Source organism: Alteromonas profundi (assembly GCF_010500865.1).
GTDB classification, from domain to species: domain Bacteria; phylum Pseudomonadota; class Gammaproteobacteria; order Enterobacterales; family Alteromonadaceae; genus Alteromonas; species Alteromonas profundi.
Window position 1 is genome coordinate 115,344 of sequence record NZ_JAAAWN010000001.1, and the last position, 230,686, is coordinate 346,029.

Here is a 230,686-nt window from a genome sequence, read left to right on the forward strand (position 1 = left end):
TTTCGCTTGCTATTAGCATAACAAAACTTACACTGCTCACCAGTGCAAATTTAGCCTGACGATTTTAATCAATAAGAATGACTTCTGATAAAGACAGCATAAACAAATCGCGCCAGCGTCACGACAAGTGGATGCGCCATATCGTGACCATGTTTGGCGGGTTGGTTTTACTCACGCTAGTTGTACTTATTTCTCATCTTATTAGTCAGGCGCTACCCCTAGCAATGACGCCCACATTGCAGCAAGAAGCCGTCTACTCACTACCTGAAGATAACGAGTTTATTGTCAGTGGAGATATCGCAGCTGATCAGCCTATTATAATGAAGGGACAGTCATGTCATTTAACGCTATTTAATGCTGCAGATGGTACAAAGCTGGTTCAAGAACAGTCTTATATCAGCCCCTGTGAACACACCCTTTCTGCCGTTTCGCTAATGGGGGAAAATACGGTTATCGATATATCGGCCAGCGGGCAGGTACGTCTAATCCCAGTCAGAGCGCTATTTGATGTAGGTACAAGGTTCGCGACAAAAATCCCTCAAGTTAACAACAGCGCTAACACGCATACCTCGGCCCTGGCCGCGGGGTTGTCTTTTTCCGTTCCTCGGGCACTTTGGCAGGCCAAGGAAGACTGGAAGCTGGCACTATCCCAGCGTTGGGCAGCGCTAAAAATTAACACGTCTAATGGCATTTTTGTGCGCTGGGTTAACCGTAAAAACCCCACCCAAATTATTGATAGACAGTTTAATGATGTCGATGATGTGGTGTTGTTACCAGGAACGGAGATGATGGTTTTCGCCCGTAAGCGTAAGCTTTATATACTGCCGCTTCAAGGTGAAGGGAAAACCCGGCTACTTACTACACTGTCAGCCCCCATAAAAAGTAAGGGCCTAGCGAAGCAGCTATTTAGCCTACAAAAAGATCGTACTTTTTTTATTCAAGATAAGTCCTCTCGGGACACCCATTTAACAAGGTGGGTACTACGGCCTGAAAACGGTGAGCTAGGCTATGAGCAAACCTATAGTATTGCTCTTGCAAAGGGCGAAACAGTGCTTGATGTAAAAGAACATGCGAATGCTAACGCGGTGGCTATTTTAACCGATAAACCCGCCATACGCATTATCAACAGAGTAAGCGGCGAAACTGTCAATGAACAGGAATTGTCTAGCTCTGTAGTAGGTATTTCGTGGTTTGGAAGTAGGCTGTTTGGCTATAATCATGAAAAACTGTTTGTTTGGCGGGCCGAACATTTAAGTGGGGTAACAACCTGGAATTCGTTATTTTATCCCCAGCATTATGAAGGCTACGCGAAAACACAAGAAGTATGGCAAACCACCAGCGCGTCAGATTTTCAGGAAGCAAAATTTAGCCTTATCCCCTTACTTATGGGCAGTATAAAAGCCTCACTACTGGCATTATTTATTGCGCTCCCAGTGTCGTTAGGTGCGGCTATTTATACCGGTTTTTTTACCAGAAATCGGTTACGACATGCAATAAAACCCGCAATTGAAATGCTCGAAGCCGTACCTAGCGTATTAATCGGTTTTATTGCCGCAATATGGTTATCACCTAAAGCTGAGCAATTTTTGTTTTCCTTCGCTTTTTTTCTTATTACCGTCCCTATTACACTTATTTTGATTGCGCTGATTCAACGTAAGTTAGCTGATTTAATACCTCTAAGCGTGCGACACGGTAGCGAGCTGTTGTTTGCCTGTCTGGGTATTTTAGTTCTGGGGTATATTAGTGTTGAGTGGGCACCGCAATGGCTTTTTTCAGTATTAGATATTGATGGTTATGCACTGTTGTCATCGGGCAGTGAAAGCCCTATAGGTAAAACCACCATAGTGGTGGCTATTGCACTAGGGTTAGCCATATCTCCAAGTATCTACTCCCTTGCCGAAGATGCCATAAGTAGCGTGCCTCAAGATTTAAAATATGCATCGTTTGCGCTTGGTGCTACACGCCTGCAAACCTTAGTACACGTAGTACTTCACGTTGCGCTACCGGGTATCGTTGCTGCAATAATGTTAGGCTTTGGGCGGGCTTTTGGCGAAACCATGATAGTGCTAATGGTAACAGGAAACACGCCTGTGGCCAGTTGGGGGCTCATCGAAGGGCTACGGGCATTAACCGCTAACTTGGCTATCGAATTGCCGGAGGCCGATGTATCTTCAGCCCATTATCAAATTTTATTTCTTACCGCATGCATATTGTTTGGCTTTACGTTTGTCGTAAATACGGTGGCAGAGATAATACGCAGACGGTTACGGCCTAAGGGATATTATGGTTAATCTAATCCGGGGTCTCTTCACAGCCGTTCAGCGCCAATCATTAGTTATTAGCCTAAGTGCGTTTTTTACTAGTTTGCTATTAATTGGCTTGGTATACATATTCATCTTAATAGCCTCCCGGGGCGGCGCCTATTTTTGGCCAGACCCTCTCTACCTTGTTAAATACCAGCACAGCAATCAATCGTATAGCGTGTTTGCACAGATTCATGAACAAAATGAAGAAGAAAAAATAGTACAGCTTCGTTATAGCCATGCAAACAACCCCTACGGCTCTTTTCTTATGCTGGAGGAGCAAAGTATTGTTTCCCAACAGCAAGTATTGGATGTAGCAGAAATTAAACTAAACGATGGGCGTATGATTTTTGCTGCCCCCGATTTTCTGATTACGCCTCAGCATGCGCGTGCGGCGCTAGACGAATACTCACAGGTGGTCGGTGAGGTGGAAACAATTTCAAGTGAAATTGAACGTCTACAGCAAGACACATTAGCGGTTATTCATCAATCGCTGGTGGAATTAAACCGTAAAGGTGTAGAAGCCGACGCCCCTGCCCGAGAAAAACTGCAGCAAAGGTTTCGTGCGGTTTTATCTGAAATACGCGAATTAGAAACCTTACGAGACAACTACCAACTGTCAATTCGTTTTGCTGACAGTCGCACACTAACCTTGACCGTAGCCCAGATAGCGCAGATAAACTTAGTAAACCAGTTAAGTTTGACTGAAAAATGGCAAGTAGTAGCGCGCAATGTTTGGGGTTTTTTATCTCAGTCACCTAAACAAGCAAACACCGCAGGAGGCGTATTTCCAGCGCTATTTGGCACGGTATTAATGGTTTTTTTAATGACCATAATCGTTACCCCTTTTGGCGTGCTCGCGGCGATTTATTTAAGTGAATATGCGCCTGATAATAGTTTCACTACAGTTATTCGAATAAGTGTGAGCAATATGGCTGGTGTACCTTCCATTGTTTATGGGGTATTTGGCTTAGGTTTTTTTGTATACACCTTAGGCGGCAACATAGATACGTTATTGTTTTCTGATCACTTACCAGCACCTACTATGGGCGCACCTGGTGTGTTTTGGGCTGCATTGACCATGGCAATACTTACTCTTCCGGTTGTTATTGTGGCTACAGAAGAAGGCCTAGCCCGGGTGCCTAAAGGGTTGCGTTCAGGAAGTTTTGCATTAGGGGCCACCAAGGCTGAAACCATTCGTAAAATTATCTTACCTATAGCATCGCCAGGCATAATGACCGGCGTTATTCTCGCGATAGCACGCGCTGCAGGAGAAGTAGCGCCCTTGATGTTGGTGGGGGCGGTGAAGTTTGCGCCTAACCTTCCTATCGATGGCGAGTTTCCTTATTTGCACCTAGACCGGCAATTTATGCACTTAGGCGTGCTTATTTACGATGGGGCATTTCATAGTCAAACCGATGCGAAGAGCGCTTCTATGATGTTTGCCTCCTGCCTCTTGTTATTAGTCGTGGTATTTGTTTTAAATGTAACCGCCGTTATACTGCGTACGCGTCTACGCAAGCGTTATTTACAAGGTTAATTGATTGCATGCTTAAGCTGTTTCAACACAACACACCCAAAATACATGAGTTAGAGAAAGCATCATCGGCTATTGATGTGCGCGAATTGAACTTGTGGTTTGGGGACAAACACGTCTTGCATGACATATCGATGCGCATTCCAAAAAATAAGGTAACCGCACTTATAGGCCAAAGTGGATGCGGAAAATCTACCTTGCTTGGCTGTTTCAATCGGCTAAACGATTTATACAACGGCTGTAAATACAAGGGTGAAATTGTGATAGGTGGGAAGAACATCAATCATGCCAAGGTAAATGTGGCTCGCTTGCGTACGCGGGTGGGTATGGTGTTTCAACAGCCTAATCCTTTCCCCATGAGTATTTACGATAACGTGTGCTACGGGTTAAAACTGCAGGGCGTGAACATACGACGGCATTTAGACGATGCGGTGGAAAGCGCACTTAAAGAAGCCGCGTTGTGGGAAGAGGTGAAAGACCGTTTATTCGAATCTGCCCATTTACTGTCAGGTGGCCAACAGCAACGCTTGATTATTGCCCGCGCCCTAGCGTTAAAGCCAGATATTTTGCTGCTAGATGAGCCTACCTCTGCGCTAGACCCGCTTACTACTTTGTTTATTGAAGAGTTAATGGCGGAACTTAAGCAGCGCTGTACTATTGTTATTGTAACCCACAATATGCAACAAGCTGCGAGGGTCTCTGATTATACGGCGTTTTTTCATCAAGGTCGGCTAATAGAGTATGCCGATAGCGATACCTTATTCACTATGCCAGAGAAAAAACAAACCGAAGATTACATTACTGGGCGCTACGGGTAACCCGGGTGTTCATTGCAATATAGGTAACACTATGCGCCAAATCGCTTTAAATACGCACATCTCAGACACCTTTAATATAGAGTTAGAAAATCTTCGAAACTCAGTATTAACGATGGGCGGAGAAGTAGAAAAGCAGCTTATCGATACGCTAAAGGCGATAAAGTTAAACCATGCTGGGCTGGCAGAAAAAGTGGTATTAAACGACCTAAAGATTAACTCAATGGAAGTGCAGATAGATGAAGAATGTCTGCGCATTATCGCTAAGCGCCATCCCACCGCCAGCGATTTACGTTTAATAATGACTATTGCTAAGGCTATAGCCGATATAGAGCGGATGGGGGATGAAATAGAACGCATAGCCAAATTAGTAACACGAAATAAGTTACCCCACTCGTATACCATAAAAAGTAGCATGTTGTTAATTGGCGAGCGTGTAGCCGTAATGATGAGAGGCACATTTGACGCTTTTGCGCGGCAAGACGAACAGGCCGCATTAGAGGTATATGAACAAGATAATCGTATTGATAGCGAATATAAACACCTGCTTAGCTACACCACCGAACAAATGGAGAAAAGCTCAGGGGGAATGCAAGATTGGTTAGATGTGCTTTGGGCACTTCGCTCTTTAGAGCGAATTGGTGATCGCTGTAAAAATGTGTGTGAATATGTCGTTTACCTGACCCGAGGGACTGACGTAAGACATACACCACTTGAAAATATACAACAAAAATTAGACGGGTTGATATGAACTTTAGTGGCTGAATTGTCATAAAAGTGAAATATTTGGCGTAATTATCGCCGGTTGTTTGAAGTGACTATACTGAATTGCAGATTTTCGACGATTTTCACTATGGCTTAGCAGACGATTACGTTATTATGCGCCGCAACCAACAACAGATAGTGCAAAAATTACGCAAAGCCTATGAAAAGGCTCAACTCTCTTTTCATTGACACTGGTGTCTCAGATAATTGGCCACGTCATTATCTGCTGCGGCGGTATTTAGCTAACAGCGCGTACATAAACGGGAGCGATTAACCGTGGATTTTTTTGAAAGTTATGGTCTGATTCTTATACTTCTTGCAGCCGGAGTTGGCTTTGTGATGGCATGGGGTATCGGGGCAAACGACGTTGCTAATGCAATGGGAACCTCTGTGGGTTCAAAGGCATTAACAATTAAACAAGCAATTATCATTGCCATGATCTTTGAGTTTGCCGGCGCCTATTTAGCGGGGGGAGAGGTGACCTCTACCATTCGTAAAGGCATTATAGATGCAGACTATTTTTCTGCCATGCCCGAATATCTAGTATTAGGCATGATTTCTTCGCTGTTCGCGGCGGGCATATGGCTTGCTGTAGCTTCATGGCTAGGGTGGCCGGTATCTACCACGCACTCCATCATTGGTGCCATTGTAGGGTTCACCGCCACAGGCGTAAGTATGGATGCGGTAGCGTGGAGTAAAGTAGGGGGTATTGTAGGCAGTTGGGTTATTACGCCGGCTATCTCAGGTCTCATTGCTTATCTTATCTACCAAAGCGCCCATAAACTTATTTTTGAAACGAAGTCGCCGTTAGAAAACGCAAAACGCTATATACCGTTTTATATGGCACTTGCGGGCTTCATCATGTCGCTAGTAACGATTAAAAAGGGCTTAAAGCATGTGGGGCTCGAGTTTAGTTCCTACAATGGCGAATTACTGGCGGTCGCTATCGCAGTAATACTGGGTATTTTTGGTAAGTGGTTCATTAGCCGTATGAAGTTTACCGAATCACAAGATGCTGATGTGCAAACAGCGAATATTGAAAAAGTGTTTGCTTTACTAATGGTCGTTACTGCCTGCTGTATGGCGTTTGCTCATGGCTCAAACGATGTCGCTAATGCTATTGGCCCGTTAGCTGCGGTAGTTAGCGTAGTAAGTAGCGGTGGTGAGATAAGCTCAAGTGCTAAACTTGCTCCATGGATATTACCCCTAGGTGGCGTAGGTATCGTCTTGGGTCTAGCCTTGTTTGGGCAGCGCGTGATCAAAACTATTGGTCATGGTATTACCCACTTAACGCCTAGCCGGGGGTTCGCCGCCGAACTAGCCGCGGCCACAACGGTAGTTATCGCATCGGGTACAGGTTTGCCGATCTCTACCACACAAACCTTAGTTGGCGCAGTACTTGGTGTAGGTTTAGCAAGAGGCGTGGCAGCACTTAACCTTGGCATTGTTCGCAACATTGTGGTGTCTTGGATAGTAACCTTACCTGCTGGGGCCATCTTATCTATTATTTTCTTCTATATACTGAAAGCAGCCTTTGGCGTGGCTTAAGCGCATACACAGCGAAAGGGCGTTTAACCGGTAGGTAGAGAAAACTATAAAGACAAAAAAACCGCAGTACTGCGGTTTTTTTATGTCTGCTATTTATGCCCAGTAAGCTAACTTTCATCCTCTAACGTAATGGGAGACACAAAGCCCTCAGGTTTAAGGCCAACCACGGCACAGTTTAGCTGTTGTATGGTTTCCTCTGCAGTGCCCCCCATAATGTAGCCAGGCACACCTAAGCGAGCGAGGGTACCCATAACAATAACATCGGTTGCCAATGACTGGGTAGTTGCAGCTATTTCGCGCCTTGGATAGCCATGCACAATATGGACATTGGGTTTTAGGTAGTCCATAACATCAGGGGCTAACTTAGCTTCTAATTCGCCTAATAGTACTTCTAAAGCCTGCTCACGTTCGGCGTGAATTTTGGCTAAGTCAGTTTCCATATGGTTGTCATCTACCGAAATAAAGCCATCACGCCTAATATTCTCAGGCACAGAATCGAATATATGCACGATATGTAACTGGGAAAACTCAAGGAGTGCAATTTTACTTGCATGGTAAAGTATCTCTAAGTTGAGCTTCTTTCGTAGTGCAATTTCGTGTTCAGGGTAGTGGTAATTTAAATCTACCGCAGCTACCACATTTTTGTATTTTCCTTCGTGGTTAGGGTCAAGCACCCACACGGGGCAAGGGCATTTTCGCAGTAACCGCATATCTAAACTGCCAAATAACCGGTCTAAAAAGCTGTCTTCTGCTTTTTTAATAACTAGGTCGCAGCCGTCTTTTTGAACATAACGTACAATATCAATAAGCGGGTTACCAATACAAAGGTGTGTCTTAACAGGGTATTTCTGTGACCATTTGTCGGCATGCTTGACTAGCCAGTCATTGGCTTGTGCTTCCATGGATTGCTGTGAATCTAGCGCTGTAAATGAAGCCATGACGATACTGGCGTTCGGCGGTAGTGATTCTAAGGCTAACATCAACGTAAGTGATGCTTGATGACTTTTCGCAATGTGTACAGCTTGCTTCACCACGTTATCCTGGTGATGCGTGTCACTCAGTACACATAAAATATTCCTGTAATGCCCGTTCATGAAGATCCTTAGCGCTGCGGCAACAAACTTATAGTGTCAACATACGAGGCTCGGATGAACCCGATGGTTTTCCCCTAAGTATAGAATAAAACCCTAACATCGAAGAAATTATCTTTAAATATATAGGGGTATTTAGTCAGGATCTTGTCTCTTTTGTAATCCTTATGTTAGATTGAAAATTATAATTTTAATCAGAATATATATTTTATGAAATGGCCTAATTTAAAGCACCTTCATTATTTAGTGACCTTACATCAAGAGCAGCATTTTCATCGTGCGGCCCAGCGTTGTAATGTCAGTCAGTCTACGTTGAGTACGGCTATCCAAAACCTTGAAGAACATTTTGGTAGCCAATTGCTTGAGCGTGAACACAAAACGTTTGTTTTTACCTCTCTAGGGTTAGACATTGTCGAGCGCAGTAAAGTGCTTCTGCAAGAGGCGGGAGAGTTAGTAGAGTATGCTCAAAACGCCGGTAACTGGCAGCGAGGTACCCTAAAGCTTGGGGTTATTCCTACTATTGCCCCTTTTTTGTTTGAAGAAATGATAGGGGCCTTTTCTTCGTTTTTGCCTGAAATCAATTTAGAAATGCAGGAAGACACGACAGAAAACTTACTGCAACAGTTAACCGATGGCCGCTTAGATCTTCTGATTCTCGCATTGCCGATGGAAACACCTGGGTGTAAGCAAATGGTATTGGGTCATGACCCCTTTCATCTTATTGCGCATGAAGAAATGGCAGCACAATTGCCTGAACCGGTAGATATATCTCACTTGCCTAAAAAGAGTATCTTTTTATTGCAACAAGAGCACTGTATGACCGGCCATGCGGTGAGTGCGTGCAACTTGCAGCATAGCGATCAAATAAGCAGTGTAGCGGCCAGTAGTTTGTATACCTTGGTGCAATTAGCAAAAAGTAAGATGGGGTATACATTCTTGCCAGAGTTAGCGCTAAATCAGTCTATTATTCGCCACACTAACTTGAAAAGTTTCGCCGCTGAAGAGCAAGCCTACCGAGAAATCGGCCTAGTATGGCGCTCTGGCACAACAAGAATGCAGTTGTTTAGAAGAGTGGGTGAAATAATTGCGCCGTTACTGCCTATTCCTAAATTAACCTAGCAACGCGCTTAAGCTAACCTTAGATTGTAGGACTCATAGCTAGCTAGGCTTTAGGAGCTTCATGGCCTAGCGATGCTGCCCAGCTTAGGTCGGCCCGGGGAAGGTGGTTAGCTGCACCATGGCCAAAGCTATGCAATGCGCTGTACGCACTGTTTGACGGTAATCGGCAATAATGACACAGCGCATAAAAAAGCAAGCTGCAGCGGTGGCCAGTTCCGTCGCAATGAAGATAAATGCTCGCGCCTTCTTGTAACATTTGAGAAAGTTCGTGAAGATATTGATGTAAATGTACATCGTCGGTAGAGGAAGAAGCGCCTGGCGATGTAAAAGGCACCCACAGCCATGCTAAACCCGCAGCGTGTGCTTTATCACGAATAACGGGGGCCTGTTCTTCGCCTGTTTGCACAGTGGCAAGGTGTGTAACACCTAATGACTTTAACTTCTGATAGCTTTCGTCGGTGGGTTTACCCCCTAAACATATCTTGCCTGCACTTAGAGAAAACCATGCCAATGCAGGGCGTTCTGACGACGCCTCATTTAATAAATTTGTATTCACGTAAGTTTCAGTCATACCACAAAATAATAAATAGAAAAGAAATGGCAAGCACAGCCACCAATCACAAACATATGCCATATAGCATGGGTGTATTTTACTCTTTTTGCTACGTAAAAGCACACGCCAATACTAAAGCTTAAGCCGCCTGCTACAAGCAGCCACAGCCCGGCTTTAGGAAGGGCTAAATATAACGGATAAATAAGCCCTAATGCTATCCATCCCATCAGCAAGTAGGTCATGACAGAGACTTTCGGAAATCTATGCTGAGCGACGAGTTTAAACGCTACACCACCGATGGCTAAGCACCATATTACCGCCGTCATCGTAATGCCCAATGCACCACCAATAGCCACCAAAAGTAGCGGTGTGTAAGTACCCGCTATCAATAAATATATAGCACTGTGGTCAAATAATTTAAGCCAGCCTTTTGCTTGAGGGTGGGTGATGGCGTGGTAAAGGGTTGAGCTTAAAAACATTAAAATAAGCGTTGAGCCGTAGATGGCAGCTACCGTAACCGACAAACTATCTTCAGCGCGATACAGCATAATTACCAGCCCTACAATGGCCGCTACAAGGCCAATGCCGTGGCTTACGCTATTAAGCCACTCTTCAACTAATGAGTAGGCTTGTTTTGGAATACTCTCATTGTTTGATGGGGTGGATTTCATCGATGCTCCTGTTTCGGTTTATCAGCTGTATGATAAAGCATTCTGGGTTGAGAATAGGTTTATCACGGGTGGTTTGACAATTTAAGCGCACACTTGTTCGCTGAAATTTAAAGCATAGCAGAATTGTTACTAATAGCGATGACAATCAGATTACACCTTAGCCCTTTTTGTAAAACCTTCTCTACACCGGCTGTCAGTTTTATTAACTCGCTTTTTAATCAATAGTGCGGATAAAGCTAGCGTTGGTATGGGGCGTTATTCGTTTTACAGGCAACGATTATTGTTGGCAATTGAACGTTTCTGATATCGCCAGTTAAGTTATGACTTGATAGTATGTTTAAGGCAGAAAAAATGACTAGGAAGCGATATGAAAAACTATGGGATGTTCGCCACCTTTGTGTGTGCACCGCTACTGTTTGCGTGCAGTGAGAAAGCCAGTCAAACAGATGAAGCGATGACGACACCGTCTAGCACCACGGTGGAGTCACAGCAACAGGGTAAGGGAAAAACCGATACGGCAGCTGAGGCTGTAGTGTCTGATATCGCCACTGGTGTGGATTATCACTCTTTTTCTAACCCTGATGAAATTCGTGTAACGCACTTATCTCTCGATCTTAGTGCTAATTTTGATACGAAACAGTTGGTGGGTAAGGTAACGCTAGATATAGAGCGCGCAGCGCCAACCAATAATCAGCTTATTTTAGATACCCGCGCTCTTAATATTGCTAAAGTAACTGTAGAAGGTGAAGACATTGCTTATGAACTTGGGGAAACCGACCCTGATTTAGGCACCCCACTGTCAATAACCTTACCAGAACACGCTAAGTCGGTGACGGTAGCGTACTCAACCTCTGCAGAGGCTTCCGGTGTACAATGGTTAACGCCCGCACAAACGGCAGGTAAGCAGCATCCCTTTTTATTTACGCAGGCCCAAGCAGTCCACGCTCGAAGCTTTATTCCGCTACAAGACTCCCCTAAAGTGCGTGTAACCTACGACGCAAACATAAAAACGCCACCTGAATTACTTGCAGTAATGAGTGCCGCTAACGACCCTACCACGAAGCGCGATGGCGATTATAGCTTCACAATGCCTCAGGCAGTACCATCCTACTTAATTGCGCTTGCTATTGGTGACCTTAAGTTTAAATCTATGGGTAAGCGTACCGGGGTTTATGCGGAACCCGCTTTGCTTGATGCAGCGGCCGCTGAGTTTGAAGATACCGAAGCTATGTTAGAGGTTACGGAAAGAACCTATGGTCCTTATCAGTGGGACAGATATGATCTACTGATATTGCCCCCCTCATTTCCTTTCGGTGGCATGGAAAACCCTCGTCTTTCTTTTATCACACCAACCGTTATTGCAGGTGACAAGAGTTTAGTTGCACTAATTGCGCACGAATTAGCGCACAGCTGGTCGGGCAATACGGTAACAAATGCAACATGGCGTGACCTTTGGTTAAACGAGGGTTTCACTACGTATCTTACTTATCGCATAATGGAAGTGGTTTACGGCCATGAAAGGTATAAGCAGGAAGCCGTGCTGGGCTACCAAGATCTTCAACGTGACTTAGCTGCATTAAATGAGCAAGATGAAATACTCGCTATTGATTTACGGGGGAGAAATCCTGACGATGTGTTCTCTAATATACCTTATGAGAAGGGCGCATTATTTTTACGTGAATTAGAGCAAAAAGTTGGCCGAAAAAACTTTGATGCCTTCTTAATGCAATATTTTGAAGACTTTGAGTTTCAGAGCATTACGACCGATCAATTTATTGCCTACCTCGATAAAACGTTGTTGGCAAGCTACCCGCAAAAACTCGACCGTGAGCGTATTCATGCATGGATATTTGAGCCTGGTTTACCCGATAATGCGCCACAACCTGAGTCTGATGCCTTTGATACTATTGATGATATAAGAGCTCAGTGGCTAGCAGGTACACGCCCGGCAAGCGATATTGATACGCGTTTGTGGACCGTGCATCAATGGCTGTACTTTCTTAACAATATGCCAAACAGCCTTAGTGCAGCTCAGCTAGATGAACTAGATGCTGCCTTTTCGTTAACCACCACCAGCAATAACGAAATTGCCCATAGCTGGTTAATGATTGCAGTGGCTAATGAATATAAGCCAGCTTATGAACGCTTGTATGAGTATCTTACGTCAATTGGGCGCAACAAACTTGTGAAGCCGTTATACAGAGAGTTGGTAAAAACGCCAGAAGGTAAAGCGTTTGCTGCGAAGGCGTTTGCTGAAGCTAAGCCGGGCTACCATCCATTAACCATTAAAGCGAACGAAGGCTATGTGAAGCCCTAACAGGAAAACGATCCTCGCAGTAACTGATGCGTAACAATACATAGGTAACAATACATAAAGGGTAACAACAACCGCTTATGGGAACCAAAGCGGTGTCATTAAGACGCCGCTTTTCATTTTCAATCGTATGTGAGAAAGGAGTTATTATGTACACGCAAAAACTACATGCAGGCTCAGAATTCCCCGACGTATCTGCAACCCTTCATTCGGGCGAATCGGTATCTTTAGATAATAGACGGGAAGGTTGTGACTGGAAAATGGTGGTGGTTTACCGAGGAAAGCATTGCCCTATCTGTACCAAGTTTCTTAACGCATTAGAAGATTACAAAGCGCGTCTTTTAGAGCTAGGCGTAGACTTTGTAGCGGTAAGCGCTGATAGTAAAGCGCAGCTAGATGCCCATTTAGACGATTTATCCATTACCTTTCCTATTGCTTACGGCTTATCTGAGCAAGATATGAAAACGTTAGGGGTTTATATATCTCAGCCGCGTTCTGAAAAAGAAACAGATCATAATTTCGCTGAACCGGCGTTATTTGTTCTAAACAAAGACAATAAGGTACAAATTATTGATGTGGCAAATGCACCCTTCGTGCGCCCAGATCTAGAGCAGCTTGTATCGGGCCTTGAGTTCATTCGAAAGCCTGAAAATAACTATCCTATTCGTGGTACCCATTCTAGCTAGGAATATACCTCCGTTAGCGGGGCAATATGCCCGTTAACGGGGTTTTTATTTGCAACCGTGGATTAGGAAGAAACATCTATACGAATTGCCGCGGTTTGTAATTCAAATTCATCTACTCCATCGGTGGGTACGCCAACACACATGCTAACGTGCTGTGCATACTGACACTCGCGAACTTCCCCGCCATTATGTTGCACTAGATGACGCACAAATTGTTCGTGTTTGAAGTCTACATTCAATTTCACTTCGCTAAGGTTAACTTCTTGTTTGGTTGGTAGCTGTGACATAGCGTGTTGCGCTGCTGCAGAATAGGCGCGAACTAACCCGCCAGCGCCCAGTTTTATACCACCAAAATAACGGGTGACGATAACCATAACGTCGCCTACGTTTTTGTGCTGTAGTACATTTAGAATAGGCTTACCTGCTGTTCCACTCGGCTCGCCGTCATCGTCCATGGCGAGCAACAACGGTTGCTTAGGCGAGCCAATAAGATAAGCCCAACAGTGATGCCTCGCATCAGGGTAGCGTGATTTCACTTTTGCCAGCAGCGCCATGGCCGCCTCACGACTGTCGGCATAGGCTGCATAAGCAATAAACTTGCTCTTTTTTATTTCATACAGGGTTTCAACCTGCGTATCAGGTACGGGGTATGTCATTAGGCTATTATACTGCAGTTCATAAAGATGGCTAATGCTAGATAGTGACAAAAGTTAATGGGGCATTTATATCGCCAGCAGCGAGCAAATAAAATTTTCACCCACCCAAGGTCGGTGGTAAGCTCATGTTTTTAAGCCTATGATTTACCAGTGTCTTCGGGCGAGGTAACCTATACTCACCTAACACTTTTATAAACACCGCCCTATAGCTTGTTAACAGATCCAGAGCCCACTTCAATGAAAATTCTTCACACCTCCGATTGGCACTTAGGCCAAAGCTTTTTTACTAAAAGTCGTCTACAAGAGCATTCAGCATTTATACAATGGATGCTTGAGTTAGTAGATGAGCAGCACATTGATGCTATTGTGATAGCCGGTGATATTTTTGATACGGGTACCCCGCCAAGTTATGCACGAGAGCTTTACTTACAGTTTGTAGGAGCGCTGCAATCAAAACACTGCTCGCTGGTGGTATTAGGTGGCAACCATGATTCGGTCTCGGTGCTTAACGAAAGCAAAAGCCTGTTGCGCTACCTCAACTGCCACGTAGTTTCTAGTACGTATGGCAATATTGAAGAGCAAGTGATCAAGTTAAACGATCGTGAAGGTAAGGTGGGCGCCATACTTTGTGCCGTGCCCTTTATTCGCGCCAGAGATGTATTAAAAAGCCAAGCAGGGGCAAGTGCAATTGATAAACGTCAAGGCCTTGCTGATGCCATTAAACACCATTACGCAACGCTATATAGCGAAGCGTTACGCCAACGCCAAGCATTAGCGTTGAACGTACCTATTGTTGCCACAGGCCACTTAACCGCCTTAGGCGTAAGCCAAAGCGAGAGTGTAAGGGATATTTATATTGGTACCCTGGAAGGGTTTGCCGCTGATGGGTTTCCGCCCGCCGATTATATTGCCCTTGGTCATATTCACCGACCACAGAAAGTGGCAGGGCGAGAATCTATTCGTTATTCAGGTTCGCCTATACCGTTAAGTTTTGATGAACTTAACACGCAAAAACAGGTGCTTATTGCACAATTTAAAGAAGGCAAGCTCGATAGCGTAACGCCAATAGCTATTCCTCGCTTTCAGGCCATGCAGGTAATTCGCGGCAACTTAAAAGAAATAGAACATGCGCTTAATACCAGCGAGTTATTACAGCAAGCCAGCGAGGCATCCCCTGTCTGGTTGTGTATAGAAGTTGAAACCCAAGATTACCTCACCGACTTACAGCAACGTATTCACGTGCTAATTGAAGGTAAGCATGCCGAAATTTTGCAATTGAAGCGCCGTCGTCAACGTGTAGAAAATGCGCTGTCGGCAGACGATAAGGTGAGTTTAAGCGAGTTATCCGTTAAAGAGGTATTTAACGCCCGCCTAGCCATAGAGAATTTTGATGACGAGGAAAGCAAAGAGCGAAAAGCGCGCATACAGCAGCACTTTGATGAAGTGTTCGAGCAGGTTGATTTAGCGCGTAGCAGTGCTGATATGAAGGAGGAAGGTTAATGAAAATCCTTACATTGCGCCTTAAGAATTTAAATGCATTAAAAGGTGAGTGGAAAATTGATTTTACTCAGTCTCCTTTCATCGACAACGGCTTATTTGCCATTACTGGCCCCACGGGGGCGGGTAAAACAACCTTGCTTGACGCTATCTGTTTAGCTCTTTATCACCAAACGCCAAGACTTGGCATGCTATCGGCCACCTCCAACGACATTATGACCCGTGGGTGTGCTGAGTGTTTAGCTGAGGTAGAGTTTGACATAAAAGGCACTGCGTACCGTGCATTTTGGAGCATGCGAAGAGCGCGGGGTAAGCCGGATGGAAATTTACAAAGCGCAGATGTTGAGCTGGCTGAAGTAGCAAGTGGCAAGGTATTAGCCAACCAAGTGCGGCCTAAAAGTGAAGAGGTAGAGCGGCTTACAGGGCTTAATTTTGCCCGTTTTACGAAATCTATGATGCTATCACAAGGTGACTTCGCTGCATTTTTAAACGCCAATGAAAACGACCGCGCAGAACTACTAGAAGAATTAACCGGTACTGAAATATACGGTCAAATTTCCCAGGCGGTACACGAGAAATACAAAGCTGCGCAAGACACCAAAAATACCTTTAACCTTCGTTTAGAGGGGGTGCAGTTACTGAGTGACGAAGAAGAAAATGCGCTAAATAGCGAGTTAGCGTTGGTGAAAAGCCAGCTAACCACATTCAATAGCGAAATTGAAAAATTACAGCAACAAGCCCAATGGCTTAGCCAATTCGAGGCAAATGAAAACGCGCTTCATCAAGCAAAAGAAAAAGTAGCTGTAGCGAATAAAGACTATGACACCCATAGCTCTGAACTGGACAAATTAGCCGAGAGTGAGCCAGCCGAACGTTTACGCCAACCCTATGATGCACTCACCAAGCTTAAAGATGATGAAAGTAAAGTTGTGGCATTGCTTGTTAGTAAGCAACAAAAGCTTCCCGAGATACAAGGCCAGTTAGAGGCAGAAAAAGCCCGCTTTAATCAGGCAAGTGAAAACCGCGATGAAGCGGTAAATGCGGGTAATGCCTTTGAGACGCTAGTGCTTGAGAAAATTATACCCATTGATAATAAACTAAGAGAGTACGAGAAAGACAATCGGCGTATAACAGATGCACTTGATGAAACCACAAAAGCGCTAAATATCGATAAAAGTGAACGTGAACAGCAAAGTAAGCTGACAGAAACCCTAGCGCTAGAAAAAGTGCAGCGCGAAAGCTATTTGCAGCAACATAAGGCTGATGGAGACATTGCTCATAAAATTAGTGGTTGGCTGGAGCAGGCTAAAAGTGTCAATAAAGACGCTATGCTTTATCAAGAAAACAAACAAAAGCAAGCGGCAAACCAACAATCACTTAAGCAGTTAAGTGACAGTATTACAGCGCACCAGCAGGGAATAAAAGCGCTACACGATAAACTAACCGCGCAGACAGAATTCACCAACGCGTGTGAGCGTTCATTGATTGAAGCCACAAAGACGGGCGATGCAGACGCGCTAGCCGCCACCATAGCTGAACTTAACGGTCGTTGGCGATATGTGGTGCAAGGTAAGCAGGTTCAGCAGCAGTATCAACAGCTTACTATTAAACAAGAACGAAACAAGGCGGCACTGAGTGAGCTTGTGCAAGCGTATTCAGACACAAGCCAAACTCGTGAGCAGCTCGCCGAGAAGTATCGCAGTACGCAACAGCAGCTTAATGATGTAAGTAAACTTATTGAACAAGACGCTGAGCTTACCAGCCTGCGCCAACAATTGACAGATGGCGAACCCTGTCCGCTGTGTGGCTCCAAGCAGCATCATTTAGCGCAGGCGGCTATTGACGTACCTGAAACCGTTAAGCGCCGCGACGAGCTAAAACGTGTACTTAGCGATATCGAGAAAGAGGGCGCAGAAGCGCGGGATAAACTAGCCAACCTGACACTACAAAAAGCAAAATGTGAAGAGGCTGATAAAGAGTTTTCAGCCTCGTTAGAAGCAATCAGCATTGATTGGCAACAGGTACTAACCCAGCTTGGTTGTAAGTATGAACTAAATGATGCACACGGCTTTGCAAATTTTGAACACCAGCAAGAAAAAGCGCTTGAAGACTTAACCCTCAAAATGAAGGACGTGAAGGAAGCTGAGCAAAACCTACATAAGGCCAAGTTAGCCCAAGATGAAACGCAAAAGACGCTACGAGAGAAAGAATACGAGTGTCAATTAGCGCAGGAAAAATACACCCAATATTCACAACGTATTGAAGAAATCGAAAGTGACAATGCCACATTAAACGCACAGTTGGCGGCCTCAAAAAAAGCGCTTGAAGACGAGATCAAACAACATGGGTTATCGCCGTCACAGGATTTGCCCGCATGGTTAGCGCAAAAGCAGCGTGATGCTAGTGAGTATAGTCAGCAGAGCGAGGCTTTTAAGACGTTGCTGGAACGCGAGCAAGATAATCAGCGCAAGCAACAAGCGCTAACCAACAAGATTCAAGAGTTAGAAAAACTGGCCGCTGAATACCAAGCCCTGCAAGAAAGTAACAATGAACGTATTGCCGCGCTTACTGTCGAGCGTGTTGCCCTGTTTCCTCAAAAAGATATTGGTAAAACGCGAGAGCAGCATAAGAGTTATATAGCTCAGAGTGAAAAAGCCCTTGAATTGGCGCGAGAAAAAATGACCGAATGCGACAAGGCATTAGCGTCAGTTCGCAGTGAAATTGCGCAACTAAGCGCGCAGAAAAACGATATAAGTGAAGCAAAATCGGCCCAGCAGCAACGTTTTGAAAGCGCACTGGCCACGAGCCCCTTTAACACGGAAAGTGCGTTTTTGAATGCGCTTCTGCCTTATGAAGAACGCGAGCGCTTACAACAACTTCGCCAACGTATAGTAACCCAGCAACAACAGGCGGCGGTATTACTCGAGCAGGCCGAAACGCAAAAAGTATCATTATTGGCTAATGAAAACGCCGAGCAGTTCCAAACCCAAAGTATGCAAGTGATAAAAGACAATATTGCTGAAAAGAACCAGCTAAAAGAGGGGTTATTATCGCAACAAGGAGAGCTAAGGCAAAAGCTACAGGCCAATGCCCAGGCGCTGAAACAACAGCAAAGCTTGCTACAGGAACTTAAGGCATTTGAAACCTATTATGATGATATAGCCTATTTGCATTCGCTGATTGGTTCGGCAAGTGGAGATAAATTCCGACGTTTTGCCCAAGGGTTAACCCTCGATAATTTAGTGCAGTTGGCAAACCAGCAACTAGATAGGTTACACGGGCGCTATCAACTTATTCGTAAACAACAAGAAGGGTTGGGGCTAAGTGTTGTAGATACATGGCAAGGAGATGTAATACGCGACACCAAAACCTTATCCGGCGGCGAAAGTTTTTTAGTTAGTCTAGCGTTAGCTTTGGCGCTGTCAGACCTGGTTAGCTTTAAAACCAGCATCGACTCCCTCTTTCTGGATGAAGGGTTTGGAACCTTAGATGCCGAAACCCTTGATGTGGCGCTAGATGCATTAGACAACCTAAATGCCAGTGGCAAGATGATAGGCGTAATAAGCCATATTGATGCGATGAAAGAGCGTATACCTACCCAGCTTAAAGTTAAAAAGCAAAACGGGGTTGGGGTGAGTGTATTAGACAAGCAATTTGCAATTGAATAATGGGTGAAGCCTAATACACAAGTTATCGGGCGCAGGCTAAATATCGTGACTTCTGAAAATGGTTGGCACATGATGGGGCGGTTAATGTTTGTACATCAATATTGACGTCTTGCTTGGTAATCCACGTAACAACGCGCGGTGAGGCGCAAGTGATGTGATACATCCGCTTTGAAGACACGTAAGTAAAAGACTGGCGAGTAATGCCATCAGATTACCCATAAGGGAAAAGTACTCGATGGTTTTGTATATCCATGGCCCGTACTACACTGTGGGTAACCTCAGGTTCAATTTTATGACGATGTTAACAGCGCGAATATAGAAAATGACGAACTGAAAAAATAAATCGCGCCGTAACGCTTTTAGAGTAAGGAGAGCACATGCAAAAAAAATGGTGTATTAATTTATGTGCGTTAGCAGCCGTAGTGGGACTAAGTGCATGCAGTGATAAGGAAGTAGGAGACGTATCTTTAGGTTTATTTACCACCAAAGATATTAAAATTGATGCGCTTCAAGACCCTGATATTCCGGGCGTTACGTGTCATATTTCTAGCATAGAAGCTAACCTGGACTTATCGGACCCTTCAGATAGTGCCATTGCCTGTCGTCAAACTGGGCCAATAACCGCCGCCATGTTATCGAACATTGATACCTCCGACTCAGATGATGTTATTTTTAAAAAGTCGAAGAGCATATTTTTTAAGAACATGAAGGTAAGACGGATATTCGATGCGAAATCGCAAACCTTGATATATCTAACCTATAGCACGAAAGAAACCTCAGGAAGTTATAAGCACAGCTTATCTACCGTTCCGCTGTGGGGGACGCAAGCGTATTCAGCGCAACCCGCTAGTGACTGAGGGAGAAGCGTTCGCCCTTTAAGTTTAGGTGCGAACGCATTTCTTAATGTTAGAAAAATCGTGAGTAAGTGAGCAGCGCACTAAAGGCACTGTCACTATCGGTCAACGGGCTATCACTTATACTGTCATCGTAAAAAGTAGCGCCTACTTGAAAGCGTGTCATCCCACCAAAGAAGATAGGTGTAGAAACCCCAAGCTTAACCTCGGTATTTAAGGCTTCATCGGCGCTGTAAGCGGGGCGAAAAGCGCGGGCTTCTTCGGGTAACACGCCATAATAATAATCAACATAATTGCTGTCTTGAAAGTTTAGCGCCACAGAGGGCTCTAAAGTAAACGCTCCCATGCGAACCGGTCTACCTATGCTAAATGACGCTTGGTAGCCATTGAATCTGTCGAGGATATCGGCGTTTGCCGACAGCGCATAATTAACGCCGCTATGAGAATAACGAATACTGGCTCCGGCTCCGTAGCTAAAGTCGCGGTCGTCCATTCCCTCAAACACACTACTGTCGTCTTCGTCATAGCCTGCAAAAATCGGGACTAATTGGGCATCAATGGTAACGGCCCCTTGCTGATAAACTTGATAGCCAATAAAAGGCCCAGACACCCGCAGGCGCTCACCTATGTAGCCAACAATTGGGATGGGGATCACCCGGCTATCGAAGTCGGTGTAAACGTCTTGCGACGCTGCGACACCCAAACCCCACGTCCAGCCTGTTGACTGTCCCCGTGGCGCTTGTGCCATGGCAGAGGTTATAAATACTGCGGGTAACAAGATGGATGAGAGCCCGATTAATGATAGTATCTTCTTCATGTATAGTTTCCTTAAGTGGTTAAAAACATACAGGTAACAGCGCGCTTTCGATCAAAACCTCAAGCGCTTTTTAGCGGGATACTATGTATGCTGTTTTGCTTCTTACGGGAATAAAAAAGTTAGCCATACATTACAACATGAATGTTAAATTAAAAATGAGCCAACCCGAGTATTTTATTGGTATAGATGGCGGGGGTCATTCAGTATATTTAAAAATAGGGTAGCGTAACTTATGCCAAGTATTACGGTTGAACAGGTGTTAACACCACAGGGTATGCAAAAGCACCAACGCATTGATATTGAAAATGGGTATATCAGCAAAATAGGCCCCGCTGCGGAAAATGAAACGCACTTTCAGGTGCATACCTTACTACCTGGCTATGTTGATACCCAAGTGAATGGCGGCGGCGGGGTGCTGTTTAATCAAGCGCCCTGTGAAGACGCGCTTAATACCATGGCGGAAGCGCATCTTCGGTATGGAAGTACGTCTATGCTGCCCACTATTATTACCGATAATGCCGCTACTATGGCGCAAGCGGCTCAGGCCGTGGCAAACGTGATAGCGCAGCAGCACAGCACAATTAAAGGTATTCATTTTGAGGGGCCTTTTTTAAGTACAGCAAAAAAAGGCGTTCATGATGCCAGCTTCATTCGAACACCATCAGATAAAGAGATAGCGACCCTTTGCCGGCATGATATTGGAAAAGTGTTATTAACGGTAGCACCTGAAACCGTAAGCCTCGACTTTATCAAAGAGATAAGTCAGGAGGGGGTAATAGTAGCAATTGGCCACACCAATGCCAGCTTTGAACAAGTAAATAAAGCATTACAAGCGGGGGCTACAGGGTTTACCCATTTATATAACGCCATGTCGGCGTTCACCTCCCGAGAGCCAGGGGCCGTGGGGGCAGCACTTATGAATAATGCGGCCTATAGTGGGTTAATTGTAGATCATCACCATGTGCATCCTCAAAGTGCGTTATTTGCCATTAATACAAAAGGTGCTCATCGCATTATGCTAGTTACAGATGCAATGGCGCATGTGGGCTGTGATATTACAAGGCTGCCTTTTTTTGATACCGAAATAATTCGCCAAGGTGATAAGCTGACTACCCCTGAGGGGACGTTAGCGGGGTCGTGCTTAGATATGCATAGTGCACTGGTAAATACGTGTCGCGACTTAAACATAACCCTTGCCAAAGCCAGCGAAATGGCAAGTTTAACGCCGGCTCGCTTTGTTGGGCTAGATGATGAGATTGGCGTAATTGCCAGCGGCTATCGGGCTAATTTTGTGGCGCTAGATGAAACGCTTAATTTATGTAACGTATGGGTGAATGGGGAATTAATAGCGCGCGGTTAGTATTACTTAATTTAAGTAAACAATAACAACGCGCTGGTTATTTTTTTACGCGCCTGCGCTGTGGGCTAAAAACTCTTCGTAATTGCCTTCAAAGTGATTAAGCTTTTTATCTTTTATCTCGATAATTTGCGTAGCCAATGAAGACACAAACTCGCGATCGTGACTTACAAAAATAACCGTACCATCGAACTTGTACAACGCATTGTTCAAGGCTTCTATCGATTCCATATCCAAATGGTTGGTAGGCTCATCCATCACCAATACGTTAATATCTTGAAGCATGAGTTTGCCAAACAATAAGCGGTTTTTCTCACCACCAGAGCATACACTCACTTTCTTATTAAAGTCGTCAGAACCAAACAGCAAACGGCCCAACATGCCTTTAATGTGCAAGTCGTCGTGTTTAGGGCTGCGCCATTGACTCATCCAATCAAACAAGGTGAGGTCGTTTTTAAAGTGACTGGCGTTATCCTGCGGAATATACCCAATGGCAGCATTTTCGGCCCACTTAATATTACCCGCAGTAGGGGCTAAGTCGTCTACTAAGCACTTTAAAAGGGTTGTTTTTCCGGCACCGTTCTCGCCAATAATAGCGAGGCGCTGGCCTGCTTCTAGCAATAAGTTTGCGTTATCGAACAAGGGGAGGTCGGGGTAACTGTGACCTAAATCTTCTAATGTAATAGCAAGACGATGCAATTTTTTATGCTGCTTGAACACTACGTAAGGTTTACGGCGGCTTGACGCCTTAATTTCGGCTAACTCTATTTTCTCAAGACGTTTAGCACGAGACGTTGCCTGTTTTGCTTTTGATGCGTTTGCAGAGAAGCGGGCAACGAAGCCTTGTAATTCTTCAATTTCGGCAGATTTTTTCGCATTTTCATTATGAAGCTGTTCTTGCACCAGCATAGCTGCTTGAACATAATCGTCATAATTACCAGGGTAAACACGAAGCTCACCGTAGTCGATGTCGGCCATATGGGTGCAAACAGAGTTTAGAAAGTGTCTGTCATGGGAAATAATTAGCATGGTCGACTTACGCTTGTTTAGCTCTTCTGCTAACCAACTTATGGTATAAATATCCAAGTTGTTCGTTGGCTCGTCGAGTAACAAAATGTCTGGCTCGGCGAATAATGCTTGCGCCAGTAATACACGCACTTTTTTACCCGGTGCCACTTCTTTCATCAAACCAAAATGATAGCTTTCGTCAATACCAGCTGAGTTTAGAATATCGCCCGCACGCGCTTCGGCAGTATACCCATCCATTTCTGCGAATTGGGTTTCTAAATCGGCTACCCGCATGCCATCTTCTTCTGACATTTCAGGGTTACTATAAATTGCGTCGCGCTCTTGTTTAACTTCCCACAATTCACGATCGCCCATGATCACAGCATCCACCACGCTGAATTCTTCAAACGCGAATTGATCCTGACTTAAGATGCCCAGCTTAGTGCCTGGAGCCATAGAGACATTGCCAGACGTGGGCGTGAGCTTGCCGCTTAGGATCTTCATAAACGTAGATTTGCCGCAACCGTTTGCGCCAATAAGGCCATAACGATTGCCATTGCCGAATTTGGCAGAAATATTTTCAAATAAGGGTGCAGAACCAAACTGCATGGTGATATTGGCGGTGGTAATCAAAACAGGTATCCAGGGGGTAAAAATGAAGAATTTAACGCTTAAGATGGAAACGATGTAACACAATAGCCATGTAAGCTTTGGGCGCGCACTATAAGGAATTGCGCCCTCCGTGTCGAGGAAATTTTGAGCGTTTGGCCGATAAAGTGATGATAAGAGTGAACTGTGTCTGCGCTTATCAAGTAAAAACATTAAACAAAGTTAATAGCTTAGCTAAAAGGGAAAGCATATGAAATTAGTATCTAAGTTTGCAGCAGGATTTGTAAGTGCACTTTTATTGGTGGTAGGTAATGTGCAAGCAGAAGCCATCAGTTCTGATAGTGTGATGCAAACCCAATCGGCCATGTATAACAAGCAGCAACTTATCGAGATGGTGAGTAGGGAAGATGTACAAAATAAGCTAGTAAGCTTAGGTGTAGACCATAACCATGCCGTTAAACGTATTAATGCGATGACCAATAGTGAGATAGCGCAGCTAAATGACGAAATTAACCAGGCTCCCGCCGGTGGCGTAGTAGGCGCAGTACTTACCGTATTGGCCATTATCGCAATTTTGGACTTGGTAGGCGTAACAGATGTTTACCCGTTTATTCGCCCAATCAATAGCTAGACACAGATGAGATACTTTACAAAAGCCTGCTTAATTGCAGGCTTTTTACTGCTTGCAGGGTGCCAGGGTACACCGCAAACCGATCAGCTGGCTAACGTTACGCCAACAGGGCTAGCCCGTGAACATCGCATTGAAAATGTGCCTTTTATCGCCCAACAACAGTATTATTGCGGCCCCACCACGCTTGCTGAGGTATTTGGCTTTTATGGTACGCCAGTAAGTGCCGATGAGATTGCACCTAAAATATTTATTCCTGAAAAAGAGGGGAGCTTACAGTTAGAGATGGTGACGGCCACCCGCCAGTACCAGTATTTACCTTACCAAACCCAAGGTTCGCTAACGTTGTTAATGCAGTTAGTCAGCGACGATATTCCCGTCATCGTTTTTCAAAATTTATCCATTTCATGGTTACCTCAATGGCACTATGCCATAGTAACGGGTTTTGATTTGCCTAACCAAACCCTAACGCTGCATACGGGCGTAACGAAAGACCATGAAATGTCATTTTCCCTTTTTGAAAAAACCTGGGGGCGGGGAAATTATTGGTTATTGGCGCCTGTTCCACCACAGGTTACCAGCGAACACATGGTGCCCTTCACCTATGTGAGTGCCGCCTACGATATGCTTAAAGTGGCAAAAAATAACTCTGAGCAGCAAGAGCAGGCGCTACAGTTTTTGCAAAGCGCGACAAACCAATGGCCTAGCGAGTGGCTAGCTTATTTCTTACTGGGAAATTTTTATTTAGACGCCCAGCCTGATGCTGCGGGGGTGTGGTTTGAAAAAGGCTATGAGTACGGGAAGGATCAAAAACCCTATTTGCACAACTATACATTGGCGCTAATTAAAACCGGACAGCAGCAGAGGGCGAGGGTTGTGCTAAACCATGCACTAAACACTTTTCCCAACGATGCTGACTTATTAGCTCTAAAACAGCGTGTAGAGTAACAGCAAGCGTACAAAAAGAACTTGCTAAAGCCATCATGCATTACGTTATAGCCTAAGCATAAGAGATACGCTATAGCAGTGCATTTATTTGTAACCTGAAAGGGAAACCTTTCACATCCTTTAGATAAAAACCCGGGTTTTGAGTTTGGTTTGGGTTTTGCAGGTATAAGTGAAGAGAATGCACGGTTAAATGGCGTTTTCATTGATGAATTTGCCTAAGGAACGCAGGTTACATGGAACTTCCAGCTTGGTTTGAGCAACAAGAATTTTATACGTTTTGCGCATTAATCGCCGCTGTACTTATGATGTTTGGGGTTAAACGCATCATCTTAGTGCGTTTAAAAGAGAAAGCTCGGTCTGAAACCAGCTCTATGTCGAGTATCTACCGCGTATTGGTATTATCGCTAAACGCGCCCCTTACGGTGGTTATATTAGTGATCGTTTTACTGCTCGCACGCAACGTTTTCACTTGGACTGGCCTGCACGAGCAACACGTGCCTGTATTTCTAGATGGGGTAGTAGAGGCAGGCGTCATCATTGCGCTTTTTTTATTCGCCGAACGCTTTTTTACTTACTCACTAAAACGCTATCGAGAACAATCAACACTAGTAAAAAATACCAGTGCTATAGCAGGGGGCGCATTAAGAGCAGTGCTGGCCACCCTTACCATATTGATTATTTTAAGCAATATGGGAGTGTCTATCACGCCTGTCATCGCCTCTTTAGGTATCACGTCTTTGGCAGTGGCATTAGCGCTACAACCCACTCTAGAAAATTTCTTTTCCGGCATTCAACTGGTTATGGATAAACCCATTCGCATTGGCGATTTCATCGAGCTAGATTCAGGGGAGCAAGGCTTTGTAGAGAAAATAGGCTGGCGCTCGACATGGATAAGAATGTTGCCAAACAATATTGTGATTATGCCCAACAGTAAACTGTCTAACTCTAAATTGATAAATTACTATTATCCAGAACGAGAGCTTTCAGTGCCTGTTGAAGTAGGCGTTCACTACAGTTCTGATTTAGAGTTAGTGGAAAAAGTGTGCATCGAAGTTGCCGAAAAAACATTAAAAGAACACGAATATGGTGTAGACACCTATCAGCCATTCGTACTGTTTCATACCTTTGATAACTCAAGCATTAACTTAACTATTATGCTTAGAACCAAAGAATATTTTAACCGTTTCTTTATCAAGAGCGCCTTTATTAAAAGCCTTAAAAAACGCTTTGATGAAGAAGGTATTGTTATCCCATTCCCTATTACCGCCGTCAACACTGAGCAGGAAGGGGCAAGGCTACCCCGAGATTAACGTGCTTTTACGCGGTATGCTAACGGCTACTGAGCAAGCAGTTCATTCGCCGTAATTACCGCTTCCCGCGTGAGAACTTTTAGTATAGTCACTCTGGTAAAAGTTATGTCGCGTTAATACTATTTACCAGCGCCAAGGCAAGTGAAGTGATAAATCATCTTGTTACTCACTATTGCCATCTTTACCTTTTGTTAGCCGCCCTTCAAAATTGGGCACAGCACGGTTTTCTGCCTGCGAGGCACTGAGCGCCTTACCATTTTCTTCAATATCTTGAATAAGCCACTCCATTTGTTTTATTTCTTTACGTTGGGCTTTAATGATCCCGTTAGCGAGCTCGCGCACCCGAACATCTTCAATATTGGCACGCTCACTGGTAAGAATGGCGATGGAGTGGTGCGGTATCATGGCTTTCATATAGGCAGAATCTGACACTGTTGTTTGCGAACGTAGAAGGTAAAGGCTAAGCGAGAATAGCGCTATTGCGGAAAGAAAAATCACGGCGTTCAACTTTTTGTTGGTATACATACCCAACATGAAAGCCAGCATAATAATAGCCATTCCCGCGCCCATGTATAGGGCCATAAATGTGCGAGTTTCACTAAACCATATATGCGAAACCGCGTAGGTATTTAAGTACATCATGACAAACATGGCGAGGGTAGATGTAGCTATCATCGCGAAGAATTTTGCGTATTTCATCTGTAATCCTTACGTTAAAACCCAAAGGGACTTTGAAAAATTTTCTGATTGAACTACGAAAATTAACGAGTAGTAAGGTAACTACAAATTCTATACCGTTAGGGAGATAATAGTGATACTCGCGCTTATAATTTCAATTTCTACGCTATTGATAGGGGTGTTTTTTCATCTTTTAAATATCACTTGGATTGCAGATAAAATTAAATCGCAAAGCGAAAACCTGTATATAAAAACCCCCGCTGTAGTGACTATCGCTATAGTGAGTCAAATTTTGATAGCAGGAATTTTTACTCTGTCTTATGTATTCGCAATGAAGCTAGGAGTGGGCAATTTTGCTCAACCTAGTACCGCCGTCGACATCTTCTATTTTTCATTAACCACAATTACTACCCTTGGGCTTGGGAGCGTTGAGCCTACCGGTGACTTACGCATGTTGGCAGGCATTGAATCAGCCACTGGCTTTTTACTTATCAGCTGCTCAGCACAAAAAGTATTTAGAACGATAAATGAATAAAGGGACAAAGAAGGGGAGTTCTTAGGCGTTTAGTTAGTATGGTTGATTTATGCGCGTCATAGCCTATAAACGTTTTAAAACCCTGCATAAGGGGCGAAAGCCCCTTGTTTGTTAGCGCTCACCTGTTCCAATAAATACAGATGCGTTAATCGTACGTTATTTTTTGCGCCTTAATGTCACTTCTAAATAGGGGGCTTCCTTCATTTTTAAATCGACGAAGTCATCGTCAATACGCTGAATATCAGAGGAATAAGACTCGCCTTTCACCGGGGTAAACGCATCTGCGAGTTCAGGCGACTGAGCCAGCATGTTCCGACTGATATCATCCAATGCGGTAATTTTAGAATCCGTGGTGGTTTGCACCAATACAGCATCGTGAACTTCCCACGTGCCTGCATCCCGTACTGCAAATCGTAACGCAACTTCCTCGCCGTTATTATAAATGCGCATTACTAGCTCACCAGCCTCCGTGTATTTGTAGCCATGATGAAACACAAAGTTACCGCTATACGTAAGCTCTAATTGCATACCTGGCGGAATGGGGTCATCACTTAATTCGGCGAACTTTTGTGCGTTAACAAACATACTGCTTTCCCACTCTCCGAGTAACTGTTCCTGCACAGAGGGTTGGCAGCCGGTAATAAGCATTACTAGGCTAAAGGTAATAAATAATTTACGTAACATAGGGCTTCCCTGCAATTTTATAGGTAAGCATCATCAGGCGATGAAACTCATGGTTAAACATTGAGTATAGGTTGGAATACCGCTATCTACTACTTTTGCAAATGAGGGCTTTTTAACGGCGGCTCTTATCTAGACGCATTGTGGGCGGTTAGCAGGTATGAATATTTTGGAAGCCCTAAACAAGACAGGCATATTTAAATAGAGCCCTAAACAGAGCCCTAAACAAGACAGGCATATTTAAACTAAGATACGAGTTTTTACGGTTTCGCTTTATGACTGTCTTATTAAGTTTGGCAGAGTCTTTCACCGGTATTCTAACTAGTGATACAACGCAAGATGTACACTAGTATCACGACAACATTTACTAAGTTATATTGCCAGAACAGTTATTTCGGTCAGTAGTATAACAATTACCATGCATCATAATGACGTTACTCACAATTAAGGGAGCATCTAAAGAGGCAATTCAAATGGTACATTTACAAGAACTATCGCATGAAGAAATGAATGAAGTTTCAGGTGGCATTAGAAGCTTTTTTCTTGGTTATCTTATATCAAAAGGAATGGATGGTTATATTGATTGGGTACAAGGCGGCGCTGGAGGATGGAAGGAAGATTATAACGGTATTGGCTATGATGATCCCCTTCTGTAACTATTCTTTTTGAGGCTACTACCATGAAACAAGTGTCTTTGTTGGATAAGCTCTTAACAGGAGGACTTCTCCTGCTAGGCACTTTCATAGCAAGTAAAGTACTACAGTTTTATATTCTTAGTTATTTGAGCCTGCCATTTTTCATTAATCCCCTGTTTGGAGATAGGGAAACCCAGTTCAACCTCGTTTATATTTTGGGAGATTTCGTGTCGTTTGGCGTGGTTTACTACTTGTTGACACAGTGTATCTGTATATATAAAAAGTATTCAAACCCCAAATATAATAAAAAAGACCCCTAGGTTAATTAGCGCTCTATTAAAAGTAAATGGTACCTAGGCGGCCCTTTCTAGGCGTTCGTATCGCTGCGGCCTGAATTTAAAACGCACGGCTTGAAGCTCGCCCCCCTCTATATTGTTTTGAAGCCGCTAACGTTATTGTATACCTGTGCATTGTAGTGCATTCTTAATATGGTATTCTTTTTACAAGGTTTGGCCTGTAGCATTGATCAATAGCTATGGGTGGTAGTTCCTGTCGATTTGAAAAAATACACAATTTACAGTTCTATTAACCCCCTAGTTAAGGTTCATCACGATGAATTTAAAACTTATTTTTTTGATCTTTGTTTGTATGCCGTTTCAGGTTAAAGCTGACACATCAGACTTACCGGTTACACTTGCTCGCGACAACACCCGTATTCAGATAACTAATATGGGCGATTGCCCTATCTATAAATTGCGGGTTTATACTGCCCCACCAGCCGACTCAGGGTTTAAACGACTCTTGAATTCAATTGTCGCTGTCTCGTTTGAAAAAGACATTGGAACCCTAAACGAAAGTTCGTCAATTACACTTCCTAAGTCAGACCTTATTAATAGCGATGGTAAAAGGCTGGACTCATCTTATGTTATTGGGCGTTGGTATTTACGAGGCAGTTATTGCGGTGAAAACTTATCTAAAGTAATCAGCAATTAGCTAAAATAAAAATGGCGCGCTAAACAAGACAGGCATATCTAAACTAAGGTACTCGTTTTGTGTCTGTCTTGTTAAGTTCCATCACTCTTGGTTTGGTATTGCACTAAGCATAGATTTAGCTATCTGGACTCGAAGCTTTTGAAAAGGCATTCTTTCGGGCTATCTGTACCCGCCAAACACCTATCAATATCAGGCTCATTGCCAGTATATCAATTACTGAAACAGACTCTCCGACAAATAAGGCACCAATCAGTAATGCTACTACAGGAGGAATATAAGTCACTCCAGAAGCAGCAATAGCGCCCATTCGGTTTACTAGGAAATAATAAATAATGTAGGCAATGCCGGTACCAAATACACCTAAGCCCACAGCCAATCCTATAAATGCTTTTGTATCTTGAAATACTGCGCCTATGTCATAAAGGTCGGTTCCAAGTGGCAGCATGAGCAATGAAAGCCCGGTTTGATAAGTTGCAAGGGCTATCGGATTTAGGTTTAACGGTTTAACGTATTTACGCGCATAGACAAACGAAATGCCAACGCTTAGCGCTCCTGCTGTCATATAGAGTACTCCTGTAAGGTTGACCTGCTCGGCACCTGTATTCCAGGGTTCAGCAATTAATACCACCCCTGAGAAGCCTAACAGAATCCCACAAACAGAATTTTTATTAACGGGTTCGCCGGTAAGGAAAATCAAAGCAGCCAAAAAGGTAAACAATGGTATTGATCCGCTTAGCATACCGGCCACGCTCGAGGGAAGCAGGGCTGTTCCCTTGGCAAAAGCAAAGTAGTAAAGGGTAGTGGCCAGTACGGACATCGCCACAAAATGGTACCAGTATGCGAAATGCGATTTACGCAAAGAGCGAGTAAACAGTGCAACTAACAGTAAGGGAATAAAACCGAAAGCGACTCGCAAAAGCGTGATTTGGGTAGCATTTATCCACTCTGCTGCCCATTTCATAAAAATAAAATTGCTGCCCCAGATAACCCCTAGAGAAATAAAGGCTGCTAAGGTAATGTATTTTTGCATAAGGGTAAGCTCACTCTAGTCCATATTGAGCAATAGACTGCACCCTAGTTAAGCCGTTCACAAGTGATATAATCTTGTACGAGCTTGTAGAAAATCTACAGGATAAATGGAGGGGTATGTTACCTAACCTGAACACGTTAAGAGTTTTTGAGTCAGTTGCTAGATATCAGAACTTCAGGCTTGCCGCAGAGGAACTGCATCTTACGCAAAGTGCTGTGGCTCAACGCATCAGGCAACTTGAGTCCGATCTTGATATAGTCCTTTTTATTCGTCAGGCCAGAGGCCTTGAACTCACCGAGGCGGGACTGAAATATCAGCACTCGATAAAAACGGCGTTAACCATTATAAACGAGGCAACCCGGGCTATCACGCAAACCCCGCAGCATCTGGTGGTAAGCGTACCTCCCTCGCTCGGAGCGAAGTGGTTGCTTCCACGAATGAATGAGATAAACGATACCTTTCCACATATCGAGCTAAGAATTATAGCAAGCGAGAAAAAAACACACTTTGGAACTGACGGAGCCGATTTTGTAATTAGGTTCTCTCAACCTCCCTTTGATAGTACTTTACATTCAGAATGCCTATCAAAAATTAATCTTTGTGCTTTGGCTAGCCCCACTTATATAAACAAAAACAAAAAAATTGAACGCCTTGCTGACTTTGCGGAGCACCGTTTAATTGAAGATGCACATGAAAACTGGGGCAAACTCTCAAAACACATTGCTTTGCCGAATGCCAGTAAAGTTCTTAGGTTTGAACAAACCAGTTTAGCGATTGATGCTGCTCTAGCGGGACAAGGAATTTGCATTTCCCCTCATATGCTTGTTGAACAACATCTAACCAATGGCGAATTGGTGTTGTTACGAAGAATTGAGCTTTCAAAGGAGCAAGGCTATTTTTTGTTATATCCAAAAAATCGAAATTTCGTCAACGATAAACATCTGGTGCTTAGATGGCTAAAAGTAGAAATGAAAAAGATGGAAGAAAAGTGGATAGACTGGACTAGGAACAGCTGACTCGCCCGAACACCCTTTATAAGTAAAATTAGCTCGCTTGTAGCTCTCAAAGTGATAGGCTTTTCAGCCGCAAAGGTTGGTGCTTGTTGGGTAAACCAGCCTGAGCAAATAATGGGGATGTGCTAAATAACACAGGCATATTTAGTTTTGTAAATTACTACGGTGAATACGGCGACATAGAAGAAGCGTATGAACACTACGGTTTAGCCTATTCATACATTTACGAAAATAATGATATCAACAATATTTAACAGGCTTATGAGGCATTAAGCTCACGATAAACTGAGCAATTTTTGAAAACGTCGAACAACTGCTACCAGGGTAGATTATTTATCCTGAGTAGATATTGCCTCACGAACAATTATGACAACAATTTTCGTACTTTTTCTTTCTATATTCCCATAGTAGTCAACACCCGAGGTAATAGCCAAGGGATTATAAGGCAAAGGCCTGTAATCCCCACTTTAATACCTCTACAATAGATGCCTGCTTTTAAACTATAGTAAATAATCATATAGGCAGAAATGACAGACCATACTGTTGAGTAGGTAACGGATAACATGGGAGGTCCTAGAGGGACGCCTCTAAGTTCTTCTCTACCTAAATTTGTCAAATTCCCAATATAAACCGATATGAGCAGTGTTAATATAACGAATATAAAAATATCACCAAAACGTTTGAAAATTTCTCTAAGGTTCATAAAATTATTTCCTTCACTCCTTAATGCATAAAGCTTTAAACTTGCGCATAGCTTTGTGTACATCATCCATCACAAAATTATAATTACTCAAGAACGTTAATAGTTCTTCAGTCTCTTTCGGTGTTTCGTTTCGGTAAGACCAGTGTAGAACATCCTCGCCACTGTCAGGTTGAAGCATAACACCATAGCGTAACGCCTCGGCCAAGCCGTCCGCACCGCCTGACATATACGAAAGGAGGCTAAGACGATCCAGTTTACTTTCCGTTTTTCGCACTAAATTTTCAAGGAGGGTGAAACGGCGATTCGGAAAATGAGGTGACGTAGCTATTTGCATGCCATACAAGTCCGGAATATATTCAGAATCTTTAATATCGTCACCATTGTCCTTCAGCACTTTGTAAATCGCCGTGGAATAGAAATAGCGCTGAGGATTTGAAAAAAAATCTTCCGGCAGTTCAACCGAACTGAAAACTTCCTTTTTTCTCTGATTATATTCTTGCAGGTGGTACGAATGAGCTTTAATAGACCTGTTAATATCGATTGAGTAGCTCATCCCGGCGAATGTATCACCATAAACACCTAAAAAGCTTTGTCGTGCAAGTTCCCTACACTGCTCACTGTTATTGGCTACAATTTTCTTAGCATAGTAAGGATCATGCGCAACTGCTTCTTTTATCTCTACACTTTGGTCATAATTCTTCGCTACGCTTTTCTGAAGCTGATCGCCGGTGAGCAAAAATGGATAATCTACCATGTCATAAAAGCGAAGAATATCATTTCGATCATTCTGTTTTGCTAATTTTAGCAAGTTAACGTTACTCATTCCGGCTAAATTCACCTTAAGAAGGGAATCTGCGGAAAAGTAGCTTAAAATCCGGTTAACGAGTTGAGGTGAATCCTCAAGATATCGGGTATAGACTAATTCGAAAACAGTTAAAGTTGTTGGAGGATGACCATCAATATATTTTTGAATGACGGTGTCAGGCGCTCTCGCGGCGATTAGGATGTCGGATACTGAGTAGTTGTCCTCGTTCTTATAAGTTGTGGCAGACTGATGTTCTGAAATGAAACGATACAGCTCTTCCCACTGCCCTTGCGTTTGTGATTTTTCTAAAACATCGATATAACCTTCCTGCAAGTAGATTTCACGCTTCAACTGTTCGGCGGCATTAATGAGCGCGTCCTGTTCCTCTTCGCTCATTACCTTTTTCTTTTTTTGTGTAAATGAAAACCTGTTAAAAACCAGCCAAAAAGGGGAATACGTCATGGATTCGTGTAAAAGGTTTTCCTTAGGTTTCAAAATATTTGTATCTACCGTTTCTGGTATTTGTTTAGTCTCCAAAATAACAGCATTAGGCTCGCCTTCTTTTAAGGTAAATGAATAGTATATTACTATGATTAAAACTATCATCATCAAAGCCAATAGAAGCTTTTTCATTATAAAATCCTACTCACAATACTTCTTTTTCAGTTCGTGCCACGCATTACACTTAACATCATTCTGGGAGATTTCAAAAGCCCTTTAAACAAGACAGGCATATTTAAATCGAAATACTCGCTTTGTTAGTTAGTATCGTTTTATGCCTGTCTTGTTAGGTTTATTCAAAGGAGCAAGGCTATTTTTTGTTATATCCAAAAAATCGAAATTTCGTCAACGATAAACATCTGGTGCTTAGATGGTTAAAAGTAGAAATGAAAAAGATGGAAGAAAAGTGGATAGACTGGACTAGGAACAGCTGACTCGCCCGAACATCCTTTATAAGTAAAATTAGCTCGTTTGGGCGCGCTAAACAAGACAGGCATATCTAAACTAAGGTACTCGTTTTGTGACTGTCCTGCTTATTTACGAAAGTGGCTCTTAAACTCAAACTCTTTAGAATGCGGTTCGGCTAAACTGAAAGACAATCTATTGTTTGCGCACTAACCTAGAGAATAATTTTGAATTTTTACTCCGATGGTATTGGGGACCGACACTATCAAACGTAACGGCGTACACGCTATCTATATCACCTGGCGTAGATGTCCAATATGCAGAAAACTCTTGTTCAGGAGTGTTGGGAAATATCTCTAAATTTATTGCTGGCCGAAAACACGCTATTTCCATTATGCTGATAAGCTCTTTAAAATTAGGTAAGTGCCAATCGTCATTGCCTGCAAATATGTGCCCGTCGGCGTGTTTATGAGCCTCTAGCCAAGTGGCTGCCGCTGCTTCTCCTTGACATACTTGTTCGGCTTCATTCCAAGTTTGTCCTGTCGAGCATCGCATCCATACTAATCCTGTTTTGTCATCCGTAACCGTCCCATCTAAATTGTCAGTATAACGACTTCGTGGATTACTCTCAGTGAGTTCTGTAACGCAGTCAGCAAGAAGATGTTGAGGAAAAAAAACACCGATAAAGACAAAACTAATCATCGTGTGGTTTTTCATTGTTTTGCTCCCCTTACAAGCCTAATTTTCCCAGTATTATCTTTTTGATTTTGTGAAATAAATATCGTATCACCAAAATTAATTGTTATTGCGCCATGCAAGTAAATAGGATCTGCATAGGTATCAGAGGTCCAATAAGGGTCATAAATGAAGGCTATGGTGTTTGGGAAGTAGCGAATATCAATAGCAGCATTGTCATATTCAAAATTTTCCATAGTTGTAACAGATGCTATACTCAATAACTCAGTGGTCGTTGGTAAGCGCCAATCGTTAAACCCACACAAGTTACTGTCATTTATACGTTGAGTAAATTTGTACGAATCGCAATGTCCTGTATCCGAGCAGCTTCCCCCATCCTCCACACCAGGGTCTCCACCATTAGTACTTTCATTGGGGTCGAACCAACTATATTCGTTATAGCGATCTTGTACTCCACCATCACTTGTTTTCACCTCCCAGACTAAGCCTGTATTATCATCTTGAACACAAGACCACTCTGACGCCATCGCTGGTAGTTCTTGACCTTCTCTGTTTACTTTGGTGAAAGTAAAGCCTGTTAGACCGTCCGAATTATCAGGGTAGAGCACATCGCGCCCAGTAGTTGCATCTTGCCCTGTTGGTATAGGATCACCGTCCGCATCAACCGATAGGGCACAATCCAAATCATTGTTGTGTATGCCGCTATTCTCGAATGCGTAATCGCTACATTTAGTCGCGCCAGTATCGTTTAAAGCTACTCGTTCTGTTAACTCTATAACATTGATACTCATTGTATCTTCCGTAACGTCGCCATCATCATCACTCACCTGTAATAACAGCACTACTTCACTGTCTTTATTGACCCAAGGGGCAACAAAGCTCGTGGATAATTTATCGGGGTCGATGATTTGGATGTTCGGCCCGGAAATCTGACTCCATAAAATACCATTTAATGAACCGTCAGAATCGTAAGCCTCGGCAGCCAAAAATACTGTTTCACCTTCTTCAGTATCAAACGGCTCACCTGCATTGACTATAGGTGCATCATTTGCAATTACCGTTATTGTCGCTGTATCTGATGCAGTCGCTCCATCGTTATCAACAACAGTGACTTCCAATATGAAGTCCATATTTTCGGTTACATCCGGTGCCGTAAAGGTAACTTGTTCGTTATCTTTACCGGTTAACTCTAGGGCATCTCCTGTTAGTTGATTCCAACTGTAGGAAACGATTTCTCCATCTTCATCTGAAGCCTGCGCTACAAGAGTGACCACCGATTTTTCATCCACCTCCTTATCGTCGACTATGACTACACTAGGCGTTAAATTAAATGGGATAACCGTGATCGTAATATCATCTGTTGCTGTGGCGCCATCATCGTCAGTAACCGTTAACCGAAAAGAAATGTTAATTTCATCCTCTATTGCTGGAGCGACAAAAGTAGGAGTTGCCGTAAGGGTATTTGAAAGTTGGACGTTAATACCTTCTGTTTGTACCCACGAATAACTTACGATCGTCCCGTCTAAATCACTAGCAGACGCAGATAATGAGACAGTAGCACCTTCATCAACTGTCTGATCAGCGCCTGCATTCACCTTTGGTGGGGTGTTCGCTGTTGGGGTATCGCTTTCGCCACCCCCGCCTCCACATGCTGATACAAATAGCACTGAAAAGATGATCAAAAATTTCGCAGCACGCATTTCTAATGCCTCATTTTGTGACCGAATCGGTTATAACGAATCGTATTTCCATGTACCTGTACATTCATTGCTCACATGAAAATAACGACAGATTAATTGATTAAATATCCATAAGAAAATTTCATGCCACTACAGATATCATTTGAAGTTAAAATCTATTATCTGTAAAACATATTGATATCAGAGGCTTAATTCTTTCCGCATAATGTAATTTGTGTCTTTGCAAAGACATAAATTACAGGTAGTAAGGAAAGTGAAAAATAAATTGACTAGTTAATTTGAACTAGAGGTAAAGGTTTTCTAATCTTAAATTATTGAATGTTATGAATATGATTTCCATTAGCCATTTTTTGTTTCGATAAGGCATACCTGTAAATAGTAAAAGTTACTGACACACGCCGATACAGTTTAGAGGAGCTTCATATGGAAAACAGGTCACTTTCCCTGCTCATAGGTAAAATATATGACAGGGGAATACGTGGTGATTGGTTGGATGTGTTGGAAGATATTATGTTGTTGTCCAAATCCAATAAAATATTTTACATTGTAAGAGCTTCTAATTGCCTAAAGCCTATTATTTATGAATTTATTACTGGGTTTGATTATGACCGAAATGTTTTGGAATCTTATATCAACAATATTGAAAAAGACCCATGGTATCAAATCGCTAAGCTTAGCCTTCAAGGAGATTTATTGAGATATTCTGAGCTATTGCCAGTATCCTCTTTTTCGGCAAGCCAAATTTATAAAGACGTTTTTATACCAATGCGCACTCATCACTGTATTGGCGGGGTATTACTTAGGAATGAAAATTACGAGGCAACATTTGCTATTAACCGGGGAGCAGAGGACCCTCCATATAGTGATGATGATTTTGAGTTTCTAGAGTTGATAATGCCTCATTTATCAAGAGCTTTAGCTATTTCCCTCGAACTTCAAACGTACAAAAATATTGCAACAATTGCAGAAGGGATTTCCCGTAACTCTAGTAAAGCTATCATATTGTGTGATAAGGCAGCCAATATTCTTCAATTGAATAGTCGAGCTTCCACCTTATTAACTCAAAGTGGCTATTTTTCTTCAAATAAAAAATCGCTAAATTTAAACATAGATTATATCGATAGAAAGCTAAACGACATTATAGCCAATAATGCTATTTTTTCTGGTGATAATGTGAGGTGTAGACAAGTATTATTGTTAAATGTAATCCAGCATGAAACCTTATTAATTGAAGTAACGCCGCTGATGAGAAAATATACCGATTTAGGTGAAAATCTCGATTGTTGTTTAGTTGCGATTACAGCTGAGATGAACCTAGATTGGAATTCTTTTCAATCAGAATTTAGCCTAACGGAAAAGGAACTACAAGTAACTCAGTTGGTTTACTCTAAAAAGCGAGTTTCGGATATTGCACAATTACTTACTATTAAAGAGAATACTGTGCGCACACATTTACAGAATATCTACTCAAAAGTGAGAGTTAGCACTCAATCTGAGCTTATTGTTACATTGAATTTGTTTTCTAGGTAGAGGTTAGTTGAACTATTTTTACCCTCCTAGGTTACCTTCAGCTTGTAGATTCAACTAGCCGATATATCCTCCCAAACAACCGCGGAAAGGTCGAACAGGCCCCTAAACAAGACAGACATGTTTAAATCGAAATACTCGCTTTGTTAGTACTGTTTTATTCCTGTCTTCTGTCTTACTTATCCGCTTCTAGAAGCTGTATGGCGTCATCGGCAATGTAAAACTGACCCACTAACGACAATTTAAAATTGACCCACCTGAGGCACAATGACCACCGGTTATGAAAAACGGTGGTTGAGATGCAATGTTAAACCAGGAGTCTGGCGACGAAAGCCTAAAAAAGAAGGTATTAATACATTCAGACAGGTAGTCAGTTTACAGGCTATGAATGGAGTGACTTCTTAACAGAACATAACCTCAAAGCCAGCATGAACTGTCGAGGAAACTGCCACGATAATGCCGTTGCTGAGAGCTTCTTCCAACTACTTAAGCGAGAACGAATAAAGAGTGCTAAATAAGACAGGCATATTTAATACAAGGTTACCTATTGGTGGCTTCGTGTTGTGCCTGTCTAATTTAGTTTTATTAGGTTATAGAGTTTTGGCTTGTACTATAATAATAGATTGAGCTGAGTTTACTGGAATGGACTTTGAAATTGTCGACGCTGCTCCTTTCGCATGACTTCCATTTGCTGGCTGGCGAGGGTAAAGCGCAGCTCCAAACTGCTTAAATGCAGCAATTTACTCTCTTCAATTTGCGACAAATCAACGTTTCGCAAAGAATTAAGCAGCAGTTCGACGCCGCGGAAATCTGACTCTAAAAACCTAACATCCATATCTGACATTTTTAGGGCTCGCTCACAAGATTCGATTCGGTTCTCGATGGCAGCAAGCCTATCATTGAAATATACTATCGACATTGGTTGTTTGTTTCCAGCGCTTTTTTCTTTTGCCTTATCCATCATGGCTTTGGCAATACGCGCTTGGTTTTCGGGCGTTTGTGCAAACAAATTCGCAGTAAAATCGCTCTGTCCACTCAACAGGCCGAAAGACACAAACAGCGACTTAACTATGATGGCAAAGAATAGCAGAATGGGGCTGGCGGCAACACTTACTATAGTTATTTTATATTTTTGCCAGCGCTGATATTTACGAATTTTCTGTACACTGGTTCCGGATAACAATGCGGCAAGATGGCTCACTACTGACTTAATATCCTGTTGATAGTGATAAACCTTGTGTACCCTTTCTGATAACGTACTGACGACATGACTGTCATATGCGCTGATGTCAATATCTTCCAAAAAAAGTAAAATAATATTGTAGTTTGCATGATGCTGCGAGTAGAACGCAATTTCCTCACTTACCCATTTTGACGCCATTGATTGCTTACTGATCCCCACGACAAGATAGCGCGACTTACTTAATGCCTTGTAAAGGTTATCGCCAAGGTTAGCGGATGTGGGAAGCTCATCAGTATCTCTGAATATAGGAAACAAGCGAATTTTTTTGCCGTTCTGGTTAGGTAATTTTAAGTTCTCCAAACGCTTATGTAATGTCGCTACAGCTCCTTCGTCGAAGTGCGAATAGCTAAGAAATGCGTAATAAGAATCAGTCATTGGCCTACTCATTTCCTTGATCAAAAAGGTTCTGGTAGTGGTCTTCAATTTGGTTAATAGAGCTTAGTCCATCATGGGTGCAACGTACTAAAGCGATACTGGCGAGAACCGCTATGGCAATTTGCAATGAACGCTTTTGAAGGTGCGCTCGCTGGGTAATATCTCTAAGTGGTACCGAGAGAAGTCCTGCGCAGAGTTTCTGCAAAGCTAGTGTATTCATACCCTGACGAATGTCTGCAGCGATAGGCTCGAAAGTAGTTAAGGTTTCTTCATTTGATGGTGAGGAAAGGGCAGGAGGAAAACACTCATTTGCAGTATCATTCTTTTGACTAGCATTGGGTTCGCCATTAAGCAAAACGGCGAGGATGTTATCGCTATATTTACGAAAATCACCCACAGCGAGATTAACAGCAGCGTCAGCTGATGCCGTTTTTGAGCAAAGCACTATCATCAAGTCATTATGATGAAATTTATAGACGCTTTGATCGAAGTTTAAAAGCTTAAAAGGAATGTTGTTTTTAACTCGTACATATGATTTTAGTGCAGCAGGCAAGCGCAGACGCCTTATTTCTTGCTGTAGGTCATGCCAAATCGGCAGGTCCGCCTCTGATGCGCAAATCCAAACAGTTTTAAACTCACACTCAGCCATGACTCTTCCTTGCTTAGATATTGCTAGTCATTATCTTATTGCATTTACTTGCTCTACTATAATTAACTAGCAAGCAGGTTTGAACATTTTATTAACATATAGCAAATAATACTGCTCACGTCCTCTAATTTATGAGAGATATAATCGAATTTTTCTGCAATCATTAGTGCAGCAGAGTACAATGTAAATTACGCTATACTGAATCGTAGTTCATCGCTGTATCAAGAGTTATGACCCATTTTGCTATGCTGGTTCCCAGATGGGATGGTGTTATCAATAGGGTAAGATAAGTGCTGATCCCCGTTTATGGGGTAGAGCCCACATATGTAGCACAGGAAAATGTGGTTAGTAATAACTATCGTTGAGGCGTAGGAAGAATGGTGGCCCCACCCTGACTTGAACAGGGGACCTGCCGATTATGAGTCGGATGCTCTAACCAACTGAGCTATGGGGCCATTTTTGATATTTGCTGTGTTGGCATAATACATAATGCCGAAAAGCGAGCGCAAGTATAAGCAGTTTTAACTGCCTTGTCACGCCTATAACAAGGGTTACTGAACAGTTTGCTTTATTTTTGTGCAGTCTGGCCCAAATCATCCCGTTTTACGCTATTCATAAAAGCATTTCTTGACGCTCCTAGACTGACAGGCGCACTATTGCTGTATACTCATTAACTGATAGTAGTTGGTGGTAATCAGCTATAGTGGTAGGTGGTTTACCCCTTATCCTACAGGCTTTGTGTTTTACTGAGGAAAGATAACATGGCGATAAAATCTCACACTTTTACAGCGGTGTTTCTATCGATGGTGTTAATGCTTGCTGGATGTTCTGAATTCAGTGAGGATAAAACGCAAACAGGCGAAATTCCGTTTTTTCTTACTGGTATGAAGTCTACACGTTGTCCTATGCAAGTAAATGTACAGGGTGAAGCGTGGCAACTTGATTATTTTGGCTTTTATTTAAGTAACCCGGAAGTGCGCATTAATGGGCGCTGGCAGGCGGTAAAGTTTAAACAAAATGAGTGGCAGTCACACAATATTGCCTTGCTTCGTTTTCACCAACTTTGTGATGATACCGCTCCCTCGAATGACAATATAGTTCTTGATGTTACCGATAAATTTATGAAGCGGGCTACTAACCTTCGTTTTACCTTAGGCGTGCCCTTTGAAGAAAATCATCAAAGCCTAACCTCTGCATCGTTGCCCCTTGCAAATAGCGAAATGTTTACCAATGAACAAAGTGGGCATAAATTTCTACGTCTTGATTTGTCACAACCTGATAAAAACCGGGAATGGAAATACCACCTTGGCAGTATAGGCTGCGAATCGGCGTCACTTTCCTCTGCGCCGTTTAAAGCGTGCGCGTTTACCAATAGGGTTGAATTTATATTGCCCATGACCCAACTAGATACCGACTTAGCGCTAGAACTATCGGTATCTAATATAGTGTCGCAGGTAGACTTAGTGAACACCGAGGGGTGTACCACGCAAACTCCTGAGCAGCAGCCGTGCAAAAAGCTTCTTCATAATTTGCTGCACCGCCCTTGGCTAAAATGGGATTAACGGCGTAAACGCAAAGCAGGGGATAACAGGGCAAATGTTATGCGTATTAACAAGGCACTAGATATTTTTACACCTAGCGCCTATTTGTGTTTATACTTTGCAAAATAGTTTCAATAATAAGCCAATGCGTATGCAACCCGTTGCGTGATAGACTTGGCGATAATTAGATAATTTTTATACAGTGCTTACCTAGGCATGCAGGCGCGGAGAGAAGAATGACTGAAAAGCCCTTCATAACAAGTGGACGAAATACAATAATCCACAAAATTAGAAAGTTGGACTTGCTGATCGTTAATGGTGACGACCACCCACCTATTATTGTTACCTATAAAGGTATTAAACAATATGAAGGAAAAGTGCCAGAGAACAAGCGCGATGCCAAGTTGATGGATATGGAGTTGGTGGATTTAACCGCTAGCGATGTGTTTGGCGACGAAAAAATATTACTGTTTATTCAAACCCTTAATGGTAAAGAATATAAAATTGATTACAGTAAAATTGGCACCAGCATGTTTATTAAAATTCATCAGGATAGCTTTTTTTAACTGCCCATTAGGTTGTTGGGGGCGAAGTCTAGCTTCCCCCAACGCTCAGCCGATAACGAGTTAAACCCCTCAATGGGTTGGCTTGTGCCTTTTACTTGCACGTAGCGGCCTTGAAAAATAGAAAATCGACAGATATCTATGGGCGTCACTTCTGATGAGTTCACATCCTCTATCACTCTGGCCGTTTTTAGTCCCTCTGCAACCAATTCAGAGCAAAACCAGCGGCTGAAGTTTTCTTCGTTGTAACTAATACTTTTAAGCAATGGATGCCCATCAAAGGTGTCTACCGCAGACCCAAATAGCTGAAATATGTCGTAGGGCTTACCGTGTTGCTCGTGCATGAAGTTGAAAAATGCATGGTGATTTTGGTTAAACCGATCCCGCGCTTGGCGCCCTAAAGGTAGCCACCACATGTGGCCATTGTAGTTGTTTATCCTCTCACTTAGGCGATTGGTCATTACGCCTTGTTTGCCATTATAAATAGTGGCTTCCATTATCTTATTAACATAGCTGCCGCTAAGTTTGTCGGGCATGTTGGTGTGTAAAACTACTGCTATATGGGTTACCACTGAGCCGGTGGTAAATTTGGTCCACCGCGAAAATAAGCTATTTCCCCCAAACGCAATAATATCGCCCGGGCGCATATGCTCGCGTACTAAATGATAAGGTTGGTGCTCTAGCATTGTTGCTTTCCTGCTTAGCTATGTTTTAGCGCATGTATCAAAGTGTGTCTAGAACGCGATAAAGCGCGCCTTACCACGACTATTTATCGGTGTTTTCCACCCTATTATCGCAACGTCTCAAAATACGACCTTTTAACGTTTATGACAGCCTAGTTTTACAAAATTTATCTAGGTTTGTAAGGCGGCAACGAAACGCAGTGGTTTCCGCAAACACAATTTAAATCAGAGGAAATTGATCATGTCTATATCACGTCGCGTTACCTTATCTACCTTATTGGGCCTTTCACTTACTTTGTTAGCTGGTACTGCAAGTGCCAAAGGTTACCCTGTCGCTATTGAAGATCAGCTTATTGCTGTTTGCAAGGCAATAAAAAGTGACAACCGTCTAGCACTTATACGTGCCGTGAAAAAAACACGGCTAAGCTACCGAGAGCTAAACAAAGGGCTAGTGTGCAATGGCCAAGATATGCTGACTTTTGCGCTTACCCATAATGCTACCTCTACAAGCCAGCTTATAGCTAGGCGCACCAACACCCAGGTGGGTACGCTTACGGCGCAGTATTAATTAAATGTTGGTTTGTAACCCCACCCAATAATTGAGCTGCTTATTTTGGTTTAAGCAGCTTTTTTATTTATAGCACAAGGTCGGCTTATTCTACTTGCCGTTTTAATTATGATTGGATTAGTCTTTTTACCTTCAGCATCCGACGGTGCAATGCTTGCTCGTGTACTATCTGGGCTGCGGGTGTTTGACAGGCTCATTCACGTTACCTGCGAAAACGACTACCGTTCTCGTTTAGTTGATGTGCCCTTATCGGTATGTTTCAGTAGCGCAGGCCATATAGCTACGTATTCACCTCCTCCTTATACGCCGCCTTATTGGATTGCAGTGGGTAAAACACAGTGCGATGCGCTTAATGCGTTCGCATGCTCAGCAAAGGCGTTTATCCGCTTGCCAATAAACATAAGGCAGCTAAAGGCCGTGGTAAAAAAGGCCTATGATCATCATCAAAAAATACAACAGCGCCGCCAGTTCGCCTACTTAATTGATGGCCTTTGTATGCAATATGGCGTAACCAAAGAGGCATTGGCTGCCACACTTCGCCATCAGTATGCTCGATATAAAGCGCCATCCTTTGTTAGCGTGAAAGGGCAGGATGGGTGGTGCTGTCTTTTGCCTAGCGATATTCTTTGGGTTGAAGCTTGTGGCGATTACATGCAAATACAATTGATTAATAAACGTATTTTAGTGCGCTCAACATTGCATGCACTCTTGCAAAAGCTGGGGTCTCAGCATTTTCTTCGTTGTAACCGCTCTGTTGTGGTAAACATTGAGCACGTGGCTAGGGTAAGTAATTTTAATGGTCAGCTAAGTGTCATACTTACCGGGGGGGAGCAAATTAAATTAAGCCCACGTTACCAATGTCGGCGTTGGCAGGCGCTGTGTGGATAAAATGAAAATAAGACGGAAAACAAGAAGTAAGACTATGGTCGCGCTGGTATCTACCTACTAATTTCAGTTAAGCTTTGGGTAAATACATAACTAACCAATAAAAGTGGGGCGGGAATGGCGAAAGCCGGCAAATGGCTCGTTGGCTGGGGCGTAATTCTTTTGTGTTATTACGCGGGCATCGTTATTTCGGCGTCATTTCATCTACCTGTGCCAGGTACGTTGGTGGGGTTGTGTTTGTTATTAATTATGCTGTTCTTGTTTTCCGGTTTAGATAGCTTTATTGCGCTAGCAGCGACGCCATTACTTACCCATATGTCGTTATTGTTTGTGCCCGCTGTATTAGGCGTAGGCATATACTGGCAAGATATTATGCAAAATTGGATGGCGATAGCCATTGCCATTGTGGTGTCCACGGCAATGAGCCTTGGCCTTGCCGGTAAAGTTACTGTACTTGTCTTTGGTAAACGCGGTAATGATACGGACAATAGCCAAATATGATAACCGCACTTACGCATAGCGTAACCCTTCAGGGCATGTTCTGGCTCACTATCACCCTTATTGCGTATATTGTTGGGTTAGCCATTCATCGGCGGTGTTATGGGCACCCAGCGGCGCATCCGCTAATTGTTACTGTGTTGCTCGTGGCGGCAGTGCTTATGCTCACCCATACCTCAGTACAAAAATATCAAGTGTCGGCGCAATTACTTCATTGGTTGTTAGGGCCTGTTACTGTAGCGCTCGCGCTGCCTATCTATCGACAATGGGCGCAGCTAAAACATTATGGGTGGCGTTTAATAGTAAGTATTTGTGCGGGTGGCGTTATTGCCCCACTATTAGCTTGGTATTCATTATGGGTATTTAGCGCGCCTACCGCCTTGCAGCTTACTATACTGGCTAAATCTATTACCACGCCTTTGGCTATGGAAGCTACGCGTCAGATTGGTGGTATACCCGCGTTGGCGGCTGTTTTTGTCATTGTTACCGGTATAGTAGGTTCGGTGCTTTCTGGGTGGGTGTTTAGGTTGTTTAATGTGCAAAGCACCGACGCCCAAGGTATTGCGTTGGGCACTGTGGCTCACGGAATAGGCACAGCAAGGGCGATACATATGGGGGAAGATGTTGCGGCTATGGCGACGCTGGCACTGTGTATTAACGGCATTGCCACTGCGCTGGTGCTGCCTTTGCTATATAGTTTCTTCTCGTTTTTAGGCTAACATTGCGCACAGACGTGTAAATTTCCCCAAAAGTACTATTCCTAATAGATGAAGTTCGGTTCACCATAGGGCTACTATTTTTTGTCACTTCAGTTTATGGTTATTGTGCCGATAAAATAAATATGAGTGCCCAACAGGTGTTTGCACTGTCTATGTTTGCACTGAACATAATTACGCAAGGTGGTAGTTCGCTTAATGTTTTCTGTACTCGTTTGTGACGATTCTCTTGTCGCCCGTAAGCAAGTGGCCAAGTGCCTTCCGCAAGACTGGGATGTGGCTGTTCACTTTGCAAAAAATGGGCAAGAAGCCTTAACCGCTCTACGAGAAGGGAAGGGCCACCTATTGCTGCTCGACCTTAATATGCCCGTATTAGATGGTTATGGCACCTTAGAGGCAATAAAAACACAGGGGTTGGCTACCCGCGTTATTGTTGTTTCAGGCGATATTCAGCCTGAAGCCTACGACCGTGTGATTGCCTTAGGTGCGCTTGATTTTATTCAAAAACCCGTCGCCCCTAAAAATCTGCGAGACGTGTTAGATAAGCACAATATTTTACAGCTAGACCCAGTTTCTGCCGACCCCTACACAGCCCTAGACCCGGATATTCGAGATTGTTATCAAGAAATTACCAATATTGCTATGGGGCAGGCAGGCGATCATCTAGCGCGAATAATGAATGTGTTTGTTCGCTTACCCATTCCTAATGTCAATATCATTGAAGTAACCGAATTGCATATGATGCTTACGGATATTGAAAGTCATGAGCAGGTGTCTGCTGTATGTCAGGGGTTTTTAGGGCCGGGTATCAGTGGCGAGGCCTTGTGTATTTTAAGTGATTCTAGTTTTCAGGATGTCGCTAAAATTCTTAACGTAGAAGGTGAAGTAGACGACCAACTGCAATTAGAGCTATTGATGGATGCCGCCAGTATTCTTATTGGTACTTGCCTTACCGGTCTTGCCGCCCAGATGGATGTGAATTTTAGTCAGGGTCACCCAATTGTGTTAGGCCAGCATCGCGCTATTACCGACATTATTAAAATGAACAAAATGCAGTGGAAGCGTACTTTAGCCATCGAACTTAGCTATGGGTTGGAGGGGTACAATGTGCAGTGCGATCTTATCTTGCTATTTACGGAAGAGTCGATGAAAACCATGAATGCCAAACTTGCGCATCTATTGGAGGATATGGAATGAGCCAGCAGCTCGATGAGTTACTTGAGTTTCATTGGATGATGGACATGCTGCAGTCGGTAGATGTGGGCATTGTGGTGTTAGATAGGAATTTCGCTATTCAAGTATGGAACGGTTTTATGGAAAGTCACAGCGGCCTGTTGCCTAGTGATGTACGCGATAAATCGTTATTTTCGTTATACCCCAGTATTAAAGAAGATTGGTTTAAGCAAAAATGCAAACCAGTGTTCGAGCTGAAAACCCGCGCCTTTATGACATGGGAACAACGGCCTTATTTATTTAAGTTTCCCAATTATCGGCCGATTACAGGTAGTGAGTCGTTCATGTATCAAAATATCACCTTAGCGCCGCTGAAATCGGCCACAGGGATGGTGGATTATATCAGCATGATGATTTATGACATGACAGATGTGGCGGCAGGGAAAAAACAGTTTGAAGCCTTGCAGGTACGCGTTAGCGAGGATGAAGAGCGTATTCAAACACGATAAGCGGTTTAGAAGTAAGCCCTTTTGTGTGTAACGCCGCCCCGATAGTGTCACTGTCAGTGTTACTTTTAACATCAATATTTTCATTTTATCTTAGGTTACGCTTTTTGTTTGGCGGGAGTTTTTATGCACATTACACAGGGTAGTCGCGGTGTTCGTTTGCTACTAATCGCAGCGGTATTAACCGTACTGTCTGCATGCGGCGGCGGGGGTTCAGGCGGCGATGATGGAACAACTGGCAGCGCGTCTAATTTATTGGTAAATGCAGGCCCAGATGCTTCTGTTACCGAAGGTGCGACATACACGCTAAGCGCTGACGTGACGGGCGGTGATGGAAGTTATACTTACCATTGGTCGGCTTCACCCACCCTGAGTATTACGCACGCAGATACCAGTGTCTCAGATGCCAGCTTTACCGCCCCAGAGGTAAGTGTATTAACACAGTACAGTATAACGGTAACGGTAAACGATACCTCAGGGAATTCTGATACGGATGTCACGGTTATCTCTGTCACGCCAGTGAATGTGGCTCCGGTAGCGCAAATTTCTGTGCCCATGTGGGAAGGGCTCGAAGATAATTATTTCCCTGGCGGTGTGCAAGTGATCCTCGATGGCTCAGCTAGTAGCGATGAAGACGCCGCTGATACAAGCAGTGCCATCACCAGTTACAGTTGGGCGCAGACCAGCGGGACGAATGTTATTGCTGGAGAAGAAACATCACTTTCTACGCTCACCATCACTACCCCTATATCGAATGAAGAGCAAACTCTATCATTTACCCTAACAGTAACAGATGCCGAAGGGGCAACCGACACCGAAACAGTTACTATTTATGTGCAATCAGAATACGAAACCTTGCCCACAGTAGATGCAGGATATTCGCAAGGGGTGTTTAGCGGTGAAGCAATTATTTTAGCCGGGCAGGCGAGTACCACTATTTCCAGGGCTGAGCCCCTCTCGTACAGTTGGTCGCGAAGCAATAATGTAACCTCGTTTCATGTTGTTGAAAATAACGATAAGCAACGACTAACAATGTCTGCAATAGACGATAGTGATGCGCTTTCTACCTTTGCCATAGCCCCAGCGATAGACGAATACACAGTGGTGACTTATACCCTCACCGTTACCGATGCCTATGGAAACCAAGTAGAAGATACCATTGACGTAGGTGTACGCGCGATGCCAACCCCCCTTATTAACGATACAGGCTTTTTACAACAGGCTACCAACAATGCCATAACTGAAGCGCAGCAAAATGAATGGCCGGGGCAAGACGGTCAGCGCGGTGCCGATATTGTTGAACAAAATGGTTTCATAGAAAAAGCAGGAAGAGGCAAAGCAGGTTTTGACTTTACACGTTTAAATGCTAACGGCGATGAACAAGATGCAGACGCAGATACTTGGTCGTGTGTGCGCGACAACGTGACAGGCTTGGTGTGGGAAGTGAAATCCGATGACGGTGGTCTACAAGATAAAGATTATACGTATTCATGGTATAGCGATAGTACCAACGGCGGCTACGCCGGAGATGAAGACGGTATAAATACCAGCTGTACCTTAGCCAGTTGCAACACTCAGGCGTATACTGCTGCTGTGAACGCCCAAGGCCTATGTGGTTTTTACGACTGGCGCATGCCTACCCACCACGAGTTATTTTCACTTATGCATTTAGGTATATCTGATAGCTTAGCTATTGATGAAGAATACTTCCCCCATACCGGCCCCTCGACAACTGATCCTGTTTGGTATTGGACATCGGTGCCAAGTGCCGATGGTGTGAATAGCGACGACGCGCAAAACGCTTGGGCATTAGATTTTGTCTCTGGCGTAGATAACTTTCTCAATAAATCATCAGCGGCACGTGTGCGTTTAGTGAGAGCAGGGAGATAACAATGAAAACGACAATATTAGCATTTGCATTAACCGCCGCTTGTTCGTTTAACGTATCGGCACAAACCTGTTTGGCAAACGGGCTTGAAACTACGCCAAGCGAAGACTTTAGCGTGGTGACCACAAGTAGCTACTTACACACCCCCACCGATTTAGTATGGAAGCGCTGCGCCGAAGGACAAGAGTGGGACGGTTCTACCTGTGAGGGTGAAGCGGTAAAGTATACGTGGCAAGAAGCCTTACAGCTGGCCCATGAAGCTAGTAACGAGGATTTGCTTGGGTGGCGTTTACCTAACGTAAAAGAGTTAGCTTCATTGGTTGAGCGTGACTGCGTGCGACCGGCAATTAATAGCGCTGTATTCCCGGCTACTCCCCCCGACGACTTCTGGACATCAACCCCTTCAGCTGATGATCCGGATCGCGCATGGGTTGTTGCATTTTTTAATGCGAGTCACTCAATAAAAGAAAAAGATCGCTATGTCTATGTGCGCTTGGTGCGTACTTATACTAATGACTAATGGTTTTTTACGTCATAATCTCGGGGTTCATTAATCTTAAAGTGGCAGGCAGTGCGCTTGCTGCTTCACCCTGATTTTTAGCGGTTTAGACTCATGGCATCTTCCTATTTCCCCCTAAGATAGCCACAATATATTCTATGAATTATTTAAATCGCCTGACGACAGGTTTTCTCAGTGTTTTTCTGCTTAGTTGGTGCGCGCCGGCATCGGCAGACTTTACTTGCAACATTGACTTTGCCTACGGCCTTTCAGTCAATGATAGTCAACTGCGGGTGATGGGAAAGACGCGTACGTTAGTGCAAATAAATAACCAATCGCAGTTGTTTGTCGAAGGGCGTTGGCAATCGTTAACCCCAGAACAACAAGCATGGCTGAACGAATACGCTAACGGGCTGCACTACGTAGTGCCTAAAATGATTGTGTTGGCTACCGAAGGTGTCGATTTAGCCATTGATACCATAGAGCACGTATACCTTGGGTTAGTAGGCAGCGATCACGAAAGTTACGAACGTTTGCACCTAGCAATGCGCCGTGTGCAAACCCGCGTAAACGATAAGTTTCGCCATGCAAGCAACCATTACTTTATTGGTCCGGGGTCGCTTGAAAGCGTAGATGAATTTGTTGATAGCGAAATAGAAGCGCAATTAGAAGAAGCAATTTCTACCTCTGTGGGCGGCATTTTATCTGCTATTGGCGGTATAAATACAAACGGCCAAGATGTAAGTAGTGAAAAGGTTGAGGAAATTACCCGCCAGTTAGAATCTGTGGGCGAACAGTTAGACAAAGATGTAGGTGATAAAGCCACTACGCTTCGCAAAAAAGCGCGATGGTTTTGTGAAAAGCTAAAACGTCTGGATATTGCAGAAGAGAAATTGCGTGCAAGTGTTCCCGCGTTTGCCCCGTACGATATTATTACCGCACAGCCTAACAAGCATAGCCGCTCTACCGATTAAGGCCTAAAGCTTATACAAAACACGACAATAGCGAATTTAAGTAACGACGCCCTTTCGCTGTTACCTGCCAGTGTGTACTCGTTATATCAAGTAGCCCCTGTCGCTGCGCATCTTCTAATGCTTTTTTTACATCGTCGCTAAGTACTTGGCCGGTTAATGCGTAATAATCTTCAATCGGGCATGGCTCCACTAAACGAAAACGGTTCATAAAAAACTCAAAGGGAACGTCGTGTTTTTCAACTTGCGTTTCGTTGTCAATATATGGCCGGCTTATTTCCATATAACCCCGCGGGTGCTTAACTTTTACGGTGCGATGAATAGTGCCATTTACCACGTCGGTTATTTTACCGTGAGCACCGCAACCAATGCCTAAGTAATCGCCAAACCGCCAATAGTTAAGGTTGTGCTGACATTGATGCCCTACTTTGGCATACCCAGATATTTCATACTGAGCATAACCTGCGGCTTCCAAACGTTGATGTCCTTGCTGTTGAATTTCCCACAGAATGTCATCATCAGGCAATTCAGGGGGGCGTGAATAAAACGGCGTATTAGGCTCAATTGTAAGTTGGTACCAAGACAAATGATAAGGGTTTAGCGCAATCCCTTTGTTTAAATCGGACAAGGCGTTTTCAACACTTTGGTTTGGTAAGCCATGCATAAGGTCTAAATTAAACGTAGGAAGGCCAGCCACGTGGGCCTGTTTCACCGCGTTCTCTGCTTGATGGCTATTATGAATTCGGCCTAGTACTTGTAAGTGCTGTGGCTGAAAACTTTGAATGCCCACAGAAATACGGTTTACCCCCGCTTCATAAAAACCAAGAAATTTCCCCGCTTCAACCGTGCCAGGGTTTGCTTCCATGGTAATTTCAGCGTTTTCGGCTAAATTAACCCGGGCCTTAATGCCGTTAATTATGTCTGCCATGGCTTGGGCAGAAAACAGGCTTGGAGTTCCCCCCCCTATAAAGACGGTATCAACTTGTCTTGTGTCAACACGCTTTGCATCTTGTGCTAAATCGTCGAGTAAATGGGCAACATACTCTTTTTCGGGCAGGGCCGACTTCAACCCATGGGAGTTAAAGTCGCAATACGGACATTTTTGCACACACCAAGGTATGTGCACATATAAGCTTAAGGGGGGATTACGCAAACGACGCTCTCATACTATCTAATAATAAAGATAATGCGCTACCGCGATGACTGATACGATTTTTCTCGTTTTTTTCAAGCTGTGCTGCGGTGCAACCATGCGAAGGCACGTGGAAAATAGGATCGTATCCAAAACCGCCATCGCCTTCACGTGCCGTAAGTATCTCACCTTGCCACTTACCTTGACTGACCAAAGGTACAGGGTCATCGGCGTGGCGCATAAATACTAAGGTACAGAAAAAGTGCGCGGTACGGTTTTCTTGCTGCGCTAACGCCTCAAGCAGCTTATCAATATTATCGGTATCACGGGCATCATCGCCGGCATACCTAGCCGAGTAAATGCCCGGCGCGCCGCCTAATGCATCTACCACTAAGCCGGAATCGTCGGCGATAGCTGGTAAGCCAGTAACGTTGGCTGCATGGCGAGCTTTAATAATGGCGTTTTCTACAAAGGTGGTGCCCGTTTCCGGAACGTCTTCAACGCCCAGCTCTTTTTGTGCAACCACGTTTACGCCATAGTCGGCAAACAACGCAGTGAACTCACGCACCTTACCTTGGTTGCCAGAGGCTAATACTATTTTTGGAGGAAATGACATATGGGTACTCTTGAATACGAAGGGGAATGCGCGCTATACAGCACTTATGTAGCGCGCTAAAACGATTGGCTATCACCAGCCCCTATTTGCGTTTTTTCACCTTAGCCTTGCTTCTCGCTTTGGTTTTATCTTTTGCTTTAACTTTTTTCTTTCTAGGGCCAATTTTAGGCGTTTTATTTTTCGGCCTTAATTCAGCAATAACCCGCGCTTTTAACGGTTCATCCATATAGCGGGCGGCTTTAGCCACCATTTCAAAATCGTGGGCTTCAACCAATGAAATGGCTGTGCCCTTTGCGCCAGCACGGCCTGTTCGCCCAATTCGGTGAACATAGACATCTGCCTTTCTAGGCATATCAAAGTTAATAACATGACTCACGTCAGGTACGTCTATACCTCTTGCAGCAACATCGGTTGCAAGCAAAATAGGGACATCACCGCTTTTAAAACGTGCTAATGCTGCATTGCGTTTATCTTGTGGCATTTCGCCTTGTAGCCAACACACTGGCACCTCTTTTGAGGCCAAGAAATCTTTAAGCATTTGTAGACGCTCGCGGGTTTTTACAAACACTACCGCGGTGGTTACTTGCTCTTTTAAAATGTGTACAAGCAAAGCTTGCTTGTGGGCAAGGTCATCAGCAAGGTGGTACCACTGATGAATTTTGTTTTTTTCTTTACGCGAAGGGTTAGCTTCAACCACTTCAGGGTTGTTTAAGATATCGTTGGCAAAGTTTCTTACCCCAGCGCCTTCAAGCGTGGCAGAAAACAGTAAGTTTTGTTTACGCCAGCGCGCCTCAGTAGCAATTTGATTTACTACCGTGGAAAAGCCCATATCTAGCATACGGTCAGCTTCATCAAGAATAAGGCACTCAATATCGCGACAGTCAGCGGTTTCTTTTTCTATATGCTCTAATAGCCGGCCAGGCGTAGCCACCAAAATATCTAAGTTTTGGCTAAGGGTTTCTTTATCGGTGCCATAATTTATGCCCCCGGTAATTACGCCACATACCAAATTAGTGTGTTTGGTAATTGCTTTAGCTTGTTCAAAAACCTGTAGCGCTAATTCGCGGGTAGGCGTAAGCACTAAAATACGGGTAGCCCCAGGTTGTTTGCGGGGGTAATCTAATAAAAACTGGCATGCAGGTAATAAAAACGCTGCGGTTTTACCTGTTCCCGTAGGCGCAGACGCTAAAATATCGCGCCCGTCCATAGCGTGGGGGATCACCAACTCTTGTATGCTGGTAGGGGTCTCATACCCCATTTCTGCCACTGCATGGCACAGGGCATCGTCTAATTCGAGTTCTTCGAAAGTCATAGTATAAAAACACTCATATTGAATGGTGCCTATTGTAGCATTGATAGCAAGAAACGTTGAAAAATTCTGTTATAAGGCGTTGATATTTGTATTTGATATTACCGCTGCAATGTTTTCATATTTTGCCTTGTTAAGCGCAGTACGAATTTCGGGGCCTTTTACGCCCCGAGCAATAATTTCCTGGGGATTAACGCGATTAGCTGCTTCTAAGCACTCAACAATTAGTGCGTTTCTAGCAGGCCAGGCTACGTGGTTAATTTGCGCTAATGGCGTCATGGCCGCCAACACCAAGTCGAAGCGTTCGGGGCGGCGCCACGCATCGGCTTGGTTAAATAACGTAAGTAGCGTGTCGGCTTTAAATAAGGCCTCTGAAAGCAGGGTATCTTTGTGTTGACTAACTAGCTGTGCCACATCGCTCACACTATTAGGTACGCGTAAGCGTTGGCAAAGCGCGCGGGTTTGGGGGGCAGACAGGCCGCTACACAAGGCGCTAAAACGTATGCACAGTAGTTGTTCTGGTGTTTTTATCTTGTACGGGGTGCTACTTTCTTTATCTGTGTGGGTGTGCGTTAGGGCTTCAATGGCATCGTTTAAGCTAGCTTGGGAGGTGATAAGTTCCCCAAACCAGTCGTTAAGGCCATGAATATCCCGTAATACCTCAACAAACACCGCAGGCGAGTTTTCCAGTAAGCTACGTTTGGTTTCTTGCCACACACGTTCAGGGCTTAGCGCTTTAAGTTCACCGCTTTGCGCCATTTGTTGCATAAGGGCTATGGTTTCAGGGGCAATAGTAAATTGTAAGTAATGGTAGCGGGTGGCAAATCGGGCAACACGAAATACCCTTAGTGGGTCTTCGCTAAATGCTTCTGAAACATGGCGTAGCACCTTATTGGCAATATCTTGTTGGCCGCCATATGGGTCGATAAGCGTGCCATCTGGGTGCTGCGCAATCGCGTTTACCGTTAAATCTCTGCGTTTTAGGTCTTCTTCTAAGGTTACTGTGGGCGAGGCGTTGCAAATAAAGCCAGTGTAGCCTTTGCCGGATTTTCGTTCGGTACGGGCGAGGGCATATTCGTCTGCGGTTTTCGGATGTAAAAACACGGGGAAGTCTTTGCCTACCTGCGTATAGCCTTTTGCTAACATTTCTTCTACAGTGGCACCTACCACCACATAGTCACGTTCTACAACCCGACGGTTTAGCAAGGTATCGCGCACGGCGCCGCCCACCAAGTAAGTTTGCATATAGCCTCTTATTTATTAATTACTGCTTACAACGCCATTATTACAGAAGGCGAAAGCTTACGCACACTTTCACTTCTGGCGCGGCTCTGGTACTTTAACTCGCGTTTTTAGTTTTCAATAGCGAACAGCATGTATCTGAACTATTTTGGGTTAAACGATAACCCTTTTTCTATCGCACCTAACCCAGACTACCTCTATATGAGCCCTCGCCATAAAGAAGCGTTGGCACACCTCACGTTTGGTTTGCGCGAAAGTGGTGGCTTTGTAATGCTTACCGGAGAGGTGGGGACAGGGAAGACAACCGTATCAAGAAAGCTATTACAACAGTTACCCGAGAATACCCAGGTTGCCATGATCCTTAATCCCACGCTATCGGCGTTGGAATTATTGGCCACCGTATGCGATGAGTTAGGCTTAAGTTATCAATCTGAAAAGGGCAGCCTGAAATCGTTTACTGATTTGATATTAAGTAAGCTTGCAGCCAATCACCAAGCGGGCATTAATACCGTGCTTATGGTTGATGAAGCGCAACATCTATTGCCAGAAGTGTTAGAACAACTGCGCTTACTAACTAACTTAGAGACCAACCGAGAAAAACTACTTAAAGTGGTATTAATAGGCCAGCCAGAACTGCAACAGTTATTAAAACGAAACGAGTTACGCCAGCTAGCGCAACGTATTACTGCGCGTTACCACCTTTTGCCTCTCACCTCACCGGAAGTACGCGCATATATCGGCCATCGCCTAAGCGTGGCAGGCGGCGACATTAGTATATTTAGCCAAAGCACGCTTAAAGCCGTGCACCAAATTACCGGTGGTATTCCCCGGGTCATTAATCTTTTGTGCGATCGTGCACTTACACTGGCATTTACCAAACAACAGGCGGTGGTTAAAAAAGCGGTTTTCTTTGCTGCCGCAGAACAAATTCTTGGCGATGATGTTGTTAGCCAGCGTTTACAAGGGCGCAGGCGGTGGTATTTAGGCATTGCTTTTGTGGTGGCGATAGTATGTGGCTTTGGCCTAGGGAGCCTGTATGTCTAAGCTCATCGACATTGAAAAGCTAAAACCTGGCATGGTGATAGTACAGATCACCAAACAAAACGGCCCAGTGAAAATTAGAAAGTCGGGGCTGGTTAGCAGCGACGCTATGGTGCAAGGATTGGCTGAAATGGGCGTTCAGGAAGTAGAAGTTGACCTTGAACAGACGGTAGAAATAGCCCCAGTTGTTCAACGTAATACCCATACACAAGCGCTGCTTCGTGGCGATCACGACACCTCGGCTAATTTTGATAAGTCATTATCTGAGCAGTTTAACCGAAGTTTATTTTTGCCCACAGTACAAGGCTTACCTTCAATGTGGAAGCGCTATGCCAAAGATGTAGCCAAGTTTTTGGTGGTGGTAACGCTTGGCTTGGGTATTGGTTTCTCTGTCGCTACGGCATCGCTATGGTGGCCGTCTTGGAACGCCTTGAAGCTACAGACGCCCAACACCGCAGTTAAGAGCGATAGTACGCAGGACAAAGGCAGTGCTACGCAAACAACCGGTGCGGATAAACCCTCTGATACAGGGGAGGCGCACATAGCAGTACCCTATGATATAAATGCTGATGGCGAAAGTGAGCCATCACTAAGTACAGCGAAAGACGCGAATGATGGCAGCGCACATGCCACCGCCTCAATCACAGATAACAGCGAAGCGAATTCCCAGCCTGCGACGCAGACCGAGCGCAATGCAAACGCCGGGACCAGTGCTAACACTAGCGGTGGAAGCAACGATACTGTGGCGAGTTTAGCCGGAGAGGGGGGAGAAGTACTTAATGAGGCAACTGATGATAGCAATGTTAAAGTTTCCCCCGAATTACTCGCACGATTTAACGCCGCAGTAGAAGCATTAGATACGCGCGCGGGCAATGACGATACCTCTTCAAAACCGAAAGTCACGGTACGCGACGACCTTCAGCGGGTAGATCAGCTCCCCGTACGCTTACTTACCCGCCTACCTAGTATGAACTTTAGTGCGCATATGTACGCATCTCAGGCAGAAGACCGTTGGGTTAGGGTTAACGGTAAACAACGTTTTGAAGGCGATTGGATAGACGATAAGGTTCAAATTGTAAATATAGAAGCGCAGCGTGTAGTACTGTCGTTTGAAGATGAGTTATTTACCATGAGCGCACTTACCGACTGGTAAGTGTGCTGAATTCTAATGACCTGTAAGAAAAGAAACCTTTACACCCCTTACGTTAAAAGCACATCTTGAAAGAAGCTTGATAGATTTAGTTTAAAGTCTTCTGGCCGCACGCCTGATACAATTTCATCGTCGCATTGGCGTAAGTCGATGCGCTGTATATCTTTATAAATAGCGTCGTTTGAAGCGCCTTCTTTCGCGTCATCGCCAGTAACACTATAAAAGCTTGTTACTACAGGGCTTAGTATGTCATCTTTGTTCAATTGGCTAACAATAGCTAGCTTACCGCTTGAAAGCTGAACCAACGAGCCTACCGGGTGTACGCCAACACATTGAATAAACTTGTCCACCAATCCTTGGTCGAGATTTTCTATATTTCTTAACCCTTTCAATGCCTGCGTAGGGGTAATACTCTGTTTATGAGGGCGGTTAGAGGTCATTGCATCGTAAGCATCGACAATGGCCGCCATTCTGGCAAAAGAAGAAACGTGGTCGCCTTTTAATCCTTCCGGGTAGCCACTGCCATCTTGTCTTTCATGATGTTGGGCTATAACCGTTAGGGTAAGCGTAGACACATTCTCGCACTGAGCGAGCATCTCAAGGCTTGTGTGAACGTGGCTTTTCATTATCTCCCACTGCGCAGGGTTTAAAGGCGCAGTGTGGTTGCGAATATCTTCGGGTAAAGAGGACATACCTAAATCCATAAGAAGTGCCCCTAAACTTGCCTGTTCAATGGTTTGTCTATCGTATCCGAGAAACTGGCTAAACATGCCCATTAAAATACAACAGTTTATAGAGTGCTCAAGTAAGTACTTATCGCTGCCTTTAATTAACGTAAGACAGGAAAGGGCAACATTGTTGTCAAATAGGTTGTCGATAATATTTTGCGATAGCTCTTCAACGGGCCTTAAATCTTTTGCTGCCCCGCGCTTTAACATATTGATAAAGCCGTGCTGTATTGTAATGGCGTCACCATACAGATCTTTAGCGTCGTGGAGCGTAGATGGGGTAACCGCATTTGATGAAGGTGGATGCACAAGAGAGTTCGCCCCTTGAGAGGCACTATTTTCATCATTAGAAGATGCCGTTATAGTCGATTTTTCCATGTCCACTTCAACAATGCGCACACCTAAAGAATGTAGCTCATCAATCGCGCTTTGTGTTTTTACAATCCCTTTTGAGCGCATACGAACTGCACCTGATTGCTTTAATACTTGGTTGATGTACATGCCAGGTTTGAGTTCATTTATCGGTACTGCTTGTATCATTTCATCTCCAACTGAACGCGCATTTTCAAGGCAAAGTAAATTACGTAAGGGCACAGAATGTAACGACAATTCACGTTTTAATACCCATCTATGCTAGCTACAAATGGCGAATGTAATTCCCTTTAACCAAATGGACGAACGAAATAGTGCTGTAATAAAATAAGGCGAGGTATACTCGCCTTATTTTAACCACAGAGAAGGGCTATAGCCAAGCAGGTTGCTTGCCTTCAAATGCAGTAATGGCATCCGTTAATTCTAACGTTTGGCCAATTGCATCAAGGCCTTTCAGTAGGTTGTTTTTGTGGTGCTCTGCAATATCAAATGCTAGCTGGGTATCGTTAAATGATACGGTTTGGCTAGGCAAATCAACGGTAATTTTAAGCGTAGGATCGTTACTAACTGCGGCGAATAACGTGTCCATTTGCGCGCTAGATAATGCGACAGGCACAAGTTGATTATTAATGCAGTTACCGTAAAAGATATCGGCAAAGCTGGTGGCAATAACTGTTTTAAAGCCAAAGTCGGCCAATGCCCAAGGCGCGTGTTCACGACTTGAACCACAGCCAAAGTTTTCACGGGCAAGTAAGATACTCGCCCCTTTGTGTTCAGGCTTGTTCAGTGAAAAGTCTGGGTTAGGCTGTTTTTCTTCTAAATCAAGGTAGCGCCAATCGTGAAACAAATGCTTACCGTAACCTGCACGGGTTACGCCGGTAAGAAACTGTTTTGGAATGATCTGATCGGTATCTACATTGGCCTGATCTAACGGTGCGGCAATGCCAGTGTGCTGGCTGAAACCTAATTGTGTCTCTGACATGGCTTACTCCTGATAATCTCTAACGTCGGCAAATTTACCGCTAATGGCTGCGGCGGCTGCCATTGCTGGGCTAACAAGGTGAGTGCGCGCACCACGGCCTTGGCGGCCTTCGAAGTTACGGTTACTGGTAGAAGCACATCTATCGCCAACTTCTAAGTTGTCGTCGTTCATGCCCAAACACATAGAGCATCCAGGTAAACGCCATTCAAAACCTGCATCTAAAAAGATTTTATCTAACCCTTCTGCTTCAGCTTGTTTTTTCACATTACCCGACCCCGGCACCACAATAGCGGTAACAGAATCGGCTACTTTACCCTGTTTGGCAATATGTGCTGCGGCGCGCAAATCTTCTATACGACCATTGGTACATGAGCCAATAAATACATGATTTACCGCTATATCCGCTAGCTTTTCGCCGGGCTGAAGCCCCATGTACGCTAAGGCTTTTACCGCACTTTCTTTTTCAATAGGATCGTTAAAGTCGTCAGGTGCTGGTACGGGCGCATCTACACCAATAACTTGGCCGGGGTTAGTTCCCCAAGTAACCTGAGGGGCAATGTCGGCAGCATCCAGTTCTACTACGCTATCAAACTGTGCGCCTTCTTCAGTATAGAGTGTTTTCCAATAAGCAAGCGCGTCATCCCAGGTGCTACCTTCAGGTGCATATTCGCGGCCTTTAAGGTATTCGAAGGTTGTTTCATCAGGTGCTATCAAGCCGGCTTTGGCGCCCGCTTCGATACTCATGTTACACACCGTCATGCGCTCTTCCATGGTTAAACCGGTAATCGCTTCGCCCGCATATTCAATAACGTGCCCAGTTGCGCCGGCATGGCCAATTTTACCAATAATGGCAAGTATGATGTCTTTCGCGGTAATACCTACAGGCAGGGTACCATTAACCTTAATCAGCATGCTTTTGGCACGACTTTGCTTAAGTGTTTGGGTAGCAAGAACATGTTCTACCTGCGAAGTGCCGATACCAAACGCAAGCGCACCAAACGCTCCGTGAGTGGCGGTATGTGAATCACCACATACCACTGTCATACCCGGCTGAATAAGGCCCAACTCAGGCCCCATAACGTGCACGATACCTTGTTTTTGATGGCCCACGGGGTAGAGTTTTATACCGTGCTCTTCACAGTTTTTAGCAAGCGTATTCAACTGTAGCGCGTTTTGTGGCCCACAGGCGTCGATAGCAAGGGAACGGGTAGAAATACTGTGATCCATTGTGCCCACGGTTCTATCGGGGCGGCGCACTTTACGGCCTTTTTCGTTTAAACCAGCAAACGCCTGGGGTGAAGTAACTTCATGAATAAGGTGACGATCGATATAGATTAGGCTGTCATCGCCGATTTGATCGATTACGTGTGCCTGCCACACTTTGTCGTATAAGGTCTTGGCCATTACGTTAATTACTCCTGCGCCATTAATTGTTTAACAATTTCATCACCCACTTGTGATGTAGATGCGGCTTCTGCGCGCTGCTCAGGGGGCAGAAGTTCGCCTGTTAGCACCCCAGCTTCTAGTGTGGACACTACGGCTTTTTCTATGGCGTCGGCGGCATCAGTTAAGTTCATGCTAAAGCGCAGCATCATAGCGGCAGAGAGAATTTGTGCGATAGGATTGGCAATGCCCATACCCGCTATGTCGGGGGCTGAGCCTCCGGCGGGTTCGTATAAGCCAAAACCATCTTCGTTCATGCTAGCTGAGGGAAGTAACCCCATTGAGCCGGTCATCATGGCGCATTCGTCAGATACAATATCGCCAAATAGGTTAGAACACAGCATTACGTCAAATTGGGCAGGGTTCTTCATAATCTGCATGGTGGCGTTATCGATATAGATATGATCTAAGGTAACGTCAGGGTAGTCTTTTGCTACTTCTTCTGTTACTTCGCGCCACAAACGGCTAGTTACCAGTACGTTAGCTTTATCTACCGACGTCACTTTACCGCCACGCTTACGTGCTGCTTCAAACGCAGCTACGGCAATACGGCGAATTTCGCGTTTACTATAGCGCATGGTATCGAACGCGAACTCCTCTTCGCCTTCACCTTCACGGCCTTTCGGCTGGCCGAAATAAATACCACTGGTTAACTCACGTACTACCAGTACATCTACGCCAGACTTTGCAATATCTTCACGCAGCGGAGAGAGGCTTTCAAGGCCAGGGTAAATCCGCGCAGGGCGCAGGTTACTAAATAAGTCGAAGTGGCTGCGCAGGGTTAATAGCGCGGCGCGCTCAGGACGTTGCTCTAAGGGCAATGTATCCCATTTTGGGCCACCGATACTGCCAAACAAGATGGCATCAGCTTGCTCGCAACCCAGTAGGGTTTTGGAGGGTAGTGCTTCACCTTCGGTATCAATAGCATAGCCGCCCACGGGAAAAGCAGTGCGGTTAAAGCTAACGTCAAACTTCTGTTCCACTGCGTCTAAGACCTTATTGGCCTCTTGCATCACTTCTGGGCCGATACCGTCCCCGGCTAATACGGCAATTGAATACTGGCTCATCTACACTCCTGCAACGCGTTCTTGTTGATTTTTTTGCTGATCGATTTGGTCAGCTAAATAAGTATTGTTTAGTACGAAAATAAGGGCTTTAACCCCCGCTTCTACAATATCAGTGGCAAGCCCGATACCGTGGAAACGTCGCTCTTTATATGTGGCTATCACACTAACTTGGGCGAGGGCGTCTGCCCCTTCACCTTTAGAATCAAGTTTAAAGTCGACGACCTCTAAGTTTTCATGACCTAAAATGGACATAATAGCTTTATACGCCGCATCAACCGGGCCGTTACCTGTGCTCGATTGGATAATTTCCTGGTCCCCAACTTTCATTTTTACCGTAGCGCTTGGGATAATTTCGCGGCCTGAGTTAGCTTGTAAATACAGCAACTGATAGTGCGCCTGATCGTGTTTTTGCTTATCGAAAAACAACAAGGCTTCTAGGTCGTAATCATACACCTGACCTTTCTTGTCGGCTAACTTCAAAAAGGCGCTATACACAGCTTCTAAGTCATAATCTTCAACTTTATAGCCAAGTTCGGTTAAGCGGTGCTTAATAACATGGCGGCCAGAACGTGAGGTTAAGTTCAAGTTGTTTTTATTAATGCCCACACTCTCAGGTGTCATAATCTCGTATGTGTTTTGCGCTTTTAAGACACCATCTTGGTGAATACCAGAGGAATGACTAAAGGCGTTTGCTCCAACAATCGCTTTATTCGACTGTACAGGCATATTACATAATTGACTGACTAATTTAGAGGTACGAGATATCTCGGTGGCATTGATGTTCGTATTTAAGTTCAGCATGTCTTTACGGGTTTGCAAAATCATCGCTATTTCTTCTAACGATGCATTTCCTGCACGCTCACCGATACCATTGATAGTACACTCTACCTGACGTGCCCCTTGTTCTACCGCAGAAAGTGAATTTGCTACAGCTAAGCCTAAATCATTGTGGCAATGCACCGAGATAATGGCTTTGTCAATGTTAGGGACACGGTTAAACAACTGCTGAATAATTCCGCCAAATTCAGTGGGTGTGGTATAGCCCACGGTATCTGGAATGTTAACGGTAGTGGCTCCTGCATTAATTGCCGACTCCACCATTCTGCACAAGTAATCAATATGGGTGCGACCCGCGTCTTCACATGAAAACTCTACATCATCTGTATATTTGCGGGCATGTTTAATTGCCGCAACAGCCATGTCCACAATTTCATCTTGAGACTTACGCAATTTTGCGCCAACGTGAATTTCAGACGTTGCGATAAACGTATGAATACGGAATTGTTCAGCCACGCTTAACGCTTGGCCGCAGGCGTCTATATCACCTGGAAGTGCGCGAGATAAACCGCAGACTGTGGCATTTTTTATTTCACGGGCAATCATTTGAACTGATTGAAAATCGCCAGGTGAAGATACAGGGAAGCCCGCTTCAATAATGTCTACGCCTAAACGCTCAAGCGCCAGCGCAATCTGGAGTTTTTCTTTGGCACTTAGACTTGCAGGTAAGGCCTGCTCACCATCTCGCAATGTGGTATCAAAGATTTTCACTTGATTTGTCATGACGCTCTCTCATTTGCATAGTTAAAAAAAAACCCGTGCAGTGCACGGGTTTTAGTGTGATTAATCGCTGGTCGCAATCTACCCGTGCAGTTTTCCTGCCGTAAGGAGTAGAGTGAGAAGTAGAAAAGAGTTACTCATTTTCGTGATTTTTTTGCCGACCAATGTGATAGCGACAATTTACCATGAAGGGAGGAGAGATCAACCATTGTTTCTCTATAATGTGTATATTTTTTCGTTATAACACTAATGAAATAAAAATTAGTATAAATATCCTATTTTTTGGGCTCAGCTGACGTTTTTATTCACTCGAAGCGGCGTTAAGTACACCTGAATAGTGAGATTAGGATGGGTATACTAACAATGAGGCAAAGCTAACTACCTTGAGCTGGTGGCTGTTTGTATTAATATTCACTTTTAAGGCATGGGTATTCAAAATGATTTTAGCTGAAACCCGCTACTGCTTATAGCCCAAACTAGCTTAAACCAAAGTTATTCCAATTTATTTTCGTTGATAGCCGCATTTCTCGTAACGATAGCGAGCGCGGCGCACCTTTAGACTTATGCCGCCATGTATGCCCACTGCACGCAGATGCCATTATCGCTTTGGTAGGTTTTAGCAGCTTCTTGGCGGTATAAGTATTATTTGGGAGGGCGGTACAATTGCCTGAAAAGGTGAACCACCCATGAAGGTTTGTATGAAGATGTGCAGGGTGTTCTTGTGACTTGGGTTGAAGCTTGTCTATCGAGTCGAGTTCTATATGAAAGCCCTCTACTGTAGTGTGTAGAATAGGTACCACTAAACCCCATTGAGCATATTTTGCATACCATTTTTCTATAGTGTCACCCGCTTGGTTAACGCCGGGGCATTTTGATGGTTGCTTGATATACCAACTACCGTTATGAGCATCTATTTCTAGCGGAGATGGGTTTGCGACTAAGTAACGGGCTACGCTGCGCACATGGTGGGGCAAGCCCGCCAAACGTCTGCGTACGATGGACAAATTATTAGGCCCGTTATGGGCAATGTTTAGTAATTCTCTTTCGTACAGGGCGGTACACACTTCGGTAAACTGCGGATGAGATCCGCCTAATTCGCCAGAATGAGAAAAAAAGCCTGATTGTTCTGATGACGGTAAATCGTCAGATGCCATAATTTATGTACGTCTATGCTGCAATTGCATTTACGTTAGCAGTATTTATCGTTGGTAGCTAGCTTCAGCGGTATCAAAAAAGGCGTTAACAGCTCACGCCGATAACGCCTTTTTACCCAGCAGGCAAAATAATTGCCTACGCGTTAGGTCATTAAATTACTGACCCTTAATTTCTGAAATACCTTTATAGGTAGCAGCATCGCCAAGTGCTTCTTCAATGCGAAGCAGCTGGTTATACTTAGCTACACGGTCAGAACGGCACAGTGAACCCGTTTTAATTTGGCCTGCAGCTGTACCCACAGCAAGATCAGCAATGGTTGCGTCTTCTGTTTCGCCTGAACGGTGAGAGATAACAGCAGTGAAGCCAGCATCTTTCGCCATTTTAATTGCGTTTAGGGTTTCAGTTAGTGAACCAATTTGGTTGAACTTGATAAGGATAGAGTTACCGATACCGTTATCAATACCACGCTTAAGAATTTTGGTGTTGGTTACAAACAAGTCGTCACCAACAAGTTGTACTTTATCGCCAATTTTCTTCGTTAGGCTTGCCCAACCGTCCCAATCGCTTTCGTCTAGACCATCTTCGATTGATACAATAGGGTATTGTGCAGAAAGGTCGGCAAGATAATCGCCAAAGCCTTCTGAGTCGAAGCTCTTGTCTTCGCCTGAAAGCACGTACTGACCGTCTTTGTAGAACTCAGACGCCGCACAATCAAGTGCCAATGTAACGTCGTCATTCATTTTGTAGCCAGCATCTTCAACCGCTTTAACAATAACGGCAAGGGCTTCTGCGTTTGAGCTAAGGTTTGGAGCGAAACCGCCTTCGTCACCTACCGCAGTGTTAAGACCTTTAGCTGAAAGTACTTTCTTAAGTGCATGAAAAATTTCTGCACCCATACGAAGTGCTTCTTTAAAGCTTTTTGCGCCAACAGGTTGAACCATAAATTCTTGGATATCAACGTTGTTGTCTGCGTGCTCACCACCATTGATGATGTTCATCATAGGAACTGGCATAGAGTATTGACCAGAGGTGCCGTTTAGATCAGCGATGTGTTCATACAGCGCTACACCTTTTTCAGCAGCGGCGGCTTTAGCCGTTGCTAGCGATACCGCTAGAATTGCGTTAGCGCCTAGCGTTTCTTTGTTTTCGGTACCATCAAGGTCAATCATCACCTGATCGATATCAGCTTGTGCAAGTGCATCTTTACCAAGCAATGCTGGGGCAATCGTATCGTTTACTGCTGCTACTGCTTTAGTAACACCTTTACCTAAGTAACGTGATTTGTCACCGTCACGCAACTCTAGCGCTTCACGGCTACCGGTAGAAGCACCGGAAGGCGCCGCTGCGCGGCCCATAACACCAGACTCTAAATAAACATCTGCTTCTACGGTTGGGTTTCCGCGTGAATCTAAGATTTCGCGTCCGATGATGCGACTAATTTTCGCCATGTTTCTTCCTCAACAATTGTTTGGGAACGCAACGGGAGAGAGCGTTCCCTTTATTAGAAATTAGTGATTTTCTTTCTGGTACTTGCCAGCTGCGGCTACAAAGCCGGTAAACAACGGGTGGCCATCCCGAGGGGTTGAAGTGAACTCAGGGTGGAACTGACCCGCGATGAACCAAGGATGGTCGGGTATTTCCACTACTTCTACAAGTCGTTTGTCAGTGGACAAACCACTTACTTTGAGCCCAGCAGCTTCAATTTGATCTCTAAGATTGTTGTTCACTTCGTAACGGTGACGATGACGCTCATAGATTTCTGCGTTGCCATACATTTCGTGTACTTTTGTACCTTCAATTAAATGACAAAGCTGACTACCTAAGCGCATAGTACCACCAAGATCAGAATTCTCTGTACGTATTTCAGTGGTGCCGGCAGAATCTAACCACTCAGTGATTAAGCCAACAACCGGGTAAGGCGTTTCAGGGTCAAACTCAGTGCTGTTGGCGTTTTCCATACCTACCACATTGCGCGCATATTCAATAAGCGCAACTTGCATACCTAAACAAATACCTAAATAAGGGACATTGTTTTCGCGGGCGTAGCGTGCGGCGGCAATTTTGCCTTCTATACCGCGTTCACCGAAGCCTCCAGGCACCAATATAGCATCTAAATTTTCTAGAATTTGTGACCCTTTGCTTTCTACATCCTGTGAATCAATATAGCAAATATTCACGGTAAGACGGTTTTTAAGACCCGCATGCTTAAGTGCTTCATTTACCGACTTATAGGCATCGGGAAGCTCTACGTACTTACCAATCATGCCAATATTTACTTCTGCTGTTGGGTTAGACTCAGCATAGAGTACTTGTTCCCACTCAGACAGATCGGCTTCTTCACAGTTAAGACCGAAGCGGTCTACAACTAGTTGGTCCATACCTTGCGCTTTTAATGCTGCAGGAATACGGTAAATACTGTCTACATCTTTTAGTGAGATAACCGCTTTGTCATTTACATTGGTGAACAACGCAATTTTTGACCGCTCACTAGCAGGCAACGCGCCTACAGAGCGGCACACTAAAATATCAGGCTGAATACCAATGGAGCGCAACTCTTTAACAGAATGCTGGGTGGGTTTAGTTTTTACTTCACCCGAGGCAGGCATGTAAGGCACAAGCGTAAGGTGCATGAACATTGCGCGTTCACGGCCAACTTCAGTACCTAATTGGCGAATGGCTTCTAAGAATGGTTGAGATTCAATATCACCCACTGTACCGCCCACTTCAACGATTGCCACATCATGGCCTTCAGCGCCCTCAACAACACGACGCTTAATTTCGTTCGTAATATGAGGGATAACCTGAATAGTGGCGCCTAAATAGTCACCGCGGCGCTCGCGCTTTAACACTTCTTCGTAAACACGTCCTGTGGTGAAGTTGTTACGCTTAGTCATACGGGTACGAATAAAACGCTCGTAATGGCCAAGGTCAAGATCAGTCTCTGCGCCGTCATCGGTAACAAATACTTCACCATGTTGGATAGGGCTCATAGTGCCCGGGTCGACGTTAATATAAGGGTCGAGCTTTAACATGGTTACGGTGAGCCCGCGGGCTTCCAGAATTGCGGCAAGTGATGCTGCGGCAATACCTTTACCAAGCGATGAAACTACACCACCGGTGACGAAAATATAATTTGTCATGCGAAACCTAGAACGTTTGGGTTGTATGGTAAATATGAGCGTAGTTTAAGAAGAAAACCACCCACACATTGGACGGGGCAATAGTATACGCAAAATAGCGCGAGCAGACAATCAATTTGCCTGCGCTAAATTGCCTACATCAAGATGGGCCAAAATCACGGTAAAGTGAAAGAAAAAATACGCCCAAGCCAAAATAGAGGCGCATTTACCTAGGGCCATCTCAATTTATTTACCCTTATGCGGTTAAGTTTGGCTTAGCCGCTTAAGGGTATAGATTAAATCGAGTGCTTGACGTGGCGAAAGCTCATCCGGCGATAGGTTTTCCAGCGCCTCAAGTACGGGGTTTGGTTTATCGGGAAAGCGCATCTCTGCTTGGCCTTTTACCGCTTGGGGCGAGGAAACGTCTTTTATCTGCGTATCAGTACTTGTATCGCCAACTGCATCGTTTTGGGTAACTACATGGGTAGACTCTAAAATTGCCAGCTTTTGCTGGGCAGCATTAATCACCGCTTTAGGTACGCCGGCTAATTGGGCTACTTGGAGGCCAAAACTTTTGCTAGCGGCTCCCTCTGAGACAGTGTGCATAAAGCGTATAGTGTCTTCGAATTCCACAGCGTTTAAATGCACGTTTACAATTCCACGCTGAGTGTCGGGCAGCTCTGTTAATTCAAAATAGTGGGTAGCGAAAAGTGTATAAGCGTTTAGTTTGGTGGAGAGATAGCTGGCGCAAGCCCAAGCCAGAGATAGCCCGTCATAGGTACTGGTGCCGCGGCCTATTTCATCCATTAATACTAACGAGTGTTCAGTAGCATTGTTCAGAATATTGGCCGTTTCTGTCATCTCAACCATAAAGGTAGACCGCCCTGAAGCGAGGTCGTCGGAGGCGCCAATGCGGGTAAATATTCTATCTAGCTTACCAATGTGGGCATTTTCTGCAGGCACAAAGCTACCAATGCACGCTAACAAGGCGATAAGCGCAGTTTGGCGCATGTAGGTTGATTTACCCCCCATGTTTGGCCCCGTAATAATGAGCATGCGGCGGGTATCGTCTAGCTGCAGAGGGTTGGCAATGAAAGGGTCTTTCATTACATGTTCTACCACTGGATGCCTACCGGACTCATAGGTAAGCACATTATCTTGACTGAGTGTTGGGCGAAACCAGTTTAGAGTAATCGCACGTTCGGCAAAACAGCACAGCACATCAAGCTTGGCAAGCGCGGCGGCACTATCAATCAAGGCATTAAGCCGAGGGGCGAATTCATCAAATAACGCCTCGTAAAGCTGCTTTTCTAGCGCTAAGGCGGCACCTTGGCTGCTAAGTACTTTATCTTCGTGCTCTTTAAGTTCAGGGGTTATAAAACGCTCGGTATTTTTCAACGTTTGCCGGCGAATATATTCAGCCGGGGCGTTTGCACTATTGGCTCGGCTAATTTCAATGAAAAAGCCGTGCACCTTGTTATAGCCCACTTTTAACGTTGAAATACCGGTGCGCTCGCGTTCACGTTGTTCCATCGCCTCTAAATAATCGGTGGCTCCTTTTGACAGCTTACGCAACTCATCGAGTTCTTCATGATAGCCCTGTGCTATTACGCCACCCTCACGAATAACCACGGGAGGGTTATCAATAATGGCCCGATTTAGCAACGCCTGTAATTCAGGATAAGTACCAATTACCTTCGCTAAACTGTTTAATTGAGGGACATCGTATTTAGCTAAGGCGTCTTGTAGGCTGGGTAAACTATTAAACGCGTTTTTAAGCCGAGCAAAGTCGCGGGGGCGGGCAGAACGAAGCGCAAGCCTAGCCATTATACGTTCGATATCGCCTATTGATTTTAACTGCTGGCGAATATCATCGGGTGCCTGTCCAATTAATGTGTCAATTGCATCTAAGCGGCTTTGTAGTTCATGTTGGTCGGTAATGGGAGAGTGTATTATCCGTTGCAACAAACGGCTTCCCATGGCGGTGGTGGTACTATCCATCACACTAAACAATGTGTTTTCTTGGCCGCCTGCTAGGTTGTGCGTAAGCTCAAGGTTGCGACGGGTTGCTGCATCAAGATGTACCCGGCTGTCCCCTTGCTCAGTTTGTATGGCTTTAATATGGGGCAGAGCGGTGCGTTGGGTATCTTTTACGTATTGCAGCACGCAGCCAGCAGCGCCTAACCCTTTGGTTATACCTTTTACGCCAAAGCCATCAAGGGTGTTGGTTTCAAATTGCGCGTTTAACTGTTCGCTCGCGGTGTCTATATCAAATTCCCATTCGGGACGGCGGCGTAAGCCTTTACGCTGTTCGATAAGGGCTAGGCTTTCAAAGCCTTCTGGGTAGAGTAATTCTGCGGGGTTAACCCGCTGAATTTCTGCTAGTAAGGCATCGTCATTGTCGCATTCAATTACAATAAAGCGGCCGCTGGTGACATCCAATGTTGCCAACCCATAATGCCTACTATGGCCACAGACCGCCGCCAGTACATTGTCTCTGCGCTCTTCTAATAAGGCTTCATCAGTTACTGTACCAGGCGTTACTATACGCTGAACCTGTCGTTCAACTGGGCCTTTACTTGTGGCCGGGTCGCCTACCTGTTCACATATGGCTACAGATTCGCCCATTTTTACCAACCGCGAAAGATAGCTTTCTACGGCATGATATGGCACGCCGGCCATAGGTATGGGATCGCCGCCAGACTTGCCACGGGCAGTAAGGGATATGTCGAGAAGTTCCGCTGCTTTTTTTGCATCGTCAAAAAAGAGTTCGTAAAAATCACCCATGCGATAGAAAAGCAGAATATTTGGGTGCTGCGCCTTTATGCTAAGGTACTGGCGCATCATTGGCGTGTGTGATTCCAAAAAAGCCTCGTGTCTTTAAAGTAGAATAGCTACTGATATAGTGACTATGTTAACAGAAGTTCAGCATGTTAGACTGACTGCATTTATTCGTAGCTGTGTATTATTGATATGAGCCAAGAATTTTCAACTGCTAGTGAGTTAAATCAAGACAAAGTGTCCCTTAACCGGGCACTAAGTGGGCAACTTGAAGCCTTAGGTAATGCCCTATGCGAAAAAGGCTGGACGGTATCCTGTGCAGAGTCTTGTACCGGTGGAGGCATTGCCTACGCATTTACCAGTGTGCCCGGCAGTTCACGATGGTTTAATCAATCTTGGGTTACCTATTCCAATGAGGCAAAGCAAAGAAACTTAGGGGTAAGTCATGAGACCCTAAAAAATCATGGTGCGGTGTCACCGCAAACCGTTTACGAAATGGCAAAGGGCGTGCACCAACATAGTCTTGCAGAATTAGTGGTGACGGTAAGTGGTATTGCTGGGCCTGAGGGGGGAAGTGCGGATAAGCCGGTGGGCACGGTTTGGTTTGGGTTTCTGTGTAATGGCGAAAGTACCCAAGTGAAAAAAGTATTCGCAGGAGACAGGGAAACCGTAAGAACCCTAGCAATAGAATTCGCCGTTAGCCACCTTATTGGCTTACTCACACCTTCTAATACCTAGTGATATACACGTGGTGTAAAGTTAGCCTAAATAAAAACACCGCCGAAAAGACGCCGTTGCTTTCACAGTTTATATAAATCTTAAAATCAGCTTGAAACTGTATGCTTGTACAGTATAGAATGTGGCCATCAGTTGGTACTATTTGCAGCATTCTTAGTTACTTCATTGTGAGTTACCGCTTAATGAAAGCTGGATAAGCGAATAACAAGCAATTAATTAGGGCTGGCTAGCAAACGCTTTTTAGCCGTTGGGGTATAAAAAGCCGATGGCATGAATCTAATGTTGCTTTAAACAGTATTAGTAAACAGCTTGGCGAAACAAAAGCAAAGTTTACTTAAAGCATTGTGCTGAAAGAATAATGTACCAAAATAGAATTTAACCGCTAATCCTAGAGGATACCAACGTGGACGATAACAGATCAAAAGCCCTCACCGCCGCTGTAGGCCAAATTGAAAAACAATTTGGTAAGGGTGCCATTATGCGCTTGGGTGATAACCAAGCCATGGATATTGAAGCCATTTCAACAGGGTCACTTACTATTGATATCGCGCTAGGTATAGGCGGTTTGCCTTGTGGCCGCGTGGTTGAAATTTACGGTCCTGAATCTTCAGGTAAAACCACGCTTACCTTGCAAGTTATTGCCGAAGCTCAGCGTAAAGGTAAAACGTGCGCATTCGTCGATGCTGAGCATGCCCTTGACCCTGTTTATGCTGAAAAGCTAGGTGTTAATATTGACGAACTACTGGTTTCTCAACCGGATACCGGAGAACAGGCGCTAGAAATTTGCGATATGCTTGTGCGTTCAGGCGCCGTTGATGTGGTTATTGTTGACTCGGTTGCAGCACTAACGCCTAAGGCCGAAATTGAAGGTGATATGGGTGACTCTCACGTAGGTTTGCAAGCACGTCTAATGTCACAAGCACTACGTAAATTAACAGCCAACATTAAACGCTCGAATACACTGTGTATATTCATTAACCAAATTCGTATGAAGATTGGTGTTATGTTTGGCTCACCTGAAACCACCACAGGTGGTAACGCCCTTAAATTTTACTCGTCGGTACGTTTAGATATTCGTCGTATTGGTGCAGTGAAAGAAGGTGACGAGGTAGTAGGTAACGAAACCCGTGTGAAAGTCGTTAAAAATAAGGTGGCGCCGCCGTTTAAACAAGCTGAATTTATGATTCGCTATGGCGAAGGTATCAGTAAGGAAGCGGAATTGATTGACCTTGGGGTTAAGCAAAAATTGGTTGATAAGGCTGGTGCTTGGTATAGCTATAAAGGCGATAGAATTGGCCAAGGTAAAGCAAACGTCATGAAGTATTTGAAAGAGCATCCTGCTATTGCAGATGACATTGAAAAGCAAATACGTGCAGAGTTATTACTGCCTAAAACGGTGAAAGCCGAAGAAGCGGTAGCTGATGATGATGTAGCACCAGAATAAGACAAGAATGTACGATTTAAAAAAACCGCCTTTTGGCGGTTTTTTTGTTTGTGCTTCACACTTACTAACAATTTAGCGCTGGTTCTTGTTAGCTTTATGAAATAAAAATACCTAAAGGTGTAATAATAAATAAAAAGCCAAGACTAATATGGTTTGTAAATATTCAGAGGCTAATAGGGAACAACAATGATAAATATATCGGGCCTTGCGAAGCGTTTTGCGGTAGAAAACCCAAAAAAGCTCAGCGAGCAAGAAAAGAAAGATCCGCGCTTAAAAGGCCGCTTCTTCAATTCGGTAAAAGATGTGTCTTTCACCTGCGGACAAGGCGAAGTATTAGGTTTACTTGGCCCAAATGGCGCAGGAAAAACCACTACCTTACGTATTTTATCTACGGCGCTAACACCTGACAAAGGTTCGGTATTAATTAATGGCGAAGATGTGCTGGCTAACCCACTTATTGCGCGAAAGAAAATCGGTTTTTTATCGAGTTCTACTGGGCTATATGGGCGCTTAACCGGACGGGAAAATATTGCCTACTTCGGACAGTTACATGGCATCGATAAACAAATCATTGCAGATAGAATTGATGAAATGGCTGATTTATTGGATATGCACAGTTTTTTAGATAGACGTGCAGAAAACTTTTCTTCTGGCATGAAACAAAAAACGTCTATCGCCCGCGCGGTTATTCACGAACCTTCACTTGTGGTACTAGATGAACCCACGACAGGCCTAGATATTATGGCTACAGGAACCGTAATGGATTTTATCCATCGTCTTAAAGCAAAAGGTACACCGGTGATATTTTCCACTCACCATTTGGATGAAGTACAGCTATTGTGCGACAGAGTAACCGTAATTAATCAAGGTGAAACTGTGTTTAACGATACGCTGGCAAACTTTAGTGCCTTATCAGACGGCCAAATGCACAAGAGTTTTATGAAAACCCTATCGATGGAAACAGGAGTAGCACAAAAATGTGGTTAATTTTTAAAAAGGAATTTAAAGAGCTACTTCGTGATCGTAAAACTATTATTTTTATGATTGGGCTACCGCTTCTATTGTTCCCGCTTATTTTCGGGGTTGCGTTTTTCTTTATGAGTAACGCCGCTGAAAAAGCTGAAAGTGAAATTTTAAAATACGCCATTGTAGGTGACGCGTATGCCCCTGCTATAGCGCAAGAGTTTGCTGCTAAGACGGATAAGTTTGAGTTAATCGAGATAGAGGAAAATGCTGACTACGCCGGTTTAATCAAGTCTGAAACGCTAGACTTCGTGTTAGAGATACCGTCAACCTTTAGTGATGATGTCTTAACTTCCGGCCAGCATCAAATTAACCTCTACCTTAACGACGCAGGGTTAAACAAAGTTTATAGAAGAGTCTCTGAAATAGTTGATGTATATACCCAAGCTTTCCAAAATGATGGGTTCAAACGCCTAGGGGTAAATGAAAAGCAGCAACAAGCCTTATTAGCCCCCATAGTAATTGAACAACAAAATATCGCTGATGATAGAGAAGTGTGGGGCGAGCGAATTGGAGGCTTGTTACCTTACTTTATATTTATTCTGTGCTTACAGGGCGCTATGGCACCAGCCTCTGACCTTGGTGCGGGAGAAAAAGAGCGGGGTACGTTAGAAACCTTACTCATCTCTCCCATGGATAGATATAAGTTAGTATTAGGTAAGTTTTTAACTATTTGTTGTGCGGGATTAATTACGGCGTTAATAACCGTGTCTTCCATGGCCCTTTGGGGGATTATACTGTCTCAGGGGATGGCCGTAGAATTTGTGGTTGAAGTTATGGCAATGGTAGGTATTCTCGACTTTGTACTTATATTTCTTATGCTTATCCCCGTTGTTGCTATTTTTGCAGCCGTTTTATTGTCACTGTCTATCTATGCCCGATCTTTTAAAGAAGCGCAAAGCTATATGGGATCACTTATTATGGTGGTCATTTTCCCTGTTATTATTGCCATGATGCCGGGCGTGGAGTTAAAAGGCGGGTGGATTTGGGTGCCGCTTACTAACGTGGCGCTTGCCATGAAAGAATTGTTTAAAGGCACTATGGATTACTTTGCTTTATTTGGTATTTTTACCTCTACAGCCATAATCGCAGGTGCGCTTATCGCGTTTTGTGTTTACTGGTTTAACAAAGAAAAAGTACTATTTAGATAACGTAGAGGCCCCAAAAGGGGGGTGAAATTGTCACTATAATTACAGCCAGCATGGGTATATTTGTTTAGCTCATGCTGGCGTTTTTGTATTAGGCTACACCTTACCTATACCGTGAAATCGATATGTTTTACTATGTCTTCCCAGCCAGGCGGTACCTTACCTTGTAAAACATAGGAATAGGCGAGTAATTCGGCAATCACAAAATACAATGATTCAGGGATGTCCTGTCCTATATCTAAGCGGCTCAATACCTCACTAAGGTAGGGGTCCTCGTGAATAAGTACGCCATTTTCTTGCGCTAAATTAATGATAGCGTCGGCTAAATCGCCATAGCCTTTGGACACTACTTTAGGCGCGTTTTTTTTGTCAGTACTGTCGTACTTAAGCCCTATAGCGCGCTTCGCTTTATCATTCATACCCGTGTCTCAAATATCTGGTGGGGGCGGGTATTCAACGTACTAGGAATATTTCCCCGCTGGAAACTACTCGACTCTACTTCTAAGCCTAATTCGCTAAGACGTTGTTTTAAGTAGGGCAAAGTGTCGCCAACTCGGCTTAACAGCACAGGGTTAGAGACATAAAGATCAAGCGTGATTGTCTCGCCTTTAATTTTCGACTTTGCTAACACCTCACCTATTTCGCCCACCTCTAGCTTCATGGTGATGTTCCATTGCCTGTGCTTGCCCGTTGCACTTTGCTCTTTGTGATGCCTGTCGGGTTCTCGCTGAATGAGTAATTCAGGTGCGGCTGTTTGTTGCGCTAGGGAAGGTAACACATAGTAAAAACTATCTTGGCCTTGAACCCTGGCATCTACTTGTGAAACTTTATTTTGTTGATGATTCGCCAACAAGGTTTTTAAATTAGCCAAAAGGTTTGAACGGGCGTCAAGTGAAGCGACATCTTGCGCCACTTTACTGCTATTGCCTGTTGGTACGCCGTTGGTGGCCAGTGTTTTACTGACTATGCTATCGGGGCGCTCAACCAAGGCAGCTAAACTAGGCTGGCGCTGCATAGCGCGACCTGCTAACGAAACTTGTAACAGCGCTACCAAGCCTTGCACGAAACTAGAGCTGGTTACCGGATTTGTTAACATAAGTGGTGTAGTGGCTAGCGCCGGGGTAGTAAGTAAACTTTGTATTCGAGCTGAAAGCAATTGCGGGCTTCCCGTTTGACCATTGGTAGTGTCGGCGTGCGATGCAGGAGAAGAGGCTTTTGGTGCGCCTTTATCTTTCTCAAGTGCTAGGGTAGCGGCATCTAAATCTTGGTTGCGGGTTGGTTTGTTCGCCCCCGTATCTTGTTGCGTGGTATTCACCGACTGCGTAGCAGTGTTTATTGTAAAATTACCTATGGCCTTGTTATTCGCCAGCAATGCACCGGTAAGTTGAGACCACGCGCGCTTCACATAGTTTTCGCTTTGTGGCAGTGAAGCGGTTTCTGCCTTGGCGTTTTGTACGGCCAGAGCATCAGGCTTTTTGTCTCTTTTTGTACTGGTTGCTGCATCAGAAGGGCCATTTAACGACGCGCTTTCTTTGCCCTTGCTTTCGTGCGGATTACTAAGTGGAACGGGGGCATTGTTATTTAAAGGCGTAAGTGCCTGCCCTATATTGTTTAAAAACTGCTTTGTTTGAGGAGAAAGCGTTTCTAATGATAATGCTTGGGACGTTAAAGCCTCTTGGGGCGTTCGATTAACAGGGCTTTGGGTAGCTACTTGCGGGCTACTAGCATCACGGGCGCGCCCCGCATTTACAATGGTAAGTAGTTGCGACAAGGCCTGCTGTGTAGATCCTGTTTGGCTTAATAAGGTACGGGAAAGGGCGATGATTGCCTGGTGTACCTGACTTCCTTTTATATTTTCGTCAGTAGGTGAGGGTTTGGTTTGGGTACTAGCCGTATCAACTGAATGCTGCGCCCCTTGCGTTGATGTTGGCGACGCGCTTTTATGGGGGCTTTGCTCAGGGGTTATCCCGCGCTCGTTTTTAGACGCAGTAATTATTTCTGCCACAGGCAATGCGCCCGCTGTTACCACGTTTTTAAGCAAATGTTGTTGGTTACCAGAAAGGGTTTCAGCAGAGAGTGGAGTAACACGCGATTGAAGCGAGGATGGAATAGCGAATTTAGTTACAGCGTGAGAGGCGACTGTGGTTGAGGTAAGGCTATTGCCTTTTAATGTGAATAGTGACGCTTGTTGCACCATGGTTGCCGATTTTTGTGGTGGTAAGTACTTTTCAAGCGCACTTGTTGTCTGATTTGCTTGCTGACTAATGGCTATGCCACCCTGTTTCAATGCGCTTGTCAGTAAAGCCTGGGTATGTGTGCTTGAGGGGGCGATTTTTGTGACCAATGCTTCATTTTTGGCGTGTGTTTGAGGGCTTTTCTGCGCGAAAGCATGGTTTTGCACTGAACGCGAAGATGTGTTTGCTGACACGGTTAACTGCAGCGCTCCTTCACCATCCCCGCTAACTGATAATGATACGGACTGGCCTTGCTGTAGCGTTGGTACAAGCGTTGCCTGTTGAGAAGGAAGCGCTATTTTCACGGTGTTTCCTGCTGGAAGACTTACTTGAATGCTAGTGGTGTCGCGGTGTTGAATATGCCCGTTTATTTGCGCCCCTACATGACTCTGGCTGGCTATAAGCTTAGATAGGGCTGCTGTAAGTTGCGCAATTTGCTGTGCTGATACCTGTGTACTTTTGATCCCGGAACCTTGACTAATAACAATGCCGGTATCTTTTTGTGAACCTTCAGCGTTACTTTCAGAAGATATAACGGCAAGTTGTAATTTGCTGGCTGGCGGTAAATTAAGTGAGGGGGGCAATTTAATTTGGGCGCTTGGCACACCATTAGTTTGAATTTGTAGAATTTGCTCCGGCAATCGAGCAAGGGTTACGTTTGCCGCCGTGGCTAAACGGGCAGCTTGCGATAATGCATTAAGCGCAGATGACGCGGTTTGAGACGCGCTAGCATCGCCCTGTACTACATTGGCGAGAATAGATGAAAGAGAAGATGTCATAGCAAAGGTATCGGCATAAGTGACTTTAAGTTTAGCGCTACCACTGAAATTTGCACGGATAAGGGTATCTCGCTTTACACTCCAAGCATTCACGTAATTTGTGTTTGAAGTAAATCATATTTAATTACTTTTCACGACTGCGAAAGCTGGTGTATGTGGTAAACTATCGCCGTTTTTTTGTCGATGAATTCCACGTTAAGGAGTGTGCTTGTCCGGTTTACGTGCCTCTGGGCTAACCTGTATAAAACGGGATCGCGTTTTATTTGAAGCATTAAGTTTTAGCTTGAAGCCAGGTGAGCTTTTATACCTTCGCGGGCCAAATGGTGCCGGTAAAACCAGTCTACTTCGTATAGTCACTGGGTTGAGCAGCGCCGACGAGGGGGAAATATATTATCAAGGTACGCCCATACGCACGTCTAATACGTATGCAAAATCGCTTATTTATTTAGGCCACAAAACGGCGCTTAACAGTGCCTTATCGGCGATTGAAAATTTGCATTACTGGGCCGCACAACACCAAGTGGCAGTGGCTACTAGTGATATATATCACGTGTTGGAAATTAACGGTTTAGTGGGGCTTGAAGATATACCTGTGCGTTTTTTATCCGCCGGTCAGCAGCGACGGGTTGCACTAAGTCGTTTGTGGTTAAAAAAAGCGCCAGTGTGGATATTGGATGAGCCCTTTACGGCACTAGATATAGATGGGGTGGCATGGCTAGAGCGTAAATTTTCTGCCCACGTTAAAGAAGGGGGCATGCTAATGACCACCTCCCATCAACCTTTATCAGCCCTAGCGGGCGATCACACCACGCTTGATTTGGAGTACCGTTTTTGAGTGCGTTGTTGATAGGCATAGCCCAGCGAGATTTGCGGATCGCATTTCAGCAAAAATCAGAACTCGTGCAGCCATTAATGTTCTTGTTAATGGTCGTTACCTTGTTCCCTTTAGGGGTGAGTCCTTCTCCTGATACCCTTCAGCGTATTGGGCCCGGAGTTATATGGATTGCAGCTATTCTTTCTTCGCTCTTAGGGCTAGAGCGATTATTTAGAGACGATTTTAATGACGGCTCTCTTGAGCAATATACTCTTTCAGGTGTGCCGCTTAGCGCAATTGCTGCGGTAAAAGTGCTGGTACATTGGTTAGTCAGTTTTGTGCCCTTACTGATTTTATCGCCATTATTAGCCTTGTTTTTGAATTTAACCTTACCTATGTACATAGCCTTACTATTAACCTTGTTAGTGGGTACACCTTTATTGTCGTTAATTGGCGCCATTGCCGTGGCGCTCACCATAGGGTTACAGCGCGGCGGCGTATTACTGGCTTTGTTGTTAATTCCTGTTTTTATCCCGTTACTGATATTTGCCACGTCTGCGGTAGATTCTGCCGCACTGCAATTACCTTATTATCCTCAACTTGCTATTATTGGCGCCATGCTGTTGTTGGCCTTAGCGCTTGCGCCGTTCGCTATTGCTTATTCGTTAAAAGTGAGTCAAAACTGATGTGGAAGTGGTTACATCCCTACGCTAAAACTGAAAATGCCTACCAGTTATGTTTAACCTTGCAACCCTGGTTATGGGTAGGAGCGTTGGCGTGTTTGCTTATTGGCTCTGTTTGGGGGTTAGCGTTTGCGCCGCAGGATTATCAGCAAGGTGACTCGTTTAGAATTATCTACATTCATGTACCTAGTGCTATTTTATCAATGAGTACGTACGTGGCTATGGCGGTAGCGGCTTTGGTTGGTATGGTGTGGCAGTGGCGAACGGCCTATATGGCAATGATTGCTATGGCACCAGTAGGTGCAGTAATGACGTTTATTGCCTTGTTCACTGGAGCGGCATGGGGCAAACCTATGTGGGGCGCGTGGTGGGTATGGGATGCACGACTCACCTCTGAGCTTATTCTATTGTTCCTTTATATCGGCGTTATCGCTCTTTACGGTACGTTTGAAGACAAACAACAAGGCGGTAAAGCGGCGGGTATTATGGCTTTAGTGGGAGTGATAAACGTTCCCATTATTCACTATTCCGTTGAGTGGTGGAATACCTTGCATCAGGGCGCCACCATTAGTAAGTTTGACAACCCATCTATTGCGCCAGAGATGTTATGGCCGTTGTTAGTTAATTTACTCGGCTTTGCGTTATTTATAGCGGCTGTCACCACAGTGCGTCTTCGTAACGAGATTATTGTTCGTGAAATGCATAGACCCTGGGTGGTTAAGTTGGCGCAAAAAGGGGAGAAGTAACGATGCAATTCGAATCATTTTCATCATTTTTAGCAATGGGTGGTTATGCGTTTTACGTGTGGATGTCCTTTGCCGTCACCTTCGGTGCCATGTTGCTACTTGCTGTGGGCAGTTATAGACAACATAAGGTACTACTCAAGTCGGTTGTTGCCGAACAGGCTCGTCAGTCTCGTATAAAACGGGCGCGAGCAAAAACAGCAGACATAAGTCCAGAATAACCGTTTTATCAGCCTTGAAGTGAGATAGTGGCATGAATCCAAGAAGAAAGCAGCGCTTGGCCGTGGTAGGAATAATAGTCGCATTGGTGGCAGGGGCTATCGGCTTAATGCTTTTCGCATTAAACGATAGTATAGATTTATTTTATACCCCAAGTGAAATTATAGAGGGTAAAAATGGCCAAAAGCCCCAAGTTGGACAGCGGCTGCGTATTGGTGGGATGGTGGTTCCAGGCAGCGTGAGTCGCGATAGCCAAAGTTTGGCCGTGCGCTTTGATTTGATAGACACCGGCCCTACCGTTACTGTCACCTACAATGGCATTCTGCCTGATTTATTCCGCGAAGGACAAGGAATTGTTGCAACCGGTGTGCTTAGCGCAGAAGGCCAAATTAAGGCCCAGGAAGTGTTGGCTAAACATGACGAAGAGTACATGCCCCCTGAATTGGCAGAGAAGATGAAAGGAATTAAACACGTTAATCCTAACAACGCCTCTCAAAACGGCTCTGGAGAAGGTTAGTTATGGTTCCTGAAATTGGTAATATAGCGTTAACACTAGCGCTGGTGCTGTCGATTTTACTTGCCGTTTACCCGCTATGGGGCGCGCATCGACAGCATGAAACGCTTATGGCAACCGCCAAACCCTTAGCCATCGGCTTGTTCTTCTTCACCCTCATTGCTTATATTTGTCTGACCTATGCTTTTGTCACCGACGATTTTAGCGTGGCCTATGTGGCGCAGCATTCGAACAGTAAATTGCCGATTTATTATAAAATAACGGCAGTGTGGGGCGGCCACGAAGGATCCTTCCTATTGTGGGTGTTAATGTTGTCGATATGGACGGTAGCGGTGGCTATATTTAGCCGTGGGATCCCGTTAGCTATGGTAGCAAGAGTGTTGTCGGTACTTGGTATGGTAGGGATCGGTTTCTATCTATTTATGCTGCTTACCTCTAACCCCTTCGATAGTATGCTGCCATTTTTTCCTGTCGATGGGCGGGATCTTAATCCATTGCTGCAAGACTTCGGCATGATAATACACCCGCCTATGCTGTATATGGGGTATGTAGGGTTTTCTGTTGCCTTCGCGTTTGCAATATCTGCATTAATTTCAGGGCAGTTAGATTCTACATGGGCGCGTTGGTCACGCCCTTGGGTTATTGCTGCGTGGTCATTTTTAACAGTAGGTATCGCGCTAGGGAGCTGGTGGGCTTATTATGAACTTGGCTGGGGCGGCTGGTGGTTCTGGGACCCTGTAGAAAATGCGTCTTTTATGCCCTGGCTAGTAGGTACAGCGCTTATGCACTCTTTAGCCGTTACCGAAAAACGTAAAGCATTTAAATCGTGGACGGTATTATTGGCTATCGCAGCGTTTAGCTTAAGCTTGCTAGGCACCTTTTTAGTCCGTTCAGGCGTTATTGTTTCAGTGCATTCGTTTGCCAGTGATCCTACCCGTGGTTTGTTTATTCTAGGTATCCTCATCGCCTTAAGTGGTTTTGGACTGTTACTGTACGCTATGCGGGCTTCATCACTTAAAAGCCCAGGACGGTATCAAGCCTTTTCACGAGAAGTACTTTTAATGGGGAACAATGTTTTCCTATGCGCAGCCACGCTGGTTGTTCTGCTTGGTACTTTGCTGCCCTTAGTGCATAAAGAGTTAGGCTTGGGCAGTATTTCGGTAGGCGCACCTTTCTTCAACCAGATGTTTACCCTATTGATAGTGCCCTTTGTGCTTATTTTAGGGCTAGGGCCATTAACGCGTTGGAAGCAACAAAGCGCGGCGGCGCTAAAAAAACAACTGTTAGTGGCAAGTGGTATAGCGCTAAGCGCGGGAATATTAGTTAATTTTGCCTACGACACCCCAACGTATATGGGGGTGTTAGGTATGATTTTAGTATTTTGGATATTGGTAACTACGGTATTAGAAGTTATTCAACGTCTGTCGTCTACGCCATCAAATAGCAGTACTTTAGCGAAACTGCGCCTGCTTACACCGAGCCACTGGGGTATGGTGCTGGGACATGTTGGCTTTGCTATCAGTATCATTGGAATAACACTCGTATCAAACTATGAGATGGAACGTGACGTGCGTATGGAAGTAGGAGAAACCGTCACCCTGGGCAGTTATGACTTCACCTTTAGTGCATTAACTCAGGCTGATGGCCCTAATTATACCGCCGACGCTGGTGTATTTAATGTGGCAGAAGCAGGGCAACCTTTGGTTACGCTAACGCCGGAAAAACGTATGTACACAGTGCAACGTATGCCGATGACCGAGGCTGCCATTCATTCAACCATTAGTCGCGACCTGTTTATTGCCATGGGCGAGCCATTAGACGATGGTGCATGGGCTATTCGTATTTACATTAAACCTTTCGTGGTATGGCTGTGGGCCGGGGCAGTGGTAATGGCTATAGGTGGGATATGTTCGATAAGTGATAAGCGCTACCGCATGGCTAAGGTGAAAAAAGTCACCGCGGCGTTTCGTAAGGTTGTGCCTGAACAAGCTACAGGAGATGCGTAATGAAAAAAGCCCCCTTGGTTATTATCCCATTATTACTGTTTAGCTTATTGGTGGTATTTTTATTCAAAGGCTTGTTCTCTGATCCCAGAGAATTAGATTCACAGGCCAACGGTAAGCCTGTGCCAGCGTTTTCATTACCAGATTTGATGCAGCCTGACATTACCTATACCGCAGAATCGTTAAAAGGACGGGTAACTCTGCTGAATGTGTGGGGCGTTTGGTGCGTAACCTGTGCGGTGGAAATGCCTTATTTAACCGCTTTAAAGGAACAGCAAAACGTTAATATTGTTGGGCTGTACTTCGACCAAGATCTCGACCCCGATTTTGGCACAAAAACCTTATCACGGGTGCAGCAAGAAGTGACCGATATGCTTGCACGATATGGTAACCCTTATGCCTTCAATATTTTTGATGTGTATCGTGATACCTCGTTGGATTTAGGGGTAACAGGCGCGCCTGAGCACTTTTTAATTGATGCCAATGGAATTATTCGTATGCATCACATTGGCGATATAAATGAACGTGTGTGGACAAACAAAGTAGGCCCTATGTATAAAAAGCTGGTGGAAGAATCGCAAGCTGAAAAGGTTGCGGCAATATGAAGTGGTTTATTTTCTGTATTGCGACTATTTTCACATTCAACGCACACGCCGCTGAAGATAACTTTGCCTTTGAGACACCTGCACAGCGCGCTCAATTTTTATCATTGACGGCGGAGTTACGCTGCCCGATGTGCCAAAATCAGAACATTGCCGACAGTGACGCGATGATTGCTCACGATATGCGAAGAAAAGTATATACCCTATTAAAGCAAGGTAAATCTGAGCAAGAAGTCATTGACTATATGAAAGCCCGCTATGGCGATTTTGTCCATTACCAGCCGCCGGTAACGCCAGCTACTATGTGGTTGTGGGCAGCCCCTGTTCTGTTCGTGATAATTGCATTTATTTTTATTATTCGCCGCAGACCTAACAGTCAACCCGAAGATATGGCCGCGAAGCTTGCCAAGGCGGACAAAATGTTGGAGCAAGAAAGAGAATGAGTTGGTCGGAATTCTATTTGATTGTATCTGGCTTAATAACCTTAGTTATTATGGCGGTGGTATTTCCCTGGTTGCGGGGTAAAAATCATGCAAAAGTGGACAGTTTAAACAATGCACAAATTGTTAAACAACGCCTAGGGGAGTTAGACCGAGAAGTAAAAGAAGGGCTCATTAGCGAGCGTGATAAACGCCAAGCGGTAGATGAGCTTAAATTAGCCTTGGTTGATGAAGCAGCATTTGAGAAAGCGCAGACGGGAAGCGCGTTACTTCCTCTTAGTGTGGGCGCTTTGCTCGCTCTGGTGGTAGGTGTGCTGGTATACGTGAATGTAAATCAGATACCGCAAGTGCAAAAGGCCTCTGATGCTGTCGCCGCGCTACCTGAGCTTAGTCAACAGCTTGCAAGTGGCAACGGCACTAATTTGTCGCCCCAGGATATCGCAAATCTAGCGCTGGCTATTCGCCAACGTTTGCGCCAGGCACCCGGTGATGACACAGGTTGGATGTATTATGGCCGACTTATGTTGAGCCTTGGCGAAGAGGTTCAAGCCATTGAGGCGATAGACAGAGCCGTTACCTTGGCGCCCGAAAAAGAGGCCAACCGAATTACCCTAGCACAGGCCTTACTAAGCACAGGCGAAGTAAATAACCTTACTCGTTCACAAGGTATTTTGGCTGATTTGCTAAGCGCTAACCCACAAAACGACAATTTAGCGCTGATGATGACGGTGGTGTCAGCACAACTTGGTGACTTAGATAATACTCAGCGCTATTATGCGCAAGTGAAAGACAAACTGCCTTCTGACAGTGATATGGCAGAGCGGTTAGCAAGCAGAATTGCCCAGCTAGAAGCGCAAGCCAACGCGCTAATTACACCTAATGAACGGTCCGCTGCCAATCCGAGCCAACAGATGGATGAAAAAACGGGGTATTCAATCAGCATTTCACTTGCTGATGTTGCCCGTGATTCTATTCCTGAAGATGGATTTTTAATTGTCTTCGCGCAAGATGCGAATAGCGAAAATAGAATGCCGGCGGCGGTGGTCAAGTTACCGTTAGGTCGTTTCCCATTGACCGTGTCCCTTACCAGTGAAGACGCAATGCTAGCGCAATACAGCCTGACGAATTTGAAAAAGATTAAGCTAACGGCACGCATTTCAGAAGATGAGAATGTGGCAACGAAGGCTGGGGAGTGGGAAGGCAGCACTACCGCGAATGTGGTATCTCAACAGGTACAAAAAGTAAATATCATTATTAATAAGGAACTAGAGTGATTAATAAATCTCAATGGCTTGTGTTAAGCAGTGTTCTTTTTTCTGTGTTGCTAACAGGCTGTGCAACGAACAACGGCGCACACCAAGTAAATGATAGTGCCAATCAAACTCAGATTGATAGCGCAGATCCTCGCGATCCTTTAGAACCTATTAACCGCGTAATGTGGGACTTTAACTGGGAAGTTCTTGATGCCTATATTTTAAGGCCGGTAACCGTAGGCTATGTAACAGTGATGCCACAGTTTGCCCGTACTGGCTTACTGAATGCGGCCGAAAACCTTCAAGAGCCCGCTAATATGTTAAACAATATGTTTCAAGGCAAAGTTGACGATGGTTTGGACAGCTTAGCCCGTTTTTTAATAAACAGCTCTATTGGGCTTTTTGGCACTATTGATGTTGCCACAAAAATAGGTATTGAGCAGAAAGAAGAAGAGTTTGGCGAGACCCTTGGTACTATGGGTGTGGGTACGGGGCCATTTTTGATGCTGCCTGCACTTGGCCCTAACGACCCAAGAAGTTTTACGGGCGAAGTAGTGGATGGCACTGTTTATCCGATGGCAGTTATCAATAGCCAATTTGCAATCGCGCGCTACCTGGTCTCTTTGCTTGAAACTCGCGCCTCTTTGATTGACCAAGAGTCGCAAATTGAACAGTCAGTGGATGATTATGCGTTTATTAAAAATGCGTATTTTGAAAACTTGGCTTTTAAAGTCTCAGATGGCAAAAGTAGTGAAAAAGCCATAGATGAAGAGCAATTAGATGACTTTGCAGAGTTTGAATCTATGCTTGATTATGAAGAGTACGATGAGGTGGAAAGCATCACAGACGAGGTAGACAAAGAGCAGGAAAATGAAAACCCGTAGTTAACGGTATTCACTTATCATAGTGCGTCAGTCACACTCACGATAAAATAAAAAAAACCCTCGTATGAGGGTTTTTTTAATGGCGAGTTTCCGCCTAGTTGTCTTTAGGATACCCCTGAGGGTTGTTAGACTGCCAGTGCCAGGTGTCCTCACACATTGCATCTAACCCTTTATCCGCATGCCAGTTTAACTCAGTAGCTGCTTTAGTCGGGTCAGCATAGCATGCTGCTACATCGCCGCTTCTGCGCGGCGCTATTGAATAAGGAATCGACTTACCTGAAGCTTTCTCAAATGCCTTGACCATTTCTAATACAGAGTAACCTTGACCTGTACCTAGGTTATACTTATCCAACCCCATATTAAGGGCTAGGCGGTCTAAGGCTTTTAAGTGACCGTTGGCTAAGTCTTCTACGTGTATATAGTCTCGTACGCCAGTGCCATCAGGGGTATCGTAATCGTCACCAAATACACTCAGTTTTTCCAGTTTACCTGTGGCAACTTGCGAGATATAGGGCATAAGGTTATTGGGGATACCATTTGGATCTTCGCCTATTTGACCAGAAGCATGGGCGCCTACAGGGTTAAAGTAACGTAGAAGCACGATGTTCCATTCGTTATCGGCTACATATAAATCAGATAAAACATGCTCAACCATGAGCTTTGACATGCCATAAGGGTTAGTGGGGTGGCCAGTAGCCATATCTTCTCTTAAAGGTAAGGAAGCCGGATCGCCGTAAACAGTAGCAGATGAGCTAAATACAATGTTTTTAACTTGGTGCTTTTGCATTGCATTACATAAAGTAAGCGTGCCATACACATTGTTTTCGTAATACGAAAGAGGCTTTTGCACCGACTCACCAACAGCTTTTAGCCCGGCAAAGTGGATAACCGCAAAAATAGCGTGTTCACTAAAAATATCATCTAGTACCGCGGTATCGCGAATATCGCCTTGCACAAATGTTACCGAGCGGTTTGCTAAAGCTTCAACCCGGCGTAGCGATTCTGCACTGGCGTTACATAAGTTATCGAGTACTACCACACTATAATCTTGTGCTAATAGTTGAAGAACAGTATGGCTGCCAATATAACCTGCGCCACCGGTCACTAAGATAGTCTTCATTCATTTTCCTTTTCTGATGCAGAGGGTAAATATTTCGCACTCATGGAGTATTGAATTGGCTTCACTAATAACGGGTATAGTAAAAATACGAAGCCAGCCCAGAGTAAAGCTGTCCAGTTTGATGCAGTTTGTAAGATTAACGCAAATACCGGCACTATGATAAGCAGTTTTAATAAGTTCAATAGTGTCTTTTCTGGAACCGTCAACTTTTTAGAAGCCGCGTCCAATCGTTCCATACGTTCAGCGAGAGGGAGGTGTTGCAGTGAGGGAATACGTCGGGTGGAGAAATAAAAATTCATAGCATACTCAAATAAAAAACCGCCGAAACAAAGACTGTTACGGCGGTTATTGTAGGTGATTGTAACACCAGTTGGAACTGTTTATCTCTTTACGTTCCTGTTACACCCAGTTAAGGTTTCGCAGTAGTAAGATTATCTTCTTGAGGAAGCTTTTCCCATTTGCGTGTAATTAGCGCAAGTATCAGTACAACAAAACCGATTATGCCAGCAAACGTTGCTACGTTGCTAAATAACGCGGTTACATCGCCAGACTCATCTGTTCCGAATGCACCGGCCATAACGCCAGCTATTACGCTGCCTATTGAATAGGTAAGTACGAATAACCCCATTAACTGTCCCGAGAAACGACGTGGAGAGAGTTTACTGACGGCACTTAACGCCACAGGGCTTAAACAAAGTTCGCCCACGGTATGTAGGAAATAAGTAGCCACTAGCCAATAGGGCGCCACTTTTTGATCGCCAGCAGCATACATAGCAGCAAAGAACATTACTACAAAGCCACTGCCCATTATTAGCGTACCGATAGCACACTTTACGCCATAAGAAGGGTCAAGCATGCGTTTGCCTAATTGAATCCACAATACGGCGAAAAACGGTGATAGCGCGATGATGAAAATTGAGTTTAAGCTTTGGAACCATGCAAAAGGTATTTCAAAATTAAGACTAAAAATATCTAGCATTCTATCGGTGTTTTCGTTGGCAAAAACATTCAACGATGCCCCTGCTTGTTCAAATCCGGCAAAGAAACATGCCGATGCAACGCAAATAAGGAACAGAGAAATCATACGTTTTTTCTCGTTTACACTAAGGTCGCCAAAGAAAAAGATAAATGAGAAATACAGGAGGAAAATAGCAGTAAATAGATAGGCCACGTATTCGGCAACCTGAACTACATCAATAACAAGGTAGCCAAACGACATTGCATACGTAACCGCAGCTAGGGTAACTAAAAATACGATGATACCTGTCCAGCTATTTTTTACCCCCGATGCTGAAAGCCTAACAGTAGGTTTACTCGAAGCCTCTGGAAGTTTGTACTGCGTTAATCGGTATTGAATGAGCCCGAGCCCCATACCTACTGCCGCGGCACCAAATGCCCAGTGATAGCCCTGCTCTACAGCTAACCAGCCGCACACGAAGTTACCAATGATAGAGCCAATGTTGATCCCCATATAGTAGAGTGTGTAGCCACTATCTCTGCGGGAATCTTTTTCGCCATATAGCTGGCCTACCATGGCACTGATATTCGGTTTTAGCAGCCCTGTACCCAGAACAACTAAAATAAGACCGACGAAAAAGGTTGAGGTAGTCGGTATCGCTAATACTATATGACCGCTCATAATAATGAGGCCGCCATACCACACCGCTTTTTGGCCGCCAAACAAGCGGTCAGCTAACCAGCCCCCTGACAAGCCCATGAAGTAAACGGCTCCGGTGTATAAGCCATATATCGCGTATGCGTTCTCTTTATCAAGACCTAGGCCTTGCTGCTCTATTGCCAGCATCATAAAGATTACTAGCAGCGCGCGCATGCCGTAATAGCTCATTCGTTCCCACATTTCTGTGAAAAATAAAGTTTGTAGGCCCCCTGGATGGCCGAAGAAACTTGAATCGTTAGATGGTTTCATAATTATATTTTAATTCCATATTGCTTATGGTTGTTATTGTAGAGCGCTGTTTAGGTCGGCTCTTTAATCATGCTCCTTTAGAGGATAGCTTCTTATACTAGAGCTAGCCTAAAGACACAACTTTAACGCGGTAATCTACTAAAATGCAGTGTCAACCGACTAAGTATTGAACAACTAAGTCGGTTGACCTGTACAGAGGGTACGGGTGGGGCTGCTATTTAAAGCTCGCGAATGGTGGCGACAATAATACGAATAATGCCGTACGCCAGTAGTAAAATTACACCAAACAGTACTAGGTTATAAATAACTTTCGGATAGGCATTATCGTCTGGCAGGGTAGGCGACTCTACCGTTACAAGGTGCTGAAGCTTTTGATAGGCTTCCACACGGGCGTTCTCCAAGGTAATAAGCGATGACGAGTATGCTTGGATAGCCAACTGTAACTGAACCTGTAGATTACTGTACTGAGCCATTAGCTCGCTTACCGATAACTCTTCGCCTTCTCCTTCGGCAGTGTTAATGCGTGATTTTTGCTTTTCCACTTCTTTTTGTAGTGCTGATATTTCGCGACGGATATTAATAATCTCTGGTGCCATGTTCGACATCATCGTAGACATGGTGCTCAATTCGGCTTTCTTTTGCGCCAAGGTTGCTTCTAACGAGAATGCAATTTGTTGAAACGCAGCGCCCTCAGCGGTAGGGTCTAACACATTGTATTTAGCTTGAAAGCCCAAAATTTCTGATTTGGCCTGTTGCAACTTTTGTTCAACAATTTCATGCTCGCCTTTAGCGAAGGTAAGCTTCGACTTTGCTAAATCATTATTTATATTGTTAATAAACTCTTCAGCTTTGCGCACAATCGCTTGGTTGATAGTAAGCGCATACTCTGGGTTAAACGCACGGGTGCGTAGCGAGATAACAGATGACGCTGAGTCGACACTCACTTCTACATGGTCACGATAGAAATTGAAAAAGTCTTCTTGTTTATGGTTTTCCGGTAAACCGCTAAACATATCCGCAGTATCAGAGGAATAATGTTCCCGTAATCCAATTGTCTCATCTAAATACTTAATCATATCGGCCGACTGGATATAGGCTTCCACAAGTTGACTTTCGTTACTGAAGCTGCCCCCACCTACGCCTGCCGACGCTAATAGTGATGAGGGGTCAAAACTACTTCCGCCGTCGGTGGATTTAACAATAAGCTGGCTGTGGCTCTCGTATTGCGGCGCCGCCCATACAATGAGATAAAATGCATAAAGTACCCAGGGAAGAATAAGCAACAAAGTCTTATTTTTCTTTAGAAGGGCATTGAGTTGTGTAAGTGATTTTTCCACTGTAATAAACCTATTTTAACGATTTCTTGTTTGCTGCATCCTGCGTATAAACATCGATGCCTTCTTCGAGATCTTGGTAGTAAGATAACTTGCCATCATCAATAATGACCGCAGAGGTGCAAAATTCTCGTATTTGATCGAGCTCGTGGCTAACCATAATAACGCCCGCCTCTTCACTCTTTTCTTTCAGCGATAAACGTGCTTTTTTCCTAAATAAAGGGTCGCCCACAGACGTCGCTTCATCGATAAGGTAAATATCAAAATCAATATTCATACAACAGGCGAAGACAAGCTTCGCCCGCATACCTGAGGAGTAGGTGCGCACCGGAAGATCGAAACGTTTACCCAGTTCGGCAAACGCTTGCACTTTTTCTTCGTATTCAGGCAGTGAGCGAACATTGTTAATACGTCCCACGAATCGCGTATTTTCACGGCCAGTCATCTGGGGGTGTACACCAGTTTGTAGCGCCACCGGCCATGACATGGCTTTATTCGTTAAAATGCGGCCCCTATCTGGGTATTCACTTTTAGCAAGCATACGAAAAAGGGTCGATTTACCTGCACCGTTTTTACCTAAAATTGCCACGTTATTTTCGGTAGGAAAATTAAAGTTCAGGTTTCTAAAAATGTACTGAGGGCCCATTTTACTGGGGTAGCTCTTGGTTAGGTTTTCAATTTTAATCATCGAGATAGTACCCGCTTCCACGTAATGTGATACATCGCAAGGCTTAAAAATACGAAGACAACGGTAACTTCAATAATAAAAGAAAGCGAAACGCCTTTATGGCCGTAAGATTCAAAACAGGCATAACGGGCTAACTCATTAAAATGAACCAACGGATTCCAGGTTAAGTAAGGCCAGAACTTTTCAGGTAAATCTTGCAAGCTAAAAAATACACAAGAGATGAACATGAGTGGCCGGGTTAACATGGATTTTATCTTATCTACTTCGGGCACGAAGGCGGCCGCTATACCAAATATAAGGCCGATAGAAATTGAAAATGCCCACAGCATTAAAAACAAGAAGATTAATAATAAAGGGTCATGTATGGCAAAATCTTCACCCATTAAATAAAGGGCGACGGCAATAAGCCCTACCACGACAACCTTAATAAAAAATTCTAAAAAGCCCGCTGTTAATACAGCCGACAAGGGCTGAACTTGCCTAAACGCATACAGAGGCTTGTTACGTCGAATGGATGTCGACACCGATTGTAGGCATGTAGTAAGCGACTGTAGCCCCATTAAACCTATCATCATAAAGATAAAAAGGGGGACGGAGTGCACATCGCCAGGACTAAGAAGGCTTCTAAAAAACGAAAGGGCGAGGATAAATACAAAAGGCTCTAAAAATGCCCAACCCAAGCCAAATTTATCATTAAACTTACTTTGTAACTCTCGCAGGAAGAGCGCGAAAATCACGCCCCTCCATGCATAAAGTTGGTCTTTAAACGTTACCATGCTTAGTTTGTCGCCACATTCGCAGCTACTGCAATTTGATAAACAATTTGCGTGATATCTTTCACTGCCTGAAGCAGCTTAGTATCGATAGCTGGTAAGACAATAATCTGATCCCCTGGTGCTAAGTGGGGGTTATTGTCACTAAATAGCAATGAGCCCTCGTTGAGCTGCGTAAAGGCCACGTTACCATTTTTACGAATGACAAGAATTCTTTCATCCTCAGCACGTTCTGTGAACCCGCCAGCCCACGCAATATAGTCTTCCGTGGTAGCATCAGGGTTAAATACCACCGACTGGGGAAGCATAACTTCGCCACCAATATGGATAAGATCGGTAACTTCAGGAATAACAATGGTGTCGTTGGGTTCCAGAAGGATATTTGCAATGTCGCCATTTTCAGACACTACAACCCGCCCTTGAGGCTCGACCTGGCGTGCGCGAGTAATGAAATCAGCAACTAGCTGAGCTTCCTGAGCACGAATAGCCCCTTCTCCGGTAGAGCTTATTGGTGCGGTATACATGCTACGTTCAAGTCGCTGTAACCCTTGCTCAATAATTTCTTTTTGTTTCTCTGCTACAGACTCTCTCAATAGAAAGATATTCTGAGTATCTGATAAGGTGGTGTCGGCCTCAATGTGATCAAGAATATCGAGAAGGCGTGTGCCCTTATCTACCATAAGCTGAGATGCCCCAGCGAAAGCGCCAGCCACGTTAATTCGGTATATTTGCGGTTCGTTGTCTGCAACATACTCAACTGCATCGCCAGGTTGAAGTGGCAGAGCTTCAAATTCCTCAATAGTAAGATAGCGCGCGAACTGCTTGCCCTCTCTCACGCCAGCAACAGAAGCATGAGACGCAAACTCGCCTGGTCGTGCGAAATAGTTAACCACGCCACCATTGAGCTCTTCTTGCGAAAACTCAAAGGTAAAGCTATTTCGAGCACCTGTGCCCACCACGATAGTATTGCCAATAGGGCGCACTAAAATGGTGTCGCCGTCCTTAAACGAAACACCAGGAAGCTTACCGTCGCGGAAGAAAGCGTATAAGTCTGCGGTTGCAATGATATTACCGTTTCTTATTACATCAATTTGACGGAAACTACCCCGTCTGAAATCTACGCCGCCGGCACGTTTTAGATAATAAAGCACACTGTCTGATGCGAGCCCTGCATACTGCCCTGGGCGTAACACGGGCCCAGAAACGTAAATAGATACGGGGGTAGAAGTAAGCAAGTTAACGTATACGTTCACATCATTGGTATAAACTTGGCGAATTTTCTGCGTGACAGTTTGATTAACACTACCTGCAGGCGTATTGGCAATTTGAATAGGGCCGATATTAGGGATGAAAATATTGCCCTGATTGTCAACCGTTACCACGCTTGAGTAATTAACTGCACCCCAGATCCAAATTGAAATTTTATCGCCAGGCGCAATGGAATAGTTGTCATTAAGCCCACTAGAGCGTTCTGATTCAAAACCGCCGATGAACAAATTTGCTGCAAACGGTGGATTTTCCATAGCTTGTTGAGTAGGGAAAACCGTACTAATGGTGGGTTCACCAGGTAGAGTAACACCATTTCGCGGCTGCGTTGCGTATTGCCCTACTGAACTGCTTGTATTTGACCCCCCTGGAAGCGTGCGCTGAGACTGGATAGACAACGGGGTTACATTATTTGTCGCGCCCGCGCTGCTACCATTAGATTGGGATGCTTGTTGGCGAAGTTGCTCTAGTTGCTCAACACTTTGTGCACCAACATGAAAAGAAGTGGTACAAAAAAGCAACACTGTTAAACCCGCCAGCATACGTTGCATATTGAATTTCATAACGCTATTTACCTTATTCTTTTGTAGATGCCACAAGTGGGGTAATAACGGACCACTGTCCATTGCGATTACATGCGGTTAATCGGCTTTGCGCATTAGTGGGGCGAGTATTGTCTTTGGCGAGCGAAAAGCGAATGCATTCATGACCTCGGGCCGATACATAGCGCTTATCAGAGTAATAGCGACTTCCAGCATAATTTATTGAGATCGGGGTATGCGCATTGGACGATGAAGCTAATTGTGGAATATTTATTGCTACATCTTGCTCTGCAGACAGTGAGTATGCGAGCGAAGCATGTACCAAGGGAATATCTGCTTCTGTAGGCTGAGGTGCAGACGCACAACCTCCAAGTAGTGTGGTAATACCCAAAAGTAGGTAGGAACCTCGAAAGATGTTTAACATTTACTGTCATATCCATATAGCAATTTGGCGTTAGGATACCATAAGAATTGGAAAAATCATGGCTTCGTGAACACCTAAGGTAGGATTTAGCCATATTGGGGATTTTTGAAAGTGCAACGAAAGTTTTTTACAGCCAAAGGTGGTCAGTGACTACAATGTTTATTATCATAGTGAGGGGTTTCCGTACTCGCTATCACAATAGTCACAGCCCTGCTGCAAGATGAAACAGAAAGGAATAGCTTTAAAAATGGACGCCAATTCGGTTCAATTTATACCAAACGGGAAAGCACCTACTAATATGTTATTTGCCATAGGTAGTATGAGGTTTCGCTTTACATGTTAGCTTATTTGCAGTTTGTACCCCTTTGTACTGCCTTTTTCGTAGCCCTAATTTTATTAGTGGTTATGACCCCTCTTGCCCATCAATTTGGTTTGGTCGATCAGCCTAGTGCGCGTAAACGTCATGCGGGTATTGTTCCTTTGACAGGCGGTGTAGCAATTTTTATGGGTGTACTAGTGGCAAGCGTTGCAACCGACGTGTGGATGAAAAACAACCCCCTATTCTTTACTGCCTCAGCCTTTATCGTGCTTCTTGGTATGCTTGATGACAGGTTTGATCTTAGCGCTAAAGGGCGCCTCATGTGCCAATTTGGCGTGGCGTCTATTATGGCGTGGAGCGCACAGAACTATATTACTTCACTGGGCAATATTACGGGTTTCGGCACGGTGGAATTAGGCATCAGTGGTTATTTCTTTACTATTGTTTGTGTGGTGGGCGTTATTAATGCGTTTAACATGATAGACGGTATAGATGGTTTAGCAGGCGGCATGAGCTTGGTTATTCTGTTAACCATGGTTGGCTTTTTAGTGGCTACAGGTAACGGGGCTGCAATTATGGAACCCTTGATTATTGTGGCGGCTATAGTGCCTTTTCTTGCGTTTAATTTAAGCTGGAAAGGGTTTAAGGGGAACAAGATATTCATGGGGGATGCGGGCAGTATGTTCGTAGGGCTTACCATAGTGTGGTTATTGGTTGATCACACGCAGGGTGACTCTGCCGCTTTTCGTCCTATTACGGCGGTGTGGTTGACTGGGCTTCCCTTGATGGATATGGCTGCAATTATGTATCGCCGCGCACGTAAGGGGCAATCAATGCTTCGCCCCGACAGAAAGCATTTGCACAATATTTTTATGCGCGCTGGGCTATCAAGCCGTCAGTCGCTTATTGCTATTTTGTGTATGGGTGCCTGTTATTGTCTTATTGGTATCTTAGGTGAAGTATATCAGGTACCAGAATCAGTAATGTTTTGGGGCTTCTTGGTTTTATTGGTCGTGTATAGTATTGTTATCCAAAATATTTGGAGCGTGCTACGGGTAGTAAAACGGACGTTTAGCCATCAATAGAGGTTAATCGACTGGTATTGCGTATCGGCAAGCGCACGTTAATTTGAACCCTCTACCACTACCCAGTGCAATGGCCTGCGATTGTGAAACCTAGTGGTTGTTATATTTAGCCTTATTCATTCTCGGTAGCGACTTTTGCATAAACACTTCTCTGTGCTCCACAATAAACTCACGCGTACTCATGTAGAGACCTTGGTAGCTATGGCGGTTTACCATGGTGATAATGAACTGTGGGCGATACAAGCCATTGACAGCATACTCAACCAAAGTTACCAAAATATTGCGTTCATCGTAATTATTGATGGTGAAATTAGTGATTCCATGAAGCGGTCGTTGACACAGAAGGCAAGCCAGGATCAGCGTATGATTTTAGCCCAAAATACGTGTAATGTGGGCTTGGCTGAAAGTATGAACCGAGCGGTTGAGTGGGGGAAGCGGTTCAACCCTCGTTATTTTGCGCGTATGGATGCAGATGATATCTCGGTAGAAAATAGATTAGCGCGCCAAATAGGGTATTTGAACAAGCACGCATACATTGCTGTACTCGGCTCTGCGCTTACTGAAATAAATGAGCATGGTGAAAAAGTCGGCGCTAGAGTGATGCCATCATCCCATAAGCAAATTGTAAGTATACTCCCCCGGCGCTGTTCTATGAATCATCCAACCGTGGTCATACGGTTTTCGGTGTTCGAGCAAGGCTTCCGCTATAATAGTAGCCTAATGAATACGCAAGACTACTTTTTCTGGATAACCTTGGCCTCAAAAGGGTTTGTATTTAGAAATTTAAAAGATAGGCTACTGATGTTCAGACGAGTAAATAATTTTTATAAACGTCGGGGCCTTTCTAAGTCGTTAAACGAGTTTAAAGCACGCATGCAGGCTATGATAAAACTAAAGCAGTTTACACTTTACAATATAACCTATGCCTTTAGTGTTTTGGCGCTGAGACTTATGCCAGGTAAAGTAGTACGATTAGCTTATAAACTAGACAGGCATTTGCTTGAGAGGTTTGGAAAGCATTGATTTGCAGTTTAATTATTGTTCTGTACAACCCTGATCCCCCCCACGTGCAACAGCTCATAGATGGGTTTTCAGCTATTTCCTGGCCTGTGGTGTTAGTGGATAATTCGCCAGAATCTCACCACTTTACATTACCGAGTAACGCCGAATACCTTCACTTTCCTCAAAATAAAGGAATAGCGGCAGCGCAAAATGCTGGGCTTGAACGTGCGTTTACCTTAGCGAAATATGCTGTTTTGCTGGATCAGGACAGTCACCTTTCTGCTTCTATGGCGCAAACCTTATTAAGCGAATTTATGGCCCTTGAGAAAACCCATAGTATTGCTGCTATTGGCCCTTCTATTCATTGCGAATTTTCTCAAAAGCGCGTGAAGGCTAAAGTACATAAAGGGGTACAACTCAATTCAAAAGTGGTGGAAGCAAAACAAATTATCGCCTCAGGTATGCTGCTTTCAAAAGCCAGTTACCTTGCCGTAGGAAAGAAAGAAGAAGGGCTATTTATTGATGGCGTAGACCACGAGTGGTGCTGGCGCGCTCAGCAACAAGGCTTTGTTGTATTTCAATCGCTGTCAGTTTGCATGCCGCATCGGCAAGGCGATGACAGGGTGAAGATTTTAGGGCTTACGTTTAAGAAAGGCGCCCCTATTAGGCTGTATTATCAAATGAGGAACATACTTGTATTGGCGCGCAGAGACTATGTTCCACTGTATTGGAAATTTCGTCATCTAACTGCAATCCCACTAAGATATCTTGTTAACCGGATATGCTTTGAAAACGGCAAACTGCGCGGCCGTTATATGCGAAAAGGCCTTAGGGACGGACGACATAACAAACAAGGCCGCTGCCCAATTGATCCATAATGGTGCTATTAGCCTTAAAAGTACTATATTTCAGTGCGGCTGCATTGTTTTGGTGCAAAATACCGGTTGCAGCCTTGTCTCCTTTTTGAGGCAGTGGTAATTTACGCGCTGCTGCATACCCTAAGGGTATGGTTTTATCCAAGTGTTGTGTAATTTGTACAGTAGCCAACAGATTAATCTTGTTGTAATACAACGAAGTGAACATCAAGCGTTATTGAAATTGCGTTTAACTACGCCTAAACGCACTAAATTTAATTAAACGCATACAATGGAATATGGATTGCATACTGCATTATTGCATTTAAATGCGATTGACTGAGCTTAATGAGTAAAAGGACACGAAAAATATGAGTCAGGTGAAGAAAGCCGTCATTCCTGTAGCCGGATTAGGGACCCGAATGTTACCCGCCACAAAAGCAATTCCAAAGGAAATGCTACCGGTGGTAGATAAGCCACTTATTCAATACGTTGTGAGCGAGTGTGTGGCAGCAGGTCTTAAGGAAATCATACTCGTAACCCATGCGAGTAAAAATAGTATTGAAAACCATTTTGATACGTCATTTGAGCTTGAAGCAACCCTTGAAAAGCGCGTAAAACGCCAATTGTTAGAAGAAGTACAATCGATTTGTCCTAAGGACGTAACGATTATGCATATTCGCCAAGGTGTAGCGAACGGATTAGGCCACGCTGTGTTATGTGCACGTCCTCTTATTGGTGATGCACCCTTTGCTGTTGTATTGCCTGATGTAATTATTGACGATGCGGCAAGCAACCCTAAAAAGGATAACTTAGCAGACATGGTCGCTAAGTTTAATACCAGCCGAGTCAGCCAAGTCATGGTTGAACAGGTGCCAGAAGAAGATGTAACCAAGTTTGGTATTGCAGATCTTGATGGTGCTGAAATTCAACAAGGTGAGTCAGCGAAAATTCATAAAATGGTAGAGAAACCTGCACTTGATGAAGCACCGTCTGACCTTGCTGTTGTGGGTCGTTACGTGCTGTCTGAAAAGGTGTGGGACTTACTTGAGTTTACGCCTCCTGGTGCCGGCGGCGAAGTTCAGTTAACCGATGCTATCGATGCATTGATGAAAATTGAGCAAGTGGATGCCTACTACATGAAGGGCAAGAGTCACGATTGTGGTAGTAAATTAGGCTATATGAAAGCGAATGTGGAATATGCTTTACGCCACCCAACGCTGGGCAAAGAATTTAAAGAATACTTATCAAGTGTTGCAGTAAAATAAAAGAAAACGCGCCGTAAGGCGCGTTTTTTGTTTGCAGACTCATAGCAATTAACCGACACTTTCAACGCTACTTAACAACAAACACTCGATCTTCGATTTTTCTCAGCATTTTATCCCCAATACCCTTTACTTCGGTAAGTTCTGCAACCTCTACAAATGGCCCTTTCGTATCGCGGTATTCAACGATAGCTTTGGCCTTTGATATACCTACACCTGGCAAACGTTGTAACTCAGTGACAGTGGCAGTATTTAAGTCAATTTGCGACGCCACAGCGCTGGTGCTATTGCCACTGCTATTTAAAGGCGTGGTGTTAGCTTGAATTGACGGCGCCGCTAAAACAAGGGCGGAGAATACCAATAAACTCGTAATTTGCTTTTTCATGATCTTTCCTCAATTGATGTGTACGGGTTTGTACGCAACCGATATTACTCGGCTTCGGCAACTTGAAAAGACCAGTTTTTGGCCAGTATTTAACGCTGGTTATGCTTCGCAATTTAGCGTGTCTCTTGGGCTTTATCGAAAAATTAGGGCATGGGCATAAAAAAAGCGAGCCTTTGCTCGCTTTTTACTTTGTAACCAAAAAGGCCTTATAGTCTGTCTAGTAAGGCTTGGGTAAATTCTGTGGTACCGGCTTCACCGCCAAGATCACGTGTGGTGCGATCGCCTGACTCAATAACATCTTTTAACGCTGCGCGAATTTTTTCTGCTTTATCACTCATGTTCAAGTATTCAAGCATTTGTGCAGCTGCAAGTACTACCGAGGTGGGGTTAGCAAGGTTTTTACCTGCAATATCTGGCGCTGACCCATGTACAGCCTCAAAAATTGCACAATCTTCGCCAATGTTTGCACCCGGAGCCATACCTAAACCACCAACAAGTCCAGCGCACAGGTCAGAAAGAATATCACCAAATAGGTTAGTGGTAACAATAACGTCGAACTGATGAGGGTTCATTACCAATTGCATACAGGTGTTATCAACAATCATTTCAGTAGATTCGATATCTGGGTAGCGTTCACCCACTTCACGAGCAACTTTCAAAAATAGCCCAGATGTTGATTTAAGGATGTTAGCCTTGTGAACAGCGGTCACTTTTTTACGGCCTTCACGACGGGCTAATTCGTAAGCAAAAGTAACAATTTTCTCGGCCCCATCGCGAGTTACCTTACTCATTGCTTCAGCTTCGTTACCGTCTTCAGACACAACCTGTCCTAGGCCAGAGTACATACCTTGCGTGTTTTCACGAACGGTAATGATATCGATATCTTCGTAGCGAGCTTTCGTGCCTTTAAAAGACAATACAGGGCGTAAATTAGCATACAGTTTAAACTGCTTGCGTAGGCTTACGTTAATTGAAGTAAAACCTTCACCTACTGGTGTAGTTAATGGGCCCTTAAGTGCAACTTTATTTTTCGCGATAAGATCCAGGGTTTCTTGGGGTAATAGTTCACCGTGCTCTTCTAGTGCAACTAAGCCTGCGTCGGCATAATCATAGGCGAAATCACAACCAACCTTATCTAAAATTTTAATGGTCGCGTCAATGATATCCGGTCCGATGCCGTCACCGCGAATGACTGTAATACGTTGCTGAGTCATGTTGAGGGATCCTCTGCTAATTCTGTTGTCAAAATCGTTAGGTTTTAAAATTGTCTGGCAGGAAAGTGCGCCAAAGAAGCCTGCTTCTACTTATAATTGTTGTCTAACCCAAGGAAAGTCTCGAAGCAGCGCCAGAGCCCGCATATTTTATACGATAGCGGGGATAAGTTATAGCCATTCGTAAAGATTAATTTAGTTCACTGAGCATAAAAGGACAAAAAAGATACTCATTAAGCCGCTCGGTGAGACGGGAAATATCGTTTGGTTGTAAAGACAGCGTGCGAAGTAATATGCTTTTCGTTTCTTCGTCGTTACCATGTTGTGAGGGTAGGGGAAAAAGTAACTCTCGTGCTAAGCCAAACGATAACTGCAAAATTGCATGTTCTTTCTTTAGTGACGTTGCCACTTCGTTATGACGCTTCCCAGCTTGATGAATAAGTGCGCGCCAGGTAGCACCCTGATGCCAATGGGTGGCCAGCTCTCCAGCCACAGTATGCCAAGGAGTCTTACCTTTTATTTTAAATGTTCGATGAACCTGAAAATAGTGCGCATGACTAACAGGTAAATGGGTTGCTACTTTAAGGCCCGGCAAGGTGAAAAGCGGCGCACATAAAAATGTGGTAACTAACGCAGCAGATTGAGGCGAAAACCGGCTTGATGTTAGGGTGACCAGTTGCGATGAAATCGCGCATGCCAGCATAGTGAATTGCTTACTGATACCTAAAAGCGGGTAATTATGCTGGGTTAAGCGCTCTATTAGGGCAAACTGTACAAGCATATCGCCTACCCGCTCTAGCCCGTAAGTCAAGATTGCTTGTTTAAGATTAGCGACAGGAAGACGAAGGCGATTATCTCTACTTGCGGTGGTTTTTAAAAACGTACTGAAAGTTTCACTGCGTTCAATTTGTTTACAGAGTTTATTAATTTCAATATGCGGGTTTTGCAAGCTATCTATAATACGCAATAGGGCTGTAGGTGGTTTTTGTATAGCGTACGTTGCGCTAAAAAAAGGCATGCCACCTTGTACATTTCTTTCGGTCTTTAATTCATCATACAGTGCTAGATAGCGGGGAAATTCCACGTGTAGTTGTCTGGGTTGCTGTAAAGTATTGGTTGCCACCCATAACGCCTGATCGCCGTCCTCCATGGCGGCAACATGGATAAGTGCATGGCTTTGCTGTACGTCAATAACCACCGCCGGATAGGCTTTGTAGAAAACCCGTGCACTGGGCATGATGGCACCGATAAGTTTTAACGGACTATACAAAAGCTTTCTGTCAACTGTAGGTATTAACGGCGCTAAATATCCAAGTAGCTTAGTAATATCGTAGGTACTACGACAATAGGTAAATACCGCTGCTAATAGGCTAAACCGCTGCAAGGTATTCAATTTAGCATGGCTTACATGGCGTAAACTTTGTTCACTAAAAAGAACTTTTTGAAGAGATAGCGTTTCCCGCCACAAGGTAAACTTATTGTCGAGCAAATAACGTATGAACGACTTCTTATCGATAGGGAGGGGGTGTTCACTATCGGTCAATTTATTGGCAGCGATATGCGCAGCCACTAAATGTTGTAGGAAGTGGTCGTTGAAATGACTAAGTTTAGCGAATATGGTTAAAGTAAAAAGGTGGCGAGTAAATTCTGAGATGTCGCTTTTTTCATGTTGCAGTAACGCTAGGGGAAGCGCTGGGTGGTTATGCACGAAAGACAGTAACTCTTTGGCCCGGTCTAAGCAGGCGTTAATCGTTACTTGGGCTGAGCTATCCCTTTCTAATGGGGCATCTAGCGACGCAGATAACGCATAGATTCTATCTACATCCATAAAGTCGCTAACTTTGTTGATAGCTTAAATATGCACCTTCACCCCAAGCAATGAGTTTATCGTTCTCAAACAACAATGGCGTGCATTCATCTTGCGTGGTTAGCCCATCCGCTCTCACATGCTGGGTTCTAAAAAACATTACTTGAATGGCTGTATTTCCCTGACGTTTAGCTTCGGTTATATCAGGTGAACCAAGTAACGCAAGAACCTCTTCGCGGGTACTACCTAGCTTTAATTTAGTAATTTGTACACGGTTGTACTCTTCACGATCCTTCCAATCCATATTTTCTGGTTTGTCGGGATAAAACGCGATGACAATAAATACAAATGCAGCGTAAAGTGCTACGCCTGCGAGGATGAGTCGAATTACCTTGGTGTTCATAACCGTAACTTCTTATATTGCTGCTTGATATGCCATAGCGCGGAAACTCCCTACTATACCGAAACGGTATCGAGTACTATCTTAAAACGCTTATATTTCTACAGTGTAACGTAAATTAACGCTGCACTGTAAGTAGTAAACGTAAGGAAATGCTTCAATATCGTTCTTTTATTTCACAACATAACAAGGTTCGTAGGCTGTACCGGGTAACTTCATTCTGTGTTGAGCCACAAACGACTCGAGTAAGGTGTCAATGCGTTGCATTAAACTTTGTTCGCCAGACAACACAAACGGGCCGCGTTCTTTAATTTGCTTTATACCTTCGGCTTTCACGTTGCCGGCCACTATCCCCGAAAATGCTTGGCGTAAAACCACCGCAAGCTCTGCTGGGCTTTGGTCGTGGTGAAGTGCTAATTGGGACATAGTTTCATGGGTGGGGATAAATGGGTGCTGAAATGCGTCTTCAATTTTTAACGACCAGTTAAAACTAAACGCATCACCCATAGCCACACGAAATTCTCTCACTTTTTCCAGCCCAGCGGTCATGACGCGGGCCACATCTTGCGGGTCATCTACGATAATTTGATACTTTTCCTGCGCCTCTTTACCTAACGTAGCACCAACGAACGCATCTATGGCTTCAAAATATTGCTCAGAGCCAGCGGGGCCTGTGAGGATGAGAGGGAAGGGTTGCTGGGCATTTTTATCATTCATTAATATGCCAAGAATGTAGAGCAACTCTTCAGCGGTACCTACGCCGCCTGGGAATATGATGATGCCATGGGATAGGCGCACAAATGCCTCTAACCGTTTTTCAATATCAGGCATTACAATAAGCTCATTAACAATAGCATTCGGCGGTTCTGCTGCTATGATACTGGGCTCAGAAATTCCTATATAGCGGCCTTCGTGATAGCGCTGTTTAGCGTGGCCTATAGTTGCGCCCTTCATGGGGCCCTTCATTGCTCCTGGACCACAACCGGTGCAGATATTGATTTTTCTTAGGCCCAGTTGGTAGCCAACTTCCTTGGTGTATTTATATTCTGTTTGATTAATTGAATGGCCCCCCCAGCACACGACTGTGTTGAGGTTATCATTTCCCTCTAACGCGTTAGAGTGCCTTAGCATATCAAACACCATATCGGTGATACTTTCATTATCTGCTGGCGCACTTTGATGTAGAAATGCATATTTGTTGCCCATAAAGAGTAAGTCACGAAGCACAGAAAAAATGTGTTCGTGTACGCCTTTAATTAGCTCCCCATCGACAAAGGCAACCTCCGGTGGGTTAATAAGCTCTATCTTAACGCCCCGTTCTCGGCGCACTAAGCGGATATCGAAATCGTGATAGGGCGCAAACAATACTTCGAAATTATCTTCATCTACGCCGCTATTTAGTACGGCTAAACAGCAATTTTTGAACATCTGAAAAAGCTGGCTATTGGCGGTATCCTGAAGCTGCGAAACTTCAATTTGTGATAATTGACTCATCCAGCCTACGGGGTTTAGTTGCACTTTATTCATACTGCTACTTCCTAATCTGAGACTATTTGATTACGCCCTTCGCGCTTCGCTTTATAAAGAAAGCTATCAGCACGTTCAAATACGGTATCTGGGGTATCGCCTTGTTTAAATTGCGTGGCGCCAAAAGAGGCGGTGATGGTAACTTTCTCTTGTTTGAACTTAAATGGAAGTTGGGCTAAGGAGCTGCGTATAGTTTCTAACCTATCAGTTAGCTGCTTATTGCTAACATCAGGAAGTAATAGCACAAACTCCTCGCCGCCCCAGCGAGCGATAAAGTCGCCAGGAGACAAATGCTGCTTTAAGTGGCGGCCCACCACTTGTAATGTTCTATCTCCAGCGGCATGACCAAATTTGTCATTTATTCGCTTAAAGTTGTCGATATCCACCACCGCCACAGCGAGGTTTTGCCCACTTTTTTGCCATTGCTGATAGGCATGGTTGAGTTTTTCGTTATACGCTTGGCGATTAGGCAGCCGAGTGAGCGGATCGGTTTGGTTCTGTTTAACTTGTTCCGCCAGTCTCTTTTTATAGGTTTGGGTTTGCCGTTGTAATTTAGTAATTTGGGTTTGCATAGAGCTGAGCAATTCCAACAGGTGGGCGTGCCCTTCGCTATCGTTTTTACTTTGCTGGCTTAGGGTGTTAGCGATATGCTTTACGGAAAACTGGGTGTATTCTTTTAACGATTCAAATGACTCACTATGGTGTACCGCCTCTTCGATGTTCTCGATGTGCGACTGTATTTCAGCGCTGCTCGCTTTTCGCTGTTCATACTGGCTGCGGCTATCTTCCACACTAAGTTGAAGATCACTGCTTACTTTGTCTAGCGATGAATGCAGCCCTTGTATAACCTTTCCGGTTAAACTTGCTTCTGACATCGCATCTTGAACAATCATCCGTAATACAACTACGCAGCTTTTTAACAGCCCATCTTCATCCATGCCTTGGCTAAGGCGTGCCTTAATATCTATAAGCTGGGGGTCATCGGAACGCTTTTGCGCATAACTTTCAATAAGTTGGTTTAACTCAGCTAAAATTGATTGATATAAAGGGTTAGCTATTTTAGCCGCCTCACGCCCCTCATCCTGAGGGGGCAAAGAGGGGGTAAGTTTTGCGGCTAAAGCATTTTGATGTAAATCGATGGCGTGTTGAAACAAGCGGTACAGGCTAAATATATCGCCGGTAGGTTGATTCAATGCAATAAGTTGCTCAGTGGCTTTTTTCTTCAGCTGTTCATCGTCAAACACCGCCTTTTGTAAGGCTTTTATTGCGCTTTCTAATTTAGCCACTGTGCTGGAGGCATACTTATTTAACGTAACTTCTTGGTGCTGAATAGCCCGGTTAAGCTTATTAATACTTACTGTCGCTAAGGTGAAATTAGGCGTACCGGAAAGGTGTCTGCGTAATACGATAAGCTCCTTATCAATATCGCTGGAGAAGCCTTCGTAAAAAGCAGACAGTCTCACTATAAACTGAGACAGTAAGCTATTTTGTTGTTTGTAGCTGTTAACTTGTTTTGCGTCCATAAATGCGTTCTTAGTTCCGCTTAATATTAAGCCTTCTAACCTAACCTTGCGCTAATAAGTAAAGGGTTATTGTCGTGCCTGACGATGATTTGCAAACGGCGCCTCAAAATTAGAACGGAACGGGTTGATATCTAATCCACCTCGACGGGTGTAACGCGCGCACACGGTAAGTTTCTCTACTTTACAATGCTGCATGATGTCGCAAAAGATACGCTCTACACATTGTTCATGAAATTCATTGTGTTGGCGAAAACTAATTAGGTATTTCAACAGCCCTTCATGATTAATAGCAGGTCCTTCGTATCGGATAGTGACGCTGGCCCAGTCGGGTTGGCTTGTAATCAAGCAATTCGATTTCAGCAAGTGGGAAACAAGATGCTCTTTAACTGGGGTGTCCGATGATGCCGTATTTGTAAGGAATTCAGTAGACGGCGTATATTTGTCTACTTCTATATCAAGCTCATCAAGCAATACACCGTCAAACTCTTTAAACTGCAAACTGGCAAATTGGTTTGGGAGAATAAGCGTTACCTTAACCTTGCCCCCCGCGCAGTGTGAAAGATCTTGCTCAAGTACTTTCCTTACCTCGTCGGCGCTTGCAAAGGTGCTTTGATTAAAACTATTGAGGTAAAGCTTAAACGACTTTGACTCTATAAGGTTGGGGGACGTAATAGGGACATTACATTCTAAAATGGCAACCTGGGGCTTTCCTTTTACCGTCAACCACGATAATTCATAACCTGTCCAGGTATCAGTGCCGGTAAAGGGCAAATCGTCGGCAGAAAGTGATAGCGTATCTCTGCTTAGGCTTCTCGGTACGCCTTGCAATAATGCAGGGTTATAATGAAACTCGTAATCTACCTGTTTGCCGAGAGAAAGGTTATCAGGTGCCGAGATAACGATTTTATTACTCACATTTTCAGTCATAAAAGCCTTGGAAAAATAAAGTCTGTACTATGCACGTGCTTGACTCACGCTGCTTTATCTATAGTGTAACGCAAAAATATCAGCGTAACGTAATTATGGATTCAACATTCGATAAACAGCTCGATCAATTTGTCGCCGCCTTCGTTTCTTATCATCAAGAGGGAGAGCGAAACTTGCTTATTTCTTACGATCCCAAGTGGCCTTCTCCCTGTTATCAAGGGGAAGCAAATAACGATGGGAGCGTTGCCTGGATGCCTGTACGCCAAGCGTCTCCAGCCACCTTTAGTAATGTAGAAGAGGCACTGGGGATCAGGTTAAATGCCGAATTTTGTGCTTTTTTCTCCCGTTATTACAGTGACAACCTTTCTGCGATGGCGCCACAAGGACAATGTGAACTTCTGCAAGTGTTCAATAGTGACGATCTTGTACGATTGCAACAAAACCTTATTGGTCACCTGTTAATGAAAAAGCGACTTAAACAGGAACCAACCTTATTTTTCGCACTTACTGACGAAGAAGACTATGTACTTAGCGTTTTAAATCGTACCGGGGAAGTCGTATTAGAGCAGGTAGGCCGCCCTCCCAAGGACGTAGTTGCTGAGAGCCTAGGCGCCTTTATTTCCTCGCTATCTCCACGCTAAGAAGTAATGTTTGTACGGTGCTTACTTTTGGCTATCTAATAGTGAGCGGATTTGTTGTTCTAATCGTTGTACAGTTGCTTCTAACGCATCCACTTTGCGGCTAAGTGAAGCCAACGAAGGCTCTTTATCTTTTGGTTTAGCTTTGCCTTGGTTCTTTGAAGTGGCATTAAAGTACTTAATTGCGTCTATAGCTTCTGTTACAGACACTTTAAACGGTGCTTTAGCACGCAGTAAACCGACAGTAGGTGTAACGCCTTCCTCGGCCATATCGCTACATACCTGAGCAAGTTGCTGTGAATTATTGTTCTGCATAATATCCTTTAAGAAGTTAGTTGCGCTGGTGCTAAACCCTACGTAGATGCAGGCAAGCTAAGGCGCTATTTTAAACTGAAGCGAGGCTAAGCGGATAGCGTAATTGACTAAAGAATTGTTTATTTCACTATTATCTGATCGCTCAAATTCCTCTGATTATTTAAATGTCAATTAAAACAATGGGTTGAAAAGTTGGTCTTATTATTGATTGTAAAAGTCTTTTCTACCACTTTATGGTTTTTACAACCTAAAAAAATAACATAAAAAAGGAATCTATATGAAAGCTATTCTTCTGTTCGCCTTGGTGGCCTCAACGGTGCTTCTCTCTGGTTGTGTTGTATCGGTTGGCGGAGGAAGTGACAGCCATTATGGCGGTGATTGGGAAGATCGTGAATATAACAACCGACAACACATTGCGAACTTAAATAAAGGCGAGTCGTATGAAGGAGTGTTACGAAAAATGGGTGTAGCCGATTTCAACGAACTGTATGAAAAGCAAGATGGCACATATCGCGTATTATATTATCGCACCCAAAAGACCATGTCAGACGGGATTACCACAAAGGATGAGTGTACGCCTCTTGTATTTAAACAAGGTGAATTAGCAGGTTGGGGCGATAGTGCGTATCGGATGATTCATTAATGTGTTAAGTAATTGTTAACATGCGTGTTCAATTACCGTACAGTGAAGGTTTTCGATGAACCACATTGCTATGCGTATTAGATAGGGAGAAAAAATGAGTACGATGTTAGGTAATACCACAATTGTGCCAGAGGTAGCCCGGCTTAAAGCGGTGCACCTTGGCGTTGACGACCTCAAAGTTGCAGCGTCTATTTTATTTAATGCGTATGTTGACGACCCTTTGTTCGCTGACATTTTCCAAGCGGAAAAAGAAGGTTATGAAAGCCGTCTTCGCTCAGCAATTCGTGAAGAGCTTAATGCATTTTGGGTGGCGGAGCAGCCCATGATTGGTTTGTTCCAAGAGCGTCGACTGCTAGCGGTTGCGTGTTTAACAGGTCCTGATGCTGCCTTTGGTGCGGGGCGTTATTGGCATTGGCGGCTGCGAATGCTTCTTACCGCCGGCTTGTTTGGTACCAAACAAATGCTTGAGAAAGAAGAGAAGGTACGTAACTTAGTACCTGCTGAGAATTTTCATATGCTGAGCTTTATCGCGGTTCATCCGGATTATCAGAAGCATGGCTTAGGGCATATGCTGTTAGGTGCAATTGATAGTGTGGTAATTGAAGATGAAAGCAGCGAAGGCGTTGCAGTTTTTGTTACTGTTGCTAAGCATAGGGCATTTTTCAACGATGATAATTACCAGGTGGTAGGAGAACTAAGTTTATCTCATGTTAAAGGTGAGGTGATGTTCCGCAAACGCGAAGACGTAACGAGTGCAAATTGAGTACGCGTTACAGGTATTGATGAGCATGGCGAATAGGTAAAAACGTACCATGCTCATCAATAGCAAAATTAGTCTAGGTAATTAGTAATTTCATCACCCATCTCTGTTAAATGTGTGCGTTCCAGTTCGAAGGTTTCTAAAAAATTTGCGAAAGATTTTTTATCATAGGTGCCTGGGTAGAAGGCTTCGATAGCAAGATCACCATCGCTGTCGATGTAATATCGGCCTGCAGCAGCTTTTGCATTCAACTGGTTTATTGCTTTTAAAAATCCGTTTCTATTACTTTTTGAATAGTCATTACCACCAAAAAAGCTAGTTACAAGCATGCCGCCACGATATTTTTTTATGAAGAAATTTAACTCTGTACTGTGAGTTGCTTTCATTCTACTACTGTTCATTGATATGTCGTAGCCTTCAAACTCTAAGTGAGCTTGTACACTGCTTGCGTTAGCAGGGGGATCAGCTGCCACTGAAGTAAAGTTCAACGCCAGTACTAAACCAAGACCAATATATTTAATCTTCATCATCTCTCTCACTATTTGGTTAGAATATTTATTTCAGAGGACTGACAGGTGGCGGTGTAAATACTGATATCGCACAACAGTCCCTTGAGTGGTGTTAAAAAGTTTATGTTCCTAATAACGGATTAAGCCGCTACTTTTTTAAGCATATGTTATTGAAAATGATAAATCTATTATTAACTGTGTTTTAATTAAAGAATGAATGAAAGGCGTTATCGTGGAAATGCGTTAAGAAATTCATCTGCACAAGTGGGCTTGCCTAGGAAGAAACCTTGAACGCGGTTTACATTTAACTGTAGTAGGGTTTCACGTTCAGCTTCAGATTCGATACCTTCGGCTAAGGTTAATGCCCCTGTTGCATGGGCTATATTGGTAATAGATGCGACGATTGTTTTGTTAATCGGGGTTTGATGAATGTTACGCACAAAGCTCATATCTATTTTAATTTCATCGGCTTCAATTTGCTGTAGATAACGCATAGAAGAGTAACCTGTGCCAAAATCATCTAACGCAATTTTAAAGCCCATCGCTTTTAATCTTCTTACACTGTGTAAAAACCTATCGTGATCCTCCGACATAGCACTTTCAGTAATCTCAAAGGTAATAGCGTTAGGGGCTAGTGAATAGCGGTTAAGCAGTGTTTCTAAGTAAGGGAAGAGAGATTCCCGATTTACATCATGAACCGAAAGATTAATAGCCATTGAAAAGCCATCGAGCGCCGCGATATTACTGTGAAACCACGCAAACGCCTTCTTTATTACTATCTTGGTAATGGGATAGATATTTCCAGTTTGTTCGGCAAGGGGAATAAACTCTGCAGGGGACACAAACCCGCGTTCGCTGTGTTGCCAGCGAATGAGTACTTCGCCACCCACCAAACTGTTGTTGTTAGTTGTAAACTGGGGTTGGATAAATAAAGTAAAACTTTCTTTTTCTATAGCATCTTGCAAATCTGTTAGGAGTGCAACTTGTTCACCAATACGTAAATCTTGGTCTTGCTGATACAGGTTTATGGGCTGAGATTTATCACTATTTAACGCTACCAGCGCTTTGCGGTAAGCTTCATAAATAGCTTGCACGGTTTGCTGCTTGTTATTACGCGGCATCTCATCAAAGCTAATAGCGGCAATACCCGCCCGGCTGTTAATGCGGATCATAATGCCATCAAGTTCCACCGACGTTTCGGCAATGCCAATCAGCTTTTGCGCTAATGTTTGGGTTGCGTTAGCTTGGTGGGTCATGATGAGTAAAACATCATCTGGCAGCGTGATCATATAGCTACTTTTCTTTTGCCCTACATCGTAAGTGACCACAAAAGACGCTTTGGCCAGCTCAGTTTCGATTCGTTTAACAATTTCACGGTAAAGCAATTTGGTTTTCTGTGGGCCCAAGTGACTGGAAAGCTGCTCAACGCCCTCTAGCTGAATTAACAACAGACAGCACGGCTTTTCTTGCTCGTTGGAAACTTGAAAATAACGGCTACTGAAGTAGGGAAGATTAGGTTGCAGCGTGCGAGGATCGGTAAATGCGTATTTAAACGATAAATTTTCCGCATATTTTAGCCTATCGGCAAGGGCTACAGATAAGAGCGTTAATTCCAATAACACACCTATGAAAAATGCATGGTAGGTAAGCAGGTTCAAAGGCAGTATGCCAATACGCGCGCACAGAGCTATTAATGCGCCAATAAGTAGACAGCTCCAAGATAGAACAAAAAACCGGGCTGGGTGAAAGCCCTTTTTCCACGCCGAACTAGCAATGTTTATGCAAAATGCCCCTGCGGCAAGCTCTAGTAATAACAAACCCAGCATAACTTCGTTGGTATAGGCGGAAAAAGACGCCACTATAAAAAGCACGATTAATATGTCTAGCACGATGCGATATCGCGATAAACGAGGGGCATGTTCATTTGCCATCAAAAAGCTCATAGAGAACTGAATGAGTAGCCATAAGAGAATAAAGCTTAATAGTAAGATATGACTACCTAACCAAACCTGCATAGCAGGGGGCCATATTAATTGGCCGAAACCGTGAAATGCAGAAAAGTAGACGAATGCGACTACATAGAAAATAAGATACCAAACGTAGGAACGAGAGCGGGAAATCAAATATATAAAAGAGTTGTATAATGCACCACCAAGAAGTAAAGCAATACTAGCCCCCCAAAATATCAATTCAACTTGATGGTAGTTCTCAAAATGCTCCAGCTCATATAAATCTATTAGCATTGCTGGATTAGATAGGCTTCTGATATAAACAACCACCTCATATGTTTCGTTTCGCGATACATCAAACCTAATTGATTGGTGGCTCTTATAACCGGGCTCATTAGGTCGGCTATCTTTAAGCCCTAACTTTTTATGGGTAATAATGTGCCCTTCACTGTCCATGATAAAAGCATCAACATGCCTAACAATAGGGTTAATAATTGAGAGCACTAATGTATCTTTTGTTTTTTGGGTAAATGCAGCGGTGACAGAAAAGGAGAGCAGGCAGCGGGTATAGTGGCGCCCACTTGATACGTTGGTAGACTCAACAGATAGGCGAGATTTTAACGCCGGGGGAAGAGATATATGGTGAACCGCATTAACGTTGTTTTGGCAAGACAATACCTTTTCTGATATCGCTTTTTCATTGAGATTTATTTTTTCGAAATCATCAGATATGACAAGGTGGCCGTTATCAACTTCTTGCGCATATGAATGGTTGGAGTGAAAAATTACATTAAACGTTAAAACAACAATAAAAATAGCATAATACAGAGAAGAAACAGATGTACTCAACGTGTAGATTCTCCTTTTATTGTGCCTTAAAAAATGCTTTCGCCAATTTCAGCCAGGTGCCAGTGTTATGAGAATAAACGCTGATACTAGATTATCCTTTATCGAAGTGATTTCTTTGAAGAAGTATAGCTGAGCTTTCAGGTTATACAAATCAAATAGATAGCTGTTTTAGCTAAAAATTATATGAAAAGGTAAATAGCGAGCCCCAATTTAATTTACCCAATGGCATATGCTTAACAGTATTTTTTTCTATTCCGACGTATGGCTTTAACACTTCGATATTTTCATTATTCCGATATACTCCCCTCCAAATTACGCTGCCCTAGTTGAAGAGAAAAAAGAATGGCATTATGTGAAGATGTGGTAAAACGAGTGTTCATTCTTGGGCTTTGTTTTTCGCTAATAAGTTGTGGTTCAGATAATGTGGAGTCTCAAGGTGTCCCCGCGGTAAGTGAAGACACCGTTAAAGAAGAGATCATTACGCCAGCAACGGCCACGGTAAGTGTGGATATTCAATTATTGTTCGATGAAGATATAGCCGAGAACTTACTTCAATCAACCCCAGAAAACGTGAACTTTCCCTTAGGCCTTAAAGCGGCGTTCGATATTGAGTATAAAGGGGCATTTCGGGTAATTGCCGAGGGAGAATCTAATTCTAACTTTGCAGTGGGTGCCTTAGGCTATAACCCTGATAATAATAGCATCTATATGGCAGGACACTCTCACCACAACGCTATAGCCGAATTCGCTATACCGTCAGACTTGTCGCTAGAGCCGGAAGTGATAAACCTTCCCCATGCTGCCGTACTGCAAGACTACGTCACTATTCTAGATAAAAAAGATGTGGGTCGCACCACTGATAGAATAAACGGCATTTTATACTACGACCAGAATTTACTGGTGAGTTCTGAAATTTGGTACGATGCATCGGCACAAAATACAGATAACTTACAAGTTTTCACCAATGCGATGGATTTAGCTTCTTCGAACTACAAAGGCATGTTGAAACTGGAAGGGGCCGCAAAAGCCGCTGGATACATGTCGAAAGTCCCTGCAGAGTTGGTTGATACCCTTGGTACTGAATACCTAGTGGGTTGGGCTTCAAACTACTCTATTACCTCGAGGTATTCACAAGGGCCCAGCCTTTATCGTTTCAACCCCAGAGATGCCATAGATGCTGAGGTTACTCTTGATACTCATATCGCAACAGATCCACTCATGGTCTTTCCCCTTGCTGAAGGTACACAGCTTGTTGAAGGGGGGAATGAATTTATAGAGGATATATCGCCCATTTGGGGCCCGGGGTCGCAAGCTATGTATGGGTTTATTGTACCTAACACCCACTACTTTCTTGCAGTGGGAAGAAGCGGAGGCTTACATAGCGGGTATGGATATAAAATTACCCAAGATAATGGCAATCTTTGTGGTGGTCCATGCCCGTATGAAAGTGCCGATGTTTATAACTATTATTGGCTATTTGATATTAACGATATGCTCACGGCCGAAGAGCCTTGGCTCGTTAGACCTGTAAGTTATGGGAAATGGAGTCATCCCTATGACGAAAGTGGTGCTCACGTCGTCATTGGCGGAACATTTGATGAGCAACGCAATATGCTATACCTCGCGCTTTCTGGCGCAGGGCAGGTGGCCAATTATGACAGGCCACCGCTCATTGTAGGGTACCAAATAGCGGCGAAAAGCCCATAGCGAAACTTTGAAGCTAAAGCGAAGCGTGTATATAGAGGGATATCGCTATTTACTGCGTTTTAATTATCGTCCCCGTATATACAGGCTAACGTATAGCGGTCCTTAAAAAAGCACAGTTTGAGTGGGTAATAGGGCTTTGTCGAGCTTATGTAGATGACTTTGTAGGTATGCTTTTTATAACTAACCCACCAAGTGAGTGACCAACAAAATGCACTTTAGGCGCGTTGATCACACACTCATTAATTTGTTTAGTGGTTTGTGCAAGCACTGACGCTACACTTTCGCCGATTGTCGCATAGTCTAAAAGACAAACCTTATAATTGGTTTTTTTCAGTCGCTGAGCAAATTTCCACATAGCCCAGTCGCTTCTACCTAAGCCGTGCGCAAGCACCCCTAGTTCATCGTTAGGGCCGTATGATGGTGGGGGAGCGGAAGAATAAGCGCAGTCTGTTGTGTTAAAAAGCATAAGTAAAATAACAATGGTGGATATTATTCGTGCCATTAACCGGCCTCTATTTTTACGCATCGCACAGATAACATATGACTTTTGAGCAATTTAGTTCGGCGGATCTGCCCCTTATGTGAATTCCACCACGAATAAGCAAGGGTTCTTGCAAACGCCTGTTTTTCTGTAGCACTGGTATTTGACCAAAACTCAGTATACATCCCCTGTGTTATATACCAGTTGCCCAGCTTTACACCGGCCGCTGTGGCATTAAAGCCATATTTGTTTACCTGAGACTGGTCAAAAGCCTTAAATAGGGTATTGGGCTGTTCGGCTTTTAACCTAATAGCGACATCATCTTTTCCTCGCCATCCTTCTTTATGAAGTGACTTGCCACTTATGCCGATACTTTTTTCTAATGCTTTCCAATCGCTGTCTGATGCAACCCTCCAACCTTCCGGGCAAAGGCCTCTTGGATTTGACACGTCATGCCAGTCGTAAAGTCTACCGAACCGTAAAAGGTTTTGTTCATCATCATTTGGAATAAACCCGGTAGCCACGGGTGTCCCGTCTTGAAATTTTGTTGTTCTTAGATTTTCAGCCAGCCATATTTGCGCACCAATTTTCACCGTATGATAAGACTGCCCGTCAATATCGACAATATTATTAACGGTTTCTTTAGATAACTTATCGAGAATATTCGCATTTTCATTAGCAGCGAATGTATTTAGCGTGTTCATAACAATTCCTAATAATAGAAAAAGCGCAGTGTTTAACTTTTTTTTAAGCATGGTGTTGGTCAGTAAGCAACGCTATAGCGGCCAGTTAAAAGATACTTGGTCTTCAGACAGTGCCCATAATTTGGCTGACACCTTAGTGTCTAAAACAAATGACTCAAGCTTACATTCACCCACCGGGCCACTGAAATTCATAAATCCAGTAGGACCGTAATAGGCCCGTTCTTTTAAATTGTCTTCTGTGGCGCACATTACCTCGGGGTAGGCACCTTTTTTAGCGCTTTGAGCAAGACCAATTTTCACCATAAAGGCCCAAGAAAGGCGAGTCATGGTACTTGCACTTTCTCTGATTAAGGATGTTTTAGAAGCGCCTGGATGACATACGTAAACCTTCACTTGTTTACCGGAAGCTTTAATTTTCCTTTGTAGTTCGTAGGCAAACATCATTTGCGCTAACTTACTTTGGCTATACACTTTATTTGGGTGGTAATTTTTATCCCAATTCATATCATCGAACTGTATGGTTCTAAGCCCCATTTTATGTCCCTCACTAGACACTACAACAATGCGACCTTGAGACTCGTCTATTCTATTAAAGAGCAACCCACACAATAAAAAGTGACCGTAGTGGTTAACGCCTAACTGGCTTTCAAACCCATCCACAGTAAGTTGCTGCTTGGCAACCTGGGCAATCGCGCCATTACATAGTAATGCGTCAATTTTTGGAACCTTGCTTAGTGTTGTTTTGGCAGCCTCTTTAACGGAATCTAGATTGCCTAAATCCATGACGATATAACTAACCCGAGCCTCTTCACCAAACTCCCGTTTTAAGTCAGCGATGGCCGCTTCAGACTTATCAGCGTTGCGATTTAGCATTACAACCTTGGCGCCTTTAGACAGTAATATACGCGATGCCTGATAACCCGTTCCTGAGTTAGCGCCAGTAATCACATAGGTTTTGTTATGGAGCGAGCCAATCAGGTCGGGAGTCCATCCCTGCGGGCCAAATTGATTTGAAAGAGACATAATTAACCTTCCGATAAGTTGTTTAGTAATTTTTCATATGTGCACTATAATCTCATTGGTGTTATACAGGTAGGCGTAATTATCTCTTAAATATGCCTATTTGTATCAACTTCTTGAGGTTGTGTAATTTGATTGCTATTTTATGTTCACACTAGTTAAGACAATAAGAATGGTATGAGCAAAGGGCTAATTGAGCGCTACATTAACGCCAATGTTTATGAAAGTGGCATGGTTGACACCGGTATTAAAGGGGTTCAGCTATTTAAGATAACCGAACCTATACGCTGCGCTCCCGCCGTTTATGAACCTTCAGTCACCGCTATACTTACCGGACGTAAAGAGGCAATTTGGAACGGGGATAAACACTATTACGATAATAGTGAGTACATCTGCTGCACTATGTCGATGCCAATAGAGGCGGGCACGCCTGAGGCATCTGCAGATAACCCGCTAATTGGCGTATACATTGCGTTAGATACAAAGATGATGACTGAGTTAGTACTGGAAATGGAAAGTACCGTGGGCCCTACTCGAACACTAGGCAAAAACGAACAACCCCAGGGACTTTCTACCGCTTCATGGGATGATGACTTTAGTGAGACGCTATATCGGCTATTGCAACTACACTCCAACCCTACCGACTTAGCTATGTTAAGTGCCAGCCGGTTGCGCGAACTTTACTACGCGATATTAAAAGGCAGTGCCGGCAATTCATTCAGACGCGCATTTGGGGTGGGTAACGAAGTAGCCCGTTCTATTGAATATCTATCCGCTAAAATTAGCGAGCCTGTCACAATCGATGAGATGGCGGAGTACATAGGCATGAGTCGTGCTGTTTTTCACCGAAAATTTAAGCAAGCCACTAATATGTCACCTATACAGTTTGTTAAATCTATGCGTCTTAATAATGCGGCGATGAAAATATCCGAAGGGGTGAATGTGAATGTAGCTGCCATGGAAGTGGGTTATGTAAGCTCATCTCAATTTAGTCGAGAATTTAAGCGGGTATATGGCGTGTCGCCGAAACAATGGGGAAAAGCTCAGCAACTTCAGTGAAAGACCTACTTTAAAAGGTACCACAAAAGCCGATGAAACTATTTTGCGTTGGGGAAGCGAAAAGGTATTCTTAATGGTACTTTAGCGAGCGACATGCTTCAATTGTCGATTAACCGTCGTCGACAGAACGCTAAAGGGGATGGGGTGAAAAGTTGGCGCTAGTTTTGCTTTTATACTTTCCATTACACATAAGCTTATTAGACGGTTTTACATTTCATGGATGTTACTTACGCCAAACCTTCGTTATTTGATTACATAGGTAATACAGCAAATAGCCAAAATGACTTGCAGGCCATCGTAGATAAAGCCAATGAGTCTAATGCGTTGCAAGATTCACTGGCGACCTTTAAAGGGCAAATTAGTAGCGGTAAAGTCGACGGTTTGCTTGATGATATGGAGAAAGGCGAAGCCGTGTTGAAGGGGAGTCAAATTGCGAACTACCTGGCCTTCAACAGGCAAAAGCTTGCCGAGGAACTGAGCGAAGTAGCGGCAAAGTTTGGTCTTGAGGAAACGGCTCAAATATCTATAAAAAATCAAACGCTTACTGTTGATGAAAATGTTGATCCCCGTTTACAAAATTATTTAGATAAAGATAAACGACTCGGTTCTTTAATCCTTCAAACTTCAGTCCTAACAGATGCTTGTGAATGAACAGCAGTTAAAGGGGCTGCTATCAGGCTACGATATCGTAGTCCATCGGCTGTAGCACTATAGCGCATGAGGCTTATAAGCTGTGATCATGATTAGCGTTTAATTATCACGGACTAGCCGTAATAATGTAGGATAATCAGCAGCTTAATACAGGGTAATAGTGGTATGCGTGAAAAAGAATACCAATCATCGAATTGGTGAACTTGAGGCGCTTCTTGAAGAAAAGCGCACGCGGATTGCCTATTTAGAAGAACTGTTCCGTGTTGCCCCGCACAAGCAGTTTGGTGAAAGCACCGAAGGGCTCACTGGGCGAAGTGAGTTGTTTAATGAAGCGGAAGAACTGGTTGCTGAAGCTGAATCCGCCGAAGAAGCGATGAGTTACAACCGCAAAAATCCGGCACGTAAACCGCTACCTAAAGACTTTCCTCGCGAAGTTATTGTTCGCGATATTACGGATGACGAAAAATATGTGATTGTTGTACGTATGAACTTCATCGCATTGGTGAAGATAAGTCAGAGAAGTTTCAGTTTATCCCCGCTCAGGTAAAAGTGATTGAGTGTGTTCGCTCTAAATACGCGTGTCGTACTTGCGCGAAGGATGGTATTAGCAATACGGTAAAACAAGCGTCTGTGCCTCACAGCGTTATCTCCAAAGATTATATTACCCCAAGCTTGTTAGCTCAAATCTTTACCAGTAAATATCAGTATTGCGTACCGCTTTATCGCCAAGAGGATATGTTTAGACAGCATGGTATTGAACTAAGCCGTAAAACCATGATTGATTGGATAAGCTGCTGCGCTGAGCTGTTTAAATCCCTTTACGAGAAGCTTCACAGCCACCTGTCAAAGCAACCCGTTATAGCCGCGGATGAAACCACGCTGAAAGTCATTGAATCTGAAAAAGCGAACAGTTATATGTGGCATTACGCGAGTGGCGTTGGCTCGTATTCTGGGTGTATACCTGGCGCAAAAATACCTAATATAATGCTCTACGATTATTATAATAGTCGCGCAGGGAAATGTGCTATAGGCTTCCTTGATGGCTATAGTAGGCTAGTACAAGTGAATGGCTATAAAGGCTACAAGCAAACACAAGCGACGCTCATTCATTATTGGGCACGTGCGCGAATGAAGTTCACGGAAGCGAAGAAAGGCACAGGTAAATAAGGCAATGGGAAAGTAGAGTGGACACTCAATCACCTCCAAAAAACCTACCGCATCGAAACACAGTCAAAAGGCAAAACAATGGAAGAACGCTACCTTGCCAGATTAGAAAAAAGCCTACCGTTCACACATGGCTAACAAAATCGGTTCAACAGGTACTACCGAAAACCCCAGTAGCCTAAGCAATAAAATAGATCCTAAATCAATGGGAAAAGTTAGCGCGTTACATAAGAAGGCGTGCTGAATATTGATAATAATCGCGCTTAACGCGCGATCAAATCGTTCGTTATAGGCAGGAAAAATTGACTGTTTAGCTAAACTGCAACGAACGCAAACGCCACGGCAATACTTACAGCATTATCGAAATCACAAAGGTCAACGAGCTTAATGTGTTCAAGTCATGTGATGACTTGCCTTGATGCATACAGCGGGCCCGTCGTCGACATCGAGCAACTAGTCCCAAGATAATTTGCTAATCGCTAGGTGGGATTACCGGACGTGTACAAATGAGAATGGTAATTCATGTCTGTTTTTATCTCGTCAAAATTACAATGTTACAATTTGATAACATTTTAACTTGCATAAGTATACTTAGTTGTGTGATGATGGCCTCCACTAAATAGAGAAATTAAACAAACATTGATTGCAGTGCTTTTTCAATGGATTGTAAAGCAGGAGGTAACACAACATGGCTTACATTTTTGATTCAGTAAGAACGCCAAGAGCTAAGGGAAAAGAGGGTGGTGCACTGGCTTCAATGAAACCGGATGAACTTGTGTCAAATTTAATTACAGCAATCGCCCAGCGCACTGCCAGTGATATAAAGCCCGACGCATTAATTTTAGGTACTGTAGGACAAGTGGGTTGTCAGGGGGGGAACATTGCTCTGGTGTCCAAATTTAGAGCTAACTTACCGGATTCGACGACTGCATTCTCACTCAATAATTTTTGTGTTTCTGGACTAACTGCGGTTTCTCAAGCCGCTGCTATGATTGATTCTGGTCAAGCAGAAGCGGTCTTAGCCGGTGGTGTGGAAATGATGTCTAGTGTGCCATTTATGGCTGACAAAGCTGATTTTTACACGGACAGAAGTTTACCTCTGCGCAGTCGCTACTTGTTAGTTGCTCTAGCCGCTGATCGTTTAGCCGATGAACAAAATATCACTAGACAAGAGCTTGATGAAGCAGCTCTAAGGTCTCAACAACGCACAAAAGCTGCTGAAGATAGCGAATTAGTCGCATCTCGGATCCCAGTCAATGGCTTAGATCGCGAAGAGTGCCTACATGTTGGAACCCAAGCGTCTTTAGCATCCCTCGAACCTGCTTTTGGTGGTGCAGCTAAATACTACAAAGAAATTCTAGGCAAGGATATCGATCATCGTCACACGATTGCCCATGCTCCACCCCTTTCAGATGGGGCTGGTTTAGTGTTAATTGGCGCTAAAGATGCCATAGATGCTAAACCCCGGGCACGAATTGTTGCTTGTGCTGAAGTGGGGGGCGATCCCGCAGAGTCACTAACGGCGGGTATTGATGCCATGGAAAAAGTATTAGAGCGTTCTGGTTTGTCGTTAAACGACATGGATAGAATTGAATACATGGAAGCCTTTGCAGTTAGTATCGTCAAATTTCTTCGTGATTTTGATGTGTCTCCAGATAAGGTCAATGTTGCTGGCGGCCACTTAGCTAAAGGCCATCCTCTGGGAGCGTCGGGGGCAATATTACTATCTACTTTACTCGACACTTTAGATGTCGCAAAGGGGCGATATGGTCTCGTAGTTGCTGCGGGTGCTTCAGGCATTGGTAGTGCCATCATTGTTGAGAGATTAGGGGAATAAGTATGAATGAACAACAACCTTCGATAGATATCGTCGCCAAGCATCAAACAACCCTAGATCACGCTATACAGGCAGTTAAAACTCGAAAAAGCTGGAGTCCGTTTAAAGACTCTCCTTCAACTAAGATACATGGTCCAGAAAAACCGGGGTTAGGTAAGGCTGCATTTGAGGCTCATTTGCATCAACCCTTTAGTCTCGATTTACCTGGGATTAAAGGTTGGGCAGGAGAGGAAGTCTCGCCTTTCACTCAACAAAAACTAGGCATTACATACCCCCTATGCGATCCACATGCCACCATAACGGCGGCAAAAAGCAGTATGACAGATTGGGCAAAAGCAGCGCCTAATTTAAGAGTCTCATTGTGCCTAGAAATTGCTGAACGCATGTACGATAGAAATTTTGAGATGGCACATTCGGTGATGCATGTGGCTGGGCAAAGTTATACCCAAGCCTTTAGTGGTTCAGGTCCAAATGCATTAGACCGTGGTATTGAGGCTTTAGCGTATGCTGCTATTGCTATGGACAATGTGACCCCAAGCGCCCAGTACCATCGGATGTTCGGCCGTGAAGAAGTTAATTTAGAAAAAACCTATACCTTAGTGCCCCGAGGTATTGGCCTGGTCATTTGTTGTGCGTCATTTCCAACCTGGAATGCCTATCCTGCAATGTTTGCTAGTCTCGCCACCGGAAACCCAGTTGTGGTTAAACCGCATCCTATTGCTATTTTGCCAATGGCGCTGGTGGTCGAAACCTGTCGTGCTACTTTGGCCGAATTTGGATTTGACCCCAATTTAGTCACTTTGGCAACCGACACCCTTGCAGAGCCTATTGCACAACAATACATTGATCACCCTGATGTGCAGATCATTGATTTTACCGGTAGTCCTCGTTTTGGTAATTACTTAGAAAGTACCGTTACTCGTAAGCTGCTTTATACCGAAACCGCTGGGGTAAATAGCGTAGTGGTCGAGTCGGTCGATAACTTAGCAGAATCAATGCGTGCTATCGCGCGCGCGACCTGTTTATTCTCGGCGCAAATGTGCACCAGCCCGCAAGTGGTATATGTACCAAAAGAGGGAATTAAAACAGCACAAGGGCATGTAAGTTTTGAGCAGGTGGCGCAAACTATCGTCAGTGAGATCGACGTTATCGCGCAAGATCCCAAACTAGCTGCTGGTATTATGGGCGCAGTTCAAGGGCAAGTCAGTCTTGATGTTGTCGAAGCTGCCGCAGCAATGGCAGACGAACAAGGTTTGTCTATTTTACGTCATGCCAAACCCTACAATCATCCGGATTTTCCCAATGCGCGAACACGCACACCTATTGTGATCTCTGCTACATCTGAACATAAACAAATGTATTCCGAAGAGCGTTTTGGTCCAGTGTTATTTATTGTGGCGGCAAATAGCGGTAATGATGCCGCCCAAGAAGCCACCGAACTAGCGCGTACTCGCGGTACTATTTCCTGTTACATGTATTCAACCGATGAAGATTATATTGACCACTGGGTTGATGTGTATGCACAAGTGGGAGCGAATCTAACAATTAATCTTACCGGTGCTATGTGGATTAATTTCGCGGCAGCATACAGTGATTTTCATGTTACTGGCTTGAACCCTGCTGGCAATGCTTGTTTAGCTGATTTGTCCTTTGTGGCTTCACGTTTTCGAATTGCTCAACGACGTCGGCCGATTACTGAGGGCGCAGCATGAGTCAGAATGTGTATATTGTTGGGGCATCAATGACGCCCTTTGGTAAACGTATTCACGAAACGGTTAAGTCTTTAACTGTTCAATCAGTGGAAGCAGCTCTTCAGGATGCAGGTATCAGCAAACAAGCTATTCAAGGTGCTTGGTTTTCAAATACTCGTCAACAAATGTTGGAAGGTCAAAATACCATTCGAGGGCAAATTGCGCTGCGTGCTGTAGGCATTGAAGGGATCCCAATCATCAATGTTGAAAATGCCTGTGCCTCAGGCTCAACGGCGGTTCATCAAGCTATGGCCGCAATAAAAGCAGGCATGGTGGATATTGCGTTAGTGGTTGGCACTGAAAAAATGGTTTACAAAGATCGCCCTGAAAAAGTGGCGGCTGCATTTGCTGGCGGTACTGATATCCACGACCAAAAAAGTGTGCTCGATTATATTGTTTCCATTGGCGGAGAGAAACCCGGACCTGATCGCAGTTTGTTTATGGACCTATATGCCGCTCAAGCGCGGGTGCATATGGATAGTTTTGGCTCAACCCAAGAAGACTTCGCTCGTATCGCCGCCAATACCCATTGTCATGGACAATATAATCCGAATGCTCAGTATCGCACTCCTTTTACCGTTGAACAGGTTTTAGCCGATAAAAGTATCGTTCAACCCTTTACTCGCGCCATGTGCGCGCCCGTCAGTGATGGCGCTTCTGCATTGGTGTTATGTAGTGAAAAAGCATTAAAACAGATTGGTTTGTCCCGTGCGGTACGTATTCGCTCATTAGCGTTATTAAGCACCATTACACGGGATAAGTTTGATTACGCTCATCACATTAGTCGAAGAGGGGCCCAAGTTGCTTATGAAGAAGCTGGCATTGCTGCTAAAGATATTGACGTTTTAGAGGTACACGATGCCACAGCGTTTTCTACCTTGGTTCAAATCGAAAATTTAGGTTTATGTGAGCAAGGAGAAGTGGGAGCCGCTTTAAAAAAAGGAGATTTTAAAATTGGTGGACGAACACCGGTTAACCCCTCTGGTGGACTGCTTGCCAAGGGACACCCTGTCGGCGCTACCGGCATCGCCCAAATGTACGAATTAACTACCCAGTTGCGCGCAGAGGCCGGTCAGCGACAAGTCGATGGTGCACGTATTGGTGTGGCAGAAAACGGTGGCGGCTTTCTAGGTGTCGAAGAGGGTGTGACTACAGTTACGGTTTTGGAAAAGGTGTAATTTGAAGCCTCATCTCTAGCTAAAACACCATAAGAGAATTGAATAAATGAATGAAGCTAAAGCTTTAAATTTAAAGTTGCCAGTATTTTGTGCCCCAATGTTTCTCGTATCAGGCCCTGAGCTGGTCATTGCCGCATGTAAGGCGGGGATCTCTGGTGCATTTCCGTCCACCAATACCCGCACCATTGAAGAGTTAGATGAGTGGATGCATAAAATATCCAGCGCCCTAACGGATCAAGATGCTCCTTGGATAATGAATCTAATCACCCATTCAACCTATACCCGCTTGGAAGAAGAATTAAAACTTGTGGCTAAGTACAAACCCGCCATAGTGATCACTGCTTTGGGTTCACCCAAACCGGTTATGGAAACAGTAAAGTCTTATGGCGGTATGGTGTTTGCTGATGTGGTGGATTTGAAGCTGGCTAAAAAAGCCGCGCAAGCTGGTGTTGATGGATTAGCGTGCATTAGCGCTGGCGCGGGTGGCCATACTGGTCAACTCTCTCCTTTTGCATTTATTTCCGCAGTGCGGGAATTTTTTGATGGTTATGTTGCGGTAGGAGGCGGCATTTCCGACGGCGCAGGTGTGGCTGGAGCCATAGCCGCGGGGGCTGATTTTGTGTATATGGGCACGCGGTTTTTGCCAGCAAAAGAGAGCATGGCACAAGCCGAGTACAAAGACATGGTAGTGGCAGCAAATTCAGATGACTTAATCGTCTCAGCGGCCATTACCGGAACAAAAGCATCCTGGCTGAAACCAAGTTTGCTCAAAGCTGGAGTTGATCCCGAGACTCTCAACGATAAAGGGAAACGAGATTACTCCGGGGGAGGCGACAATAAACGCTGGAAAGATATTTGGGCGGCAGGGCAAGGTGTTGGCCGCAGCCACAGCATTGAACCCGTAGCTGATATTGTTGCTGATCTCGCCAAGGAATATGAAGCAGCCATCCAGCGATTTAAAAGCAAAACCCAAAACTAGTCGGTTCGACGGTATGTGGTTTTTGCCTATGAGATTTTCTTTATTCAGTAAAATAAGAGGCTAGCTTTATGAGCAAGATTTTAAATGGCATTCGAGTATTAGATTTTGGTCGATATATTGCTGGGCCTTTTTGCGCCACACTTCTTGCCGATTTAGGTGCGGACGTTATTCGCATAGAAAAACCCAGTGGCGGTGAAGACCGTTATACGGTGCCAATAAATGCTCAAGGTGAAGGGGCCTATCATACTCAGATTGGTCGAAATAAACGCGGCATAACCTTAAATCCAACGTCTGAAGAAGGTCGTGAAGTGGTTCGTAGGTTAGTTGCAACGGCTGATGTGGTGGTGGCTAACTTGCCTTATCCTGCCCTAAAAAAACTGGGGCTAGATTACGAAACCCTTAAACAGATTAAGGGGGATATTATTTTGACTACGGGCTCAGCATTTGGCTCTACTGGTCCTTATGCCGCAAAAGGTGGTTTTGATACCGTGGCTCAAGCCATGTCAGGCAGTATGTATCTAAGTGGCAGTGAAGATGAGCCTGGGAAGTCCTTTGCACCATATAATGATTTTGGTACTGCATCATTAAGTGCTTTTGGTACCTTAGCTGCTTTGATGCACCGCGGACAAACCGGCGAAGGCCAAGTGGTTGAAGGCACATTGTTAGGAACTGCTTTAACCTTTAATAATGCTCCGTTAATGGAAGAAGCTGTATCTGCTTTAGGGCGAACAGGCAGTGGAACTCGGGGGCAGTATAACGCGCCAACCGACTCATTCCGTACCCTTGATGGTTATGTCACAGTGCAAGTCGTTGGCGTGGGAATATTTAAACGTTGGGCGAATTTAATGGGTGAGTCGTCTTGGTTAGATGATCCTAGGTTTGCCACCGATCAGTCCCGTGGCGATCACGGTGATATTATTTGTCAGCGAATGTCACTTTGGTGTGAACAGCGAACAAATCAACAAGTAGTCACTGAATTAGCCCAAGCCGGTATTCCATGTGGGGAGATGTTAACTCCCCGAGAAGTGCTAAAAAATGAGCATGTGGAGGCCGCAAATATGTTCCAATACTGCGAATATCCTGGTGTTGAAACTCCTACTCCTATTGCGGATCATCCTATTCGATATTCAAAAACTAAGGTCGATGATTTTACCCGAGCACCCACGTTAGGGGAGCACACCACTGAAGTACTCAGTGAAGTGGGTTACACAGCCGAACAGATAAGGGGATTCAAAACAAACGGGATAATTTAAGCAAAACGCACTCGTTACTGACTAAGCTTGCCCCGACTGTTACGGATTTGCAGTGCGTAGGTAATATCCGTTGGCAATACCTCTTGTTTACAGCAAGAACACACCATTTCAAGCTTGAGAGGATCTCCGCATATATTATGGGTAAGCAGCAGTGGTGGTCCATCAGGGGAGGGTAGCCATTTGTCTCCCCATTGCATTAAGGTCAGTATTATTGGATAAATACTCATACCTTTTTTAGTCAGTTTATATTGAATCCGTCTAGAATCTCCAGGCACTTCGGTGGTGATCAGAAACCCATCTTCACATAACTCTGAAAGGCGATTGGACAAAATATTAGTGGCAATATACGTGGCTTTAAGTATGCCTTGAAACTGATTGATGCCACTGAACAATGAGCGAAATATCAACATGCCCCAGCGGTCTCCGATGATTTGAACACTGTCATCGAGTAACGTTGTACTGCTGCTAGACTTAGATGTTTTTCTTCGCCTAGCACTGTATTCAGCCTCCATTTCTCCAGCACCTGGGCCAGTTTCCCAGCTAACATCTAATGGGCTAATTTCAGTGCCGCAAGACTCACAGGCAGGAAAGGGTTCGGTGGTGTTGCCACATAGTTTATGGGTTAAGACAATTTCAAGTTTCCCGGATTTTTGTCCCCATTGACGTTCCCAATGCAGCATTGCTAGCGCAACGGGATACAGGTCGATAAATTTTTCAGTGGCTTTATATTCGTATCGTTTGGGGCGCTCACTGTATGCAACTTTAACCATACAACCTTTATCAATTAGACGTTTGAGTCTATTGCTTACAACAGGTTTTAGTAATTTAGTTTGTTGGCAGAACTCATCGAATCGTCTAGCTCCGAGCCAATAACTCTCCATAAGCAACAAAACTGGACTGTCACCAATAATCTCAAGTGCTCGCCAAATTGAGCAAGTCTGAATGAGCTTTACATCTTTAGGTGCACTCTCCAATTGAATCGGTTCCTTATTTTCTGACACGTAAGCTAACTTCCAAATCTAAAATATACCTTCAATTATAAAGGTGTGATTATGAAAGTTACTAGCATTATATTTGTTAACCTCTTTTATTGTCTAAAAACCTAATAAAATTCACCGCAGTTCCATAGCTTGTCGATTTATGTTCGTTACGTATGAGGTGTTGCTACCTTGCATAAAACTTAGTTTAGTAACGAAAGTAAAGAGGGTGCAATTTGAACAAATGCAAAAACAAGTTATTCACTAAACTAAGCTCACATGCAGTCAAACCCGCGTGCTTCCTTGGTACTGGCTAATACTAATCGGTACCGACGATAAAAGATGCGCAGGTAGTTGCACTACCACCTAGGTTAAAAATACCCACATTGTTGGCATTTTCTATCTGGTAATCGGCACATTGCGCTGTCGTTTGTTTATAAGCATCCAACATCATTCTAACACCAGTTGCGCCAACAGGGTGCCCCAGACCAATGAGTCCGCCGCTAGGGTTAATAGGTAAAACGCCATCAAAGGCAATGATGTCATTTTCTATGGCTTTCCATGATTCACCAGGTGCGGTCAAGCCTAAGTGGTCAATTAGCATGTACTCGGTCATAGAGAAACAATCATGCACCTCGAGTAAATCTAAACTATGTACATTTTCCAAGTTAGCGCGCATTAGTGCATCTTTAAAAGTGCGCTTCACGTGGGGAAATATCAATCCATCTTGTTCACTTAATTCCAATTTACGGTTCATCAATAAAGGTGCACTTCTATGTCCCCAACCTTTTATTCTCGGGATTGAATATAGAGGAATGTTGTGTTTTCTTGCATATTCAGTTGCGTAACTTTGCGACGCTAAGAATACCACCGCTGCACCATCGGTGATTTGTCCACAATCTTGTTTTCGTAGTCGCCCCTCAACGATGGGGTTAAACTCGTTATCATCCATAAAACTCTGTTCATAGAATTGCCAGTTACGGGTTTGAGAGTTGGGGTTACGTTTAGCATTAGCAAAATTGAGCTCTGCAATTCTGGAAAGGTGCCGAGTATCGATACCATATTTATGTTGATAGTGTTCAAGCAGGTCTGCAAACATTTTCGGCCATACATAGTTGCAACCTTCGGTTTCTTTACCTACCCAAGCTGCTGCGCCTAAATACTCAGCTCCCGTGGCTGAGTTAACATTGCGCATTAACTCTATACCCATCACACAGGCTACTTGATAATGACCAGCTTCCAAATCGCGCATGGCACTTAGTAGGGCGATGGAGCCTGACGCACAGGCTGCTTCATGACGCGATGTAGGTATGTCTGCAAACTCTGGAACGGCGTGGGCGAAAAAACCATTAAGTTGTGCTTGTCCGGTAAATAGGTCAGACACAAAGTTACCCACATGGGCAACATCTACATCCTTAGGTGGAATCTTTGAGTCGATTAAACTTTGTTGTAAACAACTTTCAAATAAGTCGTATATTCCTTTGTCTTCGCGGGCCCAATTGCGACGAAAATCAGTCTGATGGCCACCTAAGATGTAAATGTTTTGTCCAGTCATAACACTCTCTTTAGCTATTGATTACTTTTATAAACCCGCAGCTTTGTCGCTGCTAACCCAACAGGCGTGGAATCCAACAGGCACACGACTGGGGATTTTGAGACGACAAATGGGGCCAGCATCCACTTTTCTTGCATCGAGAATAATAGCTTCACTTTCACCTGTTTCAGTATAGGTAAGAAAACTGATTAGGTACCCATCATCTTCATTAACAGCATTATCCGCAGGGGCAAATGGCGTTTCAGAACCACAGCTTCCAACAGGAAACACGTAGGTTTGATTTTGTCGTGTTTGATGGTCAAATTTAAAAATCCCACTAAAATTAATTAAGCTTTCTGTGGGCATTAAGGTTGAGTAGCTATAGCGGTATTTTTTGCCCGTCTTCCAATCTGCATTGATCATTGGGAATTCGACGTTGGTATCGTCAAGTTGCTCTTCTGTGGTTTCGCCTGTCGCCAAATCAAATACCCAACGGTAAAGTTTTACATCTTTCCAAGTGCCGGCAGACTCCATTCTTTCGATAACACCATCACCAGGTTTGCGTGGCGTAATCGGATCAGGTTGACGACAGCCATCCATAATAATTTTACCGTTCTCTTCGTATGCATTTACGGTGTGGTACATGTAACAAGCACTAGCATCGAACCATTGAATGTCTTTTGTACTACCATGCCTAGGTACAACGGCAAATCGGCTGGGACGATCTTTAAAAAAATGTAATCCGTGACTGCCTTGATTCCAATGTAGAGGTAAGTCCATCAAAATTGAGTAGTTTTCAGTGATTGCCATATCATGGGGTAATCTAGCCCCAGGCAATGGTATTTCAATGAAATTGGTTAGCTGTCCAGTCTTATCCACCACACCGTAGGTCATGTAGGGCTCTTCCATGTTGTAATCGAAGAACATGAGTTCACCGGTGGCATCGTCAACCTTGCAGTGGGCAGACACTTGTCTGGGCAATTTACTGTTAAAGGTTTCTTGTCCTTCAGTTTCCAAGGTGACCGGATTGACTCTATAAGGAATACCCGTTTGATAGAAGGTGGTCAACAAGGCGCCGTTGTGCCATACCACATCGGTATTGGACGCATCTTTAATGGAAAAATCACTACCACTTCCTGGCGGCGAGCTTGGATCTGGTCTTGGCATTGCATAACCAGGCCACAAAGCGTTTTGCGCTTCACTTTCCATGTTAAAATGTTTGGTTCTTATCCAGCGATTTTTGTAACTCGCATTGCCATCTTTAAAGGATAAAGTGTGTAACATGCCATCACCATCAAACCAATGGTGAGGGCCCTTACTGGCAAAACGAGGATTAGCGCCATTGCGAACATATATTCCAGTTAAATCCTCTGGTACTTTGCCTTCTAGTACCTCTAAACTATCCACTGTATGTTCAAATAAAGTCGGGCCTAGTGCACCGTGTAAATAGGGGTTCACATTGTGAAAATGCTGTTCCTCTTTGGTCCACTCCGGAGTATCTAATTGCTCATACTCTTTAATCATTTTCGAATTCATAGGAGATCCTTTTTTGCTTGTTTTCTGGTGCGAGTCGAAAAAAATTCTGTTAAAACTGTGCTGTTAGTTTGTGCCGCATTACCTTGCCAAGGGCATTGCGAGGAATTTCGGCTACCAAATGCATTTTTTCTGGCAGCTTGAACGACGCTATGTTTTGCTTTTTTAGATAATTAATAATGTCGTCTAGTGTGAGCTTTTTCTGTGGTTTTAACGCCACAAATACCGCAATACGTTCTCCCATTATTTCGCAGGGGTAGGGTGCTACAGCTACGTCTAAAATATGTTCATGAGCACTTAATAAGTTATCGAGTTCAGCTGGCGCTATGTTCATCCCCCCACGGATAATAAGATCTTTGCAGCGACCAATAAATTTATAGAAATCGGGGTCTTGAGATGATATTTGAAAAAGATCACCGGTCTTAAAAAATCCATCAGAGGTAAAGCTTTGTGCGGTTTTATCTGCGTCTTTAAAATAACCATCAAATACCCCAGCGCCTCTAATCTGTAGTTCTGCAGATGTATCGACTTCGTTAATTTCAGTGTTTGTTTTTACATCTATTAAACGTGTTTCAAGTAAATCGCTTTTGCGAGGAAACAATCTAGCGCGTTTTTCAGGGGCATTTGTTTGATTGGGACCACAAAGCAGGCTCATGCCTTCGTTTGAACCAAAGTGATTGACTATCTCAATATCAAACAATTGTTTATATCCATCTACCATCCACGCATCTAGAGGTGCAGAGCCTGAACCAATGGCGCGAATTGTGGAAAAGTCGATTGCGCTTCTTAGCTTTTCATCTTTCAACAATGTATTAAGTAAAGTTGGCGGTGCTAGGGTGTAATTTACTTTTTCGTCTACAATTTGCTGCAAGAATACGGGCAAATTTAATGGGTGGTGGAGGACAAGTTTGCCTCCACTATACAACCAGCTTAAAAACATGCCGCCAATTGAGGCCATGTTGATTAATGGAAAGGGATTGAGAAGGGTTTCGTTATCTTCAATTTGATTCCCTAAATAGGTAGCCTTGCCTATGGCTAACCAATGGTTATGGCTGCGGGGAACGCCCTTAGGGTCCCCCTCTGTACCTGAGGTCCAGCAAATAGTAATCAGATCATCGGCACTAACAGGGTATTGGCGAGAATAAGCTTCATATGCAGAGTTGTTCTCATACGTTGTCATCTGGTTGTATAAGTTGCAGTCAGATGTACCTTCGCCCCAACTCAATACGTTCGGGAGACTGTCTAATTCGGATAACGCAATACTGCGATGTATTTTGTCTAGCAGATCCGTTTGTTTAAAGCTGGCTGTGACTATGACAGCTTTCGGCTGTAACATTTGTAAGATAGTACGCAGCTCACTTTCTTGATATTGCACAGGTACAGGGCTTAAGATAATTCCCAATTTGGAGGCTGCTAAATAAGTATAGATAAGCTCTACGACATTAGGCATTTGTACTAAAATAATATCGTCTTTGCCTAAGCTTAACTTTAAAAATGCGTCGGTTAGTTGATCTACTTTTTGAGACAGTTGTTGATAATTCAGGCTTTGAGGCTGTTTGCCGGTTAAACTCGGCTTATCAATGGGATCAACCAGTGCTGGGCGCTGTGGAAAAAAAGACACAGTTTTTTCAAACAATTCATGGAGCTTAGCCTCGCCCCATTCGCCCGAGTTGTGGTAATGCTTTATTCTGTCTAATGTTGAAGTAATCATACTAATTTACCTTCAGGGTGTAGTGTTGTTCTGTTCTATGGATGTTTTTACTTGAGTAAAACAAGTAAATTACCGCCTTAAACAGGCGGTATAGGGTCTATTCACTCGAGTTTAGAAGTTATATGAAAACTCAACTGCTACACTTCTAGGCCGTTCATAAATGCCATAATAAGCAACCCCAGTTCCACCTGTGAGTGTGGTTGAGAAAGGCAATGAGTTGGATAGTGTCATCACGCGTTCGTCGGTAATATTGTTGCCGATTAATGCGATTTGCCATTTGTCATCATAGTCTGCTAATGCAATTCGCAGCCCCCATCGGGTATAGTTATCTTGCATGGTATTCGGATCGATAGTAACGCCGCTATTGTATTCGTCGCTGTATTCCATGTTTACGCTGTAAGTCATGTACGCCCAATCACCAATATCTTGTTGATATTGTAGTCTCACATTCCCTGATAACTCTGGCGTGTAAATAGCGCGTTCACCAGTAAGGTTGCACAAACCATCTACAGATGAACTTAATACTTGGTCAGGCAATACGAGATCTGGGGCACACTGGGCAACATCAAAATCAAGGTATTCAAAGTCTAAGTAAGCCAATGAACCCGTTAATACCAGTGATTCTGATAACAACCAACGACCATCTAATTCAATCCCTTTTATTTCTGCTTCTGCAGCATTTTGAACATTAAACCCGACGGTGCCATCAAACTGAGTGACTTGCAGGTCTTCATAGTGAGTAAAGAAGGTTGCAGCATTGATTTCTATAAAACCAAAACCAAATTTTCCACCCAATTCATAACTGGTTGCTTGTTCATCTTCAAACTCAAAAGAGCCTGGGTTGACGGGGTTATCTGGATAGCTATTTGAACGTATATCAAATCCGCCGCCTTTACTGCCCTGGGTATATGAGGCATAAAATAGGGTGTCATCGTCTAATTCATATTGAACATTAAGCAATGGATCCAATTGTGATTCATTGCGGGTACCATCAAGGTCGTGAGCATATATTTTTATCGCGCCCATCATGACTTCGAAACCAGCTTGTGGTCCAAAAGCAGGTGAGCCGGGAAATAATGCATCGGCAGGGATACCAGAGGTGTTTTCGCCGGGTAAAGTCAACACACGGTGAGCTTTTTTTTCTTCTTTGCTATATCGTGCGCCTGCAGTGACTGAAAGTTGATCCGTGATCCGCCAATTAAGTTGTGCGAATGCGGAAAACACCTGAGAGTTTTGTGAAAAGTCTCTATCCCAACTGCCGTTAACAATAGGGACATAGGCCGGGTTTGCTGCAAATGTGCTACCAAATAATACGTTGTCGTAGGTAATTAACTCATTGTCTTGGAGATAAATACCAGCAATATAGTCCAGGTCACCATCGGTCGGTGAGGCAATCCGTAGTTCCTGACTCCACTGCCTAAAGCGCTCTCCTTGGGTAGAACCGTTGAATAAATCTAATCCGGTATAATCCACATCTATGAGCTCATCCGTGTCGTATTTTAGATAAGCGGTTGTTGAGGTGATAGTAAAATCATTAATATCGTAAGCAACATTTAACATCAGGGTATCGACTTTGTTATCGCTTTCCTGTCCGTTGTTTTGAGACTTGTAATCTTCATCGGTTTCAACATAAAGAGCGCCGCTAAAAATGGTTGAATATGAACCTATGGCAGAGTGATTTTCAATGGCTCTGCCCGCAGTGTCAAAGCTTGACGTTTCGGCTTTGAGTAAAATCGTTAAATTTTCGTAATCCCATTCCAGCATTCCCCTTAAATACAATTGTTCGGTATTGGGTTCGGTGCGCTCTAAAGCGACATTTTCAATCCACCCATCCATTTCACGATATGAGGCAACAAAACGTCCTTTTAAGTTTTCCGTAAGCGGGCCGGATATAATACCAACGGTTTTAACTTCTTCTTGTTCGAATTCATATAGGGTTGAAATAGACGCCTCAAAATCGTCTGTGGGCCGCGCTGAAGACAAACTGATAGCGCCAGCAATCGCATTTTTACCAAACAGAATGGGTTGAGGGCCACGGAGTATTTCAACTCGTTCTAAATCCACTAAAGGTAATTGAATAAGTTGATCCCTTCCGTAATAAACTTCGTCTACGTACATAGCTACTGATTGTTCAAACCCTTTATTCCCACCGGATGAAATACCTCGTATACCGATTTGGTTTGTAATACCCGATTTAGTGATATTCAGATTAGGAACAGAGCTAGACATATCCGTTAGGCTGTTGATGTTATTGCTTTTTAACAGATCCCCTGAAATCGCACTGATGGAAATAGGTACGTCCTGTAATCCTTGAGAACGTTTTTGAGCCGTTACCTCTATAACTTCTAGAGATAACTCGGAATCTTCCGCATTGGTTTCTTGTGCTATTGCGTTAAAACTGTATCCCATCATTAAAGCTGAAATATAGATGGCTACGCGCTTCTTTTTATAATTAATTTGCATCGTCTGCTCCTAAATGCTTCGAACCAAGGTATGCGTTTAAACTCATTGAAACGCTAGTCTAATAACGCAAGTGATCTGACAATATACTTGTGGGTTCATTAATGCAAGTATTATTGTTAAAAAAATGTATAAAATGGTTTAGTTTGTGTAAAAACTGCTAATTATCATATTTAACTGGTTGTTTAATATATAAGACTTATAATGAAAGTTATTTGGTGAGTTGAGCTTGTATAGAAAGAATATTGAACATTTATGGCGTTAATTTACTAGGCTTTAGGAAAAGTATTGGATAAAGATTGCGAATGAATATTGAAAGTCAAATAATAACAAACCCCGTTGCCCGAGCGCTCAAAATAGTAGGTGACCGCTGGACAATCCTAATTTTAAGAGATGCTTTTTTAGGACGTCATCGATTTAGTGAGTTTAGAGAGTTCAGTAAAATTGCCCGTGGCACTTTAACCAATCGGCTGGAATTTTTGGTCGAAAATGAAATATTGTTTAAAGCTCCTTATACTCAAACTCCTCCCCGTTTTGAATACAAACTGACGCCACGAGGGCTTGGGCTTTATCCTTGGGCGCTGATGGTGTGGGAATGGGAAACACACTGGGTAAGTCATCCCGGCACTAAATTACCTTCTGTTTTGCAGCATAATTTACACAACCAACATGAATTGAAACCCATATGTGTCTGTCGTCATTGCCGTGAGGAAGTCAGTTTTAGAGATGTTAAACGTATTCAAGACAAGAGCATCGACATAGTTTATAGCGGTAATGTTGCCGACAATATGAATACCCAGCGGCGATCTCGAGGAAGTACGGTGTCTGATGCTGATCACCGCCTAGGGCATATAATTGAAATCATCGGAGATCGTTGGAGTAGCTTAGTGGTTGCTTGTGTCTTTTTGGGCTTAAGTCGTTATGATGATATCCAGCAAAATCTAGGTATAGCCACAAATATTCTTGCCGATCGACTAAAACTCATGGTGGATTTAGGGGTATTAACTCGAAATCTATATCAACAAACTCCGCCTCGATATGAATATAAATTAACAGCGAAGGGGAGCTCGTTGTATGGCTTAATTTTAGCATTACGCCAGTGGATGTTAGACTATTTTCCACCTGTTGAGCGGCCATTCAAACTCATACACAAAGCCTGTGGTCACGACCTTGATGTTGATGTTATTTGCGCCGCATGTTTAAGCAAACTCTTACCAGAGCAGGTAGGCTTTAGTACTCAGGAATAAGCAATACCTGCAATTAATGTTTAACTATATGGGCTTAACTCTCGTTTTAGAATTTTGCCCACTGGTGATTTTGGTAACTCATCTATAAATTTAATTATTTTAGGGATTTTGTAAGGCGCTAAATTGGCTCGACAGTGTTCTATTATGTCATTTTCGCTTAGCGCATTTTGTTTTCTAACAACAAATAATTGAACTGCCTCTCCACTGTCTTCTGATTGGATGGCAATTGCTGCGCATTCTTGTATATCCTCCAAGCGATTTACTACTTGTTCGATTTCTGCCGGATAAACGTTAAAACCAGACACCAGAATCATATCTTTAATACGATCCACTATATAAATAAAGCCGTCCTCATCAATAGTGGCAATATCGCCAGTGGCTAACCAACCATCTTTTAAAGTGGCTGCGGTTGCTTCGGGGTTTTGCCAATACTCCTTCATAATTTGTTTACCTTTTATATGCAGTTCGCCTTTACCTCCTGTAGCGATAGGTTGTTGGTTATCATCGAGTATCTTTATTTCTACCCCCTGCATAGGCTTTCCAACAGAGCCTAAACGACGGCAGTTTTGTCCACGATTAATAATGACCCCTGCTGAGGACTCGGTTAAACCGTAACCCTCATTAATTTGGCAATGGGTGAGCGCTTCCCAGCGCAGAGCAACACTTTGATTCAGAGCCATTCCTCCTGATAAGGTAAATTTTAAGCCTGAAAAGTCTAAGGTTCTAAATTGTGGATCTTGGCACAACATATTGAATAGGGTATTGATACCAACAAACAGGCTAAATTTAGTGCCCTTTAAAGCTTCATAAACGGCAGGGAGATCCCGAGGATTAGGAATTAAAATGCTGGTAACACCATAAATCACACCGACCATAATATGGCCAACAAAAGCATATACATGGTAAACGGGCAAAGGCGCAGCAAATATTTCATTACCGGCCTCAAATACCGCGGTGGTTTCCCAAAAGCTATGGGCCGCACTGATTAAATTTTCATGGGTTAGAACGGCAGCTTTGGATAAACCCGTTGTTCCACCTGTGTATTGTAACAACGCAATATCATCTGCTTTGGCTGTTACTGCAGTAAACTTAGATCTACTGCCCATAGATAAAAGCTCAGAAAATTCGCAGTAGTCGACGTGGAGGTTTTCTAGGCTTGGGGTTTGATTATTCAGGTAAAATAGAGCTGATATATCTGACTCATTTACTAAATCAGTCACGAACTCAAGGGACGAGCTCAAAACGATTAATGCCTTCGCACCTGAGTCTTGATACATGTGGCGTAGTTCATTTTCCGTGTACAAAGGATTGATATTAACTAGAATTAAACCTGCCCGTAAGGCTCCCCACGCGAAAATAGGGTAGGCGAGACAGTTTGGCAATTGCAACGCAATTCTATCGCCAGGCTGCAAGTCCGTATGGTTTTGAATGTAAGCAGCAAAATTTCTTGAGTCTTGCTCTAAGGCTGAATAACTTAGGTTTTGTGGGCCGCAAACAAAGGAGGTATTTTCCCTAAACTGTTTACACCCTTGGCTAAAAATAGATTGTAATGTGTCGGTTTCTAGCGCTGCTTGTTTGACTGTTTCACTAATTAAATTCATGTTTATCTCAATCGTTAAATTCGTTACTTAGAAATCCGGCTAACGACAACTGGTTTCGCTAGCATAATCCGGTGTTCGCTTTTGTTTTCGAGTAATTAAAAATGTTCAGAATCCATTGCCATTAGGTTTTGTGCACCAGATTGTATGGTTAACTTTAATGTCGCGGTGCGAGGAAGTATGCGTTGAAAATAAAAACGAGCAGTGTTAATTTTGCTGTTATAAAAGTCTTTATCATCGGTTGTAGACTCAAGTTTATGCAAGGAAACCGAAGCCATCCGAGCCCAGAAATAGGCTAAAATGGTGTAGCCGGAAAACATTAAAAAGTCTACAGATGCGGCACCCAACTCATCTGCGTCTGTCGTAGCCGATTGGCCAATTTGATTGGCTAGATTTAACCAATCAATAGTGGATTGCTTGAGTGGTTCGATAAATTCAGCCATTTGCGGGTTGGAGTCTTGGGATTTACAAAACGTCTGTATAATGTCACTAAAGTTTGTCAATAATGCGCCCTTAGAACCCAGCACTTTTCTACCGATTAAGTCGAGGGCTTGTATGCCTGTGGTACCCTCATACAAAGTAGAAATGCGACTGTCTCGCTGATTTTGCTCCATGCCCCATTCTTTAATATAACCATGGCCACCAAATACTTGCACACCGTGGTGGGCAGCTTCACAGCCTAGCTCTGTCATAAAACCTTTGCAGATAGGAGTGAGCAAAGCCAAAAGGTTTTTAGCCTGGCTTCTTTGTTGTTCGGACTGCCCGTGGTCAGATAAATCGAGCTGTTGGGCTACATAGTAAGCAAAGGCTCTAAAACCTTCAGCGAATGATTTAATCGTCAGCAACATGCGACGAACATCGGGATGAACAATAATAGGATCCGCTGGACCTTCGGGATTTTTTACGCCACTTAATGAACGCATGGCTAACCTTTCTTTTGCGTAAGGTAACGCTCCTTGATAAGCAACTTCAGAATGAACTAAACCTTGTAAAGCTGTGGTTAAACGCGCCGAGTTCATAAAAGTAAACATCGCTTCAAGGCCCTTGTTGGGCTGCCCGATTAAATACCCCTTAGCACCGTCAAAATTCATTACGCAGGTGACAAAACCATGAACCCCCATTTTGTGTTCAATTGAGCCACAATTTACTGGGTTTCTAGCGCCTAATGAGCCGTCTTCTTTGACTAAAAATTTGGGTACTACAAACAGTGAGATCCCAGCCGTGCCTTTAGGCGCATCGGGTAAACGTGCCAACACAATATGTACTATATTCTCTGCCATATCGTGTTCACCACACGAAATAAAAATTTTTGTACCACTTAGGCTATATTCGTTGTCTGCTATTGGCGTTGCTTTAGTTTTTAGTTGACCTAAATCTGTACCACAATGAGATTCTGTTAAACACATGGTACCTGTCCATCTACCGCTTACTAAGTTGTGTAAAAATGTGTTTTTAAGTTTTTCATTGCCATAACTAACCAATGTTTTGATCGCACCTTCACGCAAGCCAGGGTATCCCGACCACGCCACACTGGCACTGCAAATTAGCTCACTGACCATGACATTCAAGGACTCCGGCAGCCCTTGGCCACCATATTGCTCTGGCATTGCTAACGATGGCCAACCACCTTCACAATATTGTTTATAAGCTGCTTTAAAACCGGGAGGCGTGGTCACGCCGTCGGCACTCCACTTACAACCATGTTGATCACCCACCGCATTCAATGGTGATATGACATTTTCAGAAAACTTTGCAGCTTCTTCTAAAATTGCAGACTGCATTTGTTGATCTAATACAACGTCCGTTCTTAGGTTTTTATAATGCTCACTGAAATTAAGTAGGTCATTTGTTACAAACTGAATATCACGCAGAGGGGCTTTGTAAGATGGCATTGAGAATGCTCCAGAGTATTTAATCTACGACAGGTTTAGCGTACAACGGGTTACAGCCGTCAATGTTCTTATAAATTATCTTAGGGGTAAAATAGCCACTAAGTTCTTTAATGCAAGTTATGTTAGTTCGTTGAGTATTTTAAAGCAAGTGACTATGTTAAATAAATGTGATATCGATTGCTTAATTTTAACCTAGATGGGGATGTTAGTGTTATGACTTAGCAAAGGTGTTGTGTGAGCAGTGAAACTCTATCGGGTATCCAAAGGTATCAAACCTGCAGCTCCAACAACACTCTGCATGCGGCACCCGCATAGGGCGTTTTACATAGGAAGTTTAAGCAAGCCACTAATATGTCACCTATACAGTTTGTTAAATCTATGCGTCTTAATAATGCAGCGATGAAAATATCCGAAGGGGTGAATGTGAATGTAGCTGCTATGGAAGTGGGTTATGTAAGCTCATCTCAATTTAGTCGAGAATTTAAGCGGGTATATGGCGTGTCGCCGAAACAATGGGGGAAAGCTCAGCAACTTCAGTGAAAGGCCTACTTTAAAAGGTACCACAAAAGCCGATGAAACTATTTTGCGTTGGGGAAGCGAAAAGGTATTCTTAATGGTACTTTAGCGAGCGACATGCTTCAATTGTCGATTAACCGTCGTCGACAGAACGCTAAAGGGGATGGGGTGAAAAGTTGGCGCTAGTTTTGCTTTTATACTTTCCATTTCACATAAGCTTATTAGACGGTTTTACATTTCATGGATGTTACTTACGCCAAACCTTCGTTATTTGATTACATAGGTAATACAGCAAATAGCCAAAATGACTTGCAGGCCATCGTAGATAAAGCCAATGAGTCTAATGCGTTGCAAGATTCACTGGCGACCTTTAAAGGGCAAATTAGTAGCGATAAAGTCGACGGTTTGCTTGATGACATGGAGAAAGGCGAAGCCGTGTTGAAGGGGAGTCAAATTGCGAACTACCTGGCCTTCAACAGGCAAAAGCTTGCCGAGGAACTGAGCGAAGTAGCGGCAAAGTTTGGTCTTGAGGAAACGGCTCAAATATCTATAAAAAATCAAACGCTTACTGTTGATGAAAATGTTGATCCCCGTTTACAAAATTATTTAGATAAAGATAAACGACTCGGTTCTTTAATCCTTCAAACTTCACGTCTATCTCAATTTTCCGAGTGGAGTGAAGCGACAACGCACGCAACTAAGATGAAAGAACAAGGGGCAGGGTTGGCAGAAATACAAGATTTTCTTAAAACAACCCGACAGGTGGTGACCGAAGATAACGCCTTGAACTTTAATAGCCAAGCGTTTTCATTTAGTAGTGAGGGGCGTACCGCCAATACAATCGATACGATTGCTGAACAAACGTAATAGGAGCGTACGGTCACCCGGCAGCGCGCGTTAGAAGGTAACGACTGGGTGTTTTTTACCCTTATCATGCCAGCTTCTTAAACACGTATAGTCGAATTCGATATCTTGTATCAAGAATAAAGTGATTTATCGTTAATTGTCTCGCGAACGAGATTCTCGTTTCGGACGAAGATCATCAAAAATGCGTCAAAACTCCACATTTACTCTTCCCTTTGTACGATATGTCTTACAAATGTGTAGGAAAAAGGTCTTTTTTTCTTACGACCACTATTCAACTAAAGTATAAAAACTATGATTTTTATAGACTTTTTGTTTAGGTGCCTGATTAAGGGTAAAGGATAAAGTTAAATTCCTTTAATTCGGGCTCGCAAGAATATATGAGAGGTCTAGTATAAACACTGTCACAAGGATACACGACGAGTCAGGAAGACCATGGATGAACGTGGACAACTTAAGGATGAGATTCTCTTAACAGGAGTAAGAGTAAACGGAATAGCAAGATGCTAAATAAAGGAATATAGCACAGGAGGCGAGCAAGGGATTGCAAAAGGACGCACGGATGCAAAAGCGGGATGCTTTAGGGATTTGGACGGCTTAAGGATGAGTCTGTTACAGCAGGATGTGTAACATCTTAGGGATGAAAGGAAGGGAAGGCGGCGGAGTCCGCTTGGACCACCTCAGGATGAGGCAGCCTGTGCTTATGGATGGACAGGTAGTGTAAGGACGAAAGGAAAGGGACCTACAGAAGGAACTGTAGCTTGCACAGGATGAGGCGAGATAAGAAGGAAAGGGGCGTATACGGATTTTAATCGGGATGATTTTAGTTGCAAGGGATCGCAGAGAAGGATGCTCAAAATTCTATGAAAAGGGGTAGCGAAAGCTACCCCTTTTTTTTGCCTCAAACACTTTGAATGAGGGGCTATATTTTCTCATACCCTTAACGATTAGTTCATGCGATAAGGGGGGAGCGTAGTGCGAATAACACTTTGCCCAACCAATGCTATTTCCCCTTCATAGCGGTCCTCACCGTTTGCCGAAAACTCAAAGGCATACAGGCTATACCAGTCAGGCTTGCGGTATTTGAACGTCAAACGTGTCTTTTTGCGCGCAGTATTTAATAACTGTAAGTTATGATTATCGCAATATTGTTTTATATAGCGATCGGCAATTTCTGAAATGCTACGTACTCGCCAAAACTGGAATGCCACAAACCCAAGTAGCAACCAAACAATTACTTCTAATAAGCTCATTTCTATCCCTTCGTGTGGGCAAAAAGCTTACCGATACAGCGAGATAGTAATTCGCTTCTATCAGGGGCCCGAAGCATCGCAAGCATGGGCGCGCGTAAACTTGGCACCTGTACTAAGTCTGTGAAAAAACCAATGAATAGCTCGCCGTTGTAATTTTCATCATTATCAAGGTGTGCCACAGCCTCAAAAAACGCACGTATTAGGGGCTCATCCATTTGCGTAAAATGTCTTGCTGCAATAACACTTAATATATCCACACGATTCATTTTCCCAGCTTGCAGTAAGAGCGAAAGCTTGTTTGCTAACGAGGGGTCTTTCTGCGGCTGAGAAACTCCTCGTAGCGCCGCCAAATTAACCGTCTCATCTATATCAATTTTATCCAGCATGAAATTATTTACACGTGGAGGCAGAGAAACGCTTTCGCACATTTCCATCAACGATTGTTGAAACGAAGGAGCAAAAGAGGAAAATTGTTGTAAGGTAAGTTCAATTATATCTTCTGATCTATCATTTTCCCCTAAGCGTGCAGCAATATCAGCAATACCCTGCAGCGCTATGGTTTGCCAATCTACAACCTGTGGCGCTTTCATATAGGCAATAACCTGTTCGGCACTTTTGCTTATAGGCAAATCCAAGGACTGGCGTACGGCGGCGTTAAACTGCGCCAATTGCGACTGTGAGGGTACAAACGAGTAAGGGTTGTCAGGCAATGTTTGGTGTTTATCTGAATCTTCGGCAATAGATTGTCCTAGTGCATCCACAATAATCTGTAAAAAGTGATTGCGTGAAGCCGCTACAACTAACCCCTGTTCATCCAAAGGTAGCTTCACAAACCATATATAATGCTGCTCTGATGCTTGTTTGTTCCAAAAGACAATACCAAACCACGCATGTTTTTGGCGCGGAAATGGAGCGATGTGAGTGCCATTTTCGATATCTAAGAAGGTTTGGCTGTCTAGCGAAGACAGGCGTCTTCCTAAATCAAATATGAGGTAATCTGTGCCAGCGTGTAATAGGAACTCGCTGATGGAATTGATTTGCTTTGCATCCATGAGGGGCGCTCTCACTCGAAATTCTTTGGAAATAAGGCCAGAAGTTTACCATAACTGTGATGCTACCTTGCAAACCCATTGTAGATTCCTTGAAAGCGGGCACGGTGATACAATCTGCCTTGTCCCGTTAATCTGTATTGAGAATGTTAGTTCATACTAAAAGGAGCCACGTTGTCTGCTTTATTAGAGTTTGAAGCCCGTTTGGATGAGCTTGAGAATATACTTGAGGAACAAGGTTTATTACCAAATACGCCACCAAGCCCATCGGCGCTGTCGAGTACCCAGCCTTTTGCGATTGATACCATGCCATTTACCAGCTGGTTGGCGTTTGTGTTCATTTCCAAGTGTCGCCAAATGATAGCGCAAGGTCAATTACCCCCTTCTATGGCTATCGCCCCCGCAGCAGAGGTATATTTGCCTAACAATGCCAACATCGTGATAGAGCAACTTTATTTACTTGATGCATTAACGCAATCCAACAGTGATAAATAGTATGAGCACCCGTAATTATACGTCCTCGTTTTCTACCAATGAAGATGAGGCACGCACCCAGAGTGACCCTTTACAAGGCAAGCCTTTAAACGTGCTGTACCAAGACGCTCATATTGTCGCTATTGATAAGCCGCCGGGGTTATTGGTTCATAGAAGTCCTATTGATAAAAAAGAAACTCAGTTTGCTGTTCAAACCTTACGTGACCAAATAGGCCGCCATGTATTTCCCGCCCACCGCTTAGACAGACCTACTTCGGGGGTATTGCTATTTAGCTTTGACGGTAAGATAGCGGCAAGCTTAGGTGAGCAGATGATGAGTAAACAAGTGCACAAAGAATATCATGCCATTGTAAGGGGCTACGTACGTGGCACAGGAATGATAGATTACGCACTTAAATATAGGTTTGATAAAATAGCCGACAAGCACAGAAGGCAACAGCCGTTACCTCAACAAGCGACTACCATGTACACAGCGGTTAAACGCTTTGAACTGCCTTTTGCCGTGGGAAAATACTCAACAGCGCGCTATTCACTGGTAAAGCTAAACCCTACCACAGGACGCAAGCATCAGTTACGTCGGCACATGGTACATATTCGTCATCCAATTGTGGGTGACACTACCCATGGCGATGGCAAACAAAATAAATTTATGCAGAACGCGTTTAATTTTAGAAATTTGGCCTTAACTTGTACTCAAATGGGGTTTTATCATCCTGTGAATGGGAAGTGGATGACGGTATCTGCTAATATGCACGACAATATGATGAACACGTTGAATGCATGGCGGCCCTTTGAAGTGCTCCATGAAAAGTAACTATTGAGGTAGTAATGGCTAGTTTGAAAATAATTGCAGGTACTGTTTACGGTAATGCACAGCATGTAGCTGAACAGGTAGAAGAAAGTTTAGCAGAGCAGGGGATCGACTGTGAATTAGAAAGCGATCCGTCGGTGAGCGACTTTACCGATGCAGACGCCCTACTTGTGATTACGTCGACCACAGGGCAAGGCGATGTGCCACCAAATTTAGAATTCGTCTTTTCTGATCTAAAAGATGACTTTCCTATGCTTACAGACAAACCCTTCGCAGTGGCTGCTTTAGGCGATAGCAGCTATGGCGATAGTTTCTGTGGAGCGGGAAAGCAATTTCAAGCCTTATTACAAGAACTTCAGGCGAAGCCGGTGGCTGATATGCTAGCGGTAGATGCGATGGAAACCCTTGAGCCGGAAAAAGATGTGGTTGAATGGGTTAACACGATTAAAGATAATTTACTGGCCTAACTATCATTGTGTGTAAAGTGAAGGTGTAAAAAAAGCGTCTAAAAAAAGTAACCCCAAATGTTGGGTCTATCCATTACTGGGGTTACTTAAAATCAGACGCTTCTTCGCGTTCTAAAATTTGCTTTTACCGAGGTGGTTGGTTTTATTCCACGCTACGCAATAAAGCATTAATACCTACTTTTGCACGCGTTTTTGCATCAACTTTTTTTACAATGATTGCTGCATATAGGCCGTATTTACCGTCGGCGCTTGGAAGGTTACCTGATACCACCACAGAGCCTGCAGGTACGCGTCCATAATGAATTTCGCCGGTTTCACGATCGTAGATACGGGTACTTTGGCTAATATATACACCCATTGAAATAACCGCGCCTTCTTCAACGATAACACCTTCAACAATTTCAGAGCGCGCGCCGATAAAACAGTTATCTTCTATAATTGTGGGATTAGCTTGTAGGGGTTCAAGTACGCCACCAATACCTACACCGCCGGAAAGGTGTACATTTTTACCAATTTGCGCACAAGAGCCTACTGTCGCCCATGTATCTACCATAGTGCCTTCATCAACGAACGCACCGATATTTACGTAAGAGGGCATAACAACGGCATTTTTACCTACAAATGTGCCTGTTCGTACTGCGGCTGGGGGAACAATACGTACACCTTCTTGGGCAAATTGCGCCGCCGTGTAGTCGGTATATTTAAGCGGAACTTTGTCGTAAAACTTGCTTTCAGCACCGTCTATTACTTCATTATTATGCAAACGGAAAAAGAGTAAAACGGCTTTTTTTAGCCATTGATGAACAACCCATTCACCGGCAATTTTTTCCGCTACCCGTGCTTTACCGCTGTTTAATAGTGCAATACTGTCAGTAACGGCTTGCTTTACTTCAGCTGGCGCGTCTGTTGGGTTAATGCTATCGCGATTTTCGAAGGCGTCTTCAATAATGGCTTTCAATTCATTCATGGTATAGTGATATCTTCAAGTTGGTCGAGTTTAAACAAAATACGCTTCTTCAAGCTTACTTGTTGTTCTTGGGTTAAAGCTTTGCCAGCATCATTACTGACAATAAATATATCTTCGGCTCGTTCGCCGATGGTGGCTATTTTTGCTAATTTTAGGGTTACGTTAGTATCGACAAACGCATGGCCAATTTTAGCTAATATGCCGGGGGCGTCCAGTGCTTCTAGCTCTACTAGAGTAGCTTCTTCGTTAATATTAAAAAAGCGAACCTTAGTTGGTACGTCCAGTTGTTTCATTTGGCGGGGCAGTTTACGTTTATTTTCGTGTGAACGCCCAGGTTTTTCTAGCTGATCTGATACGGCTTTTTCTAACGACTGTATGCGAGAATCTGAGGATAAGCGTGAGCCGTCCTGCTCTAAAACAAGCATGCTATCGAAGACATAACCATCGCGAGTTACCGTTACATGGGCGTCGTGGATAGAGCAGTTGCGACTGTCTAAAACTGATGCAACTTGAGCAAAAAGGGCCTTTCGATCTTTGCCGTAAATAAAGATCTCTGTCCCCCCTTTTGCACTATTGTCGTTGGCTTTCACTAACAGACCATGGTTATCCGCTGTTAACCAATCATTCTGCGCCTGAATTATCTCTTGTGTATGCCATGCAATCTGCGTGGGCTTAAAGCGCACAAAATAGTCATCGTCAAATCGTGCCCAAAGTGTTTCTGTGGCAATAGGGTCCACGGCTTTTTCGCGCAGTATTTTACTGGCCTGATGTTTATGGTTTGCTACCCGTTCGTTTAGTGTAACTTGGCATTGTAAGCCGTTGTCTAACGCCTTTTGCGTCATTAAATACAGCTCTCTTAACAACGATGCCTTCCAGTCATTCCATAAGTTATCGTTGGTAGCGCGGATATCGGCTAGGGTTAGCGTGTAAAGCAAGTTCAGATGGTTGTGGCTTCTAATGGCACTTGCGAATTCGCTGATAACTTCGGGGTCGTAGATATCCCGTCGCTGGGCCACAACAGACATAAGAAGGTGGTTTTCCACCAACCAAGCAATCATGGTGGCATCTTCATCAGGCACGTCATGTTGTTCACAGAATTTCGCCACATCTATGGCGCCAAGCGTAGAATGATCGCCGTTTCGTCCTTTCGCAATATCGTGAAATATTGCAGCGATATATAAAACTTCGGGCTTATCAAGGTTGCGACAAATGCGTCCACAGCGGGGGAAGTCTTTGTTTTCTTTTGAAAAGAAAAAGTTAACGTGCTTAACCAGTCGGTGGGTATGTTCGTCCACTGTATATGCATGAAATAAGTCAAATTGCATCATACCTACAATAGCATCCCATTCAGGCAGATAAGCCTGCAATATGCCATAATGATGCATAACATCCCAAGCGTAGTTAAAAAAGTCGGGTTGGCGTAGCAAAATCATCAGCTTTTCGCGGCATGCCGGACGCTCGACAAAATACACATCTTCAAATTCTCTGTGGGCGTTACGCAACTGTCGAATGCAGCTGGTGGTTAGCCCTTGAACTTCAGGGGTGTTGGTTATGACATTTAGAAAGTCGAGAATATCTTCTGGCGCAGTGAAAACGTCTTCTCGCCGCGGCGATATCATATTATCAAGTAATTCAAAATCTTGATTAATTATAGCGCTGCTTTGAACGCTTTGATTTAACATGTCGTATTTAAAGCGTTGCAATAGCATTTGATTGAGTTCTGACACCCGCGCTATGGTGCGAAAAAAGTCGCGCATCATTTTTTCTACCGACGCTTTTCCTTCTTCGCCATACCCTAGCATGGTTGCAACGTCAGGCTGGTAATCAAATAATAGGCGGTTTTCACTACGTTGGGCAACAAGATGTAATGCGCAGCGCATTTTCCATAAATGCATACGACAGGCGATTAGTTCACTGTGCTCTTGTTCAGTGAAATAGCCATGGCCCACTAAGTTCCAGCCGTCATATTCTTTAAAGTGTTTTTTAGCTACCCAGCCAATAGATTGAATATCACGTAAACAACCTGGGTTTTCCTTTATATTCGGCTCAAGGTTGTATGCAGTACCATTAAACTTAGCGTGGCGATTTTTTTGTTCTTCATACTTAGCGCTAAAGAATGCTTTGCTGCTCCATGTATTTCGGCCGTTTACTTCTTCCCATAACTTATCGAAAACAGATTCGCTTCCGCATAAAAGGCGGCTTTCAACAAGATTAGTTGCGATAGAGATATCGTCTTTGGCCAGTTTTACCGTTTCTTTGATGGTGCGAACCGATTGACCCACATCTAACTTGATATCCCAAAGTAGAGTAATAAACAGACCTACTTTTTCTTGGAATTCAGGTTTGAGGGGGCGTTTGCTTACAATAAGGAGGTCTATATCGGAATAAGGTTGTAGGTGACCGCGGCCATAGCCACCTACCGCACATAGCGCGAGATCTGGGTGGGTGTCGAGCCCATAGAGTTCCCACAAATGGCAAAGTAAGGCATCTACAAATTGTGCTCGACCGATAACTAATTGATTAACCGGCGTGTTATCAAACGCACTTCGGATCCACGTATAACTACTTTCGACACAGGACTTTATAGCTGGTATATCGTCTACCGAACTAATACTCTCTATGGATTTAATCAATGATTGAAGCGTCAAAATATACCTTCTTTGCATACATCTAATCGAACGCCATGAACCATATCACGAATTGATGCAAATTCGCAGTGGGTATTTAGTGCATATTGCCACTGATTTAGTGAATAAATATATAAAAATGTTATAGCGGAGAAAACCCTATTTATGGCTGAGCGATAACGAAAAAATAAACCAGTGTTAAAGAAATAGAGAAGGGGGGTAAGGAGGTGTATTGTAAACCCATGCGCAGCTGCAAAAGCTAACTGCGCATAGCGAAATGGCGATTAGCTGTGAGAAATTACACGGTCAATCGTTTCTTCTTCTCTTAGGGTGAGAATTTCAACGCCAGTTTCAGTCATCAACAAAGTATGTTCCCATTGGGCGCTTAAACTTCTATCTTTCGTTACAACCGTCCATTGATCAGGCAATACCTTCGAATAGCGTTTGCCAGCGTTTACCATAGGTTCAATGGTAAAACACATGCCCGGAAGCAGTTCTTCGCCGGTGCCAGGCTTACCATAATGAACAATTTGTGGTTCTTCGTGGAAACTTGCGCCAATACCGTGGCCACAGTATTCTCTAACTATTGAATAGTTATGCTTTTCTGCATGTGTTTGGCAAATGTGGCCGATATCGCCTAAGCGCATACCAGGCTTAACTTCTTGGATAGCTTGGTAAAGACATTCTTGCGTAACACGAATAAGACGCTCGGCAAGAATAGAAGGCTTACCAACGGTGAACATTTTTGACGTATCGCCATGGTAACCATCTTTAATAACAGTTACGTCGATATTAAGAATATCCCCGTCTTTCAGTTTTTTGTCTGAAGGTATGCCATGACAAATACAGTGATTCACCGACGTACAAATAGATTTTGGAAACGGTGGGTGACCGTAATTAAGCGGTGCAGGAATCGCGTTTTGCTCGTTTACGATATAATCATGACAAATTGTATTTAATTCGTCGGTAGTAACGCCCTTTTTTACATGGGGCGTAATCATTGTTAATACGTCGGCGGCTAATTTTCCTGCCACACGCATCTTTTCGATTTCTTCAGGGGTTTTGATAATTGCTGACACAGCGCCTCTCAAATCGTTTTTAACTAAAATGGTTCCATATCTTACTGTGATTAGTATAACACTAATCAAGCCAGTCTGAGTATCCTGCTGAAAAACAGACGTTTTCCTTCGTTTATGTCCGCCGGATAAAAAGCGTTTTAAGCGTGTTTGCTGTGTGTTCTTGCCGGTATTTACCCACGATTCTCTGGTGCTGAAACTTGAGTATTTTCGGGGGCTATGGTATAAAGCGCGCGCTCCGGCAGAATGCCTGTTTCTCATAAGAGGGGCGGTGGCTGTCGAATGAGTATATTATTTTATTAAAACACACATATACCGACACTTGTTATCGGGGTGTCCAACCTAGTTTGCTATTAGGCTGGATCGATACAAGGGGTATATGGAGGCCTAACCCCAAGAGGAAAATAAAATGGCTAATGTTTCTATGCGTGACATGCTGAAAGCCGGTGTGCATTTCGGTCACCAAACTCGTTACTGGAACCCAAAAATGAAGCCTTTCATTTTTGGCGCTCGTAACAAAGTTCACATCATCAACCTTGAAAAAACAGTTCCACTGTTTAACAACGCACTTAACTATATCTCTGGTGTTGCTTCTAAGAAAGGGAAAATCCTTTTCGTAGGTACAAAGCGCGCTGCAGGTGAAGCAGTGAAAGAAGCGGCACAAAAATGTGACCAATTCTACGTAAACAAGCGTTGGTTAGGTGGTATGTTGACTAACTGGAAAACAGTTCGTCAATCAATCAAGCGTTTGAAAGATCTTGAGCAACAAAGCCAAGATGGTACTTTTGAAAAGCTAACGAAGAAAGAAGCACTTATGCTTCAACGTGAAATGGAAAAGCTTGAAAGCAGCCTTGGTGGTATCAAGGACATGGGCGGTCTTCCAGACGTAATCTTCGTAGTTGACGCTGACCACGAGCACATCGCAATTACTGAAGCGCGTAACCTTGGTATTCCAGTAGTAGGTGTAGTAGATACAAACTCTAACCCAGACGGTGTTGATTACATCATCCCTGGTAACGACGATGCTATCCGTGCTATCCAACTTTACTTGGACGCCGCAGCTAATGCCGTAAATCAAGGTCGCGATAGCAATCTTGAAGCTCAAGCTGAGCAAGACGACTTCGTAGAAGCAGCAGAGTAATACTGACTGTTATACTGTCATAGAATAATAATGTGACAGTACTAAAATACGAAACGTATTGAGAGGGGCGATTGCGCCCCTTTTACCTAACGAATTTTATATTTAATGCTGAGGAATTGAAAAATGGCAGTGACTGCAGCACTAGTTAAAGAACTGCGCGAACGTACGGGCGCAGGTATGCTGGATTGTAAAAAAGCCCTGGTTGAGACGGATGGTGACATTGAACTAGCCATTGAAAACATGCGTAAATCAGGTCAGGCAAAAGCCGCTAAGAAAGCTGGCCGTATCGCCGCTGAAGGTGTAATCCTTACTAAAGTTGAAGATGGTCGTGCGACTATGCTTGAGCTTAACTGTGAAACTGACTTCGTTGCACGCGACGAAAGTTTCCTTAAATTTGGTAACGATTTGCTAGAACTGGCTTCTGCAAACAATATCAACGACATCGATGCACTTAATGCTGCTGAACTAAACGGCGTTAAAGTAAGCGAAGCACGTGATACTTTGGTTGCTAAAATTGGTGAAAACATCTCTCCACGTCGCGTTATCAACGTGGAAGGCGAAACACTAGGTGCATACGTACACGGTGCGCGTATTGGTGTTATCTCTATCCTTACTGGTGGCGATCAAGAACTAGCTAAAGACGTAGCAATGCACGTTGCTGCTGCTAGCCCGCAGTATGTTAAGCCAGAAAATGTTCCTGCTGAAGTAGTAGAAAAAGAGAAAGAAATCCAAATCGATATCGCTATGCAGTCTGGTAAGCCAGCTGACATCGCTGAGAAAATGGTTGCAGGCCGCATGAAGAAGTTTACTGGTGAAGTAAGCCTAACTGGTCAGCCTTTCGTTAAAGATCCTTCAATGAGCGTTGCTGAGTTGCTTAAAAACAACAATGCTGACGTAATCAACTTCGTACGTTTCGAAGTAGGTGAAGGTATCGAGAAGAAAACTGAAGACTTCGCAGCAGAAGTTGCAGCGCAAATGGAAGCGGCCAAGAAATAATTGGGCGTTTGTCTTTTGCATTCTGCGAATGTCAGATAAACTAAGGCACCTCTTCGGAGGTGCTTTTTTATAGCTGTGCCCCGCAGATACAGGTCGCAGAAGCATTTTGTCCTATTCTTTTTCGCTGTTCATTTGACAATCTAGATGCTAGAAAAGGAATACGACAAGATGGGTTTACGAGGACATATCGAATAATGAGTATCACACCGAAATCAGCGTACCGACGCATTCTGTTAAAGCTTAGTGGTGAAGCCCTAATGGGTGATGAAGGCTTTGGCATCGACCCTAAAGTGCTCGACCGTATGGCGCAAGAAATCAAGGAATTGGTGGAACTGGGCGTACAAGTGGGCTTAGTGATTGGCGGAGGCAACCTATTTCGTGGAGAAGGGTTAGCTAAAGCCGGTATGAACCGCGTGGTAGGTGACCACATGGGTATGCTTGCTACCGTGATGAATGGTTTGGCAATGCGTGATGCCCTTCACCGTGCGTTTGTAAATGCACGCATGATGTCAGCGATTCCTCTTAACGGGGTTTGTGATGCATATAACTGGGCTGAAGCAATTAGCTTGTTAAAGTCTGGTCGTGTTGTTATCTTTTCCGCCGGCACCGGCAACCCATTTTTCACCACTGACTCGGCAGCCTGCCTACGCGGGATTGAAATAGAAGCCGATGCAGTTTTAAAAGCCACTAAGGTAGATGGCGTTTATAGTGATGACCCGGTTAAAAACCCTGAGGCTACTTTATATAAACAGCTTAGCTATCAAGAGGTTCTTGAAAAAGAACTAAAAGTGATGGATTTATCAGCCTTTACGTTAGCGCGTGATCATGGCCTTCCCATTCGTGTCTTTAATATGAATAAGCCTGGTTGCTTAAAGCGCGTTGTTATGGGTGAGCAAGAAGGCACGCTCATCAGCCATATTGGCAATGATTAATTAGAAAATAGGAAATATTACTGTGATTGATGAAATAGAATTAGATGCGCAAGAGCGTATGGAAAAAAGCATCAGTGCACTGAAAAGTCAGTTTAGCAAGATTCGCACAGGGCGCGCACACCCAAGTTTACTTGACGGTATTATGGTGCCTTATTATGGTACCGACACGCCCTTAAAGCAGGTAGCGAATGTAATTGCTGAAGACAGCCGTACACTGGCGCTTACTGTGTTTGATAAGAGCGCTATTCAGGCGGTAGAAAAAGCAATTATGCAGTCGGACTTGGGCTTAAACCCAATGAGCGCTGGTGGTTCTATTCGAATTCCACTACCGCCATTAACAGAAGAGCGCCGTAAAGACTTAATTCGTGTTGTGCGTAACGAAGCGGAAGGCGGTCGTGTGGCCATTCGCAATATCCGACGCGATGCCAATAGCGACGTTAAAGATTTGCTTAAAGAAAAAGAAATAAGCGAAGATGAAAGCCGCGCAGCTGAAGAAAATATTCAGTCTATTACCAATGACTTCATTAAGAAAGTTGACAGCATGCTTGCTGATAAAGAAAAAGAACTAATGGAAGTGTAATTAGTATTATGATTGGGAAGCCGTCAAACGCGGCCAACACGACTCAAACGGTAGAGCCAGCACCTGTTGCTGGCCCTAACCATGTTGCCATCATTATGGATGGCAATGGTCGTTGGGCGCAAAAGAAAGGGAAGATTCGTACTTTCGGACACAAAGCTGGTGTTGAGTCGGTGAGAGCAGCGGTAAGATTTGCCCGCAAAGCGAACATACAATCACTTACACTGTTTGCATTTTCTAGTGAAAACTGGAAACGTCCTGAAGAAGAGGTCAGTGTCCTAATGGAGCTGTTTAACTTAGTTTTAAACAGTGAAGCTAAACGGCTGCATAAAAATGGCGTGCGCTTGAAAGTTATCGGCGACGTTAGTGCTTTTGATAGCAAGCTGGTTGAAAAGATCCGAAAAGCTGAAGCGATGACGGAAAATAACCAAGATCTTGTGTTAAACATCGCCGCTAATTATGGTGGCAGATGGGACATTGTAAACGCGGCGAAAGTTGTCGCTCAGCACGTTGCAACGGGCGAAATGCGCGTTGACGATATTAACGAAGATACTTTTTCCACGCATATTTCTACTGCCAAACTTCCTGAATTAGACTTGCTTATCCGCACTGGCGGTGAGCACCGCATTAGTAACTTTTTGCTATGGCAGTGTGCCTATGCGGAATTATTCTTCACTGATGTATTATGGCCTGACTTCAATGAAGAAGTGTTTCAATTGGCCGTAGACGATTTCAATGTTCGCCAGCGCCGATTTGGGCTAACCGGTGAGCAACTCCTTACCCCCGGCAGTTAGTAAAATGCACACGGGCAAAAGGGCCAACCTGCACACAGGAGCCGAGCGCCAAATATGCTAAAACAACGAATAATAACCGCATTAATTCTTGCGCCTTCCGCGCTTTTCGCCATTTTATATTTACCTATTTTTTGGTTTGAAATTGCTATATCTGGCGTAGTAGCTATAGGTGCCTACGAGTGGGCTAACATGTCTGGTATTTGCCAGCGCCCTCAAAAACTGGTGTTTATGGCAATTGCCTTTGCCATTTGTATTGCTTTGTCTTTGTACGTCAATGCCAATGTTATTTGGTATCAGGGGCAACTTCATGGGCTTTACCGCTTTATTTTAGGGGTAGCCACCATATGGTGGATAGTGTCCTTGTTTATGGTACTGGCCTATCCTAAATACACGGCCTTTTGGCGCAATAGCCGCGCTATACGCATGCTTTTTGGTTTACTTACGCTTATTCCTACTTGGGTAGCCGTTATTGCGCTTAGAACAAGCCTTTACGATGTAGACCCTCTCTATGGTGCCTCTCTTATTTTCTACGTGTTGGGTATTGTATGGGCCGCAGATATCGGTGCTTTTTTTGTTGGGGTTAAGTTTGGTCGTCATAAGCTGCGCCCGAATGTGTCTCCAGGTAAAAGTTTAGAAGGCCTATTAGGGGGCATAGCGGCCTCTTTCGCGATTATCGCTTTTGCCGCACTTCACTATCAGGTAGAGCCATCGCGCATTGTACTGCATTTGGTTATTGGGGGCGTTACCGTGGCAGTGTCTGCGTTAGGCGATTTAAACGAGAGTATGCTTAAGCGTTGTGCCGGTATTAAAGACAGCGGGCGAATTCTTCCAGGCCACGGTGGCGTACTCGATCGTATCGATAGTTTAACGGCCGCATTTCCTGTTTTTGCGTTTTGTTATGTAACGTGGATGGCATGATGCAAACCATTACTGTTTTGGGCGCAACGGGCTCAATTGGGTGTAGTACGTTAGATGTTGTACAGCGCCACCCAGAGCGTTTTCGCGTATTTGCGATAACAGGCAATGCACAAGTTGATTTACTGATGCGCCAAGCATGTCAGTGTGCCCCGCGGTATGTGGTAGTGGCTGATGAGCAGTATTATGCTAAAGCCGTTGAACTGGCAGCGAAATACCAGGTAACGGCGGAAATACTTTGTGGCGCTAAAGCCTTAGAAGATGTGGCGTGTGCTGGCGAAGTGGATGCTGTTATGGCAGCTATCGTTGGTGCAGCTGGCCTGTTACCTACCTTAAGTGCGGTGAAAGCTGGCAAGAAGGTATTGTTGGCAAACAAAGAAGCACTGGTTATGTCAGGGGCGTTATTTATCGAGGCTGCAAATCAAAGTGGCGCTGACATATTACCCATAGATAGCGAGCACAACGCTATTTTCCAGTGCCTCCCCGATAATTTTCAATACGGCAACCTATCTCAGTCGGGTATAAGTCGTATCCTTCTTACCGGTTCAGGGGGCCCATTTCGAGAACGCCCCCTTGAAAGCTTTTCATCAATCACGGTGGACGAAGCGAGCACGCATCCCAACTGGTCGATGGGGCGAAAGATTACTATCGATTCAGCAACCATGATGAACAAGGGGCTGGAGTTTATTGAAGCATGTTGGTTGTTTGGTGCTAAAGCAAAAGATATAGAAGTAGTTATCCATCCGCAGAGCATCATTCATTCGATGGTGCAATACGTAGACGGCTCGGTGATTGCGCAGATGGGCAACCCAGATATGCGCACACCCATTGCCTATGGTCTTGCCCACCCAGCGCGTATTGAAGCGGGGGTTGCCCCGCTGGATTTCGCTGATATGGCAAACTTCAGCTTTCAGCCTCCCTGTTATGAACGCTATCCTAATTTAAAATTGGCCATTGAAGCTTGTGAAGAAGGGCAAGCTGCAACTACGCGGCTAAACGCGGCGAATGAAGTGGCGGTGGCACACTTTTTAGATGGCCACATTGGCTTTTGTGATATTGCTAAAGTGAATGAAGAGACGCTAAATAAAATGGAACAAGTGTCAGTTTCATCTCTCCAACAAATAGTAGAACAGGATGCCATCGCACGCGATGTCGCGACAGCCATTATTAAAGGTAAGTTTGCATGTTAGGTTTTTTGTGGAGTCTTGGCGCTTTCATTGTTGCGTTAGGTATATTAGTGGCTGTTCACGAGTGGGGGCATTTCTATGTTGCCCGCTTATGTGGCGTTCAGGTAGAACGTTTTTCTATTGGCTTTGGTAAGCCGCTGTGGCGCCGAGTGGGTAAATCTGGCACCGAATATGTTATCGCTATGATCCCTCTGGGCGGCTATGTAAGAATGCTAGATGGTAGGATTGATGACGTACCACCAGAGCTAGAACATAAAGCCTTTAATCATAAATCAGTATTTCAGCGCATGGCCATAATCGCGGCAGGCCCAGGGGTGAATTTTATTTTCGCCTTTTTTGCGTTATGGCTCATGTTTTTGGTGGGGTTACAAACCGTAAAACCGGTTATTCAAAACGTTAAACCCGACAGTATTGCTGCTATAGCAGGCGTTAGTGAAGGGGATGAGTTTTTAAAAGTCGGCGATAGAGCCACTCCCGATTGGGAAGCAGTAAACCTAGAAATGGTGTCGCGTATAGGCCAAGAAGAAGCGCTCGTTACGCTACTTACACCAAACAATGGTGAAAAAGTCGTTACATTTACACTTGATAATTGGAACTTTGATCCTGATAGCGAGTCTCCATTAAGCAGCTTAGGGATAACCCCTTATCGCCCTACACCAACTCTCAATGTAGGTTTTATTGGTGAAGGAAGCGCCGCTCAGCAAGCGGGGCTGCAAGTTGGTGACAAGTTAGTCGCCGTAAATGGCGAAGCATTATCTTCGTGGCAGGCTTTAGTCGATTTTATTGTAGATAACCCTGCGAAAGAAATTGAACTAACAATTGAGCGAAGTGGTCAGCAACAACAGCTAAGGGCAACGATTGCCCAGCAAGATACGCCACAGGGGCAACGTGGGTATCTTGGCGTAAGTCCGACATTTGAGCCTTGGCCAGAGGGGTATGTGTTTACGCACCAATATGGCATAGTAGAGGCAATTGGGAAGTCACTTGATAAAACGTGGCGTCTTATGACATTAAGTGTCGAAATGATAGGCAAGCTGATTACCGGCGATATATCGTTTAAAAATTTAAGCGGGCCTATTTCAATCGCTCAAGGAGCAGGTACCAGTGCCGGTTACGGGCTGGCTTACTTTTTGAGTTTTCTTGCCTTAATTAGTGTGAATTTAGGCATAATTAATTTAGTACCCTTGCCCATGCTTGATGGGGGGCATTTGATGTTTTACACCATTGAATGGCTTACCGGAAAACCTGTACCTGAAGCGGCACAGGAGTGGGGTTACAGAATAGGTGGCGTGCTTCTGTTTATGATAATGGGTATCGCTATTATGAACGATATTGCTCGCATAGCCTGATGAAATTCAGGTTTTTCAAAACAGCTAACATAAAACGCGGCCAGGAAAAGAAAAATAGATGAAGTTAAAACAGTTAGTAGCAGCCGGAGCCATTTTTTCCAGTGCTAGCTTTGCCAATGCTGCGGCGCAAAACAGTGAATTCGTTGTCGAAGATATTCGTGTAGAAGGACTCCAGCGAGTTGCACTTGGTGCAGCATTAACCTATTTGCCAGTGCAGGTAGGCGATGAGCTTAATACTTTTCGGGTAACCCAACTTATCCGTTCTTTGTATTCCTCCACCCACTTCGAATATGTCGAAATAGCACGAGACGGGGGGACACTGATCGTACGTGTATCTGAGCGTCCTACTATAAGTAATATCATTTACGACGGTAATGATGATATTAAAGACGAGCAGTTGCAGGAAAGTTTGGACGGCAACGGTATTCGCGTTGGTGAACCTCTCGATAAAACCGTTTTAACCTCTATTGAAAACGGTCTAAAGGATTTCTTTTACAGCATAGGTAAATATAACGCGGATGTAACCGCGATTATTACGCCCTTGCCACGTAATCGTGTAGATTTGAAATTGCTTTTCGAAGAAGGCGATGCGGCGAAAATAGAACAAATTAATATCGTTGGTAACGAGGTGTTTTCTGATACCGAATTAATGGAACGATTTGAACTGCAATTTGATGCACCGTGGTGGGATTTTCTTTCAGAAACCCGCTATCAGCAACAAACATTGCAAGGTGATATGGAAACCCTACGTAACCACTACTTAGACCGCGGTTATTTGCGCTTTAACGTAGATTCGACCCAGGTGTCCATGACGCCCGAAAAGTCAGGGATTTACGTGGCGATGAATGTTACCGAGGGTGAACAGTACACTATTTCTGAGGTTGAGCTCGTAGGTGATGTTCTCGGCCACGAAGAATATATCGAACGTGTGCTCCCGTTAACGCCGGGTGAACTTTACAATCAGGCTGAAGTAACCTACACAGAAGAATTTATTAGTAAATACCTCGGGCGCTTTGGCTATGCTTATCCTACTGTAACCACAGTACCAGATATCAACGACGAAGATAAAACAGTAAAGCTGACCTTGTCGGTTGACCCAGGCAAGCGAATTTACGTGAACCGCATTAAGTTTAACGGAAACGTAGTTACCGCTGATAGTGTATTGCGTCAAAACGTGAGCCAAATGGAAGGAACCTGGTTGTCTAACAACCTGTTGGAGTCGTCAAAAAATCAACTTTCTCGTTTAACCTACATGGAAAACGTAGAATTCGATACTGTACGCCTTCCCGGACAAGACGACCTTGTTGATGTTAATTTTAACGTCAAAGAACAACCTTCTGGTTCATTTAATGCCGGTATAGGTTATGGCGATCGTACTCAATTGAGCTTACAAGCTGGCATCCAGCAAGATAACTTCCTTGGTACCGGTAAGCGTTTAGGCTTAAACCTAAGCACGGTTTCGTATCAACGTTCGGCACAAGTAACATATAACGACCCTTATTTTACTATCGACGGTATCAGTTTAGGGGGCTCACTAGGCTATAGTGAATTCGATGGCTCAGACTTTAACGTTATTCAATATAACTCTAAACAATGGTCTGTAGGCGCGAACATCGGCTACCCAATCAATGAGTTCAACCGTATCAACTTCGGCCTAACATACAGTAATGTCGAGCTATATAATCGGGGCTACTATGAACAAACCGAGCAATTCTATAACCAATTCTTAGATGGCGATGATCCTGATGCGCCAGTGAAGTACGATAGTTTTCTTGCTAGCGTTAGTTGGAGTAGAAGTACGCTAAACCGTGGCCTATTTCCAACAGCAGGTTCATCACAGCGGGCATCGTTTAGTATTACTACACCAAACTCTGATGTGAACTACTTTAAGACGTTGTTTGATGGCAAGTGGTATTTCCCATTATCACGTAATCAGCGTTGGTCATTCCTAGCAAGAGTTCGTTTCGGTTATGGAAATGGTTATGGCGATAACAATGGTAACGAGCAAATATTGCCGTTTACTGAGAACTTTACTGCCGGTGGGGCTGACTCACTTCGTGGCTTTGAAAACAACACAGTAGGGCCGCGCGGTATAATTAGGTCGACCAGTGGAACTACCACGGGGCCAAATGGAGAAGTTTATCCAAATGATCCAGCGGATGATTTTATTACCCTCTCTAGCCGAAGCTTAGGTGGTAACGCTATGGCACTAGGTGGTATAGAATTGATTGTCCCTACGCCGTTTGTTGAACCTGAAATGGATAACTCAGTACGTACGAGTTTGTTTGTGGATGTGGGTAACGTGTGGGATACTGAGTTCGATTACGACGAGTACAAAGCTTTCGATCAAGCTTCTACACAATACGGAACCTTGATGGACTATTCCGATTGGAGCCTGTATCGTAGTTCTGCCGGTGTTTCGGTACAATGGATTTCACCGATGGGACCGATGGTGTTCAGTTTCTCGAAAGCAATACAACAACGCGACGGTGACGATGCTAAATTCTTCACCTTCAATATCGGTCAGACATTCTAAATACTAAACGGGGGATCGTATGCGGTTCGCCCAGATAAGAAGATGCATAAAAGGAGCTCCTTTTGAAACAGTTGGTTAAACATTTTGTTGCAGGCGCAATGCTAAGTAGCGCGCTAGTAAGTACCTCAGTAATGGCAGAGCAGAAATTGGCTGTTGTAGATGTACAAGGTATTTTCCAGGCAATGCCGCAGGCTGCTGAAATACAAAACGCCATCCAAATGGAATTTAAAGATCAAATCGAAGAAGTTAATCAACTTCAAAGAGACGGTCAGTTCTATGCGGAACGTTTGCAACGTGATGCTGCAACAATGAGCGAGCAGGAAAAGAAGGATCTTGAACAGAAAATTCTTACGGTTCGTGAGCAGTTATCTCAAAAAGCGCAGCCGCTACAACAGAATATTCAGCGTCGTAGTAACGAAGAGCGTAACAAGTTGTTAGGTCTTATAAAACAAGCCATCGACTCAGTTGCAGCGAAGCAAGGTTACGATCTAATCCTAAACGCTAACGCTGTTGCGTTTGCAAACGATCAGATTGACCTATCAGAAGATGTGTTAGCGCAAGTTAGTAAAGCTAACTAATCGGTTACCACCGCTGGTAGGTAATGACTGGTTTTTTATCAGACCAACGTCCGAAAGGGGTTGGTCTGATTTGTTTTTTGCGCTTAACAGCGTATGGTTGCCGCCGTTTTGGTTTTTATAGGCGAGAGTGACCACATAATAAACAACGGTCATACTTGCGTTACAGGAGAAAATTTTGGCTACTTCACTCAATACCATTGATATTCAGGAAATTCTGTCGCTATTGCCCCACAGATATCCTTTTTTGTTGGTTGATCGTGTCACAGATTATGTTGTGGGTGAGTCTATCAAAGCGTATAAGAACATCACTATGAATGAGCCGTGTTTCACGGGGCATTTTCCTGGTCAGCCAATTTTCCCTGGGGTACTTATCCTTGAAGCGTTAGCACAAGCAGCTGGCGTTCTCGGTTTTAAAACCATGGGTAATAGCGATCAGCTATACTTATATGCAGGAATAGATAACGCGCGATTTAAGCGTCCTGTTACTCCAGGCGATAAGCTGGAATTTGACGTGTGTTTGCTGAAAGAGCGCAGAGGGATTTGGAAATTTAAAGGTACTGCAAGTGTTGATGGAGAAGTCGCCTGCAGTGCAGAATTTATGTGTGCAATGAGAGAGAGATAGGATAACGTGATCCATCCAACTGCGGTAATTTCTGAAAAAGCGACCATTGGCGAAAATGTTACCATAGGGCCATTTTGTGTGGTCGATGATGATGTGTCTATTGGCGATGGCTGTATTTTGAAATCACACGTGGTCGTACGCGGCCCCACGCGTATTGGCAAAAATAATAAGTTTTACCAGTTTTCTTCTATCGGTGAAGATTGCCAAGATAAGAAATATGCTGGTGAGCGCACTGAGCTAGTTATTGGAGACGATAACGAGTTTAGAGAAGGTGTGACTGTTCACCGTGGTACTGTCCAAGATAATAGCATTACTATTATCGGTTCTCGTTGCTTACTGATGGCTAATGCCCATGTTGCCCACGACTGTGTATTAGGCAATGACATTATTGTGGCTAATAACGTTGCGGTGGCAGGCCATGTTCATATCGATGACTTTGTTATCGTAGGCGGCGCAGTGGGTATTCATCAATTTTGCAAAATTGGCGCCCATGCGTTTCTTGGCGCAGGCGGTATTATTTTGCGTGATGTGCCTCCCTTTGTAATGGTCAGCGGAACAAAAAATGTGCCCCAAGGGATAAATTCGGAAGGGCTTAAACGTCGTGGCTTCGATAAGTCTGAGGTGATGGCCATTAAGCGTGCTTATAAAACCATTTACCGTGAAGGTAATACGGTAGAAGAAGCTATCGAGAAACTGGCTGAACAAGCTGACAGCAACCCCGGCGTGAAACTAATGACGTCATTCTTAAGCTCAGCAGAACGCGGCATCATCCGTTAGTATGTCCAAACTGTTGCGTATTGCTATGGTCGCCGGAGAGCCCTCCGGTGACGTACTTGCCGCTGGTGTGGTGGCAGAACTCAAACGTCAATATCCAGATGCAATTATCGAAGGTATTGGCGGCCCTCATATGCAAGCGGCAGGGTTTCATAGTCTGTTTGATATGGAAACCCTATCTGTAATGGGGTTAGTAGAAGTACTGTCTCACTTGCCTGCTATTTTAAAAGTCAAAAAAGCCTTATTAATGCATTTTGAACGTTATCCGCCAGATATTTATGTGGGTATCGATGCGCCCGACTTTAACTTGCGGATTGAAAAAGCGTTAAAACAAAAGGGTATTAAAACCGTTCATTATGTCAGCCCTACTATATGGGCATGGCGGGAAAAAAGGGTACATAAAATAGCCCAGGCCGCGGGGCGTGTGCTTGGTTTGTTTCCCTTCGAACAACAGGTTTACGATAAATACGCTGTTCCTTATACCTTCGTAGGCCACACGATGGCAGATAGTATACCTCTTGAACCCGACCAGTTAGCCGCGCGCACTCAGTTAGGTTTACCCGAAAATGCGCCTGTATTGGCCGTATTACCCGGCTCGCGCAGAGGTGAGGTAGACACCTTACTGCCAATTTTCGTTCAAACTATCAAGCGTATCTCTACACTACGCCCTGATATTCATTTTGTGATCCCCGCAGCAAACCAGCATAGATATAGTCAAATTAGCGATGTATTGGCCCACTGTGAGCCTGATATCTCTCACTTACCCATTCACATTAGCGAAGGAACAGCGCGGGAAGCGATGATAGCGAGTGATGTAATATTGCTTGCGTCGGGAACGGCTACATTAGAAGCTATGCTGTGCAAACGGCCCATGGTAGCCGCGTATAAGCTTTCTCCGCTTACCTATAAAATTATGCAGCGTTTGTATAAGGCTGCGTATTTTACCCTACCTAACCTGCTGGCCAATGAAGCGCTGATTCCAGAGCTACTGCAAGACGATGTTAACCCTGAAACATTAAGCGAACAGATTATGCATTTTTTCAATTGCGATAATTCTTTGCTTATTTCTCGTTTCACCGACCTCCACCATACGCTAAAATGTGATGCTGATAAAACAGCAGCAAAAGCCGTATTGGAGGAGTTGTTTGCATAAATTAATTGCCGGTGTAGATGAAGTTGGGCGCGGTCCTTTAGTAGGAGATGTGGTAACCGCAGCAGTAATCTTAGACCCAAGTAATCCTATTCTAGGTCTCACTGACTCGAAAAAATTAAGTGAAAAAAAGCGTGTTGCCCTTGCTGAAGAAATTCGCTCTAAGGCGCTTTATTGGAGTATTGGGCGTGCAAGCCCTGAAGAAATAGATAGCCTGAATATATTGCATGCCACTATGCTAGCTATGACCCGCGCAGTAGAGGCGCTGGGGGTAACGCCTGATCTGGTGCGGGTAGACGGTAATCGCCTGCCGGCGTGGAATTATGTTTCAGAAGCTATCGTTAAAGGTGATAGCTTACATGCTGAAATTTCCGCGGCATCTATTATTGCAAAAGTAGAGCGTGATAATGATATGCTTACCTTGCACCAAGCCTATCCGCAATATAATTTTGCCGGCCATAAGGGGTACCCTACCAAAGCACATTTTGCTGCTTTAGCCGAGTTTGGCGTATTAGATTGTTATCGCAAAAGCTTTAAACCCGTTAGGGCACTATTAGAAGAGATATAAGAATCATGTCCTCGCCTTTTATTCATTTACGTGTACACAGTGACTATTCAATGATGGATGGGCTTAACAAGGTTAAGCCCATCCTTTCTAAGGTGGCTGAATTAGGCATGCCTGCAGTCGCCATTACCGATCAAATGAACATGTGTGGTTTAGTTAAGTTTTATTCCACCGCCCACAGTCTAGGCATCAAGCCAATTATCGGCACAGATTTTTGGGTCACTAATGATACCTTTGGCGACGAACCTTTCCGATTAACCTTGTTGGCTATGAACAACGAAGGTTATAAGAATATAACCATACTTATTTCAAAAGCGTATTTGCGCGGCCATGTGGCCCATAGAGCTGTTATTGACCAGGCGTGGTTAGCCGAACATGCAGAAGGTGTTCTGGTTCTATCTGGTGGGCTCCACGGCGATATAGGCGTAGCGCTAACGAAAAATAACAGTAAAATTTTGGATGCAGGGTTAGCCTTTTATCAAACCCATTTTGCTGACCGCTTTTACTTAGAGTTAACCCGCACCGGCCGCCCTGGTGAAGAAGACTACTTACACCGCGCTGTGGAATTATCTGAGCAACAAGCGCTTCCTGTGGTAGCAACCAACGAAGTGTGCTTTATTGATAAAGAAGGGTTTGAAGCACATGAAATTCGCGTGTGTATTCATGATGGCTATACCTTAGATGACAGTCGACGGCCCAAACGTTATAGCGAACAACAATATCTACGCAGTGCCGATGAAATGGTATCGCTGTTTAGCGATATTCCTGAAGCCATAGAAAACACGGTAGAAATTGCTAAGCGATGCAATGTAACTGTCCGCCTAGATGAATATTTCCTGCCGCAATTTCCAACGGGAGGAATGACGACGGCAGACTTCCTCGTGAAAGTGTCAGAAGAAGGACTGGAAGAGCGTCTGGCGTTTATTTTTCCTGACGAAAAAGAGCGTGAACAGCAGCGCGGGGCTTATGATGAGCGCTTAAAGATTGAACTGGAAGTGATTAACCAAATGGGCTTTCCCGGTTACTTCCTCATCGTTATGGAATTTATTCAGTGGAGTAAAGACAACGGTATTCCTGTTGGTCCAGGAAGGGGGTCAGGTGCAGGCTCCTTAGTGGCTTATGCGCTTAAAATTACCGACCTAGACCCACTTGAGTTTGACTTACTATTCGAACGTTTCCTTAACCCTGAACGTGTTTCTATGCCAGATTTCGATGTTGATTTCTGTATGGATCGTCGAGATGAAGTGATAGATCACGTTGCCGAGCTTTATGGTCGCCAAGCCGTATCGCAAATTATCACTTTTGGTACCATGGCGGCAAAAGCTGTGGTGCGGGATGTTGGGCGAGTGTTAGGCCACCCTTATGGGTTCGTTGATCGTATTTCAAAACTTATCCCGCCCGACCCAGGTATGACCTTGGAAAAGGCCTTTAATGTTGAACCCCAACTGCCTGAAATATATGACCAAGACGAAGAGGTAAAAGACCTTATCGATATGGCCCGTATATTAGAGGGGGTTACCCGTAATGCCGGTAAACATGCTGGTGGGGTAGTAATAGCGCCAACCACCATCACTGACTTTTCGCCACTGTATTGCGATGACGAAGGTAAAAACCCAGTTACCCAGTTTGATAAGAACGATGTAGAAACCGCTGGGTTAGTCAAATTCGACTTTTTGGGGCTGCGCACACTGACAATCATTCAGTGGGCCATTGATATGATCAAGGAAGGTAAAAATATTGATGTCGATATTTCCGCCATTCCGTTGGAAGATCCGCGCAGTTTCAAAACGCTACAAAATGCTGAGACCACGGCGGTTTTCCAATTAGAATCCCGTGGTATGAAGGAGCTTATCAAGCGCCTGAAACCCGACTGCTTCGAAGATATTATCGCGCTAGTGGCCTTGTTCCGTCCCGGCCCATTGCAATCAGGCATGGTTGATAACTTTATTGACCGTAAACATGGCCGGGAAGAAATATCTTATCCTGACGCCGAGTATCAGCACGAATGTCTTAAAGAAATTCTTGAACCGACTTACGGTATTATTTTATACCAAGAGCAGGTTATGCAAATTGCTCAAGAAATGGCCGGCTACTCATTAGGTGGCGCTGACTTGTTGCGTCGAGCAATGGGTAAGAAGAAGCCAGAAGAAATGGCAAAACAGCGAAGTATTTTCGCTGAAGGGTCTAAGAACAATAACATCGACCCTGATCTTGCGATGAAAATTTTTGACTTGGTAGAGAAATTTGCCGGTTACGGGTTTAACAAATCTCACTCTGCCGCCTACGCCTTGGTGTCATATCAAACGCTTTGGTTAAAGGTGCATTATCCTGCTGAATTTATGGCAGCAGTTATGTCTGCCGATATGGATAATACCGACAAAATTGTCACCTTGGTGGATGAATGTGAACGAATGGGGCTTGAGATATTACCCCCAGACCTAAACGCAGGTAAGTATAAATTTACCGTTGATAGTGAAGGGCGTATCGTTTACGGCATTGGCGCAATAAAAGGTGTGGGTGAAGGCCCAATCGAAGCCATTATTGAAGCCCGAGAAACACAAGGGGCGTTTAAAGATCTTTTCGATTTCTGTGCAAAAATAGATGTAAAACGCGTAAATAAGCGGGTATTAGAAAAGCTGGTTTTGGCCGGCGCTATGGACAACCTAGGGCCGCACAGAGCTGCACTTATGGCTACGTTGCCGGAGGCTATTGCCGCCGCAGGCCAACACGCGAAAGCAGAATCCTTTGGTCAGTCAGATATGTTCGGTTTATTAACCACAGAACCCGAAGAGGTTATGCAGGCGTTTGCCGATGTACCTCAATGGCCAGAGAAGGTATGGTTAGAAGGTGAAAAAGACACATTGGGTCTTTACCTTACCGGTCACCCTATTAACCAATATGCCGATGAGATAAAGTATTACACGGAAGGGCGGTTGGTCGATCTTAAACCTACAGCCAAAGATCAGATGGCAAATGCGGTAGGATTAGTACTCGGCGTAAGAGTAATGACGAACAAACGAGGACGTCGCTGGGCCATCGTGACACTCGATGATAAAAGTGCCCGAATAGATGCGCGTTTTTTCCCCGATATGTACGAACAGTTCGAAAGTGTACTGGAATCGGACAAAATATTGCTGATAAAGGGACAGGTCAGCTTTGATGATTTCTCTGGGGGCAATACAATCACCGCCCGTGATGTTATGGACATTGTTCAAGCACGGGAGAAAAACGCGAGAGCATTGGCACTGAATATAGACACCCAATCGCTTGAACAAAATAAAATGAGCCAATTGCAAACTATTTTGCAGGGCTTTACCGGTGGTAGTTGCCCGGTTCAATTAGTCGTAACCCATCCTGATGTAGAAGCTACGTTATCCTGTAGCGCCAAATGGTTTGTTACGCCAGAAGATCAACTACTTCACGACCTTAAGCAATGTTTAGGGGAAAAAGCCGTGTCAATACTCTACCATTAACAGGAAGAGTTCGATAAATTAACTATCTCGCGTTGGCACTGATGAGCGTAGTACGAATAGGACACAAAATGAGTATACAGTTTTTGGACTTTGAGCAGCCAATAGCCGAATTAGAAGCAAAAATTGAAGAGCTAAGGTTGGTGAATCAAGGCGGTGAATTCGATGTCGGCATTGAAGAAGAAATCAATAAATTACGCGGCAAGAGTGTCGAGTTAACGAAAAAGATTTTTTCGGATTTAGGTGCTTGGCAAGTTTCTCAACTTGCACGACACCCCATGCGCCCGTACACGCTAGATTATATTCCTCGTATTTTTACTGAATTCGACGAACTAGCAGGTGATAGAGCATTTGCTGACGATAAAGCGATTGTTGGCGGCCCGGCTATGCTTGATGATCAGCCTGTTATGATAATAGGTCATCAAAAAGGCCGCGACACAAAAGAGAAAATTAAGCGTAATTTCGGGATGCCTAAACCAGAAGGTTACCGAAAGGCGTTACGTCTTATGAAAATGGCTGAGCGCTTTAAATTGCCGATTATCACTTTTATCGACACCCCTGGAGCTTATCCAGGCGTAGGTGCTGAAGAGCGTGGTCAAAGTGAGGCTATCGCCAAAAACCTGTTTGAAATGGCAGAACTAACAGTCCCTATTATCTGTACCGTAATCGGTGAAGGTGGTTCAGGCGGTGCACTTGCCATTGGTGTCGGCGATAGAGTCAATATGTTGCAGTACGCCACCTACTCGGTAATTTCTCCAGAAGGTTGCGCGTCTATTTTATGGAAGAGCGCCGAAAAAGCGCCATTAGCAGCAGAAGCCATGGGTGTAAGTGCGCCACAAATTAAAGAGCTTGGCCTTATCAACAGCATTGTTGAAGAGCCACTAGGTGGTGCTCACCGCGACCATAACGGCATGGCCGCAAACCTTAAGGCAACGTTAAAACAGCAGCTTAGCCAACTTAAATCCTTAGACAATGCCACCCTTATGGAAGAGCGTTATCAGCGCTTGATGTCTTTCGGATATTGTTAGGCCAAGTTAAGTGAAACACGCCAGTGAGTAATATTGTTGAACGTATTGGTAATACCGTAAACAGGTTACTTGCTGGTGCGTCTGCGTCTTCTATCCACCTTACCGTCGCTTACAGCGGCGGTGTAGATTCTTCTTTGTTATTGCATGCCTTAGCCGATTATCGTGACAACCACAGTATTGAGCTAAGTGCGGTTCATGTCCATCATGGCTTAAGTGCAAACGCCGACGCATGGGCACAGCATTGTGAGTTACAGTGCCGTTTGTTAGACGTTACCTTCACTCAGATTGCGGTTAATATTGACAACCCCACTCGTACCAGTCTAGAAGCACAAGCCCGTGATGAGCGCTATAAGGCGCTTCATCAGTATTGCAAAGACCATCAAAGTATTCTGTGCCTTGGCCAACATAGTGAAGATCAGCTTGAGACTATCCTATTGCAATTAAAGCGGGGCGCCGGGCCGCATGGGCTCTCTGGTATGGGCGAATGTCAGTGGCGCAATAACATACTCACATTGCGCCCTATGCTACATGAAAATAAGCAGGCTATCCTACAGGCGGCAAATGCTTTAGCGATAGAGTGGGTGGAAGATGAATCTAACGGCGATGACAGTTACGATCGGAATTTTCTGCGCAATCAGATTTTACCTCAACTTACAAAGCGCTGGCCGCAGCTTGCAAAAACGGCCGGGCGTAGCGCCGAGTTATGTGCTGAACAGTCGGCTCTGATAGAAGAAGAAGGCGCTAAAAAGCTGGCGTTGTGCACTGTTTCACCCACGCAATTAGACGGGGTATCGTTAGCCTCTCTCTCACTGCAATGGCAGCGTGTAGTTGTGCGTCAATGGTTTGCACAAAATAATGAACGTGTGCCGAGTCAAGCGCAGCTTGCACAAGTGTTATCTATGCTTGAGGCTAAACAGGACGCGACACCAGAGGTCACATTTTCGTGGGGAAAAGTTGCAAGGTATCAAAGTAATTTATATTGGGTTTTACCCCCGAAGCAGCCAAATAGCCAAGAGTTTAGACTAACTCCTTTTGAGAGCCTGCCCTTACCGTGGCTTAAGCTTGAAATTTGCTGGGCAGGAAAGACTACGCTATCAGATACAGCAAGGTTAACCGTGAAAACTGGGGTCAAAGGTGTAAAGATAAAGCCAGCTTCATCGCGGGTGACTAAACCCCTTAAGGATTGGTTTAAACAATGGAAGGTACCAGTATGGGAGCGGGCTTATGTGCCCGTTATTTTTCATGGTAGCGAGCCCATCGCGCTGGTAGTCAATCAAACGCTTATTAAGCTAGCGAATTTCCCTGCCTCATTATGTTTGGATATTAAACCATTGGTTATTAGCGATGGTAATCGCTAGCTTTATTACAGGTAATACTCTTAGGCAAAGATTTGCCGGGTGGCAAACACACTGGCATGTATGCTATGCAGCGTGGTATCCGCATTTGCCTGAGTTTTTAACTTTATATAAGGCTTTATCGGCACGGTCAAACAAACTACCGGCGTCATCATTTGCGCGATAAATGGTTCCGCCTAGGCTACAGGTAATATGTCGTTTGTTTAAGTAATCAGACTGTTTAAGGTTGTGTTGTATGCGCGCCGCCGCGCAAGCAAGCTGTTGCTGCGATTGACAATCTAACAGGCAGCATAGCTCATCCCCACCAAAGCGAAACGCTTCGTCTTCGTCTCGAAGTAAACCCTTAAGTTGGCTAGCTATTGTCACTAACACGTTATCACCCTCTCGGTGACCCCAAGTATCATTTACCGTTTTAAAGTTATCTAAATCGATTACCAGCAGCGCGAAGGGTTCATGATGTCTTTGTGCCCACCCTAATTGACGGGTAAGCGCTTCATCAAAAGCACTACGATTTCCAAGGCCTGTTAGCATATCTTTTGTTGCCATTTTATGCAGTTGTCTATAAGCAAGGGCATGGCCTAGCTGCTTAGTAAACATATCATGCAATTGAACGAGTATCGTTCGTTGCGACATGGTAAGGGTTTGGGTTAAATAGTAATAGGCGTTATGCGCTTGTTCATCCAAAGAAGCTACGTTATTCACCGGTAACTCTAATGGTACAGAGGTGAGCGAAGCTCTTCCATAAACCCAGCGAGCGTCGAAATCAGATAAACTTAATCCTTCGATAGGTAACAATACCTGTAAATGATTAAAGTAAATGCTCCCCAACTCTTCAAGCACCAGCGTTGCCATTAAATCGTTAATAAACGCTGTTAGTTCACTTACAGAAAGCCCGTGATCTGCACTAGCAGCGGGATAGAAGTTGTCATGTTGTGTGCTATCGTAGATAGTGGTTGAAAGATCCACGGAAATGCCCCTTATTAGCAAAACGCTTCGGTATGCAAAACTTGTATTTGCGTCAAAGCCCTGACAGTTCTGCCTTCACAGAGCGGCAATCATTGCCGTTTTTTGCATGCTTTGCTTATCGTTTTGCAATCGGGATGCCAAGTATTGCGCAGGAGATAAAATTTGGACTATGTTTTTTTAAATATTATTGCGCTTATGTTTATAGCGGTATGCAGTGTCGCTGGCTTTAAGCGTATCCATTTACCTCCCATCCTTGCCTACTTATTCGCGGGGATCCTTGCAGGGCCGCAGCTTCTAGCGCTATTTTCTCACCCACAAGAAATGCACTTGTTAGCGGAAATTGGCATCGTTTTCTTATTATTTTCACTGGGCCTTGAATTTTCATTACCTAAGCTTATGGCCATGCGCTCTCTAGTATTCGGCGTCGGCTTAGGGCAAATGTTACTAACCACGAGCGTATTTACTGCCATTCCTTTGGTTTTTGGTGTTTCGCTGAGCGCCTCAATTATTATTGGTGGCGCCATGGCACTGAGCTCTACAGCAATCGTTATAAAACAGGCCACTGAAATGGGGATCTTAAATAATCGTCGAACCCAGTTGGCGGTAAGTATTCTACTATTTCAAGATTTGGCCGTAGTGCCTTTTTTAATTGCCATACCGTTACTTGCACAAAGTGGCGAGGTGAGTATTGCAATAGCCTTAGGCGAAGCTTTGTTGAAAGGTATTTTTGTTATTGCCTTATTGATGTCTATTGGCAAATGGGTGTTGCCGTGGGTATTTAGAGAGGTGGCCCGTACACGTACAGATGAACTTTTTGTGTTAACTACCATTTTAATAGCCTTATTGGCGGGTGGACTGACTTATTACTTTGGGCTTTCGATGGCGTTAGGGGCGTTTTTAGCCGGCATGATGTTAGGAGAAAGCCAGTATAAGTATCAACTCGAGGCTGATATTAGGCCCTTCCGCGATATTCTTATGGGGTTATTCTTCGTAACAGTAGGAATGGAACTCGACCTAGCAGTGCTATGGCACCATTTATTTACTATCACATTTGGGGTGCTAATGCTCATGGTGGTTAAGGTGGCGTTAGTGCGTATAGCCGCCAATATGGTTAAAACAGAGCCCTTAGATGCATGGTCGGCCGGTATAAAGCTTTGCCAAATTGGAGAGTTCAGTTTTGTTATTGCCGCCCTTGGTACCTCTCATGAGGTGCTTACTACAGAGCAGTCTTCGCTTATAGTGAGCATGGGGGTTATTAGCATGGCGCTAACCCCTTGGCTAATTAACCATAGTGTTAGTATTGCTAAAAAGTTAGTGCGAGCACCGGCAATCGAAGCCTCGTCGTCTAATATGTCCTCATCACACCCCTTATCCAAGCACGTGGTAATTTGTGGTTTTGGGCGGGTAGGCCAGTCTGTTGCAAGAATGCTAAAAATGGAGGGTATCCATTTCATTGCCATAGATATTGACCCTGTACGTGCCCATGAAAGTCGAAATGCGGGTGAACCTGTATTATTTGGCGATGCGAGTCAAAAGGACATTTTAATTAATGCCAATGTGCAAGAAGCCACATTGGTGTTAGTGACTTTCGATGAAAGTGAAAAGGCTAAGCAAGTGATAAGTCGTACCCGTCAAATTTCAGACACCATTGATGTTATGGTGTGTACGAAACGAGATTATCAGCTTGAGAGCCTCTATAGTGCGGGCGCCAATCAGGTGGTGCCAGAGTTACAAGAAGGCAGCTTAATGCTGATTTCTCAGGTTCTACACTACGCAGGTGTCCCCATGTCTCGTATTTTAAAGCGGGTACGAGCTGAACGAAAAGGGCGTTACGATCATCTCCATGGCTTTTACCCCGGCGAAACCACAGAAATATCGTACGGCACGGAAGACAAATTAGAGTTTATCCACGCTATTGTACTGACAGAACATGCCTCTTGTGTGGGCAAGCGTATTAAAGATATTGATTTTGCTAAGATGCGGGTAAGTGTAAAAGGGTTGCGCAGAAACGGAACTGAACTTACCGATCCGGATCACGAGGCTGTATTACAGCCTCACGATGTGGTGGTTATTGCAGGTAAGCCTAGACGAGTAGAACGCGCTGAACGAAAACTCCTCGATGACTTTTGAATTAAGCGACTTTGTCTTTTTCTAAGTCATCAAACTGCTTTTTTAAATCATATTTTTCATCGGTGACGATTTTCTCAAGTACCGAAACACGCTCTTTCAGTGATGCAATCTCTGACTCGTATGTTTGCGCTTGCTTGCTGCTTAATTTGTCTTTGCTTTTATCTTTTACACTATCAATGATAGCGACAATGGCCCAACAGACGATCCCAACAATAAAGATGGCAGTTAAATTCATGGTTAATCCCTCATATTTGCATTTGAACGTGAGTTTAGCGAAAGTGAAGTACAAACGACTTAACTAAAGACTACGTTCTCACTGTATTTTTCGTTACTATTACCACGGTAATTAATAGCATATACCAAGACACATAAAGTACGTAGGCATTGTGCAAAAAACATACGTCAACATTGCTCATGCCCTTAAAGGTAGGCTTTACAGATAATTGAATGTGCTCGGGTACTGGGTTGCCAGTTTTCCAATTCATCATCGCCCACTTTGATGATAAATAAATAACGCAATTACACGCTGGTTTAAAACAAGTTAGCAAGATAGTGGCCAATTCTTAAAGTCTATATTTTTCAATGCCCTAAGTTATTTTTTCCGAATGGTATATCGGTGGGCAGGGTTAATTAGGCCTAAAAATAGTAAATTTAACCAATGAATAATCAAAATAGTCATCACGTTGTAAGTGATGAAGACATCAAGTGGATGAAGCACGCACTCGCGTTAGCTGATAAGGCCGAGGGTATGGGCGAGGTGCCGGTAGGCGCGTGTGTGGTGTATCAAGGTAACGTCGTGGGAGAAGGGTGGAACACCCCCATCACAGATCATGATCCCTCTGCCCATGCTGAAATGATGGCGGTACGTGAGGCGGCGAAAACGCTAAAAAACTATCGCATTGTAGATGCTACCTTATATGTCACCCTTGAACCTTGTTCTATGTGTGCTGGCATGTTGGTGCATGCCCGAGTCCAGCGGGTAGTCTATGGGGCCAGTGATGCAAAAACGGGGGCAGCGGGCTCGGTGATGAATTTATTGCAGCATGCAGCATTAAATCACCACACTGAGATAACCTCTGGCGTGCTTAAAGAAGAGTGTGCGGGTAAGTTATCGGCATTTTTTAAGCAGCGTCGAGATGAAATTAAGCGAGCGAAAAGGGCAAAACGGGCCGCGCTTAAGAATTGCGGTTCAACTGAGTAAACATATCGCTTGTAACATAGTGCTTGCGTCTTTGTAGTACTTTTTGATGCATGCGCTTTAACATCAATCTGCGTCGGTTATTATTTTTCAAAGCTACATCCTTTTTCATAAATTTTCGTCTTTTCATTTTTCCTCCAGATACGTTAACAACGGAGAAACAGGGCAAGAGTTTACCCTTGCCTGTCGCTACGCTATCGAAGAAATATGACACCGACATGACAATTTTCAACAGATGCGCTTTATATTCTTTGTTGTTCATCTAGCCAGACTAAGCTGTCGTAATAACGCCGGATATTATCCACATATTGTAAGGCTTCATCCCCCCTAGCATAACCATAGCGGGTGGTGCGGTAATACTTTTTTTGTCTAAGCTGGGGCAGCCGTTGTTTAACGTCAACCCATAGGTCTGGATTGCCGCCCTGTCGTTCGGTAAGTATACGTGCGTCTTCTAAGTGGCCCATGCCTATATTATAAGCGGCCATGGCCATCCAGGTTCTGTCAGGTTCTTTAATACGCGCAGGAATACGGCTGAGTAAACTAGCAAAGTAACGCGCGCCTCCACGGATGCTTTGTTCTGGGTCGGTTCTATCCTCTACATCCCAGTCATTCGCTGTATCCATGGTCAACATCATTAAACCGCGCACACCGGTTCTTGAAACAGCCTCAGGTTTCCAGTGACTCTCTTGGTAGCTCATGGCGGCGAGTAAACGCCAATCCAGATCCCCAGCGTATTGCTGAAACCAAGGTTTATAGGGTTTTAATGTACGCTCCGCCGCCTTGTTAAAGGCGCGACTATCAACATAGTCAAATTGTCGAATATGGCCGAAGTACTTTTCTTCTAAAACAGTAAACCAGCCTGACTGATGTACTGTGCCAAAATATTCCACCATCGCAGCCTTAATCGAATCGTCTTGAACACGGTTAAGCGCCCACGCCATTGGCATGGTTTCGTTTAGCGTGCTTGCTACCGCAAGGTTAGGGTAGCGGCGTCGTTGTAATGCAAGCCGATTGCTATCTGCCACCGTATAGGCGATGTCGCCCTCTGCTACTTGTTGCAATAGCTCTTCAGAATCGGAGTCTTCAGTGGTTGTCACCAAAACGTCACTGTCAGAGCTAATAGTATGTAAAAGGTGAGCCTGGCTACTACCGGCGACCGCCACCACGGGGAAAGACAAATTTTCGATATTATTAGGGCGCGAGGCTCCGGCTTTAAAGACAAGGTACTGTGAAACGGTTTGATAGGCAGGACCATACGCGAACCTGTCTTGTAGCGCTTGGGTCACGGCGTCGCCGGTGGCGACAATATCCAAATTTCCTTCTTCCAGTTGCTCAAGCATAGCCTCGTAGCTATAAAAGGGGTAGAGGTCGAGTGTTACCCCTAAGTAATCAGCAAAGCCTGCGAGCAACTCGTATTCGAACCCCTGAGGACCTTCAGCACCGTTGTAATAGGTAGCAGCGCCATAGAGGGTACCTACTTTTACCGAACCGCGTTCTAATAAGGTAGATAATGCATGGGGCACTTTTGGGGCACCACAACTGGTGGCGAAAAAGCATAAGACGATAAATATTACCGCTTTTAATCGGTTTTTGTAGTCTGGCAACTGCATAGGCCTTTATGTATTGTTGTAAATGCTGCGAATATCAAAAAAACTTCCATATACGTCGATATGTAGGTTATCAATTCATCATAATTAATCTATAATCCGCGCCGAAATCCTCATCAATTTACGAGACAACGCGTCGCATTGGTGGTCGTTGTTTCCACACAACCAGGTAAATCAATATGTTGGTCCTTCGAGGCGCTCCTGCACTATCTGAGTTTCACCAAACTAAACTGATTGCAAAGCTGGGTCAATCCGGCATTAAGGTGAATAACCTTTACAGTGAATTTGTTCACCTCATCGATTCTGAAGGTGATTTGTCAAAGCAGCAAGTAGAAATACTCGACAAGCTGCTTACCTACGGGCCCGCCAGACAGGCTCAAAGCCCCTCCGGCACCTTATTTTTTGTTACACCTCGCCCCGGCACTATCTCTCCTTGGTCATCTAAAGCTACCGACATCGCACACAATTGTAGCCTTTCTACCATTAAGCGCATAGAACGTGGGTGTGCGTTTTATGTTGATACCGATGAAGTGCTAGACGAAGACGCATACCAACAGCTTGCAAGCTTCTTTTACGATAGAATGACGGAAACTGTATTTCGTGCGACTGAAGATGCCGTTGCCCTTTTTGCACAATCAACTGCGAAGACTTTTACCTCGATAGACGTACTAGGCAAAGGTAAAGAAGCACTAAGCGAAGCGAACGTTTCATTAGGTTTAGCATTAGCCGATGATGAAGTAGATTATCTATTTGATAGCTTTACACGGTTGGGGCGCAATCCTACCGATGTTGAGTTGTACATGTTTGCCCAAGCCAACTCAGAACATTGTAGGCACAAAATATTCAATGCTAGTTGGACAATTGACGGCGAAGAGCAGCAGAAGTCACTGTTCAAAATGATCAAAAACACATTCGAGCTGTTGCCCGATAATGTTTATTCAGCATATAAAGATAATGCAGCCGTAATGGCAGGGTGGGAGGCCGGGCGTTTCTTCCCTAATCATCAATCCCATCAGTACGAATATCACCATGAAAATATTGATATTCTCATGAAAGTGGAAACCCATAACCATCCTACTGCAATTTCACCTTTCCCAGGTGCAGCAACAGGGTCTGGTGGTGAAATTCGCGATGAAGGTGCTACCGGCAGAGGCTCTAAACCAAAAGCGGGTTTAGTCGGCTTTAGTGTATCGAACTTGCGTATTCCTGGCGCCGAGCAGCCGTGGGAACACGTGTATGGCAAGCCTCAGCGTATTGTAAGTGCCCTTGATATTATGCTTGAAGGGCCCCTCGGCGGTGCCGCGTTTAACAACGAATTTGGTCGCCCTAACTTGTTAGGTTATTTCCGTACCTATGAACAAGAAGTAAATAGCTTTAATGGTGTGGAAGTTCGCGGATACCACAAACCTATTATGTTGGCCGGTGGTCTAGGCAATATTCGACGAGACCATATCGAAAAAGGCGAAATTACCGTTGGCGCTAAGTTGATTGTACTGGGCGGCCCTGCAATGAACATTGGCTTGGGCGGGGGCGCAGCTTCATCAATGGCCTCCGGTCAGTCAAACGAAGATTTAGACTTTGCTTCAGTGCAACGAGAAAACCCAGAAATGGAGCGCCGTTGCCAAGAAGTTATTGATGCATGTTGGCAATTAGGGGATGACAATCCAATTCAATTTATCCACGACGTAGGCGCAGGTGGTTTATCAAACGCGCTACCGGAATTAGTCAACGATGGTGAGCGTGGTGGACAATTCGAATTACGAAAAGTGCTATCAGATGAGCCAGGCATGACACCGCTTGAATTGTGGTGTAACGAATCACAAGAGCGCTACGTAATGGCGGTAGCGCCTGAAAATATGGCGGTTTTTGAAGCCATATGTAAACGAGAACGGGCACCTTATGCCATTGTAGGTGAAGCCACAGAACAGCAGCATTTACAGCTTAATGACAGTCAGTTTGACAATAAACCGATAGACATGCCTTTAGATGTGCTATTGGGTAAGCCGCCTAAAATGCACCGCGATGTAGCTTCTGCTAGCGTAGCCGGCAATGAACTTGATGATAGCGCAATAGTGCTATCAGATGCGGCTACACGTATCCTTTCGTTGCCTACAGTGGCTGAAAAAACCTTCTTGATTACTATAGGCGATCGCTCTGTAACTGGCTTAGTCGCGCGGGACCAAATGGTGGGGCCGTGGCAGGTACCGGTATCGGATGTTGCTGTTACCGCTAGTGCCTTTGACACCTATCACGGTGAAGCAATGGCAATGGGCGAACGTACCCCCGTAGCATTGCTGTCCCACGGCGCGTCGGCGCGCCTTGCCGTGGGGGAAGCGTTGACTAATATAGCTGCAGCTAATATAGGCGATCTTAAACGCATCAAGCTTTCCGCAAACTGGATGGCTGCGGCGGGTCATCCGGGTGAAGATGCGGGCCTTTACGAAGCAGTTAAAGCCGTGGGTGAAGAGCTTTGTCCTGAATTAGGGCTTACCATTCCGGTGGGTAAAGACTCTATGTCGATGAAAACTGCTTGGCAAGAAGACGGCCAAGATAAAGCGGTGACCTCGCCCTTATCGTTGGTAATCTCTGCCTTTGGCGCGGTGAAGGATATTCGTAAAACGGTAACCCCTCAACTACGCACAGATAAAGGCGATTCTCGCTTGTTATTGCTAGATTTAGGCGAGGGTAAAAACCGTCTAGGGGCAAGCTGTTTAGCCCAAGTTTACACGCAATTAGGTGATAAGCCTGCCGATGTGGTGAGCGCGTCACGTCTAAAAGATTTCTTTAACGCTATGCAAGTGTTAATAGAAAAACAATTAGTGGTTGCTTACCACGACCGTTCTGATGGTGGCTTATTTACTACTGTGGCCGAAATGGCCTTTGCTGGCAAAACTGGGGTTTCGGTTTCTCTTGACGCGCTAAGCGGCTCGGATTTATCGGTACTGTTTAATGAAGAACTCGGCGGCGTTATTCAGGTACTTAATGAAAATATCGATTCGGTTAATCAGGTATTAGCCGACTTTGGGTTAGATGAAATCTGTAATGACATCGGTACGCTTAACTCAACAGATGTGGTTGAGTTTACGCGCCACGGTGAAACGGTTCTTAGCGATAGTCGTGTAGCGATGCGTACGGCGTGGGCCCAGACCACATTTGAAATGCAGAAGCTTCGCGATAATCCAGCGTGTGCAGCACAAGAGCATGCTGCTAAACAAGATATCAATGATCCTGGCCTTCATGTGGCACTAAGCTATGATGTAAACGAAGACGTAGCTGCCCCTTTTATTGCGAGCACAGCCAAGCCGAAAGTGGCGATTTTACGGGAACAGGGCGTAAACTCCCATCTTGAAATGGCCGCTGCATTTACACGCGCAGGTTTCACCGCCATTGACGTGCACATGAGCGACATCTTAGCGGGCCGAGTTACTCTTGAGCAATTCTCTGGCTTAGCCGCCTGTGGCGGTTTCTCATACGGGGACGTGTTAGGTGCCGGTGAAGGTTGGGCTAAATCTATTTTATTTAACCCCACAGCACGCCAACAGTTCGCTAATTTCTTCGAACGCTCAGATACCTTTAGCTTAGGGGTATGTAATGGCTGTCAGATGCTATCAAACTTGAAAAGTTTAATACCAGGTACCGATCATTGGCCACACTTCGTTGCCAATCAGTCTGCTCGCTTTGAAGCCCGGGTGGCAATGGTGGAAGTGAATGAATCGGCCTCGGTGCTATTAAAGGGGATGGCTGGCTCTCGTATGCCTATAGCAGTATCCCATGGCGAGGGGCAAGCCGAATTCACCGCACCTGAATCGCTGCAGGCGGTACAGCCGCAGGTAGCGTTACGCTATATCGATAATTATGGCGACGTAACCACGCAATACCCTGCCAACCCTAACGGTTCGCCGCAAGGAATTACAGGTTTAACCTCCGAAGATGGTCGCTGTACTATTATGATGCCTCACCCTGAACGCGTATTTAGGGCGGTGGCGAATTCGTGGTGCCCCGATGACTGGCAAGAGGATGGCGCGTGGATGCGTATGTTCAGAAATGCGCGTCGGTTTGTTGGTTAGTCAAAAGCGGGTAACGGTAAAGGCGGAGTATTAAAGCCTTTACCACTGGCACTACACCTAGATTACGCTAACGTTTTGGCCCGCTGGCAAAAAAATGTACAGCGGGGCTTGTCATAAGTAAGTCACTGATCTATTGTAGTGCGTGCACGGAGTGCAGTTGGGTTACAGGAGTTATAATAGTGGGTAAAAACTGGTTAAATAGTAAAATTAACTGGTGTAGATAATAAGAGACGACGAATGAATCGTTCATCAAAAGGGTTTGGCTTAACCGGAGTGGCTGTGGCTGTAGTGCTTATGTTTGTTACTGCTGTCTTTAGTTCATCGGCAAAATCTGCCGACATGCCATCGACCTTGGTGGTGCAGTCTTCAGTTAAGTAGTATGAAGTAAAATTCTAATGGCAGTCTTTATACGAGACTGCCATTAACCTCACTAAATTTAATACTGCCTATTGAATATGACAGTATCGTTACCGCTTCCTATTTTTTTCCCTATTTATTAATTTCTGCTCAGGATGTTTTTTCAATAGCACATAAGTTGCGCCGAAACCACCATGCATGGGCTGTGCGGTATGAAAGGCAATAACCTCTTCTAATTCTTGTAGCCAGTGGTTTAGATAGCTCTTCTTCAAAGCGGGAAAAGGCTGACTATTTTCGCCTTTGCCATGCTTAACTAACAACGCCCGCACACCTTTTTCATGACACGAAGAAACCGTATGGTATACCGCGTCTCGGCTTTGCTCCACAGTAAGGTTTTTAAGCGATAGGGTATGTTCCAACGGGTATTTTCCTAGCCGCAATTTCTTAAATACGCCATCTTGAATGCCCGGTTGCTGGTAGTGAATAAATTCGTCGGGCGGTACAGGATTAACCCCTTCTAAACTTAATGGATTTACACGCTTTTCGCGCTCACTCCTTTGTCGTTGGGCTTTTTTTTGTTTTTCTTTTAGGGCTTTTTCTGGGTCGTACAGTTCGGCTTTATCACCGTTATTGATAGGCTTAACATCTTTCATCTCTGCGAAAAATGTGTCTATCTCATCATGTTCAAGGTGGGTCATAGTACCTCCCGCATACCCGATAATTAGCGACGTAACTACATAATAAGGTCGCTTATGTAGCTAGCTTATACGTAATTTTGAATTATGGGGATGATTTTTGAAAACAGAAACTAAATGTAGTGGCGTCCCCACCGCGACTCGAACGCAGATCTAAAGCTTAGGAGGCTCTTGTTTTATCCGGTTAAACTATGGGGACGCATTGATTTTGCTAGAAATTTATCAACGCGCAGCAGTATAACCTTTTATAGAAATTATGTTAAGAATATTTCCATGCGAGGGGGCTTTGCCGCGCTATCACCTTGGTTCCACGCAACCTACAAATACGCGCTAATTTATGCCCTTGTAGAGGCGTCCAATATAGCGTCAATAGCCTTTATTTTTTAATGACGAAGTCATTTTCCTGCACATTGATAGCAAAGCCGGTGTCTTTATGACGCACGCTAGAAGTAGACCCGTAGGCTTGCTCTACCGTAAATACGCCAGGGTATACGTTGTACTGAAGGTAGCGCTGCCCGCGGCTATCTATCACCTCCATGGTTCGATATATATAAAGCTCATCGTTAGGCATAACTTCATTGTCTCGCCCTAGCGATACCGTCAAATTTCCGTTGCTGGTGCTAAGTACTCGGCCCGTAAGTGGTTGGCATGCTGTGACCTCTTTAATATCAGCAATAAAGCTTCCCATTTCTTTTTTAATAGCGTTCCCGTAGTCGGTATGCCAAAAAGAGGCAGAAAGGCTATCTAGATCGCTAAACCTATCGAAAGGCCAGTCACTTTGCGTGGTGTAAGTACGATGAAATAGCTCACCCCCATTTAACCCATCGAAAACTGTAATATCCATGCTGAAATAACGAGAGGCGTCTTCCTGTTTCCAAAACGCCAACGCTGAGGAGGGCTCTCTGTGTACACTTAAATCACCCAAACGACCAATAATGACAAATTGCGTATTGCCTTGACGCGCCAATTCACGTGCATTCTCGGCAGCCGTAGGGGCGGCCCATTGCGTGGTGTAAGGGGCGATAAAGGGGAGGGACAGGGTGGATGTTTGTACGGCCATTTGCCGCGCTAACTCACGGGTAAAGGCCTGTTCAAAATTATCTAGCTTGCCGTCAAGAAGATGTTGTCGATTTTCTACCATGAAATAACTGGTGGCAAATTGCTTGGGATAGTCACTAGCACTGCATGTTTTTCCTCGTGCGAAAATATCGGCTCTCACTGTTACAGTAACGTAATCGGCGTGCCATACCTCATCAACAAGTTCTAGTTGCTCTACTTCACCTGTACTACTTATGGTTATACTTTCACTTTTTAGTAAGCCATTAGTTAACTGTTGAACGCTATTTACAGACGCGCCAGCAAACAATAAGGCTTGTTTTAGTGCTTCTTCAGTGGCGTCTCTGCGTGCCTTTTGTTTGTTTCCCTTTTGAATCACAGCTTGGCCTTTGGCCTCGTACCACACGGCATAAGTTTGCCCTACTGGTAGTAAGACTAGGCAAATTAGCGCCATTAACTGGCTTATGCTTCTCAAGCTTTTTTCGGTAAACACGTTATTCCTCACCACAGATGAAATCGCAAGTTCGCGCCTTTAAAATGGCGCCTGTTTCTAACCCTATGGGTATTTTTTAATAGGGTATAGAGAACCTTTGCCAAAGTATTGACGACTACGCCGCTACGCTTATCCCTTGGCACAAGAAGCGATTCAGATTTTACGGGGTATCTTTAAGCTAGATACAGAATACTTATAAGTACATTGTATAAGCGTAAGCGAAATAAGTGCCAACTTGAGCGAAATAAGCGCCAACATGGTATCTATTGCATTTTGGGCGCAATCTTTGCTTAACTACCTAGCATAGAGGCGTGAGAGGTCGATAAGGATCAGCGGTCGCGGCGGTGAACAATGATACGCTGTTTCTGCAGGCTGGGCTTTTCATATTCGCGGCCTCGCGCTTAACGCGGTGTGCGAAGGGCAATAGATGAGAAGGTTTGTCACATGATGACGGTGAAAAAAAATATAAGTTATCCCATGTTAGCAATGGCGCTTACGATTATAGGCGTTGGTAACTTATCAGGGTGCGGTTTGCTGGTAGATAAACACGTAGAGTGGGAGACAGTTGAGCCTGAAAGTTACCCGGTGCTTAAGGCGGTAGGCTATGCACCCATTAACTCGCAACGGGGCGACAATGACACAGTGAAAATGCTAATGGCAATAAAGGCCTCGAAACTAGAGGCCTATCGCGAGCTAGCGGAACAAGTGTATGGTCAGCGCATCGAAGGCAGCCAATCATTGTCTAGCTTAGTGGTATCCAATGAGTCGTTAAAGGCGTCTGTAGAAGGTGTGATCCGCGGAGCAGAAGTTGTTAAGAGTTACCCGGTAGGCGAAGATACTTACGCCACTGAGCTAAGCCTAGATATGCAGCGTGTTTACGAAATTTATCTTACCACCGCAAAGCCGCGCCGAATTAAAGACATTAAATACTATTGATATCTGTCTAAGGACGGGTAGTAAAAGAAGATGCAACCCAGAACAAAAAAGCGCGTTAACTACGCGCGTATTCCCGAGCCGAGCCTGCCTGCGTTAGGCTTGCCCTTTTTATCATAGGTGAGCGACTCTTTGGCACGCACTTCAAGCATCAAGTTACGTAGGTGAGTTAGACGAAGCTGGCCTTGCTCTACTGCTTTTTGGTTTATTTCCGTTCGGTATTTACATGCGTCAAGCAGGCTGGCTGCTTTTTCCATAAGCGCAGCAGAGCTATCGGAAAGGGTATCGGTTTCTTTATTTTTTTTATAAAGAGGCTCTATATCGTTATCTAAGGCCTGAATAGATGACAACAGGGCAGTTTTATCTTCCAGCAAAGTAAACAACGTTTCTGCGTCACGAGAACTAATAAGATGAAGTTCTTTTTCCAACAACAATACAAGCTGGGACAAATTCTCAACTTGTTGCGTGAGTGCAGCATCTAATTGACCGGACATAATCGTAATCTTATACCTTGTTTACCCGCGTATGGTGTTTTGCCATACGCTTATTTGGTTGAGAAAATCTCACCCTCAAGCTTGGCTATTTTTGTTGCCAATACGTCTGGGTTTACTTTGTAATCACCACTTTGAATTGCTTTTTTTAGCCTATCTACTTTTTCCTGATTCACAGGCGCTTCGGTTGCCTTTTTCTGAACCTGATTTAGTTGTTGCGCAGATTGCGTCAAAGACACTGAGTCTTGACGAGACGTTGGCGCTTTAGACGCAGTGCTTGCGGCACTTTGTTGCTGCGACTGTTGCGCTTGGTTCTGCTGCGAAATTTTTGTGTTGTCAACGGGGTTTTTCGGTAACCCGTTGTTTACATTGTTAATTGCCATAGTCTTTCTCCACTACCTTTTCACCTCAAGTAAGTTATCGACTGCAAACCTCGTTTCTTTAGGTTTATTTACGATGAAAGTGTAGTTAATTACTCGCTAACTTTTACAAGTGTACCACGACTTCTTTGGCACTGGCGACCTCGGCTACCACGGTATTTTGTGTGCTTGAATTAGTCACCCGAATGGTATCTCCTATAACGCCATCTTGCTGTGCGATACCTGCTGTTTTGACTGCCATAGTTCCCACCGACGCTTTAATAGTAATACGATCGCCTTTACACACAAAGCATAGCATATTTGACTGAATCGCTTGGCCGTCCACTACGCGTCGTTTCATTCTAGCCCCAATAAGCGTATCAATATCGGTAAACGCCGTATGGCGAAGACGGCGAATGTCCACATCCGCTAGGGTTAAGTTTTGGGAAGTCAGCACTGTACCTGGGCTAACCGCGCCAGCTGTTACTACAATTTCTTTGGTTCGATTAACCTGAGCACTGGTAAAAACATACCAATCGTTGGTATTACAGCTCACGCGCACAGAAATATACGATTGCTTAAGCGCCTCATCTGACGCATGGTACTGAAATCCACTGGGGCATTGGGGGATATTTATTCTATCGTCTATCTTCACAACACTTATGTCGATGTTAGTATCGTCATTGTGGGTAGACAGTGATGACGTCAAATAGGCTTTTACTCCCTGTTCAACTTTATCGTGTTGTGTGGCCGCAAAGCTTGTTGCCGGAATAACGAGCAAGAAGACAAGTAAAAGCGGTAAGTATTGTCTGTATAAACTAAATTTTTCGTATTTTGTAATATTCATCGCTACTTTTCGTGTTCAGGTGGCGCGTTATTGGCTATGCTTATTGAAGGACTTAACTGACAGATTTTTCTCTACCCGCTATGTACATGAACAACATATGCGCATTGCGTCATTTTTCTGTCGTTTTACCAGCTAAATTTTAGTGATATTGTTTATCTATACAATGATAGGCAATGATCATGCCCAGTATTAACAAGAGGTGACACATGTCGGGTATTTTGGATTCTGTTAACCAGCGTACGCAACTCGTTGGTCAAAACCGACTAGAGTTATTGTTATTCCGGCTAAATGGCCGTCAACGGTTCGGTATCAACGTATTTAAAGTGCGAGAGGTTTTACAATGCCCACCGCTAACGTCTATGCCGAAGCTAAACTCTCTGGTACGTGGGATTGCTCATATACGCGGGCAAACTATTTCGGTAATTGACTTGAGCATGGCCACCGGAGGCAGACGAATTGAAGATTTATCCAGTGCCTTTATCGTCATTGCTGAATACAATCGCTCGGTTCAAGGCTTTTTGGTTGGGGCTGTAGAGCGTATTATTAATACGAATTGGGATGCGATAATGCCCCCGCCTCAAGGAACTGGACGAGCAAGTTACCTCACCGCGGTAACTGAGGTGGAAAATGAACTTATCGAAATTCTCGATGTAGAAAAAATCCTTAATGAAATCTCGCCACTAAATGCAGAGGTAAGTGCTGATGTAGCCAAGCACCTAACCACTGAAGGGCAAGAAGACAAAATAATTTTTATTGCCGACGATTCTGCCGTGGCACGCAACCAGGTTAAAAAGGCATTAACCTCATTAGGCCTAGAAATAGAACTGGCTAAAAATGGCTTAGAAGCGCTAAACCGTTTAAAGCAAATAGCCGAAGAGTACGGTGATGTCACTAAGCGGGTGGGTGTACTTGTTTCTGATATTGAGATGCCAGAAATGGACGGCTATACCCTAACCGCAGAGATAAAAAATACCCCTGAACTACAAAAGCTTCATGTTGTATTGCACACCTCACTAAGCGGTGTCTTCAACCAAGCGATGGTACAAAAAGTAGGGGCCGATGATTTTATTGCAAAATTCCATCCTGACGAACTTGCTACCGCTGTTCAAAAGTGGTTGATGATAGACTGTGAATAACGGAGCGGTCGGGCGTTGAGCAGAAAAGAACTCTCGTCAGAGGGCTACCATAAATTTAGGCAGTTCCTCGAACAACAATGCGGTATTGTGTTAGGAGAAAGTAAACAGTACTTAGTTCGAAGCCGGCTGGCATCGTTACTCTATACCTATGATTTTCCTAACACAGACGCGCTTATTGATGTAGTAGTAAAAGGCTACGATAGAAAACTACTACAAAGTGTTATCGATGCCATGACTACAAATGAAACCCTGTGGTTTAGAGATAACTATCCTTTTGACCTATTGTTAAAAAGTATACTCCCAGAGTTAACCCAAAAGCAGCGCAAGCTGAGAATTTGGAGTGCCGCGTGTTCGTCTGGTCAAGAACCTTATTCAATTGCGATGTCGGTATTGGAGTTTCAAAAACAGCGTCCTGGCGCGCTGCGTTATGGCGTTGAAATTGTCGCGACAGATTTATCCGCGGCAATGCTTGAGAAGTGTCAGCAAGGTATCTATGACGAACTTTCGTTAGCAAGAGGGCTATCTCCTCAGCGGCGTCAGATGTTTTTTGAGCCTCATTCCAGCGGACAAATGCAGCTGAAAACAGACGTACGGCGTATGGTTTCATTTAGAAGTTTAAACTTACTCAGTAGTTATGCCTCCCTAGGACGCTTCGATATCGTCTTTTGCCGTAACGTACTAATTTACTTCTCACCGCAAATAAAACAAAAGATACTGCAACAAATTGCCGCTCAGTTGCAGCCAAGCGGCGTACTTTTCCTTGGCGCGTCGGAATCAATCAGTGGCGCAAGCGATATGTATAGCATGGTTAAGTGTCAGCCTGGCTTGTACTACCAAAAGAAATAGTGTCTATAAGCTTATGAATTATAATGCTTATTATCAATATTAATTTCCTTTCTAGTTATTAATTAAACGTCAAATTTCCATTTGGCACTAGCCTTGCTAGATAAACTCCGACAATCGCTATTGTTGTTGTATGTATATGCAACATGTTTACGCAACGAGGAGTTTTCACTATGGCAATTAATCTCGACAAATTGGTCGGATTTCATCAATCGGCGCTGGCAATTCGCACCGATAGAATGGAAGTGATTGCTGGTAATCTGGCCAATGCCAATACGCCTGGGTACAAAGCCAAAGATATCGATTTTAACAAAGCGATGAAATCTGCAGTGCGTTCATCTTCCGGCAAACCTGCCGCAAGTGATAGCCAGATGATGAGAACCCATGAAAACCACCTTAGCGGAAGTAGTTCGTCTGTAGCGTCGAACTTTGATATGCAATATCGCGTGCCATTGCAACCTGATACCGGCGATGGCAATACGGTTGAAGTACAGGCTGAAAGAAATAGATTTCTCGATAACAGTCTTCGTTATCAAGCCAGTCTCACCTTTGTAAACGGTAAAATTAAAGGTATGAAAAAAGCCCTTGGTTCTGGAGGCCAGTAGTCATGAGTTTATTTAATGTAATGTCAATTTCCAGTACGGGAATGGAAGCGGAAAATGTTCGCTTGAATACCACGGCGAGTAATATCGCCAACGCGAACACGGTAAGCAGCAGCTATGACGAAACATACCGGGCTAGACAGCCAGTTTTTGCCACGCAACTACGTCAAGCCATGGACGATCAGTCTAAAGGTACTGGGGTATCGGTAAAAGGTATTGTTGAAAGTGATGCGCCTTTGCAGGTGGAATACGCACCGCACAACCCTATGGCGGATGCAGATGGCTATATCTATAAGCCAAACGTAAACATTGTGGAAGAGATGGCAAATATGATGTCTGCCTCCAAAGCATATGAAACCAATGTGCAAGTAGCGGATACCACTAAGAATATCTTCCGTCGTGTATTGCAATTAGGCCAAGGGCAATAAGTTGCCACACAGGTAAGTTGAGGAACCAATCGTGAATACTATAAACAATAGCGGCTTAAATACCGATCTATATTGGCAAGAAGAAGGGGTTAAAGTTGCTGACGGAACCGAGCAGCAACTGACTCAGGAAGATTTCTTCTCAATGCTAACTGAGCAATTGGCCAACCAAGATCCCACAGCCCCAGTGGACAATGATCAAATGGTAGCCCAGATGACCTCTTTCACTATGGCGGATGGTATTTCTCAACTTAATGAAAAGTTTGAATCTTTTGCCGCTTCCATGACATCAAACCAGGCGTTACAGGCGTCGAGTTTGATTGGCCAGAATGTATTGGTTGAAGGCAACATAGGTCATATGGCCAACCAAGGTGATGGCCTATCTGGCGTAGTAGTAAATGAGCAAACCGTTCAAAACATGAAAATCAATATAGAGAATCAATACGGTGAAGTCATTAAAACGATAGATGCGGGTACACAGGCTGCCGGCAATATTCAGTTTGAATGGGACGGTAAAGATACCCGTGGCAACGATATGGCCGCAGGTGATTATGTTATTAGTGCCACAGGAGAGATCGACGGCGAGGGTGTACAGCTTTCCACCGCGGTTAATCGTCATGTTGGTAGCGTGAGTCTTGCCGGTAGTGGACAAGGCGTAATTTTAAATTTGGATGGTGAGGTCAGTATCAATCTTGATGACGTCATCCAAATCGGCAGTTAGTAGGAGAATGAAGAATGTCTTTTAATATCGCACTTAGCGGCGTTTCGGCTGCGCAAAAAGATTTGGATACCACCGCCAATAATATCGCGAACGTAAATACGGTAGGCTTTAAGGAATCGCGTGCAGAATTTGGTGATGTTTATGCAACATCACTGTTAGGCGGAAGCCAAACCAAAGTTGGGGACGGCGTGCTAACTCAAGATGTGGCACAACAGTTCTCACAAGGTAGCTTACAATTTACCAATACTGCGTTGGACTTAGCAATTACTGGGAATGGTTTCTTTGCCACTGTACCCGATGAAACGTCTCGTGATTTTTCGTTTACCCGGGCAGGACAATTTAAACTTAATGACGACAATTACGTGGTTAACAGCAACGGTGATCTCCTGCTAGGGTTTCCGGTAAATTCAGACGGCACGAGTTCTTCAGTAGCACTAAGTACCACAGAGCCCGTTTTGATCCCTGATTCATCAGGCTCGCCAGCGCAGACCTCTGAAGTTGATATAAAAATGAACTTGCCGGCCAGTGCTCAAGGCCTAGACCCAGCGCAGTTTAACCCCGATGATCCATTAACCTATAATGCCGCTACCTCGGTTACCGTCTATGATTCATTAGGCGATAGTCATATTATGACGTATTACTTTGTTAAAGACCAAGCGGCAGACAATGAGTGGTATGTTGCTACGTCTGTGGATGATCAACTTACTGATTTGGTGAACTCTGACGGGTCTGACTCTGACCCTACTACGGCCGCCCATGCTTTAGGTACCGCCTCGGGTAATTCGGTCACAGCCGCTAAGTTGGTTTTTTCTCAAGGGGGTGATTTCACGGGGATACAAGCCCCAGATGGTATTCAAACCTCAGATTATAAGTTGACCACAGAGGCGCTTGGTGCAGCCCTTTCTAATGGCGCAGATGCATCGCAGCAAGTCAGTATCGATTTTAATTTAAATCCTACCCAAGCAACCACCAACGAGCCTACTCAATACGCGTCGGCGTTTGAAGTGACTTCATTGGAACAAAACGGTTTACCCGTAGGCCGTTTAACAGGTATCGATATTGGTCCTGACGGTTTAGTTCGCGCTACGTTTTCAAATGGAACATCAGAACCAATTGTGCGTGTTGCGCTGGTTCGTTTCGCCAATGAGCAAGGTTTAACACAACAAAGCGGTACTGAGTGGAAAGAAAGTATTCTCTCTGGCGAAGCTTTAGCGGGCGAAGCTACCACAGGTACATTTGGTGAAATTAACTCATCTGCACTTGAGCAAGCGAACGTAAACTTAACCACTGAGCTTATCGATATGATTATTGCTCAGCGGAATTTCCAAGCTAACTCCCGCGCGCTTGAGATTAATAACTCACTGAACCAGACTATATTGAATATTAGATAAGCACTTTATCTTCTTAGAGCCGCAGCATTCGACTGCGGCTTTTTTCTATCTACTACTTTTTGTACAACTTGGCACTCACCTTGCAATTCATGAGTATGGTTTAACGTGAGTCAAAAGTCAGTCATGGACAAACTTCTCTATATAGCAGCAAGCGGCGCCTCTCAAGACCTTCTCGGGACTGGGATTCGAGCTAATAACTTAGCGAACGCACAGACAACAGGGTTCCGTGCGCAGCTTGAGCAGGCAAGAGCGATGCCGGTGTACGGCGAAGGGTTGCCGTCACGTGTCTTTTCGATGACGGAAAGCCCCTCAAATAACTATGAGTCTGGCCCTATGATTAAAACAGGGCGGGATTTGGATGTCGCTATTCAAGGCGATGGTTGGTTTGCCGTTCAAGATCAAAATGGTCAAGAAGCTTACTCTCGCGACGGTAACTTTAAGTTAGGCGACGACGGAATTTTGACAGATATTCATGATCGCGTGGTGCTTGGTGATAACGGCCCCATCTTTTTACCCGTTCCCTTAGATAACCTCAATATCGCATCGGATGGAAGTTTATCCATGCGCCAGTTGGGCGCCCCAGCAAATGTAATTGAGGACATAGGTCGACTGAAATTAGTTAACCCTAATTATGCAGATATGGAGCGTGGCACCGATGGCTTGTTCCGTATGGAAGATGGAACTATCGCCCCTGGCGCAGCAGACGTGAAAGTAATGTCTGGCATGCTTGAAGGGTCGAACGTAAATGGGGTTGAAGAGATGGTGGATATGATAAGCCTACAACGTCATTACGAGTTGCAAGTAAAAGTAATGAAGCAGGCGGAAGAGCTCGATACTCGCGGAAACACACTACTTCGCATTTTGTAATTTTATTTTTAGTTACGTTGCAGTTTGTTGTGACGTCGGGAGGTTTATATGCACCCAGCATTGTGGATAAGTAAAACAGGATTAGATGCCGCACAAACAGATGTTGCCGTGGTATCCAACAACTTAGCGAATGCCTCTACGGTGGGATTTAAAAAAGACCGTGCAGTATTTGAAGATTTACTCTATCAAAATATTAACCAACCGGGTGGTCGTTCATCCGCGGATACCGAGTTACCTTCGGGGCTTATGCTGGGGTCGGGGTCAAAAGTAGTCTCTACCCAAAAAGCTCATACCCAAGGAAACTTACTGACCACTGACAATGCATTAGACATGTCGATTCAAGGGCGTGGGTATTTCGAAATATTACAAGCTGACGGCACGGTAGCTTACTCCCGAAATGGTCAGTTCGCGCTAAATGACCAGGGCCAAATAGTTACCTCTGGCGCAGGCTTTTTACTGCAACCTGAAGTTGCCGTACCTGAAGATGCGCAGCAAATAACGATTTCTCAAGACGGTGAAATTAGTGTCAGTATTCGCGGTCAGGCTGAGCCTCAGGTATTAGGTCAAATGAATATCTCAGATTTTGTAAACCCAACGGGATTACAGCCTATTGGTCAAAACTTGTATGTAGAAACGGCGTCTAGCGGGGCACCTATACAAGGGGTACCTGGGTTGCAAGGGCTGGGTTATATCTCGCAAGGCACACTGGAAACGTCTAACGTTAATGTAACGGAAGAGTTAGTGAACTTGATTGAAAGCCAGCGCTTGTACGAGATGAATTCAAAAGTCATTTCATCTGTCGATCAGATGCTTGGACAAGTTATTCAGCAATTATAGTGAGTAACCTTATGCGTATTCTTGTTCTTTCTACAGCTCTTTTGATGCTAGGTGGTTGTGCCTCTTCCGGCAAGCCGCCTGTGGAGGCAAATGATCCATCGTTTGCCCCTGTGGTACCAGATTACCCCCGAGAAACTATCGTGGAAGATGGCTCTTTGTTCCGTTCTTTTATGGCAAACAGCCTCTATTCAGATGTAACCGCCAGACGGGTAGGCGATATCATCACGGTTGCGTTAAGCGAAAGCACGTCGGCAAGTAAATCGGCAGATACCACTACAGCAAAAGATACCAACGTAGACTTGAACACCATAACGGGCTTGGGGGGTAATGCGGTTAGCATTGGCGGCCAGTCGGTTCAATTGGGCATAGGCTCTTCACGAGATTTTAGTGGCGACGCAGAAGCTAATCAAAGTAATAGTTTATCAGGCGCTATATCTGTCACCGTTGTTGAGGTATTGCCCAACAACAATTTAGTTATACGTGGCGAGAAATGGATAACCCTTAATCATGGTGACGAATATATTCGCCTAACAGGCATTATTCGCCCTGCAGATATCAGCCCAGAAAATGAAATTGTGTCAACCAAGGTAGCGAATGCGCGAATTCAATACTCAGGCACTGGCTCGTTCGCTCGCGCTCAAGAACGTGGTTGGTTAACCAAGTTCTTCGACTCAACTTGGTGGCCGCTTTAGGCGGATAGGAGCATGATTATGCGATTGTTTATTATTGTACTAACCGCATTTAGTTTATTGGCGCCGCACCTTGCAATGGGGCAGAGAATTAAAGATCTCGCAAGTATTCAGGGCGTTAGAAGCAACCAGTTAGTGGGCTATGGGCTTGTGGTGGGATTACCCGGAACCGGTGAGCAAAGCCCCTTTACTGAACAAAGTTTCAGAACCATGCTAAGTAATTTTGGTATAAGTTTGGATGCGAATACCAAACCAAAAATTAAAAATGTCGCTGCGGTTGCAATACACGCAGAGCTTCCCGCCTTTGTGAAGCCAGGTCAAACCATTGACGTTACTGTGTCCTCTGTGGGTGAAGCCAGCAGTTTGCAAGGTGGAACGCTATTACAAACCTTTTTACGCGGCGTCGATGGCAAAGTGTATGCAGTGGCACAAGGCAGTTTAGTGGTTAGTGGTTTTGGCGCACAAGGCGGCGATGGCTCGCGCATTGTCGTAAATACGCCTACGGTCGGGCGCATTCCCAATGGCGCAATGGTAGAGAGAGCGGTACCAAGTGGCTTTGCCAATGGGGATACGCTTACACTGAATTTGCACCGCCCAGATTTTTCTACTGCTAAGGCGTTAGCCGATACTATAAATGAGAGACTGGGCGCACAGCCCGATAAAGGCTATGTAATTGCTACACCCATAGATGCGGCTTCTGTGCGAGTATCTGCGCCCCGAGATGTAGGTCAACGCGTAGGGTTTCTTGCAACCTTAGAAAACTTTGAATTTACACCAGCCGACGCACCTGCGCGAGTAGTTATTAATAGCCGCACAGGAACTATTGTAATAGGAAGTGATGTGCGCTTACTGCCTGCAGCTATCACACACGGTGGTTTGACGGTGACCATATCTGAAAATCAACAGGTTTCTCAGCCTAATGCTTTTGGTGAAGGAGAGACGGCCATAACAACCCAGTCGATTGTTGATGTTGATCTCGCCGATAGCCGTATGTTTAAGTTTGAACCTGGCGTAACGCTAGATCAGTTAGTCAGAGCCGTTAACGAAGTGGGCGCAGCGCCGGGCGATCTAATGGCGATATTAGAAGCTTTACGCCAGGCAGGTGCTCTTCATGGCGAACTGGTGATTATCTAATGGATAGTTTAAGTACAAAATCACAGTTGGACATGGCACGCAATGTTCACGATTTGGGCAGTATCAACAAAATGCGTGAAGCTATCGCTTCAGGTGATGAAACGGTGTTGCAAGAGGCGGCTCAACAATTCGAAGCTATTTTTGTACAAATGATGCTTAAGTCTATGCGTAAAGCGCAAGATACGTTAGCAGATGAAGACAGCCCGTTTAACTCGCAGCAGGTGAAGTTTTACCGAGATATGCATGACCAGCAGTTAGCTACTGACCTTACGTCTAGCGGTGGGATGGGGCTTGCCGACATCATCGTTAAGCAATTAGGGCAAAGCGAAGATGGCTATAGACCTGCGAGTATCATACGTAGTGATGGCAACTTAAGTTCGCTAAATGACCGAAGTAGAGAACAGGTGACACACGCACAGGAAAACGTCCTGGCATCAGAATCGAAAGGCGCCCCCGCAGCCAGAAAAGATGTGATGTTTGAAAGTCCACAACATTTTGTTGAAACCTTACGTCCCCATGCGGAAAACGTAGCACAAAAGTATGGTCTTGATGCAAAGGCCATTATCGCCCAAGCGGCGGTGGAAACCGGCTGGGGCAAGTTTGTTATTCATAACGCCGATGGTTCTAGTTCACATAACCTGTTTGGCATTAAAGCTAATCGGCAGTGGCAGGGCGAGCAAGCGGTGGTCGACACGCTTGAATTCAACGGGACTGTTCCTGAAAAGCAAAAAGCGGCGTTTCGATCTTATCCTTCACTCACTGAAGCTTTGGACGATTACGGTAAGTTCATTGCGACTCAGCCGCGCTATCAACAAGCGGTTGAAAATGCGCAGGATGCAACAAGGTACGCCCAAGAATTGCAAAAAGCAGGCTATGCTACCGATCCTAAATATGCGGATAAAATTATGTCTGTTTACCATGGTGACAGGCTAAACGGGTTGATGCCGTAAGGCGTGAGGAAAACTTATGAGTTCAGTCGATCTATTTTCTCTTGCTAGCAGTGGGGTTAACGCCAGTAGTAAGTTGCTGCAAACCACCAGTAATAATATTGCCAATGTAAATACTGATGGCTACGTGCGCCAACGTACCGAACTGAACAATAGTCAAGTGTTCGGGGTGAGTATTGGAAATACAGAGCGTATTATTAATCAGTTTGCGCAAAATCAATTGCGCCGCGATATTACCCTAGTCGGCGAGTTAGAGTCGTATTCAACTAAAACCTCTGCGATAGATAATCTCCTTGCGGGCGAGGCGAATTCCTTGTCTAAGGGCTTTAGTGAATTCTTCGCTGCCTTACAAACTTCAGCCGATGACCCAACTAATCTTGCCTCTCGTGAACAAGTGCTCGCGAAAAGTGAATCTCTATACCAGCGTATGCGCACAGTGTCTGACTATGCTATCGAAAAAGAAGAAGAGCTTAATTTAGAGTTTAATTCAATGGTTAGTCGCGCCAATAGCTTGATAGGTAATATTGGAGAATTGAACAAAAGCATTGTAATGGCGCAAGGAAACAATACCAGTGATGAGCCAAGTGCCCTGCTTAACGAACGAGACCAAGCTATCGATGAATTAGCATCAATCATGTCGATAAATGTGAAAGAAAGCCAAAGTCAAAATGGCGCTGTCACCATAAACCTTACTTCCGGAGAGTCGCTTGTATTAGATAATGGTTCGTTTAATTTGTTTGATCTGGGTAACAATGCAGATGTGACTTATAAAGAGCTAACGCTGCAAACTAATTTTGGTTCTCAAACGAAAGATGAAACGGCGATAAACGTAATAGAAAGCGAGCTTGGCGGAGCCTTAGGTGGGTTATTTCGTTTTAGAAACGAAGTATTAGGTCCAGCCATGCGTGATGTAGGACAACTGGCCGTAGCCTTTGCAGATGCAATGAACAGCCAAAATAAACTAGGTATGGACTTAGATGGGCAACTGGGCAGTGATATATTTGATATCCCAACCTTCTCAGGCTTAACAGATAATAACACCGTAGGGGATTATCAAGTAACGGGCCGAATAACGGCAGGCGCTGGGGCTGAGGTTACGGATGCTGATTATAGTATCAAAGTTACGAATGTTGCCTCCGGTGTTCCTTCGGAAATAGAGGTTACGTTACTTAACGCCGATGGTACGGTGAAAACCGATGGCTCAGGCGCGCCTCTCGTATACTCAGGTTTAAGTGTAGGTGGAGGTTTTAACGAGCTTCCCGGCGGAATTGAAGTTGAATTTGACGGTTCAGATACCTATGTTGGTGGCGAAGAGTTTCTACTACAACCCACTAAAAATATAGCGTCATCTATTTCCTTAGCAACACAACGCGCAGAAGACTTAGCGTTCGCATCGCCCATAAGGGCGCAAGCCGACAGCAGTAATTTAGGCAGTGCCAACGTAACGGGTGTAACAATCACTAATACCACAACCACAGGCACTGTGGAGCAATCGGCGTTTGATGGTGCAGGGGGGATTGATACTGCGGCCCCGGCACAAATAGTCTTCACCGCCCAAGACAGCTATCAGGTATTAGATGCAAGTAATAATGTGCTGGCAACGGTTTCCGGCACGACTAATTTAAATAATCTTATCCAGCAAGCAAAAGACAGTGCGGGTATTTATAGCGGCCAAGATGACTATCCTGGCTACGATTTGAGTTTAGATGGTGTACCAAGAGCCGGCGATTCTTTTTCTATTGGTTATAATACTGATGGCTTTAATGACAATACTAATACCCTGGCTATCGCCGCACTACAAAATGAAGGCCTAGTGCAGGTGAGTAGCGAAGCGAGCAATAAACCACGAACGTTTCAAGATGCTTATGCATCTATGGTAGGACGTATCGGTGAAGATGCCGCCATGGCTAATGTGTCCTTACAGTCGGCAGAAGCAATGAAAGTCCAGTCTGAAAACTGGTTTGAATCTGTTTCTGGAGTAAGTTTAGATGAAGAGGCTGCGAACCTTATAAAGTATCAACAATCTTATGCTGCAGCTGCCCGAATATTGTCAACAGCGCAAGAATTGTTCGACACCATATTACAGTCGGCGAGGTAATTAAACTATGCGAATATCAACCAGTCAGGTTTATGATCAGAACATTCGTACTATCATGAACAACCAAGAAGATTTGGTAAAAACTCAGCAGCAGCTTGCATCTGGTAAACGCATCATTACACCGTCAGATGATCCGGTTGGCGCCGCAAAGGTCCTACGATTAACCGAAGAAATTGACGAGTTAACCCAATTTCAGCGTAATAACGATTTAGTAACGGGGTCGTTGGAGCAACAAGAAGCTGTATTAGAAAATATCACCAATTCAATTAACCGGGCCAGGACGCTTGTTGTAGAGGCGGGTTCAGGCGCATTGGCTGAACAAGATAGACGTGCCATTGGCGCAGAATTAGAACAGATCAAGCTAGAGGTATTCGACCTGATGAATACCCAAGATGCTGATGGAAATTTCATTTATGCGGGTTATCAATCCGCTGAACCTGCATTTGAATATAACCCTGCTGCGTCAGGGAATGCCATTACGTTTACCGGCGATGCTGGCGTAAGTTTTGTTCAACTTTCCAATAGCTCAAAGATACAATCGACAAGTAATGGCTATGAAGTATTTGAAAACGTACTCTCGCGGTTTAATTTCTCGGTTACTAGCGATACGGTAAGTAGTTTTGAGCAAGCAACGGTAAGCGCGCAAAAAACCTTTGATGCGTTTTTCGATGATAGTTATGACCCTGTTAACGGTGCAAACAACGAATTTCAAGTTTCGTTTTTAGCCGGTGGTGATGCGCAACTTATTAACGTAGCCACAGGAAATGTTGTTGATACTGTTGGATTTACCCCTGGCGAGCCGGTTACCATTAAAGGTATGCAATTCGAAGTTACCGCTAATGCGGGGGAAACGATTAACTTCACGCTAGATGCGCCAGAAAAGAAGAGCATGGCGCAAACACTTCATGACATGCAGCAAGTACTCATGGATAGCAGTACTGACAATGACGCGCTTCAAGAAGCCATCTCAGATGCTTTAGTAGGGTTGGACAACGGCCTTGAAATCATCTCACTAGAACGTGCTTCTATTGGAAGCCGGTTGAATATTGCTGAGTCGGTATACGAAAGTAATTTAGATATGGAAATTGCAGCAAAAGCATCTCGTAGTTCGATAGAAGATGTTGATTATGCTGAAGCATCGTCTGAATTTGCTAAGCAAGAAACTGCCTTAGAAGCAGCCCTCGCCTCGTTTCCCAAAGTTTCAAATTTATCGCTATTTAATTATATCTAATCTCTAATATTACGGGTGAGTGATGCCATACCCGTAATAGTGGCAAGATAAACCCGAGCCTCTTTATCTACGAGCAAGGAATAGTACGACAGATATAAGGTATCCCTCGCGCTCGGTAAGGCAAGTCGCGCTTCAAGGCTGCCATTGTCTCCAGAAAGTAGCCACAATTTCGTGGTAAGCTTTTCCTGTTCCAATCTCTTCCTGCCAGTAAAAATAGGAACGGGTGAGTGCACATATCACTGGCCCACCTACATAGCTGCCCAGATCTTTCCTAATTTTAGCGCATTGAGCACATTTATTTCCTATCTAAAACCGATACTTAGATGATTGAAAGAGGCAATTTTGTTCCGCTTTACGGCAATTGTTGTTTTTTTTTCTAAAGGGAATTGTCGCGGGGTCGATACAACTACTGAGAGAGTCAGTTCATCAATTACCCCTCAGGTGTTGGTGACGATTAAATTGTAACGCCGGACATCCCGGCAGCCAGCACCTGCTGGACTGAGCGTGTAGGAGAGACTTTATGTCTATGTTTGTTAATACCAATGTTTCCTCATTGAATGCCCAGCGTCAATTATTTGATGTAAGTAATTCATTGAGTACGTCATTTGAACGTTTGTCGTCAGGCTTTCGCATTAATAGTGCTGCTGACGATGCAGCTGGCCTGCAAATCAGTGAGAGAATGACATCCCAAGTACAGGGCTTAGACCAAGCCGTGCGTAACGCAAATGATGCGATATCATTAACGCAAACCGCCGAAGGTGCGCTAGATGAGACGACTACTGCATTACAGCGTATACGTACACTGGCTGTGCAGGCACAAAACGGTATCAATAGTGCCGAAGACAGAGCAGCGCTATCGTCAGAGATTACCGCCCTTAAAACAGAGATATCTCGTATAGCGAAAAATACCGAGTTTGCTGGGTTGAGTATATTAAAAGGCGGCTTCTCAGCCGAGTTTTTAGTTGGGGCGAATGAAGGACAAACCGTTGAGGTTAAAATCGGCGAAACTCAAGGCGATTTTGGGATAACGGGTTTAGGTATTTCAAGTACTGTTGATACAGATGATAATGCAGATGACCTGTTGGGCGAAGTGGATGATGCGCTATCAAAAATTGGAACAGCACGTTCTGATTTAGGTGCATTGCAAAACCGTTTCCAGTCTACTATTAGAAACTTAAGCAACATTTCTGAAAACGTATCGGCGGCACGTTCACAAATTCGTGATACAGACTTTGCTACCGAAACAGCAAGTTTAACCCGTAATCAGATTATGCAACAGGCAAGCACTACGGTACTTGCGCAAGCGAATCAACGTCCGCAAGCTGCATTGTCGTTATTAGGGTAGTTAGAATTTTAATTTAGGCGCCTTATTATACGTGAGCGTATTTACCTAAAATACTCATTCAATTAGGCACGAAAACTATACAATTACCTTCAAAAACCAGCTTCTTCGAAGCTGGTTTTTTTATGCTTTCTATTGTCATCCTTTGCCGGCGCATTCTCTTATCACTGTTGGTGTTATCCGCCTATCCTGTACAGCTGACTATCACGCTTTAGTGCGTAACAAACAATGTTACATATTAAAGGTGAATAGTAGTTATCAATGCAAAGTAGAGGTAAAACCTGAATAAAAAGATGAGCTTTTGTAGCGATAAATAGCTAAAGCAATTTTACCAGCTTGCCGATAAATGATTATCAGCGCGCAAGCGCGGCTAACTGATAAGACCGAAGCCAGGAGGTAGTGAGAGGTTAGAATCTGAAACTCCGATCTCATCAGTCAGCAAAAGTAAATTGTTCAATTTACTTTTTATTTTATCGGTAGTGAGCCAATAAAATGTCAGAGTAACCCTGACGTTGATATTTGCAGCATATTTAGTGCCAAAATTATAGGTAATGCAATAAAAACAAAAATAAGCATTGATGAAAAAAGTTAGGAGAGAGTCATGAGTTTATTTGTAAACACTAATGTGTCGTCGTTAAATGCGCAGCGTCAGCTCTTTGATGTAAGCAATTCTTTAAGTACGTCATTTGAACGTCTGTCATCAGGCTTTCGTATAAATAGCGCCGCCGATGATGCGGCAGGCCTGCAAATTAGCGAAAGAATGACATCACAGGTACAAGGGTTAGACCAAGCGGTACGTAATGCTAATGACGCAATATCGCTTACGCAAACCGCAGATGGCGCGTTAGATGAAACCACTACAGCGCTGCAGCGTATAAGAACCTTGGCTATTCAGGCGCAAAACGGAATTAATAGTACAGAAGATAGGGCGGCGATATCTTCAGAGATAACCGCATTAAAAGCTGAAGTTTCAAGAATTGCAAAATACACAGAATTCGCAGGACTGAGTATATTAAAAGGTAACTTCGAAGCCAGCTTTTTAGTTGGCGCGAATGAAGGACAATCGGTTACGGTAACCATAGGTGACAGCGCGGGCGGCTTTGGAACTACAGGGTTAAATATTACAGGTATTGTGGACAATGATACAAATGCTGATTTGCTATTAGGTCAAATTGATGACGCACTATCTAAAATAGGTACGGTACGTTCTGATTTAGGTGCATTGCAAAATCGCTTTCAATCAACGATAAGAAATTTGAGCAATATTTCTGAAAACGTGTCGGCGGCTCGTTCGCAAATTCGTGATACTGATTTTGCTACTGAAACGGCAAGCCTCACCCGGAATCAAATTATGCAGCAAGCAAGCACAACGGTATTGGCCCAGGCTAACCAACGCCCGCAAGCCGCATTGTCCCTACTAGGCTAACATCAGAATGCTAAAGCTAGCTTAATGCAGGGAGGATAATCTCTTCGTTCGCCAGATATCTCACGCGTGGAAAATCCATAGTGAACTCGATTAGATACCGTGATGAAAACCTTGGCGGATGCGGCTACTTTTTACTAAGCGTTAGTTAATGGAACCACTCCACATCGAAATTCATTCCAGCATTATAATAGAAGAGATAAAAGACTAGATTTAGCACTACAGGTAGTGCAGGGAAAGAATAATAGAATTAATTGAAAAAATAACTAAAGCAAATTTGTTGCGATGCCGATAAGGATTTATCAGCGGGAAATAACGCTTGAAAGGCTGACTGAAGAGACCGAAGCCAGGAGGTAGTGAGAGGTTAGAGTCTGAACTACAATCTCATCAGTCAGCATAAGTAAATCACGACAATTTACTGTTTGTTTTATCGGTAGTGAGCCAATAAAACGTCAGAATAACTCTGACAATTATTTTAACTGCATTATTAATGCCAAAATTACAGTTGATGCAATAAAAATAATAATAAGCATCGATTTTAAATGTTAGGAGAAAGTCATGAGTTTATTCGTAAATACCAATGTATCGTCATTAAATGCCCAACGTCAGATATTCAATGTAAGTAATTCATTGAGTACTTCATTTGAACGTCTGTCATCAGGTTTTCGTATCAACAGTGCCGCGGATGACGCCGCCGGATTGCAGATCAGTGAAAGAATGACGTCACAGATTCAGGGGTTAGATCAGGCCGCGCGTAATGCAAACGACGCGATATCATTAACCCAAACAGCTGAAGGCGCATTGGATGAAAGTACCACAGCGTTACAGAGGATAAGAACGCTTGCTATCCAAGCACAAAATGGTATCAACAGTGCTGAAGATAGAGCTGCGCTTTCTGCCGAGGTTACAGCGTTAAAAAATGAAATATCTCGTATTGCTCAAACCACTGAATTTGCTGGCCTTAATATTTTATCAGGCGACTTTTCTGCTAACTTTTTAGTAGGCGCTAACGAAGGACAATCGGTTACCGTATCCATTGGCGACACCGCGGGAGGTTTTGGCACAACCGGGCTAAGTGTAACTGGTACCGTTGATAGCGATTTGAATGCAGATGCCTTGCTAGGTCAGGTCGATGATGCGTTGTCAAAAATTGGTACGGTACGCTCAGACTTAGGTGCATTGCAGAACCGTTTCCAATCAACGATTAGAAACTTGAGTAATATATCTGAAAACGTATCAGCAGCACGATCGCAAATACGAGATACTGACTTTGCCACTGAAACTGCGAGCTTAACCCGTAACCAAATTATGCAGCAAGCCAGTACAACGGTTTTAGCTCAGGCAAATCAACGTCCACAAGCAGCCCTGTCTTTGTTAGGCGGCTAATAAGTAATATGTAAGCAGGTTATTAACTCAACAGGCGATAACCTTTGTGACCACGAATGGTGTTTTACACCCTCACTGATAACCCTTAACTACAAAGAAATTTGCTCACCCTCCTAACAAGAGCAGATACTCGCCGAGGCGCCATGCCTCGGCTTTTTTGTCAGATTTTTCCTCCTATTTATAAAAACTTCCACGCCCATTGATACTTTCTATTACGTTATAAATTACTGTTTTATAGCGACTAATTTTTTGCGATAGCGCAATGCAGGTAACCTTCCTCCCCCCCAAAAAAAATAAAAGTGAAAAAAACGAAAAAAAATTAAAGAAGCTCATGTTCTCGCCGATACATTAGCTGAGGGGTAATTTGATATTTTTTTGTCTCGTCGGGAGTAGTGACTTGACGGACGTAATCTGAAAAAGTTTTCAGCGAACATAGCAACGCAGAAAACTTACCAGGAGGTAATTTATGTCTTTATTTGTAAACACTAACGTGTCTTCATTGAATGCGCAGCGTCAATTATTTGATGTAAGTAATTCATTGAGTACGTCGTTTGAACGTTTGTCGTCAGGCTTTCGCATTAATAGTGCTTCTGACGATGCAGCTGGCCTGCAAATCAGTGAGAGAATGACATCCCAAGTACAGGGCTTAGACCAAGCCGTGCGTAACGCAAATGATGCGATATCATTAACGCAAACCGCCGAAGGTGCGCTAGATGAGACGACTACTGCATTACAGCGTATACGTACACTGGCTGTTCAGGCACAAAACGGTATCAATAGTGCCGAAGACAGAGCAGCGCTATCGTCAGAGATTACCGCCCTTAAAACAGAGATATCTCGTATAGCGAAAAATACCGAGTTTGCTGGGTTGAGTATATTAAAAGGCGGCTTCTCAGCCGAGTTTTTAGTTGGGGCGAATGAAGGACAAACCGTTGAGGTTAAAATCGGCGAATCTCAAGGCGATTTTGGGATAACGGGTTTAGGTATTTCAAGTACTGTTGATACAGATGGAAATGCAGATGACCTGTTAGGTGAAGTAGATGATGCACTATCAAAAATTGGAACAGCACGTTCTGATTTAGGTGCATTGCAAAGTCGCTTCCAGTCTACTATCAGAAACTTAAGCAGTATTTCTGAAAATCTATCTTCGGCGCGCTCGCAGATAATGGATACAGATTTTGCTTCTGAAACGGCAAATCTAACACGAAATCAAATTATGCAGCAGGCGTCTATCTCTGTGCTAAGTCAGGCAAACCAGCGTCCTCAAGCTGCGTTGTCGCTTCTTGGCTAGATATTTGCTTTAATTCTAGCGGCTATTCGGTTCGCTATAATATGGTATCTGCTATAATTCTGTTATGACAAATGCGGAGTGCACTTATCCAAGTCACTCCGCTTTTTAGCTGATGGGAGTAATAATGTGGAAATTCAACATTCAGCGTTTGCCCAAAGTACAACTTTACCTGAGCAACAACACAAAAACACCTCTATAGAGACTAATAAGGACGTAGCCGGCATAGCGAGACATTCTGACACTACAGGCGAAAGCTCATCGCAGAAAAATAGTGTTAATTTAGTTAAAGAGTTAGAAGAAAGTGCCGATAGCACTACTAATAGCGGTTCTTTTGAATTAGAAGAAGCAGTAAAGAAAGTTGAGTCATTTTTGAGCTCACAAAATCGCGATTTATCTTTCACTATAGATGATGAAACAAAACGCACCATTGTGACAGTAAAAGAATCAAGCTCAGGGGAGGTTATCCGGCAAATTCCTTCCGAGGAAGTGCTAAACCTTGCCAGCCGGATACGAGAACTGCAAGATGATGTGGGCAATAGTGTGGGCGTTTTCATTAATAGCGAGATTTAACGAGGTACATCATGACAATTCAATCTTTAGGGGTCGGTTCAGGGCTTGATTTAGATGCACTGGTGCAGCAATTAATCTCTGCTGAAAGGCAGCCCAAAGAAGAACGGCTTAACGAAAAAGAAGAACGAGTAGAGGCAGAAATATCAGGCCTTGGTAAAGTTAAGTCTAAATTGTCTGATTTTCAAGACATCGTTGATGAGCTCAAAAGTGATAGGGAAATTAACGGGCGAGAACCCACAATAGATAACCCCACCGAAGACGACGACGTATTTTCCGCTGAGGCAGCAAATTCTGCTTTGCGTGGTTCATACGCTATTTCGGTTTCACAATTAGCCTCCGGAAGCAGAATTACAACAGACGAGGGCGCATTTACCTCAAGTTCTGATGCGTTACTTTCTACTGGTACTGGTTCATTGACGTTTAGCGTAGGCGCTGATGATTCTTTTACAGTAAATATTGATAGTACAACGACCCTTGCCGATTTAAGGGAAATGATAAATGACAGTGACGATAATTTTGGGGTAACTGCCAACATAATTGAAACGGGCACTGCTGCGGGCCCTCGTCTTGTTTTTCAATCGGAGACTACGGGTGATGGAAACGACCTTGTAATAACTAATGATTCTGGCAACGCAGAGCTTGACCGTCTTTCTACTACAGGCGGAGCAACCAACATTAGTGCTGGTAACATTGAAGCTGCTAAAAATGCCATTGCCTTCATTGATGGTATTGAAGTTCAAAGTGACAGTAATAAATTCGATAATACTATTCAAAACGTAAGTTTTACGGCAAAAGAAGCCTCACCGAAAGATGCGAGTGACAATCTTATTCCTTCAACACTAACCATCGGTTATGACAAAGAAGGGTTACAGGAAAAAATTGAAAACTTCGTAGATAATTATAATAACTTAATTAAAGAGTTAGACGCACAAACTAAGTATGGTGAGTCTGATTTAGAAGAAGATGGAGCCCTTGCTGGAGACTCGTTGATAAGAAGTATTAAGTCTGGTCTGGCAACAATAATTGGTGATAACGTTTCTACCTCTGCATTAGGCGGTCTCTTCAGTTTAGGCGTGGAATTAAATGAAGATGGCGAATTGGAAATAAGTAGTACTGATTTTGGTCTGGGGTCAGGGGAAGATCGCTTAGAAACCGCCTTGGAGGATAGTTTCGATGATATCGCAACGTTATTTACCGATGAAAATGAAGGTATAGCAGCGCGACTAGCATCTTATCTAGAGCAGTATACGTCTTCAGACGGATTAATAAGCCTACGAGAAAAAACAGCGAAAGAAGACAGGGAAGAGGTGTATGATGATCGTGAAACGCTTGAGCTAAGAATGGTTAGTTTCGAACAAACACTACGGGATCGCTATTTAAACTTAGATCAGACAGTAGCGCAATTGAACCAAACAAGCTCTGCATTGTTAGCAGTTCTTTAACAACAGATCCTTGGAGATAACAGTGTCACTTAAAGGTATTAACGCTTATAAAAAGGGCAGCTTAAAGCAAGATGTTGCCAATGCAGACCCGCACAAACTAACGCTTATGCTATATCAGGGTGCATTGGATAGAATTGCCTATGCTAAAGGCGCGATGGGCCGAAATGATTATGTACAGAAGTCGGAGTATATAACAAGAGCGAGTTCAATTCTCATTCATTTAAGAGACACACTCGATCTTGACGTTGGTGGAGAGATAAGCGAAAACTTATTCGCGCTTTACAACTACATGATAAACCTACTCACTGAAGCACATGTGCAAAACAACCAGAATGCGTTAGATGAGGTGTCTTCTTTACTTACACCTATTCGCGATGCATGGCTAGAAATTCCAGCAGAAGCAAAAGAAGAAGCCTACAGAATGCAGCGTGAGAAGAAGCAAGCTTTGTAGATGTTAGACACCCTTAATCATGCCTTTACACCGCTTTTTTTACGCAAGTTAAACGCTGATTTAGCCACTTATTTAGCCGTTGAAGAACGCAACGAATCAGAAGACAAACTCGTTCGACTTATGGCGTTAAGGCATAGACTCGTTGTTCGTGAATTGAAACGATTACCTGCCTCAACGTTACCCTCCTTTGCTGAAAACGAGTTAAACGTAAATAAATACCTAGAAGAAGTTGTGCGAGACTTTCAATCCCAAGTGAAAAAGGAAATTGTTGGTTTTTCTCGAGCACAAAAAGCGGCGAAGAGTTATAAATAATAATGCTCAAAGATATAAGATATTTTATTGATGAAAATGTGGAGCGCCAAGAACAGCTAGAGCGTTCATGGGCTAATACAATCGAAGAAAATAGGCAGGCTAGCTTAAACGCGTTCAAGCAAACTATGCCGACTATCTATCACACGTTAAAAAGTGCAAACAATTGCCCAGAAAGTGTGTTTGTGAATAAAGATGGCGAATTAGATATTGTGGATGTGACCACAGGTAAAGTGCTTTATGGTTACGATGTAAATAAAAGTATAGAACTTCACCTTCAACAGTTTGTATCTAATCCCAGATATGTTTCATTTTCTACTTCGACCATCGCAGACCATCTTCCGAAAAATATCGACGTGATAGTTATTTTTGGCGTAGGAATCGGCACGCATTTATTGTCGTTGCTGCAAGAGTACACAATTGCCCATCTGGTTATATATGAACCTAATTTAGGGTATCTTGACTGCTCTTTATCGTCAGGGATATGGGCGCAGGTTTTCGAATTGGCAGCAATGAAGAAAACAGGGATTTATCTGCAAACACAGCTAGAGCCGAGCAGAGTATTGTCGGACTTAGGTGAGCTGTACGATTTTTCGCCTTTTAAACATGTCTATGTGTATCAGCATTATCATTCAAATCCTTTTGACAATGCGATGGCGTATTTATCTACAGCCACACTCAATGAATTAGGTTCCATGCTACGGCGTCCGCTTTCTAAAAGAACGCATGTTGATAGTTTAGTGCCATGGCCGCCGGTGGTAAGTGCCATAAAATGGTCAGAAGAGAGCCTGAATGAAAAGATGTATCAAAAGAATATTGATGCTTTCTCTCAATTCTTTCCGGATATTGCGAACGAATTTCGTCATTATAAAGCTAACAAATGGAAGCCCTTAGCAAATGCTTCAGGGGAAGTGAATGTTTTCCATATAGAGACAAATTCTGCTCTTTACGGTGACTCGCCGATGGACATGGAGCATGAAGCCTATAATGCTTTCGTCAAAGCGCCTACAAAAGAGCGACTCGCATTAACGTCTAAACAAGGCAAATCATATTCCCATTCTCACCAACGAATGGTTAAAAAGATTGAAAAACTATTTAAAGGGCTTTCTGCAGAAGAAGAGAGCTTACCTGAAGAGGTGCGCGCGTTACTTTTGTTTGGTATAGGGGCTGGTTACAAACTCCATGAGCTGTATTCAAATTTCGACATAGACGCTCTTTTCATTTGCGAACCTAATCGAGATTTTTTCTATGCATCTTTATTTGCTATTGATTGGGGGACTATTCTGACCAAAGCAGATGAAAGCAACAAACGGGTATATTTGAATATAGGCGATGATGGCTCTAATTTAGCAAGAGATTTGTCAACCCAGTTGCACGTTATTGGCACTCATATTATTGAGTCCATGTATTTTTCTCAAGGCTATGATAACGATAAGTTAAAACCTGCTATAAACAACCTACATGAAGAGTTGAGAGGTATTATCGCTCTCGGGGAATATTTTGATTATTCTCGATATGGTGTAGCACACACAAAATGGGCGATAGAGCAGGGCGTTAGCTTCTATACCGCGAACCCAGATACGTCTATCGATAGTGCGTCAGCAAATGTTCCCGTATTTATTGTTGGGAACGGCCCCTCGTTAGACAACTTGATCCCATTGATAAAAGAAGAAAGATCCCGAGCGATAGTTATTTCGTGTGGTACTGCACTTCAGGTTCTCTATAAAAACCAGATAACCCCAGACTTTCACGCGGAAATTGAATGTAATCGGGCTACGTATGATTGGGCAATAAGAATAGGTGATAGGCAGTTTCTGAAAAATATTGATTTTATAAGCTGTAACGGTGCGCATCCGGATACTATAAACCTATTCAAAAACGCTTATCTTTGTTTTAAAGAAGGGGAAGCTTCAACTGTAGTTGTAGAGAAATTATTACCCGATCTCACACTACCTGAACTTAAATTTTCTTATCCCACAGTTTCTAATTTTGCAGTGAATTTTTCGCTAGAGATGGGGTTTACACAAGTCTATCTATTGGGGGTAGATTTAGGCTTTGTAGATCCCAAACATCACCATTCTAAGTTATCCGGTTACTACCTCGACGACGGAAGCGAACGCTATGACTACGCACAAAAAACGAATGCGGGCTTAATAGTTAAAGGAAACTTTAGGGCATCAGTTTCTACTAAGTTCGAATTTAATATGGCCAGAACGTTGCTAGAGAGCGCAGTGCGCGCTTTTCCGCAAGCCGATGTCTACAACTTAAATGATGGTGCGGCTATCAGTGGTTGCTTACCTTTGAAGCCAGATTTTGTAATTGTACAAAATTCTGTAGCGGATAAGGAAGCAGCGCTGGAGTGGCTAAAGTTAGATGCTCATACCCCCATTTCTGATCTATCATTCAGTACAAACTTCGAGAATCAGTTTGATCACGCATTGATGTTAGCAGAGATCGAAGAACTTCAAGCGTTAAGTCAAGTAAGCATTAGCTCTAGAGCGGACATACAAACTGTAATAGAAAAACAGCGAGCCCTCCTGGTAGATTCTTTTTTGAAAAACGGCAGTCTTTTCTTTTATTATTTTAATGGTTCCGTTAATTACATTAATGGCGTTTTAAGTAAGCTTCTTGCACTTCGAAATGGCTCTGTTACAGCGGAGTTATTTAGTAACGTAGTAAAAGAATGGCAGGTTTTTTTGAGCAACTGCTTAGAAAGCCTTCGCAAAGTTCCTTTTGAATTCGATTACGTCTCCAGCTTTGTACCAGAGCGTGAAGCTGTTTTTATTAAAGAACAATGCCAACAATTTATTGCACGCTCTAAGTTGAACGAGACAGATGATAAATTCATAAAGCAGTACTTAGATGAAGTGACCAAAAAAAACAAACAGTGGTTAGAAACCAATTTTAGCAATAAAGATATAGCACTGCTTTGTGACGAGAGGGAATGGTATTCTGCAGTAGACAGGCATGAGTCACATGTTATTGTTCAAATTGACGAAGGTACGAAACAGCAAACCTTAATAGGTTATTTAAATAAACAAAATACGGTTATATATCATCATCCGGTGTTTAATTTTAAACGCGATATTGATGCTTACCTAAACGGTGAAACTGTCTTCTATCATGCAAAAAACAAAGCATCTTGGACTGTGAGGGCTTGGATTCAAAAAAACACAGCCTTAGTGATTATACCAAAGCTTTACTTTGTAGGTGAACGTAAAGAAATACCAAATAGCTTGCGGGTTTACGCAGAGAAAGTAGTAAATATGTTCCCAGATGGTCTGCGCTATGTTGACTACCCAAACTATATTATGGTCCCAAGAGCTAGCGCTCAATATTATGACTACATCGTCGATAAATTAGGTAATCGAGGTGTTTTATGTAGTGGTACACTGAATGCAGAATCGTTGTTTTTTGACGGCATCAGTATTGATGATGGACGTCGGCAAATCGAAAATAATATGCTGTGGTGGGGTTTTAAAAAGTGAATAATGGCTTTGTTTAGAGGGCCAGATAAATCGCAGTATACGCCCTTAATATCTGTGATAGTGCCCAGTTATAGGCACGAAAAATTTCTTGCTGAAAGACTTAATACTATTTCTTGGCAAACATATGAGAATATTGAAATTATACTACTTGATGATGCAAGTCCGGATAATAGTGGCGATATTCTTACTCGATTTGCCTCAACGTGTGAAAATGTTTCAGCACTACGCATAAACAAGAGCAATTCAGGCTTGCCCATACATCAGTGGGTCAAAGGCGTATCTTTGGCCAGGGGCGAGTACGTTTGGATTGCAGAGAGCGATGATGAATCTAGCCCCGAATTTCTGTCAGAGCTCCTTAATTTACTGATGAAAAATCCATCAGCAGGTATGGCCTATTGTGACAGTGAGGTTATTGACGAAAACAGCCACTTTGTTGCTAGGTATGACTATACCTCTACTCAATATGCGGACAGTGGATTGTGGGCATCAGACTTTTGTATGCATGGGCGTGATTTCGTTGCCAATTTTATGGTCTTCCGTAACCTCATTCCTAACGTAAGTGCAGTGTTGTTTAGAGCTTCCGTTCTAAAAGACAATTTGTGTGAAAGCTCACTAAAGTACTGCGCAGATTGGGCGCTGTATAACAAAATACTGCTATCACATGACATCGCTTTTTCTCCTGCGCCAATGAATAAATTTCGAAAGCATATTCAAACAACCCGATGGCACGATAAAAAAAGTTACGTGACTGAGTTGAGAGAAAAGCTTGTCTTACTGAAATCACTCAAGTGTGCCTTTACATCAAATGCGAGTGCGCAAAGTAACATTGACTCTTCTTTACGCTTTATTTTTTCGAACCGACACAAATTCAAGAGGGTCGAGTACCTGTGCTCTCAAATCGCAGAGCTGAACAAAGCCTCAATTAAACAGCTGTATATATTTGGCGCTAATGATATAGCCGAGCGTGCTATTGAAACATCGCTAACGATGAATATTAAACCTATTGTCATTGATACTTTTAAAGCTGGGCAAATGTGCAAGGGAATAGAAGTCACTCCGTTAAACGTCAATGATTTTAGCGATTCAAGTGTTGTAGTTATTTGCTCTCTGAGCTATCAGGATACAATGCAAATGATACTTGAAGAACGTGGCTTCGAAGGACGAGTGTTACGAGTATAGAGAAAACTGATGAAAAAAAGTACTCTTATAGTTGGATGGAAGCAGGAGCTTGAACAGATTGAGTCTATGGCAAGCTCACTAGAGCGGGTGCAGGTCATTTTGTTTGATGATAACGGGCTGGTTTGGGTGCCCTCCCAAAAAGTTAATGATATAGAATTCTTAACTATTGAACAGGGACAATTCACTCACAGAGATAGTAGCTTAAAGGCGCCTTCCGAATTAGCTCTATGGCTCTATGAAAAACCGTCTTTCGATACGATATATTTCTCTCGTTACGCTGGTCTTGGGTACTTTGCAAATGTCTTGCACCGCACCGTTGAACGCTGCATGCACTGGAATGTTCACTGGTTCGGCTGTAAGTCAGTTCAACAGGAGTATACTGATGCAAAACGTTTTCTCGACAAAGAAGGTTTGCTGCTAAGACATCTTGAAAAGCATCAGGAAATTGAAAAAACGCATCTAAAAAATGAACGCGCGCGAATAGATATAAATGATGTTTCGGTTATCATCCCCTTCCATAATCGCATAGATTATTTACCTTTAACGCTAACATCTGCAGCGCAGCAAGGAGTCGGCCTTGAAGTAGTAATTGTGAATGATGCGAGTAGCCCAGTAGAAAGGAAGAAGTTAGCAGAATTATTGGAAGACCCACGATTTTCCAATTTAGATATTAAAGTCATAGATAGTATGATCCCGCTCGGTGCTTCCAATGCAAGAAATAAAGGCGCTGCAAGCACGAATCGCGGCTATCTATTTTTTCTTGATGATGATGACATCCTTGCGCCAAGCGCACTTCGTTTGTGCTGCGACGCGCTTTCAAGAGAAAATGCTGATGTTGTTACCGTTGCGTTTAGTTTTTTTGAGGGAGACGGTATACCTGACTTCACAAACGACAAAGGTATGCTCATCCAATTCCATTCTGCCAAAGACTGGTCATCAGCATTGTTATACAACTGTGTAGGCGGCATTAGCGCGCTGTATCGCAAAGCTACTTTTGAACAAGCAAACGGTTTTCAGTGTGGAGAGTTTGCAGGAGAGGAAGACTGGCAGCTCATCTTGAAGCTTTCATTCGCAGGCAAAAATATCGCCAATATACCCTTACCGCTTTTATGGTATCGAAACACGCCATTTAGCCTAAGTAAAAAGATGCTGCGGTATGAAAGTAGACAGCAACTATGTACCTTGTATGAAAAAGTTTTACCCGAACCTTTAGCAGCTCTCCCTGAGTTTGTAACGTCAACGCAGCATATGCAGAAAAAGTCTTTTGATGAAATGGCTATGCTAGGGTGGGAGTTATATCCTTATCGAGAGTGTCCCGTATACATCTACGGTGGTGGGGAGTTGGGGCGCAATGTTTTAACGTTTCTAAAAAAGCTTGAACCTTCAATAAACATAGAGTTCGTGATAGATAGGAATGCTGCTTTTATCAAAGAAATTATGGGATATAAAGTGGTCACGCTAGATGAGTGCGTTTTTAAAGAAAATGCAACGGTAGTTATTGCCTCATTAAGTTTTGTTGATGAAATTGCAGCACAACTTCCACCCTCCGTGAGCCATGTTATTAATTTAAAGAAGTAGGAATGATTATGAATGGAAGGCCTTTTCTGAGCTATGTATTACCCACTAGAGATAGGCCTCAATTGCTTAAAAAATGCCTTCAATACCTAGATGCGCAGGAAGGCGATGATTATGAAGTAATTGTCTCTGACAATAGCATTATCAAGCCTTGTAAAGATGTTGTATCTCAATTTCTCAATGATAATAAATTTAAATATTTTAGACCGGCTGAACCTTTATCAATGCCCGACAATTGGGAGTTTGCGATTGAAAAAGCACAGGGGCAGTACATTACCGTTATTAATGAAAAATTTCTCTTTCATCCACGTGCTACTGGGGTTTTGCATGCGCTAGCTAATGAATTTTCTACCCCTGATATTTTGTCTTGGCAGTATGAGCATTTTGCGATGTCAGATGGTGAAGGTCAACGGGGCACTTATCACCCCCTTATAAAACCAGTGATGCCATCGGTTTATAGTGCTCTTCAAGAGTTGAAGCGACGATTTGACTTTATCGATCCCTTATTTGGTCGTTCTACTCAGGAAAAAATCAGCTTTGGTAAAATCTACTCAGGGGCAGTTAACCGAAAAATAGTGGAAAAGATAAAGCAATATTACGGACGTGTATTTGTGCCAATGAGCCCTGATTTTACGTCTATGGTATGCGCACTAAATTTTAGCGATGTATGCCTAGAGGTTGGGCGTAGTCTTATGATGGTTGTATCGGGAGAGAATATTTCTAATGGAGAGAGTACCAAAGTATCTCTTCCCGCTGCAAAGCGGTTTTTAAAAGAAACGACTACTAACTTTTCGCAGTACATATCCCAACTAGTGGTACCTGGTTTTTGGCTTGGACATAATATATTTATTGCATCAGATTATGCACGCATAAAAGCAAAGTATTCGACTGGCAATCTGAGCAATGTGAAACTCAACATAGCCGCGGCGCTTGGCTGGGCAATGATTGACTACGAGCAAGTCACGGATTGGGGGAACGAAGATCCTGCGCATTTCAAGAAAATTTTGGATGATTTCTACGTATTACTCACTGGCGAAGAGCAAGCAATAACGGATAGCATAATTGAACAAAATGAAAAAACTCGTCAGCCAAGCCCTCGAGAGATATATCATTCAGGCCTTACAAAAAGCGACACATATATACCGAATATAAGCCCGGAGGAGCTTGCTCATTATCACTGGGAAAAGCAACTCGCCTTGCCAAGAAAGCCTGTATCAACAAATCCGCAACATCTAGATGATGCTATGGATTTTTATATAAGATACACCAATCGCTCAGTACAACTTCTTGGGTTATGATGTTAGATAAAAAGTCTGATGCCGAGCATCGCAGTTTATTTGATGAAATTATAGCAGCGCTTCTTACAAAGATTGGCTTGGCAAAGCCAGCGGATAATCAAGCCGCGTTGTCAGAACTACTCAGCTATTACACGCAACACTTGTCTAGTGCTAAAAACAAGATTAAGTGCGGCTTTTGGGTGCAACGCAATGCTGCAATGAATCATATGTTTGACTTAATAAGGTCGCTAAAAGAGTATGACCAAATTGAAGTTCTCGCCATTGTGGAAATTGATGAAGCTACAATTCATCCACAGTGGCTATTAGAGAGTAAATGGCTTGATGTTCCGATTCTCGTATGCCGTGAGAAAGACTTTCAACAGTTAGGTGCACTAGATATTGTTTTTATACAAGAGTCGAATTTTGAAATTAGCTTTAACTGGCCTTCACATGTGAAAAGAATTGGATGCCAGCATGGTATTGATGTGAAGCTCTCAAAAACATTAAATGAATATGGGGGGGGGTTAGAATTTGATTATATTCTTTCTGCCCGGCCTGACAGATGTAGAAACAAACGAGGATACGCAGGCTACCTCCCAAAAGCGTTACGCCAAGCGAGCGGTGACTCTGTTATTAGTGTTCCTTTTGGCTCAATAAAGTTCGATACGTTTTATCAGGCATACAGGCAGTGCAGCCAAAAAAACACTGCTATTATCTATCACCTTTCCAATCTTGCTTTAGAAGGCACTTGGGTAGTTGAACAAATAGCGCCAACCGTCACTTTTTTGTTATCTAATTTTACAGAGCACAAAATTGTGTTCAGGCCATTTCCTGAAGACGTAACGCACCCCAAAATAGCAGCTGTTGTTAAGCGTTTCAGCAACGAAGCACGTTTTATTTTTAGCCAAGCACCTTCTTATATCGACGACTACTGTAGAGGTGTGGCTATGGTTTGCCACAGGCAATACGAATCTCACCTATACTCCCTTGTTACTGGTAATCCAATGCTGGTTTTTCAACCTGTCGATAAAAACCTTACCAAAGAAGGTGCTATTTCTAGCTTAGATGACTTAAAGAAAAGACTGAACGCAATAATTGGCAAGCCAACGAGTGAAAATACACAGCCTTATCATAATACCGTAATCTGTAACCCAGGTAATTCAGTTGGCTACCTTGTTGATAATCTTCACCATATTCTGAATGGCGTTACGCTACCTGAATGGCAGGAATATACATTAGACCTTGTCGAATCTGTCGACATCTGCCTGAAGCAACATCAGGAATCGTATCAACCATTTAACAAGCTTGCACTTGCTGCTTGGGAAAAGCACCCCGACAAAGTGCGTTATGCGTTTATAGCAGCAGAATCGCTATCAAGGCGGACCGAGAGAGAGTTTGTTGTAAATCCTGGTCTAGCGCTTTTGTACTTACGTAAGGCATTGAGTGTTGTATTAAGTGCTAGTCAGCGCAATGATGCTGATGAAAAGTTAGCTAGCTGGATGGCTCGACAGGGAACGTTTATTTTGGGCGCAATCGAGCAGTTGTGTAACCGTTTAGAAGCGCCTGTTCATGAAACTGAAAAAGCGCTCATTCAAAAGTTTGGGAAGAAGGTTGCCCCCTCAATTCCTTCACTATTCGAGCAAAAATTATCCGTGAAATCCTGTCATAATGGGCAGTTAATTGCCAAGGCTGGCAACGTAGTATTGTATGGTTCTGGAGATCTAGCACGTCGGTTTATAGCACAGCAAAAGAAAGTTAAGGTCTATGATGTTATCGGTGTTGTCGACTCTTCACCTTCACGTCATGGCTGCAAGTTCGAAGGGTTTATCATTCAGCAACCGAGTGAACTAAATAAACTAGATACTCCGATTGTTATTTGTTCATGGGCTTTCTCTCAAGAAATCTATTCAAGCTTGTGTCAAATAGGTGTCTCGCGAGACCGGCTATATAAGCTTTTTTAGCGAAGACTGGTCAATATAGGCCTGATGCTTGCTTTGTTTTTGTATATACTTCAGTGCCATAGAAATGACAAATTACCAAAATAGACAAAGGCTAAATCATGAAAGCAGTAATCTTGGCAGGAGGTTTAGGTACTCGAATTAGTGAAGAGTCACACCTACGCCCAAAGCCCATGATAGAAATTGGTGGTAAGCCAATACTGTGGCACATAATGAAAATATACTCTCACTATGGAATTAATGATTTTGTGATTTGCCTTGGCTATAAAGGTTACGTAATCAAAGAGTATTTCGCTAACTATTTTCTTCATTCATCCGATGTTACTTTTGATATGCGCTCGAACAATATGGAAGTGCATGAAAAGCATGCCGAGCCTTGGCGCGTCACTCTTGTGGATACAGGGGAGTCGAGCATGACCGGCGGTCGATTACTTCGCGTACGAGAGTATCTCGAAGACGAGACTTTCTGTTTCACCTACGGTGACGGTGTCGCGGATATTAACATAGCCAAAGCAATCAGAGCACACAAAGCATCAGAAAAAACGGCTACTGTTACGGCAATTCAGCCACCAGGGAGATATGGTGCATTGGATATCCATGGTGATGCGGTTAATCGATTCAAGGAAAAACCGGCTGGTGATGGCGCTTGGATAAACGGTGGTTTCTTTGTGCTAGAGCCACAGGTGTTTAATTACTTATCCTCTGATGAAGATAGCTTCGAAGATAAACCACTTATGCAATTAGCGACGGGTGGGCAGCTAAATGCTTATCGGCATCACGGTTTTTGGCAGGCTATGGATACGTTAAGAGACAAGAACCAGCTAGAGTCAATGTGGAAACAGCCTAATCCTCCATGGAAAGTGTGGTAAACATAATGTTCAAAAATTGCTTTGCGGGTAAACGCGTTCTAGTTACCGGCAGTACTGGTTTTAAAGGGAGTTGGCTTACGTTGTGGCTTCAAGCGTTAGGCGCTGAAGTAACGGGTTACTCTTTGGACCCAGATACTAAACCTTCTCATTGGGAGTTACTTGAACTACAAGTTGACCATGTAAGTGCAGATGTCAGAAACGATCAAATGTTGAGAAGCGTGATAGAGAAAACATCACCACATCTCATATTTCATTTGGCTGCACAGCCTCTTGTCAGAGCTTCTTATAGCGATCCTGTACAAACATGGTCCACTAATGTGATGGGGACGGTTAATTTACTTAATGCATGTCGCGGTGTGAGTAGTCTCCTCGGTATTGTCGTTATTACCACCGATAAAGTTTATGACAATCCAGAAAATGGTGTGCCATTTAGTGAACGTGAGCCGTTAGGGGCGGGTGATCCCTACAGTTCATCGAAAGCGGCGTGTGAACTCGTCGTAGAAAGCTTTAGCAGAGGCTTTTTCACTGGTAATACGCCAATTATTGCTAGCTGTAGAGCGGGAAACGTGATCGGGGGCGGGGATTGGGCCAAAGACCGATTAATCCCTGACATCGTTAAATCGATGATAATCGGTACACGGTTAGATATACGATATCCGCGGGCGGTAAGGCCTTGGCAGCACGTTTTAGACTCACTCTCAGGTTATTTGTGTTTGGCGCAAAGAATGGTTGAAGGAGATAAAACTGTTCAGGGTGCTTGGAATTTCGGTCCGCGCCTTGTAGACAATTATAGTGTTGAAAATATGTTAACCGCGATGAGGACGTTTTGGCCTGAGCTGACATGGAATCGGTCACAGAGTAAAGCATTACACGAAGCAACTTTGCTTAGATTGAACTGTGAGAAAGCACAATCACAACTGCATTGGCAGCCTGTGTGGGACTTCAGTAATACAGCTCGACAGACAGCGGTGTGGTATCAAAACTATTATGCTAATGGTCATGTTTCTTCTTTCGAGCAACTAAAGCAATATCAGCAAGATGCGCATGAAAAAGGAGTCTTTTGGGCGTGCAATTAGAATGTTTTCAAAAGCCAATTAAGGGTGTAGTAGAGGTTTTAAGTCCCCGGTTTGGTGATGAACGCGGTAGTTTTAGTCGCTGGTTCTGTGCTGAACAGCTTTGTGACTACATTGAAAATCTCTCATTTCGACAAATAAATCACTCTGAGAACTTTTTAAAAGGGACCGTCAGAGGGCTTCATTACCAATTAGGACCACAAAGAGAATACAAAGTTGTGCGTTGTATTAGGGGGAGAGTTCTTGATGTCGTGGTTGATTTGCGCGAAACATCAGATACATTTTTGCAGCTAATTTCAGTAGAACTTTGTGCTGCAAGGAACAATGCGTTGATTATCCCCCCAGGATGTGCGCATGGCTTTCAAGTGCTTGAGCACGATTCTCAGCTTCTTTACCTTCATACTGCTGACTATTTGCCAAATTATGAAGGCGGGGTTCACCTCAAGGATCCTATGTTAAATATTCAATGGCCGTTGTCGATAACAGAAATATCGGTTAGGGATATAGGCCTTCCGGAGTTGCCTGAAAACTTTAAGGGTTTGTCATTGTGAAGTGTCGCCATTGTAATCATTTACTATCGCTTTCGTTTGTCGACTTAGGCGTCATGCCACCATCAAATGCGTATCTTGGTTGTGAAGCTGACTTTGAGAAAGAAGTTTCATTTCCACTGAATATCTTAGTTTGTGATAAGTGTTGGTTGGTTCAGACAGAGGACTTTACAAGGGCAGACGAGCTTTTTACTGACGATTATGCTTATTTGTCTTCTACATCATCTTCATGGGTTGAGCATGCGAAACAATTCGTTGACGGTCTCGTGGAATGCCGTAGCCTTAATGCTGAAAGTTTTGTTGTCGAGCTTGCTGCGAATGATGGTTACCTGCTTCAACATGTTGTGAAAAAAGGTATTCCTTGCTTGGGTATTGAACCTACTTCTGTAGCGGCAGAAATAGCAAAAAGTAAAGGTGTTGAAATACAAGAGTGCTTTTTCGGGTTAGAACAAGCTAATCGCTTATTAAAAGATTACCCGAAAGCTGATGCGATTATTGGAAACAACGTACTTGCCCACGTGCCTGATATTAATGATTTTGTGAGCGGTATTGCCACTATCCTTGCTAAGACCGGTGTATTAAGCTTGGAATTTCCGCACTTACTAAACCTGATTAAATTTAAGCAGTTTGACACCATATATCATGAGCACTTTTCTTACCTTTCACTTACCGCTGTCAGCAATATTTTGGCATCGGTAGGGTTAGAGGTTTTTAATGTCGAGAAGCTGTCAACTCATGGTGGCAGTTTGAGGGTATGGGCGCAGCATAGTGGTCATACTCTCAAAGTAAGCCGAAATGTGTTTAACGTTCTTGAAGAGGAACAAAAATTCGGTATGTGTCTTCACGAAACCTATCAGAATTTTACGCATTCAGTAGATGCGATTTCACGAGATTTAAAAACGTTTTTGCAAAAGGCAAAAGCAAGCAATAAAAAAATTGTTGCTTATGGCGCAGCGGCAAAGGGAAATACATTACTTAACTACGCGTGCGTTGATGTGTTGGATGTTCCAGTAGTATTTGACGCTGCTGATTCAAAACAGGGAAAGTTTATGCCAGCAAGTCATATTCCTATTCTTCCGCCTAGTGAACTTAAGCATTATTCCCCAGACTATGTGTTGATTTTACCTTGGAATATCGCGCATGAAATCATAGCTGTGGTGAAACCCTTAGTGCCGGAAACATGTAAATTTGTAACTGCGATACCTGAATTGAGCGTTATATGAAAGTGTTGGTGACAGGAGCTAGTGGCTTTATTGGTAGTGCAGTTATAAATAAGCTCAACGAGCAAAGCATTCCATATGTCGCTGTTGGTCGCAAGTGTCCAGTAGCAATTGCTGAAGAAAACTTTATCACAGTTGATTTATCTAGCCATACCATAGTCAGTTTAACCAACGTGCTAAAAAGTACCAAGTGCACACATCTTCTTCATTTGGCGTGGTATGTAGAGGCTGGCCAATTTTGGGAAGCGCCTGAAAATATAGATTGGGTTGCTTACTCATTAATGCTTTTTAGAGCATTTCATGCGGCGGGTGGAAACGTCATCGTAAGTACAGGTAGTTGCGCCGAATATGGAAGCTCAAATGAAATTTTAAGCGAAGTTCATAATGTGAGTACTCCCACTACTTTATATGGGACAGCTAAGCTTTCGTTGAAAAATATTGCTAGTTCATGGGCTAAAAAACACCACGTGAATTTTCGTTGGGCGAGAATTTTTTTTGCTTATGGGCCAGGTATGCCCAATACCAAACTCATCCCTTCTTTAATACGCTGTTTACAAGGCTCACAACCCATATTTTCAGTTAACGCATTGGATAGGCGAGACTTCATTTACATTGATGATATAGCGCAAGCAATGCTTTGTTTATTAACTGCATCTAGCAATGGCGTATTTAACGTGTGTAATGAAAAAGGGCACTCTGTTTTTGATATTTTAAGCCTATTGCAAGATTTTACTGGTTTAGATGCGTCAGCAGTCAAAAGTATCGCTAAAACAAACACACTAAATTTTCCAATTGTAGGCCGTAGTGGTCTTCTAAAGGAAACAGGTTGGCAACCTAAATACGATCTAGCCTCTGGGCTAAAACAAATGGTAACTGCACATAAATCACCTGCAGCAGGAATATATAATGAAAATCACGATCGACACAGATGAAAAGACACTAAGTACACAAGATGGTGATGCAACAAATACGTTGCCGCTTTATTCGAAAGAAGCATTTGAAACGCTGTCGAAATATTGGGTAAAAGTAGGCTGGAATCAAAAGTACGTGTATACCTTTAGCTGGTTTGGTCGTCCTGTTATTCAGCTTCCAGAAGACATGATCCGCATGCAGGAAGTTATTTATCACCTCCAGCCTGACGTTATTGTGGAAACAGGCGTTGCACATGGTGGTTCTTTGGTGTTTTACGCAAGCTTAATGCAGGCTATGGATAAAGGGCGCGTTATTGGAATCGATATCGAAATTCGCCCCCATAATCGAGCGGCAATAGAAGCACACCCTTTGTTTCAACGAATAGAACTCGTTGAAGGAAGCTCTACCGACAAAGAAATAGTTACTAATGTTAAGAGCATGGTGAAAGAGAATGAAACAGTGTTGGTAATACTTGATTCTAATCATACCTATCAACATGTCTTCAACGAGTTGGAAGCTTATGCTGATCTTGTTCCTATTGGCTCTTACATTGTTGCGACAGATGGCGTAATGCAGGATTTAAGTGACGTGCCAAGAGGAGAGTCAAACTGGGATGTCGATAATCCAACACGCGCAGCGGCAGACTTTGTAAAAGTAGATGAGCGATTTGAAATTGTTCAACCTGCTTGGCCGTTTAATGAAAGTGAACTTACTGACAACGTAACTCACTGGCCAGGCGCGTGGCTCAAACGCGTTAAATGAATTCCTGGTAATAGACGTTGCAACTCTCTTCCTTAAAGTAGTGCGACGTAAGGTCGTGACGTTTTGATTTTATATTATTAAAATGCGCATTAGCTAAGACCAAGAACTGTAAAGTCTATATCTTTGTATGGTGTGCAGAGCCTTTCAATGTGACAACGATGTTCTGTCGTGAAAAGCTCTCCTCTGCCAATAATTGCTTTATTCTTACGCGTGAATACTTGCTTGGTGTATATGCTGTCTGTTGACGCAGGGAAAGCCTTTCTTGGGAGTTCGCTGAAATCAAGGAGCTTTTCAAAAACCATGTCGGGATTTTCCAGTAAGTTCTCATATTTTATGACTAAAAAATTATCGCCCATCACTTTTTGTGCTTGGCTCCATCCCACCCAAAGGTTGATGTACCATGGCGCTACGTTGTAAATAAGAAAATCTAATTTCTCAGATTGGTTTAACGCGAACCATTGATTTTTATCGATGAAAAACATTGGCTTAACAGTCGTCTCGTTGTCAAGGTGATCTCTTAGGCTTATCAACATGTCATAAAGGTTTCTCGTTTGAAATACGACCTTTGCGTTGATTGCGATAAGTAGGTCTAAAACATAAGAAGAGAAAACACAGTGCTGATGGTCGGTGAAAATATCGTGATCCAAAGCTTCCAGTCGTATGAGCTCCGATAAGAAAAAGTCCTGCGCTCTGTTGCCACCACCCACGGTCATGGAGGGTGTTTTCCAACCTTGAGTACGCAGATATGGGCCTACAGACTGCGCTATCCAAGTTGAGCCACTTTTCGGGGACGCAACATGGAATATGAATTTCTTGCCCGCTTGTCTTCTTAATTCTGTAATAGCGCTGTCGTAAGAAAGGGTGATAGCAATGGTTCGAATTTCTTCTGAACTCAAGTGAGATACATTCAGCAATTTTCGCGTTGTTAGCGCCTGCTTTTTATCAATTAAACTGTTAACAGTGTCTTGTATAAACATAACAATTGCTCCTTAAAGCGGCTAATGGCTCGATTTGATGCTTTCTAACAACGCTTTAATTTTATCGGATGACTCATAGCAAGCTTTGTCTTCTACACTGTCTACCTCTAACCAACCACCATGATGAAGAGATGCAGTAGCGTTATGGCCATCATCTATAAGCGATTGAATAAAATCAGTCATGTACAACTTGTGAGACTCTGTTGTTGGCATTCGGTCAAATGCTTCAATCCATTTACTTTGGAAAGCTGCAGATACTTTTATCAAACCTATATATTGGGCTTGTGCATCCTCCTCACTTTGTATGCTTTGTCCTAAAGAAACAATTCGATGACTACCTTTTTCCATGACGAAAGATTCAGCATCAGAGTAAGGGTTTTCCATCCTAAGCTGCCATAAGGAAAGCCAATCTAAGTCCGCTGAAACAACTAGTGAGCCCTGTGTAGCTAAAATGCTGTTAAGAATGTCCTGGTTGTATGCGATGTCGCCATAACAAATTAATAAGTCTTCTTTGCCGTCAAATAGCACGCGTGCCTGCATCAATGAATAAACCATATTGCTGTTTGCGTATTGCTCGTTGCAAAAACAAGGCAATTTATAACTATCAAAAGCATTGGGAAGATAACCTGTCACTAAGCTGATGTTATTTATACCGCACCCTCTCAGTGAGGAAAGTTGATAATCAAGCAAGGGAGTGCCGTGTAAAGGAACCAGTGCTTTTGGAAGTGCGTTTGTATACGGGCGAAGGCGACTGCCGAGCCCAGCTACAAGAATGACTGCTTTCATCGGTTGAAAAACTCTTTTATAAACTTGATGTCGTGCGCACAGAATTCTTCCTCCCTTTCTGGGTGCCACATAATACCGACAATGGGGGCTTTCGGATGGGATATGGCTTTAATAACCCCGTCTAGAGATTGCGCATCTACGTTAAATTCAGTGGTGTTATTACGTGTGCCTAACTCGTGATAACTATTCACGGTACGTAAAATACCTTTGTACTCAATTTGCTGCTTTCTTGCAATATGCCCGGTTACTGGCGTTAATGCTTGTCCATATTTATCTTGAATAACTTGCATACCACGGCACACACCTAAAACAGGCTTTTGCTCTGCAAAGAATATGTCCAAGAGACGCTTTTCAGTCTCATCTCTTTGTGGCGCATCACCCCCATACGCTACTAATGAGTTACCGCCAGTAAGGAGTAACCCTGACGGTGTTATTTTCTTATAAAGTGCTTCTGCTGCATGAACGTTATTGGGGATAAGGATTGGAAGTAGTCTGCAATGCATTAGCAATGATGCCCATTTTTGATCTAGACTATCTCGCGTTTCATTTCGACTTTGTAATTTGTCTACACGCTGAGTAACAAAAACGGTGTTCATGAAATGATATGCACCTTTTGACATTGGCAGTCAATTTTTAGTGTTTTTGCATTTTTCCACCGCTTAAACCACCATTCGCCAGCACCAATAACTGCTGGTACATTGAGTTCTTGTGCTCGAATAGCCATGTGTGAATTTAGTCCGCCAAACTGTGTTACTAACCCTGCTATTTCATAAGAGAACAACCAGTCGAATCCAGGGTCTGCAGCTTCAATAAAAATAATTTTTCCTGTTACCGCATTTGGGTCTACAGTTGTACAAACTGGTGCCGTAATACAGCCAGAGGTAACGTAGTTGGGCTCTTCGGCTAGCACTTGATAGAACTGGGCGTCACAGGGGTGTCGAATCAATGCGGGTAACTTTATCTTCTGGCACATCTGATAATATTCTTTGCCGAGAGTTATTGAGCTAGCTAGTGTTGCCGTAGCGCTGTGGCTAGTAGACTGCAATCGCAAAATTTCTTTGATGTCGACAAATGCTAAGTCGTCGCGGCTAAAGCCAACCTGACTACCTAACTGCTCAATAAGTACCAATGTTTGGCTTAAACTTCGAGAGAAAATAAACTTGCCGTACTCACGCGCTTCAATAGCACTCTTGATAAAATTGAACAAAGTAATAGCGTTGCAAGAGAGGTTGCTGCGGGATAGCGCTTCATTAATGTTATTTAACTGCTCTAATGACAATGCGAACTTACTTGATGTGTCGCTGAAGTTTTCGGTCGTTGAAAAATAACTGTCTGGCTCTTCGTCGTAACGCTTAGAAGTAATGTCATAGGTTCCTGGTCGTAAATGTCCGTACTTTTTAATAAGTAGGTCGCGCTGCATTGTCTTGCTATCGTCTAGTAACGCAGAGCTAACGGTTTTTATACTGTGTAAAAAACTATCATAATCATATTGGGTTATTAATTTGCTGTCGCACATTGATTTCAGTAGCTGAATAGCAATAAACCCGGCTCTTGCAAGGCCTGCAAACGGAAGTGTACCAAAGTTTTTACAGTCTTCTATTAGCCAATATACTTTGTCTATTTTATTCAAGTCAGACTGCATTATTTGAGCTTGTCTTTTTTCAAGCTCATCTATTTTCTTTATATCTTGATGAAAAACACTGTTTTTATCGGTAATTACATTATCGGTAAGTGTAACTAAAGCTCTTTGTATTTCATCACACTCAGATTTATTAAATCCACACTGCTCAAGTTCTTTTAGTTGGCTGTCTAGTCCGAAATTGAAACATGATAAAACAACACTGAACTCGACTTTGTCATGGAGGTGTGGTGATGCTTTTAATGTATGAAGGTAGTGATTAACAAGCTTTTCAGCTAATGCGTCTTCTAAGGTGTTAGGAATAAATGAGTTAAAGCTCGCTCTGATATCCACGAAAGGTGTACCGCCTAAAACTAAAAGTAGAGGGTGGTTATACACATTTCTGTAACCGTAGTTAAAGCGCTGTTGCGCCCATACACGGTCCGTAACTAATTCTTTGTAAAGCGAAAGTGCTAGTGGTTTGGGTTTGATGCCGATTATTTCGGCAGGGTTCCAATCGGGCATAACGCCAAACAGAGTTTGCTCACCACACAGGTACGGGTGCCGAGTAGACATGCGTCTAAGCTTTTTTTCAATACATGAAAGCTCTAGTTCGTATTGTTTAATGTTTTCTTGGTTCTCATGGATTTCTTGTTTTTGCGCTAATACAAGTGGCCGTACCTGTAATAGGTAAAGCTTATTTTTCTTGATTGCAAATTCAATATCCAGAGGACGTTTGCCATACAGCGAGTGTAGCTCTTCAAACAGTTCTAACAGTTGAACTAGCCATTTTTCATCAGGTTTCGCATCGTGGCGTATAAACCAGTTCTGTATTGTTGAGTCTGCGCCTGAAGTTACCGATTGTGTATCTCCAGTTGTATCTGCACTAACAACATAGTAATTTCCGTTACTACTTGGTTCCCTATTAAACGCTACGCCAACAAAGTCTGGTGTATCAAGCATTGGTTGAATAAATACTTGGTCACCTTCTCGTGCATTGCCGTAAGATGTGAACACTTCACTTATCGCATGACGCAAAGCTTCGGTGGTGTTTTTTACGTTCAGTAACGAAGTGTATTTACCTGCTTGACTACCATTGTCGTTGTCTTCACTCAAACAGCTCGACCGAACAATTAGCTCTGCGCCTAGTTGCTTAGCCGCATCAATATGTTTATATCTTTCGCGTTTCCACTCACCAAACGTAAAAAAAGAAAGTGGAAGTATGGAGGCGCTATTTAGCCTGCCGCATAAATTATTGAGAACTTCTGCTTTAGACAAAGCTAACGAAAGTTCACTACGTGAAAGCGTAACTATATTGTCTGAGTAACTCATAAAAATTGCTCGCTAAATGTATCGAATATTTGTCTTGCGACATTATTTGCAGTAGTAATATCACCATTATTGACGATAGCTAAATCAGGAGACGTTGGAAGTTCTACGTTTAAATCCAACCCAGGCATCTGTGCGTTTTTTCCTTGACTATGTGTTGTGTAAAGCTTTTTAGGGTCACGCTTTAGTCTTACATCTTGGCTTGTTTCTAAATACACCTCAAAATATCCCGCATTATGGCGTCTATTCCACTGCCTTACTTCTTCGAACATACTGATTGTTGGCACAATAACCAAGTGACCCTGAGAGGCAAAGAGCGATGCTAGGCGAGCATAGATGTATGAACCGCGCAGTCTGCTAGCTTCATCAAATTGCCAATGTGGATCTTGAATAGCTGCCCTAATCTGATCGCCGTCTAGGACCACAGGAGTAACGTTTAGCGCTTTAAACAGTGCAATAAGTTTTTCTGCTATCGTCGACTTACCCGCGCCGGAAAGGCCTGTTAGCCAAATTACGTGACCTACTGCTGTATTACTCATTTATGAACAGTCCTTTTGGGCTAAGAGGGTCGAAGCGCTTGGTCACTTTGTTTATCGTCATCATTCTTAAAAGTGGATGCATAACATAACAAGCTCGAGAGCTAGGCGCTTTGCTTTTCTGCATATTGCTTTTTTTTTGAATGCCGGATATGTTGGGCCAGGCTTGCCAAACATGTTTTAATGTTTGCGCTCTTACCCATGGGTCGATAACATAATCCATATAGGTCGCGGTAAGGGTGTCATCTGGTAAATTGATACGAAAATGTTCGCAAACGATAGGTTCGCCTGCATCAATTTCTTCGGTTAAAAAAAATGCTGTTGCTGCCAATGTATTGTCGCACAGCAGTGAGTAATAGAAGCAAGTGCTACCTCGAACTTCCGGAAGTTGACCTGGATGTATATGTATAAAGTTGATACCTGCGTTAAAAAAGTGCGGTTTTACAATACCACCGCCACTAAAAACCCACGTTTTGATCCCTGTTTCCCTTATGAGCGCAAATAAACTATTGTCATTGATGTCACTACTTTCGACTGAATATAGAGGAATGTTCGCTTGTTTCGACAATGTTTCTTCATCGTTTTTCATCGAAATGTAAGACTGGGTAATACTTTTTAATTTAGTTAGCGATTTATCCAGATGTGGGTTGTTCAGTTTTACGATGCACAATGGAAATTTATCCAATGCAGAAAAGACATCCATATAAGCAAGGGCTCTGGGCCCAGGCATTGAAATGAAGCCAATGTCAGCATTATTACTCATTAGACAATGCCTCTAGAATATTCAATAAGTCGCCAAGCACTGTTTTTAGTGGTGTTATATTTGTAATGTGCTCAATGGGGAAAGAGAGCAAGTAATCAGTAAGTCTTACCGCAGTATTCAATGAATTTAAATCACGATTTTTCGTATACTCGCGGTTCAGAGCATCAAGTAGGAAAGTTCCCACGGTTATAGATTGGTCAGCAGCTAGGTTGCCCATAAGAGGCTCCTCTTTTACTGCTAAGTCGCTACGAAGTACAAAACGCTTTTCAAGTCTTCGGATGGCTCTTGCACCTAAAACCCACTGTATCTGTCGAGCGTTCAAGTGTTGTTCTAGCGCTTCTCTGGTGGAGTTGTTAGCATCTCCAATTTTATGCATCACGCGTTCTATTTTAGCGCGATATACAACCAGAGAGTGTTCGTTAGAGACTGAAGGTATGTCTTGCTCATGTCTATTTGAAGTTTGAAGTTTCATATTACTCGAATGTTTCGCATATTCAGCGCTTATAACTATTGCTCTTTTGACTGTATCGGCAAAACTATAGTAACCCTTAACGAAATGGTTACTATAGTTTTATTGCAACGAGCCGATACAAATCGTTGCTGCAAGAGAATATATGCTTACTATGTGATGCTGATAGTGAATATTGCAGCTCTATGCTAACTCTACCACTGTTGCGGTATTAAAACATTTGTACTTTCCAGTAGTTAGGCGTGGTAATTACAAATTTGACATACTTAATCTTGTTACTGGTAATTTAGGGCTTAAAAAAATGATAGACGTCGCTTTTTGTATAGATGACGATTTTGCACCTTATTTAGCGGTAAGCCTTGCAAGCTTGCTAAAAAATACTGAATCTCCTGTCTCGACCTATATCATTGGTAATTTATCTGAAGCGGTAAAACACCGGTTACGCACTTTCGAAAGTGAAAGTACGCGTATAAACTTTGTGACCCATAACCTAAACATGGTTCAAAGCGAACTTAGTGAACGATACCAAGGGCGTCTAAATGGTGTTACTTTTGTTCGCTACGCACTGGCGGAACTATTACCTCATTTGAATAAAGTTATTTATCTTGATGCTGATATTCTCGTGACAGGCGATATTAAAGCACTTTGGACTGCGTCTTTGAATCAGCAGGTGGCTGGAGCGGTTGAAGATCACTCCTTAATGACACAAAATAGACCCAAAACGCTAGGGCTTCTATCTCAGTCTTATTTCAATGCGGGTGTCATGGTCATTGACTTGGCCAAGTGGCGAGAAAGAGATATTTTTACTCGCTTAATGCATATTCATAGTCCAAAAACGCTATGGGAATACAATGACCAGGATGTCTTAAATGTAGTGCTCGATGAGCAAACCCAGTATCTAGATGCAAAGTTCAATGGGCAAACGTACACGCTTGCCCATCATCTAGTAGAGACACCTGTAATAGTGCATTTTACTGGTCAAGAAAAGCCTTGGCATCTTTCTTCAGCACATCCCTACACCGAGCTATATAGGACTTTTTTTGAAAAGGTGCCTTTCGAGAATAATACACTGTCGCTTTTTCTTGATAGTGAAGACAATTCGATACTAGAAAAGCTTAAAGAAACGTTCACTACGAGCGCCCATATTGTTATTTGGGGAGCTGGGGCGCGAGGAAGACGAATTATTAAAGCGATTGAACAAAAGTTACCCCATATTGTTATCAAGCAAGTCGTTGATACTCATTTAACTGGAAACTGTTTTTCCTTTGCCATTGTCCCCCCTGAACAGATGATGACTGAGAATGTTGAAGCGGTAGTTGTTGCAACGCTTCCACACAAACAAGATATTACTAACTCATTACGCCATACAGCGCTAACTGTTATATAGGGATTTATATGTTTTATCTTTTTCCATTCGGTACTGTTCCAAAAAGCGATGGCGTTATTGTCTATGGCGCCGGGATTATTGGTCAGTCATTCTTAAAGCAATTACAAGCAACGCAGCTTGTTAGCAGCATATACATAACAGATAAAAAGATAACATCAACAAAGCAAGAGGGAGCAATTACATTCATTCCAGAAAAAAAACTGTCTCTTTTACCAGCCCATCCAATTGTTGTAGCGTCTCTAAAATTTGGCGATGAGATAGAGCAACGCCTATTACAGCAGGGTGTTGATGCAAACAGGTTAATCAAGCTTGATACCAACCATGCATTAGAGGAAGGGCAATACGACCCCCACAGTTTCGATTGGAATGAGTATTATACCAATGCGGAAGGGCATAACGAGGTGCAGTTTCAGGCCTACCTTGAGCCATTGATGCAAAAACATAATTTCAATTTGTCTCAAGTGGTTGATTTTGCATGCGGAAAAGGCCGAATTGCAGAGATTTTGAGCCGCTTGTCTACGTCACTTATTTGTGTAGATACAAGCCAAGAGGCGATTAGTCACTGCGCACTAAGGTTTACTGATAAACAGAATGTGGATTCGCGGGTAAGCGATCCTGAAAAAATTCCAGTAGACAGTAACAGCGTTAGTTTTATTTACAGTTGGGATGCTATGGTGCATTTTGATTACAGAAGCATTGATTACATATTGAGCGAGTTTTCTCGCATACTATCTGTCGGCGGTTACGCGGTATTACATCATTCAAACGCTAGAGGCCATGCTGAGTTCAAGGCAGATAAAAACTGGAGAAGAAATCCTCACTGTCGCAGTGAATTCAACGCTGATGACATGCATCATATTTGTAGCAAAAGCGGTTTTATTGTGGAAGAACAGCAAATTTTGGACTGGGGGATTAAAGCGCTAGATTGTATCTCTGTAATTAGAAAACGCTAATGTGTTTGGCGCAGTGTTCGTTGCACATTAATTTACATGGGTTTGACGTGAAACCAGGCTTTCGGTTAACTTCCTATCTCTGCAGCAAGTTTATCTACAACAAGTTCAACTTGTTCAAACGTAAGCTCAGGAAAAAGCGGTAAAGTAATCGCCTGCTGATAGTAAGTCTCAGCATTCGGGAAGTGACCTATTTTAAAACCTAAATTCTTATAGTAGGGCTGCATGTGAATAGGGACGTAGTGCACATGCGCAAAAACGCCTTGCTCCCTTAAACGCGTAACCAAACTAGCGTGTTGCTTATTAGTTAACGAACCTACGCGTACCACGTACAGGTGGTAGCTTGAGTAACTATCACTGCTTTGTTTCAACGGCGTAATACTGGGACATTCGCTGAAAAACTTATCGTAGTGGGCCGCTAAGGCGTTTCTCTTCTCTAAAAACGCCTCAAGCTTTCCCAGCTGACTTAAGCCCAATGCAGCTTCTACATCGGTCATTCTGTAGTTAAAGCCCAATGAGATTTGTTGATAATACCAAGGCCCATGACTTTCTTCTGTCATCATTTCTGGATTGTTTGTTATGCCATGGCTGCGCAACATGCGCATTTTTTCTGCCCATTCACTGTTGTTGGTAAGGGCCATGCCGCCTTCCATTGTGGTAATGATCTTCACTGGATGGAAACTAAAAACGCAAATATCAGCGTACTGCCCGCTGCCTACAAATGCACCTTTATATTTCGCGCCAACAGCGTGAGATGCATCTTCAATAACGTAGAAACCAAATTGCTTTGCCAATGCGTGAAGGCGTTCCATATCGCATGGTTGGCCAGCAAAATGAACAGGAATAACTACTTTAGGCGGTTTATTAATGCTTTGCGCATACTCAAGCTTCCGTTTTAATGCCTTCATACACATATTGCCTGTTTGAAGGTCGATGTCTACAAAGTCTACTGTTGCGCCACAGTACAGCGCGCAATTTGATGAAGCGACAAATGAGTTTGGTGATGTCCACACCCTATCACCTTCACCAACACCTAACGCTAAACAGGCAATGTGAAGCGCTGATGTTGCACTATTGACTGCCACCCCATAATTTGCTCCACAGTAGCTAGATAGCGCCTCTTCAAATTTTGGTACCACAGGCCCTTGCGTCAACCAATCCGATTTTAATGTCTC

At 43.8% G+C, this 230,686-nt stretch carries 204 protein-coding genes, 2 tRNA genes and 3 pseudogenes (1 of these 209 running past the window's edge); 126 read left to right on the forward strand and 83 right to left on the reverse strand.

What is annotated here, in order from left to right:
• Positions 1-77 precede the first annotated feature (77 nt).
• From GTH32_RS00490 to GTH32_RS00510, 5 genes are all read left to right on the forward strand, one after another.
• Positions 78-2,291: an ABC transporter permease subunit gene (locus tag GTH32_RS00490; protein ID WP_163083271.1), complete on the forward strand. Its 2,214-nt coding sequence runs from the start codon at positions 78-80 to the stop codon at positions 2,289-2,291.
• Positions 2,284-3,843, forward strand: a complete 1,560-nt coding sequence (gene pstA, locus GTH32_RS00495; protein ID WP_163083272.1) for a phosphate ABC transporter permease PstA — start codon at positions 2,284-2,286, stop codon at positions 3,841-3,843. The genes GTH32_RS00490 and pstA overlap by 8 nt, the downstream gene beginning before the upstream one ends.
• Before the next feature lie 8 nt (positions 3,844-3,851).
• Complete coding sequence (gene pstB, locus GTH32_RS00500) at positions 3,852-4,658, forward strand: phosphate ABC transporter ATP-binding protein PstB (protein ID WP_163083273.1); 807 nt, start codon at positions 3,852-3,854, stop codon at positions 4,656-4,658.
• Between the two features lie 31 nt (positions 4,659-4,689).
• The gene (phoU, locus tag GTH32_RS00505; protein ID WP_163083274.1) at positions 4,690-5,406 is read left to right on the forward strand and encodes a phosphate signaling complex protein PhoU; all 717 of its coding nucleotides are present in this window, start codon (positions 4,690-4,692) and stop codon (positions 5,404-5,406) included.
• A 290-nt stretch (positions 5,407-5,696) separates the two neighbouring features.
• The gene (locus GTH32_RS00510; RefSeq protein WP_163083275.1) at positions 5,697-6,968 is read left to right on the forward strand and encodes an inorganic phosphate transporter; all 1,272 of its coding nucleotides are present in this window, start codon (positions 5,697-5,699) and stop codon (positions 6,966-6,968) included.
• A 107-nt stretch (positions 6,969-7,075) separates the two neighbouring features.
• Here GTH32_RS00510 and GTH32_RS00515 read toward each other — a convergent pair whose 3' ends face one another.
• Positions 7,076-8,062 (reverse strand): universal stress protein, encoded by a 987-nt coding sequence (locus tag GTH32_RS00515; protein WP_163083276.1) that lies wholly within the window; start codon positions 8,060-8,062, stop codon positions 7,076-7,078.
• Positions 8,063-8,269: 207 nt separating this feature from the next.
• Here GTH32_RS00515 and GTH32_RS00520 point away from each other — a divergent pair, with 207 nt between their 5' ends.
• Positions 8,270-9,178: a hydrogen peroxide-inducible genes activator gene (locus GTH32_RS00520; protein WP_163083277.1), complete on the forward strand. Its 909-nt coding sequence runs from the start codon at positions 8,270-8,272 to the stop codon at positions 9,176-9,178.
• 43 nt (positions 9,179-9,221) lie between these two features.
• Here GTH32_RS00520 and GTH32_RS00525 read toward each other — a convergent pair whose 3' ends face one another.
• The gene (locus tag GTH32_RS00525) at positions 9,222-9,734 is read right to left on the reverse strand and encodes a hypothetical protein (protein WP_343033364.1); all 513 of its coding nucleotides are present in this window, start codon (positions 9,732-9,734) and stop codon (positions 9,222-9,224) included.
• A gap of 11 nt (positions 9,735-9,745) precedes the next feature.
• A complete protein-coding gene (gene trhA / locus GTH32_RS00530; RefSeq protein ID WP_163083279.1) occupies positions 9,746-10,402 on the reverse strand; it encodes a PAQR family membrane homeostasis protein TrhA in 657 nt (218 codons plus the stop codon).
• A 367-nt stretch (positions 10,403-10,769) separates the two neighbouring features.
• Here trhA and GTH32_RS00535 point away from each other — a divergent pair, with 367 nt between their 5' ends.
• The gene (locus GTH32_RS00535; protein ID WP_163083280.1) at positions 10,770-12,719 is read left to right on the forward strand and encodes a M1 family metallopeptidase; all 1,950 of its coding nucleotides are present in this window, start codon (positions 10,770-10,772) and stop codon (positions 12,717-12,719) included.
• A gap of 146 nt (positions 12,720-12,865) precedes the next feature.
• Complete coding sequence (locus GTH32_RS00540; RefSeq protein ID WP_163083281.1) at positions 12,866-13,402, forward strand: redoxin domain-containing protein; 537 nt, start codon at positions 12,866-12,868, stop codon at positions 13,400-13,402.
• 62 nt (positions 13,403-13,464) lie between these two features.
• Here GTH32_RS00540 and GTH32_RS00545 read toward each other — a convergent pair whose 3' ends face one another.
• Entirely contained in the window at positions 13,465-14,058 is a 594-nt protein-coding gene (locus GTH32_RS00545; RefSeq protein ID WP_163083282.1) for a YigZ family protein, read from the reverse strand.
• A 237-nt stretch (positions 14,059-14,295) separates the two neighbouring features.
• Here GTH32_RS00545 and sbcD point away from each other — a divergent pair, with 237 nt between their 5' ends.
• From sbcD to GTH32_RS00560, 3 genes are all read left to right on the forward strand, one after another.
• On the forward strand, positions 14,296-15,558 hold the full coding sequence (gene sbcD, locus GTH32_RS00550; protein WP_163083283.1) for an exonuclease subunit SbcD: 1,263 nt from the start codon (positions 14,296-14,298) through the stop codon (positions 15,556-15,558).
• Positions 15,558-19,223, forward strand: coding sequence for an AAA family ATPase (locus GTH32_RS00555; RefSeq protein ID WP_163083284.1), 3,666 nt, complete (start codon positions 15,558-15,560; stop codon positions 19,221-19,223). Before sbcD ends, GTH32_RS00555 begins: the two co-directional genes overlap by 1 nt.
• Positions 19,224-19,600: 377 nt before the next feature.
• The gene (locus GTH32_RS00560; RefSeq protein ID WP_163083285.1) at positions 19,601-20,080 is read left to right on the forward strand and encodes a CreA family protein; all 480 of its coding nucleotides are present in this window, start codon (positions 19,601-19,603) and stop codon (positions 20,078-20,080) included.
• Positions 20,081-20,129: 49 nt separating this feature from the next.
• Here the strand turns inward: GTH32_RS00560 and GTH32_RS00565 are convergent, their stop codons facing one another.
• Positions 20,130-20,894, reverse strand: a complete 765-nt coding sequence (locus GTH32_RS00565; protein WP_163083286.1) for a MipA/OmpV family protein — start codon at positions 20,892-20,894, stop codon at positions 20,130-20,132.
• Between the two features lie 232 nt (positions 20,895-21,126).
• On the opposite strand from GTH32_RS00565, the gene nagA reads away from it, so the two are divergent.
• The gene (gene nagA, locus GTH32_RS00570; protein WP_163083287.1) at positions 21,127-22,254 is read left to right on the forward strand and encodes an N-acetylglucosamine-6-phosphate deacetylase; all 1,128 of its coding nucleotides are present in this window, start codon (positions 21,127-21,129) and stop codon (positions 22,252-22,254) included.
• Positions 22,255-22,299: 45 nt separating this feature from the next.
• Here the strand turns inward: nagA and GTH32_RS00575 are convergent, their stop codons facing one another.
• The gene (locus GTH32_RS00575) at positions 22,300-23,892 is read right to left on the reverse strand and encodes an ABC-F family ATPase (RefSeq protein ID WP_163083288.1); all 1,593 of its coding nucleotides are present in this window, start codon (positions 23,890-23,892) and stop codon (positions 22,300-22,302) included.
• Between the two features lie 226 nt (positions 23,893-24,118).
• Between GTH32_RS00575 and GTH32_RS00580 the strand changes: the two genes are divergently transcribed.
• From GTH32_RS00580 to GTH32_RS00590, 3 genes are all read left to right on the forward strand, one after another.
• On the forward strand, positions 24,119-24,499 hold the full coding sequence (locus GTH32_RS00580; RefSeq protein ID WP_163083289.1) for a PA2779 family protein: 381 nt from the start codon (positions 24,119-24,121) through the stop codon (positions 24,497-24,499).
• Positions 24,500-24,505: 6 nt separating this feature from the next.
• A complete protein-coding gene (locus tag GTH32_RS00585; RefSeq protein ID WP_163083290.1) occupies positions 24,506-25,444 on the forward strand; it encodes a PA2778 family cysteine peptidase in 939 nt (312 codons plus the stop codon).
• Between the two features lie 233 nt (positions 25,445-25,677).
• The gene (locus GTH32_RS00590) at positions 25,678-26,754 is read left to right on the forward strand and encodes a mechanosensitive ion channel family protein (protein WP_163083291.1); all 1,077 of its coding nucleotides are present in this window, start codon (positions 25,678-25,680) and stop codon (positions 26,752-26,754) included.
• Between the two features lie 162 nt (positions 26,755-26,916).
• Here GTH32_RS00590 and GTH32_RS00595 read toward each other — a convergent pair whose 3' ends face one another.
• The gene (locus GTH32_RS00595) at positions 26,917-27,453 is read right to left on the reverse strand and encodes a DUF305 domain-containing protein (RefSeq protein WP_163083292.1); all 537 of its coding nucleotides are present in this window, start codon (positions 27,451-27,453) and stop codon (positions 26,917-26,919) included.
• Positions 27,454-27,565: 112 nt separating this feature from the next.
• Here GTH32_RS00595 and GTH32_RS00600 point away from each other — a divergent pair, with 112 nt between their 5' ends.
• A complete protein-coding gene (locus GTH32_RS00600; protein ID WP_163083293.1) occupies positions 27,566-27,967 on the forward strand; it encodes an ion channel in 402 nt (133 codons plus the stop codon).
• Positions 27,968-28,123: 156 nt separating this feature from the next.
• Here GTH32_RS00600 and GTH32_RS00605 read toward each other — a convergent pair whose 3' ends face one another.
• Positions 28,124-28,651, reverse strand: coding sequence for a hypothetical protein (locus tag GTH32_RS00605; protein WP_163083294.1), 528 nt, complete (start codon positions 28,649-28,651; stop codon positions 28,124-28,126).
• A gap of 425 nt (positions 28,652-29,076) precedes the next feature.
• On the opposite strand from GTH32_RS00605, the gene GTH32_RS00610 reads away from it, so the two are divergent.
• Together GTH32_RS00610 and GTH32_RS00615 are read left to right on the forward strand one after the other, a co-directional pair.
• Positions 29,077-29,304 carry a hypothetical protein gene (locus GTH32_RS00610; protein WP_163083295.1) on the forward strand — a complete coding sequence of 76 codons (228 nt, stop codon included), beginning with the start codon at positions 29,077-29,079 and terminating at the stop codon, positions 29,302-29,304.
• A 591-nt stretch (positions 29,305-29,895) separates the two neighbouring features.
• Positions 29,896-30,276 (forward strand): hypothetical protein, encoded by a 381-nt coding sequence (locus GTH32_RS00615; RefSeq protein ID WP_163083296.1) that lies wholly within the window; start codon positions 29,896-29,898, stop codon positions 30,274-30,276.
• Between the two features lie 115 nt (positions 30,277-30,391).
• On the opposite strand, the gene GTH32_RS00620 is transcribed toward GTH32_RS00615, so the two are convergent.
• Positions 30,392-31,306, reverse strand: coding sequence for a DMT family transporter (locus GTH32_RS00620; RefSeq protein ID WP_163083297.1), 915 nt, complete (start codon positions 31,304-31,306; stop codon positions 30,392-30,394).
• Between the two features lie 116 nt (positions 31,307-31,422).
• Between GTH32_RS00620 and GTH32_RS00625 the strand changes: the two genes are divergently transcribed.
• Positions 31,423-32,322 carry a LysR substrate-binding domain-containing protein gene (locus GTH32_RS00625; RefSeq protein ID WP_163083298.1) on the forward strand — a complete coding sequence of 300 codons (900 nt, stop codon included), beginning with the start codon at positions 31,423-31,425 and terminating at the stop codon, positions 32,320-32,322.
• A 713-nt stretch (positions 32,323-33,035) separates the two neighbouring features.
• On the opposite strand, the gene GTH32_RS00630 is transcribed toward GTH32_RS00625, so the two are convergent.
• The 3 genes from GTH32_RS00630 to GTH32_RS00640 all read right to left on the reverse strand — a co-directional run bounded on the left by GTH32_RS00630 (position 33,036) and on the right by GTH32_RS00640 (position 37,129).
• Positions 33,036-34,460 carry a hypothetical protein gene (locus GTH32_RS00630; protein ID WP_163083299.1) on the reverse strand — a complete coding sequence of 475 codons (1,425 nt, stop codon included), beginning with the start codon at positions 34,458-34,460 and terminating at the stop codon, positions 33,036-33,038.
• Between the two features lie 468 nt (positions 34,461-34,928).
• Positions 34,929-35,450 carry an Lcl C-terminal domain-containing protein gene (locus GTH32_RS00635; RefSeq protein ID WP_163083300.1) on the reverse strand — a complete coding sequence of 174 codons (522 nt, stop codon included), beginning with the start codon at positions 35,448-35,450 and terminating at the stop codon, positions 34,929-34,931.
• Positions 35,447-37,129: an Lcl C-terminal domain-containing protein gene (locus GTH32_RS00640; RefSeq protein WP_163083301.1), complete on the reverse strand. Its 1,683-nt coding sequence runs from the start codon at positions 37,127-37,129 to the stop codon at positions 35,447-35,449. The genes GTH32_RS00635 and GTH32_RS00640 overlap by 4 nt, the downstream gene beginning before the upstream one ends.
• Positions 37,130-37,552: 423 nt before the next feature.
• On the opposite strand from GTH32_RS00640, the gene GTH32_RS00645 reads away from it, so the two are divergent.
• The gene (locus tag GTH32_RS00645; RefSeq protein WP_163083302.1) at positions 37,553-38,659 is read left to right on the forward strand and encodes a helix-turn-helix transcriptional regulator; all 1,107 of its coding nucleotides are present in this window, start codon (positions 37,553-37,555) and stop codon (positions 38,657-38,659) included.
• Positions 38,660-38,974: 315 nt separating this feature from the next.
• Positions 38,975-39,162, forward strand: a pseudogene (locus tag GTH32_RS00650) (IS3 family transposase); the annotation flags it as partial.
• Positions 39,163-39,290: 128 nt separating this feature from the next.
• Here GTH32_RS00650 and GTH32_RS00655 read toward each other — a convergent pair.
• The 3 genes from GTH32_RS00655 to GTH32_RS00665 form a co-directional block, all read right to left on the reverse strand.
• Positions 39,291-40,274, reverse strand: coding sequence for a toll/interleukin-1 receptor domain-containing protein (locus GTH32_RS00655; RefSeq protein ID WP_163083303.1), 984 nt, complete (start codon positions 40,272-40,274; stop codon positions 39,291-39,293).
• Between the two features lie 4 nt (positions 40,275-40,278).
• Positions 40,279-40,923 carry a hypothetical protein gene (locus GTH32_RS00660; RefSeq protein ID WP_163083304.1) on the reverse strand — a complete coding sequence of 215 codons (645 nt, stop codon included), beginning with the start codon at positions 40,921-40,923 and terminating at the stop codon, positions 40,279-40,281.
• A 378-nt stretch (positions 40,924-41,301) separates the two neighbouring features.
• Positions 41,302-41,378, reverse strand: a tRNA-Ile gene (locus GTH32_RS00665).
• Positions 41,379-41,684: 306 nt separating this feature from the next.
• On the opposite strand from GTH32_RS00665, the gene GTH32_RS00670 reads away from it, so the two are divergent.
• Both GTH32_RS00670 and GTH32_RS00675 read left to right on the forward strand, forming a co-directional pair.
• The gene (locus GTH32_RS00670) at positions 41,685-42,485 is read left to right on the forward strand and encodes an MbnP family protein (protein WP_163083305.1); all 801 of its coding nucleotides are present in this window, start codon (positions 41,685-41,687) and stop codon (positions 42,483-42,485) included.
• Between the two features lie 215 nt (positions 42,486-42,700).
• The gene (locus GTH32_RS00675) at positions 42,701-43,030 is read left to right on the forward strand and encodes a hypothetical protein (RefSeq protein WP_163083306.1); all 330 of its coding nucleotides are present in this window, start codon (positions 42,701-42,703) and stop codon (positions 43,028-43,030) included.
• Here GTH32_RS00675 and GTH32_RS00680 read toward each other — a convergent pair.
• Positions 43,027-43,713, reverse strand: coding sequence for a hypothetical protein (locus tag GTH32_RS00680; RefSeq protein WP_163083307.1), 687 nt, complete (start codon positions 43,711-43,713; stop codon positions 43,027-43,029). The genes GTH32_RS00675 and GTH32_RS00680 overlap by 4 nt on opposite strands.
• A gap of 238 nt (positions 43,714-43,951) precedes the next feature.
• On the opposite strand from GTH32_RS00680, the gene GTH32_RS00685 reads away from it, so the two are divergent.
• From GTH32_RS00685 to GTH32_RS00725, 9 genes are all read left to right on the forward strand, one after another.
• On the forward strand, positions 43,952-44,278 hold the full coding sequence (locus tag GTH32_RS00685; RefSeq protein ID WP_163083308.1) for a DUF3718 domain-containing protein: 327 nt from the start codon (positions 43,952-43,954) through the stop codon (positions 44,276-44,278).
• Between the two features lie 108 nt (positions 44,279-44,386).
• Complete coding sequence (locus GTH32_RS00690) at positions 44,387-45,166, forward strand: LytR/AlgR family response regulator transcription factor (protein WP_163083309.1); 780 nt, start codon at positions 44,387-44,389, stop codon at positions 45,164-45,166.
• 114 nt (positions 45,167-45,280) lie between these two features.
• The gene (locus GTH32_RS00695; protein ID WP_163083310.1) at positions 45,281-45,664 is read left to right on the forward strand and encodes a CidA/LrgA family protein; all 384 of its coding nucleotides are present in this window, start codon (positions 45,281-45,283) and stop codon (positions 45,662-45,664) included.
• Positions 45,661-46,380 (forward strand): LrgB family protein, encoded by a 720-nt coding sequence (locus GTH32_RS00700; protein WP_163083311.1) that lies wholly within the window; start codon positions 45,661-45,663, stop codon positions 46,378-46,380. Before GTH32_RS00695 ends, GTH32_RS00700 begins: the two co-directional genes overlap by 4 nt.
• Before the next feature lie 195 nt (positions 46,381-46,575).
• The gene (locus tag GTH32_RS00705) at positions 46,576-47,574 is read left to right on the forward strand and encodes a response regulator (protein WP_163083312.1); all 999 of its coding nucleotides are present in this window, start codon (positions 46,576-46,578) and stop codon (positions 47,572-47,574) included.
• Positions 47,571-48,059 carry a PAS domain-containing protein gene (locus GTH32_RS00710; protein WP_163083313.1) on the forward strand — a complete coding sequence of 163 codons (489 nt, stop codon included), beginning with the start codon at positions 47,571-47,573 and terminating at the stop codon, positions 48,057-48,059. The genes GTH32_RS00705 and GTH32_RS00710 overlap by 4 nt, the downstream gene beginning before the upstream one ends.
• Before the next feature lie 123 nt (positions 48,060-48,182).
• Positions 48,183-49,946: an Lcl C-terminal domain-containing protein gene (locus GTH32_RS00715; RefSeq protein WP_163083314.1), complete on the forward strand. Its 1,764-nt coding sequence runs from the start codon at positions 48,183-48,185 to the stop codon at positions 49,944-49,946.
• Between the two features lie 2 nt (positions 49,947-49,948).
• Complete coding sequence (locus tag GTH32_RS00720) at positions 49,949-50,464, forward strand: Lcl C-terminal domain-containing protein (RefSeq protein ID WP_163083315.1); 516 nt, start codon at positions 49,949-49,951, stop codon at positions 50,462-50,464.
• Positions 50,465-50,601: 137 nt separating this feature from the next.
• Positions 50,602-51,417, forward strand: a complete 816-nt coding sequence (locus GTH32_RS00725) for a YggN family protein (RefSeq protein ID WP_163083316.1) — start codon at positions 50,602-50,604, stop codon at positions 51,415-51,417.
• A 10-nt stretch (positions 51,418-51,427) separates the two neighbouring features.
• Here GTH32_RS00725 and hemW read toward each other — a convergent pair whose 3' ends face one another.
• The 4 genes from hemW to GTH32_RS00745 all read right to left on the reverse strand — a co-directional run bounded on the left by hemW (position 51,428) and on the right by GTH32_RS00745 (position 55,716).
• On the reverse strand, positions 51,428-52,567 hold the full coding sequence (hemW, locus tag GTH32_RS00730) for a radical SAM family heme chaperone HemW (protein WP_163083317.1): 1,140 nt from the start codon (positions 52,565-52,567) through the stop codon (positions 51,428-51,430).
• Positions 52,560-53,162 carry an XTP/dITP diphosphatase gene (locus GTH32_RS00735; RefSeq protein WP_163083318.1) on the reverse strand — a complete coding sequence of 201 codons (603 nt, stop codon included), beginning with the start codon at positions 53,160-53,162 and terminating at the stop codon, positions 52,560-52,562. Before GTH32_RS00735 ends, hemW begins: the two co-directional genes overlap by 8 nt.
• 82 nt (positions 53,163-53,244) lie before the next feature.
• The gene (gene srmB, locus GTH32_RS00740; RefSeq protein WP_163083319.1) at positions 53,245-54,474 is read right to left on the reverse strand and encodes an ATP-dependent RNA helicase SrmB; all 1,230 of its coding nucleotides are present in this window, start codon (positions 54,472-54,474) and stop codon (positions 53,245-53,247) included.
• 69 nt (positions 54,475-54,543) lie between these two features.
• The gene (locus GTH32_RS00745) at positions 54,544-55,716 is read right to left on the reverse strand and encodes a tRNA nucleotidyltransferase/poly(A) polymerase-related protein (protein WP_163083320.1); all 1,173 of its coding nucleotides are present in this window, start codon (positions 55,714-55,716) and stop codon (positions 54,544-54,546) included.
• A 129-nt stretch (positions 55,717-55,845) separates the two neighbouring features.
• Here GTH32_RS00745 and GTH32_RS00750 point away from each other — a divergent pair, with 129 nt between their 5' ends.
• Both GTH32_RS00750 and GTH32_RS00755 read left to right on the forward strand, forming a co-directional pair.
• Positions 55,846-56,757 carry an ExeA family protein gene (locus GTH32_RS00750; protein ID WP_163083321.1) on the forward strand — a complete coding sequence of 304 codons (912 nt, stop codon included), beginning with the start codon at positions 55,846-55,848 and terminating at the stop codon, positions 56,755-56,757.
• Positions 56,750-57,907, forward strand: a complete 1,158-nt coding sequence (locus tag GTH32_RS00755) for a general secretion pathway protein GspB (protein WP_163083322.1) — start codon at positions 56,750-56,752, stop codon at positions 57,905-57,907. The genes GTH32_RS00750 and GTH32_RS00755 overlap by 8 nt, the downstream gene beginning before the upstream one ends.
• Before the next feature lie 47 nt (positions 57,908-57,954).
• Here the strand turns inward: GTH32_RS00755 and GTH32_RS00760 are convergent, their stop codons facing one another.
• The 9 genes from GTH32_RS00760 to mutS form a co-directional block, all read right to left on the reverse strand.
• Positions 57,955-59,172 (reverse strand): HD-GYP domain-containing protein, encoded by a 1,218-nt coding sequence (locus tag GTH32_RS00760; RefSeq protein WP_163083323.1) that lies wholly within the window; start codon positions 59,170-59,172, stop codon positions 57,955-57,957.
• Between the two features lie 202 nt (positions 59,173-59,374).
• Entirely contained in the window at positions 59,375-59,986 is a 612-nt protein-coding gene (leuD, locus tag GTH32_RS00765) for a 3-isopropylmalate dehydratase small subunit (protein ID WP_163083324.1), read from the reverse strand.
• A 3-nt stretch (positions 59,987-59,989) separates the two neighbouring features.
• A complete protein-coding gene (leuC, locus tag GTH32_RS00770; protein WP_163083325.1) occupies positions 59,990-61,390 on the reverse strand; it encodes a 3-isopropylmalate dehydratase large subunit in 1,401 nt (466 codons plus the stop codon).
• Between the two features lie 8 nt (positions 61,391-61,398).
• Positions 61,399-62,496: a 3-isopropylmalate dehydrogenase gene (gene leuB / locus GTH32_RS00775; RefSeq protein ID WP_163083326.1), complete on the reverse strand. Its 1,098-nt coding sequence runs from the start codon at positions 62,494-62,496 to the stop codon at positions 61,399-61,401.
• Positions 62,497-64,056 carry a 2-isopropylmalate synthase gene (gene leuA / locus GTH32_RS00780; protein ID WP_163083327.1) on the reverse strand — a complete coding sequence of 520 codons (1,560 nt, stop codon included), beginning with the start codon at positions 64,054-64,056 and terminating at the stop codon, positions 62,497-62,499.
• A 473-nt stretch (positions 64,057-64,529) separates the two neighbouring features.
• Positions 64,530-65,207 (reverse strand): hypothetical protein, encoded by a 678-nt coding sequence (locus GTH32_RS00785; RefSeq protein ID WP_163083328.1) that lies wholly within the window; start codon positions 65,205-65,207, stop codon positions 64,530-64,532.
• Positions 65,208-65,363: 156 nt separating this feature from the next.
• Positions 65,364-66,656: a phosphopyruvate hydratase gene (gene eno, locus GTH32_RS00790; protein WP_163083329.1), complete on the reverse strand. Its 1,293-nt coding sequence runs from the start codon at positions 66,654-66,656 to the stop codon at positions 65,364-65,366.
• A 60-nt stretch (positions 66,657-66,716) separates the two neighbouring features.
• A complete protein-coding gene (gene pyrG, locus GTH32_RS00795) occupies positions 66,717-68,348 on the reverse strand; it encodes a CTP synthase (protein ID WP_163083330.1) in 1,632 nt (543 codons plus the stop codon).
• A gap of 243 nt (positions 68,349-68,591) precedes the next feature.
• Complete coding sequence (mutS, locus tag GTH32_RS00800) at positions 68,592-71,174, reverse strand: DNA mismatch repair protein MutS (protein ID WP_163083484.1); 2,583 nt, start codon at positions 71,172-71,174, stop codon at positions 68,592-68,594.
• 126 nt (positions 71,175-71,300) lie between these two features.
• Here mutS and GTH32_RS00805 point away from each other — a divergent pair, with 126 nt between their 5' ends.
• The 4 genes from GTH32_RS00805 (at position 71,301) to GTH32_RS00820 (ending at position 75,464) form a co-directional block, all read left to right on the forward strand.
• A complete protein-coding gene (locus tag GTH32_RS00805) occupies positions 71,301-71,846 on the forward strand; it encodes a CinA family protein (protein ID WP_163083331.1) in 546 nt (181 codons plus the stop codon).
• Between the two features lie 403 nt (positions 71,847-72,249).
• Positions 72,250-73,290 carry a recombinase RecA gene (gene recA, locus GTH32_RS00810; protein ID WP_163083332.1) on the forward strand — a complete coding sequence of 347 codons (1,041 nt, stop codon included), beginning with the start codon at positions 72,250-72,252 and terminating at the stop codon, positions 73,288-73,290.
• A gap of 186 nt (positions 73,291-73,476) precedes the next feature.
• Positions 73,477-74,277: an ABC transporter ATP-binding protein gene (locus GTH32_RS00815; protein ID WP_163083333.1), complete on the forward strand. Its 801-nt coding sequence runs from the start codon at positions 73,477-73,479 to the stop codon at positions 74,275-74,277.
• On the forward strand, positions 74,268-75,464 hold the full coding sequence (locus GTH32_RS00820; RefSeq protein WP_163083334.1) for an ABC transporter permease: 1,197 nt from the start codon (positions 74,268-74,270) through the stop codon (positions 75,462-75,464). Before GTH32_RS00815 ends, GTH32_RS00820 begins: the two co-directional genes overlap by 10 nt.
• Positions 75,465-75,568: 104 nt before the next feature.
• Here the strand turns inward: GTH32_RS00820 and GTH32_RS00825 are convergent, their stop codons facing one another.
• Entirely contained in the window at positions 75,569-75,880 is a 312-nt protein-coding gene (locus GTH32_RS00825; protein ID WP_163083335.1) for an EscU/YscU/HrcU family type III secretion system export apparatus switch protein, read from the reverse strand.
• On the reverse strand, positions 75,877-78,567 hold the full coding sequence (gene fliK / locus GTH32_RS19680; protein WP_163083336.1) for a flagellar hook-length control protein FliK: 2,691 nt from the start codon (positions 78,565-78,567) through the stop codon (positions 75,877-75,879). Before fliK ends, GTH32_RS00825 begins: the two co-directional genes overlap by 4 nt.
• A gap of 115 nt (positions 78,568-78,682) precedes the next feature.
• Between fliK and ccmA the strand changes: the two genes are divergently transcribed.
• From ccmA to GTH32_RS00880, 10 genes are read left to right on the forward strand one after another with little or no spacing between them, the layout of a single operon-like run.
• Positions 78,683-79,309: a cytochrome c biogenesis heme-transporting ATPase CcmA gene (gene ccmA, locus GTH32_RS00835; protein WP_163083337.1), complete on the forward strand. Its 627-nt coding sequence runs from the start codon at positions 78,683-78,685 to the stop codon at positions 79,307-79,309.
• The gene (gene ccmB, locus GTH32_RS00840; protein ID WP_163083338.1) at positions 79,306-79,974 is read left to right on the forward strand and encodes a heme exporter protein CcmB; all 669 of its coding nucleotides are present in this window, start codon (positions 79,306-79,308) and stop codon (positions 79,972-79,974) included. The genes ccmA and ccmB overlap by 4 nt, the downstream gene beginning before the upstream one ends.
• Positions 79,974-80,717 carry a heme ABC transporter permease gene (locus GTH32_RS00845; protein WP_163083339.1) on the forward strand — a complete coding sequence of 248 codons (744 nt, stop codon included), beginning with the start codon at positions 79,974-79,976 and terminating at the stop codon, positions 80,715-80,717. Before ccmB ends, GTH32_RS00845 begins: the two co-directional genes overlap by 1 nt.
• A 2-nt stretch (positions 80,718-80,719) precedes the next feature.
• Positions 80,720-80,935, forward strand: coding sequence for a heme exporter protein CcmD (gene ccmD / locus GTH32_RS00850; RefSeq protein WP_163083340.1), 216 nt, complete (start codon positions 80,720-80,722; stop codon positions 80,933-80,935).
• 32 nt (positions 80,936-80,967) lie between these two features.
• Positions 80,968-81,450, forward strand: coding sequence for a cytochrome c maturation protein CcmE (ccmE, locus tag GTH32_RS00855; protein ID WP_163083341.1), 483 nt, complete (start codon positions 80,968-80,970; stop codon positions 81,448-81,450).
• Positions 81,451-81,452: 2 nt separating this feature from the next.
• On the forward strand, positions 81,453-83,453 hold the full coding sequence (locus GTH32_RS00860; protein ID WP_163083342.1) for a heme lyase CcmF/NrfE family subunit: 2,001 nt from the start codon (positions 81,453-81,455) through the stop codon (positions 83,451-83,453).
• Positions 83,453-84,055 carry a redoxin family protein gene (locus tag GTH32_RS00865; protein WP_163083343.1) on the forward strand — a complete coding sequence of 201 codons (603 nt, stop codon included), beginning with the start codon at positions 83,453-83,455 and terminating at the stop codon, positions 84,053-84,055. Before GTH32_RS00860 ends, GTH32_RS00865 begins: the two co-directional genes overlap by 1 nt.
• On the forward strand, positions 84,052-84,495 hold the full coding sequence (locus GTH32_RS00870; protein WP_163083344.1) for a cytochrome c-type biogenesis protein: 444 nt from the start codon (positions 84,052-84,054) through the stop codon (positions 84,493-84,495). Before GTH32_RS00865 ends, GTH32_RS00870 begins: the two co-directional genes overlap by 4 nt.
• Positions 84,492-85,766, forward strand: coding sequence for a c-type cytochrome biogenesis protein CcmI (gene ccmI / locus GTH32_RS00875; RefSeq protein WP_163083345.1), 1,275 nt, complete (start codon positions 84,492-84,494; stop codon positions 85,764-85,766). The genes GTH32_RS00870 and ccmI overlap by 4 nt, the downstream gene beginning before the upstream one ends.
• Positions 85,763-86,629, forward strand: coding sequence for an MlaA family lipoprotein (locus tag GTH32_RS00880; protein WP_163083346.1), 867 nt, complete (start codon positions 85,763-85,765; stop codon positions 86,627-86,629). Before ccmI ends, GTH32_RS00880 begins: the two co-directional genes overlap by 4 nt.
• A gap of 94 nt (positions 86,630-86,723) precedes the next feature.
• Here the strand turns inward: GTH32_RS00880 and galE are convergent, their stop codons facing one another.
• From galE to GTH32_RS00920, 8 genes are all read right to left on the reverse strand, one after another.
• Positions 86,724-87,749, reverse strand: a complete 1,026-nt coding sequence (gene galE / locus GTH32_RS00885; protein WP_163083347.1) for a UDP-glucose 4-epimerase GalE — start codon at positions 87,747-87,749, stop codon at positions 86,724-86,726.
• On the reverse strand, positions 87,746-88,048 hold the full coding sequence (locus GTH32_RS00890; protein ID WP_163083348.1) for a DUF6170 family protein: 303 nt from the start codon (positions 88,046-88,048) through the stop codon (positions 87,746-87,748). Before GTH32_RS00890 ends, galE begins: the two co-directional genes overlap by 4 nt.
• Positions 88,049-88,158: 110 nt before the next feature.
• Entirely contained in the window at positions 88,159-89,676 is a 1,518-nt protein-coding gene (locus tag GTH32_RS00895) for a peptide MFS transporter (RefSeq protein ID WP_163083349.1), read from the reverse strand.
• A 218-nt stretch (positions 89,677-89,894) separates the two neighbouring features.
• Positions 89,895-91,013 (reverse strand): capsule biosynthesis protein, encoded by a 1,119-nt coding sequence (locus GTH32_RS00900; RefSeq protein ID WP_163083350.1) that lies wholly within the window; start codon positions 91,011-91,013, stop codon positions 89,895-89,897.
• Between the two features lie 10 nt (positions 91,014-91,023).
• A complete protein-coding gene (locus tag GTH32_RS00905) occupies positions 91,024-91,698 on the reverse strand; it encodes an ABC transporter ATP-binding protein (protein ID WP_163083351.1) in 675 nt (224 codons plus the stop codon).
• Positions 91,695-92,474: an ABC transporter permease gene (locus GTH32_RS00910; RefSeq protein WP_163083352.1), complete on the reverse strand. Its 780-nt coding sequence runs from the start codon at positions 92,472-92,474 to the stop codon at positions 91,695-91,697. The genes GTH32_RS00905 and GTH32_RS00910 overlap by 4 nt, the downstream gene beginning before the upstream one ends.
• Before the next feature lie 2 nt (positions 92,475-92,476).
• Positions 92,477-94,288: a polysaccharide biosynthesis/export family protein gene (locus tag GTH32_RS00915; protein ID WP_425482348.1), complete on the reverse strand. Its 1,812-nt coding sequence runs from the start codon at positions 94,286-94,288 to the stop codon at positions 92,477-92,479.
• A gap of 25 nt (positions 94,289-94,313) precedes the next feature.
• Complete coding sequence (locus GTH32_RS00920; RefSeq protein ID WP_163083354.1) at positions 94,314-94,703, reverse strand: hypothetical protein; 390 nt, start codon at positions 94,701-94,703, stop codon at positions 94,314-94,316.
• A 336-nt stretch (positions 94,704-95,039) separates the two neighbouring features.
• Between GTH32_RS00920 and wecA the strand changes: the two genes are divergently transcribed.
• The 4 genes from wecA to galU all read left to right on the forward strand — a co-directional run bounded on the left by wecA (position 95,040) and on the right by galU (position 99,231).
• Positions 95,040-96,107 carry a UDP-N-acetylglucosamine--undecaprenyl-phosphate N-acetylglucosaminephosphotransferase gene (gene wecA / locus GTH32_RS00925; RefSeq protein WP_163083355.1) on the forward strand — a complete coding sequence of 356 codons (1,068 nt, stop codon included), beginning with the start codon at positions 95,040-95,042 and terminating at the stop codon, positions 96,105-96,107.
• A 135-nt stretch (positions 96,108-96,242) separates the two neighbouring features.
• Positions 96,243-97,130: a glycosyltransferase gene (locus tag GTH32_RS00930; RefSeq protein WP_163083356.1), complete on the forward strand. Its 888-nt coding sequence runs from the start codon at positions 96,243-96,245 to the stop codon at positions 97,128-97,130.
• Positions 97,127-97,987, forward strand: a complete 861-nt coding sequence (locus GTH32_RS00935) for a glycosyltransferase family 2 protein (protein ID WP_163083357.1) — start codon at positions 97,127-97,129, stop codon at positions 97,985-97,987. Before GTH32_RS00930 ends, GTH32_RS00935 begins: the two co-directional genes overlap by 4 nt.
• 347 nt (positions 97,988-98,334) lie before the next feature.
• Positions 98,335-99,231 (forward strand): UTP--glucose-1-phosphate uridylyltransferase GalU, encoded by an 897-nt coding sequence (gene galU / locus GTH32_RS00940; RefSeq protein WP_163083358.1) that lies wholly within the window; start codon positions 98,335-98,337, stop codon positions 99,229-99,231.
• A gap of 67 nt (positions 99,232-99,298) precedes the next feature.
• Here galU and GTH32_RS00945 read toward each other — a convergent pair whose 3' ends face one another.
• From GTH32_RS00945 to queF, 7 genes are all read right to left on the reverse strand, one after another.
• Positions 99,299-99,613, reverse strand: coding sequence for a ComEA family DNA-binding protein (locus GTH32_RS00945; RefSeq protein WP_163083359.1), 315 nt, complete (start codon positions 99,611-99,613; stop codon positions 99,299-99,301).
• A 206-nt stretch (positions 99,614-99,819) separates the two neighbouring features.
• Positions 99,820-100,827, reverse strand: a complete 1,008-nt coding sequence (locus tag GTH32_RS00950) for an isocitrate dehydrogenase (protein ID WP_163083360.1) — start codon at positions 100,825-100,827, stop codon at positions 99,820-99,822.
• Between the two features lie 187 nt (positions 100,828-101,014).
• Positions 101,015-102,652 (reverse strand): histidine kinase, encoded by a 1,638-nt coding sequence (locus GTH32_RS00955; protein WP_163083361.1) that lies wholly within the window; start codon positions 102,650-102,652, stop codon positions 101,015-101,017.
• 7 nt (positions 102,653-102,659) lie between these two features.
• On the reverse strand, positions 102,660-103,034 hold the full coding sequence (locus GTH32_RS00960; RefSeq protein ID WP_163083362.1) for a DUF3192 domain-containing protein: 375 nt from the start codon (positions 103,032-103,034) through the stop codon (positions 102,660-102,662).
• A 168-nt stretch (positions 103,035-103,202) separates the two neighbouring features.
• Entirely contained in the window at positions 103,203-104,558 is a 1,356-nt protein-coding gene (gene ppnN, locus GTH32_RS00965; protein WP_163083363.1) for a nucleotide 5'-monophosphate nucleosidase PpnN, read from the reverse strand.
• Positions 104,559-104,569: 11 nt separating this feature from the next.
• Positions 104,570-106,081 (reverse strand): GGDEF domain-containing protein, encoded by a 1,512-nt coding sequence (locus GTH32_RS00970; protein ID WP_163083364.1) that lies wholly within the window; start codon positions 106,079-106,081, stop codon positions 104,570-104,572.
• A gap of 66 nt (positions 106,082-106,147) precedes the next feature.
• Positions 106,148-107,008, reverse strand: coding sequence for an NADPH-dependent 7-cyano-7-deazaguanine reductase QueF (gene queF / locus GTH32_RS00975; protein ID WP_163083365.1), 861 nt, complete (start codon positions 107,006-107,008; stop codon positions 106,148-106,150).
• Between the two features lie 29 nt (positions 107,009-107,037).
• Between queF and syd the strand changes: the two genes are divergently transcribed.
• A complete protein-coding gene (gene syd, locus GTH32_RS00980; protein ID WP_246223087.1) occupies positions 107,038-107,649 on the forward strand; it encodes a SecY-interacting protein in 612 nt (203 codons plus the stop codon).
• A 21-nt stretch (positions 107,650-107,670) separates the two neighbouring features.
• Here the strand turns inward: syd and GTH32_RS00985 are convergent, their stop codons facing one another.
• Positions 107,671-107,961: a hypothetical protein gene (locus tag GTH32_RS00985; protein ID WP_163083185.1), complete on the reverse strand. Its 291-nt coding sequence runs from the start codon at positions 107,959-107,961 to the stop codon at positions 107,671-107,673.
• Between the two features lie 277 nt (positions 107,962-108,238).
• Between GTH32_RS00985 and GTH32_RS00990 the strand changes: the two genes are divergently transcribed.
• Together GTH32_RS00990 and GTH32_RS00995 are read left to right on the forward strand one after the other, a co-directional pair.
• A complete protein-coding gene (locus GTH32_RS00990; protein ID WP_163083366.1) occupies positions 108,239-108,604 on the forward strand; it encodes a DUF3192 domain-containing protein in 366 nt (121 codons plus the stop codon).
• Between the two features lie 94 nt (positions 108,605-108,698).
• Positions 108,699-109,367: an N-acetyltransferase gene (locus tag GTH32_RS00995; protein ID WP_246223088.1), complete on the forward strand. Its 669-nt coding sequence runs from the start codon at positions 108,699-108,701 to the stop codon at positions 109,365-109,367.
• Between the two features lie 68 nt (positions 109,368-109,435).
• Here GTH32_RS00995 and GTH32_RS01000 read toward each other — a convergent pair whose 3' ends face one another.
• Both GTH32_RS01000 and GTH32_RS01005 read right to left on the reverse strand, forming a co-directional pair.
• A complete protein-coding gene (locus GTH32_RS01000) occupies positions 109,436-109,894 on the reverse strand; it encodes a hypothetical protein (protein ID WP_163083367.1) in 459 nt (152 codons plus the stop codon).
• Between the two features lie 206 nt (positions 109,895-110,100).
• Positions 110,101-112,671 carry an EAL domain-containing protein gene (locus GTH32_RS01005; protein ID WP_163083368.1) on the reverse strand — a complete coding sequence of 857 codons (2,571 nt, stop codon included), beginning with the start codon at positions 112,669-112,671 and terminating at the stop codon, positions 110,101-110,103.
• 342 nt (positions 112,672-113,013) lie between these two features.
• Between GTH32_RS01005 and GTH32_RS01010 the strand changes: the two genes are divergently transcribed.
• The gene (locus GTH32_RS01010; protein ID WP_163083369.1) at positions 113,014-114,378 is read left to right on the forward strand and encodes a hypothetical protein; all 1,365 of its coding nucleotides are present in this window, start codon (positions 113,014-113,016) and stop codon (positions 114,376-114,378) included.
• A 145-nt stretch (positions 114,379-114,523) separates the two neighbouring features.
• Here GTH32_RS01010 and GTH32_RS01015 read toward each other — a convergent pair whose 3' ends face one another.
• The 3 genes from GTH32_RS01015 to GTH32_RS01025 all read right to left on the reverse strand — a co-directional run bounded on the left by GTH32_RS01015 (position 114,524) and on the right by GTH32_RS01025 (position 116,586).
• A complete protein-coding gene (locus tag GTH32_RS01015; RefSeq protein ID WP_203565303.1) occupies positions 114,524-114,880 on the reverse strand; it encodes an esterase/lipase family protein in 357 nt (118 codons plus the stop codon).
• Positions 114,880-115,563, reverse strand: a complete 684-nt coding sequence (locus GTH32_RS01020; RefSeq protein WP_163083370.1) for a fibrobacter succinogenes major paralogous domain-containing protein — start codon at positions 115,561-115,563, stop codon at positions 114,880-114,882. Before GTH32_RS01020 ends, GTH32_RS01015 begins: the two co-directional genes overlap by 1 nt.
• A gap of 72 nt (positions 115,564-115,635) precedes the next feature.
• The gene (locus tag GTH32_RS01025) at positions 115,636-116,586 is read right to left on the reverse strand and encodes an SDR family oxidoreductase (RefSeq protein WP_163083371.1); all 951 of its coding nucleotides are present in this window, start codon (positions 116,584-116,586) and stop codon (positions 115,636-115,638) included.
• 174 nt (positions 116,587-116,760) lie between these two features.
• Here GTH32_RS01025 and GTH32_RS01030 point away from each other — a divergent pair, with 174 nt between their 5' ends.
• The 8 genes and pseudogenes from GTH32_RS01030 to GTH32_RS01065 all read left to right on the forward strand — a co-directional run bounded on the left by GTH32_RS01030 (position 116,761) and on the right by GTH32_RS01065 (position 126,455).
• Entirely contained in the window at positions 116,761-117,642 is an 882-nt protein-coding gene (locus GTH32_RS01030) for an AraC family transcriptional regulator (RefSeq protein WP_163083372.1), read from the forward strand.
• Positions 117,643-117,858: 216 nt separating this feature from the next.
• Positions 117,859-118,293 carry a hypothetical protein gene (locus tag GTH32_RS01035; protein WP_163083373.1) on the forward strand — a complete coding sequence of 145 codons (435 nt, stop codon included), beginning with the start codon at positions 117,859-117,861 and terminating at the stop codon, positions 118,291-118,293.
• Between the two features lie 169 nt (positions 118,294-118,462).
• Positions 118,463-119,925 (forward strand): annotated as a pseudogene (gene tnpC, locus GTH32_RS19775) (IS66 family transposase).
• Between the two features lie 220 nt (positions 119,926-120,145).
• On the forward strand, positions 120,146-121,294 hold the full coding sequence (locus tag GTH32_RS01045) for an acetyl-CoA C-acyltransferase (RefSeq protein ID WP_163083374.1): 1,149 nt from the start codon (positions 120,146-120,148) through the stop codon (positions 121,292-121,294).
• Positions 121,295-121,296: 2 nt separating this feature from the next.
• On the forward strand, positions 121,297-123,006 hold the full coding sequence (paaN, locus tag GTH32_RS01050; RefSeq protein ID WP_163083375.1) for a phenylacetic acid degradation protein PaaN: 1,710 nt from the start codon (positions 121,297-121,299) through the stop codon (positions 123,004-123,006).
• On the forward strand, positions 123,003-124,223 hold the full coding sequence (locus GTH32_RS01055; protein ID WP_163083376.1) for a thiolase family protein: 1,221 nt from the start codon (positions 123,003-123,005) through the stop codon (positions 124,221-124,223). The genes paaN and GTH32_RS01055 overlap by 4 nt, the downstream gene beginning before the upstream one ends.
• Positions 124,224-124,269: 46 nt before the next feature.
• Positions 124,270-125,202 (forward strand): NAD(P)H-dependent flavin oxidoreductase, encoded by a 933-nt coding sequence (locus GTH32_RS01060; protein ID WP_203565304.1) that lies wholly within the window; start codon positions 124,270-124,272, stop codon positions 125,200-125,202.
• A gap of 68 nt (positions 125,203-125,270) precedes the next feature.
• Positions 125,271-126,455 (forward strand): CaiB/BaiF CoA transferase family protein, encoded by a 1,185-nt coding sequence (locus GTH32_RS01065; protein WP_163083377.1) that lies wholly within the window; start codon positions 125,271-125,273, stop codon positions 126,453-126,455.
• 14 nt (positions 126,456-126,469) lie between these two features.
• Here GTH32_RS01065 and GTH32_RS01070 read toward each other — a convergent pair whose 3' ends face one another.
• The 5 genes from GTH32_RS01070 to GTH32_RS01090 all read right to left on the reverse strand — a co-directional run bounded on the left by GTH32_RS01070 (position 126,470) and on the right by GTH32_RS01090 (position 134,673).
• Positions 126,470-127,456 carry a winged helix-turn-helix transcriptional regulator gene (locus GTH32_RS01070; RefSeq protein ID WP_203565305.1) on the reverse strand — a complete coding sequence of 329 codons (987 nt, stop codon included), beginning with the start codon at positions 127,454-127,456 and terminating at the stop codon, positions 126,470-126,472.
• Between the two features lie 295 nt (positions 127,457-127,751).
• Complete coding sequence (locus GTH32_RS01075; RefSeq protein ID WP_163083378.1) at positions 127,752-128,987, reverse strand: acetyl-CoA acetyltransferase; 1,236 nt, start codon at positions 128,985-128,987, stop codon at positions 127,752-127,754.
• A 27-nt stretch (positions 128,988-129,014) separates the two neighbouring features.
• Positions 129,015-130,502, reverse strand: coding sequence for a carotenoid oxygenase family protein (locus GTH32_RS01080; RefSeq protein ID WP_163083379.1), 1,488 nt, complete (start codon positions 130,500-130,502; stop codon positions 129,015-129,017).
• A 49-nt stretch (positions 130,503-130,551) separates the two neighbouring features.
• Positions 130,552-132,210 (reverse strand): class I adenylate-forming enzyme family protein, encoded by a 1,659-nt coding sequence (locus GTH32_RS01085; RefSeq protein WP_163083380.1) that lies wholly within the window; start codon positions 132,208-132,210, stop codon positions 130,552-130,554.
• Positions 132,211-132,321: 111 nt separating this feature from the next.
• Entirely contained in the window at positions 132,322-134,673 is a 2,352-nt protein-coding gene (locus tag GTH32_RS01090; RefSeq protein WP_163083381.1) for a TonB-dependent receptor, read from the reverse strand.
• 302 nt (positions 134,674-134,975) lie between these two features.
• On the opposite strand from GTH32_RS01090, the gene GTH32_RS01095 reads away from it, so the two are divergent.
• Entirely contained in the window at positions 134,976-135,917 is a 942-nt protein-coding gene (locus GTH32_RS01095; RefSeq protein WP_163083382.1) for a winged helix-turn-helix transcriptional regulator, read from the forward strand.
• Positions 135,918-135,937: 20 nt separating this feature from the next.
• Here GTH32_RS01095 and GTH32_RS01100 read toward each other — a convergent pair whose 3' ends face one another.
• Entirely contained in the window at positions 135,938-137,518 is a 1,581-nt protein-coding gene (locus tag GTH32_RS01100) for an AMP-binding protein (protein ID WP_163083383.1), read from the reverse strand.
• A 95-nt stretch (positions 137,519-137,613) separates the two neighbouring features.
• A complete protein-coding gene (locus GTH32_RS01105) occupies positions 137,614-139,407 on the reverse strand; it encodes an acyl-CoA dehydrogenase C-terminal domain-containing protein (RefSeq protein ID WP_163083384.1) in 1,794 nt (597 codons plus the stop codon).
• Between the two features lie 318 nt (positions 139,408-139,725).
• Here GTH32_RS01105 and GTH32_RS01110 point away from each other — a divergent pair.
• Both GTH32_RS01110 and GTH32_RS01115 read left to right on the forward strand, forming a co-directional pair.
• Positions 139,726-139,947: pseudogene (locus GTH32_RS01110) on the forward strand (helix-turn-helix domain-containing protein); the annotation flags it as partial.
• A 216-nt stretch (positions 139,948-140,163) separates the two neighbouring features.
• Positions 140,164-140,790, forward strand: coding sequence for a hypothetical protein (locus GTH32_RS01115; protein WP_163083385.1), 627 nt, complete (start codon positions 140,164-140,166; stop codon positions 140,788-140,790).
• A gap of 944 nt (positions 140,791-141,734) precedes the next feature.
• On the opposite strand, the gene GTH32_RS01120 is transcribed toward GTH32_RS01115, so the two are convergent.
• Together GTH32_RS01120 and GTH32_RS01125 are read right to left on the reverse strand one after the other, a co-directional pair.
• Entirely contained in the window at positions 141,735-142,040 is a 306-nt protein-coding gene (locus tag GTH32_RS01120; RefSeq protein ID WP_163083386.1) for a DUF3301 domain-containing protein, read from the reverse strand.
• 2 nt (positions 142,041-142,042) lie between these two features.
• Positions 142,043-143,092, reverse strand: coding sequence for a DUF3549 family protein (locus GTH32_RS01125; protein ID WP_163083387.1), 1,050 nt, complete (start codon positions 143,090-143,092; stop codon positions 142,043-142,045).
• 171 nt (positions 143,093-143,263) lie between these two features.
• Here GTH32_RS01125 and GTH32_RS01130 point away from each other — a divergent pair, with 171 nt between their 5' ends.
• The 3 genes from GTH32_RS01130 to GTH32_RS01140 are packed head-to-tail and all read left to right on the forward strand — an operon-like array spanning position 143,264 to position 144,862.
• Positions 143,264-143,584 (forward strand): YqcC family protein, encoded by a 321-nt coding sequence (locus GTH32_RS01130; RefSeq protein WP_163083388.1) that lies wholly within the window; start codon positions 143,264-143,266, stop codon positions 143,582-143,584.
• Between the two features lies 1 nt (position 143,585).
• Positions 143,586-144,398, forward strand: coding sequence for a pseudouridine synthase (locus GTH32_RS01135; RefSeq protein ID WP_163083389.1), 813 nt, complete (start codon positions 143,586-143,588; stop codon positions 144,396-144,398).
• 14 nt (positions 144,399-144,412) lie between these two features.
• The gene (locus tag GTH32_RS01140; protein ID WP_163083390.1) at positions 144,413-144,862 is read left to right on the forward strand and encodes a flavodoxin; all 450 of its coding nucleotides are present in this window, start codon (positions 144,413-144,415) and stop codon (positions 144,860-144,862) included.
• Between the two features lie 142 nt (positions 144,863-145,004).
• Here the strand turns inward: GTH32_RS01140 and dapD are convergent, their stop codons facing one another.
• From dapD to map, 3 genes are all read right to left on the reverse strand, one after another.
• Entirely contained in the window at positions 145,005-145,829 is an 825-nt protein-coding gene (gene dapD, locus GTH32_RS01145) for a 2,3,4,5-tetrahydropyridine-2,6-dicarboxylate N-succinyltransferase (protein ID WP_163083391.1), read from the reverse strand.
• Entirely contained in the window at positions 145,826-148,477 is a 2,652-nt protein-coding gene (gene glnD / locus GTH32_RS01150) for a [protein-PII] uridylyltransferase (RefSeq protein ID WP_163083392.1), read from the reverse strand. Before glnD ends, dapD begins: the two co-directional genes overlap by 4 nt.
• 263 nt (positions 148,478-148,740) lie before the next feature.
• Complete coding sequence (gene map, locus GTH32_RS01155; protein ID WP_163083393.1) at positions 148,741-149,535, reverse strand: type I methionyl aminopeptidase; 795 nt, start codon at positions 149,533-149,535, stop codon at positions 148,741-148,743.
• A gap of 406 nt (positions 149,536-149,941) precedes the next feature.
• Here map and rpsB point away from each other — a divergent pair, with 406 nt between their 5' ends.
• The 17 genes from rpsB to tilS all read left to right on the forward strand — a co-directional run bounded on the left by rpsB (position 149,942) and on the right by tilS (position 169,504).
• A complete protein-coding gene (gene rpsB, locus GTH32_RS01160) occupies positions 149,942-150,673 on the forward strand; it encodes a 30S ribosomal protein S2 (RefSeq protein WP_163083394.1) in 732 nt (243 codons plus the stop codon).
• Between the two features lie 123 nt (positions 150,674-150,796).
• Positions 150,797-151,669, forward strand: coding sequence for a translation elongation factor Ts (tsf, locus tag GTH32_RS01165; RefSeq protein ID WP_163083395.1), 873 nt, complete (start codon positions 150,797-150,799; stop codon positions 151,667-151,669).
• 194 nt (positions 151,670-151,863) lie between these two features.
• The gene (gene pyrH / locus GTH32_RS01170) at positions 151,864-152,601 is read left to right on the forward strand and encodes a UMP kinase (RefSeq protein WP_163083396.1); all 738 of its coding nucleotides are present in this window, start codon (positions 151,864-151,866) and stop codon (positions 152,599-152,601) included.
• Positions 152,602-152,623: 22 nt separating this feature from the next.
• Complete coding sequence (gene frr, locus GTH32_RS01175) at positions 152,624-153,181, forward strand: ribosome recycling factor (RefSeq protein WP_163083397.1); 558 nt, start codon at positions 152,624-152,626, stop codon at positions 153,179-153,181.
• 8 nt (positions 153,182-153,189) lie between these two features.
• A complete protein-coding gene (uppS, locus tag GTH32_RS01180; RefSeq protein ID WP_163083398.1) occupies positions 153,190-153,972 on the forward strand; it encodes a polyprenyl diphosphate synthase in 783 nt (260 codons plus the stop codon).
• Positions 153,973-154,026: 54 nt separating this feature from the next.
• Positions 154,027-154,890: a phosphatidate cytidylyltransferase gene (locus tag GTH32_RS01185; RefSeq protein ID WP_163083399.1), complete on the forward strand. Its 864-nt coding sequence runs from the start codon at positions 154,027-154,029 to the stop codon at positions 154,888-154,890.
• Entirely contained in the window at positions 154,890-156,077 is a 1,188-nt protein-coding gene (ispC, locus tag GTH32_RS01190) for a 1-deoxy-D-xylulose-5-phosphate reductoisomerase (protein ID WP_163083489.1), read from the forward strand. The genes GTH32_RS01185 and ispC overlap by 1 nt, the downstream gene beginning before the upstream one ends.
• Entirely contained in the window at positions 156,071-157,423 is a 1,353-nt protein-coding gene (gene rseP / locus GTH32_RS01195) for a sigma E protease regulator RseP (protein ID WP_163083400.1), read from the forward strand. Before ispC ends, rseP begins: the two co-directional genes overlap by 7 nt.
• 58 nt (positions 157,424-157,481) lie before the next feature.
• Positions 157,482-159,959, forward strand: coding sequence for an outer membrane protein assembly factor BamA (gene bamA / locus GTH32_RS01200; protein WP_163083401.1), 2,478 nt, complete (start codon positions 157,482-157,484; stop codon positions 159,957-159,959).
• A gap of 62 nt (positions 159,960-160,021) precedes the next feature.
• On the forward strand, positions 160,022-160,537 hold the full coding sequence (locus GTH32_RS01205; protein ID WP_163083402.1) for an OmpH family outer membrane protein: 516 nt from the start codon (positions 160,022-160,024) through the stop codon (positions 160,535-160,537).
• 175 nt (positions 160,538-160,712) lie between these two features.
• Positions 160,713-161,159 carry a 3-hydroxyacyl-ACP dehydratase FabZ gene (gene fabZ / locus GTH32_RS01210; protein WP_163083403.1) on the forward strand — a complete coding sequence of 149 codons (447 nt, stop codon included), beginning with the start codon at positions 160,713-160,715 and terminating at the stop codon, positions 161,157-161,159.
• Positions 161,160-161,165: 6 nt separating this feature from the next.
• Positions 161,166-161,936, forward strand: a complete 771-nt coding sequence (lpxA, locus tag GTH32_RS01215) for an acyl-ACP--UDP-N-acetylglucosamine O-acyltransferase (protein WP_163083404.1) — start codon at positions 161,166-161,168, stop codon at positions 161,934-161,936.
• A 1-nt stretch (position 161,937) separates the two neighbouring features.
• Positions 161,938-163,086, forward strand: coding sequence for a lipid-A-disaccharide synthase (lpxB, locus tag GTH32_RS01220; protein WP_163083405.1), 1,149 nt, complete (start codon positions 161,938-161,940; stop codon positions 163,084-163,086).
• Positions 163,079-163,651: a ribonuclease HII gene (gene rnhB, locus GTH32_RS01225; RefSeq protein ID WP_246223090.1), complete on the forward strand. Its 573-nt coding sequence runs from the start codon at positions 163,079-163,081 to the stop codon at positions 163,649-163,651. The genes lpxB and rnhB overlap by 8 nt, the downstream gene beginning before the upstream one ends.
• A 5-nt stretch (positions 163,652-163,656) precedes the next feature.
• Positions 163,657-167,121 carry a DNA polymerase III subunit alpha gene (dnaE, locus tag GTH32_RS01230; protein WP_163083406.1) on the forward strand — a complete coding sequence of 1,155 codons (3,465 nt, stop codon included), beginning with the start codon at positions 163,657-163,659 and terminating at the stop codon, positions 167,119-167,121.
• 68 nt (positions 167,122-167,189) lie between these two features.
• Entirely contained in the window at positions 167,190-168,146 is a 957-nt protein-coding gene (gene accA / locus GTH32_RS01235) for an acetyl-CoA carboxylase carboxyl transferase subunit alpha (protein WP_163083407.1), read from the forward strand.
• 23 nt (positions 168,147-168,169) lie between these two features.
• Entirely contained in the window at positions 168,170-169,504 is a 1,335-nt protein-coding gene (tilS, locus tag GTH32_RS19685; RefSeq protein ID WP_163083408.1) for a tRNA lysidine(34) synthetase TilS, read from the forward strand.
• A 63-nt stretch (positions 169,505-169,567) separates the two neighbouring features.
• On the opposite strand, the gene GTH32_RS19690 is transcribed toward tilS, so the two are convergent.
• Positions 169,568-170,467 carry a diguanylate cyclase gene (locus tag GTH32_RS19690; protein ID WP_163083409.1) on the reverse strand — a complete coding sequence of 300 codons (900 nt, stop codon included), beginning with the start codon at positions 170,465-170,467 and terminating at the stop codon, positions 169,568-169,570.
• Positions 170,468-170,662: 195 nt separating this feature from the next.
• On the opposite strand from GTH32_RS19690, the gene GTH32_RS01250 reads away from it, so the two are divergent.
• Positions 170,663-172,597: a monovalent cation:proton antiporter family protein gene (locus tag GTH32_RS01250; RefSeq protein WP_425482349.1), complete on the forward strand. Its 1,935-nt coding sequence runs from the start codon at positions 170,663-170,665 to the stop codon at positions 172,595-172,597.
• A 1-nt stretch (position 172,598) separates the two neighbouring features.
• Here the strand turns inward: GTH32_RS01250 and GTH32_RS01255 are convergent, their stop codons facing one another.
• Together GTH32_RS01255 and GTH32_RS01260 are read right to left on the reverse strand one after the other, a co-directional pair.
• Entirely contained in the window at positions 172,599-172,832 is a 234-nt protein-coding gene (locus GTH32_RS01255) for a hypothetical protein (protein ID WP_163083411.1), read from the reverse strand.
• 70 nt (positions 172,833-172,902) lie between these two features.
• Positions 172,903-173,085 (reverse strand): hypothetical protein, encoded by a 183-nt coding sequence (locus GTH32_RS01260; RefSeq protein ID WP_163083412.1) that lies wholly within the window; start codon positions 173,083-173,085, stop codon positions 172,903-172,905.
• A 170-nt stretch (positions 173,086-173,255) separates the two neighbouring features.
• On the opposite strand from GTH32_RS01260, the gene tadA reads away from it, so the two are divergent.
• A complete protein-coding gene (gene tadA / locus GTH32_RS01265) occupies positions 173,256-173,798 on the forward strand; it encodes a tRNA adenosine(34) deaminase TadA (RefSeq protein ID WP_163083413.1) in 543 nt (180 codons plus the stop codon).
• A 239-nt stretch (positions 173,799-174,037) separates the two neighbouring features.
• Here tadA and mltF read toward each other — a convergent pair whose 3' ends face one another.
• Positions 174,038-175,405 (reverse strand): membrane-bound lytic murein transglycosylase MltF, encoded by a 1,368-nt coding sequence (gene mltF / locus GTH32_RS01270; protein WP_163083414.1) that lies wholly within the window; start codon positions 175,403-175,405, stop codon positions 174,038-174,040.
• Positions 175,406-175,581: 176 nt separating this feature from the next.
• On the opposite strand from mltF, the gene purL reads away from it, so the two are divergent.
• Together purL and GTH32_RS19335 are read left to right on the forward strand one after the other, a co-directional pair.
• A complete protein-coding gene (gene purL, locus GTH32_RS01275) occupies positions 175,582-179,469 on the forward strand; it encodes a phosphoribosylformylglycinamidine synthase (protein ID WP_163083415.1) in 3,888 nt (1,295 codons plus the stop codon).
• A gap of 237 nt (positions 179,470-179,706) precedes the next feature.
• Positions 179,707-179,847: a hypothetical protein gene (locus GTH32_RS19335; RefSeq protein WP_203565307.1), complete on the forward strand. Its 141-nt coding sequence runs from the start codon at positions 179,707-179,709 to the stop codon at positions 179,845-179,847.
• 89 nt (positions 179,848-179,936) lie between these two features.
• Here the strand turns inward: GTH32_RS19335 and smrA are convergent, their stop codons facing one another.
• The 3 genes from smrA to GTH32_RS01290 form a co-directional block, all read right to left on the reverse strand.
• The gene (gene smrA / locus GTH32_RS01280) at positions 179,937-180,524 is read right to left on the reverse strand and encodes a DNA endonuclease SmrA (RefSeq protein ID WP_163083416.1); all 588 of its coding nucleotides are present in this window, start codon (positions 180,522-180,524) and stop codon (positions 179,937-179,939) included.
• A 120-nt stretch (positions 180,525-180,644) separates the two neighbouring features.
• Positions 180,645-180,720: transfer RNA gene (locus GTH32_RS01285), tRNA-Arg, on the reverse strand.
• 177 nt (positions 180,721-180,897) lie between these two features.
• The gene (locus GTH32_RS01290; RefSeq protein WP_343033369.1) at positions 180,898-182,070 is read right to left on the reverse strand and encodes a flagellar assembly protein T N-terminal domain-containing protein; all 1,173 of its coding nucleotides are present in this window, start codon (positions 182,068-182,070) and stop codon (positions 180,898-180,900) included.
• Positions 182,071-182,556: 486 nt separating this feature from the next.
• Here GTH32_RS01290 and GTH32_RS01295 point away from each other — a divergent pair, with 486 nt between their 5' ends.
• Complete coding sequence (locus GTH32_RS01295; protein WP_425482350.1) at positions 182,557-183,006, forward strand: LPP20 family lipoprotein; 450 nt, start codon at positions 182,557-182,559, stop codon at positions 183,004-183,006.
• Positions 183,007-183,065: 59 nt separating this feature from the next.
• Here the strand turns inward: GTH32_RS01295 and flgN are convergent, their stop codons facing one another.
• The 3 genes from flgN to flgA form a co-directional block, all read right to left on the reverse strand.
• A complete protein-coding gene (gene flgN / locus GTH32_RS01300) occupies positions 183,066-183,506 on the reverse strand; it encodes a flagellar export chaperone FlgN (RefSeq protein WP_425482351.1) in 441 nt (146 codons plus the stop codon).
• A gap of 41 nt (positions 183,507-183,547) precedes the next feature.
• Positions 183,548-183,877 carry a flagellar biosynthesis anti-sigma factor FlgM gene (gene flgM, locus GTH32_RS01305; RefSeq protein WP_163083419.1) on the reverse strand — a complete coding sequence of 110 codons (330 nt, stop codon included), beginning with the start codon at positions 183,875-183,877 and terminating at the stop codon, positions 183,548-183,550.
• A gap of 103 nt (positions 183,878-183,980) precedes the next feature.
• Complete coding sequence (flgA, locus tag GTH32_RS01310; protein WP_163083420.1) at positions 183,981-184,700, reverse strand: flagellar basal body P-ring formation chaperone FlgA; 720 nt, start codon at positions 184,698-184,700, stop codon at positions 183,981-183,983.
• Between the two features lie 206 nt (positions 184,701-184,906).
• On the opposite strand from flgA, the gene GTH32_RS01315 reads away from it, so the two are divergent.
• The 13 genes from GTH32_RS01315 to flgL all read left to right on the forward strand — a co-directional run bounded on the left by GTH32_RS01315 (position 184,907) and on the right by flgL (position 197,621).
• Complete coding sequence (locus GTH32_RS01315; RefSeq protein ID WP_163083421.1) at positions 184,907-185,836, forward strand: chemotaxis protein CheV; 930 nt, start codon at positions 184,907-184,909, stop codon at positions 185,834-185,836.
• Positions 185,837-185,851: 15 nt separating this feature from the next.
• Positions 185,852-186,682, forward strand: a complete 831-nt coding sequence (locus GTH32_RS01320; protein ID WP_163083422.1) for a CheR family methyltransferase — start codon at positions 185,852-185,854, stop codon at positions 186,680-186,682.
• A 170-nt stretch (positions 186,683-186,852) separates the two neighbouring features.
• The gene (gene flgB / locus GTH32_RS01325; RefSeq protein WP_163083423.1) at positions 186,853-187,284 is read left to right on the forward strand and encodes a flagellar basal body rod protein FlgB; all 432 of its coding nucleotides are present in this window, start codon (positions 186,853-186,855) and stop codon (positions 187,282-187,284) included.
• A 2-nt stretch (positions 187,285-187,286) separates the two neighbouring features.
• Positions 187,287-187,709, forward strand: a complete 423-nt coding sequence (flgC, locus tag GTH32_RS01330) for a flagellar basal body rod protein FlgC (protein ID WP_163083424.1) — start codon at positions 187,287-187,289, stop codon at positions 187,707-187,709.
• Between the two features lie 31 nt (positions 187,710-187,740).
• A complete protein-coding gene (locus GTH32_RS01335) occupies positions 187,741-188,427 on the forward strand; it encodes a FlgD immunoglobulin-like domain containing protein (RefSeq protein WP_163083425.1) in 687 nt (228 codons plus the stop codon).
• A 14-nt stretch (positions 188,428-188,441) separates the two neighbouring features.
• A complete protein-coding gene (gene flgE, locus GTH32_RS01340; RefSeq protein WP_163083426.1) occupies positions 188,442-189,818 on the forward strand; it encodes a flagellar hook protein FlgE in 1,377 nt (458 codons plus the stop codon).
• Positions 189,819-189,941: 123 nt separating this feature from the next.
• Positions 189,942-190,685 carry a flagellar basal body rod protein FlgF gene (locus GTH32_RS01345; protein WP_163083492.1) on the forward strand — a complete coding sequence of 248 codons (744 nt, stop codon included), beginning with the start codon at positions 189,942-189,944 and terminating at the stop codon, positions 190,683-190,685.
• Between the two features lie 48 nt (positions 190,686-190,733).
• Positions 190,734-191,522, forward strand: a complete 789-nt coding sequence (gene flgG, locus GTH32_RS01350; protein ID WP_163083427.1) for a flagellar basal-body rod protein FlgG — start codon at positions 190,734-190,736, stop codon at positions 191,520-191,522.
• A gap of 11 nt (positions 191,523-191,533) precedes the next feature.
• Entirely contained in the window at positions 191,534-192,214 is a 681-nt protein-coding gene (gene flgH / locus GTH32_RS01355) for a flagellar basal body L-ring protein FlgH (RefSeq protein ID WP_163083428.1), read from the forward strand.
• Positions 192,215-192,232: 18 nt separating this feature from the next.
• Positions 192,233-193,345 (forward strand): flagellar basal body P-ring protein FlgI, encoded by a 1,113-nt coding sequence (locus GTH32_RS01360; RefSeq protein WP_163083429.1) that lies wholly within the window; start codon positions 192,233-192,235, stop codon positions 193,343-193,345.
• A complete protein-coding gene (gene flgJ, locus GTH32_RS01365; RefSeq protein ID WP_163083430.1) occupies positions 193,345-194,295 on the forward strand; it encodes a flagellar assembly peptidoglycan hydrolase FlgJ in 951 nt (316 codons plus the stop codon). Before GTH32_RS01360 ends, flgJ begins: the two co-directional genes overlap by 1 nt.
• Before the next feature lie 16 nt (positions 194,296-194,311).
• Complete coding sequence (gene flgK, locus GTH32_RS01370; RefSeq protein WP_163083431.1) at positions 194,312-196,390, forward strand: flagellar hook-associated protein FlgK; 2,079 nt, start codon at positions 194,312-194,314, stop codon at positions 196,388-196,390.
• 7 nt (positions 196,391-196,397) lie between these two features.
• A complete protein-coding gene (gene flgL, locus GTH32_RS01375) occupies positions 196,398-197,621 on the forward strand; it encodes a flagellar hook-associated protein FlgL (RefSeq protein ID WP_163083432.1) in 1,224 nt (407 codons plus the stop codon).
• Here flgL and GTH32_RS01380 read toward each other — a convergent pair.
• Positions 197,618-197,815, reverse strand: a complete 198-nt coding sequence (locus GTH32_RS01380; RefSeq protein ID WP_163083433.1) for a hypothetical protein — start codon at positions 197,813-197,815, stop codon at positions 197,618-197,620. The two genes, flgL and GTH32_RS01380, sit on opposite strands and share 4 nt — an antisense overlap.
• A gap of 326 nt (positions 197,816-198,141) precedes the next feature.
• Between GTH32_RS01380 and GTH32_RS01385 the strand changes: the two genes are divergently transcribed.
• From GTH32_RS01385 to GTH32_RS01475, 19 genes are all read left to right on the forward strand, one after another.
• Complete coding sequence (locus GTH32_RS01385; protein WP_163083434.1) at positions 198,142-198,966, forward strand: flagellin N-terminal helical domain-containing protein; 825 nt, start codon at positions 198,142-198,144, stop codon at positions 198,964-198,966.
• A gap of 598 nt (positions 198,967-199,564) precedes the next feature.
• Positions 199,565-200,389 carry a flagellin N-terminal helical domain-containing protein gene (locus GTH32_RS01390; protein WP_163083435.1) on the forward strand — a complete coding sequence of 275 codons (825 nt, stop codon included), beginning with the start codon at positions 199,565-199,567 and terminating at the stop codon, positions 200,387-200,389.
• 555 nt (positions 200,390-200,944) lie between these two features.
• The gene (locus GTH32_RS01395) at positions 200,945-201,772 is read left to right on the forward strand and encodes a flagellin N-terminal helical domain-containing protein (RefSeq protein ID WP_163083436.1); all 828 of its coding nucleotides are present in this window, start codon (positions 200,945-200,947) and stop codon (positions 201,770-201,772) included.
• Between the two features lie 466 nt (positions 201,773-202,238).
• On the forward strand, positions 202,239-203,063 hold the full coding sequence (locus tag GTH32_RS01400) for a flagellin N-terminal helical domain-containing protein (protein WP_163083437.1): 825 nt from the start codon (positions 202,239-202,241) through the stop codon (positions 203,061-203,063).
• Positions 203,064-203,189: 126 nt separating this feature from the next.
• Positions 203,190-203,633 (forward strand): flagellar protein FlaG, encoded by a 444-nt coding sequence (locus GTH32_RS19445; RefSeq protein WP_163083438.1) that lies wholly within the window; start codon positions 203,190-203,192, stop codon positions 203,631-203,633.
• Between the two features lie 11 nt (positions 203,634-203,644).
• Positions 203,645-205,075 (forward strand): flagellar filament capping protein FliD, encoded by a 1,431-nt coding sequence (gene fliD, locus GTH32_RS01410; RefSeq protein WP_163083439.1) that lies wholly within the window; start codon positions 203,645-203,647, stop codon positions 205,073-205,075.
• A gap of 22 nt (positions 205,076-205,097) precedes the next feature.
• Positions 205,098-205,526 carry a flagellar export chaperone FliS gene (gene fliS / locus GTH32_RS01415; RefSeq protein WP_163083440.1) on the forward strand — a complete coding sequence of 143 codons (429 nt, stop codon included), beginning with the start codon at positions 205,098-205,100 and terminating at the stop codon, positions 205,524-205,526.
• Entirely contained in the window at positions 205,527-205,838 is a 312-nt protein-coding gene (locus GTH32_RS01420) for a hypothetical protein (protein WP_163083441.1), read from the forward strand. It abuts the gene before it with no gap.
• Positions 205,839-205,840: 2 nt separating this feature from the next.
• Entirely contained in the window at positions 205,841-209,323 is a 3,483-nt protein-coding gene (locus GTH32_RS01425) for a motility associated factor glycosyltransferase family protein (protein WP_163083442.1), read from the forward strand.
• A 3-nt stretch (positions 209,324-209,326) separates the two neighbouring features.
• Positions 209,327-210,502: a glycosyltransferase family 2 protein gene (locus GTH32_RS01430; protein WP_163083443.1), complete on the forward strand. Its 1,176-nt coding sequence runs from the start codon at positions 209,327-209,329 to the stop codon at positions 210,500-210,502.
• 9 nt (positions 210,503-210,511) lie between these two features.
• Complete coding sequence (locus GTH32_RS01435) at positions 210,512-212,080, forward strand: glycosyltransferase family 2 protein (protein ID WP_163083444.1); 1,569 nt, start codon at positions 210,512-210,514, stop codon at positions 212,078-212,080.
• Between the two features lie 2 nt (positions 212,081-212,082).
• Positions 212,083-213,375 carry a glycosyltransferase family 2 protein gene (locus GTH32_RS01440; protein WP_163083445.1) on the forward strand — a complete coding sequence of 431 codons (1,293 nt, stop codon included), beginning with the start codon at positions 212,083-212,085 and terminating at the stop codon, positions 213,373-213,375.
• The gene (locus tag GTH32_RS01445) at positions 213,372-215,315 is read left to right on the forward strand and encodes a nucleoside-diphosphate sugar epimerase/dehydratase (protein ID WP_163083446.1); all 1,944 of its coding nucleotides are present in this window, start codon (positions 213,372-213,374) and stop codon (positions 215,313-215,315) included. The genes GTH32_RS01440 and GTH32_RS01445 overlap by 4 nt, the downstream gene beginning before the upstream one ends.
• 98 nt (positions 215,316-215,413) lie before the next feature.
• The gene (gene rfbF / locus GTH32_RS01450; protein ID WP_163083447.1) at positions 215,414-216,181 is read left to right on the forward strand and encodes a glucose-1-phosphate cytidylyltransferase; all 768 of its coding nucleotides are present in this window, start codon (positions 215,414-215,416) and stop codon (positions 216,179-216,181) included.
• A gap of 5 nt (positions 216,182-216,186) precedes the next feature.
• Positions 216,187-217,257 carry a CDP-glucose 4,6-dehydratase gene (gene rfbG / locus GTH32_RS01455; RefSeq protein WP_203565309.1) on the forward strand — a complete coding sequence of 357 codons (1,071 nt, stop codon included), beginning with the start codon at positions 216,187-216,189 and terminating at the stop codon, positions 217,255-217,257.
• The gene (locus GTH32_RS01460) at positions 217,248-217,805 is read left to right on the forward strand and encodes a dTDP-4-dehydrorhamnose 3,5-epimerase family protein (protein WP_163083449.1); all 558 of its coding nucleotides are present in this window, start codon (positions 217,248-217,250) and stop codon (positions 217,803-217,805) included. Before rfbG ends, GTH32_RS01460 begins: the two co-directional genes overlap by 10 nt.
• A complete protein-coding gene (locus tag GTH32_RS19695) occupies positions 217,802-219,025 on the forward strand; it encodes a methyltransferase domain-containing protein (RefSeq protein WP_163083450.1) in 1,224 nt (407 codons plus the stop codon). The genes GTH32_RS01460 and GTH32_RS19695 overlap by 4 nt, the downstream gene beginning before the upstream one ends.
• Complete coding sequence (locus tag GTH32_RS01470) at positions 219,022-219,954, forward strand: NAD-dependent epimerase/dehydratase family protein (RefSeq protein ID WP_163083451.1); 933 nt, start codon at positions 219,022-219,024, stop codon at positions 219,952-219,954. Before GTH32_RS19695 ends, GTH32_RS01470 begins: the two co-directional genes overlap by 4 nt.
• Positions 219,929-220,696, forward strand: coding sequence for a cephalosporin hydroxylase family protein (locus tag GTH32_RS01475; RefSeq protein WP_163083452.1), 768 nt, complete (start codon positions 219,929-219,931; stop codon positions 220,694-220,696). The genes GTH32_RS01470 and GTH32_RS01475 overlap by 26 nt, the downstream gene beginning before the upstream one ends.
• An 89-nt stretch (positions 220,697-220,785) precedes the next feature.
• Here the strand turns inward: GTH32_RS01475 and GTH32_RS01480 are convergent, their stop codons facing one another.
• The 7 genes from GTH32_RS01480 to GTH32_RS01510 are packed head-to-tail and all read right to left on the reverse strand — an operon-like array spanning position 220,786 to position 227,177.
• Positions 220,786-221,673, reverse strand: a complete 888-nt coding sequence (locus GTH32_RS01480; RefSeq protein ID WP_163083453.1) for a sulfotransferase domain-containing protein — start codon at positions 221,671-221,673, stop codon at positions 220,786-220,788.
• 21 nt (positions 221,674-221,694) lie between these two features.
• Positions 221,695-222,459 carry a phosphocholine cytidylyltransferase family protein gene (locus tag GTH32_RS01485; protein WP_163083454.1) on the reverse strand — a complete coding sequence of 255 codons (765 nt, stop codon included), beginning with the start codon at positions 222,457-222,459 and terminating at the stop codon, positions 221,695-221,697.
• On the reverse strand, positions 222,456-223,055 hold the full coding sequence (locus GTH32_RS01490) for a gamma-glutamyl-gamma-aminobutyrate hydrolase family protein (protein WP_163083455.1): 600 nt from the start codon (positions 223,053-223,055) through the stop codon (positions 222,456-222,458). The genes GTH32_RS01485 and GTH32_RS01490 overlap by 4 nt, the downstream gene beginning before the upstream one ends.
• Positions 223,052-225,409 carry a PEP/pyruvate-binding domain-containing protein gene (locus GTH32_RS01495; protein ID WP_163083456.1) on the reverse strand — a complete coding sequence of 786 codons (2,358 nt, stop codon included), beginning with the start codon at positions 225,407-225,409 and terminating at the stop codon, positions 223,052-223,054. The genes GTH32_RS01490 and GTH32_RS01495 overlap by 4 nt, the downstream gene beginning before the upstream one ends.
• Entirely contained in the window at positions 225,406-225,945 is a 540-nt protein-coding gene (locus tag GTH32_RS01500; RefSeq protein ID WP_163083457.1) for an adenylyl-sulfate kinase, read from the reverse strand. Before GTH32_RS01500 ends, GTH32_RS01495 begins: the two co-directional genes overlap by 4 nt.
• A complete protein-coding gene (locus GTH32_RS01505; protein ID WP_163083458.1) occupies positions 225,938-226,705 on the reverse strand; it encodes a formyl transferase in 768 nt (255 codons plus the stop codon). Before GTH32_RS01505 ends, GTH32_RS01500 begins: the two co-directional genes overlap by 8 nt.
• The gene (locus tag GTH32_RS01510) at positions 226,698-227,177 is read right to left on the reverse strand and encodes a hypothetical protein (protein ID WP_163083459.1); all 480 of its coding nucleotides are present in this window, start codon (positions 227,175-227,177) and stop codon (positions 226,698-226,700) included. Before GTH32_RS01510 ends, GTH32_RS01505 begins: the two co-directional genes overlap by 8 nt.
• A gap of 298 nt (positions 227,178-227,475) precedes the next feature.
• Between GTH32_RS01510 and GTH32_RS01515 the strand changes: the two genes are divergently transcribed.
• Entirely contained in the window at positions 227,476-228,561 is a 1,086-nt protein-coding gene (locus GTH32_RS01515; RefSeq protein WP_163083460.1) for a glycosyltransferase family 8 protein, read from the forward strand.
• Between the two features lie 8 nt (positions 228,562-228,569).
• Positions 228,570-229,514: a class I SAM-dependent methyltransferase gene (locus tag GTH32_RS01520; protein ID WP_163083461.1), complete on the forward strand. Its 945-nt coding sequence runs from the start codon at positions 228,570-228,572 to the stop codon at positions 229,512-229,514.
• 65 nt (positions 229,515-229,579) lie between these two features.
• Here the strand turns inward: GTH32_RS01520 and pseC are convergent, their stop codons facing one another.
• Positions 229,580-230,686, reverse strand: partial view of a UDP-4-amino-4,6-dideoxy-N-acetyl-beta-L-altrosamine transaminase gene (gene pseC / locus GTH32_RS01525; RefSeq protein ID WP_163083462.1) — the 3' portion only. 54 nt of this gene lie beyond the right edge of the window; 1,107 of the gene's 1,161 nt are visible here — the last part of the coding sequence; its start codon lies beyond the right edge, outside the window; its stop codon occupies positions 229,580-229,582.

Excerpts from the sequence above, each read along its gene's own strand:
- GTH32_RS01515 (WP_163083460.1), top strand. The coding sequence starts at position 227,476 with ATGATAGACGTCGCTTTTTGTATAGATGACGATTTTGCACCTTATTTA.
- GTH32_RS00725 (WP_163083316.1), top strand. The coding sequence starts at position 50,602 with ATGAATTATTTAAATCGCCTGACGACAGGTTTTCTCAGTGTTTTTCTG.
- GTH32_RS01125 (WP_163083387.1), bottom strand. The coding sequence starts at position 143,092 with ATGGATGCAAAGCAAATCAATTCCATCAGCGAGTTCCTATTACACGCT.
- purL (WP_163083415.1), top strand. The coding sequence starts at position 175,582 with ATGTTGGTCCTTCGAGGCGCTCCTGCACTATCTGAGTTTCACCAAACT.
- GTH32_RS01010 (WP_163083369.1), top strand. The coding sequence starts at position 113,014 with ATGGCATTATGTGAAGATGTGGTAAAACGAGTGTTCATTCTTGGGCTT.
- GTH32_RS00920 (WP_163083354.1), bottom strand. The coding sequence starts at position 94,703 with ATGTTAAACATCTTTCGAGGTTCCTACCTACTTTTGGGTATTACCACA.
- GTH32_RS01250 (WP_425482349.1), top strand. The coding sequence starts at position 170,663 with ATGTTTATAGCGGTATGCAGTGTCGCTGGCTTTAAGCGTATCCATTTA.
- GTH32_RS00580 (WP_163083289.1), top strand. The coding sequence starts at position 24,119 with ATGAAATTAGTATCTAAGTTTGCAGCAGGATTTGTAAGTGCACTTTTA.
- GTH32_RS00760 (WP_163083323.1), bottom strand. The coding sequence starts at position 59,172 with ATGATACAAGCAGTACCGATAAATGAACTCAAACCTGGCATGTACATC.
- GTH32_RS01185 (WP_163083399.1), top strand. The coding sequence starts at position 154,027 with ATGCTAAAACAACGAATAATAACCGCATTAATTCTTGCGCCTTCCGCG.
- GTH32_RS01105 (WP_163083384.1), bottom strand. The coding sequence starts at position 139,407 with ATGCCATCTTACAAAGCCCCTCTGCGTGATATTCAGTTTGTAACAAAT.
- GTH32_RS00590 (WP_163083291.1), top strand. The coding sequence starts at position 25,678 with ATGGAACTTCCAGCTTGGTTTGAGCAACAAGAATTTTATACGTTTTGC.
- ispC (WP_163083489.1), top strand. The coding sequence starts at position 154,890 with ATGCAAACCATTACTGTTTTGGGCGCAACGGGCTCAATTGGGTGTAGT.
- GTH32_RS00715 (WP_163083314.1), top strand. The coding sequence starts at position 48,183 with ATGCACATTACACAGGGTAGTCGCGGTGTTCGTTTGCTACTAATCGCA.
- GTH32_RS00675 (WP_163083306.1), top strand. The coding sequence starts at position 42,701 with ATGACTGAAAAGCCCTTCATAACAAGTGGACGAAATACAATAATCCAC.
- ccmI (WP_163083345.1), top strand. The coding sequence starts at position 84,492 with ATGAGTTGGTCGGAATTCTATTTGATTGTATCTGGCTTAATAACCTTA.
- pstB (WP_163083273.1), top strand. The coding sequence starts at position 3,852 with ATGCTTAAGCTGTTTCAACACAACACACCCAAAATACATGAGTTAGAG.
- ppnN (WP_163083363.1), bottom strand. The coding sequence starts at position 104,558 with ATGAATAAAGTGCAACTAAACCCCGTAGGCTGGATGAGTCAATTATCA.
- flgJ (WP_163083430.1), top strand. The coding sequence starts at position 193,345 with ATGGATAGTTTAAGTACAAAATCACAGTTGGACATGGCACGCAATGTT.
- pyrG (WP_163083330.1), bottom strand. The coding sequence starts at position 68,348 with ATGACAAATTATATTTTCGTCACCGGTGGTGTAGTTTCATCGCTTGGT.
- leuB (WP_163083326.1), bottom strand. The coding sequence starts at position 62,496 with ATGAGCCAGTATTCAATTGCCGTATTAGCCGGGGACGGTATCGGCCCA.
- GTH32_RS01360 (WP_163083429.1), top strand. The coding sequence starts at position 192,233 with ATGCGATTGTTTATTATTGTACTAACCGCATTTAGTTTATTGGCGCCG.
- GTH32_RS00845 (WP_163083339.1), top strand. The coding sequence starts at position 79,974 with ATGTGGAAGTGGTTACATCCCTACGCTAAAACTGAAAATGCCTACCAG.
- GTH32_RS01015 (WP_203565303.1), bottom strand. The coding sequence starts at position 114,880 with ATGGCACGAATAATATCCACCATTGTTATTTTACTTATGCTTTTTAAC.
- GTH32_RS01065 (WP_163083377.1), top strand. The coding sequence starts at position 125,271 with ATGAGCAAGATTTTAAATGGCATTCGAGTATTAGATTTTGGTCGATAT.
- GTH32_RS00985 (WP_163083185.1), bottom strand. The coding sequence starts at position 107,961 with ATGCAGAACAATAATTCACAGCAACTTGCTCAGGTATGTAGCGATATG.
- GTH32_RS01115 (WP_163083385.1), top strand. The coding sequence starts at position 140,164 with ATGGATGTTACTTACGCCAAACCTTCGTTATTTGATTACATAGGTAAT.
- GTH32_RS00595 (WP_163083292.1), bottom strand. The coding sequence starts at position 27,453 with ATGAAATACGCAAAATTCTTCGCGATGATAGCTACATCTACCCTCGCC.
- flgB (WP_163083423.1), top strand. The coding sequence starts at position 186,853 with ATGGCAATTAATCTCGACAAATTGGTCGGATTTCATCAATCGGCGCTG.
- GTH32_RS01480 (WP_163083453.1), bottom strand. The coding sequence starts at position 221,673 with ATGTTTATACAAGACACTGTTAACAGTTTAATTGATAAAAAGCAGGCG.
- GTH32_RS00685 (WP_163083308.1), top strand. The coding sequence starts at position 43,952 with ATGTCTATATCACGTCGCGTTACCTTATCTACCTTATTGGGCCTTTCA.
- GTH32_RS00750 (WP_163083321.1), top strand. The coding sequence starts at position 55,846 with ATGTATCTGAACTATTTTGGGTTAAACGATAACCCTTTTTCTATCGCA.
- sbcD (WP_163083283.1), top strand. The coding sequence starts at position 14,296 with ATGAAAATTCTTCACACCTCCGATTGGCACTTAGGCCAAAGCTTTTTT.
- GTH32_RS00865 (WP_163083343.1), top strand. The coding sequence starts at position 83,453 with ATGAAAAAAGCCCCCTTGGTTATTATCCCATTATTACTGTTTAGCTTA.
- wecA (WP_163083355.1), top strand. The coding sequence starts at position 95,040 with ATGTTAGCTTATTTGCAGTTTGTACCCCTTTGTACTGCCTTTTTCGTA.
- rfbF (WP_163083447.1), top strand. The coding sequence starts at position 215,414 with ATGAAAGCAGTAATCTTGGCAGGAGGTTTAGGTACTCGAATTAGTGAA.
- GTH32_RS01500 (WP_163083457.1), bottom strand. The coding sequence starts at position 225,945 with ATGAGTAATACAGCAGTAGGTCACGTAATTTGGCTAACAGGCCTTTCC.
- mltF (WP_163083414.1), bottom strand. The coding sequence starts at position 175,405 with ATGCAGTTGCCAGACTACAAAAACCGATTAAAAGCGGTAATATTTATC.
- pyrH (WP_163083396.1), top strand. The coding sequence starts at position 151,864 with ATGAGTATCACACCGAAATCAGCGTACCGACGCATTCTGTTAAAGCTT.
- rpsB (WP_163083394.1), top strand. The coding sequence starts at position 149,942 with ATGGCTAATGTTTCTATGCGTGACATGCTGAAAGCCGGTGTGCATTTC.
- GTH32_RS00640 (WP_163083301.1), bottom strand. The coding sequence starts at position 37,129 with ATGCGTGCTGCGAAATTTTTGATCATCTTTTCAGTGCTATTTGTATCA.
- GTH32_RS01075 (WP_163083378.1), bottom strand. The coding sequence starts at position 128,987 with ATGACTGGACAAAACATTTACATCTTAGGTGGCCATCAGACTGATTTT.
- GTH32_RS01000 (WP_163083367.1), bottom strand. The coding sequence starts at position 109,894 with ATGATGAAGATTAAATATATTGGTCTTGGTTTAGTACTGGCGTTGAAC.
- GTH32_RS01035 (WP_163083373.1), top strand. The coding sequence starts at position 117,859 with ATGGATGTTACTTACGCCAAACCTTCGTTATTTGATTACATAGGTAAT.
- phoU (WP_163083274.1), top strand. The coding sequence starts at position 4,690 with ATGCGCCAAATCGCTTTAAATACGCACATCTCAGACACCTTTAATATA.
- pstA (WP_163083272.1), top strand. The coding sequence starts at position 2,284 with ATGGTTAATCTAATCCGGGGTCTCTTCACAGCCGTTCAGCGCCAATCA.
- GTH32_RS01385 (WP_163083434.1), top strand. The coding sequence starts at position 198,142 with ATGTCTATGTTTGTTAATACCAATGTTTCCTCATTGAATGCCCAGCGT.
- GTH32_RS00560 (WP_163083285.1), top strand. The coding sequence starts at position 19,601 with ATGCAAAAAAAATGGTGTATTAATTTATGTGCGTTAGCAGCCGTAGTG.
- GTH32_RS01090 (WP_163083381.1), bottom strand. The coding sequence starts at position 134,673 with ATGCAAATTAATTATAAAAAGAAGCGCGTAGCCATCTATATTTCAGCT.
- GTH32_RS00625 (WP_163083298.1), top strand. The coding sequence starts at position 31,423 with ATGTTACCTAACCTGAACACGTTAAGAGTTTTTGAGTCAGTTGCTAGA.
- GTH32_RS01490 (WP_163083455.1), bottom strand. The coding sequence starts at position 223,055 with ATGAACACCGTTTTTGTTACTCAGCGTGTAGACAAATTACAAAGTCGA.
- flgK (WP_163083431.1), top strand. The coding sequence starts at position 194,312 with ATGAGTTCAGTCGATCTATTTTCTCTTGCTAGCAGTGGGGTTAACGCC.
- GTH32_RS00710 (WP_163083313.1), top strand. The coding sequence starts at position 47,571 with ATGAGCCAGCAGCTCGATGAGTTACTTGAGTTTCATTGGATGATGGAC.
- GTH32_RS01120 (WP_163083386.1), bottom strand. The coding sequence starts at position 142,040 with ATGAGCTTATTAGAAGTAATTGTTTGGTTGCTACTTGGGTTTGTGGCA.
- GTH32_RS00540 (WP_163083281.1), top strand. The coding sequence starts at position 12,866 with ATGTACACGCAAAAACTACATGCAGGCTCAGAATTCCCCGACGTATCT.
- GTH32_RS01135 (WP_163083389.1), top strand. The coding sequence starts at position 143,586 with ATGAGCACCCGTAATTATACGTCCTCGTTTTCTACCAATGAAGATGAG.
- GTH32_RS01255 (WP_163083411.1), bottom strand. The coding sequence starts at position 172,832 with ATGAATTTAACTGCCATCTTTATTGTTGGGATCGTCTGTTGGGCCATT.
- leuA (WP_163083327.1), bottom strand. The coding sequence starts at position 64,056 with ATGACAAATCAAGTGAAAATCTTTGATACCACATTGCGAGATGGTGAG.
- GTH32_RS01080 (WP_163083379.1), bottom strand. The coding sequence starts at position 130,502 with ATGAATTCGAAAATGATTAAAGAGTATGAGCAATTAGATACTCCGGAG.
- GTH32_RS01445 (WP_163083446.1), top strand. The coding sequence starts at position 213,372 with ATGATGTTAGATAAAAAGTCTGATGCCGAGCATCGCAGTTTATTTGAT.
- GTH32_RS01505 (WP_163083458.1), bottom strand. The coding sequence starts at position 226,705 with ATGAGTAATAATGCTGACATTGGCTTCATTTCAATGCCTGGGCCCAGA.
- GTH32_RS00970 (WP_163083364.1), bottom strand. The coding sequence starts at position 106,081 with ATGGACGCAAAACAAGTTAACAGCTACAAACAACAAAATAGCTTACTG.
- GTH32_RS00820 (WP_163083334.1), top strand. The coding sequence starts at position 74,268 with ATGTGGTTAATTTTTAAAAAGGAATTTAAAGAGCTACTTCGTGATCGT.
- galU (WP_163083358.1), top strand. The coding sequence starts at position 98,335 with ATGAGTCAGGTGAAGAAAGCCGTCATTCCTGTAGCCGGATTAGGGACC.
- GTH32_RS00950 (WP_163083360.1), bottom strand. The coding sequence starts at position 100,827 with ATGACTCAGCAACGTATTACAGTCATTCGCGGTGACGGCATCGGACCG.
- accA (WP_163083407.1), top strand. The coding sequence starts at position 167,190 with ATGAGTATACAGTTTTTGGACTTTGAGCAGCCAATAGCCGAATTAGAA.
- GTH32_RS01495 (WP_163083456.1), bottom strand. The coding sequence starts at position 225,409 with ATGAGTTACTCAGACAATATAGTTACGCTTTCACGTAGTGAACTTTCG.
- GTH32_RS00630 (WP_163083299.1), bottom strand. The coding sequence starts at position 34,460 with ATGAAAAAGCTTCTATTGGCTTTGATGATGATAGTTTTAATCATAGTA.
- GTH32_RS01055 (WP_163083376.1), top strand. The coding sequence starts at position 123,003 with ATGAGTCAGAATGTGTATATTGTTGGGGCATCAATGACGCCCTTTGGT.
- GTH32_RS00680 (WP_163083307.1), bottom strand. The coding sequence starts at position 43,713 with ATGCTAGAGCACCAACCTTATCATTTAGTACGCGAGCATATGCGCCCG.
- GTH32_RS00785 (WP_163083328.1), bottom strand. The coding sequence starts at position 65,207 with ATGGCATCTGACGATTTACCGTCATCAGAACAATCAGGCTTTTTTTCT.
- GTH32_RS01030 (WP_163083372.1), top strand. The coding sequence starts at position 116,761 with ATGAGCAAAGGGCTAATTGAGCGCTACATTAACGCCAATGTTTATGAA.
- GTH32_RS00705 (WP_163083312.1), top strand. The coding sequence starts at position 46,576 with ATGTTTTCTGTACTCGTTTGTGACGATTCTCTTGTCGCCCGTAAGCAA.
- GTH32_RS00635 (WP_163083300.1), bottom strand. The coding sequence starts at position 35,450 with ATGAAAAACCACACGATGATTAGTTTTGTCTTTATCGGTGTTTTTTTT.
- syd (WP_246223087.1), top strand. The coding sequence starts at position 107,038 with ATGCACGTGCTTGACTCACGCTGCTTTATCTATAGTGTAACGCAAAAA.
- bamA (WP_163083401.1), top strand. The coding sequence starts at position 157,482 with ATGAAGTTAAAACAGTTAGTAGCAGCCGGAGCCATTTTTTCCAGTGCT.
- GTH32_RS00995 (WP_246223088.1), top strand. The coding sequence starts at position 108,699 with ATGAGTACGATGTTAGGTAATACCACAATTGTGCCAGAGGTAGCCCGG.
- dnaE (WP_163083406.1), top strand. The coding sequence starts at position 163,657 with ATGTCCTCGCCTTTTATTCATTTACGTGTACACAGTGACTATTCAATG.
- GTH32_RS00990 (WP_163083366.1), top strand. The coding sequence starts at position 108,239 with ATGAAAGCTATTCTTCTGTTCGCCTTGGTGGCCTCAACGGTGCTTCTC.
- GTH32_RS00735 (WP_163083318.1), bottom strand. The coding sequence starts at position 53,162 with ATGTCATTTCCTCCAAAAATAGTATTAGCCTCTGGCAACCAAGGTAAG.
- GTH32_RS01425 (WP_163083442.1), top strand. The coding sequence starts at position 205,841 with ATGCTCAAAGATATAAGATATTTTATTGATGAAAATGTGGAGCGCCAA.
- trhA (WP_163083279.1), bottom strand. The coding sequence starts at position 10,402 with ATGAAATCCACCCCATCAAACAATGAGAGTATTCCAAAACAAGCCTAC.
- GTH32_RS00520 (WP_163083277.1), top strand. The coding sequence starts at position 8,270 with ATGAAATGGCCTAATTTAAAGCACCTTCATTATTTAGTGACCTTACAT.
- GTH32_RS00945 (WP_163083359.1), bottom strand. The coding sequence starts at position 99,613 with ATGAAAAAGCAAATTACGAGTTTATTGGTATTCTCCGCCCTTGTTTTA.
- GTH32_RS00870 (WP_163083344.1), top strand. The coding sequence starts at position 84,052 with ATGAAGTGGTTTATTTTCTGTATTGCGACTATTTTCACATTCAACGCA.
- GTH32_RS00745 (WP_163083320.1), bottom strand. The coding sequence starts at position 55,716 with ATGCAAACTTACTTGGTGGGCGGCGCCGTGCGCGATACCTTGCTAAAC.
- flgC (WP_163083424.1), top strand. The coding sequence starts at position 187,287 with ATGAGTTTATTTAATGTAATGTCAATTTCCAGTACGGGAATGGAAGCG.
- tsf (WP_163083395.1), top strand. The coding sequence starts at position 150,797 with ATGGCAGTGACTGCAGCACTAGTTAAAGAACTGCGCGAACGTACGGGC.
- flgM (WP_163083419.1), bottom strand. The coding sequence starts at position 183,877 with ATGGCAATTAACAATGTAAACAACGGGTTACCGAAAAACCCCGTTGAC.
- ccmE (WP_163083341.1), top strand. The coding sequence starts at position 80,968 with ATGAATCCAAGAAGAAAGCAGCGCTTGGCCGTGGTAGGAATAATAGTC.
- GTH32_RS00955 (WP_163083361.1), bottom strand. The coding sequence starts at position 102,652 with ATGGATGTAGATAGAATCTATGCGTTATCTGCGTCGCTAGATGCCCCA.
- GTH32_RS01020 (WP_163083370.1), bottom strand. The coding sequence starts at position 115,563 with ATGAACACGCTAAATACATTCGCTGCTAATGAAAATGCGAATATTCTC.
- tadA (WP_163083413.1), top strand. The coding sequence starts at position 173,256 with ATGAATAATCAAAATAGTCATCACGTTGTAAGTGATGAAGACATCAAG.
- eno (WP_163083329.1), bottom strand. The coding sequence starts at position 66,656 with ATGGCGAAAATTAGTCGCATCATCGGACGCGAAATCTTAGATTCACGC.
- galE (WP_163083347.1), bottom strand. The coding sequence starts at position 87,749 with ATGAAGACTATCTTAGTGACCGGTGGCGCAGGTTATATTGGCAGCCAT.
- GTH32_RS01510 (WP_163083459.1), bottom strand. The coding sequence starts at position 227,177 with ATGAAACTTCAAACTTCAAATAGACATGAGCAAGACATACCTTCAGTC.
- GTH32_RS00610 (WP_163083295.1), top strand. The coding sequence starts at position 29,077 with ATGACGTTACTCACAATTAAGGGAGCATCTAAAGAGGCAATTCAAATG.
- GTH32_RS00890 (WP_163083348.1), bottom strand. The coding sequence starts at position 88,048 with ATGAATTTTTATTTCTCCACCCGACGTATTCCCTCACTGCAACACCTC.
- GTH32_RS00695 (WP_163083310.1), top strand. The coding sequence starts at position 45,281 with ATGGCGAAAGCCGGCAAATGGCTCGTTGGCTGGGGCGTAATTCTTTTG.
- srmB (WP_163083319.1), bottom strand. The coding sequence starts at position 54,474 with ATGACTTTCGAAGAACTCGAATTAGACGATGCCCTGTGCCATGCAGTG.
- leuD (WP_163083324.1), bottom strand. The coding sequence starts at position 59,986 with ATGTCAGAGACACAATTAGGTTTCAGCCAGCACACTGGCATTGCCGCA.
- fliD (WP_163083439.1), top strand. The coding sequence starts at position 203,645 with ATGACAATTCAATCTTTAGGGGTCGGTTCAGGGCTTGATTTAGATGCA.
- paaN (WP_163083375.1), top strand. The coding sequence starts at position 121,297 with ATGAATGAACAACAACCTTCGATAGATATCGTCGCCAAGCATCAAACA.
- lpxB (WP_163083405.1), top strand. The coding sequence starts at position 161,938 with ATGTCCAAACTGTTGCGTATTGCTATGGTCGCCGGAGAGCCCTCCGGT.
- ccmD (WP_163083340.1), top strand. The coding sequence starts at position 80,720 with ATGCAATTCGAATCATTTTCATCATTTTTAGCAATGGGTGGTTATGCG.
- GTH32_RS00860 (WP_163083342.1), top strand. The coding sequence starts at position 81,453 with ATGGTTCCTGAAATTGGTAATATAGCGTTAACACTAGCGCTGGTGCTG.
- flgH (WP_163083428.1), top strand. The coding sequence starts at position 191,534 with ATGCGTATTCTTGTTCTTTCTACAGCTCTTTTGATGCTAGGTGGTTGT.
- GTH32_RS00660 (WP_163083304.1), bottom strand. The coding sequence starts at position 40,923 with ATGGCTGAGTGTGAGTTTAAAACTGTTTGGATTTGCGCATCAGAGGCG.
- GTH32_RS01100 (WP_163083383.1), bottom strand. The coding sequence starts at position 137,518 with ATGAATTTAATTAGTGAAACAGTCAAACAAGCAGCGCTAGAAACCGAC.
- GTH32_RS00555 (WP_163083284.1), top strand. The coding sequence starts at position 15,558 with ATGAAAATCCTTACATTGCGCCTTAAGAATTTAAATGCATTAAAAGGT.
- flgL (WP_163083432.1), top strand. The coding sequence starts at position 196,398 with ATGCGAATATCAACCAGTCAGGTTTATGATCAGAACATTCGTACTATC.
- GTH32_RS00960 (WP_163083362.1), bottom strand. The coding sequence starts at position 103,034 with ATGAACACCAAGGTAATTCGACTCATCCTCGCAGGCGTAGCACTTTAC.
- GTH32_RS01085 (WP_163083380.1), bottom strand. The coding sequence starts at position 132,210 with ATGATTACTTCAACATTAGACAGAATAAAGCATTACCACAACTCGGGC.
- GTH32_RS01095 (WP_163083382.1), top strand. The coding sequence starts at position 134,976 with ATGAATATTGAAAGTCAAATAATAACAAACCCCGTTGCCCGAGCGCTC.
- GTH32_RS01260 (WP_163083412.1), bottom strand. The coding sequence starts at position 173,085 with ATGATGAATTGGAAAACTGGCAACCCAGTACCCGAGCACATTCAATTA.
- GTH32_RS00690 (WP_163083309.1), top strand. The coding sequence starts at position 44,387 with ATGATTGGATTAGTCTTTTTACCTTCAGCATCCGACGGTGCAATGCTT.
- GTH32_RS01420 (WP_163083441.1), top strand. The coding sequence starts at position 205,527 with ATGTTAGACACCCTTAATCATGCCTTTACACCGCTTTTTTTACGCAAG.
- GTH32_RS01315 (WP_163083421.1), top strand. The coding sequence starts at position 184,907 with ATGTCGGGTATTTTGGATTCTGTTAACCAGCGTACGCAACTCGTTGGT.
- GTH32_RS00815 (WP_163083333.1), top strand. The coding sequence starts at position 73,477 with ATGATAAATATATCGGGCCTTGCGAAGCGTTTTGCGGTAGAAAACCCA.
- dapD (WP_163083391.1), bottom strand. The coding sequence starts at position 145,829 with ATGAATGAATTGAAAGCCATTATTGAAGACGCCTTCGAAAATCGCGAT.
- GTH32_RS00655 (WP_163083303.1), bottom strand. The coding sequence starts at position 40,274 with ATGACTGATTCTTATTACGCATTTCTTAGCTATTCGCACTTCGACGAA.
- GTH32_RS00545 (WP_163083282.1), bottom strand. The coding sequence starts at position 14,058 with ATGACATACCCCGTACCTGATACGCAGGTTGAAACCCTGTATGAAATA.
- rseP (WP_163083400.1), top strand. The coding sequence starts at position 156,071 with ATGTTAGGTTTTTTGTGGAGTCTTGGCGCTTTCATTGTTGCGTTAGGT.
- GTH32_RS01470 (WP_163083451.1), top strand. The coding sequence starts at position 219,022 with ATGAAAGTGTTGGTGACAGGAGCTAGTGGCTTTATTGGTAGTGCAGTT.
- GTH32_RS00910 (WP_163083352.1), bottom strand. The coding sequence starts at position 92,474 with ATGGTAACGTTTAAAGACCAACTTTATGCATGGAGGGGCGTGATTTTC.
- GTH32_RS00565 (WP_163083286.1), bottom strand. The coding sequence starts at position 20,894 with ATGAAGAAGATACTATCATTAATCGGGCTCTCATCCATCTTGTTACCC.
- flgA (WP_163083420.1), bottom strand. The coding sequence starts at position 184,700 with ATGAATATTACAAAATACGAAAAATTTAGTTTATACAGACAATACTTA.
- GTH32_RS01295 (WP_425482350.1), top strand. The coding sequence starts at position 182,557 with ATGGCGCTTACGATTATAGGCGTTGGTAACTTATCAGGGTGCGGTTTG.
- GTH32_RS01435 (WP_163083444.1), top strand. The coding sequence starts at position 210,512 with ATGAAAAAAAGTACTCTTATAGTTGGATGGAAGCAGGAGCTTGAACAG.
- GTH32_RS01045 (WP_163083374.1), top strand. The coding sequence starts at position 120,146 with ATGGCTTACATTTTTGATTCAGTAAGAACGCCAAGAGCTAAGGGAAAA.
- GTH32_RS00490 (WP_163083271.1), top strand. The coding sequence starts at position 78 with ATGACTTCTGATAAAGACAGCATAAACAAATCGCGCCAGCGTCACGAC.
- leuC (WP_163083325.1), bottom strand. The coding sequence starts at position 61,390 with ATGGCCAAGACCTTATACGACAAAGTGTGGCAGGCACACGTAATCGAT.
- GTH32_RS00755 (WP_163083322.1), top strand. The coding sequence starts at position 56,750 with ATGTCTAAGCTCATCGACATTGAAAAGCTAAAACCTGGCATGGTGATA.
- GTH32_RS01485 (WP_163083454.1), bottom strand. The coding sequence starts at position 222,459 with ATGAAAGCAGTCATTCTTGTAGCTGGGCTCGGCAGTCGCCTTCGCCCG.
- queF (WP_163083365.1), bottom strand. The coding sequence starts at position 107,008 with ATGACTGAAAATGTGAGTAATAAAATCGTTATCTCGGCACCTGATAAC.
- GTH32_RS00645 (WP_163083302.1), top strand. The coding sequence starts at position 37,553 with ATGGAAAACAGGTCACTTTCCCTGCTCATAGGTAAAATATATGACAGG.
- GTH32_RS00605 (WP_163083294.1), bottom strand. The coding sequence starts at position 28,651 with ATGTTACGTAAATTATTTATTACCTTTAGCCTAGTAATGCTTATTACC.
- smrA (WP_163083416.1), bottom strand. The coding sequence starts at position 180,524 with ATGACCCACCTTGAACATGATGAGATAGACACATTTTTCGCAGAGATG.
- GTH32_RS19335 (WP_203565307.1), top strand. The coding sequence starts at position 179,707 with ATGAATCGTTCATCAAAAGGGTTTGGCTTAACCGGAGTGGCTGTGGCT.
- GTH32_RS01390 (WP_163083435.1), top strand. The coding sequence starts at position 199,565 with ATGAGTTTATTTGTAAACACTAATGTGTCGTCGTTAAATGCGCAGCGT.
- GTH32_RS01395 (WP_163083436.1), top strand. The coding sequence starts at position 200,945 with ATGAGTTTATTCGTAAATACCAATGTATCGTCATTAAATGCCCAACGT.
- GTH32_RS00620 (WP_163083297.1), bottom strand. The coding sequence starts at position 31,306 with ATGCAAAAATACATTACCTTAGCAGCCTTTATTTCTCTAGGGGTTATC.
- GTH32_RS00895 (WP_163083349.1), bottom strand. The coding sequence starts at position 89,676 with ATGAAACCATCTAACGATTCAAGTTTCTTCGGCCATCCAGGGGGCCTA.
- GTH32_RS00670 (WP_163083305.1), top strand. The coding sequence starts at position 41,685 with ATGGCGATAAAATCTCACACTTTTACAGCGGTGTTTCTATCGATGGTG.
- GTH32_RS01060 (WP_203565304.1), top strand. The coding sequence starts at position 124,270 with ATGAATGAAGCTAAAGCTTTAAATTTAAAGTTGCCAGTATTTTGTGCC.
- nagA (WP_163083287.1), top strand. The coding sequence starts at position 21,127 with ATGCCAAGTATTACGGTTGAACAGGTGTTAACACCACAGGGTATGCAA.
- GTH32_RS00615 (WP_163083296.1), top strand. The coding sequence starts at position 29,896 with ATGAATTTAAAACTTATTTTTTTGATCTTTGTTTGTATGCCGTTTCAG.
- GTH32_RS00825 (WP_163083335.1), bottom strand. The coding sequence starts at position 75,880 with ATGAATGATAAAGCGAAGCGCGCTATAGGGCTTAAGTACGACAGTACT.
- GTH32_RS01475 (WP_163083452.1), top strand. The coding sequence starts at position 219,929 with ATGAAAATCACGATCGACACAGATGAAAAGACACTAAGTACACAAGAT.
- GTH32_RS01520 (WP_163083461.1), top strand. The coding sequence starts at position 228,570 with ATGTTTTATCTTTTTCCATTCGGTACTGTTCCAAAAAGCGATGGCGTT.
- GTH32_RS01400 (WP_163083437.1), top strand. The coding sequence starts at position 202,239 with ATGTCTTTATTTGTAAACACTAACGTGTCTTCATTGAATGCGCAGCGT.
- GTH32_RS00805 (WP_163083331.1), top strand. The coding sequence starts at position 71,301 with ATGAGCCAAGAATTTTCAACTGCTAGTGAGTTAAATCAAGACAAAGTG.
- GTH32_RS01430 (WP_163083443.1), top strand. The coding sequence starts at position 209,327 with ATGGCTTTGTTTAGAGGGCCAGATAAATCGCAGTATACGCCCTTAATA.
- GTH32_RS01440 (WP_163083445.1), top strand. The coding sequence starts at position 212,083 with ATGATTATGAATGGAAGGCCTTTTCTGAGCTATGTATTACCCACTAGA.
- GTH32_RS01140 (WP_163083390.1), top strand. The coding sequence starts at position 144,413 with ATGGCTAGTTTGAAAATAATTGCAGGTACTGTTTACGGTAATGCACAG.
- GTH32_RS00535 (WP_163083280.1), top strand. The coding sequence starts at position 10,770 with ATGAAAAACTATGGGATGTTCGCCACCTTTGTGTGTGCACCGCTACTG.
- GTH32_RS00700 (WP_163083311.1), top strand. The coding sequence starts at position 45,661 with ATGATAACCGCACTTACGCATAGCGTAACCCTTCAGGGCATGTTCTGG.
- mutS (WP_163083484.1), bottom strand. The coding sequence starts at position 71,174 with ATGATGCGCCAGTACCTTAGCATAAAGGCGCAGCACCCAAATATTCTG.
- GTH32_RS00720 (WP_163083315.1), top strand. The coding sequence starts at position 49,949 with ATGAAAACGACAATATTAGCATTTGCATTAACCGCCGCTTGTTCGTTT.
- GTH32_RS00905 (WP_163083351.1), bottom strand. The coding sequence starts at position 91,698 with ATGATTAAAATTGAAAACCTAACCAAGAGCTACCCCAGTAAAATGGGC.
- GTH32_RS00515 (WP_163083276.1), bottom strand. The coding sequence starts at position 8,062 with ATGAACGGGCATTACAGGAATATTTTATGTGTACTGAGTGACACGCAT.
- GTH32_RS00585 (WP_163083290.1), top strand. The coding sequence starts at position 24,506 with ATGAGATACTTTACAAAAGCCTGCTTAATTGCAGGCTTTTTACTGCTT.
- rfbG (WP_203565309.1), top strand. The coding sequence starts at position 216,187 with ATGTTCAAAAATTGCTTTGCGGGTAAACGCGTTCTAGTTACCGGCAGT.
- GTH32_RS01025 (WP_163083371.1), bottom strand. The coding sequence starts at position 116,586 with ATGTCTCTTTCAAATCAATTTGGCCCGCAGGGATGGACTCCCGACCTG.
- flgG (WP_163083427.1), top strand. The coding sequence starts at position 190,734 with ATGCACCCAGCATTGTGGATAAGTAAAACAGGATTAGATGCCGCACAA.
- GTH32_RS00915 (WP_425482348.1), bottom strand. The coding sequence starts at position 94,288 with ATGCAACGTATGCTGGCGGGTTTAACAGTGTTGCTTTTTTGTACCACT.
- GTH32_RS01345 (WP_163083492.1), top strand. The coding sequence starts at position 189,942 with ATGGACAAACTTCTCTATATAGCAGCAAGCGGCGCCTCTCAAGACCTT.
- uppS (WP_163083398.1), top strand. The coding sequence starts at position 153,190 with ATGATTGGGAAGCCGTCAAACGCGGCCAACACGACTCAAACGGTAGAG.
- flgE (WP_163083426.1), top strand. The coding sequence starts at position 188,442 with ATGTCTTTTAATATCGCACTTAGCGGCGTTTCGGCTGCGCAAAAAGAT.